Origin of the sequence: Azospirillum sp. B2RO_4 (assembly GCF_051124815.1) — a bacterium.
Lineage (GTDB): Bacteria > Pseudomonadota > Alphaproteobacteria > Azospirillales > Azospirillaceae > Azospirillum.
In genome coordinates this window covers 570,001-795,786 of the sequence record NZ_CP118486.1, presented here as the reverse complement: position 1 = coordinate 795,786, position 225,786 = coordinate 570,001, and the positions used below count along the sequence as shown (strand labels likewise).

Below are 225,786 nucleotides of genomic sequence, written 5' to 3'. Positions count from 1 at the left end.
AGGCGTGATAGCAGGACCGGCAGTTGTGGCAGAGGTTGGACAGGAATGTCAGGTCCGCCGCCGAGACCAACCGCCGGGATTTCAGCGCGCGGAACACCGCGCAATAGCCGTCACAGAACTGGCAGGCGTTGCAGATCTCCAGCGCCCGCCGCGCCGCCGCGATCCGCTCGCTCTCGTCAGCGCAGGGCATGGGCCGCGGCCTCCCGTCCGGCGATGCGGCCGAGCACGGCGCCCACCGTCATAGCGCTCCCCGCCAGATAACCGCAGCCGAGGATGTTGGGCGCCATGACGACCCCGGCGGCATGGACCCCGTCCAGCGCACTCCCGTCCCGCCGCAGCACCCGCGCCCGCCCATCGACCCGCACCCCCAGGCAGGTGGAGGTGACGCCCGCCCGCACCGGATAGGCGCCGAAGGGCGGGACCAGGATCGGCGCGGCAAGCCGTGTCTTCGGCGGATCGCCCCCCGCCGTGCCGCCTCCGCCGGTGATCGCGGCATTGAAGCCGGCGACCGTGGCTTCCAGGGCCGGCGGAGGAATCCCCAGCGCCAGCGCCAGTTCCCCGATGCCGCCCGCCCGGATCGCCGGGAAGATGGAGGGCCGGAACCGCGTCTCGATGGCCGCGTCGAAAATCGAGAACGCGACGGCGCCCGGACAGCGGGCCACCAGCTCGCCCCAGGCCGTATAGCGCAACGGCCCGACGACCGCGCCCTCGTCGGCGAAGCGGCGGCCGTCGCGGTCCACGACGATGCCGTGGGCGATGCCGTCCAGCCGGGTGACGATGCCGCCGTCGAAGGGCGGCGCGCGGTCATCCACCGCGACCATGTGGCAGCGGTTCGCCGCCCCCACCGGCTCCGCCCCCTCCTCCAGCAGCGCGGTCAGCGGAATGCCGGTCGCATGCGGGGTGCCGCGGATCGAGAAGCGGTCGGCGGCCTCGCCCCACTCCCGCCTCAGCCAGCCGTGATCGGCCTGGAACCCGCCGGAGGCGACGACGAGCGCCCGTGCCCGCACCGTGACGCCCGGCTCCCCCACGGTGACGGCGGACACCCCCTCGCGCAGATGCAGCGCCCGCACGTCACTGCCGTACCGGATGGCGATACCCAGCCCTTCGGCGGTGGCATAGAGCGCATTGACCAGCGCCTTGCCGCCGCCGAGGAAGAAGGCGGTCTTGTGCGAATAGGGCAGCACGTCGTCGGCACAGCTCTGGAACCGCACACCGTTGCCGGCGAGCCAATCGACGATGTCGGCGCTGGCGTCGACGAACAGCCGTGCCACCCCGTCATCCGCCTCCTCGGCCACACGCCGCAGGTCGGCCAGATAGTCGTCGGCCGGATAGCGCCCGCGCACCCACGCGGTCGGTGCGTCGTGCATGACCCGCATGTTGCGGGAATGGCGGGCGTTGCCGCCGCGCAACGCCTTGGGTGCCGCCTCCAGCAGCAGGACCGCCGCGCCGGCCCGGCGGGCGGCGATGGCGGCGCAGAGCGCGGCGTTCCCGCCACCCACCACCAGAACGTCGCAGTCGCACGGGTCCCCTGTCATCGCCAAGGCTTTAGCCCCGGACGGCCCGCGCTGGGAAGGGCCAAGCCCTGCGACACAGGGCAGCGCCCCGGCTTTTGCCCAAAAGCCCTCCGAAAAAGGATGAAATTCCTATAGCCTTTCCGCCAAAGGTCCCACCGATGGAGCAAAGCCATGGCGCTCGACAGCCGCACTTTCCAAAACGACCATTTCCCCCGCTGGATGGAACATCCGTCGGAAACCGTTCCACGCTGTTCCATCCCCGCCCGCTGCGATCACCCCTGTGTGACACATATCGTCAGTTGACATACTGATGTTTCATGCATCCCATATGGAGTGTCGCCGACCGCGATCCGCACCCGTACTTGCGCCGCCGGTCGACGAAGCGTCGCAATGCAGGAGCCGGCACCCATGACGACCGTGGCGTGTGGAGCAGGGCCGCGTGGAGCAGGGATGGCCAATCCGACGATGCTGCCCGCCGCAGCGCCCGAAGCCATGCCGGGCATCCTGACCGCCCTGATCGCCGACCAGGACCGGGAAGCCGCGGCATGGCTCGAGATGGCCTTGGCCGCCCCGCCCCTGCCCGGCACGGCCGAGTTCATGCGGCTGTTCGCGATTGCCGGCCGCAAGCTGTCGGGCACCGCTCCGCTGGGCTGGCCGCCCGCCCGCATCGCCCGCGCTGCCCTTCTCGCCGCCTCCGTCCATGCCGCGGGAGACGAAGCGCCGGCCCGGCTGGCCACCGCCTTCCGCCGGTCGGACAGCGCGGAGCGCGCGGCGATCCTCCAGTCACTGATTCTGCTGCCCGACCCCGCCCGCTTCGCCGATCTCGCCGCCGACGCCTGCCGCTCCAGCGTGCAGCCGGTGTTCGAGGCCATCGCCTGCGACAACCGCTATCCCGCCGCCCATTTCGCCGAGCCGGTCTTCAACCAGATGGTGCTGAAGGCGGTGTTCACCGGCGCACCGCTGGCCCGCGTGGTCGGGCTGGCGGAGCGGACGACCGCCCAGTTGCGCCGCATGGCCGCCGATTTCCGCGACGAACGGCGGGCCTCCGGCCGGCCGGTGCCGGCCGACCTCGACTTCCTCCTCGAATTGGGAAACTGACGTGATGAAGCTGTTCGACCCGCACATCCACATGACGTCGCGCACCACCGACGATTATGCCGCCATGCGCCGGGCCGGCATCGTCGCGGTGACCGAGCCGGCCTTCTGGCTGGGCCAGCCGCGCACCCATGCCGGCAGCTTCGAGGATTACTTCCTGTCGCTGATCGGCTGGGAACGCTTCCGCGCCAGCCAGTTCGGCATCCGCCATTTCTGCACGCTGGGCCTCAACCCGAAGGAGGCCAACAACCCCGACATCGTCGACTGCGTGCTGGAGCTGGTCGACCTCTATCTGGAGAAGGAGGGCGTCGTCGCGGTGGGCGAGATCGGCTATGACGACATGAGCCCGGCGGAGGACGACATCCTCGCCCGGCAGGTCGAAATGGCGATGCGCCACAATCTGCCGGTGATGATCCACACGCCACACCGCGACAAGAAGGCCGGCACCCGCCGCACGCTGGACCTGCTGCGCGAGGCCGGCATGCCGCCGCACCTCACCCTGATCGATCACAACAACGAGCTGACGCTGGAGATGGTGCTGGAAAGCGGCTGCTGGGCCGGCCACACCATCTATCCCGGCAGCAAGATGGACGAGCCGCGCATGGTCGGGCTGGTCCAGGCCTTCGGGCCGGAGCGGATCATGGTCAACAGCTCCGCCGACTGGGGCATCAGCGACCCCTTGAAGGTGCCGAAGACCGCGCAGGCCATGCGCGACGCCGGCATCCCGGACGAGGCGATCGAAACCATCGTCTGGCGCAACCCCATCGCCTTCTACGCCCAGAGCGGCCGGCTCGACCCGGCGGAGTTGGAAATCCCGCTGCCGGTCGACCAGCGCCTGCTGTTCGAAGGCAACACCGTCCTGCGCGGGCAAACCCCGAAAGTGGACTCACCGCTGACCGCCGAAGCGGACGGCTGACGGCGATGAGGCGCACGCTGGTTCTGAACGTCGTCGGGCTGACCGCCGACCTCCTGCCCCATGCCCCGGCCATTTCCCGGCTGGCGGCGCGGGGGATGCGTCCGCTGGTGCCGGTGCTGCCGGCGGTCACCTGCTCGGTGCAGGCCAGCATGCTGACCGGGCTTCCCCCCGCCGGCCATGGCTGCGTCGCCAACGGCTGGTACGACCGCGACCTCTCGGAGATCCTGTTCTGGAAGCAGAGCAACCGGCTGGTCACCGGCGAGACGCTGTGGGAGGAGGCGCGGCGGCGCGACCCGGCCTTCGTCGGGGCGAAGCTGTTCTGGTGGTACAACATGTATTCCGGCGCCGACATCAGCGTCACGCCGCGCCCGATCTATGCCGCCGACGGCCGCAAGCTGCCGGACATCCATACCCACCCCGACAGCCTGCGCGGCGAGCTGACGCAGGCGGTGGGGCCGTTCCCGCTGTTCCGCTTCTGGGGACCGGCCGCCGATCTGGTTTCCAGCCGCTGGATCGCGGACTGCGCGGCGGAGGTGGAGCGGCGCTTCCGCCCCAGCCTGTCGCTGGTCTATCTGCCGCATCTCGACTACGACCTGCAGCGGCTGGGTCCCGACGACCCGCGCATCCCTGCCCAGGTCGCCGCCGTCGACGCCCTGGCCGCCCCGCTGATCGAAGCGGCGGAGCGCGAGGGCATGCGGGTCGTCGTGCTGTCGGAATACGGCATCACCGGCGTCGCCGGCCCCATCGCCATCAACCGCGCCCTGCGCTGGGCCGGGCTGATCGCGGTGCGGGAGGAACAGGGTGGCGAACTGCTCGACCCCGGCGCCTCCGCCGCCTTCGCCGTCGCCGACCACCAGCTGGCCCATGTCTATGTCCGCAACCCCGAACAGGTGGCGGCGGTGCGCGACCTGCTGCTGGGGCTCGACGGGGTGGAGCGGGTGCTGGACGCCGACGCGCAGCAGGCCGCCGGCATCCGCCACCCCCGCGCCGGCGAACTGGTCGCCGTCGCCCGCGCAGACCGCTGGTTCAGCTATCCCTACTGGCTGGAAGAGGACCGCGCGCCCGACTTCGCCCGCACCGTGGAGATCCACCGCAAGCCCGGTTACGACCCGGCGGAGCTGTTCCTCGACCCCGCCCTGCGCTGGCCCAAGGCGTCCATCGCCTGGAGGCTGGCGAAGAAGGCGCTGGGCTTCCGCACGCTGATGGACGTGATCCCGCTCGACGCCGGGCTGGTGAAGGGCTCCCACGGCCGGCCGACCGACCGGCCTGAGGCCGGGCCGCTGCTGATCTCCTCTGAGCCCGACTTGCTGCCCGACGGCCCGGTGCCGGCGGAGGCGGTCAAGTCCCTGCTGCTCGCACATCTCTTCGACGAGGTGACCGCCCGATGACTTCGACCCTCCATCCCGATGTCCGCTCCTCCATTGTCCGCCAGCGCTTCGCTGTCACCTTCGACTATGCCGTCGCCTTCACCCGCGACGCCTTCGACCCCGCCAACTCCACGCTGGCCGACGCGATGGGCACGGCCGGGGCCGATCCGCGCCCGCGCTGCCTCGCCTTCGTCGACATGGGAGTTCTGGCCGGACACCCGGCCCTGCCGGAGGCCATCGCCGCCCATTTCGCCGCGCGCGACGACCTGGCGACCCTGGTGGCGCCGCCACGCCTGCTGCCGGGCGGGGAGGCGGTGAAGAACGACCCGGCCCTGATCGGCCAGATGCACGACGCTATCCTCGGCCATGGCATCGACCGGCATTCCTATGTGCTGGCGGTCGGCGGCGGCGCCTTCCTCGACGCGGTCGGGCTTGCCGCCTCCACCGCCCATCGCGGCGTGCGGCTGGTGCGCATGCCGACCACGGTTCTGGCGCAGAACGATTCCGGAGTCGGGGTGAAAAGCGCCATCAACCTGAACGGCGCCAAGAACCAGATCGGCACCTTCGCCCCGCCCTGGGCGGTGGTGAACGACGCGGCCTTCCTCGACAGCCTGCCGCAGCGCGACCGCATTGCCGGCATGGCGGAGGCGGTGAAGGTGGCGTTGATCCGCGACGGCGCCTTCTTCGAATGGCTGGAGCGCTCGGCCGACGCCCTGACCCTGTTCGAGCCGGACGCGGTGGCCCACCTGATCCGCCGCTGCGCCGAACTGCACATGCGCCAGATCGCCGAGGGCGGCGACCCGTTCGAACAGGGCAGCGCCCGGCCGCTCGATTTCGGCCATTGGGCCGCGCACAAGCTGGAAACGCTGAGCCGCAACCATTTGCGCCATGGCGAGGCGGTGGCCATCGGCATCGCACTCGACACCCGCTATTCGGTGCTGGCCGGCCTGTTGCCGGAGGGCGAGGATCTGCGCGTCGCCGTCCTGCTGGAGCATCTGGGCTTCCGGCTGTGGCACCCGGCGCTGGCCCGCGTCGATGCCACCGGCCGGCCGCAGGTGCTGGCCGGGCTGGAGGAGTTCCGCGAGCATCTCGGCGGCCGGCTGACCATCACCCTGCTGGCCGGGATCGGCCGGGGGATCGAGGTCAACGCCATGGACGCGAGGCTGGTCGAAAGCGCCATCGGCTGGCTGTCGGCACGGGAGGCCGCCTGATGCGCCTGTCCGGCGGCGGCACGCTCGGCTACTGCCTGAACGTCCACCCGACCCAGACCTTCACCGAGGTTCGGGCGGCCCTGCTGGGACCGGTGCGGGAGATCAAGCGCCGGCTCTGCCCCGACCGTCCCTTCGGCGTCGGGCTGCGCCTGTCGGCCGAGGCGGCGGCGGAAGCGGGCGTGGCGGCGGAACTGGCGGCGATCTTCGGCGGCGAGGGGTTCGCGGCCTTCACCATGAACGGCTTCCCCTATGGCCGCTTCCACGGCGCGCCGGTCAAGGAGGCCGTTTACGAGCCGGACTGGACGACGGCGGAGCGGGTCGCCTACAGCCTCTCCCTGGCGGAAACCATGGCGGCGCTGGTCCCATCGGCCGGCTTCGCGACGATCAGCACCGTCCCCGGCGGCTTCGCCCCACGCGTGACCGGGCGCGAAGCGGCGGTGGCCGACGGGCTGTTGCAGGCGGTGGCCGGGCTGGTCCGGCTGGAGCAGGACACCGGCCGCACCGTGGCGCTGGCACTGGAGCCCGAACCCTGGTGCCTGCTGGACAGCACCGCCGACGCCGTCGCCTTCTTCCGGGCGCACTTGTTCACGGAAGCGGCGGCCCGGCGGCTTGGCGCCCTTGCCGGGCTGACGGCGGACGAGGCGGCGGCGGCGTTGCCGCGCCATCTCGGCCTCTGCCTCGACGTCTGCCACATGGCCGTCAACTTCGAGGAGCCGGCGGAGACGCTGGCTGTCCTGGCCGCCGCCGGCATCCCGATCCACAAGGTCCAGCTCAGCGCCGCCCTGCGGATCGCGCGGGCCGATGCCGCGGCGCGCGAGCGGCTGGCCGCCTTCCGCGACGCCGTCTATCTCCACCAGACCGTTGCCCGTGCGGCGGATGGGAGAGTCCGGCGCTTCGTCGATCTGCCGCAGGCGCTGGAAAGCCCCGGCGGCGAGGACGAGGAATGGCGGGTCCATTTCCACGTCCCGCTCTTCGCCGAACCGGAACCGCCGCTCGACTCCACCAGCGGCGCGCTGGAGGGGATGCTGGCGATCCACCGCGACCGGCCGGTGGCGCCGCATCTGGAGGTCGAAACCTACACCTGGGATGTCCTGCCCGCCGAAGCCTGCGGTGCGGGCGCCATGAGCGTCGTCGACGGAATCGAAAGGGAAATGCGATGGGTGTTGGAACGGCTGTCCTGATCCGCCCGCGCGCGGCCCTGATCCTCGGCCGCGTGTCGAACCTGCCCACGGTGCTGAGCAACGCCATGGCGGGCATCGCGCTGGCCGGCGTCGGAACGCTGGACGGCATGGCGGGCGCTGGGTTCGGCGGCGATATTGCCCGCGCCGCCATCGTGCTGGCGCTGTTCTATGTCGGCGGCATGTACCTGAACGACGCCTTCGATGCGAAGATCGACGCGCGGGAACGGCCGGGCCGGCCCATTCCCAGGGGCGACGCCTCCCTCGGCGCGGTGTTCGCCGCCGGCCTCATACTGATCGCGCTGGGCATCGCCCTGGCCGCCCTGTCTGGGGTGGAGGCCGGACTGTGCGGCGGGCTGCTGGCGGGGGCGATCCTTCTCTATGACGCCCTGCACAAGCGCACGGCGGCGGCTCCGGCGATCATGGGGCTGTGCCGCCTGCTGTCCTACGTCACCGCCGCGGCCATCGCGGGTGGCGGCGCGCTGGCACCCTGGATGCTGCTGGGGGCGGGCGGGCTGTTCTGCCATGTGGTCGGGCTGACCTTCGCCGCCCGGCAGGAGGCCTACGACCGGCTGGACAATGCCTGGCCGCTGGCCGTCCTGGCGGTACCGCTGGCCGGCGCGGCATGGGCGGCACTCGGCAGCCCGGCGGCGCTCGTCCTGTGGGCGGCACTGGCGGCGGCGACCGGCTGGGCCGTGCATCGCCTGTTCCGCCGTGCGCCGGGCGACGTTCCGCGCGCGGTGGCGGTCCTGATCGCCACCATCGCGCTCTACGACGCCGTGCTGATCGCCGCCGCCGGTTCCGGCGCCGCCGCCCCGCTCGTTCTTTCCGCCGCGCTCTGCTTCCCGCTGACCCTGGCCCTCCAGCGGGTCATACCCGGGACATGAGCCGGCAAGCGGGAGGTCTAACGGCGTTCCAGGTCGCGGCAGCGGACCCACCATTGGGTGTCGGTCGTCGCCTCGACGATAGCGCCGGTGATGCCGCCGTTGGTCTGCGAAATGTCGAGGACGCAGAGGTCGCCGGTCGGCCGATTGACCGTCCTGATCCGGATGTTGCGGCACCCGTCCGGCATGATCTGGCCATTGTCGCGGACCAGCTGTTCGATCTGCTGCTGCGTATGGCAGGCGACGACCGCATCCTGGGAAGCCTGTGCGGATGCCGGGGACGGCGCGGCGATCCAGGCGAGGGCGCAAGCGGCGCCGGCGAAAAGGCAGGTCTGGAGAATGCGGATGGCCATCTTCTTGCGCCCCTGAAAATCGTGGAGATGAGTGAGGCAAATCCGCCCCAGTGGATTCGGTTCCATCTCATCCTCTCCGGAACCCATAGCCCCGATGTCGAGTTGACGCCCGGGGCCGGACGCCATCGTCCCGCCCCGTCCACAGCGACGCGGAGGTTGTTTCGATGGTTCCCGACTGGCTGCATGTGTTGTCGATCGCCGCCCTGGTTTTCGGCGGGCTGTGCGCGCTGATCGTACTGGTCGACGTGGTGCGCCATCCCCAGCACATGTGGATCATGAACGTCGTCTGGCCGGTGACCGCGCTGTTCGGCACGGTCCTCACCCTCTGGGGCTATTTCACCTATGGCCGGCTCGCGACCCACGAGATGATGCGGCAGGCGAAGGAGCGCGGCGAGGAGATGCCGAGCAAGCGCGACACGCCCTTCCCGATGATGGTCGCGAAGGGCGCAGCCCATTGCGGCAGCGGCTGCACGTTGGGCGACATCGTCGCCGAATGGCTGGTGGTGTTCGCGCCGACGGTGGCGGTCTGGTTCGGCTGGCGCAGCCTGTTCGCCGAGAAGATGTTCGCAGTGTGGATCGTCGATTTCATCTTCGCCTTCGCCTTCGGCGTCGCCTTTCAGTATTTCACCATCAAGCCGATGCGCAACCTGTCCCCCGCCGAAGGGCTGATACAGGCGGTGAAGGCCGATGCGGCGTCGCTGACGGCGTGGCAGGTCGGCATGTACGGCTTCATGGCCTTCGCCAGCTTCTACCTGTTCGGCACCGTGCTGGGCGCCAAGCTGGAGCCGGCCTCCGCGGAATTCTGGTTCATGATGCAGATCGCCATGCTCTGCGGCTTCGTCACCGCCTACCCGGTGAACTGGTGGCTGATCTCGACCGGCGTGAAGGAGAGGATGTAGGCCGGAGCCAGCCCCTTTTGCCCTGATCCTCCCCGATTTTTCCGTTGTGCCGCAGGACGCCACCTCCGAACTCAGGAGGCATGCTGATGAGTGGAGCGGCTCTGGCCATCGCGCTGGCCTATTTCGGGTTCCTGTTCGCCATCGCCTCCTGGGGGGACCGACGGGCGCGCCGCCATGGGACGCAATCCGGGACGCAGTCGGGGGCGGGATCGAGCCCGCTGGTCTATGCGCTGTCGCTGGCCGTCTACTGCACCGGCTGGACCTTCTACGGCAGCGTCGGCATGGCGTCGACCAGCGGTTACGCCTTCCTCCCGATCTATATCGGCCCGATCCTGGTCTTCACGCTGGGATGGCCGCTGCTGCACAAGATCCTGCGGATCGCCAAGGCGCAGAACATCACCTCCATCGCCGATTTCCTCGCCGCCCGCTATGGCAAGAGCCAGCCGGTCGCGGCCATCGTCACGCTGGGCGCCGTCATCGGCACAGTGCCCTACATGGCCTTGCAGCTGAAGGCCGTCTCGTCCAGCTTCGCCGTCCTGCTGCGCTACCCCGAGATCGTGATGCTGGAGCAGCCGGCGGCGGCGCCGGTCTGGGCCGACAGCGCACTGGTCGCCGCGATCATATTCGCCCTGTTCGCCATCCTGTTCGGCACGCGCCACGTCGACGCGACCGAACGCAACGAAGGCATGATGCTGGCCATTGCGGTTGAGGCGGTGATGAAGCTGGCCGCCTTCCTCGCCATCGGCGCCTATGCGACCTGGGGGCTGTTCGACGGGCCGGCCGACCTGCTGCGGCTGGCATCGGCCGAACCGGACCTGCGGCACCAGTTCGCCAGCGGCGTCGACGGGTCCAGCTGGATCACCATGACCGTCCTGGCCGGACTGTCGGTGCTCTGCCTGCCGCGCATGTTCCACGTCACCGTCATCGAGAATCGGGACGAGGAGCATATCCGGCTGGCGACATGGCTGTTCCCGGCCTATCTGGCGGCCATCGCCCTTTTCGTCGTCCCCATCGCCGCGGCCGGCCTGCTGCTGTTTCCGGAAGGCACGGTGGTCCGCGACATGACGGTTCTGGCCCTGCCGATGTCCGGCCGGCAGGAAATCCTGACGACCATCGCCTTCGTCGGCGGCCTGTCCGCCGCCACCGGCATGGTGATCGTCTCCTCTGTCGCCATCGCCAACATGGTCAGCAACGATCTGGTGGTGCCCATCCTGCTGCGCCGCCGCGGCAATGGCATCGACCGGCTGGACATGCGCCGGCTGATTCTGGGCACCCGCCGGGTGACGATCCTGGTGCTGATGCTGCTGTCCTACGTCTATTACCGGATGGTCGGGACCGGCTTCCCGCTGGCCTCCATCGGTCTTGTCAGCCTCGCTGCGGTGGCGCAGTTCGCACCGGCCCTGATCGGCGGCATGATCTGGCGGGGGGCCACCGGGACCGGTGCCTTCTGGGGAGTCGTCACAGGCTTCTTGGTATGGAGCTACACGCTGCTGCTGCCGGCGGTCATCGAGGCCGGCTGGCTGCCGGCCACCATCCTGACCACGGGCCCGTTCGGGACCGGCCTGCTGGCGCCCCAGCGGCTGCTCGGCCTCCATCTCGACCCCTTCGTCCATGGCGTGACCTGGAGCCTGCTCGCCAACAGTGTAGTCTACATCGCGGTGTCGCTGCGGACGGTGCCGCGGCCGATCGAGCGCTTGCAGGCCGGCGCCTTCACCGACACCGACCTTCAATGGAGCCATGCCGGGTCCGAACCGCGCGCCGGTTCCGTCACGGCGGAGGAGCTGCGGGCGGTCGCCAGCCGCTATCTCGGCGCCGAACGGGCGGAGCATGGCTTCGCCGGCCTGTCCGACTCCAGTACGGGAGAAGCCGACCTGCGCCTGATCCGGCAGACGGAGAAACTGCTGGCAAGCGCCATCGGCGCCGCCTCCGCCCGGCTGGTGATGGCCCTGACGCTGGAGCGGCACAGCGTCGGCAAGGGCAACGCGCTGAGGCTGCTGGACGACGCGACCGCGGCCATCCAGTACAACCGCGACGTCCTGCAGACGACCATGGAGAATGTCGCGCAGGGGATTGCCGTTTTCGACAAGGACCTGCGGCTGGTCAGCTGGAACCGCCGCTTCCGCCGGCTGCTGGCCATCCCCGCGGAGATGGAGCCGGCCGGCATCGCCCTTCCGGAAATCCTGCGCTTCGCCGCCCTGCATGGGCTCTACGGCCAGGGCGAGCCCGCCGCCCTGGTCGCCCGGCAGCTCGACGTCTTCCTCGCCAGCATCGCCGCCCCGGTCGAGCAGCCCAGACCGGACGGCAGCGTCCTGGAGATGCACACCTGCCGGATGCCCGGCGGCGGCTATGTCACCACCTTTTCCGACATGACGGAGCGTGTCCGCGCCGCCGCGGCGCTGGCCGAAGCCAAGGACCGGCTGGAGCAGCGCGTCCGCCAGCGCACCGCCGAACTGGCCCGTGCCAAGGCTGCGGCGGAGGAAGCCAGCCAGGACAAGACCCGCTTCCTCGCCGCGGCGAGCCACGATCTGCTGCAGCCGCTGAACGCCGCGCGGCTCTATGCATCCAGCCTGGGCGACCGGATGCCGGGGGACGCGCTGGTCGGCAAGCTGGACGGCGCGCTGGCGTCGGTGGAGGAACTGCTGGGGGAACTGCTGGACATCTCCCGGCTCGATGCCGGCGCGGTGAAGCCCGAACGGCAGAGCTTCCCGCTCGGCCGGCTCTTCGCCACGCTGGCGGTGGAGTTCGCGCCGCTGGCCGAACGGCGGGGACTGCAGCTGCGCATCCTGCCCTGCAGCCTCGCCGTCGACAGCGACTGGCGCCTGCTGCACCGGCTGCTGCAGAATCTGCTGGCGAATGCCATCCGCTACACGCCGCAAGGCCGGGTGCTGCTGGGCGCGCGGCGGGCCGCCGGCCATGTCGTGATCCAGGTCTGCGACACCGGCATCGGCATTCCCGAGGACAAGCAGTCCCTGGTTTTCGGCGAGTTCCGGCGCTTCGCCGAGGCACCCGGCGTGGAGCATGGGCTGGGGCTGGGGCTGTCCATCGTCGAGCGCATCGGCCGCGTGCTCGACCATCCGGTGACGCTGCGCTCCATTCCCGGCCGCGGAACGGTCTTCGCCGTCCGCATCCCGCGCGGCGTGTCCCAGCCGGATGCGCAGGCAGCGGGCCAGCAGGCGACGGATGCGCACGTTGAGCCGGCCGAGCGGACGAGCATCCTGTGCATCGACAATGATCCCACCATCCTCGACGGGATGCGGACGATGCTGGGCGGCTGGGGCTGTCAGGTGCGGACCGCCACCGGCCTCACCGCCGCCCTGGCCGAAGCGGAGAGCGGAGCACCGGACCTCATCCTCGCCGACGTCCATCTGAACGAAGGAGAGGACGGCTTCGCCTGTGTCCAGGCGGTGAGGCAGCGGCTGCGCCATCCGGTCCCGGCGGCCCTGATCACCGCCGACCGATCCGCCGGCGTCAAGGAGCGGGCGGAGAACCTCGGTTTGCCGGTGCTGAACAAACCGATCCGCCCGGCCGCCCTGCGCACGCTGATGCGCCGACTGACCGGGGCGCGGCCGGCTGCCGAATAAGGCTCCCTCAGCCGGCCTGCCGCTCTTCCGCCGCACGGCGGATCACCTCCTGCGGGGCGTCGGCATCCTCGGCCAGCTGGCGGACCAGGATCACCGCCTGGGTCCGGCTGGTGACGCCGAGCTTCTGCAGGATTGCCGAGACATGCGCCTTCACCGTGCCTTCGGACACGCCCAGCTCATAGGCGATCTGCTTGTTCACCAGCCCGTCGTTCAGCATCATCAGGACCCGGACCTGCTGCGGCGTCAGGCTGGCGATCCGCGCGGCCGCATCTTCCTCCCTGCCGGGACGGTCCGGCTCCTGCAGCGCCGGCCGCCACAATTCGCCCGCCAACAGGGCCTGCAGCGCTTCGCCCAGCATGGCGGAAGGAGCGGATTTCGGGATGTAGCCGCAGGCGCCGGATTCCAAGGCGCGGCGGATCACCCGCGGCTCCTCGTTGGCGGAGATCACCGCGATGGGCAGGGCGGGAAAGCGGCTGCACAGATAGACCAGACCGGCGAAGCCCTGCATCCCCGGCATGTTCAGGTCGAGAAGGAGAAGATCGGCGTCCGGACTTTCCTCCAGCGCCGCCGCCGCCGCATCCAGCGTCCCGGCCTCCACGATTTCGGCCTCGGGCAGCGCACGGGCGATGGCGAGACGCATGGCATCGCGGAACATGGGGTGATCGTCGGCGACAACGATATGGGTGGGCATGGTCGGGTCCTGTTTGCTTCGCCGCTAAACCAAAGTCACATGGAAGTCACGGGGTGGTCGACTTAGCTTTCTGAACGAGTGAGAAACACTTCGCGCCGCCGGAAACCGCATTGCGCCGATGGGCTAATGCGGACGACCAGTCCTCGGGCGGTGTCGACAGAGACGGAAGCAGGACCGATGAAGCGGCGCAACCTCCTGACGGCCATGGGCCTCGGGCTGGGCGGAGCCGCGCTCGCCACCCCGGCGATCGCACAAGGGCCGCCTCAGCTCCGATGGCAGATGGCCGCGACCTTCCCGAGGGAGCTGGACATCCTGAACGGCGGGGTGGAGGTCCTCGTCCGCCGGGTCGCCGGGCTGACCGGAAACCGGTTCGTCATCGACCGCGACCCCTCCCTGCGGCCGAAGACGGACCAGCCGATGCTCGATTTCGTCGGCAGCGGCGGCGCGCCGATCGGACTGGGCGCCAGCTATCAGGCGATGGACCGCGAGCCGGCGCTGGTCTTCGACACCTCGGTCCCCTTCGGATTGAACGCTCGGCAGCAGAATGCCTGGATGTACCAGGGCGGGGGACTGGCGCTGATGCGCGAGCTGCTGGCCGACCACGACGTGATCCCGTTCCCGGTCGGCAACACCGGTTCACAGTTGGGAGGCTGGTTCCGCCGGGAAATCCGCGCCGCGCAGGATCTGAACGGACTGAGGTTCCGCGTGTCCGGCATGGCCGCCGACGTGCTTCGCCGCCTGGGCGGCCAGCCGCAGCGCACCGGCTATGCCGGGCTGCGCCGCGCGCTGGAGGACAAGTCGCTCGACGCCGCGGCCTGGGCCGGCCCGCATGACGATCTGCGGCTCGGCCTGCACAAAGCGGCACCCTATTGCTACTATCCCGGCTTCCTGGAGGGGAATGCGCAGCTGTCCTGCTACGTCAACCGCCAGGCCTGGGACCGGCTGCCGCCGGAGTACCGGGAGGCGGTGGAGGTCGCCTGCGCCGAGGCGAACCTCTGGATCACCGCAAGGTACGACGCCCTCAACCCCGCCGCCCTGAAGCAGTTGACGGCCGAAGGGGCGATCCTTCGTCCCTTTCCGCTGGAAATCCTGCGAGCCGCTCACCGGGCCACCGAGGAGCAGCTGGAAGCACTGGCCTCGGCGAACGCCCGCTTCCGCAAAGTCTACGCCTCATGGAAGCCGTTCTGCGACGCCCAGCATCTGTGGTTCCGCATCGCCGAGAACAGCTTCGACCGATCCGCCTCCCTGCAGCCGCCGGAACCGTCCCGGAACTAGGCCCGAAATCAGGGAGACCACCCCCCCTGCGCCAACCCAAAAGGAGCGCATGATGACCTATGATTTCCACCAGGACCTGATCCGGTCCATGCCAGCGATGGAGCGCTTCGCGCGCAGCCTGACCCGCAACCCCGCCGAGGCCGACGACCTCGTCCAGGACTGCATGGAACGTGCGCTCCGCCACTGCGAGAAGTTCGAGCAGGGCACGAATCTGGAAGCCTGGCTCTGCACCATCCTGAAGAACGTCCACTACAGCAAATGGACCCGCAAGCGTCGCTTCAGCGAAGTGGAGGTTCTGGATGGCGAAATGGCCAGCGGACCTTCGCAGGATCATCAGGTGCTGCTGCGGGAGGTGGCGGAGGCCATCGACGGGCTTTCGGAGGAGCATCAGAGGCTGATCCGCATCGTCGCCGTCGATGGCGACAGCTATCTCGAAGCGGCCGACGAGCTGGGGGTATCGGTCGGCACCGTCCGGTCCCGCCTGTCCCGCGCCCGCAACCGGCTGCGGACCGACTGCGAGGCGCCGCGCCGTCCACCCCTGGCCCGGCGCACCGGACTGCCGATGTCCGCCCGTTCGGCCGGTTATTCCGAGATAGCCCGGCGAACGGCCGGTTAGACTGGTTCCGGGCCGAGCCCCTTCAGGCGGCGGTCCGGTCCGACAGCCTTTCCCGCGCGATGCGGCAGCGGAAGCGCAACGCCTCGCGGTCACGGTCGAGGAAGTCGCTCCGCTCGCCCGCGGCTTCGATCAGGGCGATCTGCGCCAGCAGCGGCTGCCGGCGCGGCTCGTCGCTGACATAGGGCGCCAGAGCCTCGAGGGCTTCCGCCACGCGGATCAGGACGCCCGGCATGGTAGCGCCCGCCTGCCGGATCTGATCGAAGGCCGCCCGCACCAAGCCGTCATGGTCCGTTACATTGCGGACCACCCGCAAATCGCCCTTGCCATCGCAAAGCACCGGCACCTGCAGCGGCCGTTCGAAGATGCGGGACAGCGCCGAGGACAGCATGTCGATGACGGTCAGCGCAGTGTAGACATCGTTGATCCCCGGCGACAGCGCCCGCAATGACATCTCCACCAGCTGGCGGATGCCGTATTCGAGATCCTGGGTCGGGGTCCGCTCGGTCCCGACGATGAAGGCCTCCCGGATGGAGCGGCGGAACGCCTCGTCACAGGCCTCCGGCGGATGCACGGCAAGGTGACGGCCGCGGACGAGAGCGAAATGCCCGGGCCGGACGTCGAGCCACAGAACCACGTCGGACTCGCAGGCCTTGCGCACGAGCATGTCGAAATCGACCGCCTGGACATAGCCATCCTCACCGAGCCCGATCCACACAGCATCCTCCGGCACCGGTGGCGGCGTTTTTCCCGCGTCCGCATCCTCCGGCAGCAGCAGGTCGATCGACGCGCGCAGCTGGTGCGACACGTCACGCACCGCGTTGTCGTACATGATCGACCGCGCCAATTTGTGCACGAAGAACAGCAGCACGAACAGGCACAAGGCCGAAAGCGCAGTCCCGACGGTGATCGCGAAATGAGGGATCGCGTTGTCCGACGGGGCGCCGATGCTGCGGAAAACCACCAGCAGATAGAGAATCGTCGCCACGAACAGGCCCAGCACCACCTGCGTCTGCGGATCGCTGATGAAATTGCGCACCAGACGGGGACCGAGCTGTCCGGCGGCCAGAGTCAGCACCACGACGGTGATGGAGACCACCAGCGACGTCATCGTGATGATGCCCGACAGCAGGGCGCCCATCAGTTGGCGGGCGCTTTCGGGATCGCCGCTGTAGACCAGCCACATCTCGGCCGCCCCATCGGGCAGCACCGGTCCCGTGGTTACGAGAAAGACCGCCAGCGCCATCGCCGCGATGCTCATCAGCAGCGGCACGAACCACAGGCTCTCACGCAGAAACATCCAATAATGACGCAGGCGGCCCTTCAATCCAATCACCCCAGTGGAAGTGGAACGAACAGCGACTGGCCATCCCGCCGCCGCAGAAGGATAACATGGTCCTTCCCGGACTTGCGCGCCAGGTCGACGACATTTGCCAGGTCACTGGGATTACCCACCGTCTGCTGCCCCGCCCGGGTAATGACGTCGCCCGGCTCGAAACCGGCCTTTGCCGCCGGGCTGTCCGGCGCAACCTCCACCACCGTGGCACCGCTCACGTCGCTGTCCAGTGAGAATTCCTTGCGCAGTTCGGGCGTGATTGGCGCCAGCGTCACCGGCTTGCCGTCGCGCTGGACGACGCGGGCGATATCGCCGGGCTTGGTCTGCGCCATCATCCGGGTCAGCTCATGCGGGCCGGCGACCTGCTTGCCGTACTGATCCTAAATTCGAGCGCGGCGGCGATATCCGGCGTGACCTCATGGCTGCGGACATGTGGATGGGGCGGGGAGACGCCTGTCCCCCCGCAGTTCACGGCAAAGCGGACGGCGCCTTACTGCTTGGCGGCGCCGCTGCCGGTGCTGGTGCTGCCCGTGCTGCTGTTGCCCGAACCGTTATGGCCGGTGGTGGAGGTCCCGGACTGGCCGCCGGTCGTCGCACTGCCGGAGTTGGTCGACGAGCTGCCCGACATCTGCGACGGCGGATTGATGGTCATGAACACCTGATTGCCGTCCTGGGTCTGAGCCTGGACCAGATAGGCGGCGTCGATGATCGTCACATTCTTGAAGCCGGCCTGCTCCAGCTGCTTGCGGAGCTTGTCCTGGGTCATCGCCTGGATCTGCGAATGGGGCTGGGTCGCCGCGGCGCTGCCACTCTTCTGGGTGTTCTGCTGGCCGGTGGACGACTGCGCGAAGGCCGGCGTGCCGGCGGTCAGGGCGAGGCCGATGACGGGAATGATCATTGCGATACGCATGGCATGTCCTTTTGTGTTTGCGTTTCCTGCAGGGCGTGCCTGCGCAGGGCCAACTCCCGCCACCGGTTCTGCTCCCGCCGCCGAGGTCCGCGCATTGGTGTAGGACTGCCTATTTTTGCGGCGGGTCCGGAATCCGGAACTCGTGGTCGCCGGAGGGGTTGGCGGCCCAACGGATGAAAGGACCGACGATGTTCTTCGACAGTTGGGCCGGACTCGGCCGGGTGCTGGTGGTCGGCGTGCTCGCCTATGCGGCACTGGTGCTGCTGCTGCGGATTTCGGGAAAACGAACCCTGACGAAGATGAACGCCTTCGATCTGGTGGTGACGGTGGCGCTCGGCTCGACGCTCGCCACGGTGCTGCTCAGCAAGTCGGTGGCGCTTGCCGAAGGCGTGCTGGCGCTGGCGCTGCTGATCCTGCTGCAATACGCGATCACATGGGCATCGGTCCGTTCGCCCCGCTTCCAGGCGATCATCAAGGCGCAGCCGACCCTGCTCGTCTATCGGGGCGAGTTCCTGCCGGGCGCACTGAAGCAGCAGCGCGTCACACGGGAGGAGGTGATGGCCGTTCTGCGCGCCCAAGGGCGAAAGGAGCTGGACGGCGTACTGGCCGTCGTGTTGGAGACCGACGGTTCCTTCAGCGTCGTGCCGGGATCGGAGGGCGGAACCGACCCCGATCCGCCGACGCTCGAAGCGGTCGGCCGTCTCTGACGGGCAGGTTGTGCTCGATCTTGCGCCGCCACGGGCGAGCGAAGTCAATCGCGGCGCGTGCGATGGCAGGGCCACCGAAGGCCCGGAGCAGTCGGGCTAGCCCGACCGAAGCCATGGAACCGGATCGCGAATGGGCGACTTGTAGCGGATGAACGTCACCCCGATGCCGTTCCCCCACCCCCGCTCTTCGCCCCGGTGAAGTCCAAGCCCCGTCAAGTCCGACACAGCCGGACCGGAAATTCAGGGAGACGCAGCCATGGACCGACGCCGCTTGCCGACAGCGGCAGCAGCAGCCGGATTTGCCGCTGCCGCAGGACCGATGCGCACCGCGCAGCCCGTCGACATTTTCTGCGAGCCGGCTTCGTGACGGGGGGCTGAGCCGTGCCGGGAGTCTTCAGCCCCACCGCCAACATCGCGACCAAGCTGGTGCTCTACACGCTGCTGGCCGGACTGGTCACGCTGGTCGGCGGCGCGTGGTTCTTCCCCAGCACCACCTATGCGACGCGACAGGGCATCGTGCAGCCGCAGCCGGTCCCCTTCAGCCACGAGCATCATGTCGGCGGTCTGGGGCTGGACTGCCGCTATTGCCACACCTCGGTGGAGGAATCGCCCACCGCCGGGCTGCCGCCGACCCACACCTGCATGACCTGCCATTCACAGATCTGGACCAACGCGGATCTGCTGGCCCCGGTGCGCCAGAGCCTCGCCACCGGCAAGCCGATCCGCTGGAATCGCGTCAACACGCTGCCCGACTACGTCTTTTTCAACCACAGCATCCATGTCGCCAAGGGCGTGGCCTGCACCACCTGCCATAGGCCGGTGGACACCATGCCCCTGACCTGGAAGGGAGCGAGCCTGCAGATGAGCTGGTGCCTGGACTGCCACCGCGACCCTGCCCCGAACCTGCGCCCGAAGGAGGCGGTCTTCGACACCGATTGGAAGCGAACCGCGGCGACGCCGTCCGGCGAGCAGCTGATGGCGCGCTACCACATCCATCCCGAAACCCTGTCCGACTGCTCCGTGTGCCACCGATGACGGCCGGCAAGGAGTTGGGGCGGGAGGAGCTGGCACGGCGGATCGAGGACCGATTGGCCGGGCGGAGCGGCCGGGCGCTGTGGCGCAGCCTGGAGGAGTTGGCGCGCGAGCCGACGGTCCTGGAGATGCTGCGCGCCGAGTTCCCCGGCCTGCCCGACCTTGCGGAGGCGCGGGTCGGCCGGCGACGGCTGCTGGAGTTGATGGGCGCCTCCTTCGCGCTGGCCGGGCTTTCGGGCTGCGGTCCCGGCGCGGAAGTGGACAAGGCGATTCCCTATGTCACCATGCCGCCGGGTCTGGTGCCCGGCGTCGCCCGCCATTTCGCCACCGCAGTGACGCGCGGCGGCTATGCCGACGGCATCCTGGCCGTCCACCAGATGGGGCGGCCGGTGCAGTTGGAGGGCAATCCGGAGCATCCCGCCAGTTTGGGTGCCCTCGATCCCATCATCCAGGCAAGCATCCTCGACCTCTACGACCCCGACCGCTCGCGCAGCGTGCTGACCTCCGGCCGGGCGGCCAGCGCCAACGGGATGGTCAAGGCGCTGGTCGATCGCCTGCCCGCCATGGCCGAGCGCGGCGGCGAGGGGCTGCGGCTGCTGACCGGCACCGTCACCTCACCCACGCTGACAGCGCAGATCGCCGCGTTGAAGCAGCGCTTTCCGGCGATGCAATGGCACCGTTGGGAAGCCGACGGGCGTGATGCGGTGCGGGCTGGGGCGATGCTGGCCTTCGGGCGGCCGGTGGATACGGTGCTGCATCTCGACCGGGCGAAGACGATCCTGGCGGTGGAGAGTGACCTCCTTGACAGCACGCCCGGCCATCTGCGCTACGCCCGCGAATTCGCCCGCCGCCGTCGCGCAGCCGAGGAAGGGCGGCCGGAGGAAATGAGCCGCCTCTATGCGGTGGAAAGCATGCCGACCCTGGCCGGCGCCCGCGCCGACCATCGCTTCGTGGCCCGCCCAGGCGAGGTGGAGGCGGTGGTGCGCGCGCTCGCCGCCGAACTTGGCATTGGGCCGGCGGACTGGCGCCAGGGCGCCCCCGGCTGGCTCGCCGCCGTCGCCCGCGACCTGTCCAAAAGCCGGGGCGCGGCGCTGGTCCATGCCGGGCCGACGCAGCCGCCCGCCGTCCACGCGCTGGTCCATGCCATCAACGATGCACTGGGCGCGACCGGCAAGACGGTGACCTACATCGAACCGGTGGAGGCCGATCCGGTCGACCATGGCGGGTCGCTCAAAGGGCTGGCCGCCGACATGGCGGCCGGATGGGTCGACACGCTGCTGATCATGGGCATCAACCCGGTCTTCACCGCGCCCGCCGACCTCGATTTCGCCGGGGCGTTGGGGAGGGTCCCGCTTTCCGTCCATCTCGGCACCGAGGTGAACGAAACCGCCATGCACTGCACATGGCATGTGCCGGAAGCCCATGAACTGGAACGCTGGGGCGACGCCCGCGCCTTCGACGGCACCGTCACCATCCAACAGCCGCAGATCAGGCCGCTGTGGGGTGGCTGGTCGCCGCACGAGCTGCTGGCCGTTTTCAACGGAGAGACGCGGCCGGACGGTCACGCCATTCTGCACGCCGCGTGGACCGAACGATTGCAAGGCAAGGGCGATGCTGAGCGGCAGTGGGCCGACGCTCTGCGCACCGGCGTGGTGCCGGACAGCGCCGCCGCACCGGTGTCGGTTTCGCCTGCATCCGATCTCGTGGCCCGGCTGCCGCCGGCGCCGGCACGGCCGGATGGGGGCGCGTTGACCGCCCTGTTCCGGCCGGACCCGTGGCTGCGCGACGGGCGTTACGCCAATCTCGGCTGGCTGCAGGAGTTGCCGCGCCCCTTCACCACCCTGACTTGGGACAACGCCGTCCTGATGGCGCCGGCGACAGCCGAACGGCTGGGCCTGCAGAACGAGGATGTGGTGGAGGTGCGCACCGCCGCCGGCCAGCTCCGCGCGCCGGTCTGGCGGGTGACGGGCCACGCCCCCGACTGCATCACCCTGCCCTTCGGCTTCGGCCGCAAGGTGGTGGGCCGGGTCGGGCGCGGTGTCGGCTTCGACGCTTTCCGGCTGCGTCCGCTCGACCATCTCTGGCAATTGCCGGGCGTGGAGGTGCGCAAGACCGGGGAGACCTACCGGCTGGCCGCCACTCAGCACCACCAGCTGATCGACAGCCCCGACGTGGTCCGTCACGCCACGCTCGACGAATTCCGCCAGAATCCAGACTTCGCCAAGCGCAAGGAGCCGGAGCACTCGCTCTATCCCGATTACGAGTATCCGCGGAACGCCTGGGGCATGGCGATCAACCTCAACTCCTGCATCGGCTGCAGCGCCTGCACCGCCGCCTGCCAGGGCGAGAACAACATTGCGGTCGTCGGCAAGGAGGAGGTGCTGCGGAACCGTCAACTGCACTGGATCCGCATCGACACCTGGTACGAGGGCGAGGCGGAGGCGCCGGAGCAGACCTATTTCCAGCCGATGCCCTGCATGCATTGCGAAAATGCGCCCTGCGAGGTGGTCTGCCCGGTCGGGGCGACGATGCATGACGCCGACGGGCTGAATGTGATGGTCTACAACCGCTGCGTCGGCACCCGCTTCTGCTCGAACAACTGTCCCTACAAGGTTCGGCGCTTCAACTACTTCAACTATTCGGCGGACGACAACCGGCTGTCGCAATCCTGGAACCCCGACGTTTCCGTCCGGGCGCGCGGCGTCATGGAGAAATGCACCTATTGCATTCAGCGCATCCGCAACGCCCGCATCGCTGCCGACCGCGAGAACCGGCCGATCCGCGACGGCGAGGTGAAAACCGCCTGCCAGCAGGCCTGCCCGGCGGAAGCGATCGTCTTCGGTGACCTGAACGACAAGGACAGCGCGGTCAACCGCCGCAAGGCGAGCCCGCTCGACTACGGCGTGCTGACCGAGCTGAACACCAAGCCGCGCACCACCTACGAGGCGCGGCTGCGCAACCCCAACCCCGAAATCCAGGAGGTGTGAGGCGGTGGGCGCATCTCCCGAAACCGGGCAGGAGCTGAATAGGGTGGTGGAACCGGGCGTGACCGCTCTGTCGGTGACCGTCCATGTCAGCGACCTTGTGCTGGAGCGCCGCACGCCCGTGTGGTGGTGGGTCGGCTTCGGGCTGTCGGTCGGGCTGCTCGGCCTCTTCGTGGTGGCGCTCGGCTGGCTGTTCATCCACGGCGTCGGCATCTGGGGCATCGACTGGCCGGTCGCCTGGGGGTTCGCCATCGGCAATTATGTCTGGTGGGTCGGCATGGCCAGCGGCGGAACGCTGATCTCCGCCCTGTTCTTCCTGACACGATCGGAGTGGCGCAGCGCCACCAGCCGCCTCGCCGAGACCATGACGGTGTTCTGCGTCGCCTGCGCCGGGATCATGCCGGTCATCCATCTCGGGCGCTGGTGGTATTTCTACTGGCTGTTCCCCTACCCCAACACGATGGCGCTGTGGCCGCAGTTCCGCAGTCCGCTGCACTGGGATTTCGTCGCCATCCTGGTCTATGTCGCCGGATCGGTGCTGTTCTGGTATGTCGGCCTTCTCCCCGACCTCGCCACCCTGCGCGACCGGGCGCTGCGGCGCTGGCAGCGGGTGCTGTACGGGCTGCTGGCGCTGGGCTGGCAGGGGTCGTCACGGCACTGGCGCCAGTTCAAGATCCTGTACGGCCTGTTCGCGGCATTGATGGCGCCGCTGGTCTGTTCCATCCACAGCATCGTCGGGCTGGATTTCGCCGGCGGCCTGACGCCGGGATGGCACGAGACGCAGTTCCCGCCCTATTTCGTCTTCGGCGCCGCGCTGTCCGGCTTCGCCGTGGTGCTGATGCTGGTCATCCCGCTGCGCCGGGCGCTGGATCTCACCGCCGTCATCACTATTCGCCATGTCGACGTGCTAGCCCGGCTGATGCTGACCACCAGCCTGCTGCTGTCCTACTGCTATCTGATGGAGGTGTTCATGCCCTTCTACCGGGGGGAGGAGCACGAGATCACGGTGGTGATGTCGGAACTCGGCGGCTATTACGCGCCCTGGTACTGGGCGAAGATCATCCTCAACGGCGTCATTCCGCAGTTGCTATGGATCCGGCCGCTGCGGCTGAACCGCCCGCTGCTGTTCCTGATCGCCCTGTGCGTGGTGGTCGGCATGTGGATCGAACGTTACGTCATCGTCGTCGGCGGCCTGCACCGGAACTACTCGGAATCGAGCTGGTTCGTCTTCATGCCGACCTTCTGGGATTGGGCGACTCTGGCCGGGTCGCTGGGTCTGTTCCTGACCGGCTTCTTCCTGGCGTTGCGCTTCATCCCGATGGTGTCGATGTTCGAACTGCGCGAACTCCTCCACAAGAAGAAGACGGAGGGCGGACGATGAGGGCGCATCGCGGCACCGGCCACAGCGTCCGCGGCACGCTGGCCACCTTCGACAGTTCCGACGCCATGTTGGAAACCCTGCGGCGCCTGCGGCAGGAAGGTTTCACGCGGCTGGAGGTCTACAGCCCCTATGCGGTGGAAGAGGTGGACGAGCTGCTGGGCCGAAAGCCACGGGCCCTGCCGCTGATCATCGTGGCGGCGGGCGCGCTCGGCGCGGTCGGCGGCTTCCTCCTGCAATATTGGGGGATGGTGCTGAACTATCCCCTGAACATTGGCGGACGGCCGCTGAACAGCTGGCCGGCCTTCAGCACGACGACCTTCGAACTGGCGGCGCTGGCCATCCTGCTGATCGGCTTCCTCGCCTTCTGTACGATCTGCCGGCTGCCGCGCCTCTATGACCCCATCTTCGATGCGCCCGGTTTCGAGCATGCCTCGCAGGACCGTTTCCTGATCTGGATCGCGGAGCGGGAGGGACGCGACGACGGCGACCTGCTGCAGCGGCTGCTGCCCCACGGCGAAGGCGTGCGGATCGACGAGGTGCCGGCATGAGCCGCCTCTTTCCCATCGCCCTTCTGCTGGGCGCAGCGGCGCTGCTGGGCGCCTGCGACAACATGGCGAAGCAGCCGAGCGACAAGACCTGGACGCCCGCCGACGCCAATCCGGCCAATGCCGATCCCGGCAGCCGGGCATGGCCCCCGGAGCCGGCGCCCAACACCGTCGCCCGCGAAGACCGCCCGCAGCCGCCCCCGCCGCTGACGCCGGCCCTGCTCGCCCGCGGAAAGGAGCGCTACGAGATCTACTGCACCCCCTGCCACGGCTATCTCGGCGACGGCAACGGCATGATCGTCCAGCGCGGCTTTCCGCATCCGCCCTCCTTCCACAGCGAGGCTCTGCGCAACGCGCCGACGCGGCATTTCTACGACGTCGCCACCAACGGCTGGGGGGCGATGTACTCCTACGGCGACCGCGTCACGCCAGACGACCGCTGGGCCATCGCCGCTTATATCCGGGCGCTGCAGACCAGCCAGAGCACCGCCGCGGCCGAACTGCCGGACGATGTGCGGGGGACGCTGCGATGATCCGGCGCCCGTTTCCCGCCGCCATCGGCGCGGCACTGGCCGGCGGGGCGGTCTGTGCCATCGGTGCGCTGTTCGATCCGCAGGCCGTGCTGCGCGGCTGGCTGGCGTCCTTCGCCTTCTGGATCGGCTTGCCGCTGGGCGCCATGATGATGTTGTTCGCCCATGATCTGACCGGCGGACGCTGGGGGTCTGCCGCGGTACCGCCCCTGCGCGCCATGGTCGCCATGCTGCCGCTGGCGCTCCTGCTTCTGGTGCCGGTGCTGCTCCTGCTGCCGGAGTTGTATCCCTGGGCAAGGGCTGCGGAGGCCGTGCATCTGAAGAACCGCTTTTACCTGAACGCCCCCTTCTTCTACGGGCGGACGGCGGTCTATGCCGTGGTCTGGCTCGGGCTGGCTCTGTTGGCGCTGCTGCGCTCGGGACGGGGCCGCAACCCGCTGGCGGCGCCGGGGCTGATCCTGCTGGGGCTGACCGTCACCTTCGCCTCCTTCGACTGGTTCATGTCGGTCGAGCCTGATTGGGGGTCCAGCATCTACGGGATGATGATCGTCAGCGGTCAGCTGCTGGGCGCCCTGGCACTGGCGACGCTGGCGGCGATCCTGGGCGGACGGACGGACGTGGGGCAGCGGCGCGACCTGGGCAGCCTGCTAATCGCCGGCATCCTGCTGTGGTTCTACCTGTCCTTCATGCAGTTCCTGATCGTCTGGCAGGAAAATCTGCCGCAAGAAATTCCCTGGTACGTCGCGCGCCTGTCCGGCGGCTGGGGCTGGGTCGCGGTGCTGGGCGCCCTGGCGCAGGGAGCGTTGCCCTTCGCGGCCCTGATCTGGTGGCCGGTGAAGCGCAGCCGGGGCGGGCTGTCCGCCGTCTGCCTGCTGCTGTTGGCCGCCCATCTGCTGGAATGCTGGTGGCTGATCCTGCCGGGGCTGGAGGGTGGTTTCACCTGGTTCGCCCCCGCTGCGGCGCTGGCGATGGGCGGCGCCGGCATGGCGGTGTTCCTGTGGCGCCTCGGTGTCGACCGCCGGCATTCCGGCCGAAACGGACAGGCCACCCGAACCGCCGGCCTGATGGCGGAGGGGGCCCACCATGGATAAGGCCACACGTATGAACCGGCCCGGCTTCGCCGGAACCGCGGCGGCGTTGCTGTTCGGCTGGGCACGCTTGGGGCGCAGACATCCGCTGAAGCAGCCGGACCAGGGGGGCCGCAATCCCGACACGCGCTTCGAGACACGGGACGCGCCGCCCTGGCTGTTCGTGCTGCTCGGCGCCCTGGCGGTGGGGTTGATCGGGGCGGTCGTGGTCTCGCTGATTCTGATCTTCCCCAACGCGACAGCCGACCGGAACCGCGCCCTGACAATACCGATGCCGGAACCGCGCCTGCAGAACGATCCCCCCGCCGACTTCAAGCGCTACAAGGAGCGGTCGATGGAGCGGCTGACCGGCTACGGATGGACCGACCGCGAGCGCGGCATCGCCCACATTCCCATCGGCGAGGCGATGCGCCGCGTCGCCGAGCACGGCATTCCCGACTGGCCGGCAGACGCAAGACAGGAGGGTCGGCGATGAGACGGCTCGCCATCGCCACCCTGCTCAGCCTTCTGCTGACCCTGGCCACCGCGGCACAGGCGGCCCCGACGGCCCTGCTGCCGTCCGGCTTCAAGGACTTCGCCTTCGATCAGCATCCGGGGGCGCAACTGCCGCGCGACGTCCGGCTGCGCGACGAGGCCGGCAAAGCCGTCACCACCGCAACCTTGTTTAATACGGGCAAACCGCTGGTTCTGGTCTTCGACTATTTCCGCTGCACGACGCTGTGCGGCGTGGTTCTGGGCGATCTGGCCGCGGCCCTCAAGCAAGTGCCGCTGACGCCGGGCAAGGATTACGCGGTGATGGCGGTCAGCATCGATCCCAATGACAGCCCGGCCGATGCGGCGGCGATGAAGGCGCGGCATTTCGAGCGCGATCCGACCCTGGCCGCCGCCATCCACCCGCTGGTCGCCGAACAGGCCGGCGATGGCCGGGAGGTCCGCCGCCTCGCCACCGCCGCCGGCTTCCCCTACAAGCTGGACGAGGCCAGCGGGCAATATGCCCATCCCGCCGGCGTGGTGCTGGTGTCGCCGGGCGGGACGGTCTCCCGCTACATCCTGGGGATCGGCTACGACCCCACGGACCTGCGGCTCGGGCTGGTCGATGCCTCCAAGGGCACGGTCGGATCGGTGACCGACCATCTGCTGCTGCTCTGCTACGGCTATGATCCGGCGCAGGGCAAATACAACTCCCAGGTGGGCCGCCTGATGCAGGCGACCGGCGCAGTCTCCGTCCTGGGCATCGGGCTGCTGGTGTGGCGGGCCGCCCGCCGGCCGGGGAAGGGGTGAGGACGGCCATGGGAAGCATACAACTCCTCCCCCCCACCGCGTCTGCCCATGCCGCCGACATGGATTGGCTGTTCGCGGCCCTGATCGGCACCAGCGTCTTCATCCTGCTGCTGGTCTTCGGTCTGATGATCCTCTTCTGCGTCCGCTACCGGAAAAGCAGCAAGGTCGAACGCGGCGACCGGCTGGGCCGCACCTGGAGGGTCGAGACCGCCTGGACCGTCGCCACCTTCATCGCCTTTCTCGGCCTCTATTTCTGGGGGGCGGACCTCTATGTCGGCATCCACAGCCCGCCCAAGGACGCCACCGACATCTATGTCGTCGGCAAGCAGTGGATGTGGAAGATCGAGCATCCCGGCGGCCAGCGCGAGATCGACACGCTGCATGTCCCGGTCGGCAAGCCGGTACGGCTGGTACTAACCTCGCAGGACGTGATCCACGACTTCGCCATCCCCGCCTTCCGGGTCCGCCAGGACGCGCTGCCCGGCCGGTACGAGACGCTGTGGTTCACCCCGACGAAAGTCGGCGAATACCGCCTGTTCTGCGCGGAGTTCTGCGGCACCTGGCATGCCCGGATGGGCGGCAGCGTCGTCGTCATGGAACCGTCCGACTTCCAGCGCTGGCTGGACAGCCAGGACCCGGGGCCCAGCCTCGCCCAGGAGGGGGAGGCGCTGTTCCGCAGCTATGGCTGCAGCGGCTGCCACGGCACCGCCAGCACCGTCCACGCGCCGAAGCTGGAGGGTCTGTTCGGCCGCCCGGTGCCGCTGCAGGACGGCCGCACCGTCATCGCCGACGACCGCTATATCCGCGATTCGATCCTGAAGCCGAAGTCGGAGATCGCCGCCGGCTATCCGCCGGTCATGCCCTCCTTCGCCGGGCAGATCGGCGAGGACGATCTGCTGAAGCTGGTCGCCTACATCAAATCGCTGGCCGACAGGACGGCCCAGAACTCCCAAACCGGCCAAGCGGCCGGACCATCTCAAGCCGGCCAAGCGGCCGGCAGCGCGGAAAGGCCCGTCCAATGACCACCGCGACCGTGACCGGAAAGCCGGACGAACCCGTCGTCGCCACCAAGAACTACCTGACGGAGGAAGGCGTCACCCTGCGGTCTTGGCTGCTGACCAAGGACCACAAGCGGATCGCCATCCTCTACACCCTGTCGATCACCTTCTTCTTCTTCGTCGGCGGGCTGGCGGCGACGCTGATCCGGCTGAATCTGGTGACGCCGGCCGGCATCTTCACGCCGGACATCTACAACCGCCTGTTCACGCTGCACGGCATCGTGATGGTCTGGTTCTTCCTGATCCCGTCGATCCCCAACACCATGGGCAATTTCCTGATCCCGCTGATGATCGGCGCCAAGGATCTGGCCTTCCCGCGCCTGAACCTGCTCAGCTGGTATCTGTATGTCGGGGCCGGTCTCCTGGCGCTGTTCGCCATCCTGATCGGCGGGGTCGACACCGGCTGGACCTTCTACACGCCCTTCTCCTCGCTCTATTCCAACGGCTATGTCGTGCTGGCGCTGGCCGCCGTGTTCGCCGTCGGCTTCTCCTCCATCCTGACCGGGCTGAACTTCATCGTCACCATCCACCGGATGCGGGCGCCGGGGATGACGTGGTACCGGCTGCCGGTGTTCGTCTGGTCGAACTACGCCACCTCCGTCATCATGGTGCTGGCGACGCCGGTGCTGGCGATCACGTTGATTCTGGTGGCGGTGGAACGGCTGCTGCGGGTCGGCATCTTCGATCCGGCGTTGGGCGGCGATCCGCTGCTGTTCCAGCACCTGTTCTGGTTCTACTCCCACCCCGCGGTCTACATCATGATCCTGCCGGGCTTCGGCGTGATCAGCGAGATCGTGCCCTGCTTCGCCCGCAAGCCGCTGTTCGGCTACAAGTTCGTGGTGTGGTCGAGCATCACCATCTCGATCATCGGATTCTTCGTGTGGGCGCACCACATGTTCGTCGCCGGCATCTCGCTCTATGCCGGGCTGGTCTTCTCGCTGCTCAGCTACGTCATCGCGGTGCCGTCGGCGATCAAGGTGTTCAACTGGACCGCCACGCTGCACAAGGGCTGGATCAGCTTCGACGCGCCGATGCTCTATGCCCTGGGCTTCATCGGGCTGTTCACCATCGGCGGGCTGACCGGGCTGTTCGTCGCCAATCTCGCCTTCGACGTCCATGTCACCGACACTTATTTCGTCGTGGCGCATTTCCACTACATCATGGTCGGCGGCATGGTCAGCGCCTATTTCGGCGGGCTGCATTACTGGTGGCCCAAGGTCACGGGGCGGCTTTATCCCGAATGGTGGGCTCGCATCGCTGCGCTGCTGATCTTCTTCGGCTTCAACCTGACCTTCTTCCCGCAATTCATCCTCGGCTATCTTGGGATGGAGCGGCGCTACTACTCCTATCCGCCGGAATTCCAGGTCTGGAACATCTTCTCGTCCGCCGGCGCGTCGGTGCTGGCGATCGGCTATGCGCTGCCCTTCTTCTATCTCGGCTGGTCGCTGTTCCGCGGCAGGCGGGCCGGGGCCAACCCGTGGGCGGCGACCGGACTGGAATGGCAGACCTCCTCCCCCCCGCCCGCCCACAATTTCGACAAGACGCCCACCGTTACCCGTCCACCCTACCAGTACCGGCCGGAACCGGAGCCGCAGGATGTCTGACGCACCCGTCATCCCACAGCCCGAACCGCAATACGCGACGGCGGAACAGCAGGCGGACACCGCGTCCTTCGGCATGTGGGTGTTCCTGGCGACGGAGATCCTGTTCTTCGGCGGGATGCTGCTGGCCTACACATGGCTGCGCGCCACCTACCCGGAGGGCGTGGCGGAGGCCGGGCGTCACACCAGGATCGTCATCGGCTCCGTCAACACGCTGGTGCTGCTGACCAGCAGCTTCACCATGGGCTGGGCCGTCCATGCGGCGGAGCATGGCCGGCGCAAGGCTCTGACCCGACTCCTGGCGGTAACGGCGTTGCTGGGGCTGCTTTTCCTCGGACTGAAGGGCTACGAATACCACAAGGAATGGACCGAGCATCTGGTGCCGGGGCTGAATTTCCACGAGGACAGCGTGCATGCCCAGGCCATCGAGCTGTTCTATTTCCTCTATTTCCTGCTGACGGGCATCCACGGCATCCACGTAACCATCGGCATCGGACTGATTGGGGTGATGGCAATGCGGGCGCGGCGCGGCGCCTTCTCGTCCCGCTATTACACCCCGGTGGAGGTGACGGGGCTGTACTGGCACTTCGTCGACATCGTCTGGATCTTCCTCTACCCGCTGATCTATCTGGTCGGACGGAGCGGACCATGAAGGCACCTCCCCTCTCCCTGCTGTTGACCTGGGCGGCGCTGCTGGGGTTGCTGGCGATGACGCTGGGCCTTGCCTATGTGCCGATGCCGGGGCCGATGAACGTCGTGGTGGCGCTGGGCATCTCGGTGGCAAAGGCGCTTCTGGTGCTGGCGCTGTTCATGAAGCTGTTCCGGGCATCGGCGCTGACCCGTGCCGCGGCAGCGGCGGGCCTGTTCTGGCTGGCTGTCCTGTTCGCGCTGTCGGCGACCGATTACCTGACCCGCAAAGTGGAACATGTGGGCGACCAGCCGGCCCCCACGGGCCGCGAACACCAGCCGGGCAACCGCTGATCCGACATGAGGAGGAGACAGACGCGATGCATTCGGACGCCACCAGCCGGCTGGTCGATGCCGTGGTCCGCACCCGCCGCCGGCTGGACGACGCACGGCGGGACGCCATCCAACATTTCGGCGAAGGCACCCGCGACGGCCGCAAGGTGACGATGCTGAAGGACATCCGTGACCTGCACGACCGCATCATCCGGCCCATCGCCGACTCCCGGCAGCCGATCGTCCGCGAGGTCGGCACCGTGTGGTTCCAGGAGGACATCGACCTCGTCCACGAGATGCCGCGCGCCATCGTCCACTTCACCTCGCTCGACACCGCGGAGGATGCGCCGCGCGCCTACATGACCTTCCATGTTGGCGAGGACGGCACGACATCGGTGTCCGAGAATTTCCTGACGCCGATCAAAACGACCGACGTGCGGACCTGCCGGCTGGACGATCTCGACAGCGAGGCCGTGGCCGAGATGATCGACCGGTTCCTGGCCAAGGCGATGCAGGGATGAGGCCCGACGTGACCCTGTCCACATTATGAGGGGCTGCCGCAGACGCTTCGCGTCGGGACGAACCGCGGTCCCCGGTGTTCACACAAAATTGGTTTTCCATAAGCCATGCGCCTTGACTCCGGCGCAGGATTTGTGTGCACTGCAACATAATTCCCCGTGCATGAACCTGGACGGCCGCCGCCGAATCGAGGCGCCCAACCGAGGTCGACCCAACGCCATGACCGCTGGAGATGTCATGATCGAGTTGTTCCTTGTGGTCTGCCTCGTTTCCGATCCCGACCGCTGCAGCGTCGAACGTCCCGCATTCCAGGAGCCGTTCGTCAATGTGATGGCCTGTTCGCGCAACGGCATGTTCCGGGCCGCCGAATGGGCGGAACAGCACCCGAAATACACCGTCCGCCGTTGGAAATGCGGACCGCGCCAGATCTGACGCGATTGACCCGGCCAGGGGCGGGGTGGAGTTCGGCCGATGCGGCAAAGAGCCAGGGCACGATGCCGCACGGCCCACCCCGAAAGACACCCACCCCTTTTGAGTGGCCCAATTCCATCCGCATCCGTGATTGTTATATAGGGCAATCATTGCTGACCCATGGGACCGTCCTCCCGGCATGCGCCCATGGGTAAGATGGGAGATTTCCGGCCATGCCTGTTCGCATCGCGTTTGTCCTCGCGGCGGCCCTGCTGTCGGCGGGTCCTGCAGCCGCCAGCCCGGCGAACGACTATCCCACGGCGGCGCGGGCCGATTACGTGATCGCCTGCATGGCGTCCAACGGCCAGTCACACTTCGTGATGGAGAAATGCGCCTGCAGCATCGACGCCATCGCCGACCGCATCACCTACGACGACTACACCGCCATCGAGACGGTGAAGGTGATGGCCGACCAGCCGGGCGAGCGCGCCGGAATCTTCCGCAGTTCGGGCTGGGCCAAGGACCTGATGGACCGATTCCGCCAAGCCCAGGTCGCCGCCGACCGCCAGTGCTTCTAAGAGGAAAACGGCCGGCGGCTACAGCGCCGGCTCATCCTTGCCGCTTTCGGCTGCCAGTGGAACGGTGCGGGTGAATGTGGCGCCCTTGGTGTCGTGGGCGACCACCTCCAGGCTGCCGCCGTCGACCGGAAGGAAACTGAAGCGGAGATTCGGGTCTTCGCTGATGGAGATGTCGGTGTCCGCTTCCAGCACCGTCTGCCCGCCGACGCGGATGGCGATGGATTGGACATAGTGGGCCGGGATGTAAGTGCGGCTGATCTGATCGAACTGCAACCCGCTGCTGTTGGGATGGCTGATCATGACCTGGGCCGTGGCCGGGCTGCCGGGGGTCAGCGTCTCCGGCAGTTTCACCTTGATACGGCCGAGGCGCGCCATCGCCTCCTGCGGGTCCTTGACGGCGGGGGCGGAGCAGCCGCCGGCCGCCTTGACGTAGGCTTCCGTCATCAGAAGCCGGCCGTCCCGGGTCTCACCCACCGCACGAACATTGGTGTATTCGTTGACACGCACGCGGGTCTCGATGCCGCTGCCGGCGCTGGCCGGGCCGAAACGGAAGGTGGCCGCCAACGGCACCGGGTTCTTATCGACCAGCAGCGACAGCGTCTTCAGGCGAAGCGACGGATCGACCTCGATCCTCACCGGCACCAATGCCGCGTCATGGGCGCGGGTCGGCGCATCGATGCGGATGCGGTCGCCGGCCTCCTCGATCGGGCGGTCCTTGAAATACATGTCGTGCAGCACGTCCCAGCGCGCCGCGTCGTCCGTCGCATCGCCGGCGGCGAGCGCAGGCGTGGACAAGACGACCAAAAGCCCCATAAACGGCCCCGATAGCGGATATCGCGTCATCGCTCCCTCCCTGGATTTGTCCCGTGGCGTCCGCTCCTATTCCCATTCCAGCTCGGCGAATGTCGCCGTGACGTTGCGCGGGTTGTATGAGTCGAACAACAGCCAGCGGTTCCGTTCGTCCTCCGCCACGCTTGCAACGGCATCCTGGATGCTGCCGTCCGCCTTCAGCACCCGCCGCACACCATCCACCAGCACCGTCAGGTAATGCCGCTCCGCGTCCAGCGCACCCGGCCAATCGACGGCTGCGGGACCATGTCCGGGAACGGCACGCACCGCCGGCACCCGCTCCAGCCTGTCGATCACCCGCAGCCAGCCAAGCGCATTGCCGTCCACCGCCGGAAGATGGTCGATGAACAGCAGGTCGCCGGCGAACAGCGTCCCGGTCTTGCGGTCGAAGACGGTCAGGTCGTTGTTGGTGTGCGCCGTGGGATAGGCCGTCAACACGATGATGCGGTTGCCGAGATCGATCCGCAGCTCTCCGGAAACCGGCCGGTCCACCCGGACCGGGGCGATGCCGGCCGCCGCGTCCTCTCCCAACTCGTCAGCCAGACGCTGGCGATAGACCTGCTGACGGGCGGCCAGCGCCTCCCGGAGATTGGCATGGCCGGCGATCGGCACATCGGCGAAGGCGGCGTTGCCGAAGACATGGTCGGGGTGCATGTGGGTGTTGATGACGACCACCGGCTTCTTGTCCGTGCGCGCGGCGATGGCCTCGCGCAGGCGCCGGCCCAGTTCCGGCGTGCCGCCGGTGTCGATGACCGCCACCCCGCTGTCGCCGACGATGAAGCCCATGTTGGCGGTGTCGCCATGGTTGTCCGGCGCCGGTTCGGCGATGACGCCCTGGTGCACGAAGACGCCGGGCGCCACTTCCGTCACCGCCAACGGCTCCGCCAGTGCGGACGTGGCGGCCACCATGAGGCACAGCGACGCGACCGCCATCAGGCGACGGCCAATATCGAGGCCGGCAGTCATGCCCGTGTTCCTGTGTGGTTTTCTTCGCGCGTTTCCAGCAGATGGGCGAAGAGGCTGGCGACGGTGAGGTCGGCGGAGGTGCCGGGGTTGATGCCCTGCCATTTCAACCGCGCATCGAACACGAACAGATGCTCGCGCCGAAGGGCCGCCGACGATGATTCCGCCACCTGCCTGCGTACCTCGCGGGCTTCGGCCAGCACGGCCGCCGCCAGCATCTCGCAATGCTTGCGCAGGATGTGGCTGTCCGGGAAGGCGGTCAGGAAGTCCAGAAAGACGGCCTCCGCCAGCGACACCGCATCGGCGTCCGTCAGCGACCGGGCGCAGGCGACACCGATGTCGAAGACGTCGCGGTAGCCGTCGGCATATTGGGCGGCGATGCGGTCGCGCGACCGGGCGGCGGCCATGGCCTCGCGCAGGGTCACCGTCGCCGGGCCGGCAACGTCATGCTCCGTCGTCTGGCCCAGCCCGCCGGGCGATGCAAGGCGGATCGCCGCGAAAGCAGCTTCGGCATCATTCACCGTCAGCGCCGCCAGCACGTCGCCCACCCGATCCCGCAGAGAGCGCTCGACCGGCATCTCGGCGGCGCGGGCCAGCGGAGCGCACAGCAGCAGGATGCCCAGGTTGGTGTTGCAGCCCACGGCCGCACGGGTCGCCTGCACCGCCCGCAGGATGCGTTGGCCGACCGGAGCATGCGCCCGCGCGATCTCCGGCGCGGCAACTTCCGCCGACAGCAGGAAATCCTCCACCGTCATGCCGTGGCCGGCGGCGTGCACATGGACGTTGCCTGGCTTCAGCGCCATCACCTCCGCCCGGCAGACGGCCATGAACAGCTCTGTCACCGCTGCGTTCATCCTCCCGCCTCTTTGGCCCCCGCCTCTCGTCCCCCCGTTCCGCTGAAGGAGCGGTCGAGCATGTCCGGTGCAAGGCGTCCGCCATGGAAACTGCGACCGCTGTCGAGCGCCGTCACCACCACGCGGGCCGGCGCGAACAGCAGCGGATCGATGGCGTAGAAATCCTTGTTCACCGCCGCGAACACTTCGGCGAAGGGGCGGCCGTAGTCGCGCGATTCCGTGCTGGGCAGGCGTTGCGCCAGATCGGCGGCGGCGTCCTCCGGCCCGGTGACGAAAAGCTGGACGGTACCGCCGAACAGGATGGCGTCGTTGGTCCGCCCCATCGCCTCGACGAAGCCTTTTCCGGGCGGCGGCAGGGGGGCGACGCCGATGCCGTCGGCGACATGCTCCAGCGGGAAGCCCAGCGCGTGCACCTTGTGCAGCGCCACCTCCAGCACGCGGGCGACGATCTGCACCGTGCCGGCGAGGCTGACCGTCGGCGTCAGCACCAGCGTCAGCCGATCCGGCGCCACCCCGCAGTCGGCCGCGATCCGCTCGACCAGGGGGGCTGGCGGCACGGTCCCGCTTTCCAGCACCAGCACGGCGTGATCGCCACTGTCGCCATAGCCCAGCTCATCGAACAGCGTCTCCTTGCGGGCGAGAGCGCGGCCGGGGCCGGAGCCAAGCGCGAAGAAGGAGCCGGCCGCGTCCTTGTGCGAGAGGCTCCAGCCGGCATATTGGCTGCCCAGGCAGGCGAGCACCGGATCAGTGCTGTGCACCGCCAGTTGGAAAGGCCAACGGTCGGACTGGGTGTCGGCCTGGAGCGTCACGCGGCCCAGACCGCCCATGCACAGCTCGGCGATGCGCCGACCGGCCTCCAGCCCGCCGGGACAGGCGATCCCACCATCGACGATGGTGGCGCCGGCCACGCGGTCGATGCCGAGCCGCAATCGCACCGCATCGGCGACCAGGGCGGCGGCGAGCGGGCCGGCAAGGGCCGACAGGCTGGGGCGCTGCTGCATCATTTGGCCTTTCCCGCAATGGTCCGCGCCGCGTCCATCGCGTCCTGGAAATCGAAGGCGACGGCGGTGCCGCCGGTCTGCATCCGCTCCAGCAGATGGTGCTGGACCTTGAACTTGACGTTGCCGATGGCGAGCGCGCCGATGCCGACGGCGCCGGAATGGCCGGGCAAGGGCGCGCCGTCATCCTGCACGCCGACACCCTCCACCCCGGCCGGCGGCACGGCGTTGATGTCGGCCGCCACGCGCAAGCGCCTGGCCGCCCGCAGGTCATCGGCCGTCAGCACCGTGACCCCGGCCTTGCCGCAGGCCAGCACGACCTCCGCCCGGTCCATCAGCGCCGCCTTGACGCCCGTGGACGTGTCGGCGCAGGACAGCGTGACGCCATAGCGCCGGCCGAACTCCTCCGCCTTGCCCTGCACGGCCGAAACGCCGCGGTGGCTTACCAGGGTGACGTTGCCGCCGGCCTGCGCGGCGATCAGTCCGGCGATGCCGCCGACCACGCCGGTGGCGCCATAGACCTGGACATCCAAACCACCGAGTCCATCCACCCCCAACCGCCGCAGGGCACGTTCGACCACGGCGACCATGGCGGCGGCAGTGGTGAAGGCGCCGGACGGATCGGCGAAGACCGAGATCTGGAAAGGTGGGAACATCGCCTTGCGCGCGACCGCGAGCATATCCAGCGCCATCGCCGCGTCGCGCCCGCCGATGAACAGGCCGGTGCGCACTGCGTTCTTCGGATCGCGGGAGAACATGGCGTCCTGGGTCAGCGCCTCAACCTGGGCGGTCTCGATGCCGGTGTAGGGGACCACCGTGTCGATGCCGGCATCCACCGCCATGTTGACGTCGAACGGGCTGACATTGGCCAGCGGCGTAATCATGTGCAGCACGTAAGCGCCCATGCCTGCCTCCTTTCAGTCGTTCACCGATCCGCTCATTCACCCGCGGCACGCCGGATCGTGGGTGCCGGCTCCGCCTCGGCCGTCAGGTTCCGCACCGTCGCGCCGACATTCCGCCCGCGACAGACCATCACCTCCAGCGGCGAACCGGCCCAACGCACGCGCATCTCGCCGGCGAACCGTTCCGCCAGCGCCGCGTCACCGACGACGGCGAAGCAGGTCGGCCCCCAGGAGCTTTGACCGACGCCGGAAATCCCCTGCCCCTCCAGCCAAGCCAGCGCCTCGGCCACCAAAGGGCTGGTGAAGCGTCCTCCCTGGGCCGGGGCGAAATGGTCGCCGACCGTACGCTGAAGCTCGCCGATGGCCTGTCCGAACCGATCCACATCGTTTTCGGCCAGCGCCGGCAGCGCGACCATCAGCATCAGCCGGCAGAGATGCGCCGCGGCGTCGGGCGGAAAGGGCGGCAGCCGGCGGAAGGCCTCGACTTCCGGTGCGCCGTGCAGCCCGTGGCCGCCGCGATGGAGCAGAAGCAGGATGCGCCAATCCTCCGGGAATGGCGCCCGCGCGATCACCGGCGGTGCGGCGTCCAGCCCGCCCCGACCGCCGTCCAGCAGCACCCCGCCCTGCTCGAAGGCAGCCAGTCCGATGCCAGAGCGTGCGCCGCGCTCCAAGGCACGGGCCAGATCGCGGGCGGCGGTGCCCCGCCCCTCCAGGCAGGTGAGCGCAGTGGCGACCGCCAGGTCCGTCTGGGTGCCGGAGCCCAAACCGACATGGGGCGGAATCGCCTCCTCCACCGTCACGGCGACGGCATCCGGCAGGCCCGCTTCCCGGCCCAGCCGTTCGATGCTGCGGCGGACGCGGTCGGCCGATGGCCCGCTGACCGTCAGCCGGTCGGCCGGGCGGGCGCGCAGGACGATGGCCGGCCGGTCGATGGCGATGCCGAGACTGCCGAAGCGTCGCCCCAACCCGCCATTGAGATCGACGAAGCCGGCATGCAGGCGTGCAGGCGCACGGACCCACACCTCCCCTATCCGATTGCGCTGGTGGCTCATCTGCATTCCCTTTGCGCGGCTCACCGCACAATGTTAGCGTTACGAACAAAATTGTCCGTAGCGCGAACGAGTATCCACGCGCGGTAACCCAAACGGGGCACGGATATACAGGGAGGAAAACGGGCATGACCGGATCGCTCTGCCTGTCGATGGCCGCCCATGGCCAAACATCTTCGGCTCTATTCCTGGCCTTATGCTTGGACGTCTCCCGGCGAAGACCTCCGCTCTTCGCTAACCACTCGGATTGACTGCGTTTTCCCGCAAAAGCGACTTTTCCGCTCAGCCGAATTGGGGGGCCATGACCTTCCACCCCGATACTCTCTGTCCGTTCTGCGGCCTCGGCTGCGGTGACATCGGGATCGACCAGGACGATTCCGGCATCGCCCCCCGGCCCAGCGGCTGCCCTCAGGCCGACCGGCTGTTCCGTCGGTCCGCGGCGGTGCCGACGGACGCCCGCATCGGCGGAACTGCGGTTTCCATGGATGACGCCGTTGCCGAGGCGGCCCAGCTGCTGGGCGCCAGCCGCGCTCCGCTGATCGCCGGGCTGGCGACCGATGTGGATGGCGTGCTCTCCGCCCTGACTTTGGCCGAGCACATCGGGGCGACGGTGGACCATGAGCGGTCTGACGCGCTCTTCCGCAATCTGGCGGTCCTGCGCCGCTTCGGCTGGTCGACCACCACTCTGGCGGAGCTGCGCAACCGCTGCGACCTTGTCCTCGTCGTCGGCCCGGACCCGGCCGCCGCCTTTCCGCGCCTGTGGGAACGCTGGGTGGTTCCGAAACCGGCCTTCGTGCCCGATGGAGCGCGGAATGTCGTCTTCCTGGGCGGGGAGCCCATGCCGGAAACGGCCCAGCTCCTGGCCGGGCAGATCGAAACGGTCGCGCCGGAGGCCGGGGATCCTGCAATGCTGGTCTCTCGACTGCGGGCGGCGCTTGCCGGCCGGCCGGGGACCGGCAGCGCGATGCCTGAATTGGCGGCTCGCCTGCGCGCCGCCCGCTATGCGGTGGTGATCTGGGCGGCGGGTCTGTTCCAGGGACCGCAGCCGGACATGATCGTGGAGGGGCTGGTCCGGCTGATCCGCACCATCGACGGCACCACCCGCTGTTCCGGCCTGCCGCTGTCCGGGGCCGACAACCTGATCGGCGCCAATCAGGCCTGCGGCTGGCGTACCGGCTTTCCCTTGCGCACCGGCTTCGACGCCGGCGTACCGCTGCACGATCCGGAACGGTTCGACTGGCGCCGCCGCCTGCAGGATGCCGACGTGACCTTATGGATCTCCGCCTTCCGTCCGGAGATGCCGGAGTTCAGCACGGACGGCGCCGTCATCATGCTGGCGCCGCCGGAAATGGTCATAACGCCGGAGCCGGCACTGTTCATCCCGGTGGGGACGCCGGGCATCGATCATGCCGGCGACGTGTTCCGCGCCGACAGCGTGGTGGCACTGCATGCCGGGATGCTGATCGATCGCGGCCTGCCCAGCGTTGCCGGCGTGATCGGCCGCATCCTGGCGGCGCTGGACCAGACCGCAAAAATCAAGGAGACCGCCGGATGCTGACGAAGCTTGCCGGCGGACGCCTGTTCGACCCGGCCAACGGCCGGCGTGGCGAGGTCGCCGACCTCTGGCTGCGCGACGACCGCGTCACCGCCGATCCGGGGCCGGGCGCCACGCCCGATGCCGTGTACGACGTGACCGGCAAGGTGGTGATGTCCGGCGCCATCGACATCCACAGCCACATCGCCGGCGGCAAGGTCAACCTCGCCCGCATGCTGATGGGGGAGGAGCACGACCGGCACCGCTTCACCGGCAGCGCCTGCGGCTGCGGTGGGGGCAGCGGCATCGCCACGCCCTCCACCCACACCACCGGCGCCCGCTACATCGAGATGGGGTTCACCGCCGCCTTCGAGCCGGCGATGCTGGGATCCAACGCCCGGCACGCGCATCTGGAGATGAGCGACATCCCCTATATCGACACCGGCGGCTATCTGGTGCTGGGAAACGACGATTTCCTGCTGGACCTGATCGCCACCAACGCCGGGCAGGCGGCGGTCAACGATTATGTCGCCTGGATGCTGACGGCGACTCAGAGCCTTGCCGTCAAGGTCGTCAATCCCGGCGGCATCAACGCCTTCAAGTTCAACGCCCGCAAGCTCGACCTCGACGAAGCCGGACCGCACTACGGCGTCACGCCGCGCACAGTCCTGACCACGCTGGCCCGCGCGGTGTACGAGCTGGGGCTGCCCCACCCGCTGCATGTCCATGGCTGCAACCTGGGCATTCCCGGCAACGTGGCGACGACGCTCGACACCATCCAGGCGGCATCGGGCCTGCCCATGCACATGACGCACATCCAGTTCCACAGCTACGACACGGCAGGTGACCGCAAGTTTTCCTCCGGCGCCGTGGCGCTGGCGGAGGCGGTGAACCGGACGCCGACGCTGTCGGTGGACATCGGGCAGGTCATGTTCGGACAGACGGTGACCGCGTCGGCCGACACCATGGCGCAGCGTCACACCGCCCCGCTGGCCCATCCGCGCAAATGGCTGGCGATGGACATCGAATGCGAGGCGGGATGCGGCGTGGTGCCCTTCCGCTATCGCGACAAATCCTATGTCAACGCGCTGCAATGGGCGATCGGGCTGGAGCTGTTCCTGCTGCTCGACGATCCATGGCGGGTGTTCCTGACCACCGACCACCCCAACGGCGCGCCATTCACCTTCTATCCGGAACTGATCCGGCTGTTGATGGACCGCGATTACCGTCTGGCGAAGCTGGCCGAGATCCATCCCGACGCGCCGGCCCACACCACGCTGGGCTCCATCACCCGCGAATACACCCTGGCCGAGATCGCCATCATGACCCGCGCGGCACCGGCCCGCATCCTGGGGCTTGCCGACCGCGGCCATCTGGCGCCGGGTGCTTCGGCCGATGTCACGGTCTACAGCGACCTGGCAGACCGCCGCGCCATGTTCGAACGGCCCGATCTGGTCTTCAAGAGCGGCAAGCTGGTGGTGCGTGACGGCGCGCTTGTGGCGATGGCGCAGGGCTGCACCCATGTCGTCCGTCCCGGCTTCGACGATCTGATCGAACGCCGCATCGCCCGCTATTTCGACGAGCGCATCGGCCTGACCCTCAAGCATTTCCGCATCCAGGACGCGGAGATCCGCCACGGCGCCGGGCCGCAGCTCCACCCCTGCATGCGGCGGGAGGTGCCGTGATGGCGGAGATGCGGATCAACGGCGTGCGCATCGAGGACACGTTTGCAGAAGCGTTTCCGATGACCTACACGCGGCTGGTCATCACCGCCGACACGCCCGCCTGGGTGGATGCGGCAACATCCAGCCTGACCGGCTTCGCCACCTCCGTCATCGGCTGCGGCTGCGAGGCGGCGGTGGAGCGCCTGTTGACGCCGGAGGAGACGCCCGACAGCCGGCCGGGTGCCGCGGTGATGATCTTCGGCATGTCCACCGGCGACCTCGCCAAGCTTGTGGTCAACCGGGTCGGGCAATGCATCATGACCTCGCCGGGGTCGGCCTGCTATGCCGGACTTCTCCAGGGGGCCAAGCGCATCCCGCTCGGCAATGGACTGCGCTACTTCGGCGACGGGCACCAGATTTCCAAGAAGTTCGGCGACCGCCGCTTCTGGCGCCTGCCGGTGATGGACGGGGAGTTCGTCTGCGAGGACAGCGTCGCCGTAGCCAAGGGGATCGGCGGCGGCAATTTCCTGATCCTGGCCGCCAGCCACCGCCAATGCCTCGCCGCGGCGGAAGCGGCAGTCGCGGCGATCCGGCCGCTGCCGGGCGTCATCCTGCCTTTCCCAGGCGGGGTGGTGCGCTCAGGGTCCAAGGTCGGATCGAAATACAAGGCGCTGGTCGCCTCCACCAACACGCGGTTCTGCCCGACGTTGCAGGCGGTCGAACCGGAAACCCTGCTGTCCCCGGATGTCGAGGCCGTGCTTGAACTGGTGCTGGACGGCACCGACGAGGCGGCGATCCGCACCGGCATGCGGGCCGGCATCGTAGCAGCAGCAGCCGGTGGAACGGCGGCCGGCGTGCTGGCGATCACCGCCGGCAACTACGGCGGAAAACTGGGACCGCACCACTTCCACCTCCACGAGGTGATGGCATGAGCGGCCTGCGCCTGACCTTCCGCGGCGAAGCCGGGACAATTGTGGACATGTCCTCTCTGCTGCCCGAACGGCTGGCCGGACTGACGGCGGAGGGCATCGCCGGGCTGCCACTTCCCTGCGGTGGCGCAGTGGCGACGGTCGGCAAGATGTTCGAGCTGTCGGCGGGCGACGCGGCCGAAGCAATGCTGATCCGGCCGGGAGAGGCCGTCCTGCAGCGGGTCGGCGCCGGCATGGCCTCCGGCCGCATTCTGGTCGAGGGCGACGTCGGCAGCCATGCCGGTGCCGGAATGAGCGGCGGCCTGCTGCGCATCGCGGGCAATGCCGGCGACGCGCTGGGAGGCGCCCTGCCCGGCCTGCCGCTGGGAATGCGCGGCGGGCTGATCAGCGTCGGCGGCAGCGCCGGGGACCGCGTGGCCGAGCGCATGCGGCGGGGGATGATCGTCGTCGACGGCGTGGTCGGCGCCTATGCCGCCGGCTTCATGGTGGCTGGAACGCTGGCGGCCGGAGGGGGCTGCGGCCCGCATCCGGGCTTCGGCATGCGGCGCGGAACGCTGCTGCTGGGGCGGCGGCAGGACGCGGTGCCGGATGGCTTCGCCGATGGCGGCGCGCGCGACTGGCTGTTCCTGCACCTGCTGCGGCGTGGATTGGAGGGGACCGGAAGCTGGTTCGAGCGTGCGGGAACCACCCGCGCCCGTCGGTTCATCGGCGACCTTGCGGAAGGAGGACATGGTGAGATTCTGGCGATGGTCTGAACGACGATCCCGCTTATCGGGATGCCGCCTTGCGGCTGTGGCTCTGCCGGTCATCGGATTGCTGGCTCTTGCGCCACCAGCCATGGCCCAGGGAACCAGTCCGCAGGACGCCGGCACGAAGGTGATGCTGATCGGCTATCTCGCCCGCCAGGAGGACCCGCGCACGCCGCTGAGCTTCCTTGAGCCGGTCGCGACCGACGAGGGGCTTCAGGGCGCCCGGCTGGCGTTGGCCGACAACAACACCACAGGCCAGTTCCTCAACCAGAGCTACCGGCTGGTGGAGCAGGTCCTGCCGCAGGATGGCGACATCTCCGCCGGTGTGAAGGCGCTGGCCGACGAGGGGGTGCGCTTCGTCGTCGCCGACCTGCCGGCCGACGCGCTTCTCGCCGCCGCCGACCGGCCGGAAGCCAAATCCATGCTGCTGTTCAACGCGCGCGCCGCCGACGACGCGCTGCGCAACGAGCAGTGCCGGGCAAACATCCTGCACACCGCCCCCAGCCGGCGCATGCTGGCCGACGCGCTGGCACAGTATCTCGCCTGGAAGAAATGGACGCGATGGAGCCTGCTGGTCGGCCGCGATCCCGGCGATGCGCTCTATGCCGAGGCCGTCCGCCGCGCTGCCAAGCGCTTCGGCGGCCGGATCGTCGACGAGAAATCCTGGACCTTCGACACCGGAAACCGGCGCACCGACACCGGCGTCACCACCATCCAGTCCGACATCCCGCTCGCGACCCAAGGGCCGGATTACGACGTGCTGATCGTCGCCGACGAAGCCGGTGATTTCGGCGACTATCTCGATGGTCGCACCTGGTACCCCCGCCCGGTCGCCGGCACCCAGGGGCTGACCTCCACCGCGTGGTCGCGGGTGAACGAGCAATGGGGCGGCACCCAACTGCAAAGCCGGTTCGAAAAGCTGGCCGGCCGCTGGATGACGACGCGCGACTATGCCGCCTGGCTCGCCGTGCGCAGCGTCGGGGAGGCCGCGGCCCGCACCAACGCCACCAGCTTCGACGACCTGACCGCCTACCTGCACAGCCCTGATTTCGAACTGGCCGGCTTCAAGGGCGAGGCGCTGTCATTCCGCGCCTGGAACGGGCAGATGCGCCAGCCCATCCTGATCGCCGGGCCGCGGATGCTGGTTTCGGTGTCACCACAGGAGGGATTTCTGCACCCGGTGACACCTCTCGACACGCTCGGCGACGATGCGCCGGAAAGCAAATGCCGTCTCAACCGATAGGGCGGACCACACCATGCGATTCCTGAAGTCCTGCACCATGCTGCTTCTTGCCGGACCGGTCCTGTTGGCCGAGCCCGTGTTTGCCGAAACCATCTTCGTGTCCAACGAGAAGGACAACCAGATCGCCGTGGTCGACGGCGACAGCCTGCAGATCAAGAACAAGATCAAGGTCGGCCGCCGGCCGCGCGGCATCACGCTGAGTGCCGACGGAACGCAGCTCTTTGTCTGTGTCGGCGACGACAACCGCATCGACGTGGTGGACATCGCCAGCGGCAAGGTCGTGCACACCCTGCCCTCCGGTCCCGATCCGGAGCTGTTCGTGCTGTCTCCCGACGGCAAAAAGCTCTACGTCGCCAACGAGAACGACAACATGGTGACGGTCATCGACGTCGCCGATCGGAAGGCCATCGGCAACATCCAGGTTGGCGTCGAGCCGGAAGGCATGGGCATCAGCCCCGACGGCAAAATCCTGGTCAACACCTCCGAAACCACCAACATGGCGCACTTCATCGACACGGAGAAACACAGCGTCATCGGCAATGTGCTGGTGGACAGCCGGCCGCGCGTCGCCCGTTTCACCGACGACGGCAAGCAGGTCTGGGTGTCGAGCGAGATCGGCGGCACGGTCAGCGTGATCGATCCGGCAGCGCTCAAGGTGATCAAGAAGATCAGGTTCGAGGTGAGGGGCGTCCGGCGCGAAGCCATCCAGGCGGTGGGCATCCAGATGACAAAGGACGGAAAACGGGCCTTCGTGGCGCTGGGACCGGCCAACCGGATTGCCGAGATCGACACCGACAGCTTCGAGGTGAAGCGCTATTTCCTTGTCGGGCAACGCGTCTGGAACCTCGCCTTCTCGCCCGACGAGAAACGGCTCTACACCACCAACGGCATCAGCAACGATCTGTCGGTGATCGACCTGGAGCGCAACAAGGTGATCAAAAGCATTCCGGTCGGCGGCGCGCCCTGGGGGATCGTCGTCAAACCTTGAGGCGGCCCTGGCGATGCGGAGCATGACGGAACCCACGACCGGACCTGCCGGTTGACGCAAGAGGCCGGGTGCGTCGGCGACTGTCGACGGCGGCCCGGCCTCTTGGGAGGTAAAATCATGGAGAAGCATCGAGAAGAACAGCCGCCGACGCCCGGCAAGAAGAGTGTTCTGAACGACAAGGTGGAGTTCGAGAAGGACGAAGGAAAGGTCAGGGCCGACCGGCCGCCGGATGCGGCGCGCGGCACCACCGAACGGTCATGACCTCCTTGCAACGATTGTCCATTTCCGGAGAAATGCGATGAAATCCTTCAAGATTCTGTCCCTGAACAGCCTTGCATGCGCCGCCGGCCTTGCCGTCGGCATCGCCATCGCCGCGCTGCCGGCCTCCGCCCAGACAACCGGCAACAGTGCGACCGGCACCAATTCGTCCGACAGCACCGATCCGCAGAACAAGCTGACCGGCAACACCGGACAGTTGCCGCCCAACTCGCTTCCTGGCGAGCGCAAGGGGGCCATCGGCGGTGCGCCGGTATCCCAGGGCAGTTCCGGCTCCTCCACCGAGGGTGCCACGTCGCCCACCGGACGGCTTCCCAACGACTCGCTGCAAAATGAGCGGCAGGGTGTGATCGGCGGACATCCGGTCACCCAGGGCGGCTCCGGCCAATCGGATGACAAGAAGGACGAGCAGTAACCGGCACCTCGCCCGACTTCGTGACAGGATCGCGGCCGCCGCCACCGAATGTGGGGTAGCACTGTCCGAAAGGCCGTGCCATCCCGGTCGAAACCAGGGAAGCGGGAAGGCGGCGGCTGCGATTTCAAGTTACTCCGAACCTCTTTTGAGAGTTTGTTGGCAAAACAAACAAGATGTCATAATGGCTGCCGTGACCGACGCCGTGCCCGCAGGTATCCAGTGATCAGTCATGCTGGATCGGCGCGACCGGCGTGCCCCGCATGACCTGCGGCGGTCCTCCAATGATTTCAAAATGCATGGGAGAAAGCGGCGATGGGCATGTGGCAGGGGTCATCCCCGAAAATCAATCGTGTGCTGGTGGGCGAATCGCTGGTCGGCGACGGCAACGAGGTTGCGCATATCGACCTGATCATGGGGCCGCGCGGCAGCGCCGCGGAGACCGCCTTCTGCAACGCGCTGACAAACAACAAGGACGGCTTCACCAGCCTGCTGGCGGTCATCGCCCCCAATCTGCAATGCAAGCCCTCGACCATCCTGTTCAACAAGGTGACGATCAAGGGCGCGGAGCAGGCGGTGCAGATGTTCGGCCCGGCCCAGCACGGCGTCGCCAAGGCGGTCGCCGACTGCGTCGCCGCGGGTACCATCCCGCAGGACGAAATCGACAACATCTTCATTTGCGTCGGCGTCTTCATCCATTGGGAAGCCAAGGACAACGCCAAGATCCAGGATTACAACTACCGCGCCACCAAGGAAGCGATTGAACGTGCGGTATCGGGATTCCCGACCCTCAAGGATCTGCTGAACCAGAAGGATTCTGCGAAGCATCCGTTTGCCGCCTGACGGGGCCGGTGCCCCGCCTTGCCGGATAGCAGCAGCGGCCGGCGGTCTTGACGCGACCGCCGGCCGCTGCATGTCATGATCGACCTGAAAACGGATCGAAGGCCGCCCCCCGACCAATCGAAGGGGAAGGACCGAATACCTTCAGCCTTCCAAGCATTTGGCAATCCCTATCCGCGGCGAGTTGCGTTTGGGGCTGTTCGCGACGTGCCGGATTGATTTTTAAGAAAATAAGCTCTTTTCCCAATACTGCGACAAATCAGCAGCTATTTCGTATAATTATTCCAGTTCCAAGCAGCGTTGCTTCCCACATTCCTTTTGCGCCGCACAAAGAACTAGCCATAATTATCACCACGCTATCCGTTCGGGTTATGGTTGCTTCGGTCCGGCACGGGTAGAATTTCCTAATGGGCTTCCCCGGCAATCCTGCCTGATCGCCCATTCCAGCGGAGGAATCGGACATGAAGACCTGGCGCAAGCCGACGATTGTCGAGATTTCGGTCGGCACCGAGATCAACGCCTACGCCTGTGCCGGTTTGTAACCGGCGCCTTTGATCGGCAAGGGTGACCTTCCCTCAAACATCCGTCGACGCTTTCCACACATGATGTTCCACTCAGGCCGGCCGCGGCTCGAAATGGGCGAAGAACTGCCCGGTGCCGTCAGGTGCGCTCGCATCATAATGCAGCGCGCAGAGCCGCAGCCGGCCGGCATCGCCCAACTCCGGGCCTGACAGCATGCTGTGAAAGCTCTCTCCACCGAGCAGGCGATGCGCGGTGGTGAGATACAGCCGCGAAAGCCGTCCGTCCCGCACCATGGTGTCGAGCATCCGCGGTCCAGTGAGCAGATAGAGGCTGCGAAAGCCCATGCTGCCCAATTCGCGAACCAATGGTCCACCTTCCACCGACAGTCCCGCTCCTGCAACCACCACCTCGTAGCCGGCGGCGCGCCAGCGGGCGACCCGGTCGGGCAGCGCCCCGGCACCGGTGGCGATGATGACGCGCTGACCATGAAGCGCCGGCGAATCCGGCATCGGGAATTCCAGGCTGGCGCTGGCGACGACCACCGCCGGCTGCTGCGGCAGGCCGTTGTCCGCGCGCCATTGCGCAAGCCCCCGCGTTGCCTCCTGCGTGCCGACCTGCAGAACATCGTCCAGCCGCCCGGCCGCAAGGTCACGCAGGTAACCGCCGTGGGTGACGAGACAATCCGCCTGCGCCTGAAGTTCAAGAAAAAGTCGGAAGTCGTTGCCGCTGACCAGCCCGGCCGGCAGCCGGCTCTCCCCGGTGACGGGATCGCGCAGCGCAATGCGTCCGTCCAGACTGCCGACGAAGCTGGCATAGACGAAGGGGGCGACGGCACTTCCCCGCTCATGCAGGCGGTGGGCGAGATAGGCGCCGGGAATCGCGATTTCCTCCGGCGCGCCGGGATAGAGCCGGAGCATGCGTGCGGTCATCGCGCCCCTCCCGACATGGCGGCTTCGACCCGGCGAAGGAAATCGGCGGCAAGCGCATCGGCGATGTCGACTTTGCTGACCGACTGCAATCCCTGCCAAGCGGGCATCGAGTTGACCTCCAGCACCAGCCAGCGGTTTTCGTCGCCGGGGGCGGGAATCAGGTCGACGCCGGCATAGTCCGCGCCGACCGCTGCGGCGGCCCGCACCGCCAGATCGGCGACGACACCTTCGGGGATCAAAGCCTCGCAGCTGGCACCCTGATGGACATTCGTGATCCAGCTGCGGCCATGGCGGATCATCGCCGCCACCGCGACTCCGCCCACCACGAAGACCCGGCAGTCTCGCCATTCGCCCTCCCGGCGCGGCGGCACGAAGGGCTGCAGGTAATAGACTCCGGCGACGGCTTCGGACTCCGGCACCTCGTCCGGCCGCGAGAGGCGGCGCAGGCCGCGCCCCTGGGCGCCGAACAGCGGCTTCAATACGCAGTCAGGAGAGCCCGCCACCGCAGCACGTGCCATTTCCGTGGTTTGGACGGCCACGGACGGCGGCGTCGGCAGGCCGGCATGGGCCAGCAGGAAGCTGGTGGTGCTCTTGTCGACGCAGCGTTCGATGGCGCGCGCCGTGTTGTAGACCGGCACCCCCAATCGATCCAGCGCATGGAGCACCCCCAGCCGCATGGTCACCTGTTCAAAGCTGCCCTGCCCGACCACCCGCACGAAGGCCCCTGACGGCAGCGTATCGCCGAACCCCGGCAGCAGAAGCCCCGTCTCGGTTCGTCCGACGGCGAAGCCGCAGCCGTTCAGCGGCACGCGCCGGCATTCGACTCCCCGGCGTGTGATCGCCCGCTCCAGCCGCGCCGCATGCCAGTCGGCCCCGTCGGTGAACAAAGCGACCACACCGGTCATGCCGCCTCCGCCAATGCAAGGTGCACATACAGCTCACGCGCACGCTGGCCCGCAAGGCGGCGAGCTTCCGTCATGCCGGCCGCTTCGGCAATCACGGTACAGAGCGGAGCGCCGGCGGGAATGCGCGCAGGAGTGCGCGGACGGTCGGCCGTCCAATCCGGCCAGCAGAAGTCATCCTGCAACAGGGTTGGCACGGCGCAGTAAACCACCATGGCGGCGCGACAACCGGTGAGCGGCGGCAGCTTGGCGGGCAGACTCCCGGCACAGGCGGCCAGATGCAGGCCGAACAGGCTGGGCATCGGCGGCCGGTCGAAGAGGTCGAGCGTTGCCCCCGGCCGCGGATTGATTTCCAGCAGGCACCATCCGGCAGGTCCCACCAGGAAATCGGCGCTGTTGAGCCCGACCAACCCCACCGCGGCGGCGATCCGCGACACCGCATCGATCATCGCCGCAGCCATCGCAGCGGCGTTGCCGCCGAAAGCCGGCATCGGCCCCACCGCACCGCCATAGCGGTAGGGTTGGCCAGGAGCCGGTGCCACCCATTGCCGGCTGAAACCCACGGGCAGCACGCATCGGCCATCGGCCAGGAACAGCAGGGACACCGGACGCCCGTCCATGCGGCGCTGGGCATAATGGCCGGCCGGCAAGCGCGAGACTGCCGGCCGGATGTGAGCGCCGCCGCTGGCGCCGGCACGCTTCATCAGCCACCCCCTGGAGACAGCCGGCGGGGCGGCGGCGACCTCAGGATGCGGAATGCCCAGATCGGCCAACAGGGCCGCGAAAGCGAACGGGTCCTTCAGCCGCGCCACGGTCTCCGCCCGATTGCCGATCACCGGCCGGCCGCGCGCCAGCGCCGTCAGCAGTTCGGGCCGATCCTCGAACCCGGCGCCATAGACGAGCGGCAGCCGAGACAGAACCGGCGCGGCCAGCGCCCGCCGCAATGCCGCGGCGGGAATGCGCAGCTGCCGCGACGGCAGGGTCAGGCAAGGATCGGCCATGGCGCTAGTATCGGTGTCGGCGAACAGGTCCAGGGCAGCGACGCTCCGTCCGTCGCGGCAGGCGCTGGTGACCAGCGCCCGCGCCGACAGCGCCACCACCACGAATTCCGGGACTGCCGTCGCGGTCAAGCTTTGCTCCACGTGCGAAAGCATCTTGAACATTCATTCGCAATCCCAACAATCATGCGCAGCAGCCGCCTTTGCAATGACCCTTCCGAACAACGGCCCGTGCCGTCAGCCCGATGTCGCCCAGGGACCATTGCTGGGGCGGGGGACAGGCACCCGCCTGGGGGAAGACTGGATGTATGAAGCCGCGATGCCTGCGGACCCTCCGTCGATTCCCGCGATCCACGGCCCTCCCGCCCTGGCCGTCGAGGAGCTGAGCCACAGTTTCGGCAAGCGTATGGCGCTGGACCATGTGTCCTTCGCCGTGCCGCCGGGCGGCTTCACCATGCTGCTTGGTCTGAACGGGGCGGGAAAGACCACTCTGTTCTCCCTGATCACCCGGCTCTATTCCAACCGCACCGGCGCCATCCGCATCTTCGGCTTTGACCTTCGGCGTCAGCCGACCCGTGCGCTGGAGCGGATCGGCGTGGTGTTCCAGCAGCCGACGCTCGACCTCGACCTGACCGTCCGTCAGAACCTTCGCTACCATGGCGGCCTGCACGGAATGGCGCCGTCCGACTGCGAAGCCCGTGCACAAGAGGAACTGGCCCGCATCGGATTGGCGGAGCGCGCCGACGACAAGGTCCGGGCATTGTCCGGCGGTCAGCGGCGTCGGGTGGAGATCGCCCGCGCCCTGGTGCACCGGCCGAACCTGCTGTTGCTCGACGAGCCGACGGTCGGGCTGGACACCGAATCGCGCCGCCAAATCCTTGGCCATGTCCGTGCGCTCTGCCGTGAGCAAGGGCTGGCGGTCCTGTGGGCCACCCACCTGCTGGACGAGGCGAGGGACGAGGATTCCGTCGTCATCCTGCATCAGGGGCGGCTGCGTGCATCCGGCAGCGTACGCGCGGTCTGCGCCGAGTCGGGCGCCGCCACTCTGCCCATCGCCTTCGCCGCCTTGACGACCGGGGAGCGCCGGCCATGAGCGCCGCCACCTACTGGTACTGCCTGCGCAGCATCATCGTGCGCGAGGGGCTGCGCTTCCTGCACCAGCGCGAACGCTTCTTCGCCGCACTGGTCCGGCCGCTGGTCTGGCTGGCGATCTTCGCCGTCGGCTTCCGCGCCGTGCTGGGCGTGTCGATCATCCCGCCTTACGAGACCTACATCCTCTACGACGAATATGTCGTGCCCGGCCTGGTCGCGATGATCCAGCTGTTCAACGGCATGCAGAACTCCCTTTCGATGGTCTACGACCGCGAGATGGGGAGCATGCGGACGCTGCTGGTCAGTCCGCTTCCGCGCTGGTACCTGCTGGTCGCCAAGCTTCTGGCCGGCGTCGCGGTGTCGATCGCGCAGGTCTATGTGTTCCTCGGCATCGCATGGCTGTGGGGGGTGGAGCCGCCGCCGCTGGGCTATCTCGCGGCGCTGCCGGCACTTCTGCTCAGCGGGCTGATGCTGGGGGCGCTCGGCCTGCTGCTGTCTTCTTTCGTCAAGCAGCTGGAGAATTTCGCCGGGGTGATGAACTTCGTGATCTTTCCGATGTTCTTCGCCTCCTCCGCCCTCTATCCGCTCTGGCGCATCAGGGAGGGCAGCCCGACGCTGTACCAGATCGCCGCCTGGAATCCGTTCACCCAGGCGGTGGAACTGATCCGCTTCAGCCTGTATCTCCGAGTCGACGTGACGGCACTGCTTTGGGTGACCGGCTGTCTGGCGCTGTTCCTCGGAGCTGCGGTTCTCGCCTACGATCCTGGGCGCGGCTTCTGGGCGCGAAGAGGCGGCCCGGCCGAACAGGCCTGAACTTCGGAACCGCAGCTTCACCGCATATCGTCTTTCGAATTAATCCTTTTATCTCGTTCAACCCTCTATTTCGCTTCTTCCAAAAACTTTCGCACGGCAGCGGAAAATAATCTTCACAGCCTGTCTTTGTTTAAGCACACTGAATATCAGTTTCACCAACATAGTGCGGGGCAGTTTAGAACCCCGCCAACGCCCGTGTCCCGGCAATTTGATCCGGTGCACCCGCGATGCCGAAGCAATGTGTAATCGGAACGCCGGGAGCCCATTCAGCCCGACGCCCCGGTGTGACGTCACGCATCGAACGTCGAGGGAGAACGCCCTCTCAAAGACCGCATTTTACCGAAGCAGCCGCCTGCCGCCGCACAGTCCATGGGACAACCGCCAAAAAACGGGAGGAAACACATGAACCCCTTTGTGCGCTGTCTGCTCGTCACCGCCGCGATCCAGGCGGCCACCGCCACGGTCGCCGTCACCGGTGCTTACGCCAACGACGACATCATGAAGAACCAGAAGGATCCGGCCAACTGGGCGCTGCAGCTCGGCAACTATGCCGGCCAGCGTTACAGCACGCTCGACCAGATCACCCCCAGCAATGTGAAGAACCTGCGTCCGGTGTGGCAGTTCTCCACCGGCGTGCTCCGCGGTCACGAAGGCGGTCCCATCGTCGTCGGCGACACGATGTACATCTCCACGCCGTTCCCCAACATCGTCTATGCGCTCGACCTCAACGACAACGGCCGCATCAAGTGGAAGTATGAGCCCAAGCAGGATTCGTCGGTCATCCCGGTGATGTGCTGCGACACCGTCACCCGCGGCGTGGCGGTGGCCGGCAACAAGCTGTTCCTGGGACAGGCCGACAACACGCTGGTGGCGCTGGACACCGAAACCGGCAAGGTTCTGTGGTCGGCCAAGAACGGCGACGCCACCAAGGGCGAGACGCTGACCGCCGCCCCGCTGGTGGTGAAGGACAAGGTCTATGTCGGCATCAGCGGCGGCGAGTTCGGCGTGCGCGGCCACCTGACGGCCTACGACATCAACACCGGCAAGCAGGTGTGGCGGGCCTATTCGACCGGTCCCGACAAGGACGTGATGATCGACCCGCAGAAGACGATGATGCTCGGCAAGCCGATCGGCGAACCGGATCTGGGCATCAAGACTTGGCCGGCGGATCAGTGGAAGATCGGCGGCGGCACCACCTGGGGCTGGTACACCTACGATCCCGACCTGAACCTGATCTATTACGGCACCGGCAACCCGGGAACCTGGAACCCGGCGCAGCGCGCCGTCGACAAGGACCGCGCCAAGAGCGACAACAAATGGTCGATGACCATCTTCGCCCGCGATGCCGACACCGGTCAGGCGAAATGGGTGTTCCAGAAGACGCCCTTCGACGAATGGGATTATGACGGCGTCAACGAGAACATCCTGGCCGACGTCACCGTCGGCGGAACCAAGCACAAGGCCCTGATCAACTTCGACCGCAACGGCTTCGCCTACACCATCGACCGCACCAACGGCGAGCTGCTGGTGGCGCAGAAATACGATCCGTCCGTCAATTGGGCGAGCGAGATCGACATGAAGACCGGCCGCCCGAAGGTGAACGACAAATACAGCACCTTCGCCCAGGGCGAGGATCACAACACCACCGGAATCTGCCCGGCGGCACTGGGTTCCAAGGACCAGCAGCCGGCCTCCTACTCGCCGGACAGCGGCCTGCTCTATGTGCCGACCAACCACATCTGCATGGATTACGAGCCGTTCAAGGTCGAGTATTCCGCCGGCCAGCCCTATGTCGGCGCGACGCTCAGCATGTATCCGGCTCCGAATTCGCATGGCGGCATGGGCAACTTCATCGCATGGGATCCGGCGGCCGGCAAGATCGTCTGGTCGAAGCCCGAGCGTTTCGCTGTGTGGAGCGGCGCCCTGTCGACCAAGGGCGGCGTCGGCTTCTACGGGACTCTGGAAGGCTATCTGAAGGCGTTCGACCTGAAGGACGGCAAGGACCTGTACAACTTCAAGACCTCCTCCGGCATCATCGGCAACGTCAACACCTACATGCACAAGGGCAAGCAGTATATCGCCGTGCTGTCGGGCGTCGGCGGCTGGGCCGGCATCGGGCTGGCGGCCGGTCTGACCGGCGAACAGGAAGGCCTGGGCGCGGTCGGCGCGCACAAGGCGCTGGGCGAATACACCCAGTTGGGCGGCACGCTGACCGTCTTCGCCCTGCCGGACAACCAGTGATGATCAGGCAGTAATACACAGGCGGGCTCCGGCTCCCAGGAGGGCCGGAGCCCGCGCTTTTCCAAGCTGATGGTGCCTACGCACGAAGGCAGTGGGGAGAAAGAGCAAGATGCCCAAATACCTGATCGGGCTGTGCGCCGCCGTCGGGTTCACCGCGACCCTGACCCTCGGTACCGCGTTCGGCCAGCAGGATGCCGCACAGAAGCCAACCCAGGACCAGACATCGCCGGACGGAAAATCGACTCAGGAGGCGAAGGTCGCCAATCCGGAAGACCTCGTGGATGACCAGGGCGTGCCGCTCTACATGGTCAAGGACGGCAAGGTGGATAAGGGGACCTACAACGGTTATCGGCGCTACGCCTCCTCCTGCCATGTCTGCCATGGTCCGGACGGGCTCGGCTCGTCCTTCGCGCCGGCACTGGTCGATTCGCTCAAGCGGATGGATTATTGGCAGTTCACCGACGTGGTGACCAACGGCCGCACCAACATGGGCGCCACCGGCGACAAGGTGATGCCTACCTTCGGCTCCGACCCGAACGTGATGCTGAATCTCGCCGACATCTACCGCTATCTGAAGGCCCGTTCGGACGACAAGATCGGCCGTGGCCGGCCCGAACGGTTCAAGTCGGCGTCGTGAGTCCGGCATGACCCGCCGCCCTGCCCTTCCCCCCCATGCCCTGCTGCTGGCCGTCGCGCTCTGCGTGGCGGCCGTGCCCGCCCGGGCGGCTGCAGCGCAGGCGGAGGGCATTCCGACCGACGTGCTGCGCGTCTGCGCGGATGCCAACCTGCTGCCCTTCTCAAACGACCGTGGCGAGGGGTTCGAGAACCGGATCGCCCGGCTGATCGCCGACGATCTGAAGGTGAAGCTGGCCTTCACATGGTGGCCGCAAACCATCGGCTTCGTCCGCAACACGCTGCGCACCCGACAGTGCGATCTGGTGATGGGGACTGCGGTCGGCGAAGAGCTGATGCAGAACACCAACCCTTATTACCGGTCCACCTATGCGCTGGTCTACCGGAAGGACTCCGGAATCACCGCAAAGTCCCTGGACGACCCGTCCCTGCAGGGGGCGCGGATCGGCGTCGTCGCCCGCACGCCGCCATCCACCGTGATGCTGCGCCATGGACTGACCAACCTGGAGCCCTACCAACTCGACACCGATACGCGCGCCCACCATCCGGCCCAGCGGGCGGTGGAGGACGTTGCGGCGGCGCGCACCGACGCAGCCATCGTCTGGGGTCCGATCGCCGGCTATTTCGCCGCCCGGCAACAGGTACCGATGGCGGTCGTGCCGCTGATGGACGAGCCGGGAACCACGCCCTTCCAATACATGATCTCCATGGGCATCCGCCCGGACGAGCCGGACTGGCGGCATTGGTTGAACGACTTCATCGTCCGCCGCCAGGGCGACATCGACCGCATCCTCACCGAATATCATGTCCCGCTCGTCAACGCCGACGGCACCATCCGGGCGGAGGTGGCGGAGCCGGACGGCTATCGCATGGCCGATTACCGGGCTCCAACCCCGCCCGGTCTGCGCGGCGCCGACACGGTGGGACCGGCGGAGGTCGAGCGGCTGGCGAAGGACGGCGCCATCCTGATCGACGTTCTGCCGACACCGCCGAAGCCCGAAGGCCTGACATCTGACAGCCGCTGGGTGCCGCCGCCGCATCGCAGCCTGCCCGGCGCGCATTGGCTGCCGAATGTCGGCTATGGCGCGTCATCGGCGGAGCAGGAGGCCTATTTCCGCACGAACCTTGAGAGGCTGACCGCCGGCGACCGTAAGCGGCCGCTGGTGATCTTCTGCCAACCGGATTGCTGGATGAGCTGGAATGCGGCCAAGCGCGCGGTCGCCATGGGGTATCAGGCGGTCAAATGGTATCCGGCCGGCACCGAAGGCTGGAAGGCGGCGGGACACGATCTGATCACCGTTGAACCCGAACCCCGGTCTGGACCGCAGCCGATATCTAAGGTGGCGAACTGAGCGATGGGCTCAGGACAGAAGCGCCGACAGCATCCGGGCGATCTGGCCGAGCCGCTGTTCGATCAGGGCCGGCTGCTCGCACACCGCACCCTGCGCCCGCCGGCGGTCGTCGAGGATGCGGCGGTCCCAGGCGATGGCATCCTTGATCTCCTTTGCCCGGGCCGGATCGCCCGACGCGGCGTCGAGGTCGCGCAGGGCCGCGGCGATGCGCTCGCGCAAGGCCCGCTGGTGCTGGGCATAGCGCTCGATGGACGCGATGGCGGCGCTGCGCCGGCGGTCCAGCGTCTGGAAGGTGCCGGCGAAAGCCAGGGCGATCCGATGGTCGCGTCCCGGCGATGCCCCCTGCTTCTCCGGTCCGGCCAGCGCCTCGGCCTCCGGTTCCAGGGCGGTGGGGTCGACGCTGTCGTCGGACGCGCGTCGGACCAGGGTGGCGACCGCCGGGTCACGCTGCCATTCGTCCCCCAGCCCGTCGACCGATGGACCGTCCCAGACGGACGCCGGCGACAGGGTCGGGACCAGGATCTGCTGACAAGGCCAATCGGGATTCTTCGGGTCCTGCGCCCAGCCGGCGGCAGGCAACCCGACGATTACGGCCGTGGCGAGAACCGCGGCGACGGCGGTTCCGAGGGTGGAGGAATATCGCTGCATGGCAAGAATGATGGCTTCGCCAACGATCAGACGCAATCGGAACCGGTGCGCAAAAGGGGATGCCCGATGGATCATGTGGGGAGGTGGACCAGAGCCGCTATCATCGCACTGGTGACATTGGTTCCGGCGGCATTCGCGGCGGCGGTACCCGCATCGGCACGGACGCTGGTCCTGGATCTGGAACTGGAGGACAGCAGCGGAGAAGCGCCGTCGGCGGATCATGCGGAGCGACTGAAGCGGGTCAGCGCGGAGTTGCGCCAGGAGCTGGACGCCAAGGGTTACGACGTGATCGGCGATGCCGCCACGGCGCAGCTGACGGCGAAGCTGGTGCCGCCGGGGACGGTGATCCGCTCGTGCAATGACTGCGCTTTGGACATCGCGCGCGCCGCCGGTGCAGATCTGGTCGTCCATGGCATCGTCCGCAAGATCAGCAGCCTGATCCTGTGGATCGGGCTGGTCGTCGAGGATGTCGCCACCGGGCGCGTGGTGACGACGGCACGCGGCGACATCCGCGGCGATAACGAGACCGCTTGGTCGCGCGGCATCGGCTGGCTGGTCGACCATCGGCTGGCGGAACATGCGCCGGGAAAACGCTGAGTGGGCGGCGGGGAGGAGCGAGAGATGCCGGACGAGTCCCAGAGCGGCTACAGCAGCATCATGAATGTCCTGCGGCCACCGCCGCCCCGCACCGCCGCTGTGATGCGCCGGTACGATCTGGTGCTGCGCGATTATGTCGGCGAGTTCCGCATCGGCGTCTGGGACCACGAAAAGACCCGGACCCAGCGCGTGCGCGTCAGCCTGACCGTCACGGTGGAGGTACCGAACCGTCCCTTCGTCGACGACCTCGACGCCGTCGTCTCCTACGAATATCTGATCCAGGGAGTCGAGGCCTTCACGCGAAGCTCCCACATCCAGCTTCTTGAGGTTTTGGCCGAAAAGCTGCTGGCGCTGTGCCTGTCGCCGCCGCAGGCGGTCTTCGCCCGGGTGCAGGTGGAAAAGCTGGAGATCGTTCCCCAGGCGGCCGGTGTCGGGGTGGTGCTGACCGGCGCGCGGGAACCGGAGGCTGCATGGCCCGGAACATCCTGTTCCTGACCGGCTCGCTGGCGGAGGACCGCCTGCGGCAGGTGCTGGATTCGCTGGATCCCCTGCCCTTCGAGACGAGCGTCGTCAATCTCGGCGTAAAAGTCGCGGCGCTCGCCACCACGGAGATCGTCCTGCGGCGGCTGCAGTCCGCGCTTGGCGCCGACCTGATCCTGCTTCCCGGCCGGTTCCGCGGCGATCTCGACGCGCTTGCCGCGCATTTCGGCACGGCGGTCGAGCGCGGCCCCGACGAACTTGAGGATCTGCCGCAATATTTCCAGCGTCAGGCCCGCCCCCTCGACCTCAGCCGCCACGACACCCGCATCTTTGCCGAGATCGTGGACGCGCCGTCGCGCGACACCGGCGCCATTCTCGCCAAGGCTGAGGAACTGCGCCGCGACGGCGCCGACATCATCGATCTCGGCTGCCTGCCCGACACTCCCTTCCCGCATCTGGAGGAGGCGATCGGCGCGCTGCGGGATGCCGGCTTCACCGTCAGCGTCGATTCCCTGAATGCGGACGAGTTGCGCCGCGCCACGCGTGCCGGCGCCGATTATCTGCTCAGCCTGACCGAGGAGACGATCCCTCTCGTCGACGAGGGGGATGCCGTGCCGGTGCTGATCCCCACCACGCCGCAGGACCTCGACAGCCTGGGGCGGGCCGTCGACGCCATGTGCAACCGCGGGCGGCCTTTCCTGGTCGATCCGATTCTGGAGCCGATCCACCACGGCTTCACCGACTCCCTGCTGCGCTACCGCACGGTACGGGAGCGCTGGCCCGACGCCGAGATCCTGATGGGCATCGGCAATGTGACCGAGCTGACCGACGCCGACACGCCGGGCGTCACCGCCGTGCTGATGGGCGTGATCTCCGAATTGCGCATCGGCAATGTGCTGTCGGTGCAGGTCAGCCCGCATTGCCGGCGCGCCATCCGCGAGTTCGACACGGCGCGGCGCCAGTTCTTTGCGGCCCGCGCGGCGCACAGCATGCCGCGCGGCTTCGGCACCGGCCTGCTCTGTCTGCGCGACCGCCGGCCCTTCGTCCGCAGCGCCGAACAGGTCGCCGAGACCGCCGCGCAGATCCGCGATCCCAATTATCGGGTGGAGGTCAGCGCGGAGGGCATTCACCTTTACAACCGCGACGGCCATCATCGCGCCACCGATCCCTTCGACCTGTTCCCGAAGCTGGATTCGGGCATCGACGCCGGCCATGCCTTCTATCTTGGGGTGGAACTTGCGCGGGCGCAGATCGCTTGGCAGCTCGGCAAGCGCTATGCCCAGGACAGCGAATTGCGTTGGGGGGTGGCGACCGACGAGCCGCAGGACGATGCCAGCAGCTTTCACGCCATCGGTCCGACCAAGCGAAGCAGCTGAGCCATGCCCCAGATCCGCGAGACCATCATCACCACAACCGGCGCCGACGGACGGCCCCATGTGGCGCCGATGGGGGTGACGGTGGAGCCGGACAGCGAGGGCGAGCGCTTCATCCTGGCCCCATTCCGGCCGTCGCGGACTCTGGACAATCTGCTCGCCCGGCGCTGTGCCGTTGTCAACCACACTGACGACGTGCGGGTCTTCGCCGGCTGCATCAGCGGACGCCGCCGCGACTGGCCGACCGTTCCGGCGGAGCGGATCGACGCGCCCCGTCTGGCCGACTGCCTGTCGCACGAGGAAATCACCGTCGCGGAGGTGGAGAACGATCCGGTTCGCCCGCGCTTCCACTGCCGCACCGTCCATGCAGCGGCGCATGCCCGATTTCGCGGCTTCAACCGGGCGCAGGCGGCGGTGATCGAGGCGGCGATCCTGGTCAGCCGGCTGCACATGCTGCCCATGGACAAGATCGCGCGGGAGGTCGACTATCTGTCCATCGCCATCGGCAAGACCGCCGGCCCACATGAGCTGGAGGCCTGGGATTGGCTGATGGCCCGCATCGCCGCTCACCGCGCGGGGGAGGACACATGACCGGATGGCTTGCCAGCATCGCGGACGCGGCGGAAATCGCTCTGATCCTGCCGGCGGCTCCCGACATCCTGGACCTGAAGGACCCCGCCGCCGGGGCGCTCGGCGCCTGGGATCCGGAGGATATTGCCCACGTGGTGCGGGACATGGCAACGATGCCGGGGCGGCCAATGCTGAGCGCCACAATCGGCGACCAGCCGATGCGACCTGAGGCCGTGGTGCCGGCGGCGCGCCTGATCGCCGCGACCGGCGTGGATTTTGTCAAGATCGGCTTCGCACCGGATGGCGCGCCCGACCGCTGCATCGATGCTCTGGCACCCTTGGCAAAGGATGGGGCCAAGCTGATCGCCGTGTTCTTCGCCGACCTGTGGCCCAGCGACCCCTGCTGCCTGCCCATCGACAGGCTCGCCGCCGTCGGGTTTCACGGGGCGATGCTCGACACCGCCGGCAAGCGCAAGGGTCTGCGCCACCACTGGCAGGACAACCAGTTGGGGTCCTTCGTGTGCTGCGCGCGGGCGCACAGGCTGCTGACCGGGCTGGCCGGGTCGCTGCGGGTCGCAGACATCCCGGCCCTGATGGCCCTGTCGCCCGACTATCTCGGCTTCCGCGGTGCGCTCTGCGGCGGGGAGCGGACCGCCGGCATCGACCCGCAGGCGGCCTCAAAGGTCGCCGCCTGCGTGGTCGGTTTGCGGATGGCTACTCCGCCGCCTCGGCAACCTGAGCCCGTTCGATCTTAATCGCGCAGTATTTGAACTCCGGGATCTTGCCGAACGGGTCGAGTTGCGGGTTGGTCAGCACGTTCGCCGCGGCCTCCGCATAGGCAAAGGGGATGAAGACCAGCCCCACCGGCATGCGGTCGTCGATGCGCGCCTTCAACCGGATCGTGCCGCGGCGGCTCGACACCAGCATATAGTCGCCGCTCCTCATCCCGGCGCGAGTGAGGTCGTGCGGGGAAACATAGGCGACCGCCTCCGGCTCCACCGCATCCAGCACGCTGGACCGCCGGGTCATCGACCCGGTGTGCCAGTGCTCCAACTGGCGGCCGGTGGTCAGCACAAGCGGGTAGTCGAGATCCGGCGTCTCGGCCGGATTGATCGGCCGCGCCGGCACGAAGCGCCCGCGCCCGGTCTTGGTCGGGAATCCGTTGCCGAAGACGATGTCGTGGCCGGGCTGGTCGGGACCGTCGACCGGATAGGTGACGGAGCCTTCACGTTCCACTCGCTCCCAGGTGATGTTGGCGAGCGACGGCATGGCGCCGACCATCTCCGCGAACACCTCCGACACATGGGTGTAGTTCCAGTTCAGGCCCAGTCCGCGCGCCATGTCCTGAATGATCCACAGATCCTGGCGCGCTTCGCCCGGCATCGGCACCGCCGCGCGGCCCATCTGTACCTGACGGTTGGTATTGATGACGGTACCGTCCTTCTCCGGCCAAGCGGAGGCCGGCAGCACCACGTCCGCGTATTTCGCCGTCTCGGTCAGGAAGATGTCCTGAACCACCAGATGGTCGAGCATGGCCAGCGCTTCGCGGGCGTGGGTCACGTCCGGATCGGACATCGCCGGGTTCTCGCCCTCGATGTAGAGGCCCTTGATCCGGCCGTCATGGACGGCGTCCATGATCTCGACCACGGTCAGGCCGCGCTTGCCGTCCAGCTTGGTGCCCCAGTAGTTCTCGTAGAAGGACTGGACCTCCGGATCCTCGACGGACTTGTAGTCGGGGTAGAACATCGGGATCAGGCCGGCGTCGGACGCGCCCTGGACGTTGTTCTGGCCGCGCAGCGGGTGCAGGCCGGTGCCGGGGCGGCCGATCTGGCCGGTGACCAGCGACAGCGCGATCAGGCAGCGGCTGTTGTCGGTGCCGTGGATGTGCTGCGACACGCCCATGCCCCAGAAGATGATCGACGCCTTGGACCGGGCGAACAGGCGCGCCACCGTGCGCAGGGTGGTGGCCGGAATGCCGCAGACCTTCTCCATCTCCTCCGGCGGGTAGTCCTTGACCGTCTCGGCCAGCGCCTCGAAATCCTCGGTGTTGGCCTGGACATATTGGCGGTCGTACAGCCCCTCCGCGATGATGGTGTGGAGGATGGCGTTCAGCATCGCCACGTCGCGGCCCGGCGTGAACTGCAGCATGTGCGTGGCATGACGGGCCATCGCGAGCCCGCGCGGATCCATGACGATCAGCTTCGCCCCGCGCTCCGCCGCGTTCTTGAAGAAGGTCGCGGCGACGGGATGGTTCTCCGTCGGGTTGGCGCCGATGATGACGATGACCTCGGCATCCTCCGCCGCCATGAACGGGGCCGACACCGCCCCCGACCCGACGCCCTCGATCAGCGCCGCCACCGACGAGGCGTGGCAGAGCCGGGTGCAGTGATCGACGTTGTTGGTGCCGAAGCCGGTACGCACCAGCTTCTGGAACAGATAGGCCTCTTCGTTCGAACCCTTGGCCGACCCGAAACCGGCCAGCGCGTTGCCACCGCGCTCGTCACGGATCTTCTTCAGGCCGCCTGCTGCCCGAGCCAGCGCTTCGTCCCAGGTCGCTTCGCGAAAATGGGTGAAGGGGTTCATCGGGTCGATGTCGACGTCGTGCTTGGACACGCCCTCCTTGCGGATCAGCGGCACCGTCAGGCGGTCGCCGTGATGGGCGTAATCGAAGCCGAAGCGGCCCTTCACGCACAGACGGTTCTGGTTCGACGGACCGTCGCGGCCATCGACGGCGACGATCTTGTCGTCCTTGATCTTGTAGGTCAGCTGGCAGCCGACGCCGCAATAGGGGCAGACCGAGTCGACCTCGCGGTCGGGAGCGTTGGTGTAGACGCCCTGCTGGTCCACCAGGGTGGCCGGCATCAGGGCGCCGGTCGGGCAGGCCTGCACGCACTCGCCGCAGGCGACGCAGGTGGATTGGCCCATCGGGTCGTCGAAGTCGAAGACGATCTTTTCCAGATGCCCGCGCGCCGCCATGCCGATGACGTCGTTGACCTGGACCTCGCGGCAGGCGCGGACGCACAGGTTGCAGTGGATGCAGGCATCGAGCTGGACCGCCATCGCCGGATGCGACATGTCGTCGGTCTTGGTCGGCCGGTCCACGGTGGGGAAGCGGCTGCCGGCGATCTCGACCTTGTCGGTCCATTTCCAGAAGGTGGAGTTGGGATCGTGCGCGGTCTTCCGCTCCGGCTGGTCGGCCAGCAGCAGTTCGAAGACCAGCTTGCGCGACGCCTTGGCCCGCTCCGACGCGGTGCGCACGGTCATGCCGGGCTTGGGCTTGCGGATGCAGGAGGCGGCGAGCACGCGCTCGCCCTCGATCTCCACCATGCAGGCGCGGCAGTTGCCGTCCGGACGATAGCCCGGCTCCGGGCGGTGGCAGAGATGCGGGATCTCGGTGCCCACACGGGTGGCGACCTGCCAGATCGTCTCACCGTTCCGTGCCGTGACCTCGGTGCCGTCCAGGGTGAACGTGATGCCGTTGGACATGTCGGTCTCCTTACCCCTGGGCCCCGGCCGCGCCTTGGGCAGTGCCCTGGCGCGACACGAAGTCCTCACGGAAATGCTTCATAACCAGCTTGATCGGATTCATCGCCGCCTGCCCCAGGCCGCAGATGGAGGCGTCGCCCATGACGGTGGCGAGCGCCGCCAACAGCTCCTCGTCCCACTCAGGCTCGCTGATCAGGCGCACGGCCTTCTCGGTGCCGACACGGCAGGGCGTGCATTGGCCGCAGCTCTCATCCTCGAAGAATTTCAGCAGGTTGAGCGCCACGTCGCGCATGTTGTCCTTGTCGGACAGCACGACGACGGCGGCCGATCCGATGAAGGAGCCGTGCGGTTCCAGCGTGCCGAAATCCAGCGGGATATCGGCCATCGACGCCGGCAGGATGCCGCCCGACGGGCCGCCGGGCAGATAACCCTTCAGCGTGTGGCCGTCGGCCATGCCGCCGCAATACTGGTCTATCAGTTCCAGCAGGGTGATGCCGGCAGGGGCCAGCTTTACCCCCGGTTCCTTCACCCGTCCGGACACCGAGAAGGTGCGCAACCCCTTGCGTCCGTTGGCTCCGTGGCTGGCGAACCACGCGCCGCCCTTCTCCAGGATCTCGCGGACCCAGAATACCGTCTCGATGTTGTTGATCAGGGTCGGGCGGCCGAACAGGCCGACCACCGACGGGAAGGGCGGCTTGTGCCGGGGCAGGCCGCGCTTGCCCTCGATGCTTTCCAGCATCGCCGACTCCTCGCCGCAGATATAGGCGCCGGCGCCGCGCCGCAGATGGATGCGGGTGTGACGGGCCAGGCCGGCGGCCTCGACCTTCGGAATCTCGCGCAGCAGGATTTCCCGGCATTGCGGGTATTCGTCGCGCAGGTAGATGTAGACGTCGGTCGCCTCCACCGTCCAGGCGCCGATCAGCATCCCTTCCAGGAAGCGGTGCGGGTCGCGCTCCAGATGGAAACGGTCCTTGAAGGTGCCGGGCTCGCCCTCGTCGCCGTTGATCGCCATCATGCGCGGTCCCGGCTCTGCCCGGACATAGCGCCATTTCAGCCCGGTGGGGAAGCCGGCGCCACCCAGACCGCGGATGCTGGAATCCTCCAGCATCTTCAGCACGGCATCGACGTCACGGGCGCCGTCCAGGCATTCGGCCAGCATCTTGTAGCCGCCGCCGCGGATATATTCGTCGAAGCCGAGATAGTTGGGGATGTCAGGGTGGGTATGACCGTGGGCGACGGCATCGAGCACGCTCTCGACGGTCGCGTTCTCGTGCGGGGCGTGGCCGATGGCCACGACGGGCGCGTTGTTGCAACCGCCCATGCAGGGCGCGCGCACGATGCGGACCTCGCTCTCGTCAACGCCGGCCTTCAGCGCATCGTGGAGCTGCTCAGCCCCCGCGAGCGCGCAGCTCAGCGAGTCGCAGACGCGGATGGTGAGCTTGGGCGGTGCCGGCTCGCCATCCATCACAATGTCGAAATGGGCGTAGAAGGATGCGACCTCGAACACCTCGACCAGCGCCAGCCGCATCTCCTTCGCCAGTGCGGCGAGGTGACGGGCATGCAGGCAGCCGTAATGGTCCTGCAGCAGGTGGAGATGCTCGATCAGCAGATCGGCCTGACGGGAACGGTCGCCGAGAAGCGCCCGAACCTCATCAAGGCTGACGGGATCGACCTGACGGCCCTTCTGTTGGTCGCGCGTCTTGCGGCGGCCGGAGCCGGGATGGATGCTGCGGGCAGGAACGCCGCCGGGCGGCGTCGCGCTGATGATCGGTGGGAATGCGGTCACGGCGGTCTGGCCTCTGCTGGATGGTCCGCGCTTCTGGTTGTCGCGATCCCAAGTTCCTGGTGTCTCGTATACCAGATGCCACGATAACGCATCTGCTGCTGAATGTCAGCATTCTAAATCATGTCCGGCAGAGGCTGGATGGGAATGTCGGATGGGGTGATGGGAAGATCGCGGCGGACGGCCTGCCCACCACTCCCTCCGTCAGCCGGAGGCCATCAATGCGGGAGATCGCCGCTCCACCGCCGCGAACTCCAGCGCCGCGGCCCGGGCGGCCATGCGCTCCAGCGGCAAGGGCACGATCCGCTCCGCCTGCCCGGCCGTTCCGAAGGCCTCGAACCGCTCGCGGCAGAGGGCGCGGGCGGCCTTTGTCGCTTCGGCCAGGAACTTGCGCGGGTCGAACTCCTCGGGCCGCGTCATCATCGCGCGGCGCAGGCTGCCGCTCATGGCGAGGCGGATGTCGGTGTCGATGTTGACCTTGCGCACGCCGTTGCGGATGCCCTCGCGGATTTCCTCCACCGGCACGCCGTAGGTTTCTCGGATGCTGCCGCCATGGGCGCGGATGATCTCCAGCCACTCCTGCGGCACGCTGGACGATCCGTGCATCACCAGATGGGTGTCGGGAATGCGGAGGTGGATGGCGCGGATGCGGTCGATGGCCAGCACCTCGCCGTCGGGGCGGCGGCTGAACTTGTAGGCGCCGTGGCTGGTGCCGATGGCGATGGCGAGCGCGTCCACCCCCGTCCGCGCCACAAAATCCGCCGCCTGCTCCGGATCGGTCAGCAGCTGGTCGCGCGACAGCGTGCCGACGGCTCCGGAGCCATCCTCCTCCCCCGCCCTGCCGGTCTCCAGCGAGCCGAGACAGCCAAGTTCGCCCTCCACCGAAACACCGACGGCGTGCGCCTGCTCCACCACCTGCCGGGTGACGTGGATGTTGTAGTCGTAGCTTGCCGGCGTCTTCATGTCGTCCAGCAGCGACCCGTCCATCATCACGCTGGTGAAGCCGGAGCGGATCGCCTGCTGGCAGACGGCGGGGCTGGCGCCATGGTCCTGGTGCAGGCAGATGGGGATGTGCGGCCACATCTCCACCGCCGCCTGCACCATATGGCGCAGGAACGGCTCGCCGGCATATTTCCGCGCGCCGACGGACGCCTGCAGGATCACCGGGCTGGCGCAGTCGTCCGCCGCCTGCATGATCGCCTGGATCTGTTCCATGTTGTTGATGTTGAAGGCCGGCACGCCATAGCCATGCTCGGCCGCATGGTCGAGGAGCTGTCGGAGGGAGATCAGGGCCATCGCGGGAAGTCTCCGGTTCAGAAGTGGGGGGAGCAGAGGCGTTGGGCGCGGTCGGCGACCTCATCCGCCGTGATGCCGAAATGGCGGTAGAGGTCGCCGGCAGGGGCGGATTCGCCGTAGCGGTCGAGGCCGACCACATCGCCGTTCAGCCCGACAAAGGCACGCCACAGCCCGGTCGCTCCGGCCTCCACCGCCAGCCGGGGCACGCCGTCGGGCAGCACGCTGTTTCGCCATGCCGGGTCCTGCCGGTCGAAGACTTCGCAGCAGGGCATGGAAACGACACGGGCGGCGATGCCCCGGGAGGCGAGCAGCCGTCGCGCCTCCATTGCGATGGCGACTTCCGATCCGGTCCCGATCAGCACCACATCGGGCCTTTCGTCATCGGCCAGCACATAGCCACCGCGGGGCGCGTCATGTGTCCGATCCCTGCCAGATCGTGCCGGTAGGCTCTGGCGCGACAGCAGCAGGGCGCTCGGCCCGTCCGTCCGCTCGACCGCCGCCCTCCAGGCGACGGCGGTCTCCAGTGTGTCGCAGGGCCGCCAGACGTCGAGGTTCGGCATCAGGCGCAGGCTGGCGGCCTGCTCCACCGGCTGGTGGGTCGGGCCGTCCTCGCCCAGGCCGATGCCGTCATGGGTGAAGACGTAGACGACGCGCAGCCCCATCAACGCCGACAGGCGCAGGCCGTTGCGGGCATAGTCGGAGAAGACCAGGAAGGTGCCGCCGAAGGGAATGACGCCACCATGCAGCGCCATGCCGTTCATCACCGCGGCCATGCCGAACTCCCGCACGCCATAATGCAGGTGGCGCCCTCCGCTTGCCGGCCAGTCGGTGAGATTGGAGCCGGTCAAATCCGCCGATCCGCCCAGCAGTTCGGGCAGAAGACCCGCCAGAGCCTGGATGGCCTGCTGGGATGCCTTGCGCGTCGCCATCGACTCTGCCCGCTCCGCGACGGCGGATATCCAGGCATCAGCCGACGTGGCGAAGTTTTCCGGCAGCTCGCCACGCATGCGCCGCAGGAACTCGGCCGCCGCCTGCGGGTGGGCCTCGGCATAGGCGTCGAAGCGGGATTGCCAATCGGCCTGCGCCGCCGCACCGCGCCGCCGGGCGTCCCAGCCGGCGCGCACCTCGTCCGGCAGTTCGAAGGGTGGAGAGGTCCATCCCAGCGCCGCCCTCGTCGCGGCGATCTCCCCGGCACCCAGCGGTGCGCCATGCACCTCCGCTGAGCCCGCATGGTTGGGCGAACCGCGGCCGATCACCGTCCGGCAGCAGATCAGCGTCGGCTTGCCGCAGGGGGTCAGCGCCTCGTCGATGGCGGCGTCCAGCGTGTAGGCATCGTGGCCGTCCACCTCGCGGATCACGCGCCAGCCATAGGCCTCGAACCGCCGCGGCGTGTCGTCGGCGAACCATCCGGTGACGGGGCCGTCGATGGAGATGCCGTTGTCGTCATAGAAGACCACCAGCTTTTCCAGCCCCAGCGTGCCGGCCAGCGAGCAGGCCTCGTGGCTGATCCCCTCCATCAGGCAACCGTCGCCGACGAAGCAGAAGGTCCGGTGATCGACGATCCGGTGCCCCGGCCGGTTGAACTCCGCCCCCAGCAGCCGTTCGGTCAAGGCCATGCCGACGGCGTTGGCGAGGCCCTGCCCCAGCGGCCCGGTGGTCGTCTCCACCCCCGGCGTGACGCCATATTCCGGATGGCCCGGCGTGCGCGAGCCGAGCTGCCGAAAGCGCCGCAGCTCCTCCATCGGCAGATCGTAGCCGGTCAGGTGCAGCAGCGCGTAGAGCAGCATGGAACCGTGCCCGTTCGACAGCACGAAGCGGTCGCGGTCGGGCCAACGCGGGTCGGCCGGATTGTGGCGCAGGTGGCGGCGCCACAGCGCCTCGGCGATGTCGGCCATGCCCATCGGCATGCCGGGATGGCCGGAGTTCGCCGCCTCCACCGCGTCGATGGCGAGAATGCGAAGCGCATTCGCCAGCAGGCGGCGGCCGGAGCCGTGATCCGGACTGTCGTTGGGACTTTCGGCGGACGGCATGGCAAGCCGGCCCTGTTCGCGGACCTCTTGGTCCGCGGTTATCGACGCATTCATGGTTGGTGTCCTCCCCCGTATCGGCTTTCCGGCGCTGCTCAGAACGCCTTCTTCTTGCGGTCGGCGAGTTGCCAGATCATCGGCGTGAAGATCAGCTGCATCGCCAGTGCCATCTTGTCGCCCGGACAGACGATGGTGTTGGGCCGGGTCATGAAGCTGTCCTTCAGCATCGACAGCAGATAGGGGAAGTCGATGCCCTTCGGCCGGGTGAAGCGGATGACCAGCATGCTCTCGTCAGACGTCGGGATGTCGCGGGCGACGAAGGGATTGCTGGTGTCCACTGTCGGCACACGCTGGAAATTCACGTCGGTACAGCTGAACTGCGGACAGATGTATTTCACGTAGTCGGGCATGCGCCGCAGGATGGTGTCGACGATGGCCTCTTCCGAATAGCCGCGCATGTTGCGGTCGCGGTGGATCTTCTGGATCCATTCGAGGTTGACGATGGGGACCACGCCGATCTTCAGGTCGGCATGGCGGGCGAGGTCGACGCGGTCGGTGCGGACGCAGCCATGCAAGCCCTCGTAGAACAGCAGGTCGGTGCCGGGTTCGATCTCCTCCCAAGGCGTGAAGGTGCCGGGCTCCTGGCCATAGGGTTCGGCCTCCTTCTCGTCATGCAGGTATTTGCGGGTCCGGCCGCCGCCGGTCTCGCCATAGCTGCGGAACAGGTCGTCCAGCTCCTCGAACAGGTTGGCATCGGGGCCGAAATGGCTGAAGGTCGAATGGGGCTCCTCCTGCGCCTCGGCGACCTTGGCGCGCATCTCCCGCCGGTCGTAGCGGTGGAAGCTGTCTCCCTCGACGATGGCGGCGGAAACGCCCTCCCGCCGGAAGATCTGCTGGAAGGTGCGGGTGACGGTGGTGGTCCCGGCGCCGGAGGAGCCGGTGACGACGATGATCGGATGACGGATCGACATGGTGTGTTCCTTCCTCAGCCGAGCGCCGCGGACTCGGACGCCAGAAACAGCGACCGGCTGCCGAACAGCGGTGCGTGGAAGGACAGCTCCTCCCCCCGGTCGTAAGCGGCGTGATAGGCGACCAGCCTTTCCACCTCCGCCTTCGATCCCAGGATCACCGGCACGCGCTGGTGCAGGGCCATCGGCTTGATGTCGAGGATGCGCTGCCGCCCGGTGCTGGCCGCCCCACCCGCCTGTTCCACCAGCATGGCGATGGGGTTCGCCTCGTAGAGAAGGCGCAGCCGTCCCGGCTTGTGGGTGGGGCGGACGTCGCGCGGATAGAGGAAGACGCCGCCGCGGATTAGGATGCGGTAGACCTCCGCCACCAGCGACGCGATCCAGCGCATGTTGAAATCCGCCTCGCGCGGGCCGGAGCTGCCCTTGATGCATTCCTCGACATACTGGCGTACCGGCGGCTCCCAGAAGCGGGCGTTGGAACTGTTGATGGCGAATTCGCAGACATTGTCGGGAATGCGCATGTCGGGATGGGTCAGGGTATAGGCGCCGATCTCCCGATCCAGCGTGAAGCCATGCACACCCTCGCCGAAGGTGGCGATGATCATGTCGGCCGGGCCGTAGAGGGCGAAGCCCGCCGCGACCTGCTGGGTGCCGGGCTGCAGGAAATGCTCCACCTCCGGCTCGTCCACGCCATCGGGCGCCTTGAGAATGGAGAAGATGGTGCCGACCGTCAGGTTGACGTCCACGTTCGACGAACCGTCCAGAGGATCGAAGGCCAGCAGATAGCGGCCGCGCGGATATTCGCGGGGGATGCGGTAGGGCTCCTCCATCTCCTCCGACGCCATGCCGCAGAGCTTGCCGCCATACTCGCAGGTGCGCAGCATGATCTCGTTGGCGATCAGGTCCAGCGGCTTCTGCGTCTCGCCGTGGACGTTGACGCCGGGTTCCGGAGCCGGGGCGGCAATATGGGCGGTGGCCGGCTGACCGGCGGACGGCGCCAGCGATCCACGGGCGGCGGCGCTGGCGATGAACTTGCACGCGGTCTGCACATCGTTGAGCAGCGCGGTCAGGTCGGTGTCGGCCCCGCCGCGGCGGCGCTGGTCCTCGATGATGAATTTGCTGAAGGTCGTGTGGCGGTGCGGCATCGGTTCCCCCTCTCTCGTGTTTTGTGCGGCCGGCCTTTTTGCCCGCCTATTGTATGAAGACGCGGCTTTGGCGGATGTCCTCCTCGGCGATGGTCAGCAGGTCGGCGGCGGCGATGGCGGTGCCTCGCGCCTCGAACAGGCGGTTGGCCTGACGCAGGCGGGCTCGGTCGAGCGCATTGCGGATGGAGCGGGCGTTGGCGAAGCGCGGCTGCGCCATGCGGCGGCGGATGTAATCGCCCATCGCCCGCTCCGCCTCCGGCGCGAAGCGGTACTGCATGCCCGCCGTCATCAGCCGAGCGATCTCCAGCAGTTCATCCGCTTCGTAGTCGGGGAAATCGACATGGTGGGCGATGCGCGACGCCATGCCGGGGTTGGAGCGGAAGAAGATGTCCATGCGGTCGCGGTAGCCGGCGAGGATCACCACGAGGTCGTCGCGGTTGTCCTCCATCACCTGGAGCAGGATCTCGATGGCCTCCTGGCCGTAATCGCGCTCGTTCTCCGGCCGGTAGAGGTAATAAGCCTCGTCGATGAAGAGCACGCCGCCCATGGCGCGCTTCAGCACCTCCTTCGTCTTGGGAGCCGTGTGGCCGATATACTGGCCGACCAGATCGTCGCGGGTGACGCTGACCACATGGTCGCGGCGGATGTAGCCCAATCCATGGAGAAGCCCGGCCATGCGCCGCGCCACCGTGGTCTTGCCGGTGCCGGGATTGCCGGTGAAGCACATGTGCAGCGACGGCGGCTCCGCCCGCAGGCCGATGCTGCGCCGTGCCCGTTCCACCAGCAGCAGGGCGGCGATCTCGCGGATGCGGGTCTTCACCGGCGTCAGTCCGACCAGTTCCCGGTCCATCCCCGCCAGCATCTCGCCGATGCCCGAGTCACGGTACAGCGCATCGAGATCGACGGAAGGGGCATCGGCCGGGCGGTCACGGGCCTCCAGGTCGAGAAGGTCGGCCTCCTCGCTCATGCCGCTCTCCATTCCGGTTCGGTCATCAATGCGGCGCGCATGCGCCCCACCACGCCGCGATAGCCGCCGTCGGCGTCCGCCGCCCCGAAGATCGCCGAGCCGGCAACGAAGACATCGGCTCCGGCATCGGCGACGGCGCGGATGTTGTCCGGCTTGATGCCGCCATCCACCTCCAGCCGGATTTGGTGGCCGGTGCGCTCGCGGTGGCGGTCGATGCGGCGGCGGATCTCAACGATCTTCTCGAAGGCGGAGGGGATGAAGGACTGGCCGCCGAAGCCGGGATTGACCGACATGACGAGGATCAAATCCAGCCTGTCCATCACATGGTCCAGATGCGCCAGAGGCGTGGCCGGGTTCAGAGCCAGCCCGGCGCGGCAGCCCTGCTCGCGGATCAGCGCCAGGGTGCGGTCTGGGTGGTCGGACGCCTCGGGGTGGAAGCTGACGATGTCGGCGCCGGCCTTGGCGAACAGCGGCACCAGCGCATCGACCGGGCGCACCATCAGGTGGACGTCGATGATCGCCCTGGTGCGCGGACGGATGGCGGCGCAGACCAGCGGGCCGATGGTCAGGTTGGGGACGTAATGGTTGTCCATCACGTCGACATGGACGACCTCGCAGCCGGCCTCCACCACCCGCTCCACCTCTTCGCCCAGGCGGGCGAAGTCGGCGGACAGGATCGACGGAGCGAGGAGGTATCCATGTCCCAGCTCACGCTCCATGACGGGACTCCCCGCCGTAGCGCTCGCCGGGCGGGCGGCCGGTGGCGTAGCTGCGCACCGTGTAACCGATGCGCCGCCCCGGCCCTTCCGCGCGCAGCAGCTCGAAACCGGGTTCCACCGCCGGACGGTTGACCAGGTAGGACATGCGCACCGTCTCGAAGCCGTGCGAGCTGTCGAAGGCGAGCACCTTCACATACTGGTCGGGATGGGCGGTGCGGCAGGCGTCGATCTCCATCATTACGCCCTTGGCATCGCGCAGGTCGAACATGGGGTTGCCCCACATCGTCCAATAGCTGTTGCGAGGGTGCGGATCGTCGGTGAACTCCACCGCCACCGCCCAGCCCTGGTCGAGGGCGTATTGCACCTGTTTCGTGATCTCCTCGTCCGTCAGGTCCGGCAGGAAGGAGAATTGGCCCTGTGTGAGTCGCATGGGAAACTCTCCTTCTCACATCGCCGCGGTGGGGGTGGGGACGTAGTCGACGCTGTCGGTGGAGGCATAGTCGAAGGTGACGTCCTTCCAGGTGTCGAGCGCCGCGCGCAGCGGTGCGCACCAGCGGGCGGCGTCGCGCAGGATTTCCGGCCCCTCGTTCCAGATGTCGCGCCCCTCGTTGCGGGCTTTGACCATCGTCTCCAGCGCCACGCGGTTGGCGGTGGCGCCGGCCTGGATGCCGTCCGGGTGGCCGATGGTGCCGCCGCCGAACTGCAGGATCACGTCCTCGCCCAGATAGGTGAGCAGCTGGTGCATCTGCCCGGCATGGATGCCGCCGGACGCCACCGGCATCATCCGTTTCAGTCCGGCCCAGGGCTGGTCGAAGAAGATGCCGTGCTGCAGGTTCTGCGGAACGTGGGTTTCGCGGCAAGTGTCGTAGATGCCGCGGATGACGTTGGGATCGCCCTCCAGCTTGCCGACGACGGTGCCGGCATGGATGTGGTCGACGCCGGCCATGCGCATCCACTTGGCGATGACGCGGAAGGACACGCCGTGGCTCTTCTGCCGGGTGTAGGTGGAATGGCCGGCGCGGTGCAGGTGCAGGATCATGTCGTTGCGCCGCGCCCATTTCGCCATCGACTGGATGGCGGTGTAGCCGATCACCAGATCGATCATGATGATGACGCTGCCCAACTCCTTGGCGAACTCGGCCCGCTCGTACATGTCCTCCATGGTGGCGGCGGTGACGTTCAGGTAGGTCCCCTTGACCTCCCCGGTCTCGGCGGTGGCGCGGTTCACCCCCTCCATGCAATAGAGGAAGCGGTCGCGCCAATGCATGAAGGGCTGCGAGTTGATGTTCTCGTCGTCCTTGGTGAAGTCGAGCCCGCCCTTCAGCGCCTCGTACACCACGCGGCCATAGTTGCGGCCCGACAGGCCCAGTTTCGGCTTCATGGTGGCGCCCAGCAGCGGCCGGCCGAAATTGTTCAGCCGCTCGCGCTCCACCACGATTCCGGTCGCCGGTCCCTGGAAGGTCTTCAGATAGGCGATTGGGATCCGCATGTCCTCCAGCCGCAACCCTTTCAAGGGCTTGAAGCCGAAGACATTGCCGATGATCGACGCGGTGAGGTTGGCGATCGACCCTTCTTCGAACAGGTCGAGTTCATAGGCGATGTAGGCGAAATACTGCCCCGGCGTGCCGGGCACCGGATCGACGCGGAAGGCCTTGGCGCGGTAGCGCTCGCAGTCGGTCAGGCGGTCGGTCCACACCACGGTCCAGGTGGCGGTGGAGCTTTCGCCGGCGACCGCCGCCGCCGCTTCCTCCGGGTCGACGCCGGCCTGCGGCGTGATGCGGAAGACGGCGAGCACGTCGGTGTCCTTCGGTTCGTAATCCGGTTCCCAGTAGCCCATCTGCCGGTATTTCAGCACGCCGGGCCGATAGCGGGCCTTCGGGTCGCTGACGACTCCGTTGCTGGCCTCCTGGCTGCTGGGGAGCGTTGTCGATACATAATTCATCGTCTTCACCTCGCCGGTGGCGTTGGGTTCGTTCGATGAAAATGTTAGCCGCACGTACTGTTGAGGAAAATTCAAATATACAGCACACTATGGCTAGGGATTCCTGATGAATGGGCCGGCCGATGACCATCCAGCACGCCACCCTGCGACAGCTCCAGATCTTCACCGCAGCCGCCCGCAGCCTGTCATTCGCCCGGGTGGCGGAGCAGTTCGGCCTGACCCCCGGCGCGGTCTCGTTCCAGGTCAAGCAGGTGGAGGGTCATTGCGGCTTCCCGCTGTTCGAGCGGGTGGGCCGGCGCGTCGTGCTGACGGAGGCCGGGCACGACCTGCTGGAACACGCGACGCTGATCCTCCAGGCGCTGGACAACGCCGACCGGCAGATGCAGGCGCTGAAGGGGGTGACCGGCGGCAACGTCACCATCGGGCTGGTCAGCACCGCCAAATACATCGCCCCGCACATGGTCTCCCGTTTCCAGGCGGAGCGGCCGGGTGTGTCGATCCATCTTCAGGACGGCAACCGACGGGAGGTGAACGCGATGGTCGCCAAGGGCGAGGTCGACCTCGCCATCATGGGCCGCCCGCTGGACGGGGAGGAGTTGCTGGCCGAGCCCTTCGCGCGCCATCCCAGCATCATCATCTGCGCGCCAACCCACCCGCTGGCGGACGCCCCGAACCTGCGCCTGTCCGATCTGGCCGACAGTGGTTTCATCGCACGGGAGGAAGGCGCCGGCACGCGGGCGCTGACCGACGCCTACTTCACCGGCCGCGGCTTCACTCCCCGCATCGTCATGACCTCCAGCAGCAACGAGACGATCAAGCAGGCGGTCATGGCCGGCATCGGCGTCGCCCTGCTGTCCCGCCATACGGTGGACCTTGAACTTGCACTGGGCATGCTGCGGGAATTGAAGGTCGAAGGACTGCCCTTGATGCGGTCCTGGTACATCGCCCACCGCCGCAGCCTGCCGCTGCTGCCGGTGCATGCGCAATTGCGCAGTTATTTGCTGGAACGCGGGCAGGCGATCATCGACAGCATCCAGGCCAGCCACCGGGCGCTCGCCCTCGGCGCCTTCCGCTGAGCGGTTCGGCGCACCGTCCGTCACGTCCTGCTCTCGACGTCCTCCAACAGTGTCCGCAACTGGTCGAGAGTCGACTCCACCTGCTTGCGGCGGATGCCGACGAGGGGGAACTCCGCGCCATCGGTGACGCTCAGAGCCGTGTTGACATGCTCCAGCGTCGCCGCCACCCCGGCCTCGCCGGAGCGCTTGCGGGCGATCAAGCTGTCGCGCAGCTTCACCAGACAGCGAGAGGCCTCCACCAGCGTGTTGTAGACCTGATCGGGCGGCAGATCCTCCACCGGCCGGGCCAGCAGGCTGTCGAGCACCGACAGCGCGTCAGCGCAATGATTGCCGGAGGGACGGGGTTCGCCGGCGGTGCTCATGGCAGTCTCCTCCGCGCCTGACCGTTCGGCAGTGGAGCGCGCTTGCGTTCGTTGAGGGTGCTGGACGGCATCTGGGCAAAGTGGAAATAGTCGGTCGGACGGTCGGCGGAGCGGTTGCCGCCGGCACCTGCGCCATCCGCGCCACCCGCTTCATGCCCATCCAGTCGGCGGCGGCCGTCACCGCACTGAAGGCGCCGAAGCTGAACAGGATGTAGCTGCCGATCGACATCGGCGAGGTTCGCCGGAAGATGCGCAGCATGTTGTACCAGCCGCTGGGCGTGTGCAGGTCGCCGATCAGCAGCATCGGCCCCAGCGTCGCCCCGATCATCGCGACATGGCGGGCGTTGCGCGCGGTCTGCTCCATCCCCGGCCCGCCAAACAGGTCGGCCATGGTGCCGAGCTCGGTGCCCAGCGCCGGCGCCACCCGGTTAGAGGCGCGGGTCGGTGCGGTCGGCAGGCCAAAGGTTTCCGGCCGGTCGGTCAGCAGGAAGAAAGCGTTCAGATGGCGAAGATCGCCGGTCGCCCCCGGCTCGCCCGGCGCGCCGTAGAGATAGGCGTCGGTGGCGCCTTTCCCGTGCAGGTCCTCCACCCGCTCTCGCGCCCGCTCCACCAGATCGGGCAGTTCGCCGAACTGGATGCTGTCGGTCGGGCAGGATTTGGCGCAGGCCGACTCCAGCCCGCCCTTCAGCCGGTCGTAGCACAGCGTGCATTTCGGTGCGCTCCGGCCCGGAGGCGCGGCAGAAGCCGTCCGCCACCGCCAGGAAGGTCTCCTTCGGGCAGCCTGTCACGCGCTCCACCATCTCCGGTATGTAGGCGGAGAAGTGGCGTTTCAGGATCTGGTAGACGCAGCGGGGATCCTGCAGGGTCTCGTCCTTCGGCGTCGGACCCTGCTTCATGCGCTTCGTCATGTCGGAGAAGGATTCCGTCGTGTTGACGAAATGCTCCGCCAGCGAGGATGGCACGAACTCTTCCTTATATTGCCAGCTTTCGTACTCGTAGGATTTCTTCTTGTCGCTCCAGCCGGAGAACTTGCCGTCGTTCTGGCTGGCATCCTGGAAGTCGTCCTTGATGATGGTGGCGATGTTGGTGTAGTTCAGGGTGTATTCCTTGAACCACAGGTTGTTCTCCAGGATATGGCGGATAATCCCGCCCAGGAACGCGATGTCGGTCCCGGCGCGCACCGGCGCATAGGTGTCGACCAGCGCCGACGTGCGGGTGAAGCAGGGATCCGCATGGAACAGCGCGGCACCCTTCTCCTTCGCCTGCAGAGCAAAGCGGAAGGCGATCGGGTGGTTTTCCGCCATGTTCGACCCCATCACCAGGATGGCGTCGGAATTGGCAAGATCCCACTGGGGCATGGTGGCCGCCCCTCGGCCGAAGGAGGCGCCCAAACTGGGCACCGAGGAGGAGTGTCAGACTCTGGCTTGGTTTTCGACCCAGACCATCCCCAATCCGCCAGAGAACAGCTTCTTGATGAGGTAGTTTTCCTCATTGTCCAGCGTCGCCCCACCCAGCGAGGCGATGCCCAGCGTGTGGTTGACGGCGGTGCCGTCGGGGAGCTTTTCGACGAAGGTCTCGTCGCGGGTCTTTTTGGTGCCCTGGTTGATCGGGCTGCGCGGATCGCCCTCCCCATGGATGACCCGGCCTTCCTTGGCGTAGATCAGCTGCGCGCAACCGACCGCGCAGTAGGGACAGATGTTGGTACCGACGGTGTCCGCCTCTTCCAGGCGCGGACGGAGGGTTTCCGTCATCCGGCTTTTGGCCACATCGGTGAAGGGGCTTTCCCCGCGCATCTGGCGCGGCAACGACCATTCGGCCAGGAAATCGCGGGCACGGTCGGCGATCGTACCGCGCAGGACAGGCTTGTTCGGTCTCGGCTGGCGCGGCTTCATCGGCGGCTCTCCCCTGCGGGTTCGGCGGCGTAGCGGATGTCGTGGACCACGGCGGCGATCAGGTCGGGCGGTTCGTCATAGGTGACGGTAACCCGCGCCTGGGAGCCGACCAGCGCCGGCAGGTCCTGCGGTTCGATTGGCGCGCTGTGCGCAAGCATGAACAGCTTCGCGATCCCCTGGTCGCTGACCAGTTGAAAGCGGCCTTCCTGAACCAGGGTGATGATTCCGTCGGCCGTTCGCATCCGCTTCGCCGTCGCATGGCTTCCGTCGACGGGAGGACTCGCCAGCCACGGATTGGCTCGCCAACGGTATCAAATTTTATCGGCGTCTCGATCCGGATGGAGTCAGGCCTGAACGATCCGCACGCCGGCCGCCGCCAGCCGCTCCGCCCGTAAAGGGTCGAGACTGCGGTCGCAGCACAGGACGTCGAAGCCGTTGAGTTTGGCGAAGAAGGCCGGCTTGACCTGATCGAACTTGCTGCTGTCGACCACCAGCGCCTTGGTCACGGCGTTGGCGATGGCGGTCTGTTTGATCTCGACCTCGTGGAAGTTGGAGCAGCTGATCCCCAGCGACTCATGCACGCCGCCGGCTGAGATGAAGGCGGTGTTGATGCCGATGCCGCGCAGCATCTCCAGCGACTCCGGACTGGAAAAGGAGGCCGAGGAGGCGTGATAGAGCCCGCCCAACATGACCACGCGCACGCCCGGCTTCTTGCAAACGATCTCCGCTATATTCATTGCGTAGCAGACCACGGTGATCTGGCTGTCGGCCGGGATGCGGCTGGCCAGATGGGTGGTGGTGGTTCCGCAATCGATGAACACCGTCTCGCCCGGCTTCAACAGGGTGGCCGCCGCCTCGCAGGCCGCCCGCTTCATCTCGATATGGGCATCGCGCTCGCGGTCCAGGATGTAGCCCATGCCGCCGGCGCTCTCCAGCCCGCCGGCGATGTAGCCGCCCAGATAGGCGAACCGGCCGCCGCAGGACGCGATGTCACGTCGCACCGTCATTTCGGAAACGCCCAGCAGTTGGGCCGCATCCTTCAGCCGAAGATAGCCGCCGGCATCCAGCGCGGACTGCAACCGGTTCAGACGCTCGGCCCTTCTCATCGACATGTCCGCATCCCGCACCGTTTCCGCCCATCCTGCGCGCGGCCGCACCATACAATCCAGACGGGTTAATCCCAATGGCGCAAGCCAGTAAGCGGGATCGCCGTGGCCAGGTTCACAATGGCATGCATTCATCTTGACACAGCGCGCGACTGCGTGGAACTATCCTTTCAGAAAATGTTAGGATGTTAACATCGCGATGAACACCGAAGCGGTGTCGGCAATCCGGCGACAAAGTGGAGAGACCCCAAGAAACAAGGGGCTCCCCGGGAGGACCAAGATGCCCATGCCCAGCGTTCCGGCCGAACCGGCCGGTCTGGCTCCGTTCATCGACCACACCATTTTGCGCCCGGACGCGCAGCCGGCGGATGTCGAGCGGCTGTGCGACGAAGCCCGCGCACACGTCTTCAAGGCGGTCTGCGTCAACCCCATCTTCATTCCGCTGGTGACCGAACGGCTGGCCGGATCGCCGGTGGCGCCCTGCGCCGTCATCTGCTTCCCCTTCGGCGCCGACCCCACGACGATCAAGGCGGACGAGGCGGAATGGGTGGTGCGCCACGGCGCCCGCGAGGTCGACATGGTGATCCCCATCGGCATGCTGAAAGCCGGCCGCACGGCGGAGGTGCGCGACGACATCGCGGCGGTCAAGCGGGCCTGCGGCGACGCCCTGCTGAAGGTCATCATCGAAACCTGCCTGCTCAGCAACGAGGAGAAGGTGCTGGCCTGCCGTCTGTCGCAGGAGGCCGGGGCCGATTTCGTCAAGACCTCCACCGGCTTCGCCGGCGGCGGCGCCACCGTCGAGGATGTGGCGCTGATGCGCCGGACCGTCGGCGATGGCATGGGCGTCAAGGCGTCGGGCGGCGTGCGGACCACCGAGGATGCCCGCCGCATGATCGCGGCCGGTGCCTCGCGTATCGGCGCCAGCGCCAGCGTGACCATCGTCGGCGGCTGACCCCGCCGGCGGCGCGCACGCCGCACAGCGTGCCGGTCGGGCGGGAGTTCCGTCCGTCCCACCCGGCACGACATCACGAAAAACGGAACGCGGAAGGGGTGGCAAACACCCCGGTGCCGACGGTGGGTTGCGGATTTCCGTCTCCGCCGTACTGCGCGAATCGCCTCTCATGGGAGTCACGCCAACATGAAGAAGTTGCTGTCTTCGCTCATCGTCGCCGCATCGCTGGTCGCCGGACCGGCGATGGCCGCCGATCCCGTCCCGACCCCGGATGCCGTCAAGACGCTGAAGTCCGACGCCACCAAGAAGAAATACACCATCGCCACCGTGGTGAAGGTCGACGGCATCGCCTGGTTCGACCGCATGCGCGAAGGCGTGAAGCAGTTCGCCGCGGACACCGGGCACGACACCTGGATGGTCGGGCCGAGCCAGGCAGATGCGGCGGCGCAGGTCCAACTGGTGGAGAACCTGATCGCTCAGGGCGTGGACGCCATCACCATCGTCCCCTTCTCCGTCGAGGCGGTGGAGCCGGTGTTGAAGAAGGCGCGCGACCGCGGCATCGTGGTGATCGCGCACGAGGCCTCGAATATCCAGAACGCCGACTATGTGCTGGAAGCCTTCGACAACTTCGCCTATGGCGCCAAGCTGATGGAAGTGCTGGGCAAGGCGATGGGTGGCGAGGGCAAATATGTCTGCACGGTCGGCAGCCTGACGTCCAAGTCGCAGAACGAGTGGATCGACGGCGCCATCGCCTATCAGAAGGAACATTTCCCGAAGATGCAGATGGCTACCAACCGTCTGGAGACCTATGACGACGCCAACACCGACTACAACAAGCTGAAGGAAGTCCTCACCACCTATCCGGACCTGAAGGGCATCATCGGTGGTCCGATGCCGACCTCGGCCGGTGCCGGCCGTCTGATCGCCGAGCGCGGGCTGAAGGGCAAGCTGTCCTTCTCCGGCACGGGTCTGGTGTCGGTGGCCGGCCAGTATCTGGCCCAGGGCGACATCCAGTACATCCAGTTCTGGGATCCGGCCGTCGCCGGCTATGCCATGAACATGCTGGCGGTGATGGCGCTGGACGGCAAGAAGGACCAGATCAAGGCTGGTCTGAACCTCGGCCTGCCCGGCTACACCGATCTGACCACCCCGAAGGGCGCGAAGCCGAACCTGCTCTACGGCCAGGGCTGGGTCGGCGTTACCAAGGACAACATGGACGCCTACAATTTCTGACGACCCGGAGGGCGGGCGCCGACGGCCGGCAACGGCTGCCGGCGCCCGCGTCTTCATCCTTTCCTCGAACCGCCGGGCGGACGTCATGTCAGACGGTTTCATCGAACTCCGGAACATCCGGAAGGTGTTTTCCGGCGTCGTCGCGCTGGACACCATGTCGCTGGTCATCAGGCCGGGCGAGATCCATTGTCTGGCCGGAGAGAACGGGTCGGGCAAATCCACCGTCATCAAGATCATGTCCGGCGTCTATCAGCCGGACGGTGGTGAAATCCTGATCGACGGCAAGCCGGTGACCGGCATGACGCCGATCGACGCCATCGCCCATGGCGTTCAGGTCATCTACCAGGACTTCTCGCTTTTCGGGAACCTGACCGTCGCCGAGAATCTGGCGATGAACGTCCATCTGGGCGAGAAGCGGCGCCTGATGAACTGGCGGCGCACCCGCGCCATCGCCCGCGAGGCGGTCGACCGGCTGGGAGTCGAACTCGACCTGGATGCGGAGGTCGCCTCGCTGCCGACCGCCGGCAAGCAGCTGGTCGCCATCGCCCGCGCGCTGATGTCCGACGCCCGCCTGATCATCATGGACGAGCCAACCACCGCCCTGACCCGCAAGGAGGTCGAGACGCTGTTCCGCATCGTCCGCGACATCCAGGCGCGCGGCATCGCCATTCTGTTCGTCAGCCACAAGATGCGCGAAATGCTGGAGATCAGCGAGCGCATCACCGTCATCCGCAACGGCCGCAAGGTGGCGGAGGGACCGACCGGCGACTTCGACGAGGCGCTGATCACCCGCCACATGACCGGCGGCGACATCCTCAACGAACCCTATGTCTGGACCCCACCCCCCGGCACGCCGGTGCCGCCACGGCTGGAAATCCGCGACCTGACCGTCCCCGGCAAATGCGAAGGGCTGAACCTCGCCATCCGGCCGGGTGAGATCGTCGGGCTGTCGGGCCTGCTGGGGTCCGGCCGCACCGAACTGGCGCTGGCGCTGTTCGGCATGGTCCCGAACCACCGGGGTGAAATCCTGATCGATGGGAAGCCGGCGCGGCTGCGCACGACCCAGGAGGCCATCGCCGCCGGCATCGCCTATGTGCCGGAGGACCGGCTGAGCGAAGGGTTGTTCCTGCCGCAGAGCATCAAGCGCAACATGCTCGCCACCTCCTATGAGCGGCTGGCGCCAAATCTGGTGATCGACCGCGAGCGGGCGGAGGAGATGACGCAGGGCATGGTCCGCGCCATGCAGATCGCCACACCCACCGCCGAGAAGCCGGTGATGCAGCTGTCGGGCGGCAACCAGCAGCGCGTGGTGCTGGCCCGCTGGCTGCTGACCGACGCCCGTGTGCTGATCCTGAACGGCCCGACCGTCGGCGTCGACGTCGGATCGAAGGCGGAAATCCACGCCAAGATCCGGGAGCTGGCGCAGCATCACGGCCTCGCCGTCCTGATGATCTCCGACGACGTGCTGGAGCTGGTGCAGAACTGCAACCGCATCGTGCTGATGCATCGCGGGCGCTTCATCGACGATCTGCCCGCCGCCGACGTCACCGAAGAGACGGTCAGCGACCGGCTCAAGACCTTTACCTGAGGGGAGGAACCGATGGCCCTGCTCCGCCGGTCGGAAACGGTCATCGCGGGCATCCTGCTGCTCGCCATGGTCCTCATCGGCACGATCAACCCTGCCTTCTGGCAACTGGACAATCTGTTCAGCCTGATGCGCAGCAACGTCATCATCGGCATCATGGCGATGGGCGTGCTGCTGGTGCTGATTTCGGGCGGCATCGACGTGTCGTTCCCGGCCTTCGCCGTCGCCGCCATGTATCTGACGATCAAGGGCATGCTGGCGCTGGGATACAACGGCGTCGTCCTGCCTCTGCTGGCCGCCACCCTCATGGGGTTGCTGTTCGGCGCGGTGAACGGCTTTTTCGTCTATAAATTCCGCATGATCCCGCTGATCGTGACGCTGGGCACCAGCGCCATGGTGCGCGGCTTCCTGCTGGGCGTGGTCGGCACCAGCATGATCAACATCAACAAGATGCCGACCGCGCTGATCGACTTCGCCCGCACCGAGGTGGTCAGCGTGACCAAAGCCGACGGCACCACCTATGGCCTGACTGCGATGGTGCTGATCTATCTGGGGCTGGCGATCCTCATCCATCTGGTACTGCGCTACACCATGATCGGCCGCAGCGCCTACGCGCTGGGCGGCGATCCGGAAGCGGCTCGGCGGGCCGGATTCGACCTGCGCAAGACCATCTTCTTCATCTATTGCGCCGCCGGCGCGCTGGCCGGCTTTGCCGGGCTTTTGCAAAGCGGCATGATCTGGCTGGCCAACCCGCGCGACTTCGTCGGGCTGGAACTGGACGTGATCGCCGCGGTGGTGCTGGGCGGGGCGTCGATCTTCGGCGGCCGGGGCAGCGTTCTCGGCACCATGCTCGGCGTCTTCATGCTGGTGATGGTCAAGAACAGCCTGATCATCATGAGAGTGGACACCACCTGGCAGCTTGTCGTCGTGGGGTCGATCGTCATCGTCGCGACCGCCCTGTCGGCCTGGCGCGACCATCGCCGGACGGCCTGAGGAGGCGGGAGCATGAAGGCACAAATGAACATCCGCAGTCTGGTCAACCGCGACAACAACATCGTCCAGCTACTGGTGATGACGGTACTGATCTTCGTCGTGATGACGGCGCTCAGCCCCGACAAATTCCTGCGCTATTACAACTTCGAGTCCCTCACCTACATCTTCCCGGAGCTTGGCCTGCTCTCCATCGCGATGATGATCGCCATGCTGACCGGCGGCATCGACCTGTCGGTGGTGGGGGTAGCCAACCTGTCGGGCATCCTGGCCGGCGTGCTGTTCCACAAGATGGCGGGCGCCGCCGGCATCGCCGACACCGGCGTCATGACCGTCCTGTTGGGGGTGGTCATCGCACTCGGAACCGGGCTGGTGGCGGGAACCGTCAACGGGCTGCTCATCACCCGCCTGGGCATCACGCCGATCCTGGCGACGCTGGGCACTGGACAGGTCTTCACCGGGCTTGCCATCGTTCTGACCGGCGGGCCGGCCATCGTCGGCTTTCCCACCGCCTGGGCCTTCCTGGGCAACGGCAAGATCCTGGGGCTGGCGACGCCCTTCGTGCTGTTCGCCGTGATCGCGGTCCTGATCGCCTTCCTGCTGAGCCGCACCGCGCTGGGCATCAACCTGATGCTGATCGGCACCAACCCGAAGGCGGCGCTGTTCGCCGGGCTGAAGCGGGAGCGGATGGTGCTGTACAGCTACATGCTGACCGGCGTGCTGGCATCGGTCGCCGGAATCATCCTGTCGGGACGGACCAACGCGGCGAAGTCGGATTATGGAACCTCCTACCTGCTGCAGGCGGTGTTGATCGCGGTGCTGGGCGGGACCAACCCGGCCGGCGGCCGGGGCACGGTGCTGGGCATCACCATCGCGGTGGTGGCGCTGATGCTGCTGTCGAGCGGCTTCCAGATCCTGCGCTTCTCCAACCACCTGATCGACTTCATCTGGGGCGCGTTCCTGCTGCTGGTCATCGCAATCAACGCCTACAAGAGCCGCACCCGCTAGACGGCTGCCAAACAGGCTTCCCTTAGGGAGGACATCACATGAGCGTCCGAACCGCCATCCATTTCCGCAAAAGCTTCTTCGGCGAAGCGGAGCGCCTGATCGCCGAGGCGCACGGCATGACCGCCAGCCTGTTCCGCTATGACAGCGGGATCGAGGCGGTGCGGCTGTCCAACCGGCGCGGGTATCTGGTGGTGCTGCCCTATTACGGCCAGATGGTGTGGGATGCCGTGTTCGACGGGGTCGACCTGACCATGGCGAACATGTTCGACATGCCGCGACCGGCGACCGAGATCGTCGGCACCTATGGCTGCTTCGCCTTCCATTCCGGGCTGCTGCGCAACGGCTGCCCCGGTCCGCAGGACAGCCACCTTCTGCATGGCGAGATGCCCTGCGCGCCGATGGATGCCGCCGGGCTGGAGGTGGGGGAAGATGACGAAGGCTCCTACATGGCCGTCACCGGCCGGCGGGAATATGTGATGGGCTTCGGCGCCCATTATGCCGCCCGCCCGCGCGTGGTTCTGCGCCCAGGCGCCGCCCTGTTCGACATCCGGATGGAGGTGGAAAACCTGTCGGGCGCGGCGATGGACCTGATGTACATGTGCCACGTCAATTTCGCCTTCGCCGAGGGCGCTCGCATCGTCCAGCCGGCCCCCTTCACGCCGGAGGCGACGGCGGTGCGCACGGTGGTGCCGGCCCATGTGCCGCGCAGCCCGGCCTATGACGCGCTGCTGTCCGACCTTGCCCGCGATCCCGCGGTGATGGAGGTGCTGGACGAGCCCGAGCGCTACGATCCGGAGCAGGTCTTCTACATCCGCGGCCTGCGTACCGACGAGGAGGGCGGCACCGCCGTGATGATGCGGCGACGTGAGGGCGACGCCTTCCACATCGCCTACAGCACGCGGGAGTTCCCCAAGACGGTGCGCTGGGTGCTGGTGAACAGCGACCAGAAGGTCTGCGCCTTCGCCCTGCCCTCCACCTGCGAGCCGGAGGGATACAGTGCGGAGGCGATGAAGGGCAATGTCCAGACGCTGGCGGGCGGGGAGACCCGACGCTTTTCCGTGCGGCTGGGCTATCTGACCGCCGACGAGGCCGAAGCCGAGGAATGCGCCATTCGGGCGTTGTAAGAGGAGTTGCAGAAGATGGGCAAGATCGCCGTGGTCGGCAGCAACATGGTCGACCTGATCACCTACACCGCCCGCATGCCCGGCCCCGGCGAGACCATCGAGGCGCCGCGCTTCGAGATGGGTTGCGGCGGCAAGGGCGCCAACCAGGCCATCGCCGCTGCCCGGTTGGGGGCCGAGGTGATGATGGTCACCAAGGTCGGCGACGACATCTTCGCCGACAACACCATCCGCAACTTCGAGGAGTCCGGCATCGACACCCGCTATGTCGAGCGGATGCCCGGCACCTCCAGCGGCGTCGCGCCGATCTTCGTCGAGCCGTCGGGCGAGAACAGCATCCTGATCATCAAGGGTGCCAACGCGCTGCTGTCGCCGGCCGACGTCGACCGCGCGGCGGAGGATCTGAAGGGCTGTGACCTGATCGTCATGCAGTTGGAAGTCCCGCTGGAGACGATCTACCACACCATCGAGTTCGGCGCCCGGCACGGCATCGAAACCCTGCTGAACCCGGCCCCCGCCCCCGCCGACCTCGACCCGAAGCGGATCGGGCAGGTGACTTTCCTGGTGCCGAACCAGACGGAGCTGGCGACCATCTCCGGACTGCTGGTGACGTCGGAGGCTGAGGCCGAGACGGCGGCGAAGTCGCTGATCGAGCGCGGCATCCGCACGGTCATCGTCACGCTGGGCGCCCGGGGGGCGCTGCTGGTGACGAAGGGCGAGGAGACGCGGCGGGTCGAGCCGGTGCGGGTGACGCCGGTCGACACCACCGGGGCCGGCGATGCCTTCATCGGCAGCTTCGCGCGCTATTATGTGGAGAACCGCGACCTGGACGCGGCGCTGCACATGGCGGTGCGCTATGCCGCCGACAGCATCACCCGGCCGGGTACCCAGAAATCCTATTCCAGCCGCGAGGCGTTCGAGGCGTTCTGCGCCAGCCTTTAGCTTTTTTGATTTTCCGTGCGATTCACGCTTCAGACGATTCCGTCTGAAGCGATCGCACTCCAAGCGTCGGACGGAGGACATGCCATGACGCGCGCCGTGATCGGGGTGGATGTGGGGACCGGCAGCGCCCGCGCCGGCATCTTCGACCTTGCCGGGCGCCGGCTGGCCGCCGCATCCCGCCCGATCCGGATGTGGAAGCCCGATCCGGAATGGGCGGAGCAGTCCTCCGACGACATCTGGACCGCGGTCTGCGCTGCGGTGCGCGAGGCGCTTGACGGTTGCGACCGAAAGCCGGAGGTGGTCGGCATCGGTTTCGACGCCACCTGCTCTCTGGTGGTGCTGGACGCCGCCGGGCGGCCGGTGACGGTCGATCCGGAGGGCGACGATGCCCGCAACGTCATCGTCTGGATGGACCACCGCGCCATCGGGCAGACCGACCGCATCAATGCCGGCGGGCACGAGGTTCTGCGCTATGTCGGCGGGCGGCTGTCGCCGGAGATGCAGACGCCCAAGCTGCTGTGGCTGAAGGAGACTCTTCCGCAAAGCTGGAGCCGGGCCGCACATTTCTTCGACCTGCCGGATTTCCTGACCTGGCGGGCGACCGGGGCGACGCGGCGGTCGCTGTGCTCCCTGGTGTGCAAGTGGACCTATCTGGGGCATGAGGGGCGGTGGGACGACGGCTATCTCCGCGCCATCGGGCTGGGCGATCTGGTCGATGAGGGGCATGCCCGCATCGGCACCGATGTCGGCGAGGTCGGCAGCGCCATCGCCGGGGGGCTGAGCGCCGAGGCGGCGCGCGAGCTTGGGCTGACGCCGGGCATCGCGGTCGGCACCTCGCTGATCGACGCCCATGCCGGCGGGATCGGGGTGATCGGCGTGCCGCTGGAGGCGTCGGACGGCGTCGATTTCGACCGGCGGCTGGCGCTGATCGGCGGCACGTCGAGCTGCCATATGGTGATGAGTCCGGCCGCGCCGCGCTTCATTCCCGGCGTCTGGGGCCCCTATCATTCGGCCATGCTGCCGGGGCTTTGGCTGAACGAGGGCGGGCAGTCGGCGACCGGGGCACTGATCGACCATGTGGTGCAGGGCCATCCCCGCCATGGCGAGCTTGCCCTTGAGGCCCAGCGGCGCGGGACCACGGTCTACCAGCTGCTGAACGAGGAGCTGGCGGCACTGGCGGAGCGCAGCGGCGGGCCGGTGGCGATGCTGACGCGCGACCTGCATGTGCTGCCCGACTTCCACGGCAACCGCTCGCCGCGGGCGGATGCCGGCCTGCGGGGAGGCATCAGCGGGCTTCGGCTGTCGGACGGGCTGGAGGATCTGGCGCTGCTCTATCTGGCGACGGTGCAGGCGGTGGCATACGGCACCCGGCACATCGTGGCGGCGATGAACGAGCGGGGCTATGCCATCGACACCATCCTGGCCTGCGGCGGCGGCACCAAGAATCCGGTGTTCCTGGAGGCGCATGCCGACGCCACCGGCTGCACCCTGGTCCTGCCGGAGGAGCCGGAAGCCGTGCTGCTGGGGGCCGCCGTGCTGGGGGCGGTGGCGGCGGGAGCCTTCACCGACATAGCCGCCGGCATGGCCGGGATGAGCCGCGCCGGCCGCAGCATCCGCCCGGCGGAGGGGCGGATGCGGGACTATCACGACGCCAAATACGCCGTGTTCCTGCGGATGCACGAGGACCAGATGGCATACCGGGCCCTGATGGAGATGGGGATGGAGACGGCCGGCTAGACGTCACATCACGCACTCGCAGGCGCCTTCGCGCTCCATCACCGGCGCCTTGTGCTCCCCGCACAGGTCGCCCGGCAGCTCCTCGCCCTGGAGCAGGGGGCAGCGTTCGAACAGTTCGGCCAGCCAGTCGACGAAGACCCGCACCTTCGGCGACAGGTGCCGGTTGTGCGGGTAGACGGCGGAGATCGGGATGCGCGGCGGCCGCCAGTCGCGCAGGATCTCGCGCAGGGCGCCGCTGCGCAGGTGCGGCAACACCATGAAGCGGGCGGGCTGCAGGATGCCCTGCCCTTCCAGGCCGCAGGTGACGTAGGCGTCGGCGTCGTTGACCGAAACGACGCCCTTCATGGCGATTTCCTCCACCGCGCCGTCGCGCTGGAAGCAAAGCTCCATGTTCCGCCCGGTGCGGTTGCTGAAATAATTGACCGCGATGTGGCGCTCCAGATCCTCGATGGTCTTCGGCTCGCCATGCTCGGCGAGATAGGCCGGGGTGGCGCAGGTGATCTGCTGCATGGCGCCGATGCGCCGCGCCAGCAGGGTGGAATCCGCCAGCTCGCCGATGCGGATGACGCAATCCACCCCCTCCTGCACCAGATCGATGGGACGGTCGCCCAGGCCCAGCATCAGCTCGATGTCGGGATATTTGGCGTGGAATTCGTGGATCGAGGGGATGATGACCAGCCGGCCGATGGAACCCGGCATGTCCACCCGCAGCCGGCCGCGCGGCGTCTTGCGCGCGCTGGTGAAGGTGGATTCGATCTCGTCGATCTCCGACAGGATGCGGGTCGCCCCCTCCAGATAGGCGGCGCCGTCCATCGTCAGGCTGAGCTTTCGCGTGGTGCGCTGGAGCAGGCGCACGCCCAGCGCCGCCTCCAGATTCTGCACCGTCGTCGTCACCGAGGCGCGCGGCAGCCCCAGCGTTTCCGCCGCCTTGGTGAAGCTGTTCGCTTCGACCACGCGGATGAAGACGCGCATCGCATGCAGCTTGTCCATACGGATCCCGTCCTTTCCAACCACGGCCAACGCCGAGAGTGTCCGCCGATGATAGGCGAATAGCAATCGGACGGGCGCGGTTCAAGGGGGGTGGGGTGTTTGTGGGGACGATGGAACGGCGTGGAACACTTTCCGGCGGGTGTTCCATCTACCGGCGGTCGGAGAAGGCGCCGGCACCGCGGCGGCTTACCGGGCCGGGGTTGAGGTTGGGGTATTCTTCGTACTGGTTGAGGGTCCAGGGGAAGACGCCCTTCGGTCCCTCCGCCTCCGGTTGGGCCAGGACGGCAGCGACCATGGCGGGATCGGGCGGCATGCGCTCGCGCAATTCACCGGGGAGGTCGTCGTCCAGTTCGGGGACGGTGACGGCGGGCGGGTCCTCGGGGCGGGGGGCGGGTTTGGGGGCGCGACTCCCGGTCGCCGCTGCGTCCCGGTTGGCATCGAGGCCGGCGAACAGGCCGAGCCGTTCGGCCAGCCAGCGCACGGTGGTGGGATCGCCGGAGGTCACCAGCCGCTCGATCTGTTCGGCCACCAGAATGCGCAGCGAGGAGAGGCGCAACTCGGCCTCGCGGTTCAGCGCCTGACGCTCCCACCAGACCCTGTGACGGAAGTCCTTGGATCCGTAATAGGCGCGCCAGAGAGTCGTCCGGCTACAGCCCATGGCGCGGGAGACCTGAAGGAAGCTGTTGCCGCGCGCCAGCATGCCGGCGGCCATGATCCATTGTTCTTCGTGGAACTGCGATCCGGGAACCAGCGAGCCTTCGGACGGCGTCGGCGGCTCCTCCGCCCAACGGGGGAAATGGTCGTTGGTGAAGCTGCGGGGATCGAGAGGCATGGCAAGGCTCCGCAAGATGATGAAACAAATGCGGAGAGGGTATGGGACTTTAGTCCTCTGTTGGAGAGTTTTTGAAAAATGCCGGTGGCGGCGGACGGCTGCGCCGCCGCAGCCACCGGCAAGGCCGGGGAAGCGGCGGCGCGGGAGGAACGCCGTCAGTGCAGCGTGGTGGCCGCCGGCTGGGAAGCGGTGCCGGCGGTCTCGCGCGCACGGCCGATGCCGAGCAGCTGGTAGAGGCCGATCGCCGCGATGGTCGCGGTGCCGATGCCGCCGATGGAGAAGCCGCCGGTGGAAATGGTGAAGTTGCCGGCGCCGAGAACCAGCGTCACGCCGACGGTGATGAGGTTGCGCGGATCGGAGAAATCGACGCGGTTGTCGACCCACAGCCGCACCATCGCCGCGGCGATCAGGCCGAAGACGACGGTCGCCAGCCCGCCCAGCACCGGCGCCGGGATCGTCCGCAGCAGGGCGCCGAACTTCGGCGAGAAGCCCAGCAGGATGGCGGCGATGGCGGCGACGACGAAGATCAGGGTGGAGAAGACGCGGGTGACCGCCATAACGCCCATGTTCTCGACATAGGTGGTGACGCCGGTGCCGCCGCCGCTGCCCGAAACGATGGTGGCGATGCCGTCACCGATGAAGCCGCGGCCGATGAAGCGGTCGAGGTTGCGCCCGGTCATGGCGCCGATGGCCTTGATGTGGCCGAGATTCTCGGCGACCAGGATGAAGGCGATGGGGGCGACCAGCGCCATGGCGCCGGCATCGAAGGTCGGCGTGCGGAACGCCGGCATGCCGAACCACGGCGCGGAGGCCAACTCGGCGAAGCTGACCGGCGGCAGCAGGCCGAAGCCGTTGGCAAGGATGAGATAGAAGACATAGCCGGCGGCGATGCCGGCGAGGATCGACAGCCGCCGGATGGCGAGCGGCGCATAGACCGCGATGACGGCGGTGGCGACCAGCGTGAACAGGGCGACCAGGGTGTGCGGACCGCTGCCCTCGATGCCCTTGACGGCGACCGGCGACAGGTTGAGGCCGATGGCCGCACCGACGGCGCCGGTCACCGCCGGCGGCATCAGCCGCTCGATCCAGTTGGTGCTGGTGTAGCTGACCAGCAGGCCGATGAGGACATAGAGCACGCCGGCCGCGATGATGCCGCCCAGCGCCGGCCCGATGTTCGGGTTGGGCCCCTGGCCGGTGTAGCCGGTGACGGCGATCACCACGGCGATGAAGGAGAAGGAGGATCCGAGATAGCTCGGCACCCGCCCCGCGGTGAGCACGAGGAACAGCAGCGTGCCGATGCCGGAAAACAGCACCGCGAGGTTCGGATCGAACCCCATCAGCAGCGGCCCGAGGATGGTCGAGCCGGACATGGCGACGAGATGCTGGATGCCGAGCGTCAGCGTCGAGCCCCAGGGAAGGCGCTCGTCCGGCTGGACGACGGGGCCGGTCGCAAGCGACCAACGCGGGAAGTAATCTGCCATGAAGGTTTGGTCCGAAGAGGGGTGGAACGGCGCTGCGGCCGGGGGGTGAACGGGCGATACCCAGCCAGAAAAAATTGATCGGGCGATTAACTTTGACGGGCAGGACGCCTTCGTTGTGGGAACGACGGCTGCTTTTTGGCCCCGTCGATGCCGTTGCGCCACATTTTTGTGCGGACTGGGGTCGTTTGGGGGCGCAAACCGACGGATGCCGGGACCGGCCACCCGATCCGGTCGGCCGTCAGGGCAAGAAGAGAGGAGAAGTGCGGCCTGACCTTGCGATCAAAAGCACCTATTAAATCCTTAGCTTCGTACGCTGAGGCCGTTAATTTCCCTCAATTTCAGACCGGATCTGATCCATACTCTTAATTTAAATGGACACAGAAGACGACCGCCCCTTAAATCGACTCGCTTCGCGTAGTTAATGCGTAGGTTATTTGTCTTGACCTCTAGACCTATACCATTCATAATGTAAACTTTCTGGAAAACCCTCACCTCTTGAAAGGTCTGGCGCAATATTACACAAGCAAGCCACCAAATCCTCCCAATATGATCCTATTTCACTCATGCGAAACGAAGCGTCAATAACCGATATATAACTCAACTCTCTCCATTTTTGCTCTGCTACACTCAATTCTTGATTATTTTCTGATATGTAATTATCTTTGGCGCGCGTATTTGCAGATGGATCCCGAAAACCCTCACCCTGAAATCTGGCAATTGAAATAATTGCCATAGTAATAGCGGCGCTTCGGTTTTCCCAGTATTTCTCTGCGTGACCATCTATACTTCCTGCAACATGAAACGCGAGCAACAAACGTGAAGGTATAGGCGGGTGTGTCTTAAGCTTTGAGATATCAAATTTGTCAGCCTCCAGGTCAGGCGCCAAAGCGAGTAGCCCTACAGCAACGCCCATAAAAAGCATTAACTGCTCACAGTCTTTATCACGGAGCAGCTTGCCCCAAACGTGACTCATGAGGTTACCATTGGGACGGTAGCCACGTAGAGACTGCGCTTCCTCCCGCAACAACCTGCGTGTATAAAACATACCATGTACGTCGGCATCTGTTTCTAATGCCTGCTTTAAAAGATAATCACCAGAGTCCAATTTATTACTCATAACTCCTGCAAACTCATCAAGAATAACATCCTCCAGACTATCCGCCTCTACTTCCGCGTTTACTCCCTGCCTGTGAATCGGCTTTAAATGCCCAAGTCCCGCATGAGCCACCTCATGATGGACAATAAATGAGAAGGCAACATGTCCAACGAGAGTACTGAAATGCATCAAATAATCGCTGTCAAGAGGCATATCCCCCCATAAATCTCTAAGAAAGTTAGAGCGCTTGACCGGCATGTCAAATGTTTCTGGAATCGCCTCCCAGGATTCATAACATATTCTTTGAATTTTCCATAACAATTTTTTCGAGATCAAGACACCGTAACATTCTGGTGACCGTACTACCCAGGCACCTACTTCTTCTAAGTTGAGTATTGCGAACTGAAACGGTATTTGTTTATCACCATCTAATGCTTTGTTCATCCGCGCTATCAGCATCTTCCCAAATTCGAAGAAGTGATGCTGCTGACAACATAAAATAGCATTTTTGCCCATAAATCTCGGGCATTTATCACGCCCTGGCCAGAGTCGTTTGTAGTTAGAGCGTATCCAGTTATGAAGATAACCAGGCGCAATCATTGATTGAGACTCTCTTATTTCAACCTATCTGCTTTGACTTAAAACGCTTGACCACACAAATCACTTTCAAAGTAGATATTGAGTTAAATTGCGGATCAGAATCGGTCTTAGGTCAGGGAAGTTTTATAGCCTCAGATTCTATTTAACAATATTTTCAATCGCAGTCCCGTCGAAATGGCAAGCTTGCCACGGGAAGCTGCATCATGCCGCCTGAGATGTCAGTCCAAGCTTTATAACCTCAAATAGACGTCTACAGCGGGTAATTTATCCTATGATCCGCTCAATCACCCGATGCCGCGGCACGGCGTTGAACCCTGCTTCAGTATCGGTTCACCGGACCACCTCAACGATAAGGTCGAGGAAAGCTGTCGTGTCCATCAGATGCTTTTGATTTTACGCGCTGTCAGCGAGGAAATGCGTTGTTCACGGCCAACGCTTGCGGATGGCGTCCGGCATGACGGTGGCGATGGTGTGGAAGGGCTTCGCGAACTCGACCTCGTAGGCCGCGCCGGACCGGTACACGCCGACGACGGTCCCCATCGACCCGGCCGGCAGCACGCCGTCCTCGGTCTCCACCGGCTTGGACAGCGCCACCCGCGTCAGTTCCTCGATCGGTTCGTGCGTTCCGGTGTCGGTCGAGCGCTTGTGCGGAGTCCGTATGAAGCGCCCCATGGGCTCGGACATCACAACCTCCACTGCCAGTGGCAGCAGTCCCGGATACCATCTCACATCAGATCCCTGAACAACAACCGGGGCATCGCAGGGGTCCGAGGCAACGAAGTCAGGTTAACGGTCGCGGCGTGAGACCCTCTCGTGAGGGGAACGGCGTGCTTTGCGCGCCGCCAAGGGGCATGCTGCCCCTTGGCAATCCCCTGACGCGGGCGGGACGCCCGCGCTCCCCCCTCACCCAACCCTCTCCCCGGGGGGAGAGGGCTTTTAGGCCCACTATCGCGGAGGCCTCTTCGCGTCAGGACGGCACCCCGCCCGAATAGCCCATCCCCCACAAACAGCCACCCCCACCCCGCCCCGATTGTTCGTCCCGGCTGAATTCTGTTCCCAGCCGCAGCGGCTTTATCCCACCCCGGCGCTTGCACATTATCCCTCTTGCCGCATTGCAGGAGGGGCGCCAGGGCGCCGGATCGGGATGGAACGTTCACGCACGTCGCTGAGGGTGGAGGGCCGCGAGGTCCCGCTGTGCCTGTATCGGCCGGCGCTTTCCGGGCCGCTGCCGGGCGTGCTGTATTTCCATGGCGGCGGATTCACCTCCGGGTCGGTCGAGGATGTCGAGGTGCCGGCGATGGCGCTGGCGGAGAGCATTCCGGCGCTGGTGGTGGCGGTCGGCTATGCGCTGGCTCCCGCCCACCCCTTTCCAGCCGCGGTGGAGGATGCCCATGCCGCGGCCCTCTGGCTGGCGGAGCGGGCCGGGCCGCTGGGGGTCGCCGGGCATGATGCCGGCGGGCATGTCGCGGTGTCGCTCACCTTGCTCGCCCGCGACCGCGGCGGGCCGGAGATCGCGGCGCAGGCGCTGCTGGGGCCGATGCTCGATCCGAGTTTGACGCGGGTGGGGGACGGTGAAGGCAGCGTGACGGACTGTGCGCGCTGTTACCGCGCCTATCTGCCGGAGGCGGCGCTGCGGCTGCATCCCTATGCGGCGCCCCTGGAATCGCGCCGGCTCGGCCGGCTGCCGCCGATCATGATCGCCACGGCGCAGAACGACGTGCTGCGGCCGGAGGCGGAAAGCTATGCCGCCCGGCTGATCGACGCCGGGGTGCCGACCGAAGTCACCCGCTTTGCCGGCGTCAGCCATGCCGGCCTCGCCCAACACGCGCCGGCGCTGGCCGCCGCCGCCGATTTCTTCCGGCGCCGCCTGACCGGCGCCCATCCCGACACTTCGAGCCACAGGTAAGACCATGTCCCGCAAGACACTTTCCCTATTGATCGCGGCCGGCGTCTCCGTGGCGGCGCTGACCGGCGCCGTCACCCTGCGCAGCCCGGCCGAGGCGCAAACCGCCTCCGAATCCCCTGCCCCGCCGCCGGCGGAGGTGGATGTCGCCACCGTGCTGGCCCGGCCGGTGACGGACTGGCAGTCCTATTCCGGCCGGCTGGAGGCGGTGGACCGGGTGGACATCCGGCCGCAGGTCCCCGGCACCATCGTCGCCGTGCATTTCCGCAACGGCGCGCTGGTGAAGAAGGGCGACGTGCTGTTCACCATCGACCCCCGCCCCTATGAGGCGGAGGTGGCGCGGGCCGAGGCGCAGGTCGCCGCGGCGCAGGCGCGGGTGAAGCTGACCGCCGCCGACCTCGACCGCGCGCAGAAGCTGGTGCGCGACGACACCATCTCGCGCAGCACCATGGACCAGAAGGACAATGCCGCCCGCGAGGCGACCGCCAACCTGAAGGCGGCGCAGGCGGCGCTGGAGATCGCGCGGCTCAATCTCGGCTACACGCGGGTGACGGCGCCGGTGTCGGGCCGGGTGTCGCGGGCGGAACGGACGGTCGGCAATGTGGTCGCCGCCGGTGCCGCCGCGGAGCCGCTGACGACGCTGGTGTCGGAATCGCCGATCTACGCCTCCTTCGACGTCGATGAGCAGACCTATCTGCGCCACATCGGGCCGATGCGCGATTCCGGGACGATTCCGGTTCAACTCGGCCTCGCCAACGAGGAGGAGTATTCGCGGTCGGGCACGGTGGAGTATGTGGACAACCGGCTGGACAGCGTGTCGGGCACCATCCGCGTGCGCGCCCGCTTCGACAATGCCGACGGTGTGCTGGTGCCGGGGCTGTATGCGCGGGTGAAGGTGGGGGGCACCAAGCCCTATGACGCGCTGCTGGTCGATGACCGCGCCATCGGCACCGACCAGGACAAGAAGTTCGTCCTGGTGGTGACCCAGGAGAACAAGGTGGAGTACCGGCCGGTGAAGCTCGGCGCGCTGCAGAACGGGCTGCGCGTGGTGACGGACGGGCTGCAGGCCGGCGAGCGCGTGGTCGTCAACGGCACCCAGCACGCCCGGCCGGGCATGGCGGTGACGCCGAAGATGGTCGCCATGGGGACTGAGAAGACCCAGACGGCGGCGCGGTAAGCAACAACAAGGGCATGCGCGTTGGCTGGCCCTCCTCGCTTCCTGCGGGGAGGGACGGGGAGCGTGCACCCTGGGAGACCCCAGATGAACATCTCGAAATTCTTCATCGACCGGCCGATCTTTGCCGGCGTGCTGTCGGTGGCACTGTTCCTGGCGGGGGCCATCGCGCTGTTCCGCCTGCCGATTTCCGAATATCCCGAGGTGGTGCCGCCGTCCGTCGTGGTGCGCGCGCAGTTCCCCGGCGCCAATCCCAAGGTGATCGCCGAAACCGTCGCCTCGCCGCTGGAGGAGCAGATCAACGGCGTCGAGGGCATGCTCTATATGCAGTCGCAGGCGAACAGCGACGGCAACATGGCGCTGACCGTCACCTTCAGGCTGGGCACCGATCCGGACAAGGCGCAGCAGCTGGTGCAGAACCGCGTGGCCCAGGCGATGCCGCGGCTGCCGGCCGACGTGCAGCGGCTGGGCGTCACCACGGTCAAAAGCTCACCGACGCTGACCATGGTCGTGCATCTGCTGTCGCCCAACGACCGCTATGACATGACGTACCTGCGCAACTACGCGGTGCTGAACGTCAAGGACCGGCTGACCCGCATCCAGGGCGTCGGCGAGGTGCAGGTGTGGGGCGCCGGCGACTATGCGATGCGGGTGTGGCTCGATCCGGGGAAGGTGGCGCAGCGCGGGCTGACCGCCACCGACGTGGTGAACGCCATCCGCGAGCAGAATGTGCAGGTGGCGGCCGGCGTGATCGGCGCCTCCCCGTCGCTGCCCGACGTGCCGCTGCAGCTGTCGATCAACGCGCGCGGCCGGCTGAAGACCGCCGACGAGTTCGGCGACATCGTGCTGAAGACCGGCGAGGATGGCGGCGTCACCCGCCTGCGCGACGTGGCGCGGGTGGAACTGGCGGCGGCGCAGTATGGGCTGCGCTCCCTGCTCGACAACAAGCCGGCGGTGGCGATGGCCATCACCCAGACGCCGGACGCCAACGCGCTCGCCATCTCCGACGAGGTGCGCAGCGTGATGGCGGAGCTGAAGGCCGACATGCCGGAGGGGGGGGATTACTCCATCGTCTACGACCCGACGCAGTTCGTCCGCTCCTCCATCGAGGCGGTGGTGCACACGCTGCTGGAGGCGGTGGCGCTGGTGGTGCTGGTGGTGATCGTCTTCCTGCAGACCTGGCGGGCGTCGATCATTCCGCTGCTGGCGGTGCCGATCTCCATCGTCGGCACCTTCTCGCTGCTGCTGGCCTTCGGCTTTTCGATCAACGCGCTGTCGCTGTTCGGCATGGTGCTGGCCATCGGCATCGTCGTCGACGACGCCATCGTCGTGGTCGAGAATGTCGAGCGCAACATCGAGTCCGGGCTGTCCGCCCGCGACGCCACCATCCGCGCCATGCAGGAGGTCAGCGGGCCGATCATCGCCATCGCGCTGACGCTGGTCGCCGTCTTCGTGCCGCTGGCGGCGATGACGGGCCTCAGCGGCGAGTTCTACAAGCAGTTCGCGATGACCATCGCGATCTCCACGGTGATTTCCGCCTTCAACTCGCTGACGCTGTCGCCGGCCCTGGCGGCGGTGCTGCTGCGCGGCCACGACCAGCCGCAGGACTGGCTGACCCGTGGGATGAACCGGGTGTTCGGCGGCTTCTTCCGGCTGTTCAACCGGGTGTTCCACCGGGCGTCGGAGGGCTATGGCCGCGGCGTCAGCGGGGTGGTGCGGCGCAAGGGCGTGATGCTGGCGGTCTATGCGCTGCTGATCGGCGCCACGGTGCTGCTGGGCCGCACGGTGCCGTCGGGCTTCGTGCCGATGCAGGACAAGGAGTATCTGATCAGCTTCGCCCAGCTTCCCAACGGCGCGTCGCTCGACCGGACGGAGGCGGTGATCCGCGAGATGACCGACATCGCGCTGAAGCGCCCCGGCGTGCAGAGCGCGGTGGCCTTTCCGGGGCTGTCGGTCAACGGCTTCACCAACAGCTCCAGCGCCGGCATCGTCTTCGTGACGCTGAAGCCGTTCGCCGAGCGCCATGACCCGTCGCTTTCGGCCGGCGCCATCGCCATGGACCTGCAGAAGCGCTATGCCGGGCTGAAGGAGGCCTTCGTCGCCATCTTCCCGCCGCCGCCGGTGATGGGGCTGGGCCAGTTGGGCGGCTTCAAGATGCAGTTGGAGGACCGTGGCAACCTGGGCTACGAGGCGCTGAGCAATGCGGTGAACGCCTTCGTCAAGCGGGCGGCGCAGACGCCGGAGCTGGGGCCGACCTTCTCCTCCTACCAGATCAACGTGCCGCAGCTCGACGTCGATCTCGACCGGGTGAAGGCCAAGCAGCTGGGCGTCAATGTCGCCGAGGTGTTCGACACCATGCAGATCTATCTCGGGTCGCTCTATGTTAACGATTTCAACGCCTTCGGCCGCGTCTACCAGGTGCGGGTGCAGGCCGACGCGCCGTTCCGCGACCATGCCGACGACATCGGGCTGTTGAAGACCCGCAACGCCGCCGGGACCATGGTGCCGCTGTCGTCGCTGGTCACGGTGCAGCCGAGCTACGGGCCGGAGATGGTGGTGCGCTACAACGGCTTCACCGCCGCCGACGTCAATGGCGGGCCGGCGCCGGGCTTCTCTTCGGGACAGGCGGAAGCGGCGGCGGAGCGCATCGCGGCGGAGGTGCTGCCGCGCGGCGTCAAGCTGGAATGGACCGATCTGACCTATCAGAAGATCCTGGTCGGCAACGCGGGCCTGTGGGTGTTCCCGATCAGCGTGCTGCTGGTGTTCCTGGTGCTGGCGGCGCAGTACGAGAGCCTGACCCTGCCGCTCGCCATCCTGCTGATCGTGCCGATGAGCGTGCTGTCGGCGCTGTTCGGGGTGTGGCTGACCGGCGGCGACAACAACATCTTCACGCAGATCGGCTTCATGGTGCTGGTCGGCCTGTCGGCGAAGAACGCCATCCTGATCGTGGAGTTCGCCCGCGAGCTGGAGCATGAGGGGCGCAGCGTGGTGCAGGCGGCGATCGAGGCGAGCCGGCTGCGGCTGCGGCCGATCCTGATGACCTCCATCGCCTTCATCATGGGCGTGGTGCCGCTGGTCACCTCCACCGGCGCCGGTGCCGAGATGCGGCACGCCATGGGTGTGGCGGTGTTCGCCGGCATGATCGGCGTGACGCTGTTCGGGCTGGTGCTGACGCCGGTGTTCTACGTGCTGCTGCGCAAGCTGGCAGGGGCGGAGCGTCGGACGGAAGCGCCGGTGCAAGGCGAGGTGCCGCCGGCGGAGTGGAAGATGGGCTGATAGCTTCCTCTCCCCCGCTCACGCGCAAACGAAGTTTGCGCTGACACGACGGGCGGATCGAAGATCCGCCGAAAGCGGGGAGAGGGAAAGGGTGAGGGGGATGCGTTGCGGAGCGCCGGTGACAATGCCGGCGCTCCTTCTTCTTTGAAAATCCTCGCGGTGCGTCCCCCTCACCCTAACCCTCTCCCCGGGGGGGAGAGGGGATTATCCCCGGGGCGGGAAAGTGCGTTAATTCCGTCCTCTATTCATCAGGCAGCATGTTTTTCGGCAGGTTTTCGCGGAAGATCACTTCCGCCCTCGGGCTTTCCACCCCCTGCATGGCGGGGCGGCCGGCGCGGAGGTTGGTGAAGATGCCGACGCAGGCCGACAGGGTGTTGCGCGGATCCTGGGTGATCACCGCGTCCAGCGTGCCGTCGATCAGCAGGCCGCGCGTCTCGTTGGTCAGGCCGTGGCCGATGAAGACCATTTCGCGCTCGCGCCGGGTTTCCTTCAGGGCGCGGGCCACCCCCTCCGCCCCGCCGCCGATGTTGTAGACGCCGGCAAGATCGGGGTGCAGGCCCAGCAGCATGCGGGTCTGGCGGTAGCTCTTCCCCTCGTCGTCATGGCCTTCGCGTAGGCCCACCACCTCGATGTCGGGGGCGGTTTCCTTCAGGACGTTGAAGAAGCCCATCTCGCGGTCCTCGTGCGCGCGGTAGCTGAGGCTGCCGGCGATCATCGCCACCTTGGCCGGGCGATGCCGGAGGAAGCGCGCGATCAGATAGCCGGCGGTGCGGCCGGCCGCGCGGTTGTCCAGCCCGACATAGCCGGCGCGCCGGCAGTTCAAAATGTCGGAGATCAGCGTCACGCTCGGCACGTTGCGGTCGGCCAGCGCGTCCACCGCCTCGCGCACCGCCGGATGCTCCAGCGCCATGAAGGCGACGCCGTCGGCGCGGCGGCCGTGCTGGAACAGGCTGCGCGCCAGCAGTTCCGGATTGAAGCTCTTGATGAATTCCACCTGAGCCTTCACCCCGTGCGGGGCGAGGGTGGCATCGGCGCGGCGGATCATCTCGCCTAAGCCAGTCAGGAAGCGGTTGTTGCCGGCGGGCAGCAGGAAGGACAGCCGCATCGGCTTCTGCCCCGCCGCCGCATAAAGATCGCTGTCCGGCAGATAGTCGAGTTCGGCGGCAGCCTTCAGCACCCGCTGCACGGTGGCGGCACGCACCCCCGGCCGGTGGTTCAGCACGCGGTCGACCGTGGCGGTGGACACGCCGGCGGCCTGCGCGATGTCGGCCACCCGCGGCAGGCCGCGCGCGGCAGTGCCGGCGTCCGGCTCGTCTTTCAATGAGTCCATCAAAAACCATCAATTTCGGCGTTTGACACCTGTCGGTGCTGGACATACCGTCCATCCAACAATCATCAATTGACATCAGATCACATCAGAAACGCAAGGCCGGAAACAGCAACGTCGGCCGGTAATCCATGGGAGGTTTCGAATGACCAGTCTGACCCGCCGCACCATGCTGAAGGCCATCGCCACCGCGCCGGCGGCCATTCCGGCGATTGGTGCCGCCGGTGCCGTCATCGGCATGCCGCACATCGCCCGCGCCGCCGAATTCGAGCTGAAATACGGCAACAACCTGCCGCTGACCCATCCGCTGAACATCCGCGCCCATGAGGCGGCGGAGCGGATCGCCAAGGAGTCCAACGGCAAGATCGAGGTCAAGATCTTCCCGAACAACCAGCTTGGCGGCGACACCGACATGCTGTCCCAGGTGCGCAGCGGCGGCCTGACCTTCTTCACGCCGTCGGCCCTGGTGATCGCCACGCTGGTTCCGGTCGCCGCGATCAATGCGGTCGGCTTCGCCTTCTCCGACTATGATCAGGTGTGGAAGGCGATGGACGGCAAGCTGGGCGCCCATGTCCGCAACGCCATTTCCAAGGTCGGGCTCTATGCCTTCGACAAGATGTGGGACAACGGTTTCCGCCAGATGACCAGCGGCGACAAGCCGATCACGTCCGCCGCCGACATGGACGGGCTGAAGATCCGCGTGCCGGTCAGCCCGCTCAGCATCTCCATGTTCAAGGGTCTGGGCGCGTCGCCGACCAGCCTGCAGTTCAGCGAGGTCTATTCGTCGCTGCAGACCCGGATCGTCGATGCGCAGGAAAACCCGCTGCCGATCATCCAGGTCGCCAAGCTGTTCGAGGTGCAGAAATACTGCTCCCTGTCGAACCACATCTGGGACGGCTTCTGGTTCATCGCCAACGGCCGCGCCTGGAAGGGCCTGCCGCCGGACATGCAGACCATCGTCGCCAACGCCATCAACGATGCCGGCATGGCGCAGCGCGGCGACATCAAGGCGCTGAACCAGTCGGTCAAGGCCGATCTGGAATCGAAGGGGCTGACCTTCAACCAGCCCTCGCCCGACAGCTTCCGGTCCAAGCTGCGCGACAGCGGCTTCTACGGCGAATGGAAGGGCCGGTTCGGCGACGAGGCCTGGGGCCTGCTGGAGGAGGCGGTCGGCAAGCTCGCCTGATCGCCGATCCTTTCAAAACAGAGACCGTGAGTTTCCAGAGCCTCTTATCGGCCGTCATCCCCGCGAAGGCGCATAGGCGCCAACTTACAGGTTCGATCGCTGTCGAAGCCAAGCACGTCCCTTTTCGACCGTCATCCCCGCGAAGGCGGGGATCCAGTGTTTCCCGAGCAGGACCAGTGGGTAAGCCTGGATCCCCGCCTTCGCGGGGATGACGCCGAAAGAGGTGCCGGCATCCTGCATGTCAGCGCCTGTACGCAACGGCAGGAATGACGGCCGGCAGACGCGGAACTCACAAACACCCAGGTCTTCCCGCATGAAGGAACATCCCGCCATGTCCCACATGTCCGAGCCGGTCCACAGCTTTGCCGAGGCTCCCGGCGCTCTGGGTGCCGGCGGAAGCTCGCTGCTGCGCCGGATCGACCGCGGACTGTCCGTCGGGGTCGAGACCGTGGCGGGCCTTCTGGTGCTGGTCGAGATCGTCGTGCTGCTGGCCGGCGTCACCGCCCGCTATCTGTTCCACACCCCGCTGGTGTGGTCGGACGAGCTGGCCTCCATCCTGTTCCTGTGGCTGTCGATGCTGGGCGCGGTGGTGGCGCTGCGCCGGGGCGAGCATATGCGGATGACCGGTCTGGTCAGCCGCGTCGGCCCGCAGGCGCGCAGCCTGCTGGAATGCATCGCCATCACCGCCCCCATCGCCTTCCTGGCGCTGGTGCTGTACCACGCCGTCGATTACGCGGTTGAGGAGCAGTTCATCACCACACCGGCGATGGAGGTTTCCAACGCATGGCGGGCGGCGGCGCTGCCGGTCGGGCTGGGGCTGATGCTGGTGGCGGCGCTGTTCCGGCTGCTGCGGGTCGCCCGGCCGCTGACCGCGCTGGCGGCGGTGCTGGTGACCGGCGCCATCGTGGCCGGCTTCTGGGTCGCCGGGCCGGTGCTGAAGCCGCTGGGACAGCTGAACCTGTTGATCTTCTTTGTCGGGCTGGTGGCGGCCAACGTGTTTGCCGGGGTGCCCATCGCCTTTTCCTTCGCGCTCGCCACCTTCGCCTATCTGGCGCTGACCACCTCGACGCCGCTGCTGGTGATGGTCGGCCGGCTGGACGAGGGGATGAGCCATCTGATCCTGCTGGCGGTGCCGCTGTTCGTCTTCCTCGGCCTGCTGATCGAGATGACCGGCATGGCCCGCGCCATGATCCAGTTCCTGGCCAGCCTGCTGGGCCATGTGCGCGGCGGCCTGTCCTATGTGCTGATCGGCGCGATGTATCTGGTGTCGGGCATCTCGGGATCGAAGATCGCCGACATGGCGGCCATCGCCCCTGTGCTGTTCCCGGAGATGAAGAAGCGCGGCGCCCCTCCCGGCGATCTGGTGGCGCTGCTGTCGGCGACGGGGGCGCAGACCGAGACCATTCCGCCCAGCATCGTGCTGATCACCATCGGCTCAGTCACCGGCGTGTCGATCGCGGCGCTGTTCACCGGCGGCATGCTGCCGGGCGTGGTTCTGGGCGCCTGCCTGTGCTTCGTGGTCTGGCGGCGCTACCGCCGGGAAGACCTGAGCCATGTCGAGCGCACCCCCGGCCGCCAGATCGCCCGGCTGGCCATGGTGGCGCTGCCCGCCATCCTGCTGCCCTTCGTCATCCGCGCCGCGGTGGTCGAGGGCATCGCGACGGCGACCGAGGTGTCGACCATCGGCATCGCCTATTCCACCGTGGTCGGGCTGCTGATCTACCGCCAGTTCGACTGGCGCCGGCTGAAGCCGATGCTGATCGAGACGGCGTCGCTGACCGGGGCCATCATCTTCATCGTCGGCTGCGCCACCTCGATGGCCTGGGGCCTGACCCAGTCCGGCTTCTCGTCCGATCTGGCCCGCTTCATGGCCGGCATTCCCGGCGGCGCCTATGGCTTCCTCGCCATCTCCATCGTCGCCTTCATCATCCTGGGCAGCGTGCTGGAGGGCATCCCCGCCATCGTGCTGTTCGGCCCGCTGCTGTTCCCGATCGCCCGCGCCGCCGGGGTGCACGAGGTGCATTACGCGATGGTCGTCATCTTCGCCATGGGCATCGGCCTGTTCGCCCCGCCCTTCGGCGTCGGCTATTACGGCGCCTGCGCCATCAGCAAGGTCAACCCCGACGACGGCCTGAAGCACATCTGGGGCTATGTCGGCGCGCTGCTGGTCGGGCTGGTGATCGTCGCCGCCATTCCCTGGATTTCGACCGGGTTCCTGGCCCGCTGAAAGCGGGCCTGATTTCAAGGCCCGCTGACGCCACCCTTTTCCCTCTTATCCGGAGTTCCTTCAATGAGCCGATTCTTCGGCCAGATCCGTCAGGCTGGCTACGTCGTGCGCGATATCGAGGCCGCCATGGACTATTGGAGCCGCACGCTCGGCATCGGTCCCTGGTTCTACAACGAGCGGGTCCCGATCCGGAACTACAGCTACCGCGGCGAAAGCTACGAGGTTCACAATTCGGTGGCGCTGGCCAACTCCGGTCCGCTGCAGATGGAGCTGATCCAGACCCGCAACGACGCGCCGTCGATGTACCGCGACTTCCTGCAGGCCGGGAACACCGGGCTGCAGCATGTCGCCTACTGGACCGAGGATTACGACGCCGATCTGGAACGGCTGCTGGGCCAGGGCTTCAAGCCGGTGATGAGCGGCGAGGTCGGCGAGAAGGGGCGGTTCGTCTATTTCGACACCGAATACCATCCGGGCACGGTGATCGAGCTGTCGGAGGTCGCCGGGCCGAAGGGCAGGATGTTCGACCTGATCCGCGAGGCGTCTATGGGCTGGGACGGCAGCGACCCGGTGCGGCCGTTTCCGGATTTGAGCAAGTTGTAAGGGGCGTTTTGCTTCCAACGCAAGGTTAGACCCCCACCTATCCTCCCCCGCTGGGCGGGGGAGGGACTGCCGCTGAGCGCCGACAAAGCTCCAGTCTCCCTCCCCCGCCCAGCGGGGGAGGGCTGGGGTGGGGGCAAGAGGCAGCAGCACTTCACCTAATTAAAAGGCGCTCCCCATGCACGCCGACCGCATCGAAGCCACCTATCTGATCGAAACCCCCCTCGCCCCGGCCAAGGTAGCGGAGGTGATGGCGGGGGAGCAGTCCTGCGGCACCTTCACCCGCGTCCATGGCGAGACCGACGACCTGCGCGCCCGCGCCCGCGCCATCGTCGAATCCGTCGAGAAGCTGGACGTCGCCGACGCCCCTGCCCTGCCGAATACATGGCTGGAACGCCAGCGCAATCCAGGGCCCTGGCAGCGGGCGCGCGTTACCATCTCCTTCCCCACCGTCAACATCGGCGCCAACTTGGCCACGCTGGCGGCGACGGTGGCGGGCAATCTGTATGATCTGGGCGAGGTGACGGGGCTGCGGCTGGAGAGCTTGCGCATTCCGCAGGCCTACCGCGCGCAGTTCGACCTGCCGCGCCACGGCGTCGCCGGCACGCGGCGGCTGACCGGGGTGGCGGACGGGCCGCTGGTCGGCTCCATCATCAAGCCGAATGTCGGGCTGTCGGCGGAGGAGACCGGCGAGCTGGTCGGCACGCTGTGCGCCGCCGGGCTGGACTTCATCAAGGACGACGAGATCTGCGCCGATCCGGCCCATGCGCCGCTGGCCCAGCGGATTCCGGCGGTGATGGACCGGGTGCGCCGCCACCAGGACCGCACCGGCAAGCATGTGATGGTCGCCTTCAACATCACCGACGAAACCGACGCCATGCGCCGTCACGCCGATCTGGTGGAACGCGAGGGCGGGTCCTGCATCATGGTCAGCCTGAACTGGTGCGGTTATTCGGCGGTGCAGACCTTGCGCCGGCACAGCGGGCTGGCGCTACACGGCCACCGCAACGGCTTCGGCGCGCTGTCGCGGCATCCGCTGCTCGGCATCGGCTTCGACGCCTATCAGGCGCTGTGGCGGCTGGCGGGGGTGGACCACATGCATGTCCACGGCCTGAACGGCAAGTTCGCGCAGCCGGACGAAGAGGTGATCGAGGGGGCGCGCGCCTGTCTGGCGCCGCTGGCGGCGGATGCGTCGGATATGAGTGACGCCGTGATGCCGGCCTTCTCCTCCGGGCAATGGGCCGGCACGGTGCCGGTCACCTGGGAGGCGGTGGGGACGGCGGACCTGATGTTCATGTCCGGCGGCGGCATCATGGCCCATCCCGACGGGCCGGCGGCCGGCGTGCTGAGCATCCGGCAGGCCTGGGACGCCGTGCGGGCCGGGCGGAGCCTGGATGAGGCGGCTTTGGCGCTGCCGGAGCTGCGGCGGTCGCTGGACTTCTTCGGCAAGAAGGGCTGAAAGCGATGGCGGCGGGACCGAGGCTCGGCTGGTACGGCGACGACTTCACCGGGGCGACCGACACGCTGGCCGCCTTGGCGAAGGCCGGGCAGCGGGCGCTGCTGTTCCTCGACGTGCCGGACGTCGCCCGGCTGGGAGAAGCCCAGATGGACGCTGGGGGGCCGCTCGACGCGGTGGGGATCGCCGGGGCGGCGCGCAGCATGGCGCCGGACGCGATGCGGGCGGAGTTGGAGCCGGTCGGGCGCTTCTTCGCGGCGCTTGGCGTGGCGGTGATGCATTACAAGTGCTGCTCCACCTTCGACAGCGGGCCCCAAGTCGGCAGCATCGGCGAGGCGGTGCGGACGCTGGCGCCGCATTTTCCCAACCGCTTCCGGCCGATGGTGGGCGGGCAGCCGAACATCGGGCGCTATTGCCTGTTCAGCACGCTGTTCGCCGCGGCGGGGACCGGCGGCACCGTCCATCGCATCGACCGCCACCCGACGATGAGCGTCCATCCCGTCACCCCGATGGCGGAAGCCGACCTGCGGCGGCACCTCGCGGAGCAAGGGCTGGAGGGGATGGCGGCACTGCATTTTCCGGATTATGGGCTGGATGGCAAGGCGCTGGACGGGCGGCTGGCGGAGGGAGCGCCGGCGGTGCTGCTGGACGTGTCGCGCAGTGAGGATCTGGCCGTCATTGGGCGGCTGATCTGGGAGCGGGCCGAACGCGAGCCTTTGCTGGCGATGGGCCCGAGCAGCGTGGCGCAGGCGCTGGTGGCGCATTGGAGCGCCGGCTCGGGTGCCGGGGCGGAGGAGGTGCCGTTGTCGGCGGCGGACAGGCCGGTGTTCGTGATGGCGGGCAGCCTGTCTCCGGTGACGCGGCGGCAGGTCGAGGCGGCGGAGTCCTACACGCGCATCCAGGCCGACGCGGCGGCGCTGTGTGCGGATGCCGGCTATGCGGAGGCGTTGTTGGGAGAGGTGGCGGCGTCGCTGCGCGCCGGGCGCCATACGCTGGTCTGGACCGCGCCGGCGGAGGCGGGGACGGCGGACACCGCGCAGGCCGGACGGGTCGCGGCGGCGACGGCGGAGTTCGTCGCGGCGGTGCTGCGGCGGGTGGCTCTGCGCCGGGTGGGGATCGCCGGCGGGGATACCTCCAGCCTCGCGGTGCGGGCGCTGGGGTGCTGGGGGCTGTCCTACCGCTGTACGCTGGCGCCGGGCGTCACCGTCAGCCGCACCCATGCCGACGACCCTGCGGCCGATGGGCTGGAGCTGATGCTGAAGGGCGGGCAGATGGGCGGCGAGGACCTGTTCGAGCGGTTGCTTTCCCCCTCACCCTAACCCTCTCCCCGGGGGGGGAGAGGGGATCTTCCGCCGTTGTGGAAGGGTCACACGGCGGCGGTGACGACCACTTCGATCAGGATTTCCGGCTTGCCGAGGTCGGCGACGCCGATGGTGGCGCGGGCCGGCAGGTCGTTGCCGTCCAGCCAGGACAGCCACGCGTCGTTCATCTCGTCCTTCAGGCCCATGTTGGTGATGAAGAGCTGGGCGGACAGCAGCTTCGTCTTGTCGCTGCCGGCCATCGCCAGAACCTGGTCGAGCTTGCCGCAGATCTGCGTGACCTGGCCGCCCATGCCAACGCTGACGTCGTCGGCGATGATGCCGCCGAGATAGGCCGTGCCGTTGCTGACGACGACGCGGTGCATGATCTTGGTCTTCTCGATGCGCTTGATCACGGGGAACTGCTCCTTGGTTTTTTAAAGGGAGAGGACTTTTTGAAAGCGAAAGGTCAGAGGCCGGCGACGACGACGATCTCGACCAGGATCGACGGGTCGGCGAGTTTCGCCTCCACGGTCGCGCGGGCCGGCGGGTTGGCCTTGTCGACCCAGGCGTCCCAGGCGGCGTTCATCTCCGCGAAGGTGGCGATGTCGGCGAGATAGACGGTGGCGGTCAGGATGCTGCTCTTCGACGTGCCGGCCTCTGCCAGCAGGGCGTCGATCTGGCGCAGCACGTCGCGGGTCTGCGCCTCGACGGTGGTGGAGCCGTCGCCCATATCTTCGCTGGCGATCTGGCCGGCGAGATAGACGGTGTCCTTGTGGATGACCATGTCGCAAAGGCGCGGGGTCGGGTGGAAACGCTGGATCGTCACGGGAGGATGCTCCAAGGGGTCAGGCGGCGAAGCGGCCGATGCGGAAGGGGTCGATGGGCAGGTCGGTGGACCCGGCGGTGATGAGGTCGGCGGTGATGCGCCCGACGATGGGGCCGAGCTGGAAGCCGTGCGCCGAGAAGCCGAAGGAATGGTAGAGGTCCGGTTCGGTGCCGCTGGGGCCGATCACCGGGATCTGGTCCGGCATCCGCGCCTCGATCCCCGCCCAGGAGCGGACGATGGTGGCGCCGCGCATGCACGGGAACAGGTCCCAGACCGTGCGGGCATTCACCGACACCTGCGAGAAGTCCAGCTCCGTCCGGTTCTCGTCGCGCACCGCCCGGCCGAGCAACCCGCCGCCGATCAGCACGGTGCCGTTCGGGAACTGCTTGAAGGACAGGGTGCGGCCGGTGGCGCCGACCACCGGCTTGATGAAGGGGGCGACGCGGGCGGTGATCATCAGCATCGGCGCGATGACCTCCAAGGGCACCGGCTCCCCCACCTGCGCCGCGATGCGGTCGGCCCAGGCGCCGGCGGCGTTGACCACGACCGGGGCCTCGAAGCGGCCGCCATCGGCGGTTTCGACGGTCCACAGGCCGCCCTGGCGGGTCAGGCGCGTCACGGCGCCACCCTCCTGGAAGCGGGCGCCGAGCGCGATGGCCTTGCGGCGGAAGGCGAAGGTGGTGCGGAAGGGGATCGCCGCGCCGTCGCCGCGCGATACCAGCGCTCCGACGCAATGGTCGGCGATGGCCGGCACCAGCGACCGCAGCTCGTCCCGGCCGATCTCCTCCTCGTGGGTGAAGCCCAGCGCGTTCAGTTCGGCGACGCGGGCGCGCACCGTCTCAAGCTCCGCCTCCGTCTCCGCCACCTTGATCTGGCCGTGGCTTTCGAAGCCGCAATCGTCGTCCACCAGATCGCGGATGCCGTGCCACAGCGCCATCGAGGCGATGGACAGCGGCACCTCCGCGACATGGCGGCCGAGCTGGCGCACGCCGCCCGCATTGACGCCGGAGGCGTGGCGGGCGACATGGTCCTTCTCCAGAACCAGCACGCGCACGCCGCGCATCGACAGGTGCAGGGCGGCGGAGCAGCCGTGCAGGCCGCCGCCGATGACGATGACGTCCGGAGAGATTGCGGTCATCGGGCGCCTCCGCGTCAGTGCTTGAACACGGCGTCGATGTCGGCGTCGGTCTTCGGCAATGCTGCCAGCTCGGCCAGCGTGATCGGCTTCACCGGCGGGCGCAGCCGGTAATAGCCGACCTCCGCCGGGGAGACGCCGCGTTCCGCCGCGATGACCTCGGTCACCGTCGGGCCGCAGAGCCGGCCCTGGCACGGACCCATGCCGCAGCGCAGGAAGCTCTTGGCCTGATTGGGGCCGGAACAGCCCAGCCGCACCGCCTCGCGCACCGCGCCGGCGGTGATCTCCTCGCAGCGGCAGACGATGGTGTCGTCGGCCGGCACGCGGAAGGCTTCCGCCGGGGTGTAGAGCGTGTCGAGGAAGGCGCGGCCGGTCAGCGCGCGGTCGAGCGCGGCGCGGAAGGGGGCGGCGGACTGGTCGCGCTGCTCCCGCCCGATGCGGCCCAGCCGGTACAATGCGTCGAGCGCCGTCAGACGGCCGGCCTCCTCCGCCGCGCGGGCGCCGCCGATGCCGGCGCCGTCGCCGGCCAGCGACACGCCCTCGACCGAGGTGGCGCCCCACGCGTCGGTGGTCGGGCGCCAGCAGCGCTGCTGATCGTCCCAGCGCTGGGCGCAGCCGGTGGCGTTGGCGAGGTTCAGGTTGGGGATGACCCCCTGATGCAGCAGGAGCGTGTCGGCGGGCAACCGGTGTTCGGCGCCGTTGCGGGTGTAGACGACGCTTTTGAGGGCGCCATCACTACCGATGGCGCTTTCGGCGCGCAGAGCGGTGACGTTGCCGATGACGGTCAGCTTGCGCCGCACGTCGAGCATCAGCTTCATGCCCTTGGCCCAATAGGGCGAACGCAGGAATCCCGGCAGCAGCGGCAGGGCGGCGCGCCAGTTCTCCTTCGGCGTGGTGTCGAGAATGGCGTCGATGCGGGCGCCGGCCTGGAGATACTGCCAGGCGAGCAGCCAGAGCAGCGGGCCGCTGCCCGCCATCACCGTGGCGCCCGACGGCACGAGGCCGGAGGTCTTCAGCAACACCTGCGCCGCACCGGCGCCCAGCACGCCCGGCAGGGTCCAGCCGGGGATCGGGAAGGGACGCTCAAGCGCGCCGGTCGCCAGGATGACGTGGCGCACGGTCAGCATGGAGGCCGCGCCATTGCGCGACAGGCCGATCTGGATGGGACGGGAGCCGTCGGCGGCGTCCTCGCGCGGGCGGGCAATACTCCACACCGTGGTGCCCGGCCAGTGGGCTGCGCCGCTGTCGCGCAGCGGACCCAGCAGCTCGGCGCCATGCCAATAGTCCGGGCCGAGCACCTTGCGGTCGCGCACCGGGGTTTCGGTGACGGCGCGGTAGATCTGGCCGCCCGGCTCCGCCTGCTCGTCGAGCAGGACGACCGACGCGCCCTTGGACGCGGCCAGCGCGGCGGCGGCGAGGCCGGCCGGGCCGGAACCGACGACGGCGATGTCGAAGTCAAACTTGGAATTGGGGGGGCTCACCGCTCCACCTCGCGCTTGCCGTTCTGGGTTTCCACCGCCATGCCGGCGGCTACCCGGATCTGGCAGCCCTGGCGGTTGCCGGTGCCGTCGATGGTGACGAGGCAGTCGAAGCAGACGCCCATCATGCAGTAGGGACCGCGCGCGGCACCGCTGACGGGCGTGTTGCGGCAGGCGGTGACGCCGTTCGCCAGCAGGGCGGCGGCGACGCTGTCGCCGGCCCGTGCGCTGGCCGGGCGGCCGTCGATGGTGAAGGAAACTGTAGGGGAAGCGGTTTCGATCTCAGGCAGCCTGCGGAACATGGAACCTCCGGGCGCTGAAGGGCTTGAAGCGGTCGCCGAGGCCGCCGGCCGCGATCAGCGGCGCCAGCGTCAGCGCATGGTTGGCGGCAAGGGTGACGCCGCTGTGGCAGGTGGCGACGAAGGCGCCGGGCGCGGTCGTCGATTCCTCGTAGATCGGGAAGCCGTCCGGCGTCAGCACGCGCAAGGCCGCCCAGCTGCGCACCACGTTCAGCTTGCCCAGCAGCGGGAAGAAGCGGATGGCGCGCTGGGCGATGGCCGACGATATGCCGGGCTGCAGCGTGGTGTCGAAGCCGACTTCCTCGAAGCTGTCGCCGATCATCACCCCGCCTTCGTCGGTCTGGCGGACATAGACGGTGGGGTGGTGCAGGAAGGGCGCCGTCTTCTCGGTGACGATGACATGGCCGCGCTGGGGGCGGACGGGGGCCGACAGCCCGACCATCGGCGCCAGCCGGGCGCTGTCATGGCCGGCGGCCAGCACGATCTTGCCCGCGCGGACTTCCCCGGCCGCGGTGTTCATGCGGAAGCCGCCGTCGCGATGCTCGATGGTCTCCACCCGGTGGTTGGGGCGGTAATCGACGCCGAGCAGGCCGATGCCCTTGTGCAGGGTGCGCAGCAGCCTCAGCGAGTTGCAGTGGCCGTCCAGCGGGCAATAGGTGCCGCCGACCACGTCGGGGCCGATGAAGGGCAGCTCCTTGCGCAGGGTCTCGCGGTCCATCACCTCGTAGGGGTACGGGATCATGTCGGGCTGGTTGTGCAGCCGCATCATGGTGTTGGCGCGGGCCTGCAGATCCTCTTCCGACAGCATCGGCATGAAGCCGCCGGGGCGCCGGTAGGCGACGTCGAGACCGGTCTGCTCGCGCAGCAGGTCGGCGAAGCCGCCCCACTCGTCGGAGGATTGCTTGGTCCAGCCGGCGTATTCCGCCATGCCGAGACCCTTGCCCTGGACCCAAACCAGGGCGAAGTTGCCGCGCGACGGGCGGACGGCGATGTCGCCCTCGTCCAGCATCGCGACCTTCTGGCCCGACCGGGCGAGGCCCCAGGCCAGCGCCGATCCGACCAGCCCGCCGCCGATCACGGCGACGTCGTACTCTCCGCCCCGACTGGGCTGCGTCATCGTCTCCACTCCCGCCGCCGGCGCTGCACCATTTTTCGTGCGCACCGGCCGCCGCCGTTATCGTTTGGCGCGCATCGCAGAATTTGGCACAGCCATGCGGTGCCGAATACTTATGAATGTCGCGCATATCATTTCAGGCACGCCGGATCCGCCGGCGTTACACATGGATGGATTGCGAAGTGCAGGGTTTTCTTTGGCGGAGCGCCGCGGGATTCTACCCGGCGGCGCTCCGCCGCTCCTCGATCCTTGCGACAGCATCGGCAGCCAACCTATAACTGTCAAATCAGATCGAAGGGGTGTTTCATGACCGAATGTTATGTGTCCGCCGGGGGGTGTGAGTGTTCAGGGGCCATCCTCTGCCGTCATCCCCGCGAAGGCGGGGATCCAGGAAACTCCGCGGTTCACCTGTTGCGTCGGCTGGATTCCCGCCTTCGCGGGAATGACGGCCGAGAAAAGCTCGGAATCGTGAACGGGAGAGCCAACGCCATGGGGCGGCAGCCATGATAAATCCGCGCCAGATCGAGGCCTTCCGCGCGGTGATGCTGACCGGCGGCATCACCGCGGCGGCGGAGTTGCTGAACATTTCGCAACCGGCGGTCAGCCGGCTGATCGGCGACCTGCAATATGCGCTGAAGCTGACTCTGTTCGAACGGCGGGGGCCTCGCATCGCGCCGACCAGCGAGGCGATCTCGCTCTATCAGGTGGTGGACCGCGCCTTCGTCGGGCTGGAACTGATCGAACAGACGGCGCGCGACCTGACCGCCCGGCGCAGCGGGGCATTGCGGGTGGCGGCGATGCCGGCGCTGGGCGTGGGGTTCCTGCCGCGCTACGTCGCGCGCTTCCTCGCCGAGCGGCCGCGGGTGGACATCGCGCTGCGTGGCAGCACCTCCCCCATCATCCTCGACTGGGTGGCGACCGGGCAATGCGAGTTGGGTTTCGCCCACACCCCCATCGACCATGCGGCGGTGGTGACCGAGAAGATCCATGGCATTCCGGCCGTCGCCATCCTGCCGCCCGGCCACCCGCTGGCCGCCAAGGATGTCCTGGTGCCGAAGGACTTCGAAGGCGAGAGCTTCATTTCAACCACCCCGCCGGCCCTGCTGCGCTCCCGCATCGACACCGCCTTCGCCGACCATGACGTGGCGCGGGTGATGCGGGTGGAGGCCCAGTTGACCATGAACGCCTGCGCCATGGTGGCGGCCGGCTACGGCGTGTCCATCGTCGATCCCTTCACCGCCCAGGATTACGTCCCGCACGGGCTGATCGTCCGCGCCTTCGAACCGCGCATCGGCTTCGACATCGCCATCCTGCGCTCCGCCCAGGTACCGCTGTCGATGATCGCCGAGGACTTCCTGGCCGGCTTCAGGGAGGAGGCGACGCGCTTCCGCGACGATTTTCTCGGCACCGGCGGCACCGGAAACGACCACCAACTCGTTCGCGGCACGGAATTATAACATTAGTGGATGAATGATGGCGGGAATTCGATTTGACGGTTATGTGACTGGGCCATCACCCTTGGCCCAAGTCCTGGCCGCGACCATCCTGAAAAACAGCCCGCAGACATGCGAACGGCAAGACGAGGGACGGTAAAAGCGGCGATCCGGACCGGCAGTGCGACCGGATTTGAAGATCAGGCCCGGATGCTCCCCAGGATCGTGAACAGGACCGCAAACAGGGAAACAGGCTCTAGAGGAGAATGACGATGCGCTCCGTGATGTGCGGGTTGATGGCGACGGCGGCCCTGTGGTGCGGCATGGCCGCGGTCCAGACGGCCCAGGCCCAGGACAAGACGCTCTATGTCGCCGCCTATGGCGGCTCCTACGAGCAGACCATGCGCAAGGACATCATCCCGGCCTTCGAAAAGGCGACGGGCGTGAAGGTCGAGTATGTCGCCGGCAACTCCACCGACAACCTCGCCAAGCTGCAGGCCCAGAAGGGCAACCAGCAGATCGACGTCGTCATCCTCGACGATGGGCCGATGTATCAGGCGGTGTCGCTGAATTTCTGCGCCGATCTGCAGAAGGCGCCGGTCTACGACCAGCTCTATGATCTGGCGAAGATGCCGTCGGGCAAGGCGGTCAGCATCGGCGTGGTCGGCACCGGCATCGTCTACAACAAGGCGTATTTCGACGAGAACAAGATCCCGGCCCCGACCTCGTGGAAGGACATCGAGGACCCGCGCTTCAAGAAGAAGCTGGTGGTTCCGCCGATCAACAACACCTACGGCCTGCACGCGCTGGTGATGATGGCCCGCCTGAACGGCGGCGGCGAAGCCAACATCGAGCCCGGCTTCAAGGAGTTCAAGGACAAGGTCAACCCCAACGTCCTGGCCTATGAGCCGTCGCCGGGCAAGATGACCGAGCTGTTCCAGAGCAACCAGGCGGTCATCGCCGTGTGGGGGTCGGGCCGGGCCAAGGCGCTGGCCGACACCGGCTTCCCCGCCACCTTCACCTATCCCAAGGAAGGCGGCGTCGCGCTCGGCTCCGCCGCCTGTCAGGTCGCCGGCAGCGACAAGGCCGCCGAGGCGCAGAAGTTCATCCAGCACATGCTGGGGGCGGAGGCGCAGACGGCTCTGGCGCTCAACGCCGGTTTCGGCCCGGTCAACAAGACGGTGGAACTGCCCGCCGACAAGCAGGCCGGCATCCCCTATGGCCCGGAACAGGTCGGCAAGCTGCTGGTGATGGATTGGGACACCATCAACAAGAACCGCGAGCAGTGGAACCGTCGCTGGACCCGCGAGATCGAGCGCTGAGGTAAGGGGCTAATCCCCTCTCCCCCCGGGGAGAGGGTTAGGGGAGGGTCGCGCGGCAGAGGATTCTCGAGAATCCACCCTTTGTGCATCCCCTCACCCCGACCCTCTCCGGGGGAGAGGGAGATAAAGGGAAGAGGGAGACGACGGCATGGCTTATCTGGTTCTCGACCAACTGACCAAGCGCTTCGGAAACTGGACGGCGGTCGATCGCGTCTCGCTGACGGTGGAGAAGGGCGAACTGATCTCGCTGCTGGGGCCGTCGGGCTGCGGCAAGACCACCACCTTGCAGATGATCGCCGGCTTCCTGGACGCCGATGGCGGGCGGGTGACGCTGGACGGCCAGGATCTGCTGGCGAAGAAGCCGAACGAGCGCGGGCTGGGCATCGTCTTCCAGAGCTATGCCCTGTTCCCGCACATGACCGCGGCGGAGAATGTCGCCTTCGGCCTGGAGATGCGGAAGATCGCCCGCGCCGACCGTGAGCGCATGGTGGCCGAGGCGCTGAAGCTGGTCGGGCTGGAGCAGTATGGCGACCGCCACCCGCGGCGGATGTCGGGCGGACAGCAGCAGCGTGTGGCGCTGGCGCGGGCGCTGGTCATCAAGCCGAGCCTGCTGCTGCTGGACGAGCCGCTGTCGAACCTGGACGCCAAGATGCGCGAGGAGATGCAGATCGAGCTGCGCCGCATCCAGCGCACCGTCGGCACCACCATGATCCTGGTCACCCACGACCAGTCGGAGGCGATGGCGCTGTCCGACCGCGTGGTGGTGATGAACAAGGGACGCATCCAGCAGGTCGCGACGCCGCAGGAAGCCTACGACCGGCCGGCCAACGCCTTCGTCGCCAATTTCCTGGGCCGCACCAACCTGCTGCCGGGAATGGTCGGCAGCGGTGCGGGCGGCGGCGCCGTCATCACCGTGGCGGATTCCGTCTGGCCGGTGTCGCAGCCGGTGCCCGCGGGGCCGGGGGCGCTGGCGGTGCGGCCGGAGAAGATCGGCTTCGTCGATGCAGGAGGCTTGAGCGGCACGGTGCTGGCCCGCGTCTTCCAGGGCACGCAATGGCTGTTCGAGATCGAGACCGCCGCCGGCCGCCTGATGGTGATCCGCCAGCATGACGGCTCTCCCCTGCCCGCCGAGCGCGAGCGGGTGATGGTCGGCTGGCGCCCGCAGGACATGGCGGTGATGCCCGCCGATCCGGATGCGGCTTCCGGCGTGCGGGAGGCGGCATGAGCATGGCGGCTTCCACCGAAACCCAGGTTTCCGGCGCCCAGGCGTCCGCGCCGCCGCCGCCGCGCCGCCGGCGCCGCTGGCCGCTGGCGCCCTATCTGCTGAGCGCGCCGGGGCTGGCGCTGTGCGCGGTGCTGCTGCTGGTGCCGCTGGTGATGACCTTCCTGTTGTCGCTGAACAGCTTCAGCTTCTATGGCGGCATCCAGAATGTCTGGCAGCTCGGCAACTATGCCGACATCATCGCCGACGACTATTTCCACGAGGTGTTTCTGCGCACCTTCCGCATCGCAGCGCTGGTGACGCTGCTGTGCGCGGTGTTCGGCGCGCCGGAGGCCTATATCCTGCGCCGGATGAAGTCGCCGTGGCGGGGCCTGTGCCTGCTGATCGTGCTGGGGCCGCTGCTGATCTCGGTGGTGTCGCGCACGCTGGGCTGGGCGCTGCTGTTCGGCTCCACCGGGCTGGTCAACCAGGGGCTGATGGGGCTGGGGCTGATCGCGACGCCGATCGAGTTCATGTATACGGAGACCGGCGTCGTCATCGCGCTGACCCATGTGCTGGTGCCCTTCATGGTGCTGTCGGTGTGGGCCTCGCTCCAGCGGCTCGACCCGCAGGTGGAGAATGCGGCGCTGTCGCTGGGCGCCGGGCCGCTGACGGTGATGCGCCGGGTGGTGCTGCCGCAGATCGTGCCGGGCATCCTGTCGGGGTCGATCATCGTCTTCGCGCTGGCGGCCAGCGCCTTCGCCACCCCGGCGATCATCGGCGGGCGGCGGCTGAAGGTGGCGGCGACGCTGGCCTATGACGAGTTCCTGAACACGCTGAACTGGCCGCTGGGTGCCACGGTGGCGGTGCTGCTGCTGATCGCCAACATCGTCATCATCGTCGGCTGCAACCGGCTGGTCGAACGTCGCTACAAACAGGTGTTCGAATGAACCGCAACGGTCCGATCGCCCTGATCTTCCACGTCCTGTTCCTGGGCTTCCTGCTGGCGCCGATCGTCATCGTCTGCGCGGTGGCCTTCACCTCGCAAGGCTACCTGTCGCTGCCGACAGAGGGGCTGTCGCTGCGCTGGTTCCGCGCCATCGGCGACAATCCGGAGTTCATCCGCGCCTTCAAGGACAGCCTGCTGCTGGGGGCGGTGTCGTCGACGCTGGCGATCCTGGTGGCGGTGCCGGCGGCGCTGGCCATCGCCCGCCACCAGTTCTTCGGACGCGAGGCGATCCAGGCGCTGTTCCTGTCGCCGCTGATGGTGCCGCACATCGTCCTCGGCATCGCCTTCCTGCGCTTCTTCACCATGATCGGGCTGGGCGGCACCTTCACCGGGCTGGTGCTGAGCCATGTCATCATCATCCTGCCCTTCGCCCTGCGCCTGATCCTGGCGGCATCGACCGGCATGGACCGGGCGGTGGAGAATGCGGCGGCGTCGCTGGGCGCGTCGTCCTGGACCTGCTTCCGCCGGGTGACGCTGCCGCTGATCCTGCCGGGCGTGGCGAGCGGATGGGTGCTGGCCTTCATCAACAGCTTCGACGAGGTGACGATGACGGTCTTCATCGCCTCGCCGGAGACCACCACCCTGCCCGTCCGCCTGTTCCTCTACATCCAGGACAACATCGACCCGCTGGTCGCGGCGGTGTCGGCGGTGCTGATCTTCCTGACCGTGGCGGCCATGCTGGTGCTCGACCGCTTCTATGGCTTGGAGCGGCTGCTGGTCGGCAAGGGCCGCGACTGAGACCGGTTTTCTCTACTGCGTTTCCTCCCCAGACTTGAGCGCCCCGCACGTCCGCGTGCGGGGCGTTTTTCTTTGCGGTGAATGATTCTGTCTTTCTGGAAAGATTTCGTGACAGATGAAGTCGTGGAACCGCGACTTGTCCGAGCAATAGGCCGGCATCGGGAGAGTTACCCCTACATCAATCGTGGAGGCGATCACCGCCTATGCTGGGTAACCATTTTCAGATATTGCCCAGTGATCGCAGGAAAGTAACAGGATTTACCCCTTATTCGCCGAATCCCGGAAAAATGCCTCACCAATGCCCCAACCGTCTGTCCATGGTGGCGCCGCATCGCAACCGCCTAAGGATACGGACCAATGGCCACGACCTCCGGGAACTCGACCATCACCGTGAACGCGAAGGGGACCCTCGACGCGCATTTCAACCTGCTGGTCGACGGCAAGAAGATCGGTGAGGGCACCACGGGCGACACGGCCAAGGATTTCGTCTTCAAGACGGACATCGCCGAGAACCAGGGCCACAAGGTCCAGGTCCAGTACGACAATGACGGCATCTTCCACGGCACCGACCGCAACCTGATCGTCAACGAGATCACCATCAACGGCAAATCGGTCCTGCCGACCGCCGACCATGTCACCTACGACAAGGGCGCGCTGGACGGCCATGACGTCGCCGACGGGCAGGCCGGCATGTGGTGGAACGGCGCGCTGGTGGTCGATGCCGACAAGAGCTATTTCACCGCGGACAGCGTGACGGCCCCCACCACGCCGACCCCCGTCCCGCCGGTCAGCGAGGCGCCGTCCACCGATCCGACGCCGAGCGTGCCGCAGCCGACCGGCCCCGGCTTCTACGTCGCCACCAACGGCAACGACAGCTGGTCGGGCAAGCTGGCCGCGCCGAACGCCGACGGCACCGACGGTCCCTTCGCCTCGCTGCAGAAGGCGCAGACCGCCATGCGGTCGAGCGACATCGACACCACCTATGTCCGCGGCGGCGATTACCACCTGAACAACCCGGTCTGGCTGACCGGCCAGGATTCCGGCGTCACCTTCACCGGCTACGGCAACGAGAAGGCGGTGATCCATGGCGGGTCGCAGGCATCGGTGTCCTTCGGCGTCAGCGGCGCCCAGCATGTCACCATCGAAGGGCTGACCTTCACCGACGGCGTCGCGAACGGCCACTATGTCTTCGCCGACAAGGCGAATGGCCTGACCTTCGCCAACAACGAGGTGAAGGGCGGCGGCTATGGCATCACCGTGCAGAACAGCACCGACAGCAAGGTGATCGGCAACCAGTTCGAGAGCACCGGCGCCGAAGCCATCTATGTGAAGGCCGGCTCCAATTCGTCGGTCGTGTCCGACAACCACGTCAGCCACCCGAACGCCGCCGGCCGCGGCGATGCCGGCATCTGGGTGCTCGGCAGTTCCGACGTGCAGGTCACGCACAATCTGGTCGAGCATTCGCCGGAGAAGGGCATCGCCGTCGGCTCGGTCCAGACCGACGGCAGCGACGCCTCGCACCGGGTGACGGTCGCCTTCAATCAGGTCGTCGATGCCAACCTGGACTCGAACGACGGCGGCGGCATCTACCTGATCAACCGCCAGCAGGACCTGACCGGCCATGTCGTCGTCAACAACGAGGTGACCGGCACCACCGCGACCAACCCGACGGGTCAGGTGGCGAGCTGGGGCATCTATCTGGACGACTGGACCAGCGGCGCCACGGTGAAGGGCAACCTCGTCCACGGCAACATCGGCGGCGTGTTCCTGCATGGCGGCTGGAACAACAGCGTCACCGAGAACATCATCGCCGACAACAGCGGCGCCCAGATCGGCCTGCAGCAGCCGGTCGGCTGGAGCGGCTGGAAGGGTCACGAGATGAGCGGCAACGACATCTCCGGCAACGTGGTCGACGTCAGCGACGGCACCGCCGTGCATATCTTCGGCCCGGCCAATGTCGGCAACATCCACGACAACTTCTACAGCCACCTGAACACGTCGCAGGACATGTTCGACGTCTGGCCGCAGGTGATGGCCGGCGGCGGCAAGGGCAATCTGGGCGAATGGCAGGCGGCCGGCTACGACAAGGGATCGACCATGGTCGATCCGGGCTTCGTCAATCCGGGCGCGCACGACTACAGCCTGTCGTCGGATTCGTCGGTCTACGCCCATGGCTTCGACCACATCCCGACCCACGACATCGGCCTGATCGGCTGATCCGGCTTAACATCGCGCGCTGATTGCGGGCCGCCCGGCGACGGGCGGCCCGTTCGCGTTGGAGGACGGCGCGCTCGGCGGCTGCGACCGTGGCTGCGGCCTTGCCGGCAGCGCCGCGGGGCACCCGCCATGTCTTCCATGACTGTATGAGTGTCGGGAGCATATTACATGCATTTAGGTTGACATTGTAGGTCTCTTGGGAGCATACGGTTACACATTGCATGCAGACAATGCTTCCGGAAGGACCATGCGATGTCATCCGAACAGGAGTGGCCGCCTCTTCCCCCGCTCGGCACCGGCGTGCGTGGCCGTTGCCCACGCTGCGGCCAGGGGCATCTGTTCAGCGGCTTCCTGACGCTGCTCTCCCACTGCGAGGTCTGTGGCCTGGACTATTCCTACGCCGATCCGGCCGACGGCCCCGCCTTCTTCGTCATCTGCTTCGCCTGCATTCCCACGGTCATCCTGGCTCTCTGGATCGAGGTGAAGTTCGAGGCCCCTTACTGGGTACACCTCGTCACGACCCTGCCCTTCCTGTTGCTGACCTGCATTCCGCCCTTGCGGCCGTTGAAGGGTTGGCTGGTGGCCAGCCAGTACGTCTACAAGGCCGAGGAAGCCCGTTTCAGCTCTTCTGACGATAGATAGTGTCATAGCCTGGAGATGTTCAGAATGTACGACTGGTTCCCTTTGGTCTTCTTCCCGTTCAAGATCATCGTGCTGGGCACGGGCATGTTCTTCGCCATCAAGTGGCATCACGATAAGGCGAAGGCGGAGCGAGCGAAGAAGAACGGCGAAACCAGCGGACGGTGAGCGCCCGCAGAACACAGGCCTGATCCACGGTCGAGACCTCGGATATCGAGATCTTATTGTCATGATTGGACCGGGTCTTGGCGGGGACCGATGCGAGCCGGTGCCGCGCGTTCAGGAAGGCATGAGGCCCCCCTCGGAAAGCACCCACCGCAACGCCATCCATTGATTGTCCAAATCGTCCCCATCACGAACCATCCGTTACCACCATTTTCGGTGTTGACCGCCGGGGTCCGTCGGCCGTACTTTTAACCAGCCGGTTAAAACATTGCGGCCGACCCGCCGCTCCGAGCCCGCCGGCCGGAGGAGACGCATGGAACCCCGCTCCCGCTCGGGCGCAGCGTTGCGCCTGCTGAATTCCGACTGGGTCCGCCCCATCCTGCTGATCGCGATCCTGCTGGTTCTGTGGGATCTGGCGGTCCGGCTGTTCGGGGTGCCCGCCTATCTGGTGCCGAAGCCCGGCGACGTCGTGCTGGCGATGATCGACGAATGGCCGCGCCTGCTGTCCGAATCCGTGCCCACATTCACGGCGACGCTGGGCGGCTTCGCGCTGTCGGTGCTGTTCGGCATTCCCATCGCGATGCTGATCGCCGGATCGCGCACGGTGGAAGCCTATGTCTACCCGCTTCTGGTCTTCTCGCAGTCGATCCCCAAGGTCGCCATCGCGCCGCTGTTCGTGGTGTGGTTCGGCTTCGGCCTGATGCCGAAGGTGATCGCCGCCTTCCTGCTGGGCTTCTTCCCGGTCGTCGTCTCGGCGGTCCAGGGCTTCAAGTCGGTGGATGGCGAGATGATGGATCTGGCGCGGTCCATGAAGGCCTCGCGCTTGCAGACCTTCCAGATGGTCAGCCTGCCGCATGCGCTGCCGGCGATCTTCGCCGGGCTGAAGGTGTCCATCACGCTGGCGGTGGTGGGGGCGGTGGTCGGCGAATTCGTCGGCTCGAACTCCGGCATCGGCTTCGTCCTGCAACGCTCCATCGGCAATTTCGAACTTCCCCTGATGTTCGCGGCGCTGACCGTGCTGGCGCTGATGGGCGTCGTGCTGTTCTGGGTCATCGACGTGGTCGAACGCTTCGCCATCCCCTGGCACGCCAGCCAGCGCAACAAGTACGGCCCGACGGCGTAAAAGGCTTGTGAGTTCTTGACCCGACTGTCGGCCGTCATCCCCGCGAAGGCGGGGATCCAGGCTACCGGTCCAAACGCTTGAAAAGGCTGGATTCCCGCCTTCGCGGGAATGACGGTCGAGAAACGCGCTCGATGCGATCCGACACCATAGTTTTGAAGATGTAGTCCCGAAACCCGTTCATCGACAAGAACCCCGGTGCCGGACACCGCCGGCCGACGGGGCGATCCACCACCCATGGGAGGACACCGGTCGTGATGAAGAAAGCCATCGTCGCGGCGCTCTGCGCCTTTGCCGCCTCCACTTTGCCGGCGCAGGCCGCCGACAAGGTGACGCTGATGCTGAACTGGTATGTCTATGGCGAGCACGCGCCCTTCTATTACGGCAAGGACAAGGGGCTGTACGAGGCCGAAGGCATCGACCTGGAAATCCAGGAAGGCCGCGGATCGGCGGTGACGACGCAGCTGGTCGCCAGCAATGCGGTCACCTTCGGCTATGTCGACGTGCCGACCATGATCAAGGCGGCGATGAAGGGCGCGCCGGTGGTGTCGCCGGGCGTGCTGCTGCAGACCAGCCCGATGTCGGCGATGGGCTTCACCGACAAGAACATCCGCAAGCCGGAGGACATCAAGGGCAAGATCGTCGCCATGACGCCGGGCGACAGCATGTCCCAGATCTGGCCGCTGTTCCTGAAGAAGACCGGCCTGAAGGAACGTGATTTCGAGGTGGTGTCGGGCGACGCCCAGACCAAGCTGAACGCCGTCATCAACGGTCAGGCCGACCTGCTGCTGGGCTATGTCATGGACCAGAGCATGAAGATCAAGGACGCCACCGGCAAATCGGTGACGCCGATCCGCTTCGCCGATTACGGCGTCAACATGGTCTCCTCCGGCATCATCACCAACACCGAAACGCTGAAGGAGAAGCCCGACCTCGTCCGCCGCTTCATGGCCGCCACCACCAAGGCGGTGGAAGAGGCCGAGAAGGCGCCGAAGGAGGCCGCGGCGGCCATCCTGAAGGCCAACCCGAAGGGCGGCAAGCCCGACACGCTGCAGGAAGGCTTCGAGCTGACCATCCCGCTCTACCGCACCAAGGAGACGGAGAAGATGCGGCCGTTCCAGGTCACCGACGCCAACATGAAGGAGACGGTCGATCTGCTGGTCGAATATGGCGGGCTGGACAAGTCGGCCAAGGAGAACCCCAAGCGCTTCTACACCCGCGAGTTCCTGCCGCCCGACCCGGCCGCCAAGGCGATGAACGCCGCCGCCAAGTGATTTGACCGCAGCATGCCCGCACGGAGCGACGAGGAGAGCATGGCACAGCCACAGTTGAAACTGGTGGGCGAGGCGGAAACGCAGCGCCTGTCCGGCGAGCCGCTGATCCGCATCGACGGCGTGACCAAGACCTACCGCACCCGCGACGGCGAGGTGCCGTCGCTCCGCCCCATCACCTTCGACGTGCGGCCGGGCGAGTTCCTGGTGGTGGTGGGACCGTCGGGCTGCGGCAAGTCCACCCTGCTGAAGATGCTGGCCGGGCTGCTGCCGGTCACCAGCGGCACCATCCGGATCGAAGGCGACACGGTGACGGAGCCGCACGACGACACCGGCATCGTCTTCCAGAGCCCGACCCTGCTGGCCTGGCGGTCGGTGCTGCGCAACATCATGCTGCCGGTGGAAATCCGCCGCCTGCCGCGCGAGCGCTATCTGGAGCGTGCCCACAAGCTGGTCGAGATGACCGGGCTGAAGGGGTTCGAGCACAAATATCCATGGCAGCTGTCGGGCGGCATGCAGCAGCGCGCCGCGCTGTGCCGGGCGCTGGTGCATGATCCGAAGATTCTGCTGATGGACGAGCCGTTCGGCGCGCTCGACGCCATGACGCGGGAACGGATGAATGTCGAGTTGCAGCGCATCCAGCATGAGACCGGCAAGACGGTGATCCTGATCACCCACTCCATCCCCGAGGCGGTGTTCCTGGCCGACCGGGTGATGGTGATGTCGGAACGGCCGGGCACCATCGCGGCCACCTACGAGGTGCCGCTGGAGCGCCCGCGCACGCTGGACGTCATGGGCGACCCGGTGTTCATCCAGCTGACACAGACCATCCGCAAGCATTTCGCGGCGCAGGGGCATCTGGATTAAGCGCCGAGAGTCCCTCTGGCACCGAAAGAACTTTGCGTCATCCCCGCGAAGGCGGGGATCCAGGCGACTTCGCAGTTGAATCGCTGCGCAGGCTGGATTCCCGCCTTCGCGGGAATGACGGCCGAGAACGTACTGAAAGATTCTCACCATGTCCGTCGCCCCGGCCGCCCCCCGTCTCCGCATCCGCGCCATCGAGCTGTACGAGCGGCCCGTCCGTTTCGTGAAGCCGTTCCGCTTCGGCGCGGTGACGGTGGAGGCCGCCCCGCAGGCTTTCGTCCGCGCCCTGATTGGAGTGGAGGGAAAAGGCGAGGCCTGGGGGGCGGCGGCCGAGATGATGATGCCGAAATGGTTCGACAAGCGCCCGGATCGCAGCCCGGCCGACACGGTGGACGGCCTGCGCCGCTCGCTGGTCGAGGCGCGGGAGGGGTATCTGGCGGACGGACGGCTCGACACCGCCTTCGGGCATCACGCCGCCTTCACGCCGAGGATGGAGCCGAAACTCGCCGCCGCCTTCGGGCCGGCGCAGATCGACAAGGCGGTGCTGGACGGGCTGTTGCGGGTGCTGGGGTTGAACGCGTTTCAGGGGCTGGGCGCCAATGCCGCCGGGCTGGACGCGCGGCTGGCGCCCGATCTCGGCGGCTTCGATCTCGACGGGTTTCTTCGCGGCCTCTCTCCGCTTGGCGAGGTGGAGCTGCGGCACACGGTCGGCCTGCTCGACAAGCCGGAGGATTTGGCAAGGCGCACGCATCTGCGCTGGTTCAAGATCAAGCTGGGCGGCGACGTGTCCGCCGATGTCGAGCGGCTGACGGAACTGGCGGCGGTGCTGGAGACGGCCGTTCCCGGCTACCGCACCACACTGGACGGCAACGAGCAGTATCGCGATGCGGACCATGTGGCGGAACTGCTCGACCGCATCGACGCGTCCCCTGCCCTCGCCGGTTTCCGCAGGGCGCTCGCCTATCTGGAACAGCCGATCGCGCGGGAGGCGGCGCTCGCCCGGCCGCTGGGCGCGGTGGCGGAGCGGGTGGCGGTCATCATCGACGAATCCGACGACGGCTATGACGCCTTTCCGCAGGCCCGCGTCCTGGGCTATCGCGGGGTGTCGTCGAAGTCCTGCAAGGGCCTGTACAAGGCGATGCTCAACCGCGCCCGCTGCGCGGCGTGGGGGCCGCCGCACTTCATCTCCGCCGAGGATCTGACCTGTCAGGCCGGGCTGTCGGTGCAGCAGGACACGGCGCTGGTCGCCTTTCTCGGCATTCCGCATGCCGAACGCAACGGGCACCAGTATGGCGAAGGGTTCGGCAGCGAGGCCGAGGGCGCGGCCTTCCTCGACGCCCATCCCGGTTTCTACGAGCGCGGCGCCGACGGCACGGTGCGGCTCGCCACCGGTGCCGGGCGGCTGGCGACGGCGCCGCTGTCCGGCCCCGGATACGCACATGCGGCAGATTTTGGGGCCGGCCCCGACTGGTCCGGCCTGTCACCCCTTTCAAAACCGACATCAGCGCTTTCCGAAGGAGTCCACCCATGAGCACCAAGCGCCTTGGCCTCATCATGCACGGCGTCACCGGGCGGATGGGCATGAACCAGCACCTGATCCGCTCGATCCTGGCGATCCGCGCCCAGGGCGGCGTCACCCTCTCCGACGGCTCGCGCGTCATGCCCGACCCGATCATCGTCGGCCGCAATGCCGAGAAGATGCAGGAGCTGGCCCGCCGCCACGGCATCGAGCGCTGGAGCGACAACATCGACGCCGCGCTGGAAAACCCGGACGACGTGATCTTCTTCGACGCCGGCACCACGCAGATGCGCCCCACCCTGCTGGAAAAGGCGATCCGCGCCGGCAAGCATGTCTATTGCGAGAAGCCGATCGCCACCAACCTGGACGAGGCGCTGCGCGTCGTCCGGCTGGCGGAGGAGGCCGGGGTGAAGAACGGCACGGTGCAGGACAAGCTGTTCCTGCCCGGCCTGGAGAAGCTGCGGATGCTGCGCGACAGCGGCTTCTTCGGCCGCATGCTGTCGGTGCGCGGCGAGTTCGGCTATTGGGTGTTCGAGGGCGACTGGCAGCCGGCGCAGCGTCCGTCCTGGAATTACCGGGACGAGGACGGCGGCGGCATCATCCTCGACATGATCTGCCACTGGCGTTACGTGCTCGACAACCTGTTCGGGAAGGTGAAGAGCATCTCGTGCCTGGGCGCCACCCACATCCCGGAGCGCTGGGACGAGAAGGGCAAGCCCTACAAGGCCACCGCCGACGACGCCGCCTATGCGATGTTCGAGCTTGAGGGCGGGGTGATCGCCACCATCAACTCGTCCTGGTGCACGCGGGTCTATCGCGACGATCTGGTGACCTTCCAGGTCGACGGCACCAACGGCTCGGCGGTGGCCGGCCTGACCGACTGCGTGATCCAGCCGCGCCAGGGCACGCCGCGCCCGGTGTGGAACCCCGACCAGAAGCAGACCATCGACTTCTACGACACCTGGCAGCCGGTGCCCGACAACGCCGTGTTCGACAACGGCTTCAAGGTGCAGTGGGAGTCCTTCATCCGCCATGTGGTGGAGGATGCGCCCTACCGCCATGGCCTCATCGAAGGTGCCAAGGGCGTCCAGCTGGTGGAATGCGCGCTGCAGAGCTGGCGCGAACGCCGCTGGGTCGATGTGCCGTCCATCGAGGGGTGAGGCTTCGGCTGCGTTAGACCCCCACCTAACCTCCCCCGCTGGGCGGGGGAGGGACTGCCGCTGCCCCCCGAACAAGCACCTACCCCCTCCCCCGCCCAGCGGGGGAGGGTTGGGGTGGGGGCAAGTGGCGGTACTCACAGTCAGGAATTCCGAGCCATGCCGACCATCCGCCTTCCCCGCGCCGACCGCAGCATCGAGAGCTATACGCTCGCCCCGCCGCGCGGCTTTCCCGCGCGCACCGACCGGCCGCTGACCCGCGTCGCCTTCGCCGCCGCCCATATGGTCGCCGACCCGCTGGCCGACTGCGATCCGTGGCTGGCGCCGGCCATCGACTGGGACCGCACCATCGCCTTCCGCGAGCATCTGTGGGACCTCGGCCTCGGCGTCGCCGAGGCGATGGACACGGCGCAGCGCGGCATGGGGCTGGACTGGCCGACCTCGCTGGAGCTGATCCGGCGGTCGCAATCGGCGGCCAAGGCGCGCGGCGGGGTCATCGCCTGCGGCGCCGGCACCGATCATCTGCCGCCGGAGAACGCCCGCGGCGTCGACGACGTCATCCGCGCCTATGAGGAGCAGATCGAGGCCATCGAGGCGTTGGACGGCCGCATCATCCTGATGGCGTCGCGCGCGCTGGCCCGCGTGGCGAAGGGGCCGGAGGATTACGTCCGCGTCTATGGCCGCATCCTGTCGCAGGTGAAACAGCCGGTGATCCTGCATTGGTTGGGCGACATGTTCGACCCGGCGCTGGCGGGATATTGGGGGACGAGCGATATCGACGCGGCGATGGACACCGCGCTGTCGATCATCGGCGATTTCGCACCCAAGGTGGACGGCATCAAGATCTCGCTGCTCGACAAGGACAAGGAGATCGTCATGCGGCGGCGCCTGCCGGAGGGCGTGCGCATGTATACGGGGGACGATTTCAATTATGCGGAGCTGATCGCCGGCGATGGGCAGCATCACTCCGACGCGCTGCTGGGGATCTTCGACGCCATCGCGCCCGCCGCAGCATCCGCGCTGGCCCATCTGGCCGACGGCGACGAGGCGGCGTTCCACGACATCCTCGCCCCCACCGTGCCGCTGTCGCGCCACATCTTCAAGGCGCCGACCCGCTTCTATAAGACCGGCGTGGTGTTCATGGCCTATCTGAACGGCCATCAGGACCATTTCACCATGGTCGGCGGGCAGGAAAGCACACGGTCCACCCTGCATCTGGCCGAGCTGTTCCGGCTGGCCGACAAGGCCGGGCTGCTGTCCGATCCGGAACGGGCGGCGCAGCGGATGGCGGCGGTTCTGGCAGTAAGGGGGATTTCGTGATGCGCGACTTCACAGGCGATCACCGCTGGCTGTCGATCAACACCGCCACGGTGCGCAAGCAGGGCAACTTGGTGGAGATCCTCGACGCCTGCACCCGGCGCGGCATCCGCGCCGTTTCGCCCTGGCGCGATCAGGTGGCGGCGGTCGGGCTCGACGCCACGCTGCGGGCGGTGCGGGCGGGGGAACTGGCGCTGTCCGGCTATTGCCGCGGCGGCATGTTCCCGGCCGACCCGTCCAAGGCGGCGGAGGTGCGCGACGACAACCGCCGCGCGGTGGACGAGGCGGCGGCGCTGGGGGCGGCCTGCCTCGTGCTGGTGGTCGGCGGGTTGCCGCAATTCTCCCGCCCCGGATCGGCGGTCAGCAGGGACATCGCGCTGGCGCGGTCGCAGGTGGAGGACGGCATCGCCGAACTGCTGGACTATGCCCGCAAGGCGGGCATGCCGCTGGCGATCGAGCCGCTGCACCCGATGTATGCGGCCGACCGCGCCTGCGTGAACACGATGGCGCATGCGCTGGACATTTGCGACCGGCTGGACCCGGTTGGTTCGGGGGCGCTGGGGGTGGCGGTCGACGTCTACCATGTCTGGTGGGACCCGGACCTGGAGGCGCAGATCCGCCGTGCCGGCAGAGAGCGGCTGCTGGCCTTCCATGTCTGCGACTGGCTGGTGCCGACCAGCGACCTGCTGCTCGACCGCGGCATGATGGGCGACGGCATCATCGACATCCCACGCATCCGCGGGTGGGTCGAGGAGTGCGGTTTCGCCAGCTATTCGGAGGTGGAGATCTTCTCGCAAGGCAACTGGTGGGAAAAGCCGATGGGCGAGGTGCTGGACACCTGCATCGAAAGGCACCGCAGCGTGGTTTGACATCGCCCTGGTTTGAAATTTCCGGCCGACGCTCTACCATGGGGGGCAGCCACCCCCCTACCCCGGACCGCAGGAGCCGGCTTCCCGCATGGACAGCCTGACCGACGCACCCGAACCGGTGCCGCCTTCTCCCAACCCCGCCCCTGCCCCAACCGCGCCGGCCAAGGCGACCCGCGATCCGGAGGGCACGCGGGCGCGCATCATGGCCGCGGCGACGGAAGAGTTCGCGCGCTATGGGCTGGGCGGCGCCCGCGTCGACCGCATCGCCGAGCAGGCCGGCACCAACAAGCGCATGCTCTATTACCATGTCGGCAACAAGGAGGAGCTGTATCTGGCGGTCCTGGAGGACGCCTATGCCCACATCCGCGAGACCGAGCGCACGCTGAACCTCGACAAGCTGGCGCCGCCCGACGCCATCGCCCGGCTGATCGGCTTCACCTGGCAGTATTTTATCGACCATCCCGAATTCATGGCCCTGCTGAACATCGAGAATCTGCACCGGGCCGAACTGCTGAAGAATTCCGGGCAGGTGCAGTCGATGCACTCCCCCTTCGTGCAGATGATCGCCGACGTGCTGGCGCGCGGGGTGAAACAGGGGGTGTTCCGCGCCGGGGTCGATCCGGTGCAGCTCTACATCTCCATCGCCGGGCTGTCCTACTTCTACCTCTCCAACGTCCACACCCTGTCGGTGATCTTCGGCCGCGACCTGCTGGCCGACCCTGCGAAGGAGGAACGGCTGGCCCATATGGTGGAGCTGGTGCTGCAGTCCCTGCGGCCCTGACGCAAGGCAATCGCATATGGAATCCAGAATCCCACAAAAGGACTTCCGTCATCCCCGCGAAGGCGGGGATCCAGGAAACCGTCGTGCAAAGCGACTGAAACGGCTGGATTCCCGCCTTCGCGGGAATGACGTGCTTCCTTGTGTAGGATCACAATTGCCATAGGCGATTACCCTGCGGCCCTGACCACCATTGTTGCGGGAACCGGAAGCGCTGCGGTCGGTTGGACATGACGGGGGCGCTGACGGAAGGGAGAGGGAATGGCTTCGCGGATCGAGGATTACGCCCTGCTCGGCGACTGCGAAACGGCGGCGCTGGTGTCGCGTGAAGGGTCCATCGACTGGCTGTGCTGGCCGCGGTTCGATTCCGATGCGTGCTTCGCCGCCTTGCTGGGCACGCCGGAACATGGCCGCTGGCTGATCGCGCCGGCCGACGCCGATGTCCGGATCACGCGGCGCTATCGCGGCGACACGCTGATTTTGGAGACCGATTTCGAGACCGCCGACGGGGCGGTGACCGTCATCGACTTCATGCCGCCACGGGATCAGGCATCGGACGTGGTGCGGATCGTCGTCGGGCGCCGGGGCCGCGTCGTGATGCGGACAGAACTGGTCATCCGCTTCGGCTATGGTTGCGCCGTGCCGTGGGTGACGCATCTGGAGGACGGCACGCTGCGTGCCATCGCCGGGCCGGACATGCTGCATCTGCGCACGCCGGTCGAGCTGTGCGGTCGGAATCTGACCACCGTCGGCGATTTCACCGTCGAGGAGGGCGACCGTGTACCCTTCGTGCTGACCTACGCCCCCTCCTGCGATCCGATCCCCGACCCGGTGGATGCGGAACAGGCGCTTCGCGACACCGAGCGGTTCTGGCAGGACTGGATCGGCCACTGCAACTACGACGGCCCCTGGGCGGATGCGGTGCGGCGCTCGCTGGTGACCTTGAAGGCGCTGACCTACCTGCCGACCGGCGGCATCGTCGCCGCGGCGACCGCCTCGCTGCCCGAACAGTTGGGCGGCATCCGCAATTGGGATTATCGCTTCTGCTGGCTGAGGGATTCGACCTTCACGCTGCAGGCGCTGATGAACGCCGGCTTTTACGAGGAGGCCAACGCTTGGCGCGGCTGGCTGCTGCGCGCCACCGCCGGCCGGCCGGAACAGTTGCAGATCATGTATGGCATTGCGGGCGAGCGCCGGCTGCTGGAGTGGGAAGCCGACTGGCTGCCTGGCTATGAGGGCGCCCGGCCGGTGCGCATCGGCAATGCCGCATCCTCGCAGCTCCAGCTCGACGTCTATGGCGAGCTGATGGATGCCCTGCATCAGGCGCGGCGCGGCGGGCTGGGCGCCAACGAGGCGGGCTGGCAGCTTCAGCGGTCGCTGCTGGCCCATCTGGAGACGGTGTGGGACCAGCCGGACGAGGGCATCTGGGAAACCCGCGGCGGGCGGCAGCCCTTCACCTTCTCCAAGGTGATGGCCTGGGTGGCGGCCGACCGCGCCATCAAGAGCGCCGAGCATTTCGGCATGGAAGGGCCGGTCGAGCGCTGGAAGGATCTGCGCCGGCGCATCCATCAGGATGTGTGCGCCAACGGCTATGACCGGGAATTGGGGAGTTTCGTCCAGTCCTATGGCAGCAAGCTGGTCGATGCGTCGCTGCTGCTTCTGCCGGTGGTGGGTTTCCTGCCGGCGCATGATCCGCGCATCGCCGGCACGGTGGCGGCGGTCGAGCGCCAGCTGCTGAAGGACGGCTTCGTCCAGCGCTACGACACCGGGCGGGTCGAAGACGGGCTGCCGCCCGGCGAGGGCAGTTTCCTGGCCTGCAGCTTCTGGCTGGTGGATGCCTTCGTCCTGCAAGGCCGTCATGACGAGGCGGAGGCGCTGTTCGAGCGGCTGCTGGCCCTGCGCAACGATCTGGGCCTGCTGTCGGAAGAGTATGACGCGAAGGCCGGGCGGCTGGTCGGGAATTTCCCGCAGGCCTTCTCCCACATTGCGCTGGTCAACTCCGCCTTCAACCTGAGCCGCAACGCCCAGGCGGCCAAGCAGCGCTCCAACGGCGAAAGCGGTGGCGGTGCGTGATCGGCCGGAGGTTGTGAGTTTTTGGAGGCGTAGGAGAAGTCCCCTCTCCCCCCCGGGGAGAGGGTTAGGGTGAGGGGGTCGCAGGGCAAGGATTCTCGGGACAGCCACGCTGTGCATCCCCCTCACCCCGACCCTCTCCCCAGGGGGGAGAGGGGGAGAGAGGGAGAGGGAGATTTTCAGCCGGCGAAGGCGATGACGCTGAGCAGGGCGTTTTCCGCCTGCCGGCTGTCGAGACGGGTCAACTGCACCACCACCGGCCCGTCGGCCTCGACAAGCGTGGAAAAGGGCTGGCCGAGCGGGACCGGCTCGGGGTCGTCGAGCAGGTTTATGCGGACGTGATTGGTGCGGCGGGCGCCGACCTTCACCCGGTACGGCCCGGCCGGCTCGCGGTCGGTGAAATAGAGGGTGATCCGCAGCTCCACCTCGCGGTCGCCGGTGTTGAGAATCGACAGCCCCTCGTGGCTCGCCAGTTCGGGTTCGGGGCCGTGGCTCCAGGCCGGAATGTAGTTGTCGGCGATGGCCCAGCGGGTGTGTCCGATCGGTGCCTTGGCCATAGCTGTCTCCTGAGTTCGGGTCATTTGCCGGCGGGGTCGTGCGAGGTGCGGTGGCGCAGGGCGTCGCGCCAGACCTCCGCCAGTGTCCGCGCCCGCCGTCCGGTCAGCTGCTCCACCTGCTCACGGCAGGAAAAGCCGTCGGCGATCAGCAGGGTGTCGGGGGATGCCTGCCGCAGCGTGGCGCCCAGCCCCTGGTCGAAGATCGCCAGCGAGACCCGATACTTGTCCTCCTCGTAGCCGAAGGCGCCGGCCATGCCGCAGCAGCCGTCGTCGAGGATGCGGGCGTCGAGGCCGCTCTTGCGGATCTGCGCCGCGTCGCAGCCCATGCCGAACACCGCCTTGTGATGGCAGTGCCCATGCACCAGCGCCTTGCCGGACAGTTTGGGCGGGTCGAAATGGGCCACCTTTTCCAGAAATTCGGCCAGCAGCATGCTGCGGCCGGAGAGGCGCTTCGCCTCCGGATCGTCGGGGAACAGGTTGGGCAGCTCGTCGCGGAAGACCGACAGGCAGCTCGGCTCGACGCCGACGACATAGGCGCCGGCGTCCAGTTCACGGCGCAGGCCGGCCATGGTCTGTTTCAAGGTGCTCCTGGCCTCGTCCAGCCGGCCGAAATCGTAATAGGGCCGGCCGCAGCACAGGTTCCTGCGCGGGATGGTGACGGCGTAGCCGGCGGCGTCCAGCACCTCGGCGGCGGCGAACAGCGGCTCCGGCGTGAAGTGGTTGTTGAAGCTGTCGGTCCACAGCACCACCGGCGGCCGGCCGCGGTTCGGCGGGGCCGTCCAGGAGCGGCGGAAGGTCTTGGCGGCGAAGGCCGGGACCGGGCGCTGCGGGGCGATGCCCGCCGCCGCGCGGGAAAGGCGGCCGAACACCGGCGTCTGGGTGGCGAAGTTGGGCGCCCACCACACCGGAGCCAGCAGGCGCGCCCAGCGATGGATCAGCCCCATGCTCCAGGCCGCGCGCGGGCGGGGGCGGTGCTGGTAATGGTGGTGCAGGAACTCCGCCTTGTAGGTCGCCATGTCGACATTGACCGGGCAATCGGCCTTGCAGCCCTTGCAGCCCAGGCACAGGTGCAGCGCGTCGTGGATCGTCTCGTCGCGCCAGCCGTCGCCGAGCGGGTCGCCCTGCAGCATCTCCTGCAGCAGGCGGGCGCGGCCACGGGTCGAATGACGCTCCTCCCGCGTGGCGCGGAAGCTGGGGCACATGGTGCCGCCCTCGTGCCGCCGGCATTTGCCGACGCCGACGCAGCGCAGCAGCGCGTGGGTGAGCGACCCGCCGTCCTCCGGGTAGGTGAAGACGCTCTCCAGATGCGGCGGCTTGAAGCGCGGGCCGAGGCGCAGCTGGCTGTCGGCGGCGTAGGGATGCACGACCTTGTGCGGGTTCATGCGGTTGTCCGGATCCCAGATCGCCTTGAACTCGGCGAAGGCCCGCACGAGGTCGTCGCCGAACATGATCGGCAGCAGTTCCGCCCGCGCCTGCCCGTCGCCATGCTCGCCGGACAGGGTGCCGCCATGGCGCACCACCAGATGGGCCGCGTCGGTCAGGAAGCGGCGGAAGGTGTCGACCTCTTCCTGTGTGTGCAGGCCGAAGCCGACGCGGCAATGGATCAGCCCGTCGCCGAAATGGCCGTAGAGCGCCGGCTTGTAGCCGTAATCGTCGTAGAGCTTCAGCAGGTCGCGCATGTAGGCGCCGAGATTTTCGGGCGCCACCGCGGAATCCTCCCAGCCCGGCCAGGTGTCGTGCTTCTCCCCCGGCACCCAGGCGGTGGCGCCGAGACCGGATTCGCGCACCTTCCACAGCCGGCCCTGCTCGTGAGGATCGGCGACGAGGCGCATGTCGTGGACGTGGGGCCGGCCGCGCAGATGATCCTCAAGGCGGCGGGCCTTGGCGACGGCCTCGTCCCGGCTGTCGCCGCCGAACTCGACGAACAGCCAGGACGGGCCGTCGGGCAGAAGCTTGAGGTCGTCCACATGCAGGTGCTTCTTGCGCATGAAGTCGGTCAGGCGCTCGTCCACCCCCTCGATGGCGTCGGGGCCGAAGCTGCGGACGTCGCAGGCGGCGTCGGCGGCATGGCAGACGCTTTCGAAACCGACGACCAGAACCACCTTCGACGGCGGATCGGGGATCAGGTTCAGCGTGGCGCGCAGGACGGTGACGCAGGTGCCCTCGCTGCCGACCAGGGCGCGGGCGAGGTTGATGCGGCCGTTCCCGTCGGGCAGCAGCGAATCCAGGTTGAAGCCGGAGACGCGGCGCGGGATCTTCGGGTAGATGCGGCGGATCTCGCCGGCGTAGCGGTCGCGCAGGTCTTTCAGTTGCTTGTGGATTTCGCCCTTGCGGCCGCCCTCGGCGATGATGCGGTCCATCTCCGCCTCGGTCGTCCAGCCGACGGTCAGGCGCAGCCCGTCATAGGTGACGATCTCCATGCTCTCGACATTGTGGCTGGTCACCCCGGCGACGACGGAGTGAGGCCCGGCGGAGTTGTTGCCGATCATGCCGCCGATGGAATTGTGGTCATGCGTCGAGGGGTCGGGGCCGAAGCGCAGCCCGTGCGGCCGGCAGCGCTTCTGCACCTCGTCCAGCGTGATGCCCGGCTCGACGGTGGCGAGACGGCGGTCGAGGTCGATGGCGAGGAAGCGGTTGCAGTATTTGGAACTGTCGATGATGACCGTGTAATTGGTGGTCTGGCCGGCCAGCGCCGTCCCGCCGCCGCGCTGCGTGATCGGCACGCCGAACTCTTGGCAGACCCGCACCGCCTCGGCCAGCGCCTCCACGTCGAAGGGGACGACGAGGCCGATGGGAACTTCACGGTAATTGGAGGAATCGGTGGCGTAGAGCGCGCGGTCGCCGTCGCCGAAGCGGATCTCGCCGTTCACCCGGCTGTTCAGTGCGGCGACCAGCGCCGGCACGTCGATTTTGCTCATAGACGAAACCTCTCGGCGTCGGGGCGGTATGCGCGGAGAGCGGCACGGTTTAGGACTCCGCCAGCGCGGCGGCGGCGAGGAAGCCGGTGATGCCGCAGCGGGTGGCGTCGGCCTCGGGCCGGTCGCTCGGGATCTTGAAGGCCTCGACGCCGATTTCGTCTATGGGTGCCTGCGGGCGCATCGTCGACCTCGGGGTGGTGCCGGCAGATCGGGTGCCGGGCTGGCGGGTCAACTCACCGGATGCGATTGGGTTCCCATCGGCAAAAACGCATGTCGCAAATCTGAGTCTACGCCTGAAAACCCGTCATCCCCGCGAAGGCGGGGATCCAGAAAACTCTGCGGATCAGCTGCTGAGACGGCTGGATTCCCGCCTTTGCGGGAATGACGGCCGAGAGAGGCTCAGGATGAGAGCCGATGTGAAGCTGCGGCCGGAACGCAATTGGGGACCGCCCGGCCCGGGAGCCTGCGCTCCCGACCCGACGGTCCCCCGATGCTTGGCAACTATGACAGCGTGGCCGGTTATTCGGCGGCGGTCTTGGTCTGGGCGACGACGCTCAGCGCCGCCGTATGGTCGGCTTCCGCCTCGGCATAAGCGCGGCCATAGTAGCTGTCGAGCAGCAGTTGCCTGATCTCGGCGACCAGCGGATAGCGCGGGTTGGCGCCGGTGCATTGGTCGTCGAAGGCGGCCTCGGCAATTGCGTCGACCCGCGCCAGGAACGCCGCCTCCGGCACCCCAGCCGCCTGGATCGAGGCCGGGATCTCCAGCGCCCGCTTCATCTCCTCGACCCATTGGATCAGCTTTTCCACCCGCTCATGGTCGCGGCTGCCGCCCAACTCCAGGTGCCGGGCGATCTGCGCGTAGCGGGCCACGCCCTTGGGCCGGTCATACTGGCTGAAGGCCGTCTGCTTGGTCGGGATGTCCGCCGCGTTGTAGCGGATCACGTTGGCGATCAGCAGCGCGTTGGCGATGCCGTGCGGCAGGTGGAACTCTGCCCCCAGCTTGTGCGCCATCGAATGGCAGACGCCGAGGAAGGCGTTGGCGAAGGCGATGCCGGCTAGCGTCGCCGCATTGTGCACCAGCTCCCGCGCCTTCGGGTCCTGAGCCCCGTTGCGGTAGGCCGAGGGCAGGTTCTCCTTCAGCAGTTTCAGAGCCTGCAACGCCTGACCGTCGCTGTACTCGTTCGCCACCACCGAGACGTAAGCCTCCAGCGCATGGGTCACCGCGTCGATCCCGCCGGCCGCGGTCAGACCCTTGGGCATGTCCATCACCAGATTGGCATCGACGATCGCCAGCGTCGGCGTCAGCTCGTAATCGGCGATCGGATACTTGGTGCCGGTGCGCTCGTCGGTGACCACGGCGAAGGGCGTCACCTCCGATCCCGTCCCCGACGTGGTCGGCACCGCCACCAGCTGCGCCTTCACCCCCAGCTTGGGGAAGGTGTAGATGCGCTTGCGGATGTCCATGAAGCGCAGGGCGAGGTCCTCGAAGGCCACCTCGGGCGCCTCGTACATCACCCAGATGATCTTCGCCGCATCCATCGGCGAGCCGCCGCCAAGCGCCAGGATCACGTCGGGCTGGAAGGCATTCGCCAGAGCCACACCCTTGCGCACCACCGCCAGCGTCGGGTCGGCGCTGACCTCGAAGAAGGTCTCGACCTCCAGACCCAGCGATTTCAGCACGCGGACGCTGTCGTTGACATGGCCGTTCTCGAACAGGAAGCGGTCGGTGACGATCAGGCAGCGCTTCTTGCCGCGCAGTTCCTCAAGCGCGAAAGGCAGGCAGCCGCGGCGGAAATAGATCGACTTGGGCAGCTTGTGCCACAGCATGTTCTCCGCCCTCTTCGCCACCGTCTTCTTGTTGATCAGGTGCTGCGGCCCAACATTCTCCGAGATCGAGTTGCCGCCCCAGGAGCCGCAGCCCAGCGTCAGCGACGGGGCGAGGCGGAAGTTGTAGAGGTCGCCGATGCCGCCATGCGACGACGGCGTGTTGATCAGGATGCGGGCGGTCTTCATCCTATCGCCGAAATGGCGGATGCGGTCGGCCTGCTGGTCCTGGTCGGTGTAGAGCGCCGAGGTGTGGCCGATGCCGCCCAGCGCGACCAGCGCGGCGGCCTTGTCGCAGGCTTCCATGAAGTCCTTGGCGCGGTAGAGCGCCAGGGTCGGCGACAGCTTCTCGTGGGCGAAGGGTTCGCTGTCGGCGATGTCGGTGACCTCGGCGATCAGCACCTTGGTGGCGTGGGGGACGGTCAGGCCGGCCATGGCGGCGATGGCGTGGGCCGGCTGGCCGACGATGTCGGCATTCAGATGGCCGTCGGTCAGCAGGACCTTGCGCACGGCGTCGGCCTCGCGGGCCGACAGGATGTAGCCGCCATGGTGGGCGAAGCGGTCGCGCACGGCGTCATAGACGGCATCGACCACCACCGCCGACTGTTCGGACGCGCAGACCACGCCGTTGTCGAAGGTCTTGGACATCAGGATCGAGGCGACGGCGCGCTTGATGTCGGCGAACTCGTCGATGACGGCCGGGGTGTTGCCGGCGCCGACGCCGATGGCGGGCTTGCCGGAGGAATAGGCGGCCTTGACCATGCCCGGCCCGCCGGTAGCGAGGATCAGGTTGATGTCGGGATGGTGCATGACGGCGTTGGACAGTTCCAGCGAGGGCTCGTCGATCCAGCCGATGATGTCGTCGGGGGCGCCGGCCTCGACCGCGGCGGCGAGCACCAGGCGGGCGGCCTCGCAGGTCGATTTGCGGGCGCGGGGATGGGGGGAGAGGACCAGGCCGTTGCGGGTCTTCAGCGCGATCAGCGCCTTGAAGATGGCGGTGGAGGTCGGGTTGGTGGTGGGGACGATGCCGCAGATCAGGCCGACCGGCTCGGCGATGGTGAGGATGCCGCCGTCGTGATCCTCGGAGAGGACGCCGCAGGTCTTCTCGTCCTTGTACTTGTTGTAGATGTATTCGGCGGCGAAGTGGTTCTTGATGACCTTGTCCTCCATCACGCCCATGCCGGTCTCCGCCACCGCCATCTTGGCGAGCGGGATGCGGGCATTGGCGGCGGCGAGCGCCGCGCTGCGGAAGATCAGGTCGACCTTCTCCTGCGGGTAGTCGGCGAAGCGCGCCTGCGCCGCCTTCACCCGGGCGATCAGGGCGTTCAGGTCGGAAAGGGTCGTGACGGTCATGGTCATCATCCACTTGCTGTCCGGAGGGCGCCGTTCGGGCGCGCCGCTGCGCTCCGAAACGCTGAAGCGTTCGGTGCGCAGCCAGAATTTTGAAAAGAAGCGATAAGGGTCAGAAGCCGCCGGCGAGGTCGGCCAGGGCGTCGCGGTCCAGCAGGTCCAGCTTGCCGCCGACGAGGATGCGGATCAGGCGGGTCGACTTCAGCTTGGTCAGGGTGCGCGACACGGTTTCGGTGGTCAGGCCGAGATGGTCGGCGATGTCGCTGCGGCCCATCGGCAGGTCGATGGTGCGGTCATCTCCCTTGCCGCCATTCTTGCGGTCGCTGAGGCGCAGCAGGAAGGTGGCGACCTTCTCGGCGGCGGTCTTGCGGCCGAGCAGAACCATCTGGTCCTGCGCCGCCATCAGCTCGGACGTGGTGGCCGACAGCAGCTTGCGGGCGAAGGCCGGCTGGGCATCCATCAGGGCGTCCAGCTCCAGCCGCGGGATGCGCTGGATGGTGGTCGCCGTCACGGTTTCGGCGGTGTAGAGATACTGGGCGGCGAAGGCCAGACCCATCATGTCGCCGGCCTGTAGGAAGCCGATGATCTGGCGCCGGCCGTCTGGCAGCATCTTGTAGAGGCGGACCATGCCGCTCATCACGCGGAACACCGAACCGGCGTCGTCGCCTTCGCTGAACAGCGTGGTTTCGCGCTCATAGACCTTGGAATGGCCGAGGCCAACGAGCGGGTCGGCGGGGTTGCGCGGCTGGACGGCACCCAGGCCGGTGGCCGGGGACATCGCCAGGGCGGAGACCAGGTAACCAGGAACGGCGCGGTTGGCGTGGGCGGCAATGGCGGCGTGCGTGGACATGGCGACCTCGACCTTGACGGTGCGATGCGGTCCGGTTGTTCCGGGGTGCATCCGATGACCAGAAGCTAGCTGTCCCCCGCCGGGCTGTGCAGTTCGGTGATGTACCTAAGGAAGTTTGCGTAGGTAAGTGTACTTACATAAGGGACCGTATGGGGCCGGGATGGATGCCCTCCCCCGCCCCGGGAGAGGGAGATGATTCCGCCGGAACTCAGGCCGCGGCCGGCGACTGCATCAGGCCGTTCAGCATGCCGATCAGCTGGTCCTCGTCGAACGGCTTCTCCAGCACGGCAACCACGCCGGCCTCCTTGGCGCGGGCGAAGGTCGCGGGATCGCCGCGGCCGGACACCATGATGACCGGCATTCCGTGCAGGTCGCCGCGATGGCGCTCCAGGAACTCCAGCCCGCTCATCACCGGCATGTGCAGGTCGAGAACGAGGCATCCCTTGGGGTTGCCGTCATAGCCGTCGAGGAATTCCCGGCAGGACGAGAAGTCCCGCACATCGAAGGAGAAGGCTTCCAGCAGCGCCTTCAGGGAGTCGCGGACCGGCTCATCGTCGTCGACGATGTGGACGATTCCGGCACCCGGCATCCCGCCCGGCCCGTTGTCCAAATGATCCATGACCGCCTCCGAACTTCCATGCAGATACAACAGCGCCGACGGTGCGGCGCGTCATGGAAGATAAAATGCGGCAGGGGGCGCCGATATACGGACCAATGCGTATGCGGCGCGCTTTTGATGCAGATCAGGCTTGATGAGGATCAGACTTGATGACAATCACAGGCCGCCGGGAACCACGCCGGCGGCGATCGCCATGCGCACCAGGGTCGGCAGGCTGTCGGCCTGCATCTTTTCCATCACCCGCGCCCGGTGGATTTCCACGGTGCGCGGGCTGATCGACAACTCGAACGCAATGACCTTGTTCGACTTGCCGGCCACCAGCCAGCGCAGAACATCATGTTCGCGCGGCGTGAGGGCGGAGAGGCGGGCCAGCACCTCCGGCGAGGCCGAGGCGGCGGGGGACGGGGCCGGCTGCTCCGGGGCCGCGGACGGCGGCGGAGCAGCCGGGGTCCTGCTTTCCGCCGCGCGGGCCAAAGCGGAGCGGACGGCGGCGAGCAGCGCGTCCTCCTCGAAGGGTTTTTCCACGAAATCGACCGCCCCCGCCTTCATGGCGCGCACGGCGAGCGGCACGTCGCCATGGCCGGTCATCACCACCACCGGGATGGCGCGGCCGTCGCGGGCCAGCCGTTCCTGAACGTCGAGGCCGCTCATCTGCGGCATGCGGACGTCGACCAGCAGGCAGCCCGGCCGCGACGGGGCATCGGACTCCAGGAAGGCCAGCGGGGTGGAGAAGCTTTCCGCCTGGAAGCCGGCGCACTCCAGAAGGATCTGCAGGGAATCGCGGATGGCGTCGTCGTCGTCGACGATGAAGACGGTGAGGTCGGCGGTCATGTCGGTTGCGGCGTCAGCTGGCATCGTCGGCATCCGACGCAGATTGGGGGGAGGATAAGGGAACGGTGAAGGCGAACCCGGCGCCGGTCGCCGGCGGTTCGGCCGGCGGCTCCAGCCACAGGCGGCCGCCATGCGCCTCGATGATCGAGCGGCAGATCGACAGGCCCAGACCCATGCCGTTGGTCTTGGTGGTGACGAAGGGCTGGAACAGCTGTGCACGCACCGTCTCCGGCACGCCGGGACCGGTGTCGAGGACGGCGACGCGGCGGAAGGCGGCATCGTCCGGATCGGAGCCGGTGCGGACGGTCAGCACCCGCTGCTCGCTTTGGGCCGAGGCCATGGATTCGATGGCGTTGCGGACGAGGTTGAGGATCACCTGCTGGACCTGCACCTTGTCGATCAGCACCTGCGGATCGCCGGCGTCGAAGTCGAAGCGCACATGCAGGCCGCGCTCCTTGGCGCCGACCAGGGCCAGCGCGCTCGCCTCCTCCACCACCTTGTTGAGCGGTTCGACGGAGCGGTGGGTCTGGCCCTTTTCGATGAAGCTGCGCAGGTGGCGGATGATCTGGCCGGCGCGGGTGGCCTGGGCACTGGCCTTGTCGACCATGTCCATCGCCTTGGTCACCGTTTCCGGGCGCTCCATCAGCCGCTTGGCCGCCTTGGCGTAGTTGATGACGGCGGTCAGCGGCTGGTTCAGCTCGTGGGCCAGGGTCGAGGCCATCTGGCCCATGGCGCTGACCCGGCTGACATGCAGAAGCTCCGACTGCAGTTCCTGCAGGCGCCGTTCGGTCGCCTGCCGTTCGGTCAGATCGCGAACGAAGCCGGTGAAGCAGCGCCGTCCGGCGAGCAGCACCTCCCCCACCGCCAGCTCCATCGGGAACACCGACCCGTCGCGGCGCTGACCCGACACGATGCGGCCGATGCCGATGATGCGGCGCTCGCCCGTGCGTTCGTAGCGGTCGAGATAACCGTCATGCTGCTCGCGGTAGGGCGAGGGCATCAGCATGTTGATGTTGCGGCCGATGACCTCCGCCGCCGTCCAGCCGAACAGCCGTTCCGCCGCCGGGCTGAAGGATTCGATCAGCCCCTTCTCGTCGATGACGATGATGGCCTCCGGCACCGTCTGCAGAATGGAGGTCAGCCGCGCCTCGCGCTCGCGCAGCGCCGTCTCCGCCTGTTTGGCGGCGGTCAGGTCGCGGATGATGCCGATATAGACGGGGGCGCCGTCCTGGGCCGCCTCGCCGATCGACAGATCCATGGGGAAGCAGGAGCCGTCCTTGCGCTGGCCGGTCACCTCACGGCCGATGCCGATGATCCGCCGTTCCCCGGTGCGGTGATAGCGCTCCAGATAGCCGTCATGCTCCTCCCTATAGGGGGACGGCATCAGGACGTTGACGTTGCGGCCAATGACCTCCGCCGCCGTCCAGCCGAACAGCCGTTCGCAGGCCGGGTTGAAGGACGTGATCCGGCCACGGCCGTCGATGATGACGACCCCGTCGGGCACGGTGTCCAGCATCGCCTGCAACTGCGACAGGGCACCCCGGTTGTCTTCCCGGTTATGGTTCCGGTTGTTATCGGCCACGTCCCAACCCTCGACCCTTCATCCTTCTTCAGTCACAGAGTAGTTGAGTGCAACCGTGGGTCAAGCCTAGCGATCAAGGGGCTGGCTATCGGGAGAGCGCGCCATCGGCGGCGGCCACGGCACCGCTGCGCAGGGCGTCCTGTTCGAGATCGTCGACGGCAAGGTTCTTGGCCTTGGCCTCCACCTCGAAATCGGCCCAGGACAGGTGGTCGGCCACCAGCCGGTTGACGGCGCGGTTCCACATGCGCTGGGAATGGGCGCGCAGATCCTTCGTCGTCAGCCCGCGCGCCGCCAGCGCGGCATAGTCCGGCAGGCTGTCGGCCGGCCAATCCGCCAGCAGATCCTCACGCGACACGCTGATGTGGGCGACCGGCCGCACCCCGCGCCAGGAGCCGATCACGGTGGCGATTCGCGGATCGTCGGGGCGCAGATACTCGCCCTGGCTGCGGACCCAATGGTGGTGGAGGTCGAGCACGATCGGCACCGCGTCGGCCAACGGCAGCAGGTCGTCCAGCCCGAAGGACATCTCGTCGTTCTCGACGGTCAGCAGGTTGCGGGCATCCTCCGACAGCTGGGCGAGGCCGCGGCGGAAGCCGGCAACCCCCTCCCCGCGCCCACCGCCATGGATGTTGACGTGCGAGCCCCGCGGGTGCCAGCCGCCGGCCAGACCCATCATCCGCAGGATGTCGGCATGGTATTCCAGCTCCGCCACCGAATTGGCGAGGGTGGCCGGGTTGGCGCTGTTCAGCACGCAATACTGGTCCGGGTGCAGCCCGATGCGGATGTCCGCCTCCATCGCCTTGCGGCCGGCATGTTCCAGCCCGCTTTGCACCAGGGCCTGGACGCCGGGCTGGCGGTAGAGCGGCCGTCCCACCTCGTGGGTGTAGACCGGCAGCAGCCCACTGTTGACGCGCAGCAGGCGGCGGTAGGCCGGATGCCGGGCGACCTCGTCCAGCTGCAGGTGCAGGGCCTGGAGGTTGCGGCGCAGCACCTCCGTCAGCTTTTCCTCGGCACGGGCGGGGCTCAGCCTGCTCAGCGTCGCGATGGTGACGGTGCCGGGATTCATGCGCTTGGCAAGGGCGGCGTCGCCATCGGGCGGGACAAACTGGCAGCACCAGCCGAAACGGGCGGCGGACGGGAGCGGCAGGGAGGAGCTGTCGGGCATCGGGCGGCATGATGAAGCGGATGGGCCGCTTAATATGGACCGCGGATCCGGGGCTTCCACTGCGGGCCTTTCCTGAACGGACTCATCCCATGCGGCGCAGCGCTCCCGTCGCCAATACCCCCGGATCCGGGGCGGCCGCCTCGCGCGGGGCGGCGTCGGCAAGGGCCTGCAGCCGGTCGGCCAGGGCGCGTTCGGGGGCACAGATCTCCTCGCACAAGGCGCGCATCTCGGCGATGGAAGGGCGCCATTTGCGGCTGCGGCGCCAGTTGCGGGCGGCGGCGTCGATCACCCAGGCCGGGTATTCGCCGAGATCGTCGGCCCAGTCGAGCGCCATCATCCGCTCCACCTCCGGCGACAGGCCCTTGGCCGGGAAATGGCTGAGCAGGGTCAGGACGCGGCCGAGCAGATGGTCGCTGTCGGCCGGGGCCAGCACGGTGGCGGACAGCTCCTCCAGGGTCTGGCGGGCGAGCGAGGCTTGCGCGGCGGTGACGCCGGCGGGGGGAGACCACTGTTCGATCATGCCGTCGAAGCCGTCCTCGCCGAAACGCGGGCGGCGGTCGGTGCGGCCTTGGGACAGAAGCTCCTGAAGCGGCGGCGGCAGCGCGGCGGTCAGTCGGATCCGGCGCTGGGGAGCGGGCAGCGCCGGGTCGAAGGCGGCGGCCGGCGAGGCGGGGGGGCGTGATAGGGCGGTGACGGTGGCGCTGCCGGAGCGGGTCTGTCTGGATCTTGCGGTCATCGGCGTTCCCTTCAGGACCAGGAGGGGGTGGAACGCTGGCGCAGATCGGCGGCGGCGGCGCTCCAGGCGTTGAGACGCTGTTCGGCGGCGGTGGCGGTAGCGGGCGGACGGCTGGACGCGGTTATCGGCGAGCGGTCGCGGGACACCGGGGCCTTGCCGACGGCGGCGTCCTGCGACAGCCAGGCTCTCCAGGCCGAGGAGACGTCGCGGTAGCGGTAGCCATGGGCGCGGCAGCGCAGGATGAAGCCCTCGACATGGCGGCCGAGGTCGATGTCGGCATGGCGGGCCTTGGCCCAGGCGAGGTCGGCGGCGGTCGGCATCCAGTCCTCCGGAACCTGCTGTGCCCGCTCTCGTGTGTCCGTGGGCTCGCCTGAAGCGTGCGAGTCCGGAATCTGTTTGGAATGGACCTGTTCCTGACTCGCCGGCGGACAGGGGGTGTTTGTGGCCGAGTCATCCCTGTCGTCCGTTGGGACAGGCCTGTCGGCGGCCGGAACAGGGCGGGTCGCGGCGGTGGCGTCCTGCGATTCCGCATTCGGCAATTCTGCGTCGGGCGGGGTGAAGCGCAGGCGGTAGAGGCAGGACAGCCGGGCGCCGTCACGGCCGCGGCGATGCTCGATGCCGACCAGCCCGAGGTCGCTCAATCCCTGGATGATGCGGTTGATGGTGGGACGCGACCGCTTCAGCTTGGCGGCGAGCGTCGATTGCGACGGCCAGCACAGGCCGTCCTCGTCGGCGAAGGTGGCCAGCGCCGCCAACACGGCGAACCCATCGGCGTCGAGGACGGGATGGTCGAGCCACCATGCCGGAATCCGGCCCCATCTGCGATTGTCGAGGGGGTGGCCGGCCATCGGATGTGGTGCCGGATGTGGTGTCGGGTGCGACATGGGAAACTCCGCAAAGCATCGGGTCCGGCTGGCGGCCAGCTGGAGTGGTCCAACTGGACGGCCGGTGAACATGCCGGGAGGATTCCGCCGGTCGGCGCGGGCGTCGAATCGCGGGCAAATGGGACCGAATCCGGTGTGTCCCCTTCGCCCGCAGCTGTGTCCCATCAGCCCGCGCCTCTGTCGCCTTTGGTCGCGATGCAGTCCCATTTGGCCGCGGCAGGCTTGCGAATCGGATTCGATCCCGTTTGCCCGCGTTTTGCGGGGTCGGGTTGTCCCGCTTGCTCGCGGTTGGGCGGGCGGATGGTCGCGTGGGCTCGCGGGATGGAGAGGAGATTCGGTCCCATTTGCCCGCGTTTGCCCCGGTTGCCACAGCTTATGCGGTCGGGCTTGTATCCCGAATGCTCGCGTTTTGGAGTCCGCTGCGATCCGGGCTGTCCCATTTGCCCGCGTTTCATCGTGCCGGCGGGGGAATGGGGGGCTCCGAGTCTCTGTCCCATATGCTCGCGCTTTGCCGTTCCGCTGCCGATTCGGGACGGCCGGGGCGCTTCCGGGGCTGTCGGCTGGCGACTGTCCGCGCGAAACGCGGGCATTCGGGACACAGGCGCGGGCAGTTCCTACACAAGCGCGGCCAAACGGGACACAGGGCTTCGCGGAGATTCCGACCCGCCGGTTGCGTCCGTCCGACGCCAGCCCCTATCGTGGCGGTTGGCGAGGAGGGATGAGCCATGAGCAAGGCGAACGCGGTCCAGCTGACTCTGTTCGAGATGGAGGACCGCAGTCAGTCCCATATGATCGCGCTTTACGACACGGCGCCGCGATTCGTGTTCGTGTCGAAGGGCCGTGGGACCGAGCCGGAGCTGCCGGCCGCCAATGCGTTCGTCCAGTCGGTGCACAAGGAGTTTCCCTTCAAGGATGCCCTGTTCTCGCTGACGCTGCAGCCCGCCCGCATCTATCGCCCGGCCAAGCCCGGCCCCGGCGAGGATCCGGCCGACAAGCGCATGGTCGAGTATGAGGTGTTTCCGTCGGAGCGCGAGCAGATCGTCGAGCAGGTGGTGCGCCGCCTCGCCATGGACCGCTCGCGCCTGTCGCTGATGGGCGACAAGCAGGACCGCGTGCGCGTGCATTTCTCGCTGTACGAGATCCGGCGCGAACTGCGGGCGGTCAACCGGACCATGGACACGGCGGAGATCCGAGAGGCGCTGGAGATCCTGGCCCGTACCCGCATGATCATCAGCAAGGTGCCGGAGAACGGCCGCAAGTCGGCGCGGCCCGTCCTGGAATCGTCGGTCTTCCCCACCCTCTACATCCGCCCACGCACCGGCGAGGGCGGCGAGGATGACGAGAACGACACCTATCTGGAGTTCAACGCGCTGGTCGCCTCGGCCATCCGCAACCTGGAATTCAAGCCGATCTCCTACCAGTGGATCATGCGGCTGAAGAGCCCGGTGGCGCGCTGGCTCTACAACCGGCTGTCGATCGAGTATGGCGATCTCGACCTGACGCGGATGCCGGACGGCGTGCCGCCGATGACCCTGTCGGCCGACGACATCATCAACAACAGCGGCATGAACGAGTGGAGCCGGCGGCGCGACACGCTGCGCACCGTGACCTCGGCCGTGGATTCGCTGGTGGAGGAGGGAATCCTCGACCATGTCGAGAAGACGGTGTCGAAGGATGGCCGGCGCATCAACGACATCGAATACATCATGATGCCGAGCAGGAAGTTCCTGGATCAGGTGCGCCGCGGCAACGACGTGCAGGAGGCGAACGCCGCCACCTACCGCGCCCTGGCCGGCAGCGACGAGCGCCCGCGCGAGTTCCTGCCGATCACCCCCGGCCAGAGCGTCGAGATCCGCCGCCGCCGCGGCAACCTGCTGGGCGCCCAGGGCGAAGGCTGATCCCCAACCTTTCGGATCGAAGCCCGACCGGCCGGCATGGTTGCCGCCCGTTCGGCTTCGGATTCGGATCTAAGGAAGTAATCCACCCTTTGCCGTAAAACGGGAAATGCCCTCTACGGGATGGTTGTTTTTCCCCCGCCACTCCATAGAATAAAACGACCCTAAGCGGTCGGTAAGATAATAAAGAATTCGAAACAACTGACGGCGTAAAAACATCGCCGCATATCTTTCAAAAGTCCCGAAATTCGATCCGGCTTCATGGCTGGTCTTGAGGGATTTTGTCTGGGAGGATGCCGCCATGCGCGAGATCCAGTCCGGTTTTCTGCGCCCTTTTCAGCACGGTGAAGCCAGACCGCGGAGTCCGGGTTCCTTACGCCCCTGTCTGGCCGTGCTGACGGTCCTGGCGCTGCCGGTACAACTGGACGGCGTCTCCTGGCGGTCGGGTGTGCTGCTTGCCGGAACCGTGCAGGGGGAGGAAGGTCGGGAGGATGGCGGGGCGGGCAGCACGCTGGACTCCTGGCTCGTCGTGCGGGAGAAGCCGCCGGCCAACTCCCTGCCACCCACTGCCCCGCCGGCGGACGCCGTCGCCACGCGCACGATGGTGATCCCCAAACGGGACGAGCCCAAGGGCGGTGTGGCCAAAGTGGACGGAGCGGAGACCGACTGGCGGCTGATGCCGTTCATTGCCGCCCAGGCCTCCGGCAACGGGGCGGGGCAGCCGATCCTGCTGTCCATCGCCGTCACCGCCCCCTATGGCCAGCCGAACCCGCAACATGAAGCGATCACCTATGTGCTGATCGACAATCTGCCGGCGAAGGCCAGCCTTTCGAACGGCGAGCGGGGAGCGGACGGTGCGTGGAAGGTGCAGTTGGAAGGGCTGCGCGACCTGACCATGACCCTGCCGCCGGACATCTCCGATCCGGTGTCTCTGCACATCACGGCGGTGACCGACCATGGCGGCGGCGTGGTCGCCAGACAGGCGGTGACCCTGGCGATCCCGCTCACCGAAGCGGTCGCATCCGCCGAACCGCCGGTGTCGGACACGCCTCCGCCGGCGCAAGGGGGCTCATCGCAGACCATGGAGCAGACCGTGGCGGCGACCGTGCCGGATGCGGAACCGATGGGATCGGGAAGCGCCGCATCACCGGCAACACAGGACCCGCCGCAAAGCGAAACCGTGGCGAGCGAGGCCGCACCCGATCCGGCCCCTGTCAAATCGCCGGATCGGGAGATCGACGCCGCCCCCGAAGTGACGGTGCAGGCGGTTGTTCAGGAGTCCGTCGCCGCGCCTCCCATACCAGAGCCGCCGGTCACCACCGCCGCCCTTCCGGCCGCGCCGGTGGTGGCCGCCCCGCCCCCTCCCCCACCGCCGCAGCAGCAGCGCGAGGTGGCGGTGCAGCGTCCGCCCAAGCTGCCGTCGGGCATTCCCGAGGCGGCACTGATGAAGCGGGGCGACGACCTGTTCGCCCAGGGCGATCTGGCGGGCGCGCGGCTCTATTACGAGATGCTGGCCGCGACCGGCAATGCGAAGGCGGCCTTCGCGCTCGGCCGGACCCACGATCCGCTTGTCCATGAGCGGCTGCATGTCCGCGGGCTTCCGCCCGATCCGGAGCAGGCGGCCTCCTGGTACCGGCGGGCGGTCGCCGCCGGCAGCGGCGACGCCGAACAGCAATTGAAGAAACTGACCGACTGGCTCGCCGGCAAGTCCAGATAGCCGGGCGCAGGCGGAGCCATCGAGGGGGGAGCATCATGAAGGCATCGGTCGCCCATATTCTTCATTTTGGCCGTATTCTTCGTTTGGGCCGCATGCTCGTGCTGGGAGCATGCATCGCCGGCGGCGCGATGGCGGGAGCCGGCACGGCGTCGGCCGCCGATGCGCGCGGCGTCAACGCCAACAGCGGAACCGTCGGCATCGTGTCGGGCGGGGTCGAGGGCACCTACGTGCGGATCGCCGCCGATCTGGCGTCGGTGCTGGACGACGGCGACACGCTGCGCGTCCTGCCGATGCTGGGCAAGGGCTCGGTCCAGAACCTGAAGGACATCGTGCTGCTGAAGGGGATCGACGTCGGCATCGTCCAGTCGGACGTTCTCGCCTATGCCAAGCGCGAAAGGCTTCTGCCCAATCTCGACCGCCGGATCAAATACATCGCCAAGCTCTACAACGAGGAAATGCACATCCTCGCCGGCCCCGAGGTGACGCGGATCGAGGATCTGGCAGGCCGCAAGGTCAATGTCGACGTGCAGGGAAGCGGGACCAGCATGACCGCCTCGCTGATCTTCGACATGCTGGGCATCAGGGTGGAGCCGCAGGCGGACGACCAGGCCCTGGCCCTGGAGAAGCTGCGCCGGGGCGAGATCGCGGCGATGGCCTATGTCGCCGGCAAGCCGACCCGGCTGTTCCGCGACCTGAAAGGGAATGACGGGCTGCATTTCCTGTCGATCCCGATGAGTGCCGCCCTGCTCGACACCTATCTGCCGTCGCGGCTGACCAGCGCCGACTATGAGGGGCTGATCAAGCCCGGCGAACAGGTCGACACCGTGGCGGTCGGCGCGGTGATGGCGGTCTATGGCTGGGACCGCGACGTGGACCGCCACCGCAAGGTCGCCCGCTTCGTCGACGCCTTCTTCAGCAGGTTCGACGAGTTCCTGAAGCCGCCGCGCCATCCGAAATGGAAGGAGGTCAATCTGGCGGCCGACGTGCCGGGCTGGACCCGCTTCGAGCCGGCCGAGCAGTGGCTGCGTCAGGCATCGGCGGGAAAGGAAACGCAAACCGCCGCGAGGAAGGAGGAGTTCCGCAGCTTCGTCGAACAGCGCGGAATCCCGCCCCAGCAGGCGGAGAAGCTGTTCGAGCAGTTCCTGCTGTGGCAGGCGCGGTCCCCGCAATAGGGGGCGGTCAGGGCGACGGGTGATCCTCCGACGTCTCGTCCGGCAAAGGCGGAACGGCGCCGCGGTCGGCGGCCGATGCGGCATAGACCGCCCGCCTCGCCGCGTTCAGCGAGCCGAGGGGTTCATGCGCCGCCAGGGCGTTCCACGGGTTGAAGGTGATGCGCTCGCCGGCGGCCAGGCCCGCCGCCGGATCTTGCGGGGGCAGCTCCAGGCGGGCGACCCGGATCAGCGGTCCGCGCCACGGCGTGCCGGCGCTGTCGAGCGGATCGTCCTCCCCCTGGCGCGGCTGGATCAGGAAATCGAAGGAAAGCGGTCCCCGGTTCAGTCTGGCCTGCAGCCGTTCGGCGAAGTTGCCGCCGGGCCGGCGGCGGGCCCGCGCGATGGGAGGGACCGGACGGCATTGGAACTTCATCGCCCCCTCGCCCAGCCGATAGGGGGTGACGCCGTGATAGGTCAGCGCGGCGAGGTCGCGGCCGAACAGGGTCTCGCGGAGATGGGCAAGCGCGGTGTCCAGCATCAGCGCCGCGTAATGCCAGCGGATCCGCCGGGGATTAAAACCGGGAACGAGGTAGGAGGGCGCGACCAGCCGCAGCGGGGTGATCTCGCCGATGCCGTCGATGGCGGTGAAGAAGCGCAGCGCCTCGTCCGCGTCGCGGGACGGCGTGCGCGGCTGGTCGGTCATCAGGAAATCCTGCCGGCCGGGCGGCGCGCCCGCGCACACCGGCCCCGGAACGCCCGACAGCCTGATCGCCATGCCGCGCGCGTCCGGCAGGCGGTCGTCGTCCAGCAGGCCGCTCGAAAAGCGGACCAGTGCCGGATAGCTGCCGGGAACGGCGAACAGACCCTGGCGCAGGGCCGGATCGTCGGGCGGCTCCACCCGGAAGATCCCCTGAAGGCAGCCATGAGCCTTTTCATGGAACAGGCGCGCCAGCGAACCGTCCGGCCGCCGCCGCTGGAAGTTACGGCGGAGAAGCGGGACGAACGGGCAGCCGGCTTGGGAGACAGGCGCGGTCATCGCCCGTATCCCAGCAGGTCCAGCCCCGGCGCGCAGGCGTCGGTCAGGGCGCGCAACTGGTCCGGCGGCAGACCGGTGAAGCGCGGCTTCGCCGGGCGCGGGATCGGGGACACGGCGTCGAGCCATCCTTCGTCCTCCAGCGACGGATCGACGAAGCGGATCAGCCGGCGCAACTCGTCGCGCGGCGAGTTCTGCAGATCCTCGATGCGGACGGTCAGCAGGCGGTCGGGCGGCAGAGTGCGCAGCACCGCGTCGCCGGTCTCGATCAGCTGGCTCCACAGCCGCCCGAACTCGGCGAGCGGCAGGCCTTCGCGGTCCAGCCGGCCGGTGTCGAGCAGGCGGAGCATCAGGCGGTAGCCCAGCGCCTCGGCATGGCCGACCGTCGGCGACAGGGCGCGCGCCCAGGGGTTGAGGCCGACACGCCGGCAGGCAAGCGACAGCCCGGCGAGGACGCGGAAATTATGGTGTTGGGCCATCGACATCGCGGTGTCGCGGCCGTCGCGGAAGACATGGATCACCCGCGCATCGGGAAACAGGCGCAGCAGTTTGGCGGCCAGCATCAGCGAGCCGCCCGACCGCTCGATCCAGACGCGCCGGCCGAACCGGCCCCGCAGATGCTCGAAGAACGCCCGGTACTGGTCGGCCAAGGGCCGGCGCGGCCAGGACGGCACCTCCGCCGCCAGCTGGTCGTACAGCGCCTCGTAATCCGGCGTCAGGTGCGGCAGCGACACCGCCATCACCGGCGGCATGGTCTGGGCGGTGAAGCGCTGCCCCGGCTTGTCGTAGGGGTAGAGCGCCTCGTCCACCACCCGGCCGGCGCGCAGGGTGGCGCGCATCGCCGGTCCCTGCTCGCTCAGCAGCCGCCAGAACCGCGCGCCGTCTGGATTTTTCCAGATGAACGCCTCCTGCCCCAGCGGAACGAAGAATTCCGACAGGCTGAGGATATCCCGATGCCGGTTGAGCAGATCGGACAGCATGGTCGAACCGCAGCGCCCGGTGCTGAGCACCAGAACCGGGGCGATGGGGCGGCCGGCAGCCGCAGATACGGTCAAAGCGGCGCATCCTTCTCGGCGTGGAGCTTTTCCGGCATGCGGTAGCTGATCCCGGCGGGGTCGTGGAAGGAGACCTCCAGCATGCGCTGGAACTGGCCGGCGCGGCGGCGGCGGCCGAGTGCCGGCACCAGCCCGTAGAGCAGGCGCTCCATCCGGTTGGTCCAGCGCAGCAGCGCCAGCGCGCCCATGCCGCTGAGGCGGTGCGACTTCGGGTAGCGGAGCCGGTCGGCCAGCGCATCGCCGATCAGGGCGCGCGAGATGGTGTAGATGCGCTTCGTCAGTGCCTTGCGCGCCTTGGGATCGGCGATGCCGGCGACAATCGGCGCGGAGTTGATCAGGCCGTTGGCGAGCAGGATGGATTCCAGATCCGGCGGCGGCTCGCACAGGGTGCCGATGCGATGGATGCGCAGCGCCTCCTCCTGGTCGGCGAAGAGCAGTTCGGGATCGACCCCCATCAGCCAGCCGGAATAGCGCCAGATCATCATGAAGGACGCCCGCTCCTCCGCCGTCAGCGCGACGCCCAGCATGGCGGCGCGCTGCAGCAGCAGGCCGGAGAAGGCGGCGGTGGCGTAGGCGATGTGGGCGGAGCTGAGCGGGGTGCCCCAGGCTTCGAGGTCCCATTCGTCGGAGTTGCTCAGCAGATGGCGGACGCGGGCGTGGATCAGGCGGATGCGCACCGACAGCCTCCAGCCCTCGCCCCGGCGGTCCAGCCCGCCCGGCATGAAGATCTCGACCAGATGCAGGTTGTTCTGCTTCAGCCGGCGCACCCCCTGGTCGACGAGACGGCCGGTGATGCTGAAGGATTTCGAGATGCGGGTGGAGAAGCCTTCGATCAGGACCGCGCCGACGAAGGCGCCGAGGAACATTTCGGAATGGCGGTGGAAGGCGCGGCAGCCAAGACCGGCGGCCTTGGGATCGAACCAGTCCGGCACCTGCTCAATGTCGGCGAAGAAGGCGCGCACGGCGTCCGGCGCATCGGCGAGGGCGGCGGGACCCTCCTCGATGCCGCGCCGCATCCACTCGCGCTGCTGCGCGGCGGGATGGCGCTGGAACTCCGCCACCAGGGCGTCGGCAGCCGGGTCGCCGATGGTCATGTGGCGGACGTACCGCTCCGCCATGACTGGGTCGATGGGCGTCGCGGCGGCGAGGCCGGAACGGTAGTCGGTCGGAATGCTCATGCCGCCTTGCCTGTGCGAAAGAGGTGCGGCGGCGATTGTGGACAGGCAGCGGAGCGGGCGCAACCTCCCATGTCCCGGCGGGAGGCAAGCGCGAAGGCCCGGTCAGGCGGCTCCTGGGCCGGGAACCGCACCCGGCGGGCATTTGCCGAGGATGATCATGCCCAGCACCTCGTCCTTGGTCACGTCGGACACGCGGGCGGTGCCGACCAGCTTGCCGTTCTTCATCACATGGATGCGGTCGGCCAGATCGAACACATCGTGGATGTCGTGGGAGATCAGGAAGATGCCGATGCCCTCCTGCTTCAGCTGCTTCACCAGTTCGCCGACCTGCTGGGTTTCGGCGGGGCCGAGGGCTGCGGTCGGCTCGTCCATGATGAGGACGCGGGCGTCGAAATGGATGGCGCGGGCGATGGCGACAGACTGGCGCTGGCCGCCGGACAGCGCCTTGACCGGTTCCTTGAAACGGCGGAAATGCGGGTTCAGGCGGCCCATCACCTTGCGCGCCTCCGCCTCCATCGCGTGGTCGTCCAGCGTGCCCCAGGGGGTCAGCTTCTCGCGGCCCAGGAAGATGTTGGCGGCGGCGTCGACATTGTCGGCCAGCGCCAGCGTCTGGTAGATCGTCTCGATGCCGCAGCGCTTGGCGTCGCGCGGGCTGGAGATCTGGACCGGCTCGCCGTTCACCCGGATCTCGCCATGGTCGGCGGCATAGGCGCCGGACAGGATCTTGATGAGCGTCGATTTGCCGGCGCCGTTGTGACCGAGAAGACCGACCACCTCGCCGGGGTAAAGGTCGATGCTGACGCCGTCCACCGCCTTGATGCCGCCGAAGGCGATGGAGACGTCGCGCATCTCCACCAGCGGGCTTGTCGCGGCCTGGGGTTCCGCCATGGCAAGGCCGGTCATTTCATCCCCCTGCGATAGAGCGTGTCGATATAGACCGCGGCGACCAGCACGACGCCGACGACGATGTTCTGCATCGGCGCGTCCACCCCCAGCAGCACCATGCCGGACTGCAGGGACTGCATCACCATGGCGCCGAGCATCGCGCCCAGGATGGTGCCGACGCCGCCGGCCATCGAGGTGCCGCCGATGATCGCCGCGGCGATCACATACAGCTCGTCCAGCGTGCCGTTGGCGTTGGTGGCGGCGTTCAGCCGGGCGGTGGCGATGCAGGCGGACAGGCCGCACAGCGCCCCCATCAGCCCGAACACCATCACCAGGACCCGTTTGGTGTTGATGCCCGACAGCTCCGCCGCCTCCGGATTGCCGCCGAGCGCGAAGACATAGCGGCCGAAGCGGGTGCGCCGCGACAGGAAGGTCACCGCCACGCCGACCGCCAGCGCGATCAGCACCGGGATGGCGAAGCCGTGGGCGACCACAGGCAGGGTGCCGTCGGTCGCCAGCCCCTGCGCCTCCATCATCCGGCGCACCACCGGCATGGGCAGGGGATAGGCGTTGACCACCAGCACGGCGCCGGTGATGGCGGCGGCGACCAGCAGGATCACCACCCCTTCCGCCCACAAGGGCCGGACGGGGAAGCCGAAACCGGCCCGGCGCCGCCGCGTCATCACGATGGCGGCGACCGACAGCAGGATGGCGGCGATGCCGACCGCCCAGCTTGGCCCGGCGCCGATGGCGCCGTCGAAGCCGCCGCCCAGCCGTTTGAACAGCCCGTCCATCGGCGCCACCGTCTGGCCGGTCGTCACCCACCAGGCCGCGCCGCGCCAGACCAGCAGTCCGCCCAGCGTGACGATGAAGGACGACACGCCGAGATAGGCGATGACGGCGCCCTGCAGCGCCCCCACCGCCCCGCCGACGGCGATTGCCGCCAGCACCGCCACCACCCAGGTCAGCGGATTGTCGAAGCCCCAGATCTCCGGCAGGATGCGGGCCTGGAGCACGCCGACCACCATGCCGGTGAAGCCCAGGATCGAGCCGACCGACAGGTCGATGTTGCGGGTGACGATGACCAGCACCATGCCCGTCGCCATCACGGCGACCGACGCGGTCTGCACCGACAGGTTCCACAGGTTGCGCGGGGTCAGGAAGGCGCCGCCGGTCAGGATGTCGAAGCCGATCCAGACGACGGCGAGCGCCCCGATCATCCCGACCATGCGGGTGTCCAGCTCCAGCGCGCGCAGGGCGTCGCCGATGCCGGCCCGCCGTCCGGCCGGTGCCTCCGAGGAGGAGGGCGCCGGGGACAGGGTGGTGGACGGCTCCGCCATCAGTTGCAGGCCTTGACGCTGCCGGGCTTCACGCCCTGGCACACCACGTCCTTGGTCACCCAGCCGGCGTCGATCACCTGGCCCAGATTGTCCTTGGTGATGGCGATGGGGGTGAGGAACAGCGAGGTCATCTTCTGTTTCTTCGGGCCGCCGTCGAAGGTCGTGGCGCCGGGGATGTCGGTCATCTTCTTGCCGCCGGCGAGATCCATGGCGATCTCCGCGGCGCGGCGGCCGAGTTCGCGGGCGTCCTTCCACACCGAAACCGTCTGGGTGCCGAGCGCGATGCGGTTCAGCGCCGCCTTGTCGCCGTCCTGGCCCGACACCGGCACGGTCCCGGCCAAGCCCTGCGCCGCCAGCGCCGCGACGGCGCCGCCCGCCGTGCCGTCGTTGGAGGCGACCACGGCGTCGACCTTGTTGTTCGTCTTGGTCAGGATCTGTTCCATGTTCTGCTGGGCGATGGCGGGCAGCCATTTGTCGGTGTAGGCCTCGCCGACATTCTTCACGTCGCCGCGGTCGATGGCCGCCTTCAGCACCTCCATCTGGCCGGCGAACAGGAAGTCGGCGTTGGGGTCGGTGGAGCTGCCCTTGATGAAGGCGTAGTTGCCCTTGGGCTTCAGCGCGAAGACGCTGCGCGCCTGGAGCCGGCCGACCTCCTTGTTGTCGAAGGTGATGTAGAAGGCCGACGGGATTTCGATCAGCCGGTCATAGCCGACGACCGGGATGCCCTCGGCCGCGGCCTTCTCCACCGCCGGGCGGATGGCGTCGCTGTCCTGCGCCAGGATGATCAGCGCATTGGCGCCGCGCGAGATCAGCGATTCGATGTCGGAGAGCTGCTTGGCCGGGGAGGACTGGGCGTCGGCCGACAGGTATTTGCCGCCGGCCTTCTCGATGACGGCCTTGATCGCCGCCTCGTCGGTCTTCCAGCGTTCCTCCTGGAAATTGGACCAGGAGACGCCGACGGTGGTGCCGGCGGCGAGCGCGGCGGTGGAGGTCATGGTGGTGGCGGCGGCCAGCGTCAGGAACAGGCCGGCCATGGTGGCGGTGAGGCGGTGCTTCATCGTGTTTCCTCCCAGAGTGGCCGCATCGGGGGCGGCCTTGTTGATCGACGAAAGCAGATGGTGAAATCGGTCGAAGCTGTTGATTCTCCGTGGTCGGCCGTCATTCCCGCGAAGGCGGGAATCCAGCTTTCCCAATGGTTTCGTGATCGGGACGCCTGGATCCCCGCCTTCGCGGGGATGACGGCCGAGAACGTTGCGAATGATTGGAGGGACTGTCCCTCTCAGTTCAGACGTAGCGGTTGACGATGTTCTCCAGATACTCCTGCCGGCCGGAGCGCGGCTGCGGGTTGATGCCGCCGGTCAGCGCGCGGTCGGCCAGCGTGGCGAGGTCGCGCTTGCCGGACAGGATCGCCTGCCCCTCCGCGCCGTCCCAGCCGGCGTAGCGCTCGGCCAGCGGCTTGGTCAGGGCGCCGTCCTCCAGCATCTGCGCGGCCTGCAGCAGGGCGCGGGCGCAGGTGTCGATGCCGCCGATGTGGCCGTGCAGCAGGTCCGCCGGGTCGAGCGACTGGCGGCGGATCTTGGCGTCGAAATTCAGGCCACCGGTGGTGAAGCCGCCGCCCTTCAGGATGTCGTGCATCACCACGGTCAGCTCGCCGACGTCGTTGGCGAACTGGTCGGTGTCCCAGCCCAGCAGCGCGTCGCCCCGGTTCATGTCGAGCGAGCCGAAGATGCCGAGCGCCAGCGCCAGCGCCACCTCGTGCTGGAAGCTGTGGCCGGCGAGGATGGCGTGGTTCTGTTCGATGTTCACCCGCACGTCGGCCAGCAGGTCGTAGCGTTCCAGGAAGCCGTAGACGGTGGCGACGTCGAAGTCGTACTGGTGCTTGGTCGGCTCGCGCGGCTTCGGTTCGATCAGGATCGGGCCGTCGAAGCCGATCCTGTGCTTGTGCTCCACCACCATCGCCAGGAAACGGCCCATCTGGTCCAGCTCGCGCCTCAGGTCGGTGTTCAGCAGCGTCTCATAGCCCTCGCGCCCGCCCCACATGACATAGTTGGCGCCGCCCAGCGCATGGGTCGCCTCCAGCGCGGCGCGGACCTGACCGCAGGCATAGAGGAAAACGTCGGGGTCCGGGTTGGTCGCCGCCCCGGCCATGTAGCGGCGGTTTGAGAACAGGTTGGCGGTGCCCCACAGCAGCCGGACCTTGGCGGTCTCCATCTTCGCCGCGAACAGCTCGGTCACTGCCTTCAGATTGTCGACGCTCTCGGCCAGCGAGTCACCTTCGGGCGCGGCGTCGAGGTCGTGGAAGCAGAAATAGGGGATGTCGAGCAGGCGGAACATCTCGAAGGCGACATCCGCCTTGGCGCCCGCCGCCTGCATCGGGTCGAGGCCGGGGCGCATCCACGGGCGCTGGAAGGTCTCGCCGCCGAAGGGGTCGCCGCCCGGCCAGCAGAAGCTGTGCCAGTAGCAGGCGGCCAGCCGCAGATGGTCCTCCATCCGCTTGCCCAGCACCACGCGGTCCTTGTCGTACCAGCGGTAGGACAGCGGGTCGCGGCTGTCCGGTCCACGGTAGGTGACCGGGGACAGGTCGCCGAAGAAAGAGGCGGTGCTCAAGACGCGAACTCCTTGGCAAGGGGGTAGAGCCGGCGCCAGCGCAGCCACGCCTGGCTGTACGCCTCGGCGCGGGCCGGATCGGGGGTGAAGGTCTCAAGACGGCGGGGCTTGCGGCAGACGGTGGCGGGGGATTCCCCGGTCGCCGCCATGCGGCCGAGATGGGCGGCGCCCAGCGCGGCGCCGACCTCGCCATCCTCGATGCGGTGGATGGTGACGCCGATCGCGTCGGCGCAGATGCGCGCCCACAGCCGCGAGCGGGAACCGCCGCCGGCAAGGTCGAAGATTGTCGGGGCGCCAACTCCCAGCGCCACGAGGTTGTCGCGGGAGGCGAAGGCGACGCCCTCCAGCACCGCCTGGACCATGGCGTCGCGGCCGGTCTCCGCCGACAGGCCGGCGAACAGGCCGCGCACGGTGGCGTCGTTGTGGGGGGTGCGCTCGCCCGACAGGTAGGGCAGGAAGGCGACCGGCGAGGGGCCGTCCACCGCGTCGCCGAGCGGAGCCAGCAGCTCCGCCTCCGGCGCGCCGAGGGTGGAGGCGGCCCAAGCGAGCGAGGCGGCCGACGACAGCATGACGCCCATCTGGTGCCAGACGCCGGGTAACGCGTGGCAGAAGGCATGGACCGCCATCGCCGGGTTGGGCAGGAAACGGTCGGTCGTGCGCCACACCACGCCGGAGGTGCCGAGGCTGAGGAAACCGTCGTCGGGCGCGATGGCGCCGAGCCCGACGGCGCTGGCGGCGCAATCCCCTGCCCCGCCCGCCACCACCGGCGGCGTGGGCATGCCCCAGCGGCGGGCAAGGTCGGGCGACAGCCGGGCGACGGCGTCGGAGCCTTCGGCCAGATCGGGCATGTGGGCGCGGGTCATGCGGGTGGCGGCGAGCAGCTCGTCCGACCAGTCGCGCCGGGCCACGTCGAGCCACAGCGTGCCGGAGGCGTCCGACATCTCCTCCACCATCGCGCCGGTCAGGCGCCAGCGTACATAGGCCTTGGGCAGCAGGACCTTGGCGAGGGCGGCGAAGACCTCATGCTCCTCCTCCGCCACCCACAGCAGCTTGGGCGCGGTGAAGCCGGGCATGGCGATGTTGCCACTGATGGACCGCAGCGTCGGGAGGCTTTCCTCCAGCGTCGCGCATTGGCGGTGGGAGCGGCCGTCGTTCCACAGGATGGCGGGGCGCAGCACCCGGTTGTCGGCGCCCAGCAGCACCGCGCCGTGCATCTGGCCGGAGAAGCCGATGCCGATCACGGCGGCGAGATCCGCCGGTTGGCGTTCGGCCAGCTCGTCCACCGCGGCGATGGCGGCGGCGACCCAGTCCTCCGGCTCCTGCTCCGACCACAGCGGATGCGGGCGGGAGACGGTGCAGGGGCGGGACGCGCTGCCGGCGACGGCCCCGTCGGCGTCGGTCAGAACCGCCTTGACGCTCGACGTGCCGATGTCGATCCCGAGAAACATGACTGTCGACCTTATCTATGATGCCCGTCAGGCTTTGATGTCTTTCAGGGCAGGTTGTCGCGCAGGATGACCTGGACCCGGATGTGCTCCTGCGCCGCGACGATCTCCTGGCCGGTGACCAGGGCGTGGAGCACCCGCGCCATCGAGCGCGCCTCGTGCCCCGGATCCTGGGCGACCAGGGCGGCGAAGGTGCCGTCCAGCAGCATGCGGCGGGTGGCGGGGGTCAGTTCGTGCCCGACGCAGAGGATCTTGCGGGCGAGTCCGGCCTCGGCCAGCGCCTCGCCGATGCCGACGGAGCCTTCGCCGGTGTTGTAGATCGCCACCAGATCCGGCGTGTCGGCCAGCATGCGGCGGACCAGATCGCGGTTGCGCTCCGGATCGTCGCGCCCCTCCACCGGGATCAGGCGGGCGAGGTGGGGATATTCCTCCGCCAGCACCTGCCCGAAGCCGAAACGGCGCTCGGCATGGTCGCGCAGGCTGCCCGACCCGGTGACGATGCCGACCGCGCCGCCCGGCTCGCCATTGCGCGGGGGCCCTAGGAAACGGCCGACCAGCGACCCGGCGGTGCGGCCGGCGGCGATGTTGTCGATGCCGACATAATGCTGGCGCCGCGACGTCGGGGCGTCCGACACCAGCGTCACCACCGCCATGCCGCCGTCCACCAGATCGTCGATGGCGGCGCGGATGCGCGGATGGTCGAGCGCCACCAGCGCCACCCCGTCGAAACGGCCCGGCAGGGTGGACAGCGCCGCCGCCAGGGTGTCGGCGTCGAACACGTCGGTCTCGACGATCTCCACCCCGATGCGGCGGGCGCGGAACCAGTCGGCCTGGGCGCGGATGTTGTCGGCGATGTCCATCATGAAGCGGTTGCCGCCGCCGGGCAGCACCACGGCGAAGCGCCAGGACCGTGCCCGCGCCAGCTCCGCCGCGGCGGCCAGCGGGCGGAAGCCCAGCCGCTGCACCGCCTCCTGCACCTTGGTCGCGGTCTTGGCGCTGACGCCGGGCCGGCCGTTGATCACCCGGTCGGCGGTGGCGAGGCTGACGCCCGCCGCGGCGGCCACGTCGCGCAGGGTCAGGGGTGCGTCGTTGGCTTGATTGTTCATGGCACGAACATATGCCTGCGTTTTGAGGTACGCAACTCAAAAACTGAGGTGTAGCTGGTGCTCTGAAAGTTTGTGGGTTCTTGCGGGGCCCGCTGAGAGACGCTTCAAGTTTGAAGCGCTTCGCATTGGATCCCATCATGAGCCTCTCTCGGCCGTCGTTCCCGCGAAGGCGGGAATCCAGACGTTCCAAGGGTCCAAGAAGCGGAGTGGCCTGGATCCCCGCCTTCGCGGGGATGACGGCCGAGAAAAGCGGATAAAAACTTCAAGCTCTGACTTCTGGCTGATCCGCTGAAAAATATAGCCGACTGACGAGGAAGATTTTTTAGGTGCGCACGTCAAATTGCGGTGGCAGAGCGTCGTCATAGGGCTTAGGCGACGCGAATCGCTGTCTCCGACCGGGGACCGTGCTACTCCCGATGGGGTTCCACACCTTCGATTGCACCCATGACCGGGGGACACGCGGGAATTTAGGCTTGCTCCTCCCTCGTGCCACAGCCAGCAGGGTGGAATGCCGCAGCTGAGAACCCATCAGCAACTGGTCAGTGCCATCGCCAACGCCATCGGCCAGCAGCAGACGGAGGTTCGCGACGTTCTGGCGGCGGTGACGCCCGGCGGGGGGAAATCGCTGCTGCCGGTCATCATGGCGGCGGCGCTGCACAAGGCAGGGCGGATCGACCGCGTCTGCTGGATCGTGCCGCGCGACAGCCTGCGCCAGCAGGCGGAGGAGGCCTTCGTCGATCCGCGCTGGCGCGAGCTTTTGGGACACAATATCGCCCTGCGGGCGGCGGAGAACGGGCGCGACCTCTGCCGCGGGTTGGAGGGGTACGTCACGACCTATCAGGCGGTCGCCGCCGCGCCGGAGCTGCATCTGCAGGAGTTCCGGCGTCACCGCTATCTGCTGGCGGTGGACGAGCTGCACCACCTGCCGGCGGTGTTCGACACCGACCGCATGGCGGCGGTGGAGGAGGAAACCGCCTGGAGCCGGTCGATCCTGCCGCTGCTGGAGAACGCGTCAGCCCGGCTGCTGATGAGCGGGACGCTGGAGCGCGCCGACGGGCGGCCGATCCTGTGGCTGCCCTACCGCGCGCCGCAGGGGACGCGCAAGGTGCGGGAGATCGACTTCAAGGCGCCCGGCTGGGCGGTGGTCGGCTATTCACGCCGGCAGGCGCTGGCGGAGAAGGCGATCCTGCCGGTCACCTTCGGGGCGATGGACGGGTCGGCCTCCTGGCTGGATGCGGAACGGACCAACCGCTGGGTCGATGCGCTGTCCAAGGCGGGGGAGAACACGCGCGACGCGCTGTTCACCGCGCTGCGCACCGGCTTCGCCCAGGCGATGCTGCGCGAGGCCTACCGTTCCTGCCGGGAGCATCGGGCCAAGCGGCGGGCGGAACTGAAGCTGCCGAAGGGGCGCGACGATCCGGGGCTGGGCAAGCTGCTGGTGATCGCGCCGGACCAGGGGACTGCGCGCTTTTATCTGGAGACGCTGCAGGGCTGGATGCCAAAGGAGCAGGCCGGGAGGATGGCGCGGCTCGCCATTTCCGACTGCCGCGATGCGCAGGAGGTGGTGGCCGCCTTCCGCCTGCGGCCGGAGCCGGCGGTGCTGGTCTCCGTCGCCATGGCCTATGAGGGGCTGGATGCGCCGTCGATCACGCATGTCGCCTGCCTGACGCACATCCGCTCCCGCCCCTGGCTGGAACAGGCGATCGCGCGGGCGACGCGGGTCGACCCGCATGGCGGCCCCTATGACCGGCAGCGGGCGCTGATCTACCACCCCTCCGACACACTGTTCGAACAGTTCCGCACCATGGTGGAGACCCAGCAGGGCACCCGCGCCATGGTGAAGACCCGCAGGCCGCAGCAGGAGCTTCCCTTCGAGCGCTCGGCGGAGCGGGAGCCGGAGATCATTCCGCTGGAATCGAATGCCACGGCGCTGAGCTTCGCCGTGGTGGCGCCGGGGCCGGATTTCGGGGCGCAGTCGCGTGATCCGGGGGAACTGCCGCTGACGCCGAGCGCGGCGGAGCATCACCTGAGGCAGCGCATCGGACAGCTGGTCGCGGCGCAGGTGATCGAAGACGAGGACAACAATCTCGTCGCCGAGGGGCCGACCGGCTACCACATCTACAACGCCGTGCTGAAGCGGCTGATGAAGAAGGCGCGGTCGGAGATGACGCTGTCGGAGCTGGAGGCGACGGTCGGCTGGCTGGAGCGCAACCGGCTGTCGGATCACCGGCATCTGATCGTGGACGATCCGCAGTTCACGTGGTCGACCCGGCGGCGGGGGGCGCACCGGGCTGGCCGGGCGGGCCTTGGGATGCATGCGGCTCGCGGCACCGGCGCGGTCCCCTCTCCCCCCCGGGGAGAGGGTTAGGGTGAGGGGGGTGCGCGGCGGCCCTTAACCGAGAATCCACCCTGTGCCTCCCCCTCACCCCGACCCTCTCCCCGGGGGGGAGAGGGGGGTTTTGGGAGGGAGAGCGGGCACCGCCCCTCCAGCAGGTCGCGCTCCCGGGTCAGCGCGTCGGCCATGAAGTCGAGGAAGGCGCGGACGCGGCCCATGTGGCGCAGATCCTCGTGGGTCAGCAGCCAGAGCTTGGCGTCGGCCTCCGGCACCGGGTCGCCGATGCGGCGGAAGGCGGGGTCGCGGTCCACCACGCCGCAGGGCAGCAGGCCAAGGCCGATCCCCGCCCGCACCGCCTCCACCGCGCCGGCCACCGAGTTGACGCGGTAGCCGATGGAGGCCGCGGGCACCGTCCGTTTCATCCAGTGGGCGAGGTTGGTGTGGTCGAAGGACTCGTCCAGCCCGACCCAGGGGTGTCGGCCGAGGTCGCCGGCATGGTCCGTCGCGTCCAGCCGGGCGGCGGCGCCGTAGACGGCGAAGGCGAGGCCGGACACGGCACGACCCACCAGATTTTCCGGCGGACTGCTGGTGGCGCGGATCGCCACGTCGGCTTCGCGCCGGGTCAGGCTGAGCGAGGCCTCCGCCGCCACCAGATCGACGCGCAGTTCGGGGTGGAGCCGGCGGAAGGCGGCGATGTGGCGCGGCAGGATGTAGAGGGTCAGGATGTCGACGGTGGTGACGCGCAGGCTGCCGCTGATCCGGGTGTCGCGGCCGGACAGCAACCGGTTGGCGGCGGCCAGATCCTCCTCCATCTTCTGCGCCACCCGGTGCATCTCGTCGCCGGCCGCGGTCAGGACATAGCCGCCGGGCATCTTGTCGAACAGCCGGGCGCCCATCGCCTGCTCCAGCGCGGTCACCCGGCGCAGGACGGTGCTGTGGTTCACACCCAGGACACGCGCAGCCGCCGACAGGGATCCGTGCCGCGCCACGGCCAGCAGAAAGCGAAGATCATCCCAATTGCTGCTACTTAGCATTTATTCCCGCTCATTCATGCATATGCTTTTTGCAAATCTCCCGAATTCGCGCTTACCAGAGCACAGGTTAGGGTCTCGGACCAAGCGCGACCTGCGCCACCCTACCGAAACCCGGCTGTCCCCTCATGTCCGAGCTGCTTCAAGATCCCTTCGTTCAATCCAGCGTGCTGCCCCTGCTGGTCGGGCTGGTGCTGGTCGGCGTGCTGCATCTGTTGCGGCGTTCGCTGGCGGCGGCCGGCATCGCCGCCGGGTTCCTGGTCGTCTTCGCGCTCGTGATCGGCTTGCCGGCCCTGCCGCCGCCGTCCAGCATGGGCAAGCTGTTCTGGACCTCGGCCGCCGGGCTGCTGCTGGGCGTCGTCGCCGATGCGGCCGGCGTCCGCGGCCGGGCGGCTTCGGTGGTGCTGGCGGTCTGGCTGGCCGCTTCGCTGCTGTGGATCGCCCTGCCGGCGCTCGATTCCGTGGTGGCGGTCGTCACCGTGCTGGTCCTGCTCGCCACCGCGGCGTGGGTCGCTTTTGCCCGCGGTTCGGAAGATGCGGAGAGCCCGACGGTGCCGGCCGCCTCGCTGCTGGCGCTGGCGCTGGCCGTCGGCGGCACCGCGCTGATCGGCTCGTCGGCCTCCATCGCCCAGATGGCGCTGGCGCTGGCGGCGTCGGCCGGCGGCTTCCTGCTGTGGAACTGGCCGGTGGAACGCCATGGCTGGGGCTTGTCGGGGCGGGTGGCGACCGGCATCGCCGTGCTGCTCGCCGCCGTGCTGGCCCTGTACACCCAGACCCAGGCCGCGGTGCTGCTGCTGGCCCTGCCCGCTCTGCTGGCCGGACGGGTGCGCCGCTTTCTTCCCCAGGGCGACGGCCTGATCGGCCGTGCCGCGTCTGCGGCCGCCGTCACGGTGGTCGCGGTCCTTCCGGCGCTGGTCGCCATCGGTGCGGCCTATGCGCTGACCGGCGGCGAGGCATCGCCCTACTGATCCCCCCTTTCCCAATCATTCAAATCTGCCTTCGGAGTTCCGTTCATGAAGAAGACCCTGTTCGCCGCCGCCCTGTTTGCCGCGACCGCCGTCGGTTCGGTTGTTCCCGCCTTCGCCGCCCCGGTCAGCTACAAGATCGACCCGGCGCACACCGCCGTCGTCTTCATCGTCAACCATGTCGGCTTCTCCAACGTGATCGGCCGCTTCGACACGGTCGGCGGCGATGTGACCTTCGACAAGGATGCCGTCGAGAAGAGCGTGGTCAACGTCACCATCGACACCACCAGCGTCGACACCAACCACGCCAAGCGTGACGAGCATCTGCGCTCGCCGGACTTCTTCAATGCGAAGGAGTTCCCGAAGATGACCTTCAAGAGCACGAAGATCGAGAAGACCGGCGACAAGACCGGCAAGCTGCACGGCGACCTGACCATGCTGGGCGTGACCAAGCCGGTCGTGCTGGACGTCACCTTCAACAAGGACGGCGTCAGCCCGGCCAGCAAGCTGGAGACCGCCGGCTTCTCCGCCCGCGGCACGGTCAAGCGCACCGAGTTCGGCATGAAGTACGGCGCCCCGGCCATCGGCGACGACATCCAGCTGCTGATCGAGGTCGAAGCGGTCAAGAACTGATCGCCGGCGGCTTTCGGCTGTTGCAGTCTGGAGGGGCCGGTTCGCCGGCCCCTTCGCATATTCGGATCATCGACAGGAGGACGCGCGATGCCGCAGCTTGTGAACGGCGTGTGGGTGAAGGGCGACATCGCGGGCAGTGAGATCAAGGGCGGCGCCTTTCACCGCGAACCGACCCGCTTCCGCGACTGGATCACGCCGGACGGCGCGCCGGATGCCGACGGTCGCCCCACCCTGCCGGCGGTGGCCGGGCGCTATCACCTCTATGTCTCCTACCTGTGCCCCTGGGCCTCGCGCACGCTGATCTTCCGCGCGCTGAAGGGGCTGGAGGGGGTGATCGGCCTGTCGGTGGCCGAGCCGGTGATCGGCGAGGACGGCTGGGTCTATGCCGAGGAGCAGGACGGCGGCCCGCGCGTCGGCCGCTTTCGCCACCATTACAGCCTCTATACGGCGAGCGATCCGACCTATACCGGCAAGGTGTCGGTGCCCGTGTTGTGGGACCGGCAGGAGGGGCGGATCGTCAACAACGAGTCGGCGGACATCATCCGCATCCTGAACAGCGCCTTCGACGGCCTGACCGGCAACCGGCTGGACCTCTATCCCGAACCGCTGCGGCCGGAGATCGACCGCTGGAACGAGGCGGTCTATGCCAGCGTCAACAATGGCGTCTACCGCTGCGGCTTCGCCAAATCGCAGGCCAGCTACGACGAGGCGTTCGACGGGCTGTTCGCCACGCTCGACCGGCTGGAGGCGCATCTGTCGGCCAGCCGCTATCTGGCCGGAGAGCATCTGACCGAGGCCGACTGGCGGCTGTTCGTGACGCTGGTGCGCTTCGACGCCGCCTATTTCGGCGCCTTCAAGTGCAACCTGCGGCGGATCGAGGATTACCCGACCCTGTCGGCGTACCTGCGCGAGCTGTACCAATGGCCGGGCATCCGCGACACGGTGAAGATCGACCACATCAAGGCCGGCTATTACACCAACCCCGCCATCAACCCGACGCTGATCGTGCCGAAGGGGCCGGCGCTGGACTTCGACCGCCCGCATGACCGCGACCGGCTGTCCGGCAAGGGGGTCTGGATGCGGGGGTGAGGGGTCATCGCCGTTCCCTTCCGATGCAGCAGAAGATCCCCTCTCCCCGGGGGGGAGAGGGGGATTTCCCTCGGCCGGGAATTCGATGCATACCGTAGCGTCTCGGCCGGGTGAGCAGGACGGCGGCGGTCAATAGCTGTGCCAGAGTCCAGGCGGTCGCCGCGGCGGTCAGCAGGGGCAGCGACGGCCACCAGACCGCCGCCATGCGGAGAGCGGCGGCGGTCGCCATCAGCGCGACGGCGACGGTGGCGGCGGGCGGAAAACGCTCCGGCTCCGCTTCCCGCTGCAGAGTGGTGCGGATGGTCATGGCGCTGGCGAGGATGCCGAGCGCGCCGATCCCCAGCATGTGCCAGCCGGCGGCGGGCGGCAGGCCGGACAGCGCCGCCGCAGCCACCAGCAGCCAGCCGGCGCCGAGGCAGAGATAGCCCAGATGCAGGCTGGCGATCTCCGGCTGGCGCAGCAGGCGATGGGGCTTCCAGCGGGCGAGGCGGAGGAGCGCGCTTGCGCCGGCCATCGCGGCGCCAACGCCACCCAGCAGCGCCAGCAGGCCGGTGGCGGCCGACAGCAGGCAAAGCACGGCACCGGCGATGCCCATCGCCTCCAGCCTCGGCTGGACTCGCTGCGTCAGGGTGATCCCCTGGCGGCGCAGGGCGCCGGCGGTGGCGGCGGGGATGACGCGCCCGCCCATGGTCAGCAGCAGCGTGGCGATCAGCAGCAGGCCGACCGGCTGGCCGCTGTTCGACAGGATGCCAAGCTCTCCGGCCCAGAACAGCGCTTCGGCAAGCAGGAAGGCGCCGATCAGCGGGCCGAACACCGCGTTGTGGCCGCTGCGGCTGGTGCGCAGGAACGGCAGGCCGGCGACCACGAACAGCAGCACGGGATAGGCGAAGCCGAGCGGCAGAGCCAGCGCCGCCGGCAGTCCGGCCAGCAGAGCCAGACGCCCGGCGAGCCAGGACAGGAAGGCCGCCGCCAGCATCGGGCGCGACAGCCGCGTCATCAGGAAGCCGCCGACCACCGCCAGCGCATAGCCCAGCGTCATCTCGTGGGCATGGATCGCCGGGGACCAGCCGAGCGGCAGCAGGCCGCCGATCTGCGCCAGCCACAGCGGGACGGCCAGCGCGGCGAAGAGGGACGCGGCCGGATACATCAGCCGGTGGGCGCTGGTGACGGGAGGGGGCATGGTCGGCGGCCTTCAGGACGGTGGCGTGGCGGGGCCTATACTGGCGGCCGGCGGGATTTCGCGCTTTGAGCGGCAACAAAGTCGTGCACGAATGGATAAGGATCACGCCCCCCGATTACGCCCAGCGAGCCAGGACGACCGCCATGCCCCCGCCCCCCGATCCCGCCGTTCTGCGCGGCATGCCGCTGTTCGCCGGCCTGGATGCCGGTGCGCTGGCCGACGCGGTGGCGCTGGCGCGGCCCCGGCTGCATCCCCGCGGCACATCCGTCTTCACCCAGGGGGAGCCGGCGGCGGCGGGCCATGCGCTGATCGACGGGCGGGTGAAGATCGTGCAGACCGGTCCCGACGGGCAGCAGGTGGTGATGCGCTTCATCGGCCCCGGCGAGATGTTCGGAACGCTGGCGATCTTCACCGACGGGCTTTATCCGGCCGATGCGGTGGCGGTGGCCGACTGCGTCGAGCTGTCCTGGCCGGCGGCGACGATGACCGAGCTGATGGACCGCCATCCCGCCATCGCCCGCAACGCGCTGTCGATCATCGGTGGCCGGCTGCGCGAGCTGCAGAACCGCCTGCGCGAGGTGGCGACCGAGCGGGTGGAGCGCCGCATCGCCCATGCCCTGCTGCGGCTGGTGCGCCACGCCGGGCGGCGGGTGGAGGCGGGGGTGGAGATCGACTTTCCGCTGTCCAGGCAGGATGTGGCGGAGATGACGGGGACGACGCTGCACACCGTCAGCCGCACCCTGTCGGCCTGGGAAAGCCAGGGCATCGTCGAGAGCGGCCGGCAGCAGGTGGTGATCCGCAAACCCCACGCCCTGGTCGCCATCGCCGAGGATCTGCCGCAGGTGCCGAAGCGGGCGTGACCGCCTGCCGGCTTGCGGTTGCGCAAAGAGTGTCGGCGGCGGGGTGGATAAGGTGGCCGCCTGTCCTCCTGTGCCGGAGCATACGGAAATGACGCTTGCCGATCTGACGATGGCCGAGTTGATGAGCGGCCGGCCGGCGGTGGTGCCGGTTCTGCTTCGCCATGGCCTCGCCTGTCCCGGCTGCGCCATGGCGCCCTTCATGACCGTGCGCGAGGCGGCCGAGGCCTATGGGCTGGAGCTTGACGCCTTTCTCCGCGATCTTGCCGCTGCCAATGGTTGAAGGCCCTACCCTCTCCGGCGTTTGTGCTGGAGCAAAGAAGGGGGCGGCGATCCGGGGTACAGGGGGGCATGGCGATCCTGCCGCTTCCCCACCGACCAGACGGACGACGATGCCGACCATCACCTCTCCCAGCGCCCAGGCCGAACCGGTTCTCGATCTCCGCGCCATTCCGCCCTATCAGCGCCACCAGCTGATCTTCCAGTCGGTGCAGGATCTGACGCCCGGCGCCGGCTTCTCGCTGGTCAACGACCATGACCCGCGTCCGCTGCACCACCAGCTGCTGAGCCTGTTCGGCGCCGGCTTCTCCTGGGAGTATCTGCAGCAGGGGCCCGAGGTCTGGCAGGTCCGCATCGCCCGGCCCGAGGGGGCGGCGGCGACCAGCCTGCGCGTGCGCATCGACCGCAACGGCGACGTGGCGGTCGCGGCGGCGGATGCCCGGCTGGGGCCGGACGGCAGCGGCGCCTCGGTCTGCGAGGTGACGGACGTTCCGCCGGGCACGCCGGAGGCCGATGTGCTGGCGCTGCTGCAGGGGGTGATCCCGCCGGCCGGCGTGGTCGGCATCGCGTATGAGCGGCTGCTGGCCCGGCGCAACGGCTCCTGCTGCGGGGGCATGTGCGGCTGAGGACCCCTTTGGCGACGGTCAGGGTTGCGGCAACCATTCCTGTCCCGACCGGTTCTGTGTGTGAGGCATCGCCGCATCGCACACGAAAGTGCCGGATCAGGAGACAGGCATGGACCGCAAGGACGACACCGTCACGCCGCAGGACCCCCGCAGCAAATACCCGCGCCCGCCTTTCAAGGGGCAATCGCAGCCCTGGCCGGGGCTGGCCCGCGACATGGACCCGCCGCCCGACCATGGCGAGACCAGCTACAAGGGCTCCGGCCGGCTGGCCGGGCGCAAGGCGCTGATCACCGGCGGCGATTCCGGCATGGGCCGGGCCGCCGCCATCGCCTATGCCCGCGAGGGCGCCGACGTCGCCATCAACTATTTCCCGACCGAGGAGCCGGACGCCCGGGAGGTCGTCGCGCTGATCGAGAAGGCCGGCCGCAAGGCGGTGGCGATTCCCGGCGACCTGCGCGACGAGGGCTTCTGCCAAAAGCTGGTGGCCGATGCGGTCGCGGGGCTGGGCGGGCTGGACATCCTCGTCTGCAACGCGGCGCGGCAGCAGGCCTTCCCGTCGATCCTCGACGTCAGCAGCGAGGAATTCGACGCGACGATGAAGACCAACATCTACGCGCCCTTCTGGATCATCAAGGCCGCCCTGCCCCACCTGAAGCCGGGATCGGTCATCATCGGCACCACGTCGGAACAGGCCTACGACCCGACGCCGGATTTGTACGCCTATGCCCAGACCAAGGCGGCGACGATGAACTATGTGAAGTCGCTGGCCAAGCAGCTGGCCGACAAGGGCATCCGCGTCAACGGCGTGGCTCCCGGCCCGATCTGGACTCCCCTGCAGGTCAGCGGCGGCGCCAGCCAGGAGAAGCTGAAGCAGTTCGGCGGCCAGACCCCGTTCGGCCGTCCGGGTCAGCCGGCGGAGCTTGCCGGCATCTATGTCCAGCTTGCCGCGGAGGAGGGCAGCTTCACCACCGGCCATGTCTATGGCGCGGCGGGCGGCAGCGGCCAGCCGTAAAGCTGGGCCGGTCTGCCGGCGGCGAATTGATTGCTACGGCGGACCCTATCCCATGATGTCCTCGCCGGACCGACGGCGGGGGAATGGGGCTGTCCTGGCCCCGGCGATGTCCGACGTCAGATTGAAGCAGAGATCGCACCCGACCAGCAGGCCCAGGCTCAGGATCGACGTGGCGGCGGTGATGCAGAGGATGGTCATGGGATCGCTCCGTCCGGCGAGGTTCGGCGCCGTCCATCCGACCGGGGGTGGTTCGCGGCGTTGGAGCGATCCTGGGCGCCTTTCCGCCCCGGTGCTGTGAGTGGGCCCACATTCGGGCCTGGTTCGGATCATTCCTTGAGCGGCCGACGCCACCGCAGTAAAATTTTTCACTCGATAAGGAATTTGCTTAAAAAATGAGGGATTTTGACTGTGGATACTGCGCCAGTTCTAAACGGTGTGCTTGAGACGGGCCTTTATGTGGATGACCTCGCGAAGGCCCGCGCCTTCTATGAAGACGTCATGGGCCTGCAGGCGATGTTTCTGAGCGACAGGCTTGCCGCTTATCCCGTTGGGCCGAACAGCGTCTTGCTGTTGTTTCAGAAGGGCCCGAGCGACCAACCCATCGAGACGCCCGGCGGGACGATCCCTCCCCATGGCGGGAGTGGAAAGCTCCATTATGCCTTTGCCATTTCAGCCGACCAACTGGACGGCTGGCTGGCGAAACTCGCGGACCATGGCATCGCGGTCGAAAGCACCGTGTCCTGGCGCAAGGGGGCACGCAGCGTTTACTTCCGTGATCCGGACGGTCATCTCGTGGAACTCGTGACGCCGGGGCTGTGGGCCAATTACTGACGGAAGCGCGAATAGGAGTTGTTTGCGGTGGCGCAACGATGCCGCAGCCGTCGGCCGGCATGCTGGCTTCAACGCGGCCCAATCAAGGGCGGCACAGGTTGGAGACAGCATCATGTCCAAAGTCACCGTCAGCACCGCGCTCTACCGCGACCACCATGCCAATGTCGGCCAACTGGTCGGACGCATCGAGGCGCTGCTTGCCTCGCGCACCGTGGAGGCCGACCCGGCGGCGCTGATCGCCACGGTGCGGGAGCTGTTCGGCACCTTCGCCGTCCATCTGTCGCTGGAGGACAGCGCGCTTTATCCCCGGCTGCTGGCCCATCCGGACGCTACGTTGCGTGGCACTGCGGCGCGGTTCCAGACAGAAATGGGCGATCTGCGGGGGCGGTTCGACCAGTACCGCACGCGCTGGCCCGGCCCGGTGGCCGTCGCCAAGGACCCGGCCGCCTTCATCCGCGAGACGCGGGAGGTGGTTGCCGCGCTGAAACACCGTATCGGCCGCGAGGACCGCGAGCTGTACGATCTGATCGACCGCGCCGGGCTGGCGAGCGCGGTCTGGAAGGAACCATAAAGTGCAATTTGTGCTCTTTGACTTCATTGGGAAATCGGCCAAATCTGGAGCCATAACGTGCACCGCCGGAACCATAAAATGGTCTCTGAAGACTGTTTTGGAATCATAAATTGGTTCAGTGAAAATTTAGGACGCACAGTGCTTCAGTGTGAATTCTGTGCGTGTTTTTGTACCCGCATGACGGGAAGTCATGCTTCGCAGCGTTTGCGATTGTGACTCTGCATTTTGCCAAGGCGCCTGAATCCGCCGCGATCAGGCGCATCGGCAGCCCTCAGAGGCGTGGCCGGCGCAGGCGGAACTCCGCTTGGCTTTCGGTGCAGGAGGCCGTGGTGGTCCCCCGGCGCCGCCTCACGGCCGGTTGATCTGCACGGTCAGCGCGGCCGCCGCCTTGTCGGATAGCGGAACGTCGGCCGGCACCACCATGGCCTCCGGAGCCAGTCCGCCTCTGGTCCGGCCGAGCTGTGCAGTCACCCGAAACGCCACCCAGACCGCCGCGATACCGAACAGCACCGATCCCGCCGTCTGTCCGATCAGCACCCCCGGCGCCCCGCCCAGCCAACCGCCCACCGCCACGAACGGCATGGTTCCCAGCGTTGCCCTGCCCCAGTTGAACCCGGTCGCCAGCAGGGGGAAGCCCAGATTGTTGAACGCGGCGTTGCCGACGAAGAGGAAGCCGACGAACAGGAACCCGCCGGCCACAGCGGTGCAGAACAGGCGGACCAGATCGGCAGACACTCCCTCGGCGGAAAAGGCGATCACCACCCAGTCACGGGCAAGGAACAGACCAAGCCACACCGCCGCCACCCAGACGACGATCAGCACCAGGCTTGCCAGCAGGGTCGCCCGCACCCGGTCGAAACGGCCGGCACCCAGATTCTGCGCCAGGATCGGGCCGACCGCGCCGGTCAGGGCGAAGATCGTGCCGAATGCGACCGGAACCATGCGGTCGACGATGGCCGCCCCGGCGACTGCTGCATCGCCGAAGCGGGCCATGCTGGTGGTGACGTAGACGCCGGCTACCGGGGTGGCGAGATTGGTGAGGACCGCCGGGCCGGCGATACCGGCCAGGGTCCCGGCATCCTTCACCAGCCCGGTCCAGCCCGGGGCGGCGAGCAGCCGGTGCACCCGTGCCACACCGTGCCAGCCGACAGCGGCGAGCAGGCAGCGCGACAGCACGACCGTCACAGCGGCACCAGTCAGGTCCATCCGCAAGCCGAAGATCAGAATCGGGTTCAACGCCGCGGTGAACAGTGCGGCATAGAGCGTGACGGTCATGGCACGGCGCGCATCGCCCTGCGCCCGCAGCATCGCCGAACAGCCCATACCGAGGCCGAGCAACGGCAGGGTCGGTGACAGGATGGTCAGATAGCCGACCGCAAGGTCCTTGGTGGCTCCCCTGGCGCCCAGCAGATCCATCGCCGGCCCTAGCAGAGGCAAGGACAGCATGCCGACCAACGCGGCGACCAGCGCGGTAAGGATCAAGCTGGAGCCCGCCAGCCTCTCCGCTTCCGCGCGCCGTCCGCCGCCGATCGCGCGCGCTACCAGCGCTCCGGCGCCAATCGACAGTCCAATGCATAGCGACGATTGCAGGAACAGGACGGTGCCGGCGAAGCCCACCGCCGCCGCCAATTCGCGTTCGCCCAGCCGTGAGATGTAGAACAGGTTCAGCAGATCAACCGCGAATACCGCTATCAGTCCGACTGAGCCGGTGGCGGTCATCACCATCACATGGCGCATCGGAGAACCGGTGGTGAAGCGGCCTACAGCGGTTTCGACCATCGGATCGGTCTCCTGTTTGGCGGCCCTGGGGTGGCGGACGGTCCGCCACCTCTCCCGTCGGACGTCTCCGGCTACTGACTTCCTTGGATAGAGTGGAGGGTCATCCTGTGACCGGGCAGAGTCTACGCTGCGCATCGCCACGATGCGTCAGATTTCTCCGGTGCCGCGGTGACGCCAATGTCTTCAGGTGCGCTGATCGACATCGAGGGCGCGGCCAACCAGCCAGCCGATAGCCAGCAGACTGATCAGCGCGGTCAGCGCCGGCGAAGTGAACATGCCGCCGTTTCCGTCAGCACCGATGGCGATGGCAACGCGCAACCAAACCTACGTTCGCGCGGCGTTCCAACATCGCGCACTTTCGTGCAGTGCCCCCTGCAGGTGAGCAAGAGGAGTGACGGCACCCCGTCACCCCTCTCCGCCGGTTCCCTCCCCGGCCGCTTCCTCAATGATCCAGTCGACGAAGGCGTGGACGTTCGCTCGCGACGCGACCTGGGGCGGATACACGAGGTAATAGCCGAACCCCGCCGGGCAGGACTCCGCAAAGGGGCGGACCAGCCGCCCGGCCGAGAGATCGTCTGCAACGATCAGGCTGCGCCCCAGCAGCACTCCATGCCCATCGACGGCCGCCTGGGTCGCCGTCACCGAGGAATTGAAGCGCAGTCCCCGGTTGAGGTCGATGGCCTGCTCCAGCCCGACCGTTTGCAGCCAGACCCGCCATGACGGGATCGGCCCTGCGAGATTGATCGTCTCGTCGTGCAGCAACGTATGTTGCCGCAGGTCGGCCATGCTCTGCAACGGAACGGCGCCGGACAGCAGCCGGGGGCTGCACACCGGAAACAGCTCCTCCTCGAACAGCAGCACGCTTTTCAGGCCGGGGTAGGAGCCGGGGCCATAGCGGATGACGATGTCCACCTCGTTGGCGGAAAAATCCACCAGCCGCACGTCCGCGTCGATGCGCAGGTCGATGTCGGGGTGGCGCGTCCGAAAATGCTCGATACGCGGCATCAGCCATTTGGCCGCGAAGGACGGCGACATGCTGACCGTCAGGATGCCGCCCGCAGCCAGCCGCTTGACCTGCCCCATGGCGGCCTCCATCAGGTCGAAGCTGCGCCGCAGATCCGGCAGCAGGATCTGTCCCGCCTCCGTCAGCAGCACGCGTCGGCCGCTGCGTCGGAACAGCGGCACGCCGAGATAATCCTCCAGCGTCCGCACCTGATGGCTGATCGCCGCCGGGGTGACGCGCAATTCTTCCGCGGCCCGGGCGAAGCTGAGGTGGCGGGCGGCGGCCTCGAAGGCGCGGAACCCGCTCAGGGGCAGCAACGGTCGTGACATCGACAAACCCACCTTGTCGATTCGATGAGGAAAGCTCGTTTGCCGTTCTACGCGCCCTGCGGCATTTTTCAATGCGAAAGCGGGACGGAAAGACAACGCGGTCGCAAGTTTCGACGGCCTTCCGGTTCCCGACTCACAACAGAATTTCTCATCGTTTCAATCCACGCCAAGGGGCGGAAAACGACCCGCGGGTGGCGGGTCATCCACACACGCCCCTTGTTCGAACCCAAAGGATCCATCATGAGCACGCAGAAGGTTGCGCTGATCACCGGCGCGTCGCAGGGCATCGGTGCGGGTCTGGTGGCGGGCTTCCGCCAGCGCGGTTTCGCCATCGTCGCCAATTCCCGCTCCATCAAGGCCAGCGACGATCCGAACATCGTGACCGTCGGCGGCGACGTCGCCGACCCGGACACCGCCAAGCGCCTGGTGGACACCGCCCGCGAACGCTTCGGACGCATCGACACGTTGGTCAACAACGCCGGCATTTTCGTCGCCAAGCCCTTCACCGAATACACCGCAGCCGACTACGCGGGGGTCGTCGCCACCAACCTGACCGGCTTCTTCCATGTGTCCCAGTTGGCCGCGGCGCAGATGCTGAACCAGGGCAGCGGGCACATCGTCAACATCACCACCACGTTGGTGGAACAGCCGCTGGCCAGCGTGCCCGCGGCGCTGGCATCCCTGACCAAGGGCGGCTTGGACGCGGTTGTCCGCTCGCTCGCCATTGAATACGCCGGCAAGGGCATCCGCGTGAACGCGGTGTCGCCGGGCATTATCAAGACGCCGATGCACGCCCCGGAAACGCACGAATTCCTGGCGGCTCTGCACCCGGTGGGCCGCCTGGGCGACATTCAGGACATCGTGGACGCGGTGCTCTACCTCGACTCCGCCAACTTCGTCACCGGTGAAACGCTGCACGTCGACGGCGGCCAGCACGCCGGTCGCTGGTAAGGCCCTGGCGGTAAAGCCATAAAGTGGAGAGGAACACCCGATGCCGTACGTGAACATCCAGATCACCCGTGAGGGCACGAGCCCCGGCGCAACCGGCGCGACGCCGGAGCAGAAGGCGGCTCTGATCAAGGGGGTCAGCGACCTGTTGTTCGAGGTGCTGAACAAGCCGCACGCGGCGACCTTCGTCGTAATCGACGAGGTTCCCATGGAGAACTGGGGCGTGGGCGGGTTACCGGTTGAGGAATACCGGCGCCAGACGGCGGGCAAGACGTCCTGAACCGCCACCCGGTGGCGTTGGTGCGGAAATGGGGGGCCGGTGATCGAGCAGGACTGCGGGTAAAGGATCCGGCCCCGCTGGAGCCAAGAGCCGGATGCCATACCGGGCGAACGAGAAGCGCCGTCACAAGATCCCGCGTTCCCGTTACCGGCTTGAGAACTGGGCGGCCTGCGATGCGGCGCTGCGCCGACGGGGGGACCTGACGCTCTGCTCGAAACTGACCTCGATTCCGCGCGCAGCCAGGATCAATTCGACCTCCCGCGGGCTCAAGCTGAAGCGGTGGTACAGCCACACCGCTTCATTGATGATCGCCGCCGGAAAATGAAAGCCGCGGTATTGATTGGGCGTCGTGCTCATGCCCGGCACCCTGCCATGCCAATCCGGCGGTCGGCAATCTGACAGCACCTGCACGGACCCTGTCGACGGAAGGGCCTCGTAACACTACCAAATTTGCATGTCTATGTCCGTCCGGTTTAGAACGCTCCGATCCCATTATCACCTGCTTGTCGGTCAACGACCACTTCATGGCCGTCAAACGGAGACCGCCGGGGCAGCCGCCTCGTCAGCCATAAACCAGCCGGGGCAGCCACAGGACGATTCCGGGGAACAGGATGCACAAGAAAACCCCGAACGCCTGCAGGCCGAGAAAGGGCACCGCCGACCGGAAGATCATCGCCATGCTGATCTGCGGCGGGGTCACGCTTTTCAGGTAGAACAGCGAATAGCCGAAGGGCGGGCTGAGAAACGCCATCTGCATGTTGACCATGAAGATGATGCCGTACCACAGCGGCGTGTCCTCCGAGGCGACGCCGGGCAGACCGAACAGCCCGTCGAAGGGCAGCGACTTCATGATCGGCAGGAAGATCGGCACCGTCAGCAGCAGGATGCCGACCCAGTCCAGGAACATGCCGAGGATGAACAGGATCACCATCATCAGCGCGAGGACGGCGTAGGGGCCGAACCCCAGCGACAGCAGGCCGTTGGTGACGAACTCCTGCCCGCCCTTGACGATGAAGAAGCCGACGAACATGGTCGCGCCGAAGAAGATCCACATCACCATCCCGGTCGCCTTCAGCGTGGCGATGCCGGCCTCCTGCATGGCGGTCCAGGACAGCCGGCGTTGCAGGGCGCAGACGAACAGGGCGCCGAAGGTGCCGATTCCGGCCGCTTCCACCGGCGTGGCGATGCCGACGAAGATCACCCCCAGCACGATCACGATCAGCAGGACCGGCGTGATCGTCCGTTTCAGCAGTTCGCGTTTCTCCTGCCAGCCCACCCGCTCGTCCGGCGGGATCGGCGGACCGAGTGACGGGTCGATCACGCAGCGGATGGTGATGTAGGCGATGTAGAGGCCGGACAGCAGCAGGCCGGGAAACACCGAGCCGATCAGCAATTCGCCCAGCGACTGCTGCGCCACCACGGCATAGACGATCGCCATCACCGACGGCGGGATCAGGATGCCCAGCGTCCCGCCGGCCAGCAGCGCGCCGCAGGCCAGCTTCGGGTCGTAGCCGCGCCGCAGCATCGCCGGCAGGGCGATCATCCCCATCGTGACTTCGGTGGCGCCGACCACGCCGACCATGGCGGCGAGCACGGTGCAGGCGATGACCGTCGCCGATGCCAACCCGCCGTTGATGCGGCCGATGAAGGTGTGGATGACCTCGAACAGGTCCTCGATGATGCCGGCACGTTCCAGCATCGCCGCCATGAAGATGAACAGGGGAATCGCCGACAGCTGATAGTCGGTCATGAAGGGGAAGACGCGCGACGGCAGCATGTTCAGCATCGCCGTGTCGGCGAACAGGAACAGGAAGACGCTGGCCAGCCCGCCGGTGACGAAGGCCATCGGCAGCCCGGCCAGCAGCACCACAACCAGTGACCCGAACATCAGAATGGTCAGAAGTTCGATCGAGATCGGCAACGCCATGGTTCAGGCCCTTTCCTCGTGCGCGTCGTCGGATCTGCCGGCGCCTCCGGTTGCCGGCTCCGCCGCACGGCCCAGCGCCAGATCGACATCGCGCAGCAGGTGGGCGAGCCCCTGCAGGAGCAGCAGGACGGCGCCGACCGGGATCGACAGCTTGACGATCCAGTACTGGATTCCCCATTCCGAGAAGGAGGTCTCGCCGACCGCCATCGCGTCGGCGGCGAAGCGCCAGCCGGTGGCCAGCAGCGTCACGGAGAAGGCGAAGAAGAAGAACGAGGTCAGCACGTCGGCCATCGCCCGTGCCCGCGGCGGCATCTTCACGTAAAACACGTCGACCCGGACATGGCTTTCGGTGCGCAGGGCGTAGGCGCCGCACAGCAGATACTGCATGCCGAACATCAGGAACATGCTCTCATGTGCCCAGTTGGTCGGCGAATTGAACAGGAACCGGGCGACGACCTCGTAGTAGTAGACGAAGACGGCGATCACCGTCCAGGAGGCGACGAACTGCCCGACCCACAGATTGACGCGGTCGATGGCGCGCGCCGATGGACGGTTGGCGACTCGCCGTCCCGGACGGCCGGGCCGGTCCTCCTCCGGCAGTACCACCGGAGGGACGAGGTCGGGATGGCCCTCGGCGGCTTCGCGGGCGCGGGTTCGGCGGACCAGGCCGGGCAGCAGCACTGCATCGACCAGCAGCCCGCCGAGCAGGACCAGCGCGACGATGCCGGTGGCCCGCTGCCAGCGGTCGGACTGGTCCTGCACGCCGGCCAGGACGGCTTGCGCCTGGGTTAACTGCACGGCGGCCTTGTCCAGCCGCTCTTGGGCGCCCAACCTTTTGCGGGCGACGGCTGCCTCCTCGCGATGGACGACGCGCTCCAGGGACTGCGCGTCGGCCCGTGCGGTCGACAGCGTCTCGCGCATGTCGCGCACCTGCGTGTTGCCGTAGATGATCCCGGCCAGCAGCGGCAGATACAGCAGGCCGAGCAGGCTCTTCAGATACAGCCGGTGAAGGCCGGCGAAGCCGCCGCACAGCAGGAACAGGTAGGCGACGGGCAGGGATATCCTGGAGGAGCCGCCGCGCGCCAGTTCGCGACGCACCATAAGCAGGGCGAACAGGGGAAACAGCAGCAGACCGGCCCAATAGAGCCAGTGGGGCATGACGAAACCGAGACCGGGCATGGCGCCGTCCTTGATGGGGAGAGCCGCAAAAGAAAGGGCGCCCGGTTCGGGGCGCCCCGCCGATCCAGGACTAGAGTTGCAGGGATTGTCCCTTGATGTGCGATTCGTTGACGTAGCCGAAGCTGGGCGACATCATGATGTCGAGCTGGATCTTGAAGACCCGCGCGGCGTCCTTGTCCTTGTTCGCCCATTTGAACCAGATCGGCACCGCGATGTCGGTGAAGCGCTCGACGTCCTCGGCAGCCAGCCGGTTGACCTCGACGCCGGCCTTCTCGAAGCGGCCCCACGCCTCCAGGTTGGCCTTCTGGATCGCGCCGAAGTGGGTGTTGGAATAGGTCTGCACCTCGTTGTCGACAAAGGTCTTCATCGGCGCCGACAGCGCGTTCCAGACGTTCATGTTCACCACGAAATCCATCAGGTCGACCGGCTGATAGATCGACATCAGCCCTTCAGGCCCCATCGAGATGTATTTCGTCACCTGCTGGAAGCCGAGGTCCCAGTTCACCGCCGGGCCGGTGTAGTCGGCGGCGTCGATGGTGCCCTTCTCCAGCGCGGCGAACACCTCGCCACCGGGCAGCAGCGTCGTCCGGGCACCGGCCGCGGCGAAGGTCTCGGCGATCATGCCGCCGGGCACCCGCAGCTTCAGGTCGCGGAAGTCGTCGATCGACCGGATCGGCTTCTTGGAATGGATGATGTTGGCATCGTGATGGATGCGGTTGACGTAATAGAGCCCCTGCCTGGCGAAGATGTCGCGCGCCGCCTGCAGGCCGCCATGGCTGTAGAAGAAGACGTCCCATTCATGCGGGTAGCGCAGGCCCAGCGTGTAGGAGCTGAGGAACGCCGCCGCCGGAATCTTGCCGGCCCAATAGAGCGTGAAGGAGTTCATCGCCTCCAGAACGCCGTTCTTGACGCCGTCGTACAGCTCGAAATCGCCGACGACCTCCTTGGCGGCGAAGGGCTTGAACTCCAGCTCCCCGCCGGTCTTCTCCTTGATGCCGTTGCACCACTCCTTGAACGTCGCCAGCCCGACGCCGGCCGGCCAGGAGGTCTGGATTTTCCACACGGTGGTGGCGGCGTGCGCCGGGTTGGAGACGAACGGCGCGCCGATCGTCGACGCCGTGGCGGCTCCCGCCCCGACGACCGCCAACTGCGCCAGGAACCGCCGGCGCCCTTCGACAACCCCATCCGGGATCCCGTCCGCCGGAACGGCTTTTTCTGTTGGAGCGACATTGTCTGTTGGAACGACCTTCTGCTCTCCCATGCTGCAATCCCTCCCATTTTATGGTTAGGCCCGCCCGTTCTGCGTGGAACGGCGCACAAGCGCGCGGTGCGTGGCGGAATCATCGCACAGGGCGAAAATGTTCGCTACGCAAACAAACTAAATATTCGAAAAGAAAGATGGGGGGGCTGTCAGCCTTCGCGCCAGGTTGTTCGACGACGCAGGGCTGACGGAGCATTGGGATCGGACGGCCCACGGCTGCCGCCGCTTCCGCTGCCGGGCCTATGACGAGGTGCGCAACTTTCTGCGTCCGGGACGCGGCGCAAGCAGCACGTCCCGGCCGCCCGACGACAGTCGATCCATGTCCAGAGAGTCGCAGTTCTGCGCGGCATACTCGCCATCGCGTAAACACGGCCGCTCACGGCGCTACGGCGGCGTAACCTCGATCTGGATGGAACTGTAATAGGATGCGAGATTGTCTATGTCCGCCTCGCTCAGCGACGGGGCGACCACCGACATCATCTCATTCTTGCGGGCCCCCGTCTTATAATCCGTGAGCGCTTTCCGGAGGTAGGTTTCCGGTTGCCCGGCCAAGTTGGGCGCTTCCGGAATCTTGGAGAGCCCGTCCAGCCCGTGGCAGGTCTGGCACTGGATGGCCTTTCTCCTTCCCTCCCTGGGATCTCCGGCGTGGCCGCCGGCCGCATAGCCGGCCAGTCCCAGCAGGATCAGCACGCTCCACCGGTATCGCATCCTCGTCCTCCCGGCCGACCGCCCCGCCCGGGGCGATCGGCTTGCTGTCCGCATCACCCCTCATCGCTCATAGGAGATCCGGTAGACGGCTCCTGTGAAATCGTCCGACACCAGTAGCGAGCCGTCGGCCAGCACCGCCACATCGACCGGCCGCCCCAGATATTCGCCGTCCGAGGTGAGCCAGCCTTCAGCGAAGATCTCGGTCTTGTCCGCGGTGCCGTCCGGCTTGAGTGAGGTGAACATGATCCGCGCTCCGATGGGCTTCGTGCGGTTCCACGACCCGTGTTCGGCAACGAATACACCGCCGCGATACTTCGCCGGGAACTGGGTGCCGCTGTAGAAGGTCATGCCAAGATCGGCCGCATGCGCATCGTATTCGACCTGGGGCAAAACCGCGTCTCCCGGTGCCTGCTGATCCTTGTATTCGACGGTGCGAATCTTGCCGCCCCCGAAATAAGGGAAGCCGAAGTTCATGCCCGGCTTTTCCGCCCGGTTCAACTCACCCGGCGGAACATCGTCGCCCATTCCGTCCACCTGGTTGTCTGTGAACCAGAGCGTCTTGTCCTTGGGGTTGAAGTCCATGCCGACGGAATTGCGCACGCCCCAGGCATAGACCTCGCGGTTCTTCCCGTCGCGATCCATGCGGATGATACCGCCGATCCCCCACTTTTTGTAGAGGTCGAGCTTGTCGGATGCGGGCACATTGAAGGGCTGCCCGAGCGCGATGTAGAGTTTGTCGTCCGGGCCCACCCGGCACACGCGGGCGGTATGGTTGTAGCTTTCCTCTTCCTTGGGAATGAGTTCGCCGCCCTTGGCCACCTGGAAGGCGGCAACGTCGGCACCCTCATAGAAGAACTCGGCGGCGGGAAAGGTGAGCACCCGGTTCTGCTCCACGACGAACAGGAATCCGTCCTTCGAAAAGCAGACCCCATTCGGCACCGAGAAGCTGATCGTCGGCGCGAAGACCTTCACTTCGTCGGCGACCCGGTCCTTGTCCCGATCAGTAACCGCGTAGACCTTGGTCTTGCGCGTTCCGACAAACACGGCCACGCCCTGCGGCCCGACGGCCATGTGCCGGGCGTCGGGCACGATCGCATAAAGCGCGATCTTGAAGCCCTGCGGCAGCTTGATCCGCGAAAGGGTCTTGTTGATCGCCGCCGCCTTCGGGCCGGATTGCGGAACAACCGGAATCTCGGTCACGTCGCCGGTGGTCTTGAATTGTTGCAGCTTCTCGAGGTTGCCAGGCGGCTGCGGGTGGTCCTGAGCGGCGACGGGCATCGTCAAGCATGCAACCGCCAGAAAAATCGCAGTGTTCAGACCGGATTTCATGTTTCCTCCCATTGTATCGTTCGTTTGATCGCTCTACGGGTTCTGAGCCCGTTTTCTTGGGGCGTCGATCGGAACACGGCGCCATCAGCAGGATGGACACGGGAATGTACTCGGATACGGTCCATATCGGCGGCGGCCCGAAGAAGGCCGGCGCTTCTTGCCCCGAACGGGGAATATACGGCGCCCTGCGGCGTCATCGTCCATAGGCGGGCGCCGGTATCAGGCCCCGGCAATTCAGGATCTTCGCAACTGCTCCATGGCTCATCTCCGTTCCATTTCGGGTTCTGAACCGTGCATTGATGCATCTCCAGCGTAGTGGCGGGCAAGCCGGACAAACCACACCCTCGTGGAGGTAGCGCCGAGAAATTCGGGGTATCGCTGTGGATCGGCGTCCAACCCCAGCCATACGGGCCATCAGACTATGTCGTTGATTCTGAGAAAGAATTTCCTGTGGAGGATGACCTTGCACGGATGCCGATGGAGAGTTCAACCCGGCCGCGTTTGTCCGCGAGACGCGGGAGGTGGTCGCCGCGCTGAAGCACCGCATCGGCCGCGAGGACCGCGAGCTGTACGACCTGATCGACCGCGCCGGACTGGCGAGTGCGGCCTGACGGCGGATCTTTCAAGCTTGAACTTGACCGAGGTCAATGACGTCAGGCGGTTACCGGCTTTCATGGGCGGCGGAATGACCGATGAGGAGGGAAGCCGCCCATGCGCGATCCCGATGTCGCACAGACTGTTTCCGACGACCGTGCCCGCCGGTTCGAGACCGGGTTGAGCCGGGCCGGGCTGGGGCTGGTGCCCAGGCTGGGGCGGCGGGCCAGCGACGCGCTGCTCGCCCGGCTGCTGCGGCTGCTGGCCGAGCGGCATCCGCGCGCCTTCGCGGCGCTGCGCGAGATGGCCGATGCCCGCGTGCTGATCGAGCCGGTCGATGCGCCGGTCGCCCTGCTGATGCGCGTCGGGCATGATCTGTCGCTGCAGGCCCTGCCGCGTGGGGCGGACGGTGTGGGTGAGGCTGGGGCCGCCGATGCGGTGATCCGCGGGCCTTATGCCCGGCTGCTCGACCTGCTGGAGGGGCGGATCGACGGCGATGCGCTGTTCTTCCGGCGCGAACTGAGCATTTTCGGCGATACCGCGCTGATCCTGGCGCTGCGCAACACGCTGGATGGCGAGGAGGAGATGGATCTGGTGGCCGATGCCGCCTCCATCGCCGGGCCGCTGGCCCGCGCCCTGCCGGTGCTGCGGCGCAATGCCGGGCCGGTGCTGGACCGGATCGAGGCGGCGCGCCGGCTGCTGCCGCCGCCGCTGCGGCGGGGAATCGAGCGGGTGGAGGCGCGTCTTACCGGGGTGCTGCCCGGCACGGGGGCGTGAGGATCATGGACAATTTCGAACTGATCTGCCCGGCGGGGACGCCGGCCGCGCTGCGCGCCGCCGTCGATGCCGGGGCCGATGCCGTCTATCTCGGTTTCCGCGACGAAACCAATGCCCGCAACTTTCCGGGGCTGAACTTCACGCGGCAGGATGTCGCCGATGCGGTGGATTACGCCCATGCGCGCCGCGTCGAGGTCTATGTCGCCATCAACACCTATCCGCAGGCCGGCAATCTCGGCCCCTGGCAAAAGGCGGTGGACGACGCGGCGCGGCTGAAGGTGGATGCGGTCATCCTGGCCGATCCGGGGCTGCTGGCCTATGCCGCCAAACGCCATCCCGATCTGCGGCTGCACCTGTCGGTCCAGGCGTCGGCCGCCAATGTCGAGGCGATCCGGCTGTACCGCGATGCCTTCGGCGTGCGGCGCGTCGTGCTGCCGCGCGTGCTGACGGTGCCGGAAATCGCCAAGCTGAACGCCGAGATCGACATCGAGACCGAGGTGTTCGTCTTCGGCGGACTCTGCCCGATGGCGGAGGGGCGCTGCTCGCTGTCCTCCTACGCCACCGGCCTGTCGCCCAACAAGCAGGGTGTCTGTTCGCCGGCCAACCATGTCCGCTACGAGCAGCGGGGCGGCGCGCTGGCCTCGACGCTGGGCGGCTTTACCATCAACGTGTTCGGCGAGGGCGAGCAGGCCGGCTATCCGACGCTGTGCAAGGGCCGCTTCGTCGCCGGTGCCGGCGCCGGGGAGGGGCCGGCCTACCTGTTCGAGGAACCGACCAGCCTGAACGCGATGGACCTGCTGCCGGAACTGAAGGCGGCCGGCGTGCGGGCGTTGAAGATCGAGGGGCGGCAGCGCGGCAAGGCCTATATCGCCGCAGTGGTCCGCGCCTATCGCGAGGCGCTGGAGAGTTTCGCCGCCGGCCGGCCGGTGCCGCACATCGATCTGCAGGCGATGGTCGAGGGCGGGACCCAGACCACCGGCGCCTATACCCGCGCCTGGCGTTGAGCCGCTGGCGGTAAGGAGTTTCAGGGAATGACTGCGTCACTCACTTTGGGGCCGGTGCTGTTCAACTGGCCGGTCGACCGCTGGCGCGACTTCTACGCCCGCATCGCCGACGAGGCGCCGGTGGACACCGTGGTCGTCGGCGAGATCGTCTGCTTCAAGCGGGCGCCCTTCTTCGCCGAGGCGATGGGGGACGTCATCGAACGGCTGAGCGCCGCCGGCAAGACAGTGTGGCTCGCCAGCCCGATCCTGGTCGGCAGCGAGCGCGAACGGGCGGCGATGCGCGATCTGGTGGGGTCCGATGCCGGGCTGCCGGATGGCGGGCTGATCGAGGCGAACGACATGGGGGTGCTGGCGCTGCTGGCCGGACGGCCCCACGCGGTCGGGCCGACGATCAACGTCTACAACGAGGCGACTCTCGGCTGGATGGCCGGGCGCGGCGCGGTGGCGGTGTCGCTGCCGGCCGAGCTGCCGGCGGCCACCGTCGCGGTGCTGGCCAGGGCCGGGCGGGAGCTGGGGGTGGAGACGGAGGTGCAGGTCTGGGGACGGGCGCCGCTCGCCATCTCGGCCCGCTGCTATCACGCCCGCGCCCATGGGCTGCACAAGGACGGCTGCCAGTTCGTCTGCGGCAACGACCCGGACGGCATGCCGGTGACGACGATGGACGGGCAGCCCTTCCTGACCGTCAACGGGACGCAGACGATGTCGCACGGCTGCCTGTGTTTGGCGGCGGAAGTGCCGGCGCTGCTGGAAATGGGAGTGGACCGCTTCCGCCTGTCGCCGCAGGCGATGGACATGGTGCGGGTGGCAGAGGCCTTCCGCGCGGTGCTGGACGGCCGGCGCGACGGGGAGGAGGTGGCGGCGGAACTTGGCGGGCTGATCGACGCGCCGCTGGTGAACGGGTTCTACCACGACACCGCGGGGGCGTTGCGGGTGGCGTGAGGGGGGATCCTTGCGAAGTTAGACCCCCACCTATCCTCCCCCGTTCTCAGCGGACCTACGGTCCGCCTGCCGCGTCAGCACAAAGCATAGCTTTGTGCGAGAGCTGGGCGGGGGAGGGACTGCCGCCGCTTTTCCGAACAAGCACTTGATCCCCTCCCCCGCCCAGCGGGGGAGGGTCAGGGTGGGGGTATCGTCAGCCTACCACTCCCCTATCACACGCCATCACGCGATCGGCTTGCGATCCTCGTCCTCGTCCTTCAGGCCGGCCTTGAAGCTCTTGATGCCCTTGGCGAAATCGCCCATCACGGACGGCAGCTTGCCGGCGCCGAACAGCAGGAGGACGACCAGCAGCACGATGGCCCAGTGGAACAGGCTGAAGCTTCCCATGACGATGATCCGATCTCGTTAAGCCGGCAGCCGCAGGATGCGGCCATCGGGGTGGGTGAAGCGGGCGGTGACGCCGGGATAGGCCGCCAGGATGGCCGGAACCCGATCCGCCGGCACCACCGACAGCGCGGTCGACAGGGCGTCGGCCGTCGTGGCGTCCGGTCCCTGCACGGTAACTGCCAGCCAATGCGCGGCGCAAGTGCCGCTCGCGGGGTCGAACAGGTGGGTGAAACGGCCCGCCGCATCGAAACGGGTGCCGTAGCCGCCCGAGGTCGCCAGTGCGCCGTCGGTCAGCTCGACCGTGGCAGCGCTGTGGTCGGGGGTGACGGGATCGGCGAGGCCGACGGTCCAGGGGCGGCCGGAGGGGTGGTGGCCGAGGGCGCGCAGCTCGCCCATGTCGACCAGCACATGCTCCATGCCCTCCGCCTTCAGCCGTTCGGTGACGCGGTCGGTGATGTAGCCCTGGGCGATGCCGTTCAGCGTCACCGCCATACCGGCGGCGGCGAAGGCGATGCGGTCGGGCTCCACCCGCAGGGCGTGGACATCGACCAGCGCGCGGGCGGCGCGGACGGCACCCTCCGGCGGACCGGCGGGGTCGGCGCCGGGGCGGGCGAAGTGACCGGCGTAGAGCTGCCACAGCGGCTGCACCGTTGGGTCGAAGGCGCCGCCGGTGTGGTGCGCGACGGCGGCGGCCTCCGACAGCAGGCGCACGAGGTCGGCGGGCGGCGTGTCCAGCACGCCGTCGCGGTTGAGGCGGCGGAGTGCGGAGTCGGCGCTGTAGAGGCTGAAGACGCGCTCCAGACGGGCGACTTCCTCCAGGCTCAGCGCGATCAGGCGGTCGGCCTCCAAAGGGTCGGGATGGGCGATGCTGAGGCTGGCATCGGCGCCGAGCGCCACGCCGCGCCAGACACGGACGGGAACACTTTCGGCGCGCAGCAGGCGGTGCGGCAGCAGCGAGAGGCCGGCGGCGACGGCGCCGATGGCGAGGAAGCGGCGGCGGGTGGGAGTGGTCTGCATCACTGCTCTCCCTCGGCCATGGTGGCGGCGGGCGGGGCGAGGATCTGGTCCTCCGGCACGTCGGCGAAGCGCAGGACGGTGCCGCCGTTGGCCTGGGCGAAGCGCTCGGCCGCCGTTTTGTCGGAGAAGGGATAGGGCTCCGCCTCGCCCATGCCGCCGCGGAGCTTGCTGCCCAGAACGTACCAAGCCTGGCGCGCCTCGACCCACAGCGTCAGGTCGGGCGCGCCGGGGTCGGTCGCGCGGGCCATGTCGGTGACGTAGATGGCGCGGATGTCCTTCGGCTCCTCCGGCAGCATGGTGAAGGCGAAGGTGTCGCGGACGGAGGACAGCCAGATCGGCCGCTCCTCCCCCTTCACCAGGATCTGGCCCTTGGGTCCGGGATGGTCGGCGAGGTTCATGCCGCAGTAATGGCCGACCGCATCGGCGGTCAGGGTGGCCGGCGGCGGCGGGGCGATCTCCGCCTTTTCCTGCTTGCAGGCGGCGAGCGGCAGCAGCAGGGCGGTGGCGAGGAGGACGGTTATCAGGGGGCGCATCAGATCTGCTTCCTCGAAAAGAGGGCGGCGGCCAGCGCCAGCGGGGCGGCGATCCAGCCGGCCATCACCGCCAGCAGCAGCGGGACCGAAAGCTGGACATGGGCGGCGAGGCCGGCGGTGCCGGCGAAGGCGCTGACGCCCTTGAAGCCGGTCAGGTTGAACAGGCGGTAAGCGTCGGCCGGGTTGGCGAGCAGCAGCCAGTTCAGCGTCTCCACTCCCAGGCCGCTGCCGCTGGCCAGGATGCCCAGCAGCGCCATGTCGTAGAGCAGCACGAAGCCAAGCCACACCGCCACCGCGATGCCGGCCGCCGTGCCACGGTCGCGGACGATGGTGGAGGCGAGATAGCCGAGCGCGGTGAAGGCGGCGCCCAGCATGACGCTGGACCCGATCATCGCGGCGAAGGCGTGCCAGCTGTCATGCCCGATGGCGCTGTTGCCCATGGCGAGCGCGACGCCGGCGGCGCCGTAACCGACAACGGTCGCCAGCGCGATCACCGCGGCATGGCCGAGGAACTTGCCGAGCAGCAGCTGCCAGCGCGCCACCGGGTAGGACAGCAGCAGCGTCATGGTGCCGCGGTCGATCTCCCCCACCACGGCGTCGAAGGACAGCAGCAGCGCGATCAGGGGGAGCAGGAAGATGGTCAGGCTCGACAGGCTGACGATGGTGACCTCCACCGGGCCGACGCCGACGGTGCCGGTGGGGACGGAGCCGAGGAAGCTCAGCGTCAGGGCCAGCGCCGCCATCAGCAGGGTGGTGGCGACGACCCAGCGGTTGCGGGTCGCCTCGCGCAGTTCCTTGCCGGCGATGATGAGCAGCGTGTTCATTCGGCGGCCTCCCGGCGCAGGAAATGGGCGTACATCTCATCCAGGCTGGGTTGGACGATCTCGATGTCCTCAACTGCCGGGCCATCGCAGGCGATGCGGCGGACCAGTCCCACTTTGTCGTCGTTGGCGCAGGCCAATTCGACCACGCCGCCGGCCAGCCTGGTCAGGGCGGCGCCCTCCCCCACCTTGGCGGCAAGCGCGTCGATGTCGTCGGTCGGCAGGGTCAGGCGGATGCGCACCGGCAACCGGGCGAGGCTGCGCAGGGTGGCGAGCGAGCCGTCGGCGACCTTGCGGCCCCGGTTCATCACCACGACGCGGTCGGCCTGCCCTTCCAGCTCGGTCAGGGCGTGGCTGCACAGCAGGATGGTGGTGCCCTGGTCGCGCAGCTCGGCGACGATGGCGTAGAAGCTCTGGCGCAGGGCGGGGTCGAGGCCGGTGGTCGGCTCGTCGAGGAACAGCAGCTTCGGGCCGCCGAGCAGGGCCTGGGCCAGGGCCAAGCGCTGGCGCATGCCCTTGGAATAGGTCGAGACGCGGCGCTTGATCGCGGCGGGCTCCAGCCCGACCTTTTCGAACAGCGCGTCGTTGTCGCGGCGCGATGCGCCCTTCAGCCGGGCGTAGAAGTCCAGCGTCTCCCGCCCGGTCATGGTGGGGTGAAAGGCGACGTTTTCCGGCAGGAAGCCGATTTTGCGGCGGATGGGGGAACAGGCGGCGCTGGCCGGGTCGCCGCCCAGCACGCGGATGTTGCCCTCCGTCGGGGTGGTCAGGCCGAGCATCAGCTTGATGAGGGAGCTTTTGCCGGCGCCGTTGTGGCCGACCATCGCCACGCATTCGCCGGGCGCCAGCGTCAGGTCCACGCCGCGCACCGCCTCGGTATCGCCATAGCGCTTGGTGACGTTCTGCACCTCCGCGGTGAAGTCGGTCATGGCTGTTTCCTTTCGGCGGTCTGGAGCGGGGCTGGCATGGGAGGTGGCGCCATCAGCGGCGCGCTGTCGATCACGCCGCCGGGATGCAGGGCGGGGAACTGCTTCTGCGCCCAGCGGATCACCTGGACGCCGGGGCTGTTCATCAGCAGCTTGGCCGCCGGATAGGCCCACATCACCCGGTCGACCACGTCGTTGGGGCGATAGGGCTCGTCGGAGATACCGTCGCCGTTCAGGTCGAAGGCGGCATTGTCGGACCAGTAGTTGCCGCGCCCATTCTCAGACCAGTCAAGATGGCGGGTGCCGACATACTTGACCTGGGTGCGGTTGCCGATGAAGGCGTTGCCGGTCAGGCTGTTGCGCTCCGAACCCGCAGTGAAGTGGACGCCGATCTCGCAGCCCTCGAACCGGTTGTCGGTGAAGCGGTTCTTGTTGGCGTTGTAGATGAAGACGCATTTCCAGGTGCCGCTGCGCAGGCGGTCGCTCATCGCCTCGCTGTCGCGGGGGATGTCGCTGTCGGGCAGCGCCTCGCCGCTGTCGGAGACGGCGCCGGCGAAGCTGCCCTCGATCACGTTGCCTTCGATGCGCGAGCCGTTGGCGCCGTTCAGCATCAGTCCATGTTCGCGGTCGGCGGTGGAGCGGTTGTTGCGGATCAGCAGATTGTTGGAGAACATCACCGCATAGCCGACATTGTTCCCGATGGAGACGTTGTCGGTCAGCTCGGACTCGTTGGTGTACATGTAGTGGACGGCGAACCGGACGTGCTCGAACCGGTTGCCGGAAAAGACGTTCTTGCGGGAGGTGGTGGTGAACAGCCCGTCGCGCCCCTCGCGCACGCTGTTGTCGAGCACGCGGGTGCCCGGCGCGTTCCACAGCTGGATGCCGTTGCCGCGCTCCGACACGCGCAGGTCGGTGCGGCCGACGATGTCGTTGCGGCGGATCAGGCTGTCGGCGGCGCCCCAGATATAGACGCCGATCAGGTTGTCGCGCAGGCGGTTGTGTTCGATCACTGCGCCGCGCGCCTCCTTGCCCAGGAAGATGCCGGCATTCTGGTCGATCAGGCTGAGGCCGGAATTGCGGATCTCCAGCTTCCGCACGGTGACGTTCGGGGCGAGCACGGTCAGCGTGCTGGCCTTGCCGTTGCCGTCGATGACGGCGCCCGGCTCTCCGGTGAGGGTGAGCGGGGTGCGGACGGTCAGCGGGCCGGGGTGCACGCCGGCGGCCAGCACCAGCGTATCCCCCGGAGCCGCCGAGGCCAGCGCCGCCGCCAGTTCGCCGGGGGCGACCGTCGCCGTGGCGGCGAGCGCCGGGGCGGTTCCCAGGGCAAGGGTGGCGAGGACTGTCGCGGTGCGGAGACGCATGGGGGGTTCCTAGTGGGGGAGATCCCCTCTCCCCCCCGGGGAGAGGGTTAGGGTGAGGGGGACGCGTGGCAGGACCTTTGGAAAATTCACGCGGTGGATCCCCCTCACCCCGACCCTCTCCCCGGGGGGGAGAGGGAGAGAGCCGTGGGAGGAAAGGCGATCAGGTCGCGGTCGGCTCCACGATCATGCGGCCGGCCATTTCCATGTGCAGGGCGTGGCAGAACCACTGGCAATAGTACCAGTGCACGCCCGGACGGTCGGCGGTGAAGGTGACCGAGGCTGTGGCCTGCGGGCCGACCTCCATGCAGACGCCATGGTTGGTGATGCTGAAGCCGTGGGTCAGGTCGTCGATGTCGTCCATGTTGGTCACATAGACGGTCACTTCGTCGCCTTGGCGGACCGTGAACTCCTCCAGCCCGAAGGCCGGGGCGCGCTGCCACATGTAGACGCGGACCTTGTTGCCGTCGCGGATGACCTTGGTGTCGTCCTCCAGCACCACGCCGTCCTTCTTGGCCTGCTGGCGCGCCTCTTCCCACATCGGGTCGTTGCGGTCGTAGACCGAGCGCGGGTTCACCTTGGAGCGGTGGACGATCAGCGTGTCGTGCGGCTCGGCGAAGGTCGGGCCGTCATGCACCACCTTCATCTCGTCGCCGGAGATGTCGATCAGCTGGTCGTTCTCCGGCTTCAGCGGGCCGACGTTGAGGAAGCGGTCCTTGGAGAACTTGTTCAGCGACACCAGCCACTTGCCGTCGGCCTCCTTGGTCTCGCCCATCGAGGTGTGGTTGTGGCCGGGCTGGTACTGGACGTCCAGTTTCTGGATGATCGGGTCGACCTTCTCGCCCTTGTAGGCGCGCCGCGCCTTGTCGATGTTCCACTTCACCAGCTGGCTGTCGAGGAACAGGGTGGTGTAGGCGTTGCCGCGGCCGTCATAGGCGGTGTGGAGCGGGCCGAGGCCCAACTGCGGCTCGGCGACGACGACGTCGCGCGGCTTGATCTTGTCGTCGAACAGGTCGTCGAACAGGCGGACGTCGAACACGGTGACGGTCGGCGACAGCTTGCCGTTCACGGTGACGTGGATGCCGTCGGGGGCGGCGTTGATGCCGTGCGGGTTGGCCGGCACCGGGATGTAGCGGGTGTAGGGGCTGCCGTGGCGGCCGTCGACCACCGGCACGCCGTTGACCGTCTCGATCTTGCCGGCCTTCACCGCCTCTTCGATGCGCTTCAGGTTGAAGACGACGATCCAGTCCTGCTCGGCGCTGGTCATCTCCGCCGCGGTGACGCCCTCTTCGGAATCGTAGCAGGTGGAGAAGGCGTATTTGCCCTGATAGTCGGCGTCGGTGTTGTCGAGGTTGCCGTCGACCCAGACCTGCCACGCGATCTTCATCGTGTCGCCGTCGATGGCGGTGAAGTGCGACTTGTACTTCTTCGGGTTGGTCAGGTCACGGCCGTCGTTCGGGGTCGGCACGCGCTGTTCGCCGTTGGCGAAGACATAGCCGGTGCGCGGGTAACGCTGCGGGCGCAGACCGTGGATGGCGGCGGCGTTGGGGATCTCGACGATGGTGTCGGTCTTCATGATGTCGCAACGGATGCGCGCGACACGGGTGTTGGCCTTGTCGTTGACGAAGATGTAACGGCCGTCATAGGTGCCGTCGGTGAAGGACATGTGCGGGTGGTGGAGGTCGCCGTTCAGATAGATGCCGCCGCGCGATGCGAGGAACTTCTTGGTTTCCGGCAGCATATGCTCGGTCAGGATCTTCCGGCTTTCGTTCGTCATGCCCCAGCCGGTGGCGGAGCAGCGGTTGAACACCGGAATGCGCATCAGCTCGCGCATCGACGGCAGGCCGAGGATACGGAGTTCGCCGGAATGCCCGCCGGAATGGAAGGCGTAATATTCGTCGAGATCGCCCGGCTTCACCTCGGCGGTCTGGTGGCCGGCCTGCGGGGTCGCCGCCAGCGCCGAGGAGGCGCCGAAGAGCGCGCTGCCCGCGATGCCGCCGGCGGAGGCGCCGCCGACGGCACCGGTCAGGCCGGCGAGCGCCGCCGCCTTCGCCGTTCCGCCCAGAAGCGCACGGCGGTTGACGCCTGCCGTATTGTTCGTCTCGTTCGACATGGTCTGCTCCTTCGCTGACCCCGCTTTGGGGCTTTCAAGGACCCGTTGTGGCCGGATCCGGTTATGGGGATGAGGGGAGGACGGTCAGGACTGGTGCGGCCGGAGCGTCAGCCGGCCGGTGGCCGGATCGGCGGTGGGCACCGTGCTGCGGGCAGCGGCGGTGGCATGGGTGGCGGCTTCCTTTTCAGCCGCCAGCCGGGCCTCGGCGGCCTGCCACTTCTCGCGCTTCTGCCGCTTCTGGATCATGACCGGGCATTTGTGGTCGTGGTGGTAGAGCATCTGGCAGTGCAGGCACTGGATGCATTCGTTGGGGTTGATCGAGCCGTCGGGGTGGATGGCCTGGACCGGGCATTCGTTGCCGCAGCGCTGGCACGGGCTGCCGCAGTCCTTGTAGCGGCGCAGCCAGTCGAACATCCGCAGCCGGCCGGGGATCGCCAGCGCCGCGCCCAGCGGGCAGAGATAGCGGCAGAAGAAGCGTTCGATGAACAGGCCGGCCGCCAGCAGCGCCACGGCGAAGGCGACGAACCACCAGTCGCGGACGAAATGCAGGATGATGGCGGTCTTGAACGGCTCGATCTCCGCCGCCTTCTCCGCCGTGCCCAGCGATTGCAGCGACAGGCCGAACAGCATCAGGAAGATGATGTATTTGATCGGCCACAGGCGCTGGTGCAGGCCGAACGGCACGGTGATCTGGCGGATGCCGATCCGCTTTGCCGCCTTCGACAGCAGTTCCTGCAGCGAGCCGAACGGGCAGAGCCAGCCGCAGAAGGCGCCCCGGCCCCAGAACAGCAGCGACGCCGCCACCGAGAACCACAGGATGAACACCAGCGGGTCCATCATGAAATAGTCCCAGCGGAAATCGGTGCGCAACGCGTTGGCGAAGGTCAGGACATTGACCACCGACAGCTGGGCCGTGGCGTACCAGCCGAGCCAGACCAGGGTGAAGACCAGATAGGCCGTCCGCACCCGCTCATACGGCTTCGGGCGTTTGGTCAGCTGGTCCTGGAAGAAGAAGATGCCGGTCAGCAGCAGGATGGCGACGGACAGGACGGCGACATCGACCTTGCGGTTCTGCCAGATGCGCTGCCACAGCGGCGTTTCGGCGGCTTCCTCCGCCTCCGCCGCACCGGCGGCCTGGATGGCGGCGCTGTGGCTGGCGGATTGGGCTTTGGCCTGGGTTGCGGCCGGGGCGGCGGGCGTTTCGGTCTTCAGGTATTTGTCGGGCGGCTGATAGCCGAGGTCGAAGGTGACGAACACCTTGTCGAGCGCGGCGACGGCGCGCTGGACCAGCAGCTGGAGGCGCCAGGAGTCGGCCGGGTTGAACTCCGCGTTCTGCGGCAGGACGAACAGGCCGATTTCCGGGAAGTCGGGAGCGCCGGCGGCGGCGATGGCGCCCATGCGCTTGTGCATCTTGTCGCGGAAGCGGACCGAGCCCTCGTGCTGCACCAGTTCAATGCGGTCGAAGATGCCGCCGCGGACATAGCCCGACCCCTTGAAGGAATAGCGCCCCTGCCCCGCCACCAGGATCGCCTGCTGGCCCGGCTTCAGCCGCTTGGTCAGGGTTTCGTATTCGGCGTCGCCCAGCAGCGAGCGGCCGATGGTGGGGATGCTGACCAGGGCGGCATAGAGGTCGATGAAGGTGTCGTCGGGGCTGCCGGCCTCGGCGCGGGCGATGGCCTCCGCCTTGCCGGTCTTCTCGAAGGCGGCGTTCACCTCCCCCACCGACAGGGTCAGGCGACGCACCGATCCGTCGCCGATCAGGGTCGCCCAGTCCTCCGCCCCGGTCTTCGACAGGTCGATGGTGCGGGTCACCGCCGGTTCGGACTCTGCCCCGCCCTGCCCTGCCCCCAGCGCCTGCATCACCTTCTTGCCGGAGCGGATGATGGAATCGCCGATGACCATCACCGTCACCGTCGCCCCCGACACGATGTCGACCGGCGGGCTGGACGCGCTCTGGGTGGCCAGCGTCAGCACGTTCTTGCCGACATAGCCGTTGATGAAGCCGTTGATGCGGGCCGGTGGGATGCCGATCAGCACGATGGGCTCGTGATGGTCCATCAGCCGGGCGCCGGTCACCGTGCCGTCCGCCGCCAGCCCGACCACCACGTCGATCGGCCGGCCGGAATAGCCGGTGGTGTTGACGAAGTCCGACGTCAGATAGGCATGACCGACCAGCGCATCGCCCTTGTAGACCGGGACGGTGGGGGCGTTGGCGGATGGAGACTTGGCGGTCGGTTGGCCGAAACGGTCGGCGCCGGGGACGAGATCGGAAGGTTGCAGCTTCGCCAGATAGGGCAGCAGCCGGCCGCTGTCGGCGGCCTCGGCCGCGGCGATGCCGGTCAGCAGCAGCAGTGCGGCGACCAGGGCCGATCCAAGGGCCGATCCAAGGGCCGATCCCACCCAACGTTGCAAGCGCGTGAACCTCACGACGGCCATCCTCCGGCTTTCGCCCCCTGGGCTACTGTGTTCCGGGGGTATGAAAGCGCGGGGCGACGGGGGAGTTCTTGACCGCGGTCAAGCGCCCGACGGATCGGCGGTCGAATTGCGCCAGATCAGCAACTATTGGGGGAGGGGGATCGGCGGTGTGGCACTGGCAGGGCGACACCGTGAGGGGGAGGGTAGGGCGACGGGCAGGCCTGCGCAGGGTAGAAGGTGGCGATGGCCGGCGCCTGTTTTTCTGCCGGTCGGATTCCGACCACCTTTCACGCGGTGGTCGGATTCCGACCGGTCTTACTGTCCGGCGCCGGCCAGGATGGCGTCGATTGCGCTGCGCATGTCGGCCAGCGCCTGCCGGTCGGTGTCGGACAGCGGCTGCGGCTTGGCCTGAAGTTCCTGCAGGGCGTCGCGGGCCTGGAAGACCGGCTTGGAGACGCGCTTGGGCAGGGCGCTGAAGGCGATGCCGGCGGGGGCGCTGACCGGCTCGCGCTTTGGCTGGGCGGCGGCCGGGGAGGGCTGGGAACCGGCCTCGGCGCGCTTCAGCTTTTCCCAGGCGCGCAGCTGTTCGTCCTGGTCGTCGATGGCGGCCAGCGCCTCCAGCTTCGCCTTGGTCGGGCGGAGCTGGGGATACTCCTCACGGATCGCCGGGGCCAGACGCCGGAAGGACAGCATCATGGTGACGTAGGTCTTCTTGCGGCCCAGCGCCTCGGCGAGCTGGCGGTGGGAATAACCGTGCCGTTCGGCCAGCCGGGCCAGCGCGTCGGATTCCTCCAGCGGGTTCAGGTCGCTGCGCTGGAGGTTCTCGACGATGGCGATCTCCTCGTCGTCGTCGCCGGTGAACAGGATGCCGAAAATGGTCTCCCGTCCCAGCAGCCGCATTGCCCGCAGCCGCCGCTCGCCATAGACCAGCTGCCAGCTGTCGTCGGCGGTCTGGCGCACGCCGATCGGTTGCTGCAACCCGTGACGCTCGATGGAGGCGGCGAGGCCGCGCAGCTCCTCCTCGTCGAACTCGCGGCGCGGCTGGTTCGGGTTGGGGGCGATGCGGTCGACCGGCACCTCCACCAGATGCGGGGCGTGGCGGCTGAGGCCGAACAGCGCGTCCTTCATCCTTGCGGCTGCGGTGGCGCTCTGCGCCGGCTTGGTTGCCTTGCCGAGAAGACTACGCGACACGGTCGACCTCCTTGATGCGGGCGGTGCGTTCCTCGACCAGCGCGGCGGCGACGTCGCGATAGACGGCGGCGCCGGCCACGTCCGGCATCGCTTCCACCGCCGCGCGGCCGACCGAGGTCGCCTGGGCATAGACCGACGCCTTCGGCACCGGATCGAACACCCGCAGATGCGGGCCGTACTGTTCCTGGATCTGCTCCAGAACCTCGCGGTCGTTGCGCTCCCGCTGCTTGAAGATGGTCGGCACGATGCCGAGCACCCCAAGGGCGGTGTTCATCCGCCGGCGGATCTTCGCGACGTTTTCCAGCAGGAAGGCCATGCCGAGCAAGCTGAACTTCTCGGTCTGGCAGGGGATGATTGCGGTGTGGGCGGCGACCATGGCGTTCTTGGTCAATTCGCCGATGTTGGGCGGCGTGTCGATGACGATGAAGTCGAAGCTGCGCTTCGCCGCGGCGATCTTCTCCTTCATGATGAAGTCGCCGCCGGCTTCCTTGCCCAACTCCACCTCCGTCTCGGCGAGGCGGATGGAGGAGGGGGCGACGCGCAGGCCGCTTTCCGGCACGGTGACCAGGATGTCGTCCAGGTCCAGGTCGCCATGCATGACGTAGTAGAGGGTCTTGCCCTCCGTCTCCATCGTGTAGGAATCGATGCCGAGATGCTGGGTGGCGTTGGCCTGCGGATCGCAGTCGATCAGCATGGTGGAATAGCCCTTCATGGCCAGCGCCGAGGCGATGTTCACCGCCGACACCGTCTTGGCGCAGCCGCCCTTCTGGTTCGCCACGACGACGACCAGGGCAGGGCCGCCCAGCCGCTCCGGCTCCGGCCCATTGATTTCGCGGGTCATCAGCGCATCGACGGCCGCCGGGATGCGTTCGGCGTCGTTTTCCCAGCGGCTGATCTTCTGCTTGTCATAGCGGCGCTGTAGCCGTTCGTTCAGCCAGACGGCGAATTCGGACTGCGACAGTCCTTTCGCTTCCCGTTGGGTCCGCAACTCCTCGCCCTTCACCGTCCCCTCCCCAGCATGAACAGGGCGGGAGGGTAGGGGTAGATGCTACAATGGTCAAGGAAACCGTGGCGGCAGATGTCCGCCTGCGCCTGCCCACCTGCGCGCAGGCATCGCATCCAACGGATTGCGGTGGCGCCGCACGGGGGGCGGGCGGGTTCGCATTTGAATTTTGTGGTACGGTTAGATAGTCTCACGAACACAACCGAAGCGATGTCATGTTGACGATCCCTGCTGCGGATGTCGATCCCGATAGGCGGTTCAGGGTTGTGCGACGCCATTTTCCGGGGGGAGGAAATCGCAGGAATTGCAGACCTGTAAGGATCGAAGCGGGTTCTTCGAAAATCGGCGGGGCGTGGCGGGCTTGCCGCCCCTACGTGATCGGACCAGGCTGACGTGCTATTGTAGACGGTTTTGGACAGGAGCGAAGGGCCAGCGATGAACCCTCAAGCAACAGGTCCCGGCCGATGCCATCCGGCGAGCCGCCGCAGGCAAGGCGGACCCCGATGATGCCCGCGGCGCCTGGCGCAGGGGGACTATCTGCATCGGCCCTGGCATTCCTGCGATGGGGGTGGTGGACCGCCTTGGGTTTCCTGGGGGCCGTTCTGATTGGATTTCCGCTGGTCATCCTGGCCGGGGCCTATTCGGCGGCGGATGCGGCCGTTGGGGAGGCGATCTGGAACTTCGCCAAGCGCCCGTGGAACTGGTGCCGCAGGCGCGCCGCCGGCAAGGCGGGGCGCCGACGCTCCTGACGGCAGCGGTCGATCCGGCGTCAGCCCTTGCTCAGCATCATCCCGGCAACGCGGGCCGCGGCACTGTCGGGTGCGATTTCGATGACGGCTTTCAGATGTACCTGGCTTCGTGCGCGGTCGTTCAGCTCAAGCTCACAGAGGTTGGCAAGTTCAAAATGCCCCTGGTAGTGGAACGGATTGACATCGAGAAGCTGTTCCAATGTCTTGACCGCGGAATCGATCTGCCCCAGCCGCGACAGCACGCGCGCCTTGTAATACAGCAGATCGGGGTTGTTCGGTGCATGTTGCAAGCCGGCCCTGGCCCAATGCAGAAGCCGCTGCGGGTCGTCGGCCTGAAAGGCCAGGCTGCACAGGCCAACATAAGCCTGCACCCGCTGAGGGTCGGCGTCCAACGCTTTCCGATAGCAGTTCTCCGCGGAGCCGGGGGCATCGGTACGGGAGAGCAGGGCGCCCAGGCCGACAAGAGCATCATAATGCTGGGGATTGCGGGCAAGGGCGCGTTTGAACAGGTCGCGTGCCTGATCGAACTTGTCTTGAAAGGCAAGAATGCCGCCGGCCGTGGCAAGGACGTCGGGCTGGTCGGTAAAGCGGATGGCAGCCTCTTCCGCTATGGCAGCGGCCTCCTCCGCACGTGTCAGTGCCAAAAGGCTGCTGGCATGCAGGATGGAGGCTTCGGGGTAAGATCCGCCCAGTGCGGTCAGTTCCTTTTCCAGTTCAAGGACCTTGTCATACTGGCCGAGTTCGAACTGCAGCCGGGCGATGTGGAGCGGGGTCTGTTCCAGTTCCGGCGCGACCTCCCAGGACGCTTCGAAGGCGGCCAGCGCCTCTTCCTTCTGTTCAAGGAGGAGAAGCAGCATTCCCAGGTTGCTCCAATACAGGCCGTTGCCCTCGTCGAGGTTGACGGCCTGGATCAGCAATGGAAGGGCGGTTTCCGCATCGCCGTCGAGCATCCGCATCATGCCAAGGCGAAAACAGGCCTCGGCGTTTTCAGAATCCAGCTCAAGCGCCCCGAAATAGGCCCGTGCCGCCTCGTCAAACCGCTGTTCGGCCTCTAACCCCCTGCCATAGGCGATATGCGCAGCCGGATCGTTGGGAGCACGGTTCAATTCCGCTTTCAGCTCGGCGAGTGTGGGCATGTTACCGGCTCCTTCCTTCCGTCACGACTGGCAGTGTCAAAACCATTTGGTTGCCCAGCGTGACACGCTCTTGGCTTCATCCCATACTTTTTTGGCGCTGGCCGTTGCCTTGTGCCCCAGATCGGCAGCCTTGCCGGCAAGGTCCTTTACCACGGGAGCAGCCTTCGCCGCAGCTTTGCCGGCAAGCGTCCATGTGGCGTCGACCGCATGGTCGATGATCTTGTCGGAAGCCAGAGAGACGCCGACGCCCACGGCAAAACCCGCCACTCCCCCGATCACGGTACCTGCCCCCGGGAAAATCGCGGTGCCGATGGCCGCCCCGGCCGCCGTTGCCTTCCCGATGATGATCTTGCTGGCTATGCCCTTGGCCACACCCTTGACCGCCGCCTTGGAATAGGCCGAAACCGCACCTTCCTTCACGCCTCCGGGATCGAGGGTACGGTCGGCGAAAGTCTTCGCAACCTCGATACCGGCGCCAAAGAGGCCGGCTTTCCCCATGATTGCTTTTCCCGTTTTGGTCGCCAACGGGTTGTTGAGAAAGGGTGTCCAGAGCTTGTAGCGGCCATGGGCAACGTTGAGCGGGTTGCCTTTCTTCAGCATAAGGTAGCCCGTTTGGGAGTACTTTATGCCCATTTTGTAAAGTTCCCCGGGCATCTTCCACGTGCCGGGCAGGACAAGCTTCATCTTTAGCTTGTTCATGAACTCTTGAGTGAGTGTCTTTTTATTCTTTTTTCCGTCCTGATAGAGGTAACCGGCCATCCCAAGGCCAGTCTCGACAACCTCCTTTATGCCTCCAGAGGCATTTGCATCGACGAGCTTATTGACAGCGCTGAGGGCGAGCTTAACCTTTGAGGGCTTTTGCGCCCCTTTGACGTTGGCAAAGGGACATGGTTCAATCGGTTTTACCTGATTTACCTTAGAAAATGTTGCCCGGGCCTTGTTGTAAATCTGGGTGGCCTTCCTGGTTAAATCGGTCGCCTTTGCCACGACAGAATGCGCAGCCTGCTTTACTGCCTGGACAGCCGCCTGGGCGGGTTTGACGATCTTGCGGTCGATCTCGCCGATCCAGGACGAAACCTTGGCCGCCGCGGCGGCGGGCAGGTTTTTGAGCACCCGGGGGGCCGAAGCCAGCGTGGTAGCGCCCGTCGCCAGCTTTGCTGCCGCGGTCTTGGCTGCCGATGTAGCCGACGACCAGGCTTTCCTGAAAATGCCGCCGAATGCCACCGCCAGCTCCTGCCTTTATTGATTCTCTAAAGTTTCCAGAATCTGGAGTGTCCACTGTTCCAGCCAGTCGGTCTTCGCGGAGAGCGCGGTGCCGGAGTCCTCCAAGACGGTCTGCGCGGCGGGAAAGGCCGTGTCGAAGTCCTCACCCAATATCCAAGCGGTCAGAAAATAGACGGCGAATCCATGCTCCGTGACGATCCCATAGGCGCGCGCCCGGGCCATCTGCCGCTCCGCCGTCGTCAGCAATTCTTCAAAGGGAATGTCGCCGGCATCAGGGTCCGCCTCAATCAGGAAATTAGCGAGACGCTTGCTGAATGCCGCATCGCTGACTTCGCGAAGCCGATCGAATTGCCCGTCACTGATAGTCAGCATTGCGCGCCACTTTCACGTTGAGACTGGAATATCGTGGACTTGTTTAGATGAAGAGAATCCACGGTCTCCGGCCGAAATACTTCAATGTCGCACCAGTTCAGACTCTGTCGGATTTGCGAATAGGACAGCCATGCGCGCCAATTTCCCGGTTCCGGCGACCGGTGATGGTGAGCCGGTCCCTTCGGCCGCGGCGGCAGGTGAAACATACTGGTGGCTCGCCTCGCGCAAGATGTCTTGGATGGCATGGATCCAAACCGGCTGATCCCCCGGCAGCGTTTATCAGACGGGAGAATCCTTCCATCGACACGGGCCGGCAATGGTGACCAAGAGGATAGCAAGCCGAAAGACGATAGTCTATCGAAGATGAAATCAACCTTGCGGACGTATAGCGAAAGCGTTCCTGCACGAAATGCATCAACTACCCCGGCTGTCACACCTCAGTGCGCATTGTTCCTTCGTCGCAGGGCGGGTTGTCACGGCGGCGGAGATGCCGTGAACGGGGCTGCCGTTGAGCTTTCCGGCAAGTGCCATTAGAATGAGCGGCGGCTTCGCACCACCACCGGGTGGGGCGGGTTCGACGCTCTTGTCGGTCACCAGGAAACGGCGCGCACGGTCCCATGCCCATTCAAGTCGTAAACGGCGCCACGCTGATGTGCAGCTTCGGCCTGTCGCCCTCCTCGCTGGTGGTCCTTTCCGTCCATCGCGAGATGGCCGGCAACCAGCCGGCGGCGAACATCCTAGACCACAAGCCGATGGTCAACATCCTGCCGTTCGGCATGTGCACCAGCCTCGCCAACCCGACGGTGGCCTCGGCGACGGCGGCGGCGATGGGCGTGCTGACCCCGATGCCCTGCATCCCCGCCACCCTGTCGCCCTGGGTGCCGGGCGCACCGACGGTGATGCTGGACCATATGCCGGCGCTGGACAACGTGTCGAAGTGCATGTGCAACTGGGGCGGCGTCGTGTCGGTGGTCAATCCGGGCCAGACGTCGACCGTAATTCCATGAACCGGATGGCTAAAAAGCGCTTGGCCTCCATCCTTGCCGCGGCGGCGGTCTGCTGCCTCGCAGGAACGGCGGCGGCGGTGGACGCCGATGCGCAGTTCGACCTTGCCCAGCGTTATGAGACGGGCAGGGACATGCCCACCGATCTCGGCAGGGCCTATGCGCTCTATTGCGGGCTTGCGCGGCAGGGGCATGCGAAGGCCTCGTTCCGGGTCGGCTGGTTCCTTTGGACCGGTCTGGGCGTGCGCCGCGACCCGGTGCGCGGCTTCGACTGGTTCGCCGCCGCCGCGCAAGGAGGGGAGGCCGACGCCCGACGGATGCTGAAGCTCCTGCCGCCCGGCAAGCCCCACCCCCAACCGGTTTGCCGGAGCGAGAGCCGGCGCCGGTCCGCCCCGCCGGTCTTCATTCCCGACACCGCCCGGTTCCGCGAGCTGGCGGCGCGCGGCGCGGTGGCCGATGCCGTGCGCGATCTGGCGCCGCGCTTCTCGCTCGACCCCCGGCTGGTGCTGGCGGTGATCGCGGTGGAGTCGAATTTCGAACCCCGCGCCGAATCGCCGAAGAAGGCGCGCGGCCTGATGCAGCTGATGCCGGAGACCGCCCGCCGTTTCGACGTGGCCGACCCGTTCGATCCGGTCGGCAACCTGATGGGCGGGATGAAGTACCTGCGCTGGCTGCTGGCCTATTTCCAGGGCGACGTCCGCCTGGCGCTGGCCGCCTACAATGCCGGCGAAGGCGCGGTGGAGCGGCATGGCGGCATCCCGCCCTATGCCGAAACCCAGGCCTATGTGCGGCGCGTCGGCATGCTCTATCCGTCCGACCGCCATCCCTTCGACGCCGCCGTCACCGAAGCCTCCAGGCTGGTGCGCACGGCGAGCCGCGACTGACGGCGCGGGCGCCGCGCATATTTGGCCCGCTTATCGGCCGGCGGGCACCGGAATGACCGCGCTGTCCACCCCCAGCAGGCGGTCGAGGCGCTGCGCCCAGACGCGGGCGTCTTCGGCGCGGGCGAAGGGACCGACGCGCAGGCGGCGGTAGCGCTCGCCGCGGATCACCACCTCCTCGTCGCGCAGGGCGAGACGCGACCGTTCCAGCCGTTCCCCCTTCAGCCTATCCCGGATGCGGCGGACGCCGTCGGCATTGCGGAACAGGCCGATCTGCACCACGCGCACCTCGTTCAGCGCGGGAACCGGCGGCAATGCCGTCGCCGCTGCCGCGGCCGAAACCGGCGCCCGCGCGGGGGCCGGCCGCCGCCGCGCGGTATCGATGCGATGCATCTGCTCCTCGGCCAACTGCTGGCCCTGCAGGATCTGTGCGGGCGTCATGCCGTCGGCCAGCGCGTCCAGGTTGGCACGGGCCACGCTGTTGCCGTGCCCGGCCGCCAGGGTGAACCAGGCGTAGGCAAGCAGGCGGCTGGCCTCCACCCCCTCGCCGTTGCGGTACATCAGGCCCAGATTGTTCTGCGCGTCGGCGTTGCCCTGTTCGGCGGCGCGGCGGTACCAAGCCAGCGCCGCCCCGTACAGGCGCGGCTTGCCGCGGCCCTGGTAATACATGGTACCCAGCCAGAACTGCGCATCGGGATGACCGGTGCGGGCCAGCGGTTCCAGCACCTGGGCGGCTTCGTCCGCCTGCCCGGCGCGGAAATCGGCGACGGCGTCGGACACCCGGTCGGCCTTCGCCGGGACGGTCGGCAGCGCCGCCGCCAGCAGCGCCCCGGCCAGCAGGGTTGCCGCCGTCCTCATCCGGATGGCCATGACCGCTCCCCCCGCGATCAGGGCTGTTTGGAGACGGCGGAGCGGCGGAAGCGCATGACGTAGCGCACCGTGCCGTCGCCCGTCTTCTTCTGGAGCTGCACGCGGTCGTTCTCGATGGCGGTGACGGTCAGTCCGGGCTCCAGCTCGTCGCCGACGCTGTAATCCTTGGTCTCGTTCCTGACGTTGATCGTCGCCACCTTGCGGTCGCCGACGCGGCCGACGCCCGACAGCTTGTGGATCCAGGTCAGGTCGATCTCGGCCGACACCTCCTTGGTGGTGGCGTTGAAGGCGAAGCGCTGGAAGGGGTTGCGCTTGTCCAGGCTGGCCACCTGATCGCGCAGGGCCAGGACGCGGTCGTCGGACATCGGTGCCGCGTCGTTGCGCGGGGTGATGGAGAATTCGATGGCGTGGACGGGCGGCGTCTTGGTCGGGTCGTAGGGCCGCACCTGCAGGTCGTTGATGACCAGATTGAGCGATTCCAGCTCCGCCGCGAAGCGCAGGAAGGTCAGGTAGTCGGTGGTGATCTTCAGCAGGAATTTCAGGTCGGTGTCGCGGCTGGGGGTCAGCTCCTTGATGATGACGGTGGTCTTCTGGGCGATTGAGTTGATGCGCTCCAGGAAGGTCGGCAGCGAGCGGATGCCCTCCTGAGGCGCCGCCTCCGCCTTCTTCTGCTTCTTGGCCAGTTCCGTCAGCGCGCGGTTCTCCTCCTCCACCAGACGGTTCAGCTGCAGGGCGTCGGCGATGGCCACGTCGCGCCTGCTGTAGAGGGTGGCATAGCCCAGCAGCATCAACCCGGTGATCAGGTAGAGGGTCGACAGCAGGAAGGCGCGGTGTTTCCTGAGGAAGGCATCCATGGGGGTCTCCGGGTCCTTGTCGTCAGCCGCCGCGCTCAGCGCGCCGATACCGGCGCGTGGGTTTCGATGGCCTCGTTGCGCTCACGCACCTTGATCTGCATGTCGCCGAGCGGTCCGCCGCCGGCGCCGCCGGCCGGGGTGGCGGCCCGCGTCTGGACGCGCTTGTTCTCGTCGTACCAGGCTTCGATGCCGAAACGGATGATCGGGTCGCTTTCCGCCTGATCCAGGCTGGCGCCGTGGAAGCGGATCTCGCGGAAATCGTCCATGAAGCCGACGGTGTCCTTTTCCAGCCGGTCGATGAACTTGGAGATCTCCAGGATATGGCCGACGGTGGAGGGCAGGACCGCGCCTTCCAGCACCAGCTTCTTGCTGACGACGCTGCTGCCGCCGACCGTGCGGGTTTCGGTGGCGAGGAACACGTCGGTCAACCACATCGGCTTGTCCATGTTGCGGCCGATGGCCAGGAACTTCTCGGTCCACAGCACCTTGTCGGTCGGCGCCGCCGCCTGCACCCGCTCGCTGCCGCCGACGGCCCGGCGGATGCGCGCGTTCTCGTCCATCAGCTGCGACACGCGCGCCATGGCGTTGCGGTGGCGGGATTGAAGGTCGTCGTAGCTCTGCCACGCCACCAGCAGCAGAAGCCCGCAGACCAGACCGAACAGCAGGAAATATTGCCGGTCGCTGCTGGGCGCCTCCTCGCCGTCGCCGGCCGGCTGGCCGCGCAGCCGTGCGAGCAGCCCGGCCAGCCCCTGGTTGGCGGCGGGGCGGGAGCGCGAGCCGCGGCGTCCCGGCTGTTTCCTGCGGTCGCCGGGGCGCCCGGCGCCGGCCCGGCTGTCGGCACGCTCCGGCTTCTTGGCGGCGGCCAGACGGTCGCCGTGCAGGCTGTAGCGGGTCTGGCCGATCTGCAGGTCCGATCCGGTGTGCTGCAGCAGGTTGATGCAGTCGCCCGGCGGCTGGCGCTGGAACAGCTCCAGTACGCTGACCGGCGACGGCTCCACCGGCAGCGAGGCCGCCAGGAAATCGGCGAGGCCGTTCACCCGGTCGCAGGCGCCGAACAGTTCCAGCCGCTGCGGCCGGTCGGAGACGCGCTGGGTGTCGAAGAACTCCAGCGTCGCTTCGATGTCGGCCACCATGCGGCGCAGCGCCGGCCCGATCATGCGGTCCATGGCGCTGCGGGTGATCTCGGCATCGTCGCCGAGCGGCTCCAGCGTCATCACCTCGTCCGCCACCGAACGCTCGCCAAGCGCGCGCTGCGCGTCTTCGACGCCGATGCCGGACTCCCGCGCCACCGCCTCCACCAGCGTCATGATGCCGACCGGCAGCACGCGGCTGGTCACCGTGCCGTGCCGCGGGCAGGCCACCACCAACTGGCTGGACTGTCCGCCGACATAGAGCGCGCCATAGGTGGCGCCGCCCAACTCGTGAGCGCGGCGGACCAGGATGTCGGCCACCGGCACCAGCGACCCGACCTTCAGCGCCAGCCGGTCGAGCCGGCCCAGGCAGCCGCCGGCACGCTTGGCGCTGGCGAAGGCGGCGACGCCGTTCTGGCGCGTCTTGCCGCCCTTCTGGCCGAAGGGAGCGAACCCGAAGATGGCGTGCGAGGCGTTCAACTGCTCCGCCCCATAGGCGCGCAGGACGGCGGGGGAGGTCTTCTCGGCGGCGTTGAACTGCTCGCCACGGGTGTCGGTGTAGAAGATGCCGGGATCGTCGGTCAGCACATGCAGCCGGTCGATGGAGACGCGGTTCCGTTCGAACGCCTCGGCAGCGGCGGCGAAGACGGTGTCGAGCCGCTCCTCGCCCGGTGCCGGCGCCTGCTTGGCCGGCGGTTCGCCCGACAAGGCCGTCGGCGCGCCCGGCGAGGCGGGATCGAGCACGAGCGCGCTCCAGCCGATGTCGGAGCAGTGCAGATAGGCGATGCCGGTGCCCGCCGCCGCATCGGCCCCTTTGCGCGACGGAGCGAACAGCCGCCGCGCCGCGGTCAGCAGGCCACCCGTACGGGGCAGGGCAAGGGTCTGGGACGGAGCGGTCATGGCGCCTCGCTAATACGAGAAGGGGAAGTTGCGCTGGATGAATTGGATGCGGGACGTGCCTTCGGCTTGGCCGGTGGCGCAGTTCGCTGTGCTGGGGGAGGCTTTTAGAGTGCCGCCGTCGTCATATTGGTCGACGACACAGAAGCCGACGGTTAGCCGGCCGACGCGATCCGCGATGTTCCGCAGGACGGGGACGTTGCCGACCTCGGTGATGTCTAGATCAAGCCGCACCTGACCGTCGGCAGCTGCGACATTGGTGGAGAGCATGCGCTCATCGACCACGCCGCGGATTGAGAACTGGTACTGATTGGCAGTGTTGGTCAGATTGTTGCCGTTAAGAGCGGTGGTACCGTCGTTGGTGGCGTTGGCGTTCTGCGGGAAATACCAGGTTAATGAACCAGGATTGTCGATGGTCCCGCTTTGCCTAAGTTCGTCGGCCCCATCCAGATAATCTTGGAGTGCGCCGACGATGCTGCCGGTTGATCGGCTGGAAAAGGATGGATGGCTCCCGGTGCCGTCTGTGTCAGTGGTAGGATTGGATTTGCATTCTGCTGCCTGATTGAGTGCAAGCGTCCCGGCCTTCGCACCATTTGCACACAATCCCTGGGCGGCAGCGCGGCTGAGCATGTAGTTCAGGTGGCCGTTCATCGCCCAATAGACGCGGGTCTCGGCCAGCATCGACTCCACCTCTTCGGCTTCGGACACCAGCAGGTGGTTGATCAGTGTGGTGGCGAACAGCATCAGCAGCGCCATGAACACCATCACGGCGACGAGGACCGATCCCCGCTGGCGCTCTCGGGCGCATTGGCGTCTCGCTACCATGGTGCCTTCTCCTGCAGGCCGGTGAAGGCGGTCCAGTAGGTCACCGTGTAGTCGGTGTTGTAGGTATGCGGCGCTCCCTGCACCTGCGGGTCGATCAACTGGAAGGCGAGTGTGGTGACACGGTTGGGCGAGGCCGATGTTGAGAGCGTCGGGTCAGAGCGCAGGTAGCCCTGCATCGTCGCACTGGTCGCGACGGCGCATCCCTGTACCGGCAGGTCGGTTCCGGTGCAGGGGACCGTCACCTCCTGGACCTGCTCGGCAAGCAGAGCGTCTATCGGGTCGCCCTGGGGTGTCGTGCCGGTGCGGCCAAGGCCAAACCGATACAAGCGTGTGCTGCCATTGATGTCGCGGGCAAGAAGAGGGCTAGGTGAAGAGGCCGCTGGCATCGCGAACATGTCGCTGCCGCCGGTCGGATTCCGACCGCGTAGGCCGAAGACATAGTTGAAAGGTAGGGGGGTAGTGTTTGCGTTCTCATTGCTGCCGCCAAAGGCAAGGATCTCGAAGATCTCGCGGGCGTGACGGTTGATGGCGACCTGACTGTTCAGCGCCGCCGCGGTGCGCAGCGAATCCGACAGCACGCCGCCGATGGCCGCCAGCAGGATCAGGCTGATGGTGCCGGCGACCATCAGTTCGATCAGGGTGAAGCCCCGCTGGGCGTCGCGCCGGCTCTTCATCGCTGCCCCACGATGGTCTGGAGCGTGATGGTCTCCACCGGTCCCATGTCACCGCGCGGGTCCACCGTGTCGGTGGAGTAGCGGAATGGATAATCGAGATAGAGGGTGAGCAGTTGGCATGGCTTGTTGTTGCACGGCTTGCCGCCGGACAATAAAGGGTCGGTGTATGGCAGGTCGCTTAGTTCCCAACTCAACTGCGCCAGCACTCCACGCTCGCGGTCGAGCCAGACGAGGTTGCGGTCGTCGCCCGTGGTGCCCACGATGCCCGCATCCAGATAATAGATGCGGCTGTAAACCGTTTCGGCGTTCTGTCCGTCGGTGTTTACGGTCTGCGCGAAAGTCGTGGTCGAAGTCGTGACCGTCGGGGTGGTGGTGTTGTCGGCGTAAATGAGCCGGCTATTGCTGACCGACGTGCCAATATATGACCCAATCCGAGCCGGAATCGTCGAAGTCGCGTAGTCGGCAACCGACACCAAATTGGTGGAAGTTGTAGGTACCGGGCCGAAAATATACAGCGCGCTCAGCCGTTCCATCTCGCCGTTCAGGCGGAACACCGCGCGCTGGCGCAGCGAGGCCTCGTCGAGCTGGCGGGCGGCGGCTTCCCACAGGCCGTTCATGCCGAGCAGGAGAATCCCGACCAGCACGATGCCGATCATCACCTCCATCAGGGTGATGCCGGATTGCCGGGACAGGCGGGGAGGGCGCATCGGTCCGTCTCCCTACTCGGTCAGGGTGTCGGACATCGCGATGCCCTGCCGCCAGTCGAGCGTCACCGTGTGCCCGCCGATGGTCACCGACGAGGTGGCGCGGCCGTCCGGCGGCGGCGGGTAGCTGAGCACCACGACACGCCCGCTGCTGCCCTTGCCGGTGTCGCGCACCCAGCCCTGCGGCTCCTGCTTGATCGGCTCCACCGTGTAGGACGGGGTGCAGGTCCGCCCGGCGCCGCTGACCGATCCGGTGGTGGTGCCGGACGCCGATTTCGGGCGCAGCAGGGCCAGCACCTGGAAGAGCGTCGTCTCGTTGCCGCCGGTGGAGATGAAGGGGCCGTCGGTGGCTGAGCCGGGGGTGGAGGCGGTGAAGGGGGAACTGCCGTAGTTGCCGCACTTGGTCGCGTCGGTGCACAGAAGAATGAAGCAAAAATCGCCGGCGTTCGACAGGTCGACACCCAGCTTCTTCTGGATCTCCTCCTCGCTGGTGGAGGTCAGGTAGCGGCCGGTGCGGTTGTGGTGGATGCGCTGCTTGGCGGCGATCGTCATCAGGTGCGGCACCGCCTGGGAGACGTTGGCCTGCAGCAGGTGGTTGGTGTAATAGCCGCCGCCGATCGCCGCCAGGATGCCGATGATTACGATGACGACCATCAGCTCCACCAGGGTCCAGCCGGCCTGGGAGCGGCCCTTCGCGGCGCGGCGGATGGCGGGGCGGGGGGGAAGCCGGGTCGTGCTCATACCATGGACCCCATCTGGAAGACCGGCAGGAAGCAGGCCACCATCATCCCGGCCACCGCGAGGCCGATGAAGATGGTCAGCACCGGGTTCACCAGGCTGGTGATGCGGTCCAGCAGGTCCTGCACGAGGCTGTCGAAATAATCGGCGGACGACATCAGCAGCTCGTCCAGGATGCCGGCCTCCTCGCCCGAGGCGATCATCTGCAGGACGATGCCGTGGAAGACCTCGTAGCGGCGGAAGCTGGCGGCGAGGCTGCGGCCCCGTTCGAACTCGTCGGCGATGTCGTAGAGAATTTCGCGGATATAGACGTTGCCGTTGGCGTCGGCGGCCAGCCGCAGGGCGTGGAGGACCGGCACGTCGTTCTCCACCTGCACCGCCAGCGTGCGCAGGAAGCGCGCCAGCGCGCTCATCCGCCACAGCGGGCCGAGGAGGGGGATGCGCAGCTTGATCTCGTCCCACACCGCGCGGCCGTCGGGGCTGGCGATCCAGACGATGAAGCTGCCGATCAGCACCGCCTGCACGCCGACGATCAGATACCAGTTGTCCGCCCAGAAGCGCCCGAGGTCGAGCAGCAGCTGGGTCGGCGCCGGCAGCGCCTTGCCGAAATTCTTGTACATCTTCGAGAAGTTCGGAAGGATGAAGAACACCATCGCGTTGAAGATGCCGAAGAAGGCCAGCACGACGAAGGCCGGATAGGCGATCGCCGCCTTCAGCTTGCGCCCGGTTTCGTGGATGACCTTCTGGTAATGGGCGATCTGCGCCAGCGCGCCGCCGAGCCGGCCGGATTCCAGGCCGGAACGGACGACGTTGACATAGACGTCGTCGAACACGCCGGGATGGGCGGCCAGCGCCGCCCCCAGATCCTGGCCGTGCTTCACGTCGTCCGACACGGTGGCGATGGTCTCGCGCAGGCGGCGCTGCGGCGTTTCCTCCGCCAGATTGTCCAGCACCTCGACCAGCGGCAGGTTGCTGCGGATCATCGAGGCGAACTGCTGCGTGAAGATCAGGGTGTGGAGTGTGCTCACCGCCATCGCCGGGCCCGCGTCAGTAGGTTTCGCCGAGCACGCGGATGACCTCGGCGTGCGTGGTGATGCCTTCCTCGATCAGCTGGAGCCCGTGGCCGATCAGCGTCGTCATCCCGGACTCGCGGGCCATGCGCCGCAGCTCGTCGGCGTTGAAGTTCGGCGACAGGATCATGTTGCGGGCGGCGTTGGTCATCTCGAACACCTCGAACGCCGCCTGCCGGCCGCTGTAGCCGGTGTTGCGGCAATGCACGCAGCCCAGCCCCTGGACATAGGTCAGGTCGTCGTCGATCTCGATGCCGAGCGCCTCCAGCCGTTCGGCGGAGATGCCGTCGCCGCGCAGCTGGCGGCGCAGCTCGGTGCCGGTCACCACGGTCTGGCAATGGCTGCACACCTTGCGCACCAGCCGCTGGGCGATGGTCAGGGTCAGGGCGTTGGCGACCAGGAAATGGTCGATGCCCATGTCCAGCAGGCGCGTCACCACGCCCACCGCGTCGTTGGTGTGGATGGTGGAGAAGACGATGTGGCCGGTCAGCGCCGCCTGGATCGCCATCGCCGAGGTTTCGGTGTCGCGGCATTCGCCGACCATGATGACGTCCGGATCCTGGCGCAGGATCGTGCGCAGGCCCGAGGCGAAGGTCAGGCCGATGCGGTCGTTGACCTGCATCTGGTGCACGCCCTTCAGCCGGTATTCCACCGGATCCTCGACGGTCAGGACGTTCTTGGCCTTCTTGTCGATGCTGCCCAGGCAGGAATAGAGCGTCGTCGTCTTGCCCGACCCGGTCGGGCCGCAGATCATCACCAGCCCGTACGGCGCGCCCAGCTTGTCGTAGAGAAGCCGCAGGTCGCGCGACACCATGCCCAGATGTTCGGGCGACGGGCGCAGCGCGTTCTTGTCGAGCAGGCGCAGCACCATCTTCTCGCCGTAGATGGTCGGGTAGGAGGACACGCGCACGTCGATCGGATTGCCCTGGATGACCGAGCTGATGCGGCCGTCCTGCGGGCGGCGCTTCTCCGCCACGTCCATGCCGGCGACGATCTTGATGCGCGACGAGATTTCCGGATGCATCGACACCGGCATCGAGGTGTCCTCGTGCAGGATGCCGTCGACGCGGTTGCGCACCAGCAGATAATCCTCGGTCGGCTCGATGTGAATGTCCGACGCCCCCTGCAGGCAGGCGCGCTGGAGGAAGTAGTTGACCAGCTGCGGGACGTCCGCCTCCTCGATGCGGGTGGCGATGCGCTGCTCCACCTCCGGCGGGATGTCGATGACCAGCACGCTGGAGCTGCCGTCCTCGTCCTCCCCCTGGTTCTTCAGGCGCTGCAGCGCCGACTGGAAGACCGTCGGGGTGACCAGCAGCCGCTGCGTCGGCTTTCCGGCGCAGCGCGCGACCCAATCGTCGAGCGGCAGGTCGAAGGGGTCGATGGTGGCATAGCGCAGCATTCCGCCGTCGCCGGACGCGAGCACCACCGCGCCGCGCTTGGCCGCAAGCGGGAAGGGCAGCCATCCGGTGGCAACCGCCTGTTCCATCAGCTCCTTCTCGGTGGCGAGGGTTTCCAGCCCGAACTGCCGGCCGACGAGCGCATAGATCTCGTCGTGGAAGCGCAGGCTGGTGTCCTCCGCCAGCATGCGGAAGAAGGTCCGCCCGGTGTCGCGCGCCACCTTGCACAGCGCCACCGCCTTCTGCCCGTCGAGCAGGTTGGCCTGCACCAGATCGCGGGCGATGCCGTTCAGGACGACGTCGCCCTCCGGCCGTTCGAAGGCGCGACGCTCCTCCGCGACCGCCGGCGGAGGGGCCGGCGGAGGGGCCGGCGGAGGGGAGGGGAGCGGTGCGGCGGTGAAGCCGGCGGTCCAGCCGTCATCCGCCGGTCCGGCGACGTCCGGCAATGCGGTCGGATCGGCCGCAGCCGGTGTGGGTGTGTGCGTCGGAGCGGGCGTCGGATGCGGGCCGGGCTCCGGAGCGGGCGATGGGGTGACGGCCGGGGTTTGGGCCGCGCGCATAAGCGTCTGCGGATGGTGCATCACGGTCGCCGCCGCATCGGGGCGGATGAGCACCGTCGCTCCCCCGCCGTCTCCGAGCAGGGTGGCGTCGTCATCGTCGGGGGCGGCGGCCGGCATCCGGGAGAGTGACGGGTGGACCGTGACGGTGCGGTCGCCGTCGGCTTCCTGCGGTGCGCCCATGTCGAGGATCAGCAGCGTGGCGCCCAGGTTGATCCGGTCGCCGCTGCGCACCGGCAGCGGCGCCTCGTCCACCGGCGTGCCGTTCAGCCGGGTACCGTTGGCGCTCTTCAGGTCGGTCACCGTCCAGGCGCCCAGCGCCGGGTCCCAGGCGAAGGCGCAGTGGCGGCGCGACACATGCCTGTCATCCAGCGTCAGATCGGAAATCGCACCGCCGGCGTCGCGCCGGCCGACGACATAGCGGTCGCGCCCGCCGTCCAGCACGGCCGGCCGTTCGCTGCCGTCGGTGTGGCGGACCAGGATGTGCAGGGTGGGCCGTTCGGTCGTTGTCATGAGGCAGGTATCCGGCGGCTAAAGGTCGGGCAGGTAGGCGACGCGGAAACCGACGTCGCCGCGCCGTTCGCCGGGTGGCGCGGAGGACCGGAACGCGCAGCGGCCCTGCACCGGGACGCTCTCGAAACTGCCGCCGCGCAGAACGCGTGGGCCGCTGCCGCGGCTGTTGACGGGATCGGGCGCGTCCTTGGTCAGGGTCCGGTAGAAGGCGTCGTCGTACACGTCCTGGCACCATTCCCAGACGTTGCCGCACAGGTCGTCCAGGCCGTAGGGATTGCGCCCCTCGGCGTAGGAACCGACCGGCGAGGTCATGGTGGAGGCACGGCCGATGTTGGCGCGCGTCGGGCCCGGCGGTTCGGAGCCCCAGGGATAGTCGGCAAAGGGCACGCCGCCGCGCGCGGCGCATTCCCACTGCGCTTCCGTCGGCAGGAAGCCGCCCACCCAGCGGGCGTAGGCCTGCGCGTCGGCATGGGTGACCGCGACCACCGGATGGCTGGCGGCCGAGGCCAGCCGCTTGTCCAGCAGCGGCGGCGCCGGATGGCCGGTGGCGGTGACGAACTCGGCGAAGTCGGCGACGGTGACCGGCCGGGGATCGATGAGGAAGGGCGACAGGCGGATGCGCCGTCCGGGCAGCTCGTTGGGGAGCACGCCCACGCCGGCCCGGGTGCCGAGGTGATGTTCGCCGCCGCAGATCAGGACAGCGTGGTCGCGCCGGCCGGTGCGCTCCCGGCCGCCGTCGCCGGGCTCGCTCAGCAGTTCGACCACGCGCAGGGCGTCGAGCAGCTCTTCCGCCGCCTGGATGCGCCGCTCCGGCCGGTAGGCCATCAGCTGGAGGATGAGGCGGTCGAGCGCCGGCGGCACCGCGGCATTGTAGCGGCTCGGCGGGTCGATATGCTCGATGGCGATGCGCGGCACCTGCCCGGTGGACAGCAGGTTCTGCAGCGAGTTGGGCGGCACCCGGCCGGTGAACAGCTCGTAGGCGATGATGCCCAGCGCCCACAGGTCGGCGCGCCGGTCGACGGTTTCCGGCGCCTCGAACTGCTCCGGCGCCATGTATTTCGGCGTGTAGGCCTCCAGGAAGTCGCCGGCCACCTTGGCGCCCAGCACCGAGAAGCCGAAATCCATGATGACCGGCCGGCCGATGTCGCCGCCGCGCAGGAAGATGTTCTGGGGCTTCAGGTCGCGGTGGACGATGCGCGTGTGCGCCACGGCCAGCGCACCGGTCAGGTGCTTCAGCAGCTCCAGCCGGTCGGTCGCGGTGTCGCGCAGGCCGTTGCGGTTGGCGTCCATCCACTGCCGCAGTTCGACGCCGTCGACGATGTCCATGACCACGCCGAAACCGCGCGGCCCGTCATAGATGTCGTGGATCGGGCAGATGTTCTCGTGCCGCAGCAGGCGGGAGATCAGCACCTCGCTGCGGATGCTGCGCAGCATGGTGTCGCGCAGGCTGCTATCGGCGAGGACATCGGGGTTGAGCACCTTGATCGCCACGTCGTAATTCAGCTCCGCGTCGAAGACGCGGTAGACCGTCGCCGTGCCTCCCCGCCCCAGCCGCCGCCAGTTCTCGTAGCGGCCGCGGGGCTGCACCGCACCGGAGGCGATGGCCAAACCGAAATCGTCGGTGTCGTTCATCATGCGTCCGGTGCCGGTGGGAGGGGAGGCGGGAGCAGCGGATGCGGCGGTCAGGTGGCGGCCTTCGCCACCGGCGCGGTTTCGGCGAGCGTGGCGCAGTTGCCGGCCGCGACGCTGGTGGTCGCCTCGCTCTTGATGTAGCTGACGCGGTGGTACTGGCCGTCCCAGCCCGCTTCGCCGGAGGTCGCCGCGTTGGAGTAGTAGACGGCGCCGACGTCGGCGGTGCTGGCGAAGCCGTTGGGGAAGCGCTGGGCGGCGATGCAGACGGAGGCGCTGCGCGAGGTCGCGCCGATCTTCACCGAGACGATGTATTTCCATACGGAATTCGCCGGCAGCGTCACGGTCGGCACCACGCTGTCGATGCAGGTCGTTCCGGTGCAGTTCGGGAACATCGTGTTGGCGGCGTCCAGGTTGGCCTGCAGCTTGGACACCGTCGCGTTCGGGTTGGCGTCGATGTAGCCCTGGATGTTGCGGGCGATGTCGGCCATGCGCTGCGACGGTTCCGTCGTCTCCGCCTGCTTGACGAAGCGCGTCAGCTGGGGAATGCCGATGGCGGCGAGGATGCCGATGATCGCCACCACGACCATCAGCTCGACCAGGGTGAACCCCTGTTGCTTGCGCTTGCGGTGATGCATTGCCGCTGCTCCTTCTGTCAGCCGTGTAAGTCGCTATTTGACGCTGTAGGTGACGAGGACGCGGGACGACTCGGGCGTCTCCCCGTACCTGTATTCCATCCGGACGTAGTTCCTGGCGGCCGGGCTGTACCACCAGCGCTCGTAGCCGACCCAGTTGCCGGTCAGGCTGCGGGTGCGCATGACCGCGACCACGGTGTCGAAGGTGCCGGCGGGCACGGTGACGGTCTCCCGCCCCTCGATCGTCCAGGAGGTGCGGTGCCGGACGGTGACGCCGTTGCGGGTGTATTCGCGCATGAACACGATCGGCTTGCCCGGCGGTGAGCCAAACAGCTCCATCGGGTTCTCGGAGCGGAAGACGACGTTGCGCAGCGCCGCGCGGGACTTCGTCTCCTCGCGGAACAGGCCGCGCATGACGAACCACTGCGCGGGGTCGTCCAGGCGCTGGAACTTCGCGGTTTCGCCGTTCGATTCGACGACGGTCATGCCGTAGCCGTCGCTGTAGCGCCAGCTGTCGCCGACCGACCAGTGCGGCGGCACGAACGGTTGCGATGCGGGGCGCGTGGGGGCGGCGGCCAGGACGGTGGGCGCCGCAGCGGTCCCGGCTGCGGTCGTCTTGGGGAACGACGCCGGCTCGGTCGTCACGGCCGGCGGCGGGTTCTGCACGGTGCAGGCGGCGGCCACGCCCGCGAAGGCGAGAACGAGGGCGCGGAGCACGGGCTTCATGCGACGGGGTCTCCTCACTTGAGCAGGGCGGCGAGCGTTCCGGGCAGCTGCTGCAGGCCCGGCGAACGCCCGGAAAGGACGGTCCACTCGCCGGCGCCTTCGGTGCCGGCGGCACGGACGCGGTAGCGGTAGAGCATCGGAGGAAGGGAGCCCTGCTGCAGGGCGGCGGGGGCGGTGAAGGCGCGGATCACCAGCGCGTTCTCGGCGTCGGCGAAGGCCTCGAAGACGAAGTTGGCGGACGGCGCCTTGATCCCCAGCGACTGGAAGGCCTTGGCCGTGTCCTGCGGCTGGTTGGTGAAGTAGACGAACCGCTCGAACTTCGGGAAGGTGTCGGCCTCCGCCTTGGCGATCTGGCCGACCGCCTCCACCAGCTCGGCGCGCGCGGCGTCGATCGACAGGTTGCGATCGACCACTGGAAGCAGTGCCGCCGCACCGATGGCGAGCGTGCCGGCCAGCACGTTGAGCGAGTTGACGATCCGCAGGCGCATGGCGCGTCACTCGTCCTCTTCGATCATGCGGGTGTCGAGGTCGAGCAGCTGGCTGGTGGACTGGATGTCCTGGCGCATGTCGGCCAGCTTGGCGCGCTGGGCCTGCAGGTAGCGGCGCTGGGCGATGTCCTGGGCATAGACGTCGGAGGGCTGGACCAGCCGCGGGGTGATGAAGAAGATGGTTTCCTGGAGGTCCGACAGCGATTCGCGCGACTTGAACAGGTTGCCCAGCACCGGAATGTCCTCCAGCACCGGCACGCCGTCGCGGGATTCGATGCGGGTGTCGTTCATCAGGCCACCCATGACGAAGGTGGACCCGTCGGGGATCAGCACCTGGGTCTGCACCTCGTTGCCGGTCAGCGTCGGGCGGCCCTGCGACAGGGTGACGTCCTTGTCCGAGGCGTTGATGTTGAGGCGGATCAGCCCCTGCTCGCCGGTGTCCTCGCGGACGATCAGCGACGGGGTGATGTTCAGCAGAAGCCCGGCCTTCACCTCAAGATAGGTGCCCGGCGCGTTCGGCGCCGGCGGGGTGGCCAGGAACTGCGAGCGGTCGTTGGTGATCTTCGCCGCGATGTTGTTGAGCGTGACCACCCGCGGGGCGGCGATGGTCTGCAGCTTGTTGGCCTCCGACAGCGCGTTGATCTGCGTCTGCAGCGAGAAGGTGTCGCCGCGGAAGACGAAGGAGGCCAGCGTGCCGCCGAGCGTGGTCGGCAGCAGGGTGAAGGGGTTGAGCGGCTCCAGCGGGCTGGTGGTCGTGTTCCTGTTGTCGCTGCTGACGGTGATGCCGCTGGTGGTGTTGGTGGCGGTCTGGCTGGCGATCTGTTTCCGCAGCGAGTCGCCCGGCGCCTGGAGATTGTCCTGGGAAATGCCGGTGCTGACGCCAAGGCCGTAAGTGCCGCCGTTGGCGTTCAGCAGCTTGGCCGAGCCCCAGCGCACGCCCAGCTCCTCGGCGACGCCGCGGCGGGCGCGGACGATCATCACCTCGATCTCGACCAGCGGCAGCGGACGGTCGAGGCGCTGGACCAGCGTCTCCACCTCGCGGATGGCCGACGGCGTGCCGCGCACGACGATGGCGTTGGAGCGCTGGTCGATGGAGATCACCGGCGGCACCAGCCCCAGCTCCTTGCGGATGCGGGCCAGCTCCTGCTGCTCCTGCGGGGTGCTGGGCAGGCCGTTGGCGCCGCCGGCCGGTCCGCCGCTGCCGCCCTTGCCGTCGCCCATCCCCAGCATGGTGCGCAGCGTTTCGTCCAGGCCGGGAATGGTGGTGGACTGGCCGCCGAAGGTCTGGGTGGTGGCGCCGACGCTGGCATAGCGCAGCGGGATCACCTTGACCGTGGTGTTCATCACCTCTTCGCGCAGGCGGGCCTGGTTTTCGGCGTTCATCTCGCGCTCGCGGGCGGCTGCCTCGGCCTCGCGGCGCTTGGCGTCGCCGGTGCCGCGGTCCATGTCGGCCGACTGCCGCTTGTTCAGCTCCTCGATGCGCGTCTTCTCGCTCTTGTCGAGGACCTGCGCCAGTTCCTCCAGCCGCTTGATCTGGTCGGGCGTGCCGCGCACCAGGATGATGCTGCTGTCCTTGTCCTCGACGATCTCGCCGCGCAGTCCGAGGCGCTGCACCGCGTTGCGGAACTGCGCCGGTTCGGCATAGGTCAGCGTGATCAGGCGGCCGGGCAGCGGCGCCGTGATGGTCACCGTCCGGCTGTTCGGCTCGTAAGCATATTCGAGGTTGTTCTCCTCGATCAGCTTGTTGAACGCGGCCTGCAGAGGCATGTTGTTGAAATTGAAGCTGACGGTGCCCTGCACGCCCGGGCGGAAGTCGGCGCGCAGGTTGTTCTCCTCCATGATCCGGGTGAGGACGACGCGGATGTCCTCGTCATAGAACTCGCGCTGGAAAAGTTTGTCCGACCAGGGAATGTCCGCCGCCATGACCATGGCGGGACTGCCTGCGAGCGTCGCCAGAACCATGGCGACCGAGAGGGGGCGTGCGACGAAATCACGAAATGCCATCCCTGGCGCTCCCTTCTGTTCCAGGCCCGGCTTGCCCAAGCCATGACCTTCCCATTGCCCGGATGAGGCATCACCCGGACACGACGAAAAAATCCGTTCCGAAAGACCCGGTCAGGGGTATCCCGGTCGCTGCATGCACATTCCAAAGATCCGGTGCAGCGAGTACGCGTCATGCGTACGCGTGCAATTATCGGGTCAATTGCGTTCCCGACACGAACCCATTGGCTGAACGGCGTATCTTACGAACGGATAGCTCTCTATCACGGATACTGTAGCGCGATCAACACAAGGAAAATTCGCCTCTAACGTAAAATGTTTATTGTCTTACGCGCTTTGGATGCATGCATGTGGATGAATTGGTCGTCTTTTCGTGTTGCAATGCGACGTTAGCGGAAGAAGAGCGGTCCCAGGAGCGGGCGCATCTGCTGTTCGAAGGCGAGCATCAGAATGCCGGCGGCGATCAGAAAAGGACCGAAAGCGACGGGCGCCTGCCGATCGCGCCGCCCGAACAGGGCGAGAATCGCCGTTGCCAGGGTTCCGGTCAGGCACGCCAGGAAGAGCGTGGCCGGAAGCGGCTGCCAGCCGAGCCAGGCGCCGAGCGCTGCGAACAGCTTGACGTCTCCCGCTCCCAGCGCCGGCCGGCCGAGAGCGGCCTGGGCCGTCCATCCCAGCAACTGGAGCCCGCCATAGCCGGCGGCGGCGCCGAGGATCGCGGCCGGTGCCCCGACGAACACGCCCCCAGCACCGAGCAGCAGGCCGATCCACAGCAGCGGCAGGGACAGCGCGTCGGGGATCAATTGCGTTTCGGCATCGATGAACAGGATGGCGATGGCGAACCAGACGAAGACCGCGGCGGCGGCGGCCTGCATCGGGTCGGCAAAGGCGGGAACGACGGCGAGCGGCAACGTCGCGCCGAGCGCCTCGACCAGCGGATAACGCCAGGAGATGCGGGTGCCGCAGCCGGCGCAGCGGCCCCGCAGCAGGACGAAGGAGAGAAGCGGCACATTGTCGCGGAACCGCAGCCGGCGCCCGCAAGCCGGGCAGCCGGAGGGCGGCAGGACGAGATCGTAGCGCTCCGCCGATCCGTCGGCCCGATCGATCATGATGGGGAGCCGGTGGATGACGACGTTCAGGAAACTTCCGACCATCAGCCCGAGTACGGCCAGTCCGATCCAGATTTCCAGTCCCTGCACTGGTTCCTCCCTGCCGGGCCCGGCTGACGTCTTCCTGCCCGTGCATTATTGCTGGCTCCACAACCCGGTCGTGTCAACCGCGACAAAATTGTTTCGTTCGCGTGCATTTCCGTCGCGAGGAGGGAGGTGCAACGCCTGCCTCGCCCGCATGCGCGCTCGCCGAACGGAAAACGCGGATACAGCTCTAGCGAAAGTGTGCTGTTTGCATTTGCCCACTCAATTGTATGAATGACCTTGATCGTGACAAATGCGATTTTTTGTGTAAATAAGCGCCCGCTTTTATTGTGCGTCCGGCCGAGCCCGGCTTTCTCAAGGTCGGTCTTCATGAAGGACGGAAAAGCTTCCGACGGGTGCGTTCCGGCTCCGCATTGGCGGCGCCTGATCCTGCCGCCCCTCGTCCGATAAGCCCAAGGAGCCGCGACCGTGACCGTGGATGGATTCCCCCTTCAGGCCCGTCAGGCCGGGGTTCGTGCCGAACGCCAGATGGCCTTTTACCTGCGCCGTGCCTTCGCTTCGTCCGACGATCATGCGGTTCTCAACAACATCCGCATCACGGCAGGCGGCGACACCGCGCAGATCGATCATCTGGTGATCAGCCGATGGGGGCTCGTCATCATCGAAAGCAAGAGCGTCTCGACCCGGGTGCGCGTCAACCAGCGCGGCGAATGGATGCGGCTGATGGGCGGATCCTGGCAGGGCATGCCCTCGCCCATTCTGCAGGCGACGCGGCAAAGGGACTTCCTTCGCACTGTCCTCAGCGCGAACAAGGCCAAGCTGCTTGGCCGGGGTCTCCTGGTGGGCCAGAAGGATTTCGAAAATTTCAGCATGGATGTGATGGTCGCCGTATCCGACCATGGCATCATCGACCGGGTGGGCGGTGCCGACCCGAAGGAGGTCTTCAAGGCCGACCAGATTCCGATGTGCGTCAAGGACGTGCTGGAGGCGCGGCGTCGCGAGATCGGCGCCTTGTTCTCTCTCCGGTCGCCTTACGTGGGCATCGAATCGGCGGAGCAGGCCCGGCTGGTCGGGTTCCTCCGCGACTTCGAACGCCCGGTGGAGGACCCCCAAGCGGAGGCTCCTTCGACCTCCAGCGACATCCCCGAACCCCGTCAGCCGGAGCGGAGGGAGACAATCACCCCTCCGCCCGCCGCCCCTCCGGTCCTCGCCCCTCCGGTGGCAGTCCCGACGGCCGCTGTGGCGCCGGTGGCGGCCCCGCCGAGCGTCGCCCCCCAGAGTACCGCGTCGTTCGGCACCGCGTCGGTCAACGCCCTATCGGCCAGCGCACCACCGGCCGGGGCGGGATCGGCGAATACCGCAACCCACGCTGCCGGCCACCGGTGCAGACACTGCAACGGCGGCGATCTCGTGATCCGGTGGGGGAAGTATGGCTACTATTTCAAATGCCTGGGCTGCGCCGGAAACACCCCACTGCCGGTGCTGGCGGACGGCAACAGGCCGACGCTCCGCAAGGAGAATTCTCACTTCTACAGAATGAGCCCCGACGGGTCCGAGGAGCTCTACTTCATCAATCCGAAGGATTAGGTGAGGCGGATCCCGCCACGACGACCCGGAACCGGCCGCTTTCCCGTTGAGGCCGACGGCGACCGCTCCGCGCCATGGCTGAAGGAGTGGCCGTGGCCGGCGCTTGGCGAGATTCCGACCCCCCAAGCGATCTGGCGCATTCTGCAAACAATATTCTATTTTTCAGGCTCAAAGCGTCTCCGATAACCCCATCGGGTGTATTAGTCCTGGATGACCGCGCATTTTCATGATATGGAAGATCACCGAATTGAGCAGGCGCACAGAAGCATTTGCCAGGTAATTCCGCCGCGATGCACCGGATGCGCGTGCCTGGATCGTGCGATTGAGGCTGAGCAGCCGACTCCAAAACATCGGTGCCTCGCCATATTACAGCTCTTTATCGAAAGTTATCAAAATATAACGGGGAAAGCGCGATGGCATATTTGACTGGGCCGCGGCTGAATTTCACCGGCAAGTTCATTGCCGACGTTTCGACCGTCAACAACTTTCCATCCAACTATGATGGAACGAACTATACGGCGGCCGATTATGCGAACTGGGACATCGGCTATTGGAATCCCTACGGTACCGGCGTCTGGCGGCTGACCGACTGCGCGGTGACCGGTGCGGTGCGCGGCGACGGCAGCACCGTGTCCGACGATCCCGTGCTGTCCATGACGCTGGCCGACGCCGACGATCAGCCGCCGGCCAAGATGGTCGATCTGGACAGCGAGCAGCAGATGGTCTCGGCCATCTGGGGGCTCGTCGTCCGGCTGGTCGGCGGCGACGGGCAGGCCGCGCTGCGCAGCAACTTCGCCGTCGCGTCCTTCACCGACCTGTGGAAGCGCAGCCTGACGCCGGGCTCGCTGCCGCAGCACAAGCTGCATCCGGCCTGCATGTACGGCGCCGCCTGGCAGTCGGTCCTGTCCGATCTCGCCTGGGGCGACCTCGCCGCATCGCCCTTCCTGCAGGAACTGCAGGCCGCCGCCGGACCGGGCGGGCTGCTGTCGATCAAGTTCAACGTGGTGGGCTACAACGCCGGCTATTGGATCGGCGACGACGGCACCCGCTACCCGCCGCTGCCCGACTTCACCATGGGCCTGATCACCGGCAGCATCGGCGTTGCCCGCGCGGACGAACCGCGCTTCTTCACGCTGGGCCGCAAGCTGCAGCCGAGTCAGCGGCAGAGCCAGTCGGCGCCGACCCTGTTCTATTATGCGACCGCCGTGGTGGACGAGGCGCGCAAGGCGCTGGCCATCGACCTCGGCAACTCCATCCCGTTCAAGGAATGGCGTGGCGACATCGTCGACGAGACGCTGCAGGTCGGCTATCTCGACTCCACGCAGGGCTTCCAGGCGCTGGGCGAGGTCTCCCCCGACAACGCCTGGTACCAGCGCACCGCCGGCATCGCCGACATCGCCCTGACCGATGCGCAGCTGACGGCTGTTGCGACGAGCCCGCTCGCCGTGCGCAAGGCCGGCGCCGACACACTGCTGGGTCAGGAACCGGCCGACGGCAAGGCTCTGCGCGCCGACCAGTTCGTCTTCCGCTTGGCTCCCGGCGACAGCGCCGAGACCACGGTGTGGGCGACCGTCTTCGGCAAGCCGCTGGCCGATGCCGAGGTCGCGCTGGCCTTCGACAACAGCTCGCTCGGCGGCGACAAGGATGACCCGCCGGTCGGCGTTCCCGCCGGCGCGCTGGGCTTCCCGCCCTCGGTCAAGACGGATGCCGCCGGCAAGGCCGCCGTCGCATTCTCCGCCGGCGATCCGGGCGAGCCGCGCGCGATGGACGACATCGACGGGCAGGTCTATGGCGTGCGCCCGACGCTGAGCGGCGTCGGCGCGGACTCCTACAGCAACCCCTGGGACTTCATCAGTTTCCTGGTGTGGAGCGGCTACGAGATCCCCGAGGAGCCGAGCTGGGAAGCCGACATCAAGCCAATCCTGGCGCAATACGCCGCGCTCTATCCGGTGATGCTGCCGGTGCTGAACATGGGCGACTATGACAGCGTGCGCAAACATCTCTATTCGCTGCAAACCGCCATGTCGCTGCCGGAAGAGAACCCGAACTACATGCCGGCGGTGCGCGACCTGTCGCCGAACAAAAAGGCCGCAATCCTGAAATGGGCCGCCAACCCGGTTCGCGGCACGGCGCCGGCGAAGGCGCCTTCTGCCGAGGCCGTCCCCGCGACGGAGTCGATGATGTGGGCCGCCGTCCAGGCGCCGCCGGCCGCGGACGCTGCGCCGCACCCCGCCACATACTTGAAGAAGTAACGGGCCGAGCCTCCGCCCCAACCATCCCGCCCCAACCATCTGATTGGTGGAGAGAGCCCACATGACGACAGACACCATGGCGGCGACCCGCCCGGTCCCGGCCGCCGGCACCAAGGCCATCGACCTTCCCAAGCGCGGCCCCTCGCTGGTCGTCCAGGCCAAGGCGCCGCGGACGCTGGACGAGGTGCGCGCCAACCTGCAGCTCGCGGTGGAGTTGGAGCACGCCACGCTGCCGGCGTATCTCCAGGCCGCTTATTCGCTGGACGATGCGAAGAATGGCGTGATCGCCGGCATGATCATCGACATCGCCATGCAGGAGATGGAGCATTTCTGTCAGGCCGCCAACATCCTGGTGGCCATCGGCGGCCGTCCGGCCATCGACGACCCGGCCTTCGTGCCCTCCTATCCCGGCGGACTGCCGAAGAACATCGGGACCCAGCCCGGTCAGCCGGAGTTCATCGTCCATCTGCGCGGCTTCTCGCTGGATCAGGTTGAAAACTGCTTCATGGTCATCGAGGAGCCGGCCGACCCCGTCGACATCCTGGACTCGGCGCCCCGGCTGGCGGCGTCCGACATCAAGGACAATTACCGGACGATCGGCGAGTTCTACGAGGACATTTCCAAGGCGCTGGGCGACCTCGGAAACGGCGTCTTTTCCGGCACCGCCGACGGGCAGGTCTACGGCATGTTCGGCATCAAGCCGATCCTGTCCCTGGCCGACGCGCAGGATGCCATCGCCCGCATTGTCCGCGAGGGCGAAGGCACCCCGACCTCGCCGGAGGAAGGGACCGAGGGCGGTGACGACAACGGGATGGCCCACTATTACAGTTTTTACGAGATCTACAAGGGCCGGAAGATCGCAAAGGCGCCCGACGGCGGCTGGTACTTCACCGATGAGGTCATCCCCTATGATCCGACCGGAGTCCAGACCCTGATCGACGATCCCAAGCAGGCCGACTATGCCGCCGGCTCGGTCGCCGCGGTGCAGTCGGAGGCCTTCAACACCTACTACTCCAATCTGCTGAAGGCCCTGCACCAGAGCTTCAACGGCAATCCGGACAAGATCAACGACGCCATCGGCCTGATGTTCGACCTGAAGATCCAGGCCAAGATGCTGATGCAACTGCCGATGGACGGCCAGCCCGGCAAGTTCTGCGCCCCGACCTGGCAATACATCCCGTGAGGAGGCTTCGCATGACCGGACGTTATCCCCTGCTGGGCGCGGTCGCCGCGCTGGGTCTGACCGCCGCCGCCGGCACCGCCTGGGCGCAGGCAAAGAACATCTATCCGACCTTCGGCGTCCACAATCCGCCGGGCTTCAGCAATTGCCCGTGGAAGGGCTGTGTCTACCCGCGCAATGCCGGGGAGCCGAGCGACCCGCTGTTCCCGCCCTTCTGGTCGACCAACTGGACCATGTACCGCGTGTTCAAGGGCTATGCCGACCATCCGCCGCCCTATGACGGCAAGCCGCCGGCGCCGTTGAAGGAGGGGGAGGATTACGAAGTTTCCTACGGCTCGACCTATTACGACAGCACCGTCGCC

The 225,786-nt window shown here is 67.5% G+C and carries 208 protein-coding genes and 2 pseudogenes (2 of these 210 cut by a window edge); 105 read left to right on the top strand and 105 right to left on the bottom strand.

The genetic code is table 11. The annotated features are described in order from the left end of the window. Together tcuB and tcuA are read right to left on the bottom strand one after the other, a co-directional pair. A protein-coding gene (tcuB, locus tag PWS46_RS17615) for a tricarballylate utilization 4Fe-4S protein TcuB (RefSeq protein ID WP_434620973.1) crosses the window boundary here: on the bottom strand, positions 1–190 show its start. Its footprint begins 923 nt before the window's first position; only the first 190 of its 1,113 coding nucleotides appear in the window; it begins with the start codon at positions 188–190; the stop codon falls past the left edge of the window. Further along, on the bottom strand, positions 177–1,535 hold the full coding sequence (gene tcuA, locus PWS46_RS17610; protein ID WP_434620970.1) for an FAD-dependent tricarballylate dehydrogenase TcuA: 1,359 nt from the start codon (positions 1,533–1,535) through the stop codon (positions 177–179). The genes tcuB and tcuA overlap by 14 nt, the downstream gene beginning before the upstream one ends. A gap of 429 nt (positions 1,536–1,964) precedes the next feature. Here tcuA and PWS46_RS17605 point away from each other — a divergent pair, with 429 nt between their 5' ends. Genes PWS46_RS17605 through PWS46_RS17580 form a run of 6 tightly spaced genes read left to right on the top strand, consistent with a single transcriptional unit; the run spans position 1,965 to position 8,168 of the window. Next, a complete protein-coding gene (locus tag PWS46_RS17605) occupies positions 1,965–2,612 on the top strand; it encodes an EboA domain-containing protein (protein ID WP_434620968.1) in 648 nt (215 codons plus the stop codon). A 4-nt stretch (positions 2,613–2,616) separates the two neighbouring features. Continuing rightward, a complete protein-coding gene (locus PWS46_RS17600) occupies positions 2,617–3,525 on the top strand; it encodes a TatD family hydrolase (RefSeq protein WP_434620965.1) in 909 nt (302 codons plus the stop codon). 5 nt (positions 3,526–3,530) lie between these two features. After that, a complete protein-coding gene (locus tag PWS46_RS17595) occupies positions 3,531–4,913 on the top strand; it encodes an alkaline phosphatase family protein (RefSeq protein ID WP_434620962.1) in 1,383 nt (460 codons plus the stop codon). Continuing rightward, positions 4,910–6,103, top strand: a complete 1,194-nt coding sequence (locus PWS46_RS17590) for a 3-dehydroquinate synthase (RefSeq protein ID WP_434620959.1) — start codon at positions 4,910–4,912, stop codon at positions 6,101–6,103. Before PWS46_RS17595 ends, PWS46_RS17590 begins: the two co-directional genes overlap by 4 nt. After that, positions 6,103–7,284 (top strand): metabolite traffic protein EboE, encoded by a 1,182-nt coding sequence (gene eboE / locus PWS46_RS17585; protein ID WP_434620956.1) that lies wholly within the window; start codon positions 6,103–6,105, stop codon positions 7,282–7,284. The genes PWS46_RS17590 and eboE overlap by 1 nt, the downstream gene beginning before the upstream one ends. Further along, the gene (locus tag PWS46_RS17580) at positions 7,260–8,168 is read left to right on the top strand and encodes a UbiA family prenyltransferase (protein ID WP_434620953.1); all 909 of its coding nucleotides are present in this window, start codon (positions 7,260–7,262) and stop codon (positions 8,166–8,168) included. Before eboE ends, PWS46_RS17580 begins: the two co-directional genes overlap by 25 nt. 17 nt (positions 8,169–8,185) lie before the next feature. Here PWS46_RS17580 and PWS46_RS17575 read toward each other — a convergent pair whose 3' ends face one another. Beyond that, positions 8,186–8,518 (bottom strand): hypothetical protein, encoded by a 333-nt coding sequence (locus PWS46_RS17575; protein ID WP_434620950.1) that lies wholly within the window; start codon positions 8,516–8,518, stop codon positions 8,186–8,188. 164 nt (positions 8,519–8,682) lie between these two features. Between PWS46_RS17575 and PWS46_RS17570 the strand changes: the two genes are divergently transcribed. Beyond that, on the top strand, positions 8,683–9,417 hold the full coding sequence (locus PWS46_RS17570) for a DUF4396 domain-containing protein (protein ID WP_434620947.1): 735 nt from the start codon (positions 8,683–8,685) through the stop codon (positions 9,415–9,417). An 86-nt stretch (positions 9,418–9,503) separates the two neighbouring features. After that, positions 9,504–12,998, top strand: coding sequence for a hybrid sensor histidine kinase/response regulator (locus PWS46_RS17565; RefSeq protein ID WP_434620944.1), 3,495 nt, complete (start codon positions 9,504–9,506; stop codon positions 12,996–12,998). 7 nt (positions 12,999–13,005) lie between these two features. Here PWS46_RS17565 and PWS46_RS17560 read toward each other — a convergent pair whose 3' ends face one another. Further along, positions 13,006–13,689 carry a LuxR C-terminal-related transcriptional regulator gene (locus tag PWS46_RS17560; RefSeq protein WP_434620941.1) on the bottom strand — a complete coding sequence of 228 codons (684 nt, stop codon included), beginning with the start codon at positions 13,687–13,689 and terminating at the stop codon, positions 13,006–13,008. Positions 13,690–13,866: 177 nt separating this feature from the next. On the opposite strand from PWS46_RS17560, the gene PWS46_RS17555 reads away from it, so the two are divergent. Beyond that, positions 13,867–14,964: a TRAP transporter substrate-binding protein gene (locus tag PWS46_RS17555; RefSeq protein WP_434620938.1), complete on the top strand. Its 1,098-nt coding sequence runs from the start codon at positions 13,867–13,869 to the stop codon at positions 14,962–14,964. 49 nt (positions 14,965–15,013) lie between these two features. Next, on the top strand, positions 15,014–15,580 hold the full coding sequence (locus PWS46_RS17550; protein WP_434620935.1) for a sigma-70 family RNA polymerase sigma factor: 567 nt from the start codon (positions 15,014–15,016) through the stop codon (positions 15,578–15,580). 22 nt (positions 15,581–15,602) lie between these two features. Here PWS46_RS17550 and PWS46_RS17545 read toward each other — a convergent pair whose 3' ends face one another. The 3 genes from PWS46_RS17545 to PWS46_RS17535 form a co-directional block, all read right to left on the bottom strand. Beyond that, complete coding sequence (locus tag PWS46_RS17545) at positions 15,603–16,877, bottom strand: DUF2254 domain-containing protein (RefSeq protein WP_434620932.1); 1,275 nt, start codon at positions 16,875–16,877, stop codon at positions 15,603–15,605. Positions 16,878–16,909: 32 nt separating this feature from the next. Continuing rightward, positions 16,910–17,248 (bottom strand): PDZ domain-containing protein, encoded by a 339-nt coding sequence (locus PWS46_RS17540; RefSeq protein ID WP_434620929.1) that lies wholly within the window; start codon positions 17,246–17,248, stop codon positions 16,910–16,912. A gap of 155 nt (positions 17,249–17,403) precedes the next feature. After that, a complete protein-coding gene (locus PWS46_RS17535; RefSeq protein ID WP_434620926.1) occupies positions 17,404–17,823 on the bottom strand; it encodes a hypothetical protein in 420 nt (139 codons plus the stop codon). Between the two features lie 188 nt (positions 17,824–18,011). Between PWS46_RS17535 and PWS46_RS17530 the strand changes: the two genes are divergently transcribed. The 16 genes from PWS46_RS17530 (at position 18,012) to PWS46_RS17455 (ending at position 32,498) form a co-directional block, all read left to right on the top strand. Beyond that, positions 18,012–18,530, top strand: a complete 519-nt coding sequence (locus PWS46_RS17530; protein WP_434620923.1) for a DUF421 domain-containing protein — start codon at positions 18,012–18,014, stop codon at positions 18,528–18,530. 381 nt (positions 18,531–18,911) lie between these two features. Next, positions 18,912–19,565, top strand: coding sequence for a cytochrome c3 family protein (locus PWS46_RS17525; protein ID WP_434620921.1), 654 nt, complete (start codon positions 18,912–18,914; stop codon positions 19,563–19,565). After that, positions 19,562–22,549, top strand: coding sequence for a TAT-variant-translocated molybdopterin oxidoreductase (locus PWS46_RS17520; protein ID WP_434620918.1), 2,988 nt, complete (start codon positions 19,562–19,564; stop codon positions 22,547–22,549). The genes PWS46_RS17525 and PWS46_RS17520 overlap by 4 nt, the downstream gene beginning before the upstream one ends. Before the next feature lie 4 nt (positions 22,550–22,553). Beyond that, complete coding sequence (nrfD, locus tag PWS46_RS17515) at positions 22,554–23,927, top strand: NrfD/PsrC family molybdoenzyme membrane anchor subunit (RefSeq protein WP_434620915.1); 1,374 nt, start codon at positions 22,554–22,556, stop codon at positions 23,925–23,927. Further along, entirely contained in the window at positions 23,924–24,475 is a 552-nt protein-coding gene (locus tag PWS46_RS17510; RefSeq protein ID WP_434620912.1) for a DUF3341 domain-containing protein, read from the top strand. The genes nrfD and PWS46_RS17510 overlap by 4 nt, the downstream gene beginning before the upstream one ends. Next, positions 24,472–25,005, top strand: a complete 534-nt coding sequence (locus PWS46_RS17505; RefSeq protein WP_434620910.1) for a c-type cytochrome — start codon at positions 24,472–24,474, stop codon at positions 25,003–25,005. Before PWS46_RS17510 ends, PWS46_RS17505 begins: the two co-directional genes overlap by 4 nt. Next, positions 25,002–26,093 (top strand): hypothetical protein, encoded by a 1,092-nt coding sequence (locus PWS46_RS17500; protein ID WP_434620907.1) that lies wholly within the window; start codon positions 25,002–25,004, stop codon positions 26,091–26,093. Before PWS46_RS17505 ends, PWS46_RS17500 begins: the two co-directional genes overlap by 4 nt. Beyond that, on the top strand, positions 26,086–26,565 hold the full coding sequence (locus PWS46_RS17495) for a hypothetical protein (RefSeq protein ID WP_434620904.1): 480 nt from the start codon (positions 26,086–26,088) through the stop codon (positions 26,563–26,565). Before PWS46_RS17500 ends, PWS46_RS17495 begins: the two co-directional genes overlap by 8 nt. After that, the gene (locus PWS46_RS17490; RefSeq protein WP_434620902.1) at positions 26,562–27,371 is read left to right on the top strand and encodes an SCO family protein; all 810 of its coding nucleotides are present in this window, start codon (positions 26,562–26,564) and stop codon (positions 27,369–27,371) included. The genes PWS46_RS17495 and PWS46_RS17490 overlap by 4 nt, the downstream gene beginning before the upstream one ends. 8 nt (positions 27,372–27,379) lie before the next feature. Next, positions 27,380–28,393: a cytochrome c oxidase subunit II gene (gene coxB / locus PWS46_RS17485; protein ID WP_434620899.1), complete on the top strand. Its 1,014-nt coding sequence runs from the start codon at positions 27,380–27,382 to the stop codon at positions 28,391–28,393. After that, positions 28,390–30,033, top strand: a complete 1,644-nt coding sequence (ctaD, locus tag PWS46_RS17480) for a cytochrome c oxidase subunit I (protein ID WP_434620896.1) — start codon at positions 28,390–28,392, stop codon at positions 30,031–30,033. The genes coxB and ctaD overlap by 4 nt, the downstream gene beginning before the upstream one ends. Further along, positions 30,026–30,682, top strand: a complete 657-nt coding sequence (locus PWS46_RS17475) for a cytochrome c oxidase subunit 3 family protein (protein ID WP_434620893.1) — start codon at positions 30,026–30,028, stop codon at positions 30,680–30,682. Before ctaD ends, PWS46_RS17475 begins: the two co-directional genes overlap by 8 nt. After that, positions 30,679–31,011, top strand: coding sequence for a cytochrome C oxidase subunit IV family protein (locus PWS46_RS17470; protein WP_434620890.1), 333 nt, complete (start codon positions 30,679–30,681; stop codon positions 31,009–31,011). The genes PWS46_RS17475 and PWS46_RS17470 overlap by 4 nt, the downstream gene beginning before the upstream one ends. 26 nt (positions 31,012–31,037) lie before the next feature. Continuing rightward, positions 31,038–31,511, top strand: coding sequence for a hypothetical protein (locus PWS46_RS17465; protein ID WP_434620887.1), 474 nt, complete (start codon positions 31,038–31,040; stop codon positions 31,509–31,511). Between the two features lie 235 nt (positions 31,512–31,746). Further along, complete coding sequence (locus PWS46_RS17460; protein WP_085083057.1) at positions 31,747–31,941, top strand: hypothetical protein; 195 nt, start codon at positions 31,747–31,749, stop codon at positions 31,939–31,941. A 212-nt stretch (positions 31,942–32,153) separates the two neighbouring features. Next, entirely contained in the window at positions 32,154–32,498 is a 345-nt protein-coding gene (locus PWS46_RS17455) for a hypothetical protein (RefSeq protein WP_434620884.1), read from the top strand. An 18-nt stretch (positions 32,499–32,516) separates the two neighbouring features. Here PWS46_RS17455 and PWS46_RS17450 read toward each other — a convergent pair whose 3' ends face one another. The 6 genes from PWS46_RS17450 to PWS46_RS17425 form a co-directional block, all read right to left on the bottom strand. Next, the gene (locus PWS46_RS17450; RefSeq protein WP_434620880.1) at positions 32,517–33,293 is read right to left on the bottom strand and encodes a quinoprotein dehydrogenase-associated SoxYZ-like carrier; all 777 of its coding nucleotides are present in this window, start codon (positions 33,291–33,293) and stop codon (positions 32,517–32,519) included. 84 nt (positions 33,294–33,377) lie between these two features. Continuing rightward, positions 33,378–34,313, bottom strand: a complete 936-nt coding sequence (locus PWS46_RS17445; RefSeq protein ID WP_434620878.1) for a quinoprotein relay system zinc metallohydrolase 2 — start codon at positions 34,311–34,313, stop codon at positions 33,378–33,380. Then, a complete protein-coding gene (locus PWS46_RS17440; RefSeq protein WP_434620875.1) occupies positions 34,310–35,164 on the bottom strand; it encodes a triphosphoribosyl-dephospho-CoA synthase in 855 nt (284 codons plus the stop codon). Before PWS46_RS17440 ends, PWS46_RS17445 begins: the two co-directional genes overlap by 4 nt. Beyond that, positions 35,161–36,168 carry a methenyltetrahydromethanopterin cyclohydrolase gene (gene mch, locus PWS46_RS17435; protein ID WP_434620872.1) on the bottom strand — a complete coding sequence of 336 codons (1,008 nt, stop codon included), beginning with the start codon at positions 36,166–36,168 and terminating at the stop codon, positions 35,161–35,163. The genes PWS46_RS17440 and mch overlap by 4 nt, the downstream gene beginning before the upstream one ends. Continuing rightward, complete coding sequence (locus tag PWS46_RS17430) at positions 36,165–37,067, bottom strand: NAD(P)-dependent methylenetetrahydromethanopterin dehydrogenase (RefSeq protein ID WP_434620869.1); 903 nt, start codon at positions 37,065–37,067, stop codon at positions 36,165–36,167. Before PWS46_RS17430 ends, mch begins: the two co-directional genes overlap by 4 nt. Positions 37,068–37,099: 32 nt before the next feature. Next, the gene (locus PWS46_RS17425) at positions 37,100–38,116 is read right to left on the bottom strand and encodes a beta-ribofuranosylaminobenzene 5'-phosphate synthase family protein (protein ID WP_434620866.1); all 1,017 of its coding nucleotides are present in this window, start codon (positions 38,114–38,116) and stop codon (positions 37,100–37,102) included. 298 nt (positions 38,117–38,414) lie between these two features. Between PWS46_RS17425 and PWS46_RS17420 the strand changes: the two genes are divergently transcribed. The 10 genes from PWS46_RS17420 to pqqA all read left to right on the top strand — a co-directional run bounded on the left by PWS46_RS17420 (position 38,415) and on the right by pqqA (position 47,290). Beyond that, positions 38,415–39,671 (top strand): formylmethanofuran dehydrogenase, encoded by a 1,257-nt coding sequence (locus tag PWS46_RS17420; protein WP_434620863.1) that lies wholly within the window; start codon positions 38,415–38,417, stop codon positions 39,669–39,671. After that, positions 39,665–41,332 (top strand): formylmethanofuran dehydrogenase subunit A, encoded by a 1,668-nt coding sequence (locus PWS46_RS17415; RefSeq protein ID WP_434620860.1) that lies wholly within the window; start codon positions 39,665–39,667, stop codon positions 41,330–41,332. The genes PWS46_RS17420 and PWS46_RS17415 overlap by 7 nt, the downstream gene beginning before the upstream one ends. Continuing rightward, positions 41,332–42,243 carry a formylmethanofuran--tetrahydromethanopterin N-formyltransferase gene (fhcD, locus tag PWS46_RS17410; RefSeq protein ID WP_434620857.1) on the top strand — a complete coding sequence of 304 codons (912 nt, stop codon included), beginning with the start codon at positions 41,332–41,334 and terminating at the stop codon, positions 42,241–42,243. The genes PWS46_RS17415 and fhcD overlap by 1 nt, the downstream gene beginning before the upstream one ends. Next, positions 42,240–42,995, top strand: a complete 756-nt coding sequence (locus PWS46_RS17405) for a formylmethanofuran dehydrogenase subunit C (RefSeq protein WP_434620854.1) — start codon at positions 42,240–42,242, stop codon at positions 42,993–42,995. The genes fhcD and PWS46_RS17405 overlap by 4 nt, the downstream gene beginning before the upstream one ends. An 82-nt stretch (positions 42,996–43,077) precedes the next feature. Then, complete coding sequence (locus tag PWS46_RS17400) at positions 43,078–44,232, top strand: ABC transporter substrate-binding protein (RefSeq protein ID WP_434620851.1); 1,155 nt, start codon at positions 43,078–43,080, stop codon at positions 44,230–44,232. A gap of 13 nt (positions 44,233–44,245) precedes the next feature. Continuing rightward, complete coding sequence (locus tag PWS46_RS17395; RefSeq protein ID WP_434620848.1) at positions 44,246–45,220, top strand: PQQ-dependent catabolism-associated beta-propeller protein; 975 nt, start codon at positions 44,246–44,248, stop codon at positions 45,218–45,220. A gap of 117 nt (positions 45,221–45,337) precedes the next feature. After that, positions 45,338–45,481, top strand: a complete 144-nt coding sequence (locus PWS46_RS17390; RefSeq protein ID WP_434620845.1) for a hypothetical protein — start codon at positions 45,338–45,340, stop codon at positions 45,479–45,481. A gap of 37 nt (positions 45,482–45,518) precedes the next feature. Next, positions 45,519–45,911 (top strand): hypothetical protein, encoded by a 393-nt coding sequence (locus PWS46_RS17385; RefSeq protein WP_434620842.1) that lies wholly within the window; start codon positions 45,519–45,521, stop codon positions 45,909–45,911. Between the two features lie 312 nt (positions 45,912–46,223). Continuing rightward, positions 46,224–46,751 (top strand): formaldehyde-activating enzyme, encoded by a 528-nt coding sequence (gene fae / locus PWS46_RS17380; protein WP_304502334.1) that lies wholly within the window; start codon positions 46,224–46,226, stop codon positions 46,749–46,751. A gap of 458 nt (positions 46,752–47,209) precedes the next feature. Further along, on the top strand, positions 47,210–47,290 hold the full coding sequence (gene pqqA / locus PWS46_RS17375) for a pyrroloquinoline quinone precursor peptide PqqA (RefSeq protein ID WP_085083035.1): 81 nt from the start codon (positions 47,210–47,212) through the stop codon (positions 47,288–47,290). Between the two features lie 72 nt (positions 47,291–47,362). Here pqqA and PWS46_RS17370 read toward each other — a convergent pair whose 3' ends face one another. The 3 genes from PWS46_RS17370 to PWS46_RS17360 are packed head-to-tail and all read right to left on the bottom strand — an operon-like array spanning position 47,363 to position 50,231. Further along, positions 47,363–48,199 (bottom strand): RibD family protein, encoded by an 837-nt coding sequence (locus tag PWS46_RS17370; RefSeq protein WP_434620839.1) that lies wholly within the window; start codon positions 48,197–48,199, stop codon positions 47,363–47,365. Beyond that, complete coding sequence (locus PWS46_RS17365; RefSeq protein ID WP_434620837.1) at positions 48,196–49,104, bottom strand: RimK family alpha-L-glutamate ligase; 909 nt, start codon at positions 49,102–49,104, stop codon at positions 48,196–48,198. The genes PWS46_RS17370 and PWS46_RS17365 overlap by 4 nt, the downstream gene beginning before the upstream one ends. Then, positions 49,101–50,231 (bottom strand): ATP-grasp domain-containing protein, encoded by a 1,131-nt coding sequence (locus PWS46_RS17360; protein ID WP_434620835.1) that lies wholly within the window; start codon positions 50,229–50,231, stop codon positions 49,101–49,103. The genes PWS46_RS17365 and PWS46_RS17360 overlap by 4 nt, the downstream gene beginning before the upstream one ends. Before the next feature lie 187 nt (positions 50,232–50,418). Here PWS46_RS17360 and PWS46_RS17355 point away from each other — a divergent pair, with 187 nt between their 5' ends. The 5 genes from PWS46_RS17355 to PWS46_RS17335 all read left to right on the top strand — a co-directional run bounded on the left by PWS46_RS17355 (position 50,419) and on the right by PWS46_RS17335 (position 56,230). Continuing rightward, positions 50,419–51,192, top strand: a complete 774-nt coding sequence (locus tag PWS46_RS17355; protein WP_434620832.1) for an ABC transporter ATP-binding protein — start codon at positions 50,419–50,421, stop codon at positions 51,190–51,192. Further along, positions 51,189–52,004: an ABC transporter permease gene (locus tag PWS46_RS17350; RefSeq protein ID WP_434620830.1), complete on the top strand. Its 816-nt coding sequence runs from the start codon at positions 51,189–51,191 to the stop codon at positions 52,002–52,004. Before PWS46_RS17355 ends, PWS46_RS17350 begins: the two co-directional genes overlap by 4 nt. Positions 52,005–52,406: 402 nt before the next feature. Next, positions 52,407–54,245: a methanol/ethanol family PQQ-dependent dehydrogenase gene (locus tag PWS46_RS17345; RefSeq protein WP_434620827.1), complete on the top strand. Its 1,839-nt coding sequence runs from the start codon at positions 52,407–52,409 to the stop codon at positions 54,243–54,245. 109 nt (positions 54,246–54,354) lie between these two features. Next, positions 54,355–54,882, top strand: coding sequence for a c-type cytochrome (locus PWS46_RS17340; protein WP_434620825.1), 528 nt, complete (start codon positions 54,355–54,357; stop codon positions 54,880–54,882). Positions 54,883–54,889: 7 nt separating this feature from the next. Next, positions 54,890–56,230 carry a quinoprotein dehydrogenase-associated putative ABC transporter substrate-binding protein gene (locus tag PWS46_RS17335; RefSeq protein WP_434620822.1) on the top strand — a complete coding sequence of 447 codons (1,341 nt, stop codon included), beginning with the start codon at positions 54,890–54,892 and terminating at the stop codon, positions 56,228–56,230. Between the two features lie 9 nt (positions 56,231–56,239). Here the strand turns inward: PWS46_RS17335 and PWS46_RS17330 are convergent, their stop codons facing one another. After that, entirely contained in the window at positions 56,240–56,878 is a 639-nt protein-coding gene (locus tag PWS46_RS17330; protein WP_434620819.1) for a hypothetical protein, read from the bottom strand. Between the two features lie 111 nt (positions 56,879–56,989). Here PWS46_RS17330 and PWS46_RS17325 point away from each other — a divergent pair, with 111 nt between their 5' ends. The 5 genes from PWS46_RS17325 to PWS46_RS17305 are packed head-to-tail and all read left to right on the top strand — an operon-like array spanning position 56,990 to position 60,653. Beyond that, a complete protein-coding gene (locus tag PWS46_RS17325) occupies positions 56,990–57,475 on the top strand; it encodes a DUF3280 domain-containing protein (protein WP_434620816.1) in 486 nt (161 codons plus the stop codon). Positions 57,476–57,499: 24 nt separating this feature from the next. Further along, positions 57,500–57,970 carry a dihydroneopterin aldolase gene (locus PWS46_RS17320; RefSeq protein WP_434620813.1) on the top strand — a complete coding sequence of 157 codons (471 nt, stop codon included), beginning with the start codon at positions 57,500–57,502 and terminating at the stop codon, positions 57,968–57,970. Beyond that, positions 57,946–59,331, top strand: a complete 1,386-nt coding sequence (locus PWS46_RS17315; RefSeq protein ID WP_434620810.1) for a DUF6513 domain-containing protein — start codon at positions 57,946–57,948, stop codon at positions 59,329–59,331. Before PWS46_RS17320 ends, PWS46_RS17315 begins: the two co-directional genes overlap by 25 nt. Before the next feature lie 3 nt (positions 59,332–59,334). Then, positions 59,335–59,919 carry a DUF447 domain-containing protein gene (locus tag PWS46_RS17310; protein WP_434620807.1) on the top strand — a complete coding sequence of 195 codons (585 nt, stop codon included), beginning with the start codon at positions 59,335–59,337 and terminating at the stop codon, positions 59,917–59,919. Beyond that, positions 59,916–60,653, top strand: a complete 738-nt coding sequence (locus PWS46_RS17305) for a (5-formylfuran-3-yl)methyl phosphate synthase (protein ID WP_434620804.1) — start codon at positions 59,916–59,918, stop codon at positions 60,651–60,653. The genes PWS46_RS17310 and PWS46_RS17305 overlap by 4 nt, the downstream gene beginning before the upstream one ends. On the opposite strand, the gene fdhF is transcribed toward PWS46_RS17305, so the two are convergent. The 10 genes from fdhF to PWS46_RS17255 form a co-directional block, all read right to left on the bottom strand. Beyond that, positions 60,613–63,384: a formate dehydrogenase subunit alpha gene (gene fdhF / locus PWS46_RS17300; protein ID WP_434620801.1), complete on the bottom strand. Its 2,772-nt coding sequence runs from the start codon at positions 63,382–63,384 to the stop codon at positions 60,613–60,615. The two genes, PWS46_RS17305 and fdhF, sit on opposite strands and share 41 nt — an antisense overlap. 10 nt (positions 63,385–63,394) lie before the next feature. Further along, the gene (locus PWS46_RS17295) at positions 63,395–65,170 is read right to left on the bottom strand and encodes an NAD(P)H-dependent oxidoreductase subunit E (protein ID WP_434620798.1); all 1,776 of its coding nucleotides are present in this window, start codon (positions 65,168–65,170) and stop codon (positions 63,395–63,397) included. 201 nt (positions 65,171–65,371) lie between these two features. After that, positions 65,372–66,463 carry a class II fructose-bisphosphate aldolase gene (fba, locus tag PWS46_RS17290; RefSeq protein ID WP_434620795.1) on the bottom strand — a complete coding sequence of 364 codons (1,092 nt, stop codon included), beginning with the start codon at positions 66,461–66,463 and terminating at the stop codon, positions 65,372–65,374. A gap of 17 nt (positions 66,464–66,480) precedes the next feature. Continuing rightward, a complete protein-coding gene (gene tkt, locus PWS46_RS17285; RefSeq protein WP_434620792.1) occupies positions 66,481–68,493 on the bottom strand; it encodes a transketolase in 2,013 nt (670 codons plus the stop codon). Between the two features lie 92 nt (positions 68,494–68,585). Next, positions 68,586–69,461, bottom strand: coding sequence for a phosphoribulokinase (locus PWS46_RS17280; protein WP_434620789.1), 876 nt, complete (start codon positions 69,459–69,461; stop codon positions 68,586–68,588). A gap of 14 nt (positions 69,462–69,475) precedes the next feature. After that, the gene (locus PWS46_RS17275) at positions 69,476–70,603 is read right to left on the bottom strand and encodes a class 1 fructose-bisphosphatase (protein WP_434620786.1); all 1,128 of its coding nucleotides are present in this window, start codon (positions 70,601–70,603) and stop codon (positions 69,476–69,478) included. A 46-nt stretch (positions 70,604–70,649) separates the two neighbouring features. Continuing rightward, positions 70,650–71,570, bottom strand: a complete 921-nt coding sequence (cbbX, locus tag PWS46_RS17270; protein WP_434620783.1) for a CbbX protein — start codon at positions 71,568–71,570, stop codon at positions 70,650–70,652. Continuing rightward, positions 71,567–72,289, bottom strand: a complete 723-nt coding sequence (rpe, locus tag PWS46_RS17265) for a ribulose-phosphate 3-epimerase (protein WP_434620780.1) — start codon at positions 72,287–72,289, stop codon at positions 71,567–71,569. The genes cbbX and rpe overlap by 4 nt, the downstream gene beginning before the upstream one ends. Next, positions 72,279–72,719, bottom strand: coding sequence for a ribulose bisphosphate carboxylase small subunit (locus tag PWS46_RS17260; RefSeq protein ID WP_434620777.1), 441 nt, complete (start codon positions 72,717–72,719; stop codon positions 72,279–72,281). The genes rpe and PWS46_RS17260 overlap by 11 nt, the downstream gene beginning before the upstream one ends. 15 nt (positions 72,720–72,734) lie before the next feature. After that, on the bottom strand, positions 72,735–74,231 hold the full coding sequence (locus PWS46_RS17255; RefSeq protein WP_434620774.1) for a form I ribulose bisphosphate carboxylase large subunit: 1,497 nt from the start codon (positions 74,229–74,231) through the stop codon (positions 72,735–72,737). Between the two features lie 110 nt (positions 74,232–74,341). Between PWS46_RS17255 and PWS46_RS17250 the strand changes: the two genes are divergently transcribed. After that, positions 74,342–75,307: a LysR family transcriptional regulator gene (locus PWS46_RS17250; RefSeq protein WP_434620771.1), complete on the top strand. Its 966-nt coding sequence runs from the start codon at positions 74,342–74,344 to the stop codon at positions 75,305–75,307. 20 nt (positions 75,308–75,327) lie between these two features. On the opposite strand, the gene PWS46_RS17245 is transcribed toward PWS46_RS17250, so the two are convergent. From PWS46_RS17245 to PWS46_RS17220, 6 genes and pseudogenes are all read right to left on the bottom strand, one after another. After that, complete coding sequence (locus tag PWS46_RS17245; protein ID WP_434620769.1) at positions 75,328–75,669, bottom strand: hypothetical protein; 342 nt, start codon at positions 75,667–75,669, stop codon at positions 75,328–75,330. Then, positions 75,623–76,060: a hypothetical protein gene (locus PWS46_RS17240; RefSeq protein ID WP_434620766.1), complete on the bottom strand. Its 438-nt coding sequence runs from the start codon at positions 76,058–76,060 to the stop codon at positions 75,623–75,625. The genes PWS46_RS17245 and PWS46_RS17240 overlap by 47 nt, the downstream gene beginning before the upstream one ends. Positions 76,061–76,874: 814 nt before the next feature. Next, positions 76,875–76,973: pseudogene (locus tag PWS46_RS17235) on the bottom strand (hypothetical protein); the annotation flags it as partial. 108 nt (positions 76,974–77,081) lie between these two features. Then, positions 77,082–77,561, bottom strand: a complete 480-nt coding sequence (locus PWS46_RS17230) for a hypothetical protein (RefSeq protein ID WP_434620764.1) — start codon at positions 77,559–77,561, stop codon at positions 77,082–77,084. Continuing rightward, positions 77,558–77,803, bottom strand: coding sequence for a hypothetical protein (locus tag PWS46_RS17225; RefSeq protein ID WP_434620761.1), 246 nt, complete (start codon positions 77,801–77,803; stop codon positions 77,558–77,560). The genes PWS46_RS17230 and PWS46_RS17225 overlap by 4 nt, the downstream gene beginning before the upstream one ends. Before the next feature lie 102 nt (positions 77,804–77,905). Then, positions 77,906–78,673, bottom strand: a complete 768-nt coding sequence (locus PWS46_RS17220) for a DeoR family transcriptional regulator (RefSeq protein WP_434620758.1) — start codon at positions 78,671–78,673, stop codon at positions 77,906–77,908. A gap of 274 nt (positions 78,674–78,947) precedes the next feature. Here PWS46_RS17220 and deoC point away from each other — a divergent pair, with 274 nt between their 5' ends. The 8 genes from deoC (at position 78,948) to PWS46_RS17180 (ending at position 88,235) form a co-directional block, all read left to right on the top strand. Beyond that, positions 78,948–79,619 (top strand): deoxyribose-phosphate aldolase, encoded by a 672-nt coding sequence (gene deoC / locus PWS46_RS17215; protein ID WP_434620756.1) that lies wholly within the window; start codon positions 78,948–78,950, stop codon positions 79,617–79,619. Positions 79,620–79,805: 186 nt separating this feature from the next. After that, positions 79,806–80,852, top strand: a complete 1,047-nt coding sequence (locus PWS46_RS17210) for an autoinducer 2 ABC transporter substrate-binding protein (RefSeq protein WP_434620753.1) — start codon at positions 79,806–79,808, stop codon at positions 80,850–80,852. A gap of 85 nt (positions 80,853–80,937) precedes the next feature. Beyond that, positions 80,938–82,440 (top strand): sugar ABC transporter ATP-binding protein, encoded by a 1,503-nt coding sequence (locus PWS46_RS17205; RefSeq protein WP_434620750.1) that lies wholly within the window; start codon positions 80,938–80,940, stop codon positions 82,438–82,440. 12 nt (positions 82,441–82,452) lie between these two features. Beyond that, the gene (locus tag PWS46_RS17200) at positions 82,453–83,430 is read left to right on the top strand and encodes an ABC transporter permease (RefSeq protein WP_434620747.1); all 978 of its coding nucleotides are present in this window, start codon (positions 82,453–82,455) and stop codon (positions 83,428–83,430) included. Positions 83,431–83,442: 12 nt separating this feature from the next. Beyond that, positions 83,443–84,435: an ABC transporter permease gene (locus tag PWS46_RS17195; protein WP_434620744.1), complete on the top strand. Its 993-nt coding sequence runs from the start codon at positions 83,443–83,445 to the stop codon at positions 84,433–84,435. 38 nt (positions 84,436–84,473) lie between these two features. Then, entirely contained in the window at positions 84,474–85,559 is a 1,086-nt protein-coding gene (locus tag PWS46_RS17190) for an aldose 1-epimerase family protein (protein ID WP_434620741.1), read from the top strand. 15 nt (positions 85,560–85,574) lie between these two features. Then, a complete protein-coding gene (rbsK, locus tag PWS46_RS17185) occupies positions 85,575–86,498 on the top strand; it encodes a ribokinase (RefSeq protein ID WP_434620738.1) in 924 nt (307 codons plus the stop codon). An 84-nt stretch (positions 86,499–86,582) separates the two neighbouring features. Next, entirely contained in the window at positions 86,583–88,235 is a 1,653-nt protein-coding gene (locus PWS46_RS17180; RefSeq protein ID WP_434620735.1) for an FGGY-family carbohydrate kinase, read from the top strand. A gap of 3 nt (positions 88,236–88,238) precedes the next feature. Here PWS46_RS17180 and PWS46_RS17175 read toward each other — a convergent pair whose 3' ends face one another. The 5 genes from PWS46_RS17175 to PWS46_RS17155 all read right to left on the bottom strand — a co-directional run bounded on the left by PWS46_RS17175 (position 88,239) and on the right by PWS46_RS17155 (position 93,918). After that, positions 88,239–89,225 (bottom strand): LysR family transcriptional regulator, encoded by a 987-nt coding sequence (locus tag PWS46_RS17175; protein WP_434620732.1) that lies wholly within the window; start codon positions 89,223–89,225, stop codon positions 88,239–88,241. Positions 89,226–89,373: 148 nt separating this feature from the next. Further along, positions 89,374–90,057 (bottom strand): hypothetical protein, encoded by a 684-nt coding sequence (locus tag PWS46_RS17170; protein ID WP_434620729.1) that lies wholly within the window; start codon positions 90,055–90,057, stop codon positions 89,374–89,376. A 155-nt stretch (positions 90,058–90,212) separates the two neighbouring features. After that, complete coding sequence (locus PWS46_RS17165) at positions 90,213–91,538, bottom strand: solute carrier family 23 protein (protein WP_434620726.1); 1,326 nt, start codon at positions 91,536–91,538, stop codon at positions 90,213–90,215. A gap of 430 nt (positions 91,539–91,968) precedes the next feature. After that, positions 91,969–93,234 carry a hypothetical protein gene (locus PWS46_RS17160; RefSeq protein WP_434620723.1) on the bottom strand — a complete coding sequence of 422 codons (1,266 nt, stop codon included), beginning with the start codon at positions 93,232–93,234 and terminating at the stop codon, positions 91,969–91,971. Positions 93,235–93,657: 423 nt separating this feature from the next. Further along, positions 93,658–93,918: a DUF4926 domain-containing protein gene (locus PWS46_RS17155; RefSeq protein WP_434620720.1), complete on the bottom strand. Its 261-nt coding sequence runs from the start codon at positions 93,916–93,918 to the stop codon at positions 93,658–93,660. A 460-nt stretch (positions 93,919–94,378) separates the two neighbouring features. Here PWS46_RS17155 and PWS46_RS17150 point away from each other — a divergent pair, with 460 nt between their 5' ends. The 3 genes from PWS46_RS17150 (at position 94,379) to PWS46_RS17140 (ending at position 99,587) form a co-directional block, all read left to right on the top strand. Further along, positions 94,379–95,140 carry an alpha/beta hydrolase gene (locus tag PWS46_RS17150; protein ID WP_434620717.1) on the top strand — a complete coding sequence of 254 codons (762 nt, stop codon included), beginning with the start codon at positions 94,379–94,381 and terminating at the stop codon, positions 95,138–95,140. 4 nt (positions 95,141–95,144) lie between these two features. Then, positions 95,145–96,314 carry an efflux RND transporter periplasmic adaptor subunit gene (locus PWS46_RS17145; protein ID WP_434620714.1) on the top strand — a complete coding sequence of 390 codons (1,170 nt, stop codon included), beginning with the start codon at positions 95,145–95,147 and terminating at the stop codon, positions 96,312–96,314. An 84-nt stretch (positions 96,315–96,398) separates the two neighbouring features. Beyond that, complete coding sequence (locus PWS46_RS17140) at positions 96,399–99,587, top strand: efflux RND transporter permease subunit (RefSeq protein WP_434620711.1); 3,189 nt, start codon at positions 96,399–96,401, stop codon at positions 99,585–99,587. A 241-nt stretch (positions 99,588–99,828) separates the two neighbouring features. On the opposite strand, the gene PWS46_RS17135 is transcribed toward PWS46_RS17140, so the two are convergent. Beyond that, positions 99,829–100,917, bottom strand: coding sequence for a LacI family DNA-binding transcriptional regulator (locus PWS46_RS17135; protein ID WP_434620708.1), 1,089 nt, complete (start codon positions 100,915–100,917; stop codon positions 99,829–99,831). Between the two features lie 142 nt (positions 100,918–101,059). Here PWS46_RS17135 and PWS46_RS17130 point away from each other — a divergent pair, with 142 nt between their 5' ends. Further along, entirely contained in the window at positions 101,060–102,100 is a 1,041-nt protein-coding gene (locus tag PWS46_RS17130; RefSeq protein ID WP_434620705.1) for a TRAP transporter substrate-binding protein, read from the top strand. A gap of 84 nt (positions 102,101–102,184) precedes the next feature. Here PWS46_RS17130 and PWS46_RS17125 read toward each other — a convergent pair whose 3' ends face one another. Next, positions 102,185–102,415, bottom strand: coding sequence for a hypothetical protein (locus PWS46_RS17125; RefSeq protein WP_434620702.1), 231 nt, complete (start codon positions 102,413–102,415; stop codon positions 102,185–102,187). Positions 102,416–102,431: 16 nt separating this feature from the next. Between PWS46_RS17125 and PWS46_RS17120 the strand changes: the two genes are divergently transcribed. The 4 genes from PWS46_RS17120 (at position 102,432) to PWS46_RS17105 (ending at position 107,702) form a co-directional block, all read left to right on the top strand. Then, entirely contained in the window at positions 102,432–104,327 is a 1,896-nt protein-coding gene (locus PWS46_RS17120; RefSeq protein WP_434620699.1) for a TRAP transporter large permease, read from the top strand. 63 nt (positions 104,328–104,390) lie between these two features. Then, positions 104,391–104,930, top strand: a complete 540-nt coding sequence (locus tag PWS46_RS17115; protein WP_085082958.1) for a VOC family protein — start codon at positions 104,391–104,393, stop codon at positions 104,928–104,930. Between the two features lie 175 nt (positions 104,931–105,105). Further along, entirely contained in the window at positions 105,106–106,386 is a 1,281-nt protein-coding gene (locus tag PWS46_RS17110) for a ribulose-bisphosphate carboxylase large subunit family protein (RefSeq protein ID WP_434620695.1), read from the top strand. Between the two features lie 5 nt (positions 106,387–106,391). Then, entirely contained in the window at positions 106,392–107,702 is a 1,311-nt protein-coding gene (locus PWS46_RS17105; protein ID WP_434620692.1) for a four-carbon acid sugar kinase family protein, read from the top strand. A 47-nt stretch (positions 107,703–107,749) separates the two neighbouring features. Here the strand turns inward: PWS46_RS17105 and PWS46_RS17100 are convergent, their stop codons facing one another. Genes PWS46_RS17100 through PWS46_RS17075 form a run of 6 tightly spaced genes read right to left on the bottom strand, consistent with a single transcriptional unit; the run spans position 107,750 to position 112,539 of the window. Beyond that, a complete protein-coding gene (locus PWS46_RS17100; RefSeq protein ID WP_434620689.1) occupies positions 107,750–108,097 on the bottom strand; it encodes a RidA family protein in 348 nt (115 codons plus the stop codon). Between the two features lie 53 nt (positions 108,098–108,150). Then, the gene (locus PWS46_RS17095) at positions 108,151–108,510 is read right to left on the bottom strand and encodes a RidA family protein (RefSeq protein WP_434620686.1); all 360 of its coding nucleotides are present in this window, start codon (positions 108,508–108,510) and stop codon (positions 108,151–108,153) included. 19 nt (positions 108,511–108,529) lie between these two features. Next, positions 108,530–109,648, bottom strand: a complete 1,119-nt coding sequence (locus PWS46_RS17090) for an NAD(P)/FAD-dependent oxidoreductase (RefSeq protein WP_434620683.1) — start codon at positions 109,646–109,648, stop codon at positions 108,530–108,532. A gap of 14 nt (positions 109,649–109,662) precedes the next feature. Then, a complete protein-coding gene (locus PWS46_RS17085) occupies positions 109,663–111,126 on the bottom strand; it encodes an FAD-dependent oxidoreductase (protein WP_434620680.1) in 1,464 nt (487 codons plus the stop codon). Beyond that, the gene (locus PWS46_RS17080) at positions 111,123–111,425 is read right to left on the bottom strand and encodes a (2Fe-2S)-binding protein (protein ID WP_434620677.1); all 303 of its coding nucleotides are present in this window, start codon (positions 111,423–111,425) and stop codon (positions 111,123–111,125) included. Before PWS46_RS17080 ends, PWS46_RS17085 begins: the two co-directional genes overlap by 4 nt. Next, positions 111,406–112,539 carry an NAD(P)/FAD-dependent oxidoreductase gene (locus PWS46_RS17075; protein ID WP_434620674.1) on the bottom strand — a complete coding sequence of 378 codons (1,134 nt, stop codon included), beginning with the start codon at positions 112,537–112,539 and terminating at the stop codon, positions 111,406–111,408. The genes PWS46_RS17080 and PWS46_RS17075 overlap by 20 nt, the downstream gene beginning before the upstream one ends. 500 nt (positions 112,540–113,039) lie before the next feature. Here PWS46_RS17075 and PWS46_RS17070 point away from each other — a divergent pair, with 500 nt between their 5' ends. The 17 genes from PWS46_RS17070 (at position 113,040) to PWS46_RS16990 (ending at position 132,228) form a co-directional block, all read left to right on the top strand. Next, positions 113,040–113,993, top strand: a complete 954-nt coding sequence (locus PWS46_RS17070; protein WP_434620672.1) for a LysR substrate-binding domain-containing protein — start codon at positions 113,040–113,042, stop codon at positions 113,991–113,993. A 242-nt stretch (positions 113,994–114,235) separates the two neighbouring features. Continuing rightward, positions 114,236–115,291: an ABC transporter substrate-binding protein gene (locus PWS46_RS17065; protein WP_434620670.1), complete on the top strand. Its 1,056-nt coding sequence runs from the start codon at positions 114,236–114,238 to the stop codon at positions 115,289–115,291. 148 nt (positions 115,292–115,439) lie between these two features. Continuing rightward, complete coding sequence (locus PWS46_RS17060; RefSeq protein WP_434620667.1) at positions 115,440–116,516, top strand: ABC transporter ATP-binding protein; 1,077 nt, start codon at positions 115,440–115,442, stop codon at positions 116,514–116,516. Beyond that, positions 116,513–117,442 (top strand): ABC transporter permease, encoded by a 930-nt coding sequence (locus PWS46_RS17055; RefSeq protein WP_085082936.1) that lies wholly within the window; start codon positions 116,513–116,515, stop codon positions 117,440–117,442. Before PWS46_RS17060 ends, PWS46_RS17055 begins: the two co-directional genes overlap by 4 nt. Next, positions 117,439–118,239 carry an ABC transporter permease gene (locus PWS46_RS17050; protein WP_434620663.1) on the top strand — a complete coding sequence of 267 codons (801 nt, stop codon included), beginning with the start codon at positions 117,439–117,441 and terminating at the stop codon, positions 118,237–118,239. The genes PWS46_RS17055 and PWS46_RS17050 overlap by 4 nt, the downstream gene beginning before the upstream one ends. A 357-nt stretch (positions 118,240–118,596) precedes the next feature. Continuing rightward, entirely contained in the window at positions 118,597–120,456 is a 1,860-nt protein-coding gene (locus tag PWS46_RS17045) for a right-handed parallel beta-helix repeat-containing protein (protein ID WP_434620660.1), read from the top strand. Positions 120,457–120,708: 252 nt separating this feature from the next. Beyond that, complete coding sequence (locus tag PWS46_RS17040) at positions 120,709–121,098, top strand: DUF983 domain-containing protein (RefSeq protein WP_434620657.1); 390 nt, start codon at positions 120,709–120,711, stop codon at positions 121,096–121,098. A gap of 24 nt (positions 121,099–121,122) precedes the next feature. After that, entirely contained in the window at positions 121,123–121,263 is a 141-nt protein-coding gene (locus PWS46_RS17035; RefSeq protein ID WP_434620654.1) for a hypothetical protein, read from the top strand. Positions 121,264–121,573: 310 nt separating this feature from the next. Further along, positions 121,574–122,383: an ABC transporter permease gene (locus PWS46_RS17030; protein WP_434620651.1), complete on the top strand. Its 810-nt coding sequence runs from the start codon at positions 121,574–121,576 to the stop codon at positions 122,381–122,383. 254 nt (positions 122,384–122,637) lie between these two features. Then, complete coding sequence (locus PWS46_RS17025; protein WP_434620649.1) at positions 122,638–123,654, top strand: ABC transporter substrate-binding protein; 1,017 nt, start codon at positions 122,638–122,640, stop codon at positions 123,652–123,654. Positions 123,655–123,693: 39 nt separating this feature from the next. Next, positions 123,694–124,518 (top strand): ABC transporter ATP-binding protein, encoded by an 825-nt coding sequence (locus PWS46_RS17020; RefSeq protein WP_434620646.1) that lies wholly within the window; start codon positions 123,694–123,696, stop codon positions 124,516–124,518. Between the two features lie 148 nt (positions 124,519–124,666). Further along, positions 124,667–126,046 carry a hypothetical protein gene (locus PWS46_RS17015; protein WP_434620643.1) on the top strand — a complete coding sequence of 460 codons (1,380 nt, stop codon included), beginning with the start codon at positions 124,667–124,669 and terminating at the stop codon, positions 126,044–126,046. Beyond that, positions 126,043–127,194, top strand: coding sequence for a Gfo/Idh/MocA family protein (locus tag PWS46_RS17010; RefSeq protein WP_434620640.1), 1,152 nt, complete (start codon positions 126,043–126,045; stop codon positions 127,192–127,194). The genes PWS46_RS17015 and PWS46_RS17010 overlap by 4 nt, the downstream gene beginning before the upstream one ends. Positions 127,195–127,350: 156 nt before the next feature. Next, positions 127,351–128,511, top strand: a complete 1,161-nt coding sequence (locus PWS46_RS17005) for a dihydrodipicolinate synthase family protein (RefSeq protein WP_434620637.1) — start codon at positions 127,351–127,353, stop codon at positions 128,509–128,511. Continuing rightward, complete coding sequence (locus tag PWS46_RS17000; RefSeq protein WP_434620634.1) at positions 128,511–129,377, top strand: sugar phosphate isomerase/epimerase family protein; 867 nt, start codon at positions 128,511–128,513, stop codon at positions 129,375–129,377. Before PWS46_RS17005 ends, PWS46_RS17000 begins: the two co-directional genes overlap by 1 nt. 88 nt (positions 129,378–129,465) lie before the next feature. Continuing rightward, positions 129,466–130,158: a TetR/AcrR family transcriptional regulator gene (locus tag PWS46_RS16995; RefSeq protein WP_434620631.1), complete on the top strand. Its 693-nt coding sequence runs from the start codon at positions 129,466–129,468 to the stop codon at positions 130,156–130,158. 258 nt (positions 130,159–130,416) lie between these two features. Continuing rightward, positions 130,417–132,228, top strand: coding sequence for a glycoside hydrolase family 15 protein (locus PWS46_RS16990; protein WP_434620628.1), 1,812 nt, complete (start codon positions 130,417–130,419; stop codon positions 132,226–132,228). A gap of 176 nt (positions 132,229–132,404) precedes the next feature. On the opposite strand, the gene PWS46_RS16985 is transcribed toward PWS46_RS16990, so the two are convergent. The 11 genes from PWS46_RS16985 to PWS46_RS16935 all read right to left on the bottom strand — a co-directional run bounded on the left by PWS46_RS16985 (position 132,405) and on the right by PWS46_RS16935 (position 145,505). Beyond that, entirely contained in the window at positions 132,405–132,782 is a 378-nt protein-coding gene (locus PWS46_RS16985) for a sensory rhodopsin transducer (protein WP_434620625.1), read from the bottom strand. A 20-nt stretch (positions 132,783–132,802) separates the two neighbouring features. Beyond that, complete coding sequence (locus PWS46_RS16980; RefSeq protein ID WP_434620622.1) at positions 132,803–135,700, bottom strand: FAD-binding and (Fe-S)-binding domain-containing protein; 2,898 nt, start codon at positions 135,698–135,700, stop codon at positions 132,803–132,805. Positions 135,701–135,749: 49 nt separating this feature from the next. Then, complete coding sequence (locus PWS46_RS16975; RefSeq protein WP_434620619.1) at positions 135,750–135,881, bottom strand: hypothetical protein; 132 nt, start codon at positions 135,879–135,881, stop codon at positions 135,750–135,752. 338 nt (positions 135,882–136,219) lie between these two features. Then, the gene (adhE, locus tag PWS46_RS16970; protein ID WP_434620616.1) at positions 136,220–138,877 is read right to left on the bottom strand and encodes a bifunctional acetaldehyde-CoA/alcohol dehydrogenase; all 2,658 of its coding nucleotides are present in this window, start codon (positions 138,875–138,877) and stop codon (positions 136,220–136,222) included. A gap of 109 nt (positions 138,878–138,986) precedes the next feature. Beyond that, a complete protein-coding gene (locus tag PWS46_RS16965) occupies positions 138,987–139,724 on the bottom strand; it encodes a helix-turn-helix domain-containing protein (RefSeq protein ID WP_434620613.1) in 738 nt (245 codons plus the stop codon). Between the two features lie 208 nt (positions 139,725–139,932). Next, positions 139,933–140,343, bottom strand: coding sequence for a response regulator transcription factor (locus PWS46_RS16960; RefSeq protein WP_434620610.1), 411 nt, complete (start codon positions 140,341–140,343; stop codon positions 139,933–139,935). Between the two features lie 156 nt (positions 140,344–140,499). Then, positions 140,500–141,198: a response regulator transcription factor gene (locus tag PWS46_RS16955; RefSeq protein WP_434620607.1), complete on the bottom strand. Its 699-nt coding sequence runs from the start codon at positions 141,196–141,198 to the stop codon at positions 140,500–140,502. After that, positions 141,188–142,756: a PAS domain S-box protein gene (locus PWS46_RS16950; RefSeq protein WP_434620604.1), complete on the bottom strand. Its 1,569-nt coding sequence runs from the start codon at positions 142,754–142,756 to the stop codon at positions 141,188–141,190. The genes PWS46_RS16955 and PWS46_RS16950 overlap by 11 nt, the downstream gene beginning before the upstream one ends. Positions 142,757–142,841: 85 nt before the next feature. Continuing rightward, positions 142,842–143,921, bottom strand: a complete 1,080-nt coding sequence (locus PWS46_RS16945) for a UV damage endonuclease UvsE (RefSeq protein WP_434620601.1) — start codon at positions 143,919–143,921, stop codon at positions 142,842–142,844. Positions 143,922–144,003: 82 nt separating this feature from the next. After that, positions 144,004–144,657: a hypothetical protein gene (locus tag PWS46_RS16940; protein ID WP_434620598.1), complete on the bottom strand. Its 654-nt coding sequence runs from the start codon at positions 144,655–144,657 to the stop codon at positions 144,004–144,006. A gap of 11 nt (positions 144,658–144,668) precedes the next feature. Further along, positions 144,669–145,505 carry a helix-turn-helix domain-containing protein gene (locus PWS46_RS16935; protein WP_434620595.1) on the bottom strand — a complete coding sequence of 279 codons (837 nt, stop codon included), beginning with the start codon at positions 145,503–145,505 and terminating at the stop codon, positions 144,669–144,671. Positions 145,506–146,266: 761 nt separating this feature from the next. Between PWS46_RS16935 and PWS46_RS16930 the strand changes: the two genes are divergently transcribed. After that, complete coding sequence (locus PWS46_RS16930) at positions 146,267–147,439, top strand: plasmid replication protein (protein ID WP_434620592.1); 1,173 nt, start codon at positions 146,267–146,269, stop codon at positions 147,437–147,439. 69 nt (positions 147,440–147,508) lie between these two features. Here PWS46_RS16930 and PWS46_RS16925 read toward each other — a convergent pair whose 3' ends face one another. Beyond that, positions 147,509–147,739 carry a hypothetical protein gene (locus PWS46_RS16925; protein WP_434620589.1) on the bottom strand — a complete coding sequence of 77 codons (231 nt, stop codon included), beginning with the start codon at positions 147,737–147,739 and terminating at the stop codon, positions 147,509–147,511. An 88-nt stretch (positions 147,740–147,827) separates the two neighbouring features. Here PWS46_RS16925 and PWS46_RS16920 point away from each other — a divergent pair, with 88 nt between their 5' ends. Both PWS46_RS16920 and PWS46_RS16915 read left to right on the top strand, forming a co-directional pair. Continuing rightward, positions 147,828–149,153 (top strand): hypothetical protein, encoded by a 1,326-nt coding sequence (locus tag PWS46_RS16920; RefSeq protein WP_434620586.1) that lies wholly within the window; start codon positions 147,828–147,830, stop codon positions 149,151–149,153. A gap of 92 nt (positions 149,154–149,245) precedes the next feature. Continuing rightward, entirely contained in the window at positions 149,246–150,325 is a 1,080-nt protein-coding gene (locus tag PWS46_RS16915) for a TAXI family TRAP transporter solute-binding subunit (RefSeq protein ID WP_434620583.1), read from the top strand. 7 nt (positions 150,326–150,332) lie between these two features. Here PWS46_RS16915 and PWS46_RS16910 read toward each other — a convergent pair whose 3' ends face one another. From PWS46_RS16910 to PWS46_RS16870, 9 genes are all read right to left on the bottom strand, one after another. Then, on the bottom strand, positions 150,333–151,340 hold the full coding sequence (locus tag PWS46_RS16910; protein ID WP_434620580.1) for a hypothetical protein: 1,008 nt from the start codon (positions 151,338–151,340) through the stop codon (positions 150,333–150,335). After that, positions 151,337–152,392: a sulfotransferase gene (locus tag PWS46_RS16905; RefSeq protein WP_434620577.1), complete on the bottom strand. Its 1,056-nt coding sequence runs from the start codon at positions 152,390–152,392 to the stop codon at positions 151,337–151,339. The genes PWS46_RS16910 and PWS46_RS16905 overlap by 4 nt, the downstream gene beginning before the upstream one ends. Then, on the bottom strand, positions 152,389–153,570 hold the full coding sequence (locus PWS46_RS16900; RefSeq protein WP_434620574.1) for an oxygenase MpaB family protein: 1,182 nt from the start codon (positions 153,568–153,570) through the stop codon (positions 152,389–152,391). Before PWS46_RS16900 ends, PWS46_RS16905 begins: the two co-directional genes overlap by 4 nt. A 102-nt stretch (positions 153,571–153,672) precedes the next feature. After that, positions 153,673–154,473: an ATP-binding cassette domain-containing protein gene (locus PWS46_RS16895; RefSeq protein WP_434620572.1), complete on the bottom strand. Its 801-nt coding sequence runs from the start codon at positions 154,471–154,473 to the stop codon at positions 153,673–153,675. Next, positions 154,470–155,795 carry a sugar ABC transporter permease gene (locus PWS46_RS16890; protein ID WP_434620569.1) on the bottom strand — a complete coding sequence of 442 codons (1,326 nt, stop codon included), beginning with the start codon at positions 155,793–155,795 and terminating at the stop codon, positions 154,470–154,472. The genes PWS46_RS16895 and PWS46_RS16890 overlap by 4 nt, the downstream gene beginning before the upstream one ends. After that, on the bottom strand, positions 155,795–156,853 hold the full coding sequence (xylF, locus tag PWS46_RS16885) for a D-xylose ABC transporter substrate-binding protein (protein ID WP_434620566.1): 1,059 nt from the start codon (positions 156,851–156,853) through the stop codon (positions 155,795–155,797). The genes PWS46_RS16890 and xylF overlap by 1 nt, the downstream gene beginning before the upstream one ends. A 226-nt stretch (positions 156,854–157,079) precedes the next feature. Next, entirely contained in the window at positions 157,080–158,402 is a 1,323-nt protein-coding gene (gene xylA, locus PWS46_RS16880; RefSeq protein WP_434620563.1) for a xylose isomerase, read from the bottom strand. Continuing rightward, positions 158,399–159,850 carry a xylulokinase gene (xylB, locus tag PWS46_RS16875; RefSeq protein ID WP_434620560.1) on the bottom strand — a complete coding sequence of 484 codons (1,452 nt, stop codon included), beginning with the start codon at positions 159,848–159,850 and terminating at the stop codon, positions 158,399–158,401. The genes xylA and xylB overlap by 4 nt, the downstream gene beginning before the upstream one ends. A 44-nt stretch (positions 159,851–159,894) precedes the next feature. After that, a complete protein-coding gene (locus PWS46_RS16870; RefSeq protein WP_434620557.1) occupies positions 159,895–160,953 on the bottom strand; it encodes a LacI family DNA-binding transcriptional regulator in 1,059 nt (352 codons plus the stop codon). Between the two features lie 508 nt (positions 160,954–161,461). Here PWS46_RS16870 and PWS46_RS16865 point away from each other — a divergent pair. Further along, positions 161,462–163,321 (top strand): DEAD/DEAH box helicase, encoded by a 1,860-nt coding sequence (locus tag PWS46_RS16865; protein ID WP_434620554.1) that lies wholly within the window; start codon positions 161,462–161,464, stop codon positions 163,319–163,321. Here the strand turns inward: PWS46_RS16865 and PWS46_RS16860 are convergent. Then, on the bottom strand, positions 163,318–164,322 hold the full coding sequence (locus tag PWS46_RS16860) for a LysR family transcriptional regulator (RefSeq protein WP_434620551.1): 1,005 nt from the start codon (positions 164,320–164,322) through the stop codon (positions 163,318–163,320). The genes PWS46_RS16865 and PWS46_RS16860 overlap by 4 nt on opposite strands. A gap of 125 nt (positions 164,323–164,447) precedes the next feature. On the opposite strand from PWS46_RS16860, the gene PWS46_RS16855 reads away from it, so the two are divergent. The 3 genes from PWS46_RS16855 to PWS46_RS16845 all read left to right on the top strand — a co-directional run bounded on the left by PWS46_RS16855 (position 164,448) and on the right by PWS46_RS16845 (position 167,006). Further along, positions 164,448–165,287, top strand: a complete 840-nt coding sequence (locus PWS46_RS16855) for a hypothetical protein (protein WP_434620548.1) — start codon at positions 164,448–164,450, stop codon at positions 165,285–165,287. A 45-nt stretch (positions 165,288–165,332) separates the two neighbouring features. Further along, positions 165,333–165,917: a YceI family protein gene (locus tag PWS46_RS16850; protein WP_434620545.1), complete on the top strand. Its 585-nt coding sequence runs from the start codon at positions 165,333–165,335 to the stop codon at positions 165,915–165,917. 87 nt (positions 165,918–166,004) lie between these two features. Further along, positions 166,005–167,006 (top strand): glutathione S-transferase family protein, encoded by a 1,002-nt coding sequence (locus PWS46_RS16845; protein WP_434620542.1) that lies wholly within the window; start codon positions 166,005–166,007, stop codon positions 167,004–167,006. Between the two features lie 4 nt (positions 167,007–167,010). Here the strand turns inward: PWS46_RS16845 and PWS46_RS16840 are convergent, their stop codons facing one another. After that, entirely contained in the window at positions 167,011–168,186 is a 1,176-nt protein-coding gene (locus PWS46_RS16840; RefSeq protein WP_434620539.1) for an NnrS family protein, read from the bottom strand. A 143-nt stretch (positions 168,187–168,329) separates the two neighbouring features. On the opposite strand from PWS46_RS16840, the gene PWS46_RS16835 reads away from it, so the two are divergent. The 4 genes from PWS46_RS16835 (at position 168,330) to PWS46_RS16820 (ending at position 170,960) form a co-directional block, all read left to right on the top strand. Then, the gene (locus PWS46_RS16835) at positions 168,330–169,046 is read left to right on the top strand and encodes a Crp/Fnr family transcriptional regulator (RefSeq protein WP_434620536.1); all 717 of its coding nucleotides are present in this window, start codon (positions 168,330–168,332) and stop codon (positions 169,044–169,046) included. Between the two features lie 88 nt (positions 169,047–169,134). Next, the gene (locus PWS46_RS16830) at positions 169,135–169,326 is read left to right on the top strand and encodes a DUF1858 domain-containing protein (RefSeq protein ID WP_434620533.1); all 192 of its coding nucleotides are present in this window, start codon (positions 169,135–169,137) and stop codon (positions 169,324–169,326) included. Between the two features lie 109 nt (positions 169,327–169,435). Next, on the top strand, positions 169,436–169,948 hold the full coding sequence (locus tag PWS46_RS16825) for a DUF2249 domain-containing protein (RefSeq protein WP_434620530.1): 513 nt from the start codon (positions 169,436–169,438) through the stop codon (positions 169,946–169,948). Between the two features lie 109 nt (positions 169,949–170,057). After that, complete coding sequence (locus PWS46_RS16820) at positions 170,058–170,960, top strand: SDR family oxidoreductase (RefSeq protein ID WP_434620527.1); 903 nt, start codon at positions 170,058–170,060, stop codon at positions 170,958–170,960. 45 nt (positions 170,961–171,005) lie between these two features. Here PWS46_RS16820 and PWS46_RS16815 read toward each other — a convergent pair whose 3' ends face one another. Further along, the gene (locus PWS46_RS16815; protein ID WP_434620524.1) at positions 171,006–171,158 is read right to left on the bottom strand and encodes a hypothetical protein; all 153 of its coding nucleotides are present in this window, start codon (positions 171,156–171,158) and stop codon (positions 171,006–171,008) included. Positions 171,159–171,416: 258 nt separating this feature from the next. Between PWS46_RS16815 and PWS46_RS16810 the strand changes: the two genes are divergently transcribed. Next, the gene (locus PWS46_RS16810; protein ID WP_434620522.1) at positions 171,417–171,791 is read left to right on the top strand and encodes a VOC family protein; all 375 of its coding nucleotides are present in this window, start codon (positions 171,417–171,419) and stop codon (positions 171,789–171,791) included. Between the two features lie 112 nt (positions 171,792–171,903). Next, positions 171,904–172,362, top strand: coding sequence for a hemerythrin domain-containing protein (locus PWS46_RS16805; RefSeq protein WP_434620520.1), 459 nt, complete (start codon positions 171,904–171,906; stop codon positions 172,360–172,362). A gap of 348 nt (positions 172,363–172,710) precedes the next feature. On the opposite strand, the gene PWS46_RS16800 is transcribed toward PWS46_RS16805, so the two are convergent. Beyond that, entirely contained in the window at positions 172,711–174,141 is a 1,431-nt protein-coding gene (locus tag PWS46_RS16800) for an MATE family efflux transporter (RefSeq protein WP_434620517.1), read from the bottom strand. Between the two features lie 405 nt (positions 174,142–174,546). Beyond that, the gene (gcvA, locus tag PWS46_RS16795; protein ID WP_434620514.1) at positions 174,547–175,473 is read right to left on the bottom strand and encodes a transcriptional regulator GcvA; all 927 of its coding nucleotides are present in this window, start codon (positions 175,471–175,473) and stop codon (positions 174,547–174,549) included. A 240-nt stretch (positions 175,474–175,713) separates the two neighbouring features. Between gcvA and PWS46_RS16790 the strand changes: the two genes are divergently transcribed. From PWS46_RS16790 to PWS46_RS16780, 3 genes and pseudogenes are all read left to right on the top strand, one after another. Continuing rightward, a complete protein-coding gene (locus tag PWS46_RS16790; protein WP_434620511.1) occupies positions 175,714–176,424 on the top strand; it encodes an SDR family NAD(P)-dependent oxidoreductase in 711 nt (236 codons plus the stop codon). A 40-nt stretch (positions 176,425–176,464) separates the two neighbouring features. Beyond that, complete coding sequence (locus PWS46_RS16785; RefSeq protein WP_434620508.1) at positions 176,465–176,701, top strand: tautomerase family protein; 237 nt, start codon at positions 176,465–176,467, stop codon at positions 176,699–176,701. Between the two features lie 94 nt (positions 176,702–176,795). Beyond that, positions 176,796–176,909: pseudogene (locus PWS46_RS16780) on the top strand (IS5/IS1182 family transposase); the annotation flags it as partial. 354 nt (positions 176,910–177,263) lie between these two features. Here the strand turns inward: PWS46_RS16780 and PWS46_RS16775 are convergent. The 5 genes from PWS46_RS16775 to PWS46_RS16755 form a co-directional block, all read right to left on the bottom strand. Continuing rightward, complete coding sequence (locus PWS46_RS16775; RefSeq protein ID WP_434620505.1) at positions 177,264–178,628, bottom strand: TRAP transporter large permease; 1,365 nt, start codon at positions 178,626–178,628, stop codon at positions 177,264–177,266. Between the two features lie 3 nt (positions 178,629–178,631). Further along, the gene (locus PWS46_RS16770; RefSeq protein ID WP_434620502.1) at positions 178,632–179,807 is read right to left on the bottom strand and encodes a TRAP transporter small permease subunit; all 1,176 of its coding nucleotides are present in this window, start codon (positions 179,805–179,807) and stop codon (positions 178,632–178,634) included. Between the two features lie 70 nt (positions 179,808–179,877). Then, positions 179,878–181,068 carry a TRAP transporter substrate-binding protein DctP gene (gene dctP / locus PWS46_RS16765; protein ID WP_434620499.1) on the bottom strand — a complete coding sequence of 397 codons (1,191 nt, stop codon included), beginning with the start codon at positions 181,066–181,068 and terminating at the stop codon, positions 179,878–179,880. A gap of 384 nt (positions 181,069–181,452) precedes the next feature. Then, on the bottom strand, positions 181,453–181,758 hold the full coding sequence (locus PWS46_RS16760) for a c-type cytochrome (RefSeq protein WP_434620496.1): 306 nt from the start codon (positions 181,756–181,758) through the stop codon (positions 181,453–181,455). Positions 181,759–181,836: 78 nt separating this feature from the next. After that, positions 181,837–183,105, bottom strand: coding sequence for a PQQ-dependent sugar dehydrogenase (locus PWS46_RS16755; protein ID WP_434620493.1), 1,269 nt, complete (start codon positions 183,103–183,105; stop codon positions 181,837–181,839). Positions 183,106–183,816: 711 nt separating this feature from the next. On the opposite strand from PWS46_RS16755, the gene ubiT reads away from it, so the two are divergent. From ubiT to ubiV, 3 genes are read left to right on the top strand one after another with little or no spacing between them, the layout of a single operon-like run. Next, positions 183,817–184,476, top strand: a complete 660-nt coding sequence (gene ubiT / locus PWS46_RS16750) for a ubiquinone anaerobic biosynthesis accessory factor UbiT (RefSeq protein ID WP_434620490.1) — start codon at positions 183,817–183,819, stop codon at positions 184,474–184,476. A 5-nt stretch (positions 184,477–184,481) separates the two neighbouring features. Continuing rightward, on the top strand, positions 184,482–185,480 hold the full coding sequence (gene ubiU / locus PWS46_RS16745; protein ID WP_434620487.1) for a ubiquinone anaerobic biosynthesis protein UbiU: 999 nt from the start codon (positions 184,482–184,484) through the stop codon (positions 185,478–185,480). Between the two features lie 27 nt (positions 185,481–185,507). After that, positions 185,508–186,419 carry a ubiquinone anaerobic biosynthesis protein UbiV gene (gene ubiV / locus PWS46_RS16740; protein ID WP_434620484.1) on the top strand — a complete coding sequence of 304 codons (912 nt, stop codon included), beginning with the start codon at positions 185,508–185,510 and terminating at the stop codon, positions 186,417–186,419. A gap of 222 nt (positions 186,420–186,641) precedes the next feature. Here ubiV and PWS46_RS16735 read toward each other — a convergent pair whose 3' ends face one another. From PWS46_RS16735 to PWS46_RS16675, 13 genes are all read right to left on the bottom strand, one after another. Further along, complete coding sequence (locus PWS46_RS16735; RefSeq protein ID WP_085082832.1) at positions 186,642–186,806, bottom strand: twin-arginine translocase TatA/TatE family subunit; 165 nt, start codon at positions 186,804–186,806, stop codon at positions 186,642–186,644. Between the two features lie 18 nt (positions 186,807–186,824). After that, positions 186,825–187,823 (bottom strand): FAD:protein FMN transferase, encoded by a 999-nt coding sequence (locus tag PWS46_RS16730; RefSeq protein ID WP_434620481.1) that lies wholly within the window; start codon positions 187,821–187,823, stop codon positions 186,825–186,827. Further along, on the bottom strand, positions 187,823–188,356 hold the full coding sequence (locus tag PWS46_RS16725) for a nitrous oxide reductase accessory protein NosL (protein WP_434620478.1): 534 nt from the start codon (positions 188,354–188,356) through the stop codon (positions 187,823–187,825). The genes PWS46_RS16730 and PWS46_RS16725 overlap by 1 nt, the downstream gene beginning before the upstream one ends. Then, positions 188,356–189,180 carry an ABC transporter permease gene (locus PWS46_RS16720; protein WP_434620475.1) on the bottom strand — a complete coding sequence of 275 codons (825 nt, stop codon included), beginning with the start codon at positions 189,178–189,180 and terminating at the stop codon, positions 188,356–188,358. Before PWS46_RS16720 ends, PWS46_RS16725 begins: the two co-directional genes overlap by 1 nt. After that, positions 189,177–190,103: an ABC transporter ATP-binding protein gene (locus tag PWS46_RS16715; RefSeq protein ID WP_434620472.1), complete on the bottom strand. Its 927-nt coding sequence runs from the start codon at positions 190,101–190,103 to the stop codon at positions 189,177–189,179. Before PWS46_RS16715 ends, PWS46_RS16720 begins: the two co-directional genes overlap by 4 nt. Further along, the gene (locus PWS46_RS16710; RefSeq protein ID WP_434620469.1) at positions 190,100–191,461 is read right to left on the bottom strand and encodes a nitrous oxide reductase family maturation protein NosD; all 1,362 of its coding nucleotides are present in this window, start codon (positions 191,459–191,461) and stop codon (positions 190,100–190,102) included. Before PWS46_RS16710 ends, PWS46_RS16715 begins: the two co-directional genes overlap by 4 nt. Before the next feature lie 160 nt (positions 191,462–191,621). Then, a complete protein-coding gene (gene nosZ, locus PWS46_RS16705) occupies positions 191,622–193,571 on the bottom strand; it encodes a TAT-dependent nitrous-oxide reductase (RefSeq protein ID WP_434620466.1) in 1,950 nt (649 codons plus the stop codon). Positions 193,572–193,655: 84 nt separating this feature from the next. After that, positions 193,656–196,007: a 4Fe-4S binding protein gene (locus PWS46_RS16700; protein ID WP_434620463.1), complete on the bottom strand. Its 2,352-nt coding sequence runs from the start codon at positions 196,005–196,007 to the stop codon at positions 193,656–193,658. Positions 196,008–196,301: 294 nt separating this feature from the next. Further along, positions 196,302–197,177: a ParB/RepB/Spo0J family partition protein gene (locus PWS46_RS16695; RefSeq protein ID WP_434620460.1), complete on the bottom strand. Its 876-nt coding sequence runs from the start codon at positions 197,175–197,177 to the stop codon at positions 196,302–196,304. Beyond that, positions 197,167–198,165, bottom strand: a complete 999-nt coding sequence (locus PWS46_RS16690; RefSeq protein WP_434620457.1) for an AAA family ATPase — start codon at positions 198,163–198,165, stop codon at positions 197,167–197,169. Before PWS46_RS16690 ends, PWS46_RS16695 begins: the two co-directional genes overlap by 11 nt. A 784-nt stretch (positions 198,166–198,949) precedes the next feature. Next, positions 198,950–200,065 (bottom strand): tetratricopeptide repeat protein, encoded by a 1,116-nt coding sequence (locus PWS46_RS16685; RefSeq protein WP_434620454.1) that lies wholly within the window; start codon positions 200,063–200,065, stop codon positions 198,950–198,952. A 36-nt stretch (positions 200,066–200,101) separates the two neighbouring features. Beyond that, a complete protein-coding gene (locus PWS46_RS16680) occupies positions 200,102–201,289 on the bottom strand; it encodes a hypothetical protein (RefSeq protein ID WP_434620451.1) in 1,188 nt (395 codons plus the stop codon). Between the two features lie 15 nt (positions 201,290–201,304). Beyond that, complete coding sequence (locus PWS46_RS16675) at positions 201,305–201,661, bottom strand: hypothetical protein (protein WP_434620448.1); 357 nt, start codon at positions 201,659–201,661, stop codon at positions 201,305–201,307. 617 nt (positions 201,662–202,278) lie between these two features. On the opposite strand from PWS46_RS16675, the gene PWS46_RS16670 reads away from it, so the two are divergent. Both PWS46_RS16670 and PWS46_RS16665 read left to right on the top strand, forming a co-directional pair. Beyond that, positions 202,279–202,668: a DUF4280 domain-containing protein gene (locus tag PWS46_RS16670; protein WP_434620445.1), complete on the top strand. Its 390-nt coding sequence runs from the start codon at positions 202,279–202,281 to the stop codon at positions 202,666–202,668. Positions 202,669–202,673: 5 nt separating this feature from the next. Continuing rightward, positions 202,674–203,549: a transglycosylase SLT domain-containing protein gene (locus PWS46_RS16665; protein WP_434620442.1), complete on the top strand. Its 876-nt coding sequence runs from the start codon at positions 202,674–202,676 to the stop codon at positions 203,547–203,549. 30 nt (positions 203,550–203,579) lie between these two features. Here PWS46_RS16665 and PWS46_RS16660 read toward each other — a convergent pair whose 3' ends face one another. From PWS46_RS16660 to PWS46_RS16590, 15 genes are all read right to left on the bottom strand, one after another. Continuing rightward, positions 203,580–204,416 (bottom strand): SPOR domain-containing protein, encoded by an 837-nt coding sequence (locus tag PWS46_RS16660; protein ID WP_434620439.1) that lies wholly within the window; start codon positions 204,414–204,416, stop codon positions 203,580–203,582. A 17-nt stretch (positions 204,417–204,433) separates the two neighbouring features. Continuing rightward, positions 204,434–205,270, bottom strand: coding sequence for a hypothetical protein (locus PWS46_RS16655; RefSeq protein WP_434620436.1), 837 nt, complete (start codon positions 205,268–205,270; stop codon positions 204,434–204,436). A gap of 35 nt (positions 205,271–205,305) precedes the next feature. Then, the gene (locus tag PWS46_RS16650; RefSeq protein ID WP_434620433.1) at positions 205,306–207,300 is read right to left on the bottom strand and encodes a hypothetical protein; all 1,995 of its coding nucleotides are present in this window, start codon (positions 207,298–207,300) and stop codon (positions 205,306–205,308) included. 9 nt (positions 207,301–207,309) lie between these two features. Beyond that, entirely contained in the window at positions 207,310–208,053 is a 744-nt protein-coding gene (locus tag PWS46_RS16645) for a hypothetical protein (protein WP_434620431.1), read from the bottom strand. Positions 208,054–208,115: 62 nt separating this feature from the next. Further along, the gene (locus tag PWS46_RS16640; RefSeq protein ID WP_434620428.1) at positions 208,116–208,796 is read right to left on the bottom strand and encodes a PulJ/GspJ family protein; all 681 of its coding nucleotides are present in this window, start codon (positions 208,794–208,796) and stop codon (positions 208,116–208,118) included. Next, on the bottom strand, positions 208,793–209,503 hold the full coding sequence (locus tag PWS46_RS16635; protein WP_434620425.1) for a type IV pilus modification PilV family protein: 711 nt from the start codon (positions 209,501–209,503) through the stop codon (positions 208,793–208,795). Before PWS46_RS16635 ends, PWS46_RS16640 begins: the two co-directional genes overlap by 4 nt. 12 nt (positions 209,504–209,515) lie before the next feature. Next, complete coding sequence (locus PWS46_RS16630) at positions 209,516–210,241, bottom strand: type IV pilin protein (RefSeq protein WP_434620422.1); 726 nt, start codon at positions 210,239–210,241, stop codon at positions 209,516–209,518. Beyond that, complete coding sequence (locus PWS46_RS16625) at positions 210,238–211,266, bottom strand: type II secretion system F family protein (protein ID WP_434620419.1); 1,029 nt, start codon at positions 211,264–211,266, stop codon at positions 210,238–210,240. The genes PWS46_RS16630 and PWS46_RS16625 overlap by 4 nt, the downstream gene beginning before the upstream one ends. A gap of 19 nt (positions 211,267–211,285) precedes the next feature. Next, positions 211,286–213,775, bottom strand: coding sequence for an ATPase, T2SS/T4P/T4SS family (locus PWS46_RS16620; RefSeq protein WP_434620416.1), 2,490 nt, complete (start codon positions 213,773–213,775; stop codon positions 211,286–211,288). Between the two features lie 18 nt (positions 213,776–213,793). Further along, complete coding sequence (locus PWS46_RS16615; RefSeq protein ID WP_434620413.1) at positions 213,794–215,410, bottom strand: bifunctional serine/threonine-protein kinase/formylglycine-generating enzyme family protein; 1,617 nt, start codon at positions 215,408–215,410, stop codon at positions 213,794–213,796. A 47-nt stretch (positions 215,411–215,457) separates the two neighbouring features. Beyond that, positions 215,458–216,042: a type II secretion system protein gene (locus PWS46_RS16610; RefSeq protein WP_434620410.1), complete on the bottom strand. Its 585-nt coding sequence runs from the start codon at positions 216,040–216,042 to the stop codon at positions 215,458–215,460. 33 nt (positions 216,043–216,075) lie between these two features. Continuing rightward, positions 216,076–216,765, bottom strand: coding sequence for a hypothetical protein (locus tag PWS46_RS16605; protein WP_434620407.1), 690 nt, complete (start codon positions 216,763–216,765; stop codon positions 216,076–216,078). 14 nt (positions 216,766–216,779) lie between these two features. Beyond that, complete coding sequence (locus tag PWS46_RS16600) at positions 216,780–217,253, bottom strand: hypothetical protein (RefSeq protein WP_434620404.1); 474 nt, start codon at positions 217,251–217,253, stop codon at positions 216,780–216,782. A 6-nt stretch (positions 217,254–217,259) separates the two neighbouring features. Further along, positions 217,260–219,257, bottom strand: a complete 1,998-nt coding sequence (locus PWS46_RS16595; RefSeq protein WP_434620401.1) for a secretin N-terminal domain-containing protein — start codon at positions 219,255–219,257, stop codon at positions 217,260–217,262. A gap of 386 nt (positions 219,258–219,643) precedes the next feature. After that, positions 219,644–220,450 carry a prepilin peptidase gene (locus tag PWS46_RS16590; RefSeq protein WP_434620398.1) on the bottom strand — a complete coding sequence of 269 codons (807 nt, stop codon included), beginning with the start codon at positions 220,448–220,450 and terminating at the stop codon, positions 219,644–219,646. Positions 220,451–220,873: 423 nt separating this feature from the next. On the opposite strand from PWS46_RS16590, the gene PWS46_RS16585 reads away from it, so the two are divergent. The 4 genes from PWS46_RS16585 to PWS46_RS16570 form a co-directional block, all read left to right on the top strand. After that, positions 220,874–221,992, top strand: coding sequence for a nuclease-related domain-containing protein (locus PWS46_RS16585; protein WP_434620395.1), 1,119 nt, complete (start codon positions 220,874–220,876; stop codon positions 221,990–221,992). Positions 221,993–222,405: 413 nt separating this feature from the next. Continuing rightward, the gene (locus PWS46_RS16580; RefSeq protein WP_434620392.1) at positions 222,406–224,244 is read left to right on the top strand and encodes a hypothetical protein; all 1,839 of its coding nucleotides are present in this window, start codon (positions 222,406–222,408) and stop codon (positions 224,242–224,244) included. A gap of 61 nt (positions 224,245–224,305) precedes the next feature. Beyond that, entirely contained in the window at positions 224,306–225,427 is a 1,122-nt protein-coding gene (locus PWS46_RS16575) for a ferritin-like domain-containing protein (protein ID WP_434620389.1), read from the top strand. Between the two features lie 11 nt (positions 225,428–225,438). Next, positions 225,439–225,786 carry the 5' portion of a hypothetical protein gene (locus tag PWS46_RS16570; RefSeq protein WP_434620386.1) on the top strand. Its footprint extends 786 nt past the window's final position, so 348 of the gene's 1,134 nt are visible here — the first part of the coding sequence; its start codon is at positions 225,439–225,441; its stop codon lies off the right edge, out of view.

Excerpts from the sequence above, each read along its gene's own strand:
- tcuA (WP_434620970.1), bottom strand. The coding sequence starts at position 1,535 with ATGACAGGGGACCCGTGCGACTGCGACGTTCTGGTGGTGGGTGGCGGG.
- PWS46_RS17605 (WP_434620968.1), top strand. The coding sequence starts at position 1,965 with ATGGCCAATCCGACGATGCTGCCCGCCGCAGCGCCCGAAGCCATGCCG.
- PWS46_RS17600 (WP_434620965.1), top strand. The coding sequence starts at position 2,617 with ATGAAGCTGTTCGACCCGCACATCCACATGACGTCGCGCACCACCGAC.
- PWS46_RS17595 (WP_434620962.1), top strand. The coding sequence starts at position 3,531 with ATGAGGCGCACGCTGGTTCTGAACGTCGTCGGGCTGACCGCCGACCTC.
- PWS46_RS17590 (WP_434620959.1), top strand. The coding sequence starts at position 4,910 with ATGACTTCGACCCTCCATCCCGATGTCCGCTCCTCCATTGTCCGCCAG.
- eboE (WP_434620956.1), top strand. The coding sequence starts at position 6,103 with ATGCGCCTGTCCGGCGGCGGCACGCTCGGCTACTGCCTGAACGTCCAC.
- PWS46_RS17580 (WP_434620953.1), top strand. The coding sequence starts at position 7,260 with ATGGGTGTTGGAACGGCTGTCCTGATCCGCCCGCGCGCGGCCCTGATC.
- PWS46_RS17575 (WP_434620950.1), bottom strand. The coding sequence starts at position 8,518 with ATGGCCATCCGCATTCTCCAGACCTGCCTTTTCGCCGGCGCCGCTTGC.
- PWS46_RS17570 (WP_434620947.1), top strand. The coding sequence starts at position 8,683 with ATGGTTCCCGACTGGCTGCATGTGTTGTCGATCGCCGCCCTGGTTTTC.
- PWS46_RS17565 (WP_434620944.1), top strand. The coding sequence starts at position 9,504 with ATGAGTGGAGCGGCTCTGGCCATCGCGCTGGCCTATTTCGGGTTCCTG.
- PWS46_RS17560 (WP_434620941.1), bottom strand. The coding sequence starts at position 13,689 with ATGCCCACCCATATCGTTGTCGCCGACGATCACCCCATGTTCCGCGAT.
- PWS46_RS17555 (WP_434620938.1), top strand. The coding sequence starts at position 13,867 with ATGAAGCGGCGCAACCTCCTGACGGCCATGGGCCTCGGGCTGGGCGGA.
- PWS46_RS17550 (WP_434620935.1), top strand. The coding sequence starts at position 15,014 with ATGATGACCTATGATTTCCACCAGGACCTGATCCGGTCCATGCCAGCG.
- PWS46_RS17545 (WP_434620932.1), bottom strand. The coding sequence starts at position 16,877 with ATGTTTCTGCGTGAGAGCCTGTGGTTCGTGCCGCTGCTGATGAGCATC.
- PWS46_RS17540 (WP_434620929.1), bottom strand. The coding sequence starts at position 17,248 with ATGATGGCGCAGACCAAGCCCGGCGATATCGCCCGCGTCGTCCAGCGC.
- PWS46_RS17535 (WP_434620926.1), bottom strand. The coding sequence starts at position 17,823 with ATGCGTATCGCAATGATCATTCCCGTCATCGGCCTCGCCCTGACCGCC.
- PWS46_RS17530 (WP_434620923.1), top strand. The coding sequence starts at position 18,012 with ATGTTCTTCGACAGTTGGGCCGGACTCGGCCGGGTGCTGGTGGTCGGC.
- PWS46_RS17520 (WP_434620918.1), top strand. The coding sequence starts at position 19,562 with ATGACGGCCGGCAAGGAGTTGGGGCGGGAGGAGCTGGCACGGCGGATC.
- PWS46_RS17510 (WP_434620912.1), top strand. The coding sequence starts at position 23,924 with ATGAGGGCGCATCGCGGCACCGGCCACAGCGTCCGCGGCACGCTGGCC.
- PWS46_RS17505 (WP_434620910.1), top strand. The coding sequence starts at position 24,472 with ATGAGCCGCCTCTTTCCCATCGCCCTTCTGCTGGGCGCAGCGGCGCTG.
- PWS46_RS17500 (WP_434620907.1), top strand. The coding sequence starts at position 25,002 with ATGATCCGGCGCCCGTTTCCCGCCGCCATCGGCGCGGCACTGGCCGGC.
- PWS46_RS17495 (WP_434620904.1), top strand. The coding sequence starts at position 26,086 with ATGGATAAGGCCACACGTATGAACCGGCCCGGCTTCGCCGGAACCGCG.
- PWS46_RS17490 (WP_434620902.1), top strand. The coding sequence starts at position 26,562 with ATGAGACGGCTCGCCATCGCCACCCTGCTCAGCCTTCTGCTGACCCTG.
- coxB (WP_434620899.1), top strand. The coding sequence starts at position 27,380 with ATGGGAAGCATACAACTCCTCCCCCCCACCGCGTCTGCCCATGCCGCC.
- ctaD (WP_434620896.1), top strand. The coding sequence starts at position 28,390 with ATGACCACCGCGACCGTGACCGGAAAGCCGGACGAACCCGTCGTCGCC.
- PWS46_RS17475 (WP_434620893.1), top strand. The coding sequence starts at position 30,026 with ATGTCTGACGCACCCGTCATCCCACAGCCCGAACCGCAATACGCGACG.
- PWS46_RS17470 (WP_434620890.1), top strand. The coding sequence starts at position 30,679 with ATGAAGGCACCTCCCCTCTCCCTGCTGTTGACCTGGGCGGCGCTGCTG.
- PWS46_RS17465 (WP_434620887.1), top strand. The coding sequence starts at position 31,038 with ATGCATTCGGACGCCACCAGCCGGCTGGTCGATGCCGTGGTCCGCACC.
- PWS46_RS17460 (WP_085083057.1), top strand. The coding sequence starts at position 31,747 with ATGATCGAGTTGTTCCTTGTGGTCTGCCTCGTTTCCGATCCCGACCGC.
- PWS46_RS17455 (WP_434620884.1), top strand. The coding sequence starts at position 32,154 with ATGCCTGTTCGCATCGCGTTTGTCCTCGCGGCGGCCCTGCTGTCGGCG.
- PWS46_RS17445 (WP_434620878.1), bottom strand. The coding sequence starts at position 34,313 with ATGACTGCCGGCCTCGATATTGGCCGTCGCCTGATGGCGGTCGCGTCG.
- PWS46_RS17440 (WP_434620875.1), bottom strand. The coding sequence starts at position 35,164 with ATGAACGCAGCGGTGACAGAGCTGTTCATGGCCGTCTGCCGGGCGGAG.
- mch (WP_434620872.1), bottom strand. The coding sequence starts at position 36,168 with ATGATGCAGCAGCGCCCCAGCCTGTCGGCCCTTGCCGGCCCGCTCGCC.
- PWS46_RS17430 (WP_434620869.1), bottom strand. The coding sequence starts at position 37,067 with ATGGGCGCTTACGTGCTGCACATGATTACGCCGCTGGCCAATGTCAGC.
- PWS46_RS17425 (WP_434620866.1), bottom strand. The coding sequence starts at position 38,116 with ATGAGCCACCAGCGCAATCGGATAGGGGAGGTGTGGGTCCGTGCGCCT.
- PWS46_RS17420 (WP_434620863.1), top strand. The coding sequence starts at position 38,415 with ATGACCTTCCACCCCGATACTCTCTGTCCGTTCTGCGGCCTCGGCTGC.
- PWS46_RS17415 (WP_434620860.1), top strand. The coding sequence starts at position 39,665 with ATGCTGACGAAGCTTGCCGGCGGACGCCTGTTCGACCCGGCCAACGGC.
- fhcD (WP_434620857.1), top strand. The coding sequence starts at position 41,332 with ATGGCGGAGATGCGGATCAACGGCGTGCGCATCGAGGACACGTTTGCA.
- PWS46_RS17405 (WP_434620854.1), top strand. The coding sequence starts at position 42,240 with ATGAGCGGCCTGCGCCTGACCTTCCGCGGCGAAGCCGGGACAATTGTG.
- PWS46_RS17400 (WP_434620851.1), top strand. The coding sequence starts at position 43,078 with ATGGCCCAGGGAACCAGTCCGCAGGACGCCGGCACGAAGGTGATGCTG.
- PWS46_RS17395 (WP_434620848.1), top strand. The coding sequence starts at position 44,246 with ATGCGATTCCTGAAGTCCTGCACCATGCTGCTTCTTGCCGGACCGGTC.
- PWS46_RS17390 (WP_434620845.1), top strand. The coding sequence starts at position 45,338 with ATGGAGAAGCATCGAGAAGAACAGCCGCCGACGCCCGGCAAGAAGAGT.
- PWS46_RS17385 (WP_434620842.1), top strand. The coding sequence starts at position 45,519 with ATGAAATCCTTCAAGATTCTGTCCCTGAACAGCCTTGCATGCGCCGCC.
- fae (WP_304502334.1), top strand. The coding sequence starts at position 46,224 with ATGGGCATGTGGCAGGGGTCATCCCCGAAAATCAATCGTGTGCTGGTG.
- pqqA (WP_085083035.1), top strand. The coding sequence starts at position 47,210 with ATGAAGACCTGGCGCAAGCCGACGATTGTCGAGATTTCGGTCGGCACC.
- PWS46_RS17370 (WP_434620839.1), bottom strand. The coding sequence starts at position 48,199 with ATGACCGCACGCATGCTCCGGCTCTATCCCGGCGCGCCGGAGGAAATC.
- PWS46_RS17365 (WP_434620837.1), bottom strand. The coding sequence starts at position 49,104 with ATGACCGGTGTGGTCGCTTTGTTCACCGACGGGGCCGACTGGCATGCG.
- PWS46_RS17355 (WP_434620832.1), top strand. The coding sequence starts at position 50,419 with ATGCCTGCGGACCCTCCGTCGATTCCCGCGATCCACGGCCCTCCCGCC.
- PWS46_RS17350 (WP_434620830.1), top strand. The coding sequence starts at position 51,189 with ATGAGCGCCGCCACCTACTGGTACTGCCTGCGCAGCATCATCGTGCGC.
- PWS46_RS17345 (WP_434620827.1), top strand. The coding sequence starts at position 52,407 with ATGAACCCCTTTGTGCGCTGTCTGCTCGTCACCGCCGCGATCCAGGCG.
- PWS46_RS17340 (WP_434620825.1), top strand. The coding sequence starts at position 54,355 with ATGCCCAAATACCTGATCGGGCTGTGCGCCGCCGTCGGGTTCACCGCG.
- PWS46_RS17335 (WP_434620822.1), top strand. The coding sequence starts at position 54,890 with ATGACCCGCCGCCCTGCCCTTCCCCCCCATGCCCTGCTGCTGGCCGTC.
- PWS46_RS17330 (WP_434620819.1), bottom strand. The coding sequence starts at position 56,878 with ATGCAGCGATATTCCTCCACCCTCGGAACCGCCGTCGCCGCGGTTCTC.
- PWS46_RS17320 (WP_434620813.1), top strand. The coding sequence starts at position 57,500 with ATGCCGGACGAGTCCCAGAGCGGCTACAGCAGCATCATGAATGTCCTG.
- PWS46_RS17315 (WP_434620810.1), top strand. The coding sequence starts at position 57,946 with ATGGCCCGGAACATCCTGTTCCTGACCGGCTCGCTGGCGGAGGACCGC.
- PWS46_RS17310 (WP_434620807.1), top strand. The coding sequence starts at position 59,335 with ATGCCCCAGATCCGCGAGACCATCATCACCACAACCGGCGCCGACGGA.
- PWS46_RS17305 (WP_434620804.1), top strand. The coding sequence starts at position 59,916 with ATGACCGGATGGCTTGCCAGCATCGCGGACGCGGCGGAAATCGCTCTG.
- fdhF (WP_434620801.1), bottom strand. The coding sequence starts at position 63,384 with ATGTCCAACGGCATCACGTTCACCCTGGACGGCACCGAGGTCACGGCA.
- fba (WP_434620795.1), bottom strand. The coding sequence starts at position 66,463 with ATGGCCCTGATCTCCCTCCGACAGCTCCTCGACCATGCGGCCGAGCAT.
- tkt (WP_434620792.1), bottom strand. The coding sequence starts at position 68,493 with ATGCCGTCCGCCGAAAGTCCCAACGACAGTCCGGATCACGGCTCCGGC.
- PWS46_RS17280 (WP_434620789.1), bottom strand. The coding sequence starts at position 69,461 with ATGTCGATCCGTCATCCGATCATCGTCGTCACCGGCTCCTCCGGCGCC.
- PWS46_RS17275 (WP_434620786.1), bottom strand. The coding sequence starts at position 70,603 with ATGCCGCACCGCCACACGACCTTCAGCAAATTCATCATCGAGGACCAG.
- cbbX (WP_434620783.1), bottom strand. The coding sequence starts at position 71,570 with ATGAGCGAGGAGGCCGACCTTCTCGACCTGGAGGCCCGTGACCGCCCG.
- rpe (WP_434620780.1), bottom strand. The coding sequence starts at position 72,289 with ATGGAGCGTGAGCTGGGACATGGATACCTCCTCGCTCCGTCGATCCTG.
- PWS46_RS17260 (WP_434620777.1), bottom strand. The coding sequence starts at position 72,719 with ATGCGACTCACACAGGGCCAATTCTCCTTCCTGCCGGACCTGACGGAC.
- PWS46_RS17255 (WP_434620774.1), bottom strand. The coding sequence starts at position 74,231 with ATGAATTATGTATCGACAACGCTCCCCAGCAGCCAGGAGGCCAGCAAC.
- PWS46_RS17250 (WP_434620771.1), top strand. The coding sequence starts at position 74,342 with ATGGGCCGGCCGATGACCATCCAGCACGCCACCCTGCGACAGCTCCAG.
- PWS46_RS17245 (WP_434620769.1), bottom strand. The coding sequence starts at position 75,669 with ATGAGCACCGCCGGCGAACCCCGTCCCTCCGGCAATCATTGCGCTGAC.
- PWS46_RS17240 (WP_434620766.1), bottom strand. The coding sequence starts at position 76,060 with ATGGCCGACCTGTTTGGCGGGCCGGGGATGGAGCAGACCGCGCGCAAC.
- PWS46_RS17230 (WP_434620764.1), bottom strand. The coding sequence starts at position 77,561 with ATGAAGCCGCGCCAGCCGAGACCGAACAAGCCTGTCCTGCGCGGTACG.
- PWS46_RS17225 (WP_434620761.1), bottom strand. The coding sequence starts at position 77,803 with ATGCGAACGGCCGACGGAATCATCACCCTGGTTCAGGAAGGCCGCTTT.
- PWS46_RS17220 (WP_434620758.1), bottom strand. The coding sequence starts at position 78,673 with ATGTCGATGAGAAGGGCCGAGCGTCTGAACCGGTTGCAGTCCGCGCTG.
- deoC (WP_434620756.1), top strand. The coding sequence starts at position 78,948 with ATGCCCATGCCCAGCGTTCCGGCCGAACCGGCCGGTCTGGCTCCGTTC.
- PWS46_RS17210 (WP_434620753.1), top strand. The coding sequence starts at position 79,806 with ATGAAGAAGTTGCTGTCTTCGCTCATCGTCGCCGCATCGCTGGTCGCC.
- PWS46_RS17205 (WP_434620750.1), top strand. The coding sequence starts at position 80,938 with ATGTCAGACGGTTTCATCGAACTCCGGAACATCCGGAAGGTGTTTTCC.
- PWS46_RS17200 (WP_434620747.1), top strand. The coding sequence starts at position 82,453 with ATGGCCCTGCTCCGCCGGTCGGAAACGGTCATCGCGGGCATCCTGCTG.
- PWS46_RS17195 (WP_434620744.1), top strand. The coding sequence starts at position 83,443 with ATGAAGGCACAAATGAACATCCGCAGTCTGGTCAACCGCGACAACAAC.
- PWS46_RS17190 (WP_434620741.1), top strand. The coding sequence starts at position 84,474 with ATGAGCGTCCGAACCGCCATCCATTTCCGCAAAAGCTTCTTCGGCGAA.
- rbsK (WP_434620738.1), top strand. The coding sequence starts at position 85,575 with ATGGGCAAGATCGCCGTGGTCGGCAGCAACATGGTCGACCTGATCACC.
- PWS46_RS17180 (WP_434620735.1), top strand. The coding sequence starts at position 86,583 with ATGACGCGCGCCGTGATCGGGGTGGATGTGGGGACCGGCAGCGCCCGC.
- PWS46_RS17175 (WP_434620732.1), bottom strand. The coding sequence starts at position 89,225 with ATGGACAAGCTGCATGCGATGCGCGTCTTCATCCGCGTGGTCGAAGCG.
- PWS46_RS17170 (WP_434620729.1), bottom strand. The coding sequence starts at position 90,057 with ATGCCTCTCGATCCCCGCAGCTTCACCAACGACCATTTCCCCCGTTGG.
- PWS46_RS17165 (WP_434620726.1), bottom strand. The coding sequence starts at position 91,538 with ATGGCAGATTACTTCCCGCGTTGGTCGCTTGCGACCGGCCCCGTCGTC.
- PWS46_RS17160 (WP_434620723.1), bottom strand. The coding sequence starts at position 93,234 with ATGATTGCGCCTGGTTATCTTCATAACTGGATACGCTCTAACTACAAA.
- PWS46_RS17155 (WP_434620720.1), bottom strand. The coding sequence starts at position 93,918 with ATGTCCGAGCCCATGGGGCGCTTCATACGGACTCCGCACAAGCGCTCG.
- PWS46_RS17150 (WP_434620717.1), top strand. The coding sequence starts at position 94,379 with ATGGAACGTTCACGCACGTCGCTGAGGGTGGAGGGCCGCGAGGTCCCG.
- PWS46_RS17145 (WP_434620714.1), top strand. The coding sequence starts at position 95,145 with ATGTCCCGCAAGACACTTTCCCTATTGATCGCGGCCGGCGTCTCCGTG.
- PWS46_RS17140 (WP_434620711.1), top strand. The coding sequence starts at position 96,399 with ATGAACATCTCGAAATTCTTCATCGACCGGCCGATCTTTGCCGGCGTG.
- PWS46_RS17135 (WP_434620708.1), bottom strand. The coding sequence starts at position 100,917 with ATGGACTCATTGAAAGACGAGCCGGACGCCGGCACTGCCGCGCGCGGC.
- PWS46_RS17130 (WP_434620705.1), top strand. The coding sequence starts at position 101,060 with ATGACCAGTCTGACCCGCCGCACCATGCTGAAGGCCATCGCCACCGCG.
- PWS46_RS17125 (WP_434620702.1), bottom strand. The coding sequence starts at position 102,415 with ATGCGGGAAGACCTGGGTGTTTGTGAGTTCCGCGTCTGCCGGCCGTCA.
- PWS46_RS17120 (WP_434620699.1), top strand. The coding sequence starts at position 102,432 with ATGTCCCACATGTCCGAGCCGGTCCACAGCTTTGCCGAGGCTCCCGGC.
- PWS46_RS17115 (WP_085082958.1), top strand. The coding sequence starts at position 104,391 with ATGAGCCGATTCTTCGGCCAGATCCGTCAGGCTGGCTACGTCGTGCGC.
- PWS46_RS17110 (WP_434620695.1), top strand. The coding sequence starts at position 105,106 with ATGCACGCCGACCGCATCGAAGCCACCTATCTGATCGAAACCCCCCTC.
- PWS46_RS17105 (WP_434620692.1), top strand. The coding sequence starts at position 106,392 with ATGGCGGCGGGACCGAGGCTCGGCTGGTACGGCGACGACTTCACCGGG.
- PWS46_RS17090 (WP_434620683.1), bottom strand. The coding sequence starts at position 109,648 with ATGACCGCAATCTCTCCGGACGTCATCGTCATCGGCGGCGGCCTGCAC.
- PWS46_RS17080 (WP_434620677.1), bottom strand. The coding sequence starts at position 111,425 with ATGTTCCGCAGGCTGCCTGAGATCGAAACCGCTTCCCCTACAGTTTCC.
- PWS46_RS17075 (WP_434620674.1), bottom strand. The coding sequence starts at position 112,539 with ATGACGCAGCCCAGTCGGGGCGGAGAGTACGACGTCGCCGTGATCGGC.
- PWS46_RS17070 (WP_434620672.1), top strand. The coding sequence starts at position 113,040 with ATGATAAATCCGCGCCAGATCGAGGCCTTCCGCGCGGTGATGCTGACC.
- PWS46_RS17065 (WP_434620670.1), top strand. The coding sequence starts at position 114,236 with ATGACGATGCGCTCCGTGATGTGCGGGTTGATGGCGACGGCGGCCCTG.
- PWS46_RS17060 (WP_434620667.1), top strand. The coding sequence starts at position 115,440 with ATGGCTTATCTGGTTCTCGACCAACTGACCAAGCGCTTCGGAAACTGG.
- PWS46_RS17055 (WP_085082936.1), top strand. The coding sequence starts at position 116,513 with ATGAGCATGGCGGCTTCCACCGAAACCCAGGTTTCCGGCGCCCAGGCG.
- PWS46_RS17050 (WP_434620663.1), top strand. The coding sequence starts at position 117,439 with ATGAACCGCAACGGTCCGATCGCCCTGATCTTCCACGTCCTGTTCCTG.
- PWS46_RS17045 (WP_434620660.1), top strand. The coding sequence starts at position 118,597 with ATGGCCACGACCTCCGGGAACTCGACCATCACCGTGAACGCGAAGGGG.
- PWS46_RS17040 (WP_434620657.1), top strand. The coding sequence starts at position 120,709 with ATGTCATCCGAACAGGAGTGGCCGCCTCTTCCCCCGCTCGGCACCGGC.
- PWS46_RS17035 (WP_434620654.1), top strand. The coding sequence starts at position 121,123 with ATGTACGACTGGTTCCCTTTGGTCTTCTTCCCGTTCAAGATCATCGTG.
- PWS46_RS17030 (WP_434620651.1), top strand. The coding sequence starts at position 121,574 with ATGGAACCCCGCTCCCGCTCGGGCGCAGCGTTGCGCCTGCTGAATTCC.
- PWS46_RS17025 (WP_434620649.1), top strand. The coding sequence starts at position 122,638 with ATGAAGAAAGCCATCGTCGCGGCGCTCTGCGCCTTTGCCGCCTCCACT.
- PWS46_RS17020 (WP_434620646.1), top strand. The coding sequence starts at position 123,694 with ATGGCACAGCCACAGTTGAAACTGGTGGGCGAGGCGGAAACGCAGCGC.
- PWS46_RS17015 (WP_434620643.1), top strand. The coding sequence starts at position 124,667 with ATGTCCGTCGCCCCGGCCGCCCCCCGTCTCCGCATCCGCGCCATCGAG.
- PWS46_RS17010 (WP_434620640.1), top strand. The coding sequence starts at position 126,043 with ATGAGCACCAAGCGCCTTGGCCTCATCATGCACGGCGTCACCGGGCGG.
- PWS46_RS17005 (WP_434620637.1), top strand. The coding sequence starts at position 127,351 with ATGCCGACCATCCGCCTTCCCCGCGCCGACCGCAGCATCGAGAGCTAT.
- PWS46_RS17000 (WP_434620634.1), top strand. The coding sequence starts at position 128,511 with ATGCGCGACTTCACAGGCGATCACCGCTGGCTGTCGATCAACACCGCC.
- PWS46_RS16995 (WP_434620631.1), top strand. The coding sequence starts at position 129,466 with ATGGACAGCCTGACCGACGCACCCGAACCGGTGCCGCCTTCTCCCAAC.
- PWS46_RS16990 (WP_434620628.1), top strand. The coding sequence starts at position 130,417 with ATGGCTTCGCGGATCGAGGATTACGCCCTGCTCGGCGACTGCGAAACG.
- PWS46_RS16985 (WP_434620625.1), bottom strand. The coding sequence starts at position 132,782 with ATGGCCAAGGCACCGATCGGACACACCCGCTGGGCCATCGCCGACAAC.
- PWS46_RS16980 (WP_434620622.1), bottom strand. The coding sequence starts at position 135,700 with ATGAGCAAAATCGACGTGCCGGCGCTGGTCGCCGCACTGAACAGCCGG.
- PWS46_RS16975 (WP_434620619.1), bottom strand. The coding sequence starts at position 135,881 with ATGCGCCCGCAGGCACCCATAGACGAAATCGGCGTCGAGGCCTTCAAG.
- adhE (WP_434620616.1), bottom strand. The coding sequence starts at position 138,877 with ATGACCGTCACGACCCTTTCCGACCTGAACGCCCTGATCGCCCGGGTG.
- PWS46_RS16965 (WP_434620613.1), bottom strand. The coding sequence starts at position 139,724 with ATGTCCACGCACGCCGCCATTGCCGCCCACGCCAACCGCGCCGTTCCT.
- PWS46_RS16960 (WP_434620610.1), bottom strand. The coding sequence starts at position 140,343 with ATGGATCATTTGGACAACGGGCCGGGCGGGATGCCGGGTGCCGGAATC.
- PWS46_RS16955 (WP_434620607.1), bottom strand. The coding sequence starts at position 141,198 with ATGCCAGCTGACGCCGCAACCGACATGACCGCCGACCTCACCGTCTTC.
- PWS46_RS16945 (WP_434620601.1), bottom strand. The coding sequence starts at position 143,921 with ATGCCCGACAGCTCCTCCCTGCCGCTCCCGTCCGCCGCCCGTTTCGGC.
- PWS46_RS16940 (WP_434620598.1), bottom strand. The coding sequence starts at position 144,657 with ATGACCGCAAGATCCAGACAGACCCGCTCCGGCAGCGCCACCGTCACC.
- PWS46_RS16935 (WP_434620595.1), bottom strand. The coding sequence starts at position 145,505 with ATGGCCGGCCACCCCCTCGACAATCGCAGATGGGGCCGGATTCCGGCA.
- PWS46_RS16930 (WP_434620592.1), top strand. The coding sequence starts at position 146,267 with ATGAGCAAGGCGAACGCGGTCCAGCTGACTCTGTTCGAGATGGAGGAC.
- PWS46_RS16925 (WP_434620589.1), bottom strand. The coding sequence starts at position 147,739 with ATGGCGGCATCCTCCCAGACAAAATCCCTCAAGACCAGCCATGAAGCC.
- PWS46_RS16915 (WP_434620583.1), top strand. The coding sequence starts at position 149,246 with ATGCTCGTGCTGGGAGCATGCATCGCCGGCGGCGCGATGGCGGGAGCC.
- PWS46_RS16910 (WP_434620580.1), bottom strand. The coding sequence starts at position 151,340 with ATGACCGCGCCTGTCTCCCAAGCCGGCTGCCCGTTCGTCCCGCTTCTC.
- PWS46_RS16900 (WP_434620574.1), bottom strand. The coding sequence starts at position 153,570 with ATGAGCATTCCGACCGACTACCGTTCCGGCCTCGCCGCCGCGACGCCC.
- PWS46_RS16895 (WP_434620572.1), bottom strand. The coding sequence starts at position 154,473 with ATGACCGGCCTTGCCATGGCGGAACCCCAGGCCGCGACAAGCCCGCTG.
- PWS46_RS16890 (WP_434620569.1), bottom strand. The coding sequence starts at position 155,795 with ATGGCGGAGCCGTCCACCACCCTGTCCCCGGCGCCCTCCTCCTCGGAG.
- xylF (WP_434620566.1), bottom strand. The coding sequence starts at position 156,853 with ATGAAGCACCGCCTCACCGCCACCATGGCCGGCCTGTTCCTGACGCTG.
- xylB (WP_434620560.1), bottom strand. The coding sequence starts at position 159,850 with ATGTTTCTCGGGATCGACATCGGCACGTCGAGCGTCAAGGCGGTTCTG.
- PWS46_RS16870 (WP_434620557.1), bottom strand. The coding sequence starts at position 160,953 with ATGAACAATCAAGCCAACGACGCACCCCTGACCCTGCGCGACGTGGCC.
- PWS46_RS16865 (WP_434620554.1), top strand. The coding sequence starts at position 161,462 with ATGCCGCAGCTGAGAACCCATCAGCAACTGGTCAGTGCCATCGCCAAC.
- PWS46_RS16860 (WP_434620551.1), bottom strand. The coding sequence starts at position 164,322 with ATGCTAAGTAGCAGCAATTGGGATGATCTTCGCTTTCTGCTGGCCGTG.
- PWS46_RS16855 (WP_434620548.1), top strand. The coding sequence starts at position 164,448 with ATGTCCGAGCTGCTTCAAGATCCCTTCGTTCAATCCAGCGTGCTGCCC.
- PWS46_RS16850 (WP_434620545.1), top strand. The coding sequence starts at position 165,333 with ATGAAGAAGACCCTGTTCGCCGCCGCCCTGTTTGCCGCGACCGCCGTC.
- PWS46_RS16845 (WP_434620542.1), top strand. The coding sequence starts at position 166,005 with ATGCCGCAGCTTGTGAACGGCGTGTGGGTGAAGGGCGACATCGCGGGC.
- PWS46_RS16840 (WP_434620539.1), bottom strand. The coding sequence starts at position 168,186 with ATGCCCCCTCCCGTCACCAGCGCCCACCGGCTGATGTATCCGGCCGCG.
- PWS46_RS16835 (WP_434620536.1), top strand. The coding sequence starts at position 168,330 with ATGCCCCCGCCCCCCGATCCCGCCGTTCTGCGCGGCATGCCGCTGTTC.
- PWS46_RS16830 (WP_434620533.1), top strand. The coding sequence starts at position 169,135 with ATGACGCTTGCCGATCTGACGATGGCCGAGTTGATGAGCGGCCGGCCG.
- PWS46_RS16825 (WP_434620530.1), top strand. The coding sequence starts at position 169,436 with ATGCCGACCATCACCTCTCCCAGCGCCCAGGCCGAACCGGTTCTCGAT.
- PWS46_RS16820 (WP_434620527.1), top strand. The coding sequence starts at position 170,058 with ATGGACCGCAAGGACGACACCGTCACGCCGCAGGACCCCCGCAGCAAA.
- PWS46_RS16815 (WP_434620524.1), bottom strand. The coding sequence starts at position 171,158 with ATGACCATCCTCTGCATCACCGCCGCCACGTCGATCCTGAGCCTGGGC.
- PWS46_RS16805 (WP_434620520.1), top strand. The coding sequence starts at position 171,904 with ATGTCCAAAGTCACCGTCAGCACCGCGCTCTACCGCGACCACCATGCC.
- PWS46_RS16800 (WP_434620517.1), bottom strand. The coding sequence starts at position 174,141 with ATGGTCGAAACCGCTGTAGGCCGCTTCACCACCGGTTCTCCGATGCGC.
- gcvA (WP_434620514.1), bottom strand. The coding sequence starts at position 175,473 with ATGTCACGACCGTTGCTGCCCCTGAGCGGGTTCCGCGCCTTCGAGGCC.
- PWS46_RS16790 (WP_434620511.1), top strand. The coding sequence starts at position 175,714 with ATGAGCACGCAGAAGGTTGCGCTGATCACCGGCGCGTCGCAGGGCATC.
- PWS46_RS16785 (WP_434620508.1), top strand. The coding sequence starts at position 176,465 with ATGCCGTACGTGAACATCCAGATCACCCGTGAGGGCACGAGCCCCGGC.
- PWS46_RS16775 (WP_434620505.1), bottom strand. The coding sequence starts at position 178,628 with ATGGCGTTGCCGATCTCGATCGAACTTCTGACCATTCTGATGTTCGGG.
- PWS46_RS16770 (WP_434620502.1), bottom strand. The coding sequence starts at position 179,807 with ATGCCCGGTCTCGGTTTCGTCATGCCCCACTGGCTCTATTGGGCCGGT.
- dctP (WP_434620499.1), bottom strand. The coding sequence starts at position 181,068 with ATGGGAGAGCAGAAGGTCGTTCCAACAGACAATGTCGCTCCAACAGAA.
- PWS46_RS16755 (WP_434620493.1), bottom strand. The coding sequence starts at position 183,105 with ATGAAATCCGGTCTGAACACTGCGATTTTTCTGGCGGTTGCATGCTTG.
- ubiT (WP_434620490.1), top strand. The coding sequence starts at position 183,817 with ATGCGCGATCCCGATGTCGCACAGACTGTTTCCGACGACCGTGCCCGC.
- ubiU (WP_434620487.1), top strand. The coding sequence starts at position 184,482 with ATGGACAATTTCGAACTGATCTGCCCGGCGGGGACGCCGGCCGCGCTG.
- ubiV (WP_434620484.1), top strand. The coding sequence starts at position 185,508 with ATGACTGCGTCACTCACTTTGGGGCCGGTGCTGTTCAACTGGCCGGTC.
- PWS46_RS16735 (WP_085082832.1), bottom strand. The coding sequence starts at position 186,806 with ATGGGAAGCTTCAGCCTGTTCCACTGGGCCATCGTGCTGCTGGTCGTC.
- PWS46_RS16730 (WP_434620481.1), bottom strand. The coding sequence starts at position 187,823 with ATGCAGACCACTCCCACCCGCCGCCGCTTCCTCGCCATCGGCGCCGTC.
- PWS46_RS16725 (WP_434620478.1), bottom strand. The coding sequence starts at position 188,356 with ATGCGCCCCCTGATAACCGTCCTCCTCGCCACCGCCCTGCTGCTGCCG.
- PWS46_RS16720 (WP_434620475.1), bottom strand. The coding sequence starts at position 189,180 with ATGAACACGCTGCTCATCATCGCCGGCAAGGAACTGCGCGAGGCGACC.
- PWS46_RS16715 (WP_434620472.1), bottom strand. The coding sequence starts at position 190,103 with ATGACCGACTTCACCGCGGAGGTGCAGAACGTCACCAAGCGCTATGGC.
- PWS46_RS16710 (WP_434620469.1), bottom strand. The coding sequence starts at position 191,461 with ATGCGTCTCCGCACCGCGACAGTCCTCGCCACCCTTGCCCTGGGAACC.
- nosZ (WP_434620466.1), bottom strand. The coding sequence starts at position 193,571 with ATGTCGAACGAGACGAACAATACGGCAGGCGTCAACCGCCGTGCGCTT.
- PWS46_RS16700 (WP_434620463.1), bottom strand. The coding sequence starts at position 196,007 with ATGGCCGTCGTGAGGTTCACGCGCTTGCAACGTTGGGTGGGATCGGCC.
- PWS46_RS16685 (WP_434620454.1), bottom strand. The coding sequence starts at position 200,065 with ATGCCCACACTCGCCGAGCTGAAAGCGGAATTGAACCGTGCTCCCAAC.
- PWS46_RS16675 (WP_434620448.1), bottom strand. The coding sequence starts at position 201,661 with ATGCTGACTATCAGTGACGGGCAATTCGATCGGCTTCGCGAAGTCAGC.
- PWS46_RS16670 (WP_434620445.1), top strand. The coding sequence starts at position 202,279 with ATGCCCATTCAAGTCGTAAACGGCGCCACGCTGATGTGCAGCTTCGGC.
- PWS46_RS16665 (WP_434620442.1), top strand. The coding sequence starts at position 202,674 with ATGGCTAAAAAGCGCTTGGCCTCCATCCTTGCCGCGGCGGCGGTCTGC.
- PWS46_RS16660 (WP_434620439.1), bottom strand. The coding sequence starts at position 204,416 with ATGGCCATCCGGATGAGGACGGCGGCAACCCTGCTGGCCGGGGCGCTG.
- PWS46_RS16655 (WP_434620436.1), bottom strand. The coding sequence starts at position 205,270 with ATGGATGCCTTCCTCAGGAAACACCGCGCCTTCCTGCTGTCGACCCTC.
- PWS46_RS16650 (WP_434620433.1), bottom strand. The coding sequence starts at position 207,300 with ATGACCGCTCCGTCCCAGACCCTTGCCCTGCCCCGTACGGGTGGCCTG.
- PWS46_RS16645 (WP_434620431.1), bottom strand. The coding sequence starts at position 208,053 with ATGGCGCTGCTGATGCTGTTCGCCACCACACTGATCAACCACCTGCTG.
- PWS46_RS16640 (WP_434620428.1), bottom strand. The coding sequence starts at position 208,796 with ATGAAGAGCCGGCGCGACGCCCAGCGGGGCTTCACCCTGATCGAACTG.
- PWS46_RS16635 (WP_434620425.1), bottom strand. The coding sequence starts at position 209,503 with ATGCGCCCTCCCCGCCTGTCCCGGCAATCCGGCATCACCCTGATGGAG.
- PWS46_RS16630 (WP_434620422.1), bottom strand. The coding sequence starts at position 210,241 with ATGAGCACGACCCGGCTTCCCCCCCGCCCCGCCATCCGCCGCGCCGCG.
- PWS46_RS16620 (WP_434620416.1), bottom strand. The coding sequence starts at position 213,775 with ATGACAACGACCGAACGGCCCACCCTGCACATCCTGGTCCGCCACACC.
- PWS46_RS16615 (WP_434620413.1), bottom strand. The coding sequence starts at position 215,410 with ATGATGAACGACACCGACGATTTCGGTTTGGCCATCGCCTCCGGTGCG.
- PWS46_RS16610 (WP_434620410.1), bottom strand. The coding sequence starts at position 216,042 with ATGCATCACCGCAAGCGCAAGCAACAGGGGTTCACCCTGGTCGAGCTG.
- PWS46_RS16605 (WP_434620407.1), bottom strand. The coding sequence starts at position 216,765 with ATGAAGCCCGTGCTCCGCGCCCTCGTTCTCGCCTTCGCGGGCGTGGCC.
- PWS46_RS16600 (WP_434620404.1), bottom strand. The coding sequence starts at position 217,253 with ATGCGCCTGCGGATCGTCAACTCGCTCAACGTGCTGGCCGGCACGCTC.
- PWS46_RS16595 (WP_434620401.1), bottom strand. The coding sequence starts at position 219,257 with ATGGCATTTCGTGATTTCGTCGCACGCCCCCTCTCGGTCGCCATGGTT.
- PWS46_RS16580 (WP_434620392.1), top strand. The coding sequence starts at position 222,406 with ATGGCATATTTGACTGGGCCGCGGCTGAATTTCACCGGCAAGTTCATT.
- PWS46_RS16575 (WP_434620389.1), top strand. The coding sequence starts at position 224,306 with ATGACGACAGACACCATGGCGGCGACCCGCCCGGTCCCGGCCGCCGGC.